The following is a 230,686-nucleotide window of genomic DNA, read 5'->3' on the forward strand; positions in this document are numbered from 1 at the left end:
CTGGCGTATTTTTGCCGGGAGAAACGCCCGGCGATATGGGAAGCGCCACATCCGGTTGAGCGTGCCCTGCGGGCGCTGGTTCTGCGGCATCAGGCGCTGACAGAGATGCATGTTCAGGAGCAGAACCGGCGTGAAAGCGCGCGTGATGTTCAGTTGCCGAGCATAGACATGCATCTGCTGTGGCTGGATACGGAACTGAAACGCCTTGAAAAGCAGATAAAAGACCTGACGGATGATGACCCGGATATGAAACACCGGCGCAAACTGCTGGACAGTATCCCGGGCATTGGCCCGAAAACTTCAGCGGTGCTGCTGGCTTATGTGGGGCTGAAAGAGAGGTTCAGGGAGGCGAGGCAGTTCGCGGCGTATGCGGGTCTGACGCCCCGGCAACATGAATCAGGCAGCAGTATCAGGCGGGTAAGCAGGATGAGTAAAATGGGCCATGTATCGCTGCGTCGGGCGTTGTATATGCCGGCGATGGTGACGCTGTATAAAACAGAATGGGGCAGGGAGTTCAGGGAACGACTGGAGAAGAACGGAAAAAATGCAAAGCTGATAATCGGGGCGATGATGAGGAAGCTGGCGCAGGTCGCATACGGCGTCCTGAAATCAGGACGCCCGTTCGATGCCACACTGCATACGAAAAATGCTTGCATGGCATAACAGTATCTACTTGTCCGCAGATGACGGTAAACCCGTAGCCCGGCTAAGCGCAGCGCGAGCCGGGGATGTGGCAGAATTGCGACGACGATCTTATTCGGGTAACAGGATCAAAAAGGCCGGCTAGCATGGCTAACCGGCCTTTTTATCCTCAACCGATGCTAATCGTGGCGGGGATAATCAGGGCTATTGATCCACGCGTGATCCTCTTCCCAGGTAAACATCCATTTGCGATCCGGACCGGCCATCACGTTCAGATAGTAGCTGTCATATCCGGCAATCGCCGCCACCGGATGGTAGCCGCGCGGCACCATGACCACATCGTGGTTGTAGGGGGCCATGCAGGCATCAAGGCTGCGGTCATCGGTATAGACGCGCTGGAAGGCAAAACCCTGCGGCGGATCGAAACGGTGATAGTAGGTCTCTTCCAGCTGGGTTTCCTGGCCCGGCAGCGCCGTGTCGTGCTTGTGCGACGGCCATGAGCTGGTCGCCCCTTCCTCGGTGTAAACCTCCACTACCAGCAGGCAGTCCGCCTGCGCGCTATCCGGCAGAATATTGTGCACCAGCCGCTGGTTACGCCCTTTACCGCGATGCTCTACGCCCACATCCTGCGGGGAGATAACCCGTGCAGGGAAGGTTCCTTTACCCGGGGCGCTGCATACGGCCAGCTCGAGGTCAGAATCTGCCGTCACTTCGACTTTATCCTGCGGCGGCGCGTAGACTGACCAGGGCGGCGTCCGCTCAAACGGCGACATACGCTGGCCGAGGTTCGGGAAATCCGCCTGCGTGGTTTTTACCGAAGCCAGGCCGGCAACCAGCACCAGGCACAGTTCGCGATCGCCGCTTTCCAGAGTGACGGTTTGCCCTTTCTTTAACATCCAGACATCAAAACCAATGTACTTCCACCCCGCGCTCTGTGGGGTGATGTGCTGAATCTGCCCTTCTTTTTTTGCTTTAGCCAGTAAAGACATGGCGCTCTCCTTCGCCGATTAGCCTAACGTCGGCATACTGAATTCAGATACGGTTTGCTGACCCTGCGGCCAGCGGACGGTGGCGGTTTTCATACGCGTATAGAAGCGCACGCCGTCCGGGCCATGGACGTTCAGTGCGCCGAATACGGAGCGTTTCCAGCCGCCAAAGCTATGGAAGGCCATTGGAACGGGTACCGGTACGTTGACCCCAACCATTCCGGCCTGGACATCATGGACAAATTCACGCGCGGTGTGGCCGTTGCTGGTAAAGACGGCGCTACCGTTGCCGAACTCATGGCTGTTCACCAGCTCCAGCGCGCTGTGGTAATCCGCCACGCGAACAATCCCCAGCACCGGGCCAAAAATCTCTTCACGCCAGATAGTCATCTCCGGCGTGACGTTGTCGAACAGCGTTCCGCCGACGTAGTATCCCTCTTCAAACCCGGGCACCTGCGGCTTGCGTCCGTCAACCACCAGCGTCGCCCCCTCGCTAACCCCTTTATCAATATATCCCAGCACTTTTTTCTGATGGGTATCGGAGACGACCGGCCCCATTTCGTTCTCTTCTTTTCCGCGCATACAGCCCGGCCCAACCTTCAGGGATTCCACCAGCGGCTTCAGGCGCGCAATCAGTTTATCCGCCGTTTCATCACCCACGGCAACCACCACCGGCAGCGCCATGCAGCGCTCGCCCGCCGAGCCGAACGCGCCGCCCATAATGGCATTCACGGTGGCATCAAGATCGGCATCCGGCATCACAATCGCGTGGTTTTTCGCCGCACCAAACGCCTGTACCCGCTTGCCATAAGCGCTGGCGGTTTTATAAATATGCTCCGCCACGCCGGAAGATCCGACAAAGCTTACCGCCGCGATCCGCGGGTCCCGGTATAGCTGCTCGGCATCTTCGTTGCTGCAGTGCACGACGTTAAAGACGCCATCCGGCAGACCCGCTTGTTTCAGCAATTCCGCCAGACGCACCGCGGCAGTAGGCGCCAGCGCTGGCGGCTTCAGGACAAAGCTGTTGCCGCAGGCCAGCGCCAGCGGGAACATCCACATCGGTACCATCGCCGGGAAGTTGAACGGCGTAATGCCCGCTACCACGCCCAGCGGCTGCATCAGAGAATAGCTATCAACGCCGGTGCCGACATCCGATGAGAACTCCCCTTTGATCAGGTGCGGAATACCGCAGGCAAACTCAACGACTTCCATGCCGCGCGTCAGCTCCCCCATCGCGTCGGAAAACACTTTACCGTGTTCACTGACGATAATCCCCGCCAGCTCTTCAGCGTGCTGTTCCAGTAACATTTTAAAATTGAACATCACGCGGGCGCGGCGCAGCGGCGTGGTGCGCGACCAGCTTTCAAAAGCATCATGCGCCACCTGAATGGCGTCAGAGACTTCCTGCGCGGTCGATAACGTGACTTCGCGGACCACTTTGCCCGTCGCGGGGTCGAAAACCGGCATTGTTTTGCTGCTGCCGCTGGTAACGGTTTTCCCGCCAATAAAGTTTCCTGTGATAGTCATGCTCTCGCCTCATCTGTATGGGGTATCGGGGGCCAACGCAGTACGGCCCATTACTGGATCTGCTGTGCTGTAACCGTAGTAAAATGAAATTAATATTTCAATATTGATGACTAGTGAAATTCTATTTTGGTGATGATGGTCGCAATTTCGTGTAAGAAATTGCCGGCTTGCGGACTAAAGCACGATAAAAAGAGTTGAGATTTAGCGCCACCTGCAACCCGTGCTCTTTTAAATGCAGCAGAAAAATATTTTGCGAGTCGGCTCAAAAAATCACCATTTCATACATTGCTAATTTTGGAATAAATGTTTTGACTATGAGGCATTCGAACGAATCCGATCCCTACGTTTCTGGAGAGTCAAAATGGCTATTGCATCGCAACGTTTCTGCATCAACCGCAAGATCGCCCCGTCACTCAGCATTGAGGCCTTTTTCCGACTGGTGAACAGCCTGGGGTTGAACAAAGTCGAGCTACGTAACGACCTCCCCAGCGGAAAAGTAACCGACGACCTGAGCCACCAGCAGGTGCGAGAGCTGGCTGACCGCTACCATATTGAGATCCTCACTATCAATGCGGTCTACCCCTTCAACTGCCGCACCGCAGAGGTTCGTAGCCTGACGGAGTCATTGCTGAAAGAAGCCAAAGCCGTTGGTGCCAAATCGCTGGTGCTGTGCCCGCTGAACGATGGTACCGAGGTTCCGGCGAGCGAAACCCTTAACGCCCTGCGTGACCTGGCGCCGCTATTCGCCTTCTACGGTATTCAGGGGCTGGTGGAGCCGCTCGGTTTCCCGCAGAGCTCGCTCCGCTCCTCGGCGCAGGCGCAAACGCTGATCCACGACGCGCGGGTGCCGTTTAAGCTGCTGATAGATACCTTCCATCATCATCTTTATCCGCAGGCGGAGCAGGAGTTTAACCAGGTGGATATCGGCGAAATCGGTCTGGTCCATCTTTCCGGCGTAGAGGATACCCGCCCGCGCGAAGCCCTTACCGACAATGAGCGCATCATGCTGACCGCAAAAGACCAGCTGCAAAGCTGCGAGCAGGTCAAAAACCTGGAGGCGCGCGGCTATCAGGGCGTGTATGCGTTCGAACCCTTCGCGCCGGAATTGGCAAACTGGAGCGAAGACGATATCCGCCGCGAAATCGAACAGAGCATCGCGTTAATTCAGCGCCACTGCGCCTGACGTGAATAAGCGAAGGTGTGCGTGATTTACCTCCTTTTGCTATCAGGTTGCCTATACTCGCAGCAGGATAAATGGAGAAATCGCTCATGAGCTCACCTCTGCTGATTGCACGCGCGCTGGATAAACAGCTGCATTTACTGCCCGCTATGGCCAACCGCCACGGCTTGATTACCGGCGCCACGGGGACCGGTAAAACCGTCACTCTGCAAAAGCTGGCGGAGTCTTTCTCGGAAATCGGCGTTCCGGTATTTATGGCCGATGTGAAAGGCGACCTCACCGGTATCGCCGAGTCGGGACAAAGTTCGGAAAAGCTGCAGGCGCGTCTGGAAAAAATCGGCGCAACGGACTGGCAGCCGCACGCCAATCCGGTGGTGCTATGGGATATTTTTGGCGAAAAAGGCCACCCGGTTCGCGCCACGGTTTCCGATCTCGGGCCGCTGCTGCTGGCTCGCCTGCTCAACCTCAATGAGGTTCAGTCCGGGGTGCTGAATATCATCTTCCGTATCGCCGACGATCGCGGGCTGCTGCTGCTCGACTTTAAAGACCTGCGCGCCATAACCCAATACATTGGCGACAACGCCAAAGCGTTTCAGAACCAGTACGGCAACATCAGCAGCGCCTCCGTTGGGGCTATTCAGCGCGGATTATTAACCCTGGAGCAGCAGGGCGCGGAGCACTTTTTCGGCGAACCTATGCTCGATATCCAGGACTGGATGCGCGTCGACGCTGAGGGTAAAGGGGTGATTAATATCCTGAGCGCCGAAAAGCTTTACCAGATGCCGAAGCTGTACGCCGCCAGCCTGCTGTGGATGCTCTCCGAGCTTTACGAACGCCTGCCGGAGGCCGGTGACCAGGAGAAGCCAAAGCTGGTCTTTTTCTTTGATGAAGCGCATCTGCTGTTTAACGATGCGCCGCAGGTGCTGCTGGATAAAATCGAGCAGGTCATCCGCCTGATTCGTTCTAAAGCCGTCGGGGTCTATTTTGTTTCACAAAACCCGGCGGACATTCCCGATGCGGTTCTCGGTCAGCTGGGTAATCGCGTGCAGCACGCCCTGCGCGCCTTCACGCCGAAAGACCAAAAAGCGGTAAAAACCGCCGCGCAGACCATGCGCGCGAATCCCGCGTTCAGTACCGAACAGGCGATCCAGGAGCTGGGCACCGGCGAGGCGCTGATCTCCTTTCTTGATGAGAAAGGCAGCCCTTCGATAGTGGAACGCGCGATGGTTATCGCACCCTGCTCGCGTATGGGGCCGGTCACCGATGACGAACGTAACGGGCTGCTTAACCACTCGGCGCTGTACGGAAAATATGAAGAAGAGATCGACCGTGAATCGGCCTTTGAAATGCTGCAACAGGGCGTTCAGAGCACAACGGAGCAGCAGCAATCACCGCCCGCAAAAGGCCAGCAAAACGGCGATGACGACGGTCTGCTCGGCGGGCTCAAAGACATTCTGTTCGGCACCACCGGGCCGCGCGGCGGCAAACGCGACGGCATTGTGCAAACGGCAGCGAAGAGCGCGGTGCGTCAGGTCACCAACCAGATAGTCAGGGGAATGCTGGGAAGCTTACTTGGCGGGCGGAAACGCTAAAAAAAGCCCCCTTTCTGACTTCAGGAAGGGGGCGCGTGACGTCAGGTTTTACGCATCATCAGCCAGAGGCTCAGCAAGAAGAAGCTGGCGCTCGGCAACAGCGCTCCGATAATCGGCGGAATGCCGTACACCAGGGTGAGCGGGCCGAAAATCTGGTCCAGCACGTAGAAGATAAAGCCGAAGCTGATCCCGGTCACCACTCTGACGCCCATCGGTACGCTACGCAGCGGGCCGAAGATAAACGACAGCGCCATCAGCATCATCACCGCCACCGACAGCGGCTGGAAGATTTTGCTCCACATATTGAGCTGATAGCGGCCCGGATCCTGACCGCTGGACTTCAGATAGGTAACATAGTTGTGCAGGCCGCTGATGGACAGCGCGTCCGGGTCCAGCGCCACCACGCCGAGCTTGTCCGGCGTCAGGTTGGTCTTCCAGGTCCCGCTAACCGTCTGCGTTCCGGTGACCTGTTTCGGGTCAGTCAGGTTGGATTCATCCACCTGCGACAGCCGCCAGAGCTTATTCTCAGTGTCGAACTTTGCCGAAGCGGCATAGCGAACGGACTGTAAGCGGCGCTGGTCGTTAAAGGCGTAAATGCTCACCCCGCCCAGCTCATCGTTGCCTTTTACCCGCTCGATATACACAAAGTTATGGCCGTCTTTCGCCCATAGCCCCTGCTGAGTGGAAAGCAGCGAACCGCCGTACATCTGCTGAGCACGATAGTTACGCGCCATCTGTTCGCCCTGCGGGGCAACCCACTCGCCCATCGCCATGGTCAGCAGCACCAGCGGAATCGCGGTTTTCATCACCGACAGCGCCACCTGCAAACGGGTAAAGCCGGAAGCCTGCATCACCACCAGTTCGCTGCGCTGCGCCAGCATCCCCAGCCCCAGCAGCGCGCCGAGCAGCGCCGCCATCGGGAAGAAGATTTGGATATCTTTCGGCACGCTGAGAATCGTGTAGATTCCGGCCCCCAGCGCATCATAGTTGCCCTGCCCGGCCTTTTTCAGCTGGTCGACAAACTTGATGATGCCCGAGAGGGAAACCAGCATGAACAGGGTCATCATGATGGTATTGAAAATCGTCTTACCGATATAACGGTCAAGTACCCCAAACGCCTGCATCACGCCGCTCCTTTGTTAAAACGGGCACGGAAACGGCGCATCGGCACCGTATCCCACAGGTTCAACAGCACGGCCAACGCGAAATAGAGCAGGTTTACCGCCCACATCCAGACCATCGGATCCATTTTGCCTTTACCGCCGCTCGATTTAATCGACGTTTGCAGCAGGAAAAACACCAGATAGAGCAGCATCGCCGGCAGCATCGACAGCACGCGGCCCTGGCGCGGGTTCACCACGCTGAGCGGCACCACCATCAGGGCCATGATGAACACCGTTGCCACCAGCGTGAAGCGCCAGTGCAGCTCCGCCCGGGCGCGATCGGTATCGGTATGCCACAGGGTGCGCATATCCATCTGCTCGGTATCGTTCGGGTCGGAGGCCACCGCCTGATGGCCGACTATCGCCTGATAGTTTTTGAAGTCGGTAATGCGGAAGTCGCGCAGCATCGCGGTGCCTTCAAAGCGGGTGCCCTGATTCATGGTCACCACCTGCGAGCCGTCTTTACGCAGCGAGAGCTCGCCGGTATCCGCGACCACCACCGACGGGCGCGCGTTGCCTCGCGGCCGCAGCTGAGCAAGGAAAACGTCGCTGAAGCGGTTGCCGTTGACGTTCTCAATAAACAGCACCGCGCTGCCGTCGCTGGCCTGCTGGAACTGGCCCTGAGCCAGCGCCGCCATGCCGGGGTTCGCTTTCGCTTCCGCCAGCACTTCATCCTGGTGCCGAGAAGACCAGGGGCCGGCCCACATCACGTTGACCGCCGCGACGACGCCCGTAAAGAGCGCCAGGATCATGGCGGCTTTCACCAGCACGGCTTTACTCAGGCCGCAGGCGTGCATCACCGTAATTTCGCTTTCGGTATACAGTTTGCCCAGCGTCATCAGCAGCCCGAGGAATAAACTCAGGGGCAGAATAAGCTGCGCCATTTCAGGTACGCCCAGCCCTAACAGCGAGAGCACCAGATTTGTCGGGATATCGCCATCAACAGCGGCGCCGAGGATCCTGACCAGTTTCTGACAAAAGAAAATGAGCAGCAGGATGAATAGGATCGCCAACTGGCTTTTCAGCGTCTCACGAACCAGATATCTTATGATTATCACTATAAATACGCCCGTAAAAACCCGTTTTATTGCAGGAAAATTGCTTGTTTCATGGCTTAAACGTCATTTATTCTCTTTGGTCGTCGAAAACATCGCTAAGATTAAATGACTCGCTGGTTCTGCGTATCAGGATCTTTTCTGACGAACCAAGGCCGTAATAACGTTAAGATTAACACGAAGTCACCACAACAGCGGACATGAGTTACGAAAGCTTTCAATTTCTATACTCTATGGATTTCGAGTTGCAGGCAGGCGGCAAGACTGTGAAGCCCCGGAGCTTACATCAGGTAAGTGACAGGGGTGAGCAGGCGCAGCCAACGCATCTGCAACTTGAAAGACGACGAGTATATCTGTAGCCACCACTGTTGTCTTTAAGATTCAGGAGCATAGTGCATGGAGTTCAGTGTAAAAAGCGGTAGCCCGGAGAAGCAGCGGAGCGCCTGTATCGTGGTCGGCGTCTTTGAACCACGTCGCCTCTCCCCCATCGCCGAACAGCTTGATAAAATTAGCGACGGTTATATCAGCGCCCTGCTGCGTCGCGGCGAGCTGGAAGGCAAACCTGGCCAGACTTTATTGCTGCACCATGTGCCGAACATTCTGTCAGAGCGCATTCTGCTTATTGGTTGCGGCAAAGAGCGCGAGCTGGATGAACGTCAGTACAAGCAGGTCATTCAGAAAACAATCAATACGCTGAATGATACCGGCTCAATGGAAGCCGTCTGCTTCCTGACCGAGCTGCACGTCAAAGGCCGCAATAACTACTGGAAAGTGCGTCAGGCGGTCGAGACCGCCAAAGAGACGCTGTACAGCTTTGACCAGTTGAAAACCAACAAAAGCGAGCCGCGTCGCCCGCTGCGTAAAATGGTCTTCAACGTCCCAACCCGTCGCGAGCTGACCAGCGGCGAACGCGCTATTCAGCACGGTCTGGCGATTGCTGCCGGCATCAAAGCGGCGAAAGATCTCGGCAATATGCCGCCAAACATCTGTAACGCCGCCTATCTGGCCTCTCAGGCGCGCCAGCTGGCCGATACCTACAGTAAGAACGTCATTACCCGCGTTATCGGCGAACAGCAGATGAAAGAGCTGGGAATGAACTCCTATCTGGCGGTCGGCAACGGTTCGCAAAATGAATCGCTGATGTCGGTTATTGAATATAAAGGCAACCCGGCGGAAGACGCGCGCCCTATCGTGCTGGTGGGTAAAGGTCTGACCTTTGACTCCGGCGGCATCTCCATCAAGCCTTCCGAAGGCATGGACGAGATGAAATACGACATGTGCGGCGCGGCGGCGGTGTACGGCGTGATGCGTATGGTTGCCGAACTTCAGCTACCGCTGAACGTTGTCGGCGTGCTGGCCGGATGTGAAAACATGCCGGGCGGCCGCGCCTATCGTCCAGGCGACGTGTTGACCACGATGTCCGGGCAAACGGTGGAAGTGCTGAACACCGATGCCGAAGGGCGTCTGGTGCTGTGCGATGTGCTGACCTACGTTGAGCGCTTCGAGCCGGAAACCGTTATCGACGTGGCCACGCTGACCGGCGCCTGCGTGATTGCGCTGGGCCACCACATCACCGGTCTGATGTCGAACCACAACCCGCTGGCCCACGAGCTGATCGGCGCGTCCGAACTGGCGGGCGATCGCGCATGGCGTCTGCCGCTCGGCGACGAGTTCCAGGAGCAGCTGGAGTCTAACTTTGCGGATATGGCCAATATCGGCGGCCGTCCCGGCGGGGCGATTACCGCGGGCTGCTTCCTGGCGCGCTTTACCCGCAAGTACAACTGGGCGCACCTGGATATCGCCGGTACCGCGTGGCGTTCCGGGAAAGCCAAAGGCGCGACCGGTCGTCCGGTGGCGATGCTGTCGCAGTTCCTGCTTAATCGCGCCGGATTTACCGGCGAAGAGTAATTGCCGTCTGATGCCCGGCGGCGTTACGCTTGCCGGGCCAACGAAAAGATGCCGTTTATAGGCCGGGTCAGCGTAGCGCCGCCCGGCTTAAGCATTTAAAGTCACCACAAGAAGCCCCATATATGAAAAACGCAACGTTCTATCTTCTGGACAATGATACGCAACAAGACGGCCTGAGCGCCGTTGAACAACTGGTGTGTGACATTGCCGCAGAACGTTGGCGCAGCGGCAAGCGGGTACTCATCGCCTGTGAAGATGAGCAGCAGGCCATTCGTCTGGACGAAGCGCTCTGGGCTCGACCCGCGGAAAGTTTCGTTCCGCATAATCTGGCGGGAGAAGGTCCGCGCGGCGGCGCGCCGGTGGAGATTGCCTGGCCGCAAAAGCGCAACAGCAGCCCGCGGGATATTCTGATTAGCCTGCGGCTAAACTTTGCAGATTTTGCCACCGCTTTCACAGAAGTGATAGACTTCGTCCCTTATGAAGATTCTTTGAAACAACTGGCGCGCGAACGCTATAAAGCGTACCGCATGGCTGGTTTCAACCTGAACACGGCAACCTGGAAATAATGGAAAAGACATACAACCCCCAAGATATCGAACAGCCGCTTTACGAGCACTGGGAAAAGCAGGGCTATTTCAAACCCAATGGCGACGAAAGCCAGGAAAGTTTCTGCATCATGATCCCGCCGCCGAACGTCACCGGCAGTTTGCATATGGGTCATGCCTTCCAGCAAACCATCATGGATACCATGATTCGCTACCAGCGCATGCAGGGTAAAAATACCCTGTGGCAGGCCGGTACCGACCACGCGGGTATCGCTACCCAGATGGTGGTTGAGCGTAAGATTGCCGCCGAAGAAGGTAAAACCCGCCACGACTACGGTCGCGACGCCTTTATCGATAAAATCTGGCAGTGGAAAGCGGAATCCGGCGGCACCATTACCCGTCAGATGCGCCGCCTGGGCAACTCCGTGGACTGGGAGCGCGAGCGCTTCACCATGGACGAAGGCCTGTCCAACGCCGTAAAAGAAGTCTTTGTCCGCCTGTACAAAGAAGATCTGATCTATCGCGGCAAGCGTCTGGTCAACTGGGACCCGAAACTGCGTACCGCCATCTCCGATCTGGAAGTGGAAAACCGCGAGTCTAAAGGCTCGATGTGGCATATCCGCTATCCGCTGGCCGACGGCGCGAAAACCGCTGACGGTAAAGATTATCTGGTCGTCGCTACCACCCGTCCGGAAACCGTGCTGGGCGATACCGGCGTGGCCGTTAACCCGGAAGATCCGCGCTATAAAGACCTTATCGGCAAATTCGTGATCCTGCCGCTGGTTGACCGCCGCATTCCGATTGTGGGCGATGAACACGCCGATATGGAAAAGGGCACCGGCTGCGTGAAGATCACCCCGGCGCACGACTTTAACGACTATGAAGTGGGCAAGCGTCATGCGCTGCCGATGATCAACATCCTGACCTTTGACGGCGACATCCGCGAAACCGCGGAAGTTTACGACACCAAAGGCAACGAGTCCGATGTCTACTCAAACGCCATCCCGGCGGAGTTCCAGAAGCTGGAGCGCTTTGCCGCGCGTAAAGCGGTGGTTGCCGCTATCGACGCCCTGGGCCTGCTGGACGAGATAAAACCGCACGATCTGACCGTCCCGTACGGCGACCGCGGCGGCGTGGTAATTGAGCCGATGCTGACCGACCAGTGGTACGTCCGCGCCGACGTGCTGGCTAAACCGGCGGTTGAAGCGGTGGAGAACGGCGACATCCAGTTCGTGCCGAAGCAGTACGAAAACATGTACTTCTCCTGGATGCGCGATATTCAGGACTGGTGTATCTCCCGCCAGCTGTGGTGGGGTCACCGCATCCCGGCATGGTACGACAACGACGGCAACGTCTACGTTGGCCGCACCGAAGACGAAGTACGTCAGGAAAATAACCTGGGCGCCGACGTGGCGCTGCGTCAGGACGAAGACGTTCTCGATACCTGGTTCTCCTCCGCGCTGTGGACCTTCTCCACCCTCGGCTGGCCGGAAAACACCGATGCCCTGCGTCAGTTCCACCCGACCAGCGTGATGGTTTCCGGCTTCGACATCATCTTCTTCTGGATTGCCCGCATGATCATGATGACCATGCACTTCATCAAAGATGAAAACGGCAAGCCGCAGGTGCCGTTTAAAACCGTCTATATGACCGGTTTGATCCGCGATGACGAAGGCCAGAAGATGTCCAAATCGAAGGGCAACGTTATCGACCCGCTGGATATGGTCGACGGCATTTCCCTGCCGGAGCTGCTGGAAAAACGCACCGGTAACATGATGCAGCCGCAGCTGGCGGAAAAAATCGCCAAACGCACCGAGAAGCAGTTCCCGAACGGTATTGAGCCGCACGGTACCGACGCCCTGCGCTTTACCCTGGCGGCGCTGGCCTCTACCGGCCGCGATATCAACTGGGATATGAAGCGTCTGGAAGGTTACCGTAACTTCTGCAACAAGCTGTGGAACGCCAGCCGCTTTGTGCTGATGAATACCGAAGATCAGGATTGCGGCTTTAACGGCGGCGAGATGACCCTGTCGCTGGCGGACCGCTGGATTCTGGCGGAATTCAACCAGACCATCAAAGCCTACCGCGAGGCGCTGGACGGCTTCCGCTTCGATATTGCCGCAGGCATTCTGTACGAGTTCACCTGGAACCAGTTCTGCGACTGGTATCTGGAGCTGACCAAGCCGGTAATGAACGGCGGTTCCGAGTCTGAGCTGCGCGGCACCCGTCACACGCTGGTGACCGTTCTGGAAGGTCTGCTGCGCCTGGCGCACCCAATTATTCCGTTCATCACCGAGACCATCTGGCAGCGCGTGAAGGTCATTTGCGGTATCACTGCCGATACCATCATGCTGCAGCCGTTCCCGCAGTACGATGCGTCTCAGGTTGACGAAGCGGCGCTGGCCGATACCGAATGGCTGAAGCAGGCGATCGTCGCCGTGCGTAACATCCGTGCGGAAATGAACATCGCCCCAGGTAAGCCGCTGGAGCTGCTGCTGCGCGGCTGCAGCGAAGCCGCGATTCGTCGCGTGAGCGACAACCGCAGCTTCCTGCTGAACCTGGCGCGTCTGGAAAGCATCACCGTGCTGCCTGCCGATGATAAAGGTCCGGTTTCCGTGACCAAAATTATCGACGGCGCCGAGCTGCTGATCCCGATGGCTGGCCTTATCAATAAAGAAGATGAGCTGGCGCGCCTCGCTAAAGAGGTGACCAAAATCGAAGGCGAGATTGGCCGCATCGAAAGCAAACTCTCCAACGAAGGCTTTGTGGCGCGCGCGCCGGAAGCGGTGATCGCCAAAGAGCGTGAGAAGCTGGAAGGTTACGCGGAAGCAAAAGCGAAGCTGATTGAGCAGCAGGCGATTATCGCCGCGCTGTAATTCACTCGCCCCTTATCCATTCGGATAAGGGGCGTTTTCTGTGAAAGATCCTCGCTTGCACTCTCCCCTGCCGCAGTGTTATTAACAACATTATCCGTCATTATTTTGCAATGAGTCTTCACATGAATACGAGCGCAACCCTACCACTAACCCTGCGCCGCATCACGGCTAATGATAATCCGGCGATTGCCGCTGTTATCCGCCAGGTCTCCGCTGAATATGGTCTGACCGCCGACAAAGGCTATACGGTAGCCGATCCGAATCTGGATGAACTCTATGAGCTTTATAGCCAGCCGGGTTCCGCCTATTGGGTCGTTGAGCAGAATGGTGAAGTGGTGGGCGGCGGCGGCGTGGCACCGCTCTCCTGCAGCGAGCCCGATATCTGCGAACTACAAAAAATGTATTTTATGACCTCCGCGCGCGGCCAGGGGCTGGCGAAAAAGCTGGCGCTGATGGCCCTTGATTACGCCCGCGAGCAGGGATTCAAACGCTGCTATCTGGAAACCACCGCCTTCCTGAAAGAAGCGGTCGGTTTATATGAGCACCTCGGCTTCGAGCATATTGCTGAGCCGCTGGGCTGCACCGGCCACGTTGACTGCGAAGTCAGGATGTTGAAAGTGCTGTAGCGCCCGCAAAACGGCGACGTTGATTAATCGAAAAAATGCATGGTTTTCATGCAAAAAGAGCGTTATTCACCGCCCGTTTTCGCTAATACACTCTTCGAGCATTGGATCTTTTCGCCTGCCGCCGCGGCAGGCTTTGCTCAGGATAGAACATCATGAAAAAACTCCCCCTCCTGCTCACCGGCGGCCTGCTGCTTGCCGGCATGGCTTCCTGCGTTAACGCCGGCGAACTTGCTGGCAATACCGAAGGCGCTCAGGTCATTCGCGTGGAAAAAACCCGGGGCCGTATCGATGCGCTCAACGATATCGTTTATAGCCAGGTAAAAAGCACCGTCGCCGTTCGTCAGCTGCATATGTCTTTACTGGTACCGCGTAACGGCGATCTGAAACCGGCAATCATCTATTTCCCCGGCGGCGGTTTCACCAGCGCGGCCTGGAATAAGTTTATCGAGATGCGTATGGCGCTGGCGGCGGCGGGATTCGTCGTCGCGGCGGCGGAATACCGTACGGTTCCCGACACCTTTCCGGCCCCGGTTATCGATGGTAAAGCCGCCGTTCGCTATCTGCGCGAACATGCCGCGGAATACGGTATAGACCCGTCGCGTATTGGCGTGCTGGGGGATTCCGCAGGCGGCTATATGGCGCAGATGCTGGCGCTCACCAACGGTGACAAAACGTTCGATCGTGGCGATAACCTGGCGCAATCCTCGGACGTGCAGGCCGCCGCCACGCTGTACGGTATTTCGAACCTGTTGAATATCGGCGAAGGTTTTCCGCAGGCGATTCAAAAGGTGCACCAGTCGCCGGCGGTCACTGAAGCGCTGCTGGTACACGGTAGCGCCTTTCGCGACTGGCCGGGAGCGACAATTGACAGCGATCCGCAAAAAGCCCTGGCGGCCAGCCCGATGGGCCATATCAGCGGTAAAAAGCCGCCGTTTTTAATTATGCACGGCAGCGCCGACACCCTGGTTTCACCGGTACAAAGTCAACAGCTCTATCGCGCGCTGAAAAAGGAGGGCAACCCGGCTGATTACGTGTTGCTGGCGGGTGCGGAGCACGGCGATGACAGCTGGTATCAGAAGCCGGTTATTGAACGGGTGGTGAACTGGTTTAAAGCGACCCTCGGCGCGCCCAAAGCCGCCGCGACGGCAGAGAAAGACAAAAACGCCAATCTGTAATGGATCGTCAGGCCGCTGCGGTGAAGCGGCGGCCTGACGTTCAGGCGGGCACGCCGCTGTGAAAACGAAACTCCGCTTCAGGCGCGTTAATAAGCGCCGCTTCCGCTTCGCCAAGCTGGCGCACGCGTTCGCTGATATCGTCCTGGGCGATTCTCTGCGCCAGGTCCAGATAGTCCTGATAGTGGCGCGCTTCGGAACGCAGCAGCGACAGATAAAAATTCTGCAGATCGTCATCCAGCCATGGCGCCAGCGCGGCAAAACGCTCGCAGGAGCGGGCTTCAATATAGGCTCCGCAGATGAGTTTATCGATCAGCATGACCGGTTCGTGAGAACGCACTTCCCGGCGCAGCCCGCGGGCATAGTTGCTGGCGGTGATTTTGACGTACGGGATTTCGCGGGAAAGCATGATTTCCCTCACCTGCCAGAAGTGATGCAGCTCCTCTTTGATCAGCAGAATCATGCTGTCGAGTAGCTGACGTCCCCAGGGATCGTCGGTCTGCGGCATGGCGCTTTTATTTATCTGCTTATGCAGCGCGACGAAATCCGGCTCCGGCCCCCAGCGGTAGGTGAAGTCCTCATACGGCTTCAGGCAGGCCAGCAGCTCATCCGCGTCCGCTTTATCCGCGACGTATCGACGCACCAGCAGCATAGCGTTTTGCGCCGCTTTCAGCTCGCACACCATATGGTCGGTCAACAGCAGCGGGAGGTTTTCCGGTTTACGGGCTTCATCAATCCACGCCTGAGGAGTTGGGCAATGCAGAAAGCTTAAAATCGGGGCGAGTATTTGCGGGTAATCCATTAAAATTCCTTGCTATACGGCGGCATACCGCACCGCCGTATACCTCTGCTACTTAGTGGCGAACGCCGTCATCGTCTTCATCAACCAGATCTTCGTCGTCGTCACCTTCTTCGTCTTCCCCGTTCGGATCTTCGTAGTAGGTGCCCCAGCCGTCGTATTCAACGTCGTATTTTTCCGCCAGGGTCATCAGCTGCTCAACCTGGGCGTCAATCAGCTCGGCATTCAGCGCGGATTCGCTGAGAATATCGCAGCAAATCACGGTATCGCCCTCTTCGACTTCCAGCTCTTCCGGCTCAGTCACTTCGTAGCCCAGCTTGAAGGCCTCGACCGCCACTTTCTCCAGCGTTTCGAAATCATCGGCAGAGAGATGATGCTCAATGGTGTACAGCGCGTCAGGATCGCTGCCGTCTTCGAGCAGCTCTTCAATAATCAGACGCGTTTCTTCACGCTGTTCTTCCAGTAATTCCGGGTTTGCCATGGCTCGTTCCTCATAATGTGTCGCGGATGCTTCTATTGTCACATACCGCCGTGATTGCCTCCACCTTCTGAGCGAAAGATTTATGACACGGGGTTGCAAATGAATATTCATACATATAAAGTGAATTTTAATTCAACAAATGGCTTGAGCCATGTGAGGGAACCATGTCCGCGTTTTATCAGAAGCATTTTTTAAAGTTGCTCGATTTTACCCCCGCCGAAATCACCGCTCTGCTTGAGCTGGCGGCCAGGCTTAAAGCTGATAAGAAAAACAATATCGAAATTCAGCATCTCACCGGCAAAAACATCGCGCTCATCTTCGAAAAAGACTCTACCCGCACCCGATGCTCTTTCGAAGTTGCCGCATTTGACCAGGGCGCTCGCGTCACCTGGCTCGGCCCCAGCGGCAGCCAGATTGGCCATAAAGAGTCGATTAAAGACACCGCCCGCGTGCTGGGGCGCATGTACGACGGTATTCAATATCGCGGCCACGGCCAGGAAGTGGTTGAAACCCTGGCCGAGTATGCCGGCGTTCCGGTATGGAACGGCCTGACCAACGAATTCCACCCCACCCAGCTGCTGGCGGACTTACTGACCATGCAGGAGCATCTGCCGGGCAAAGCCTTTAATCAGATGACCCTGGTCTACGCCGGCGACGCGCGGAATAATATGGGCAACTCCATGCTCGAAGCCGCCGCGTTGACCGGGCTGGATCTGCGTCTGGTCGCGCCAACCGCCTGCTGGCCGGAAGAGAAGCTGGTCGAGCAGTGCCGGGCGCTGGCGCAGAAAAACGGCGGCAATATTACGCTGACCGAAGATATTGCGGCGGGCGTGAAGGGCGCGGACTTTATCTATACCGACGTCTGGGTATCGATGGGCGAAGCCAAAGAGAAGTGGGCGGAGCGTATCGCGCTGCTGCGCGGGTATCAGGTAAATAGCGAGATGATGGCGCTGACCGGCAATCCGCAGGTGAAATTCCTCCACTGCCTGCCCGCGTTCCACGACGACCAGACCACGCTCGGCAAACAGATGGCGGCGGAGTACGGCCTGCACGGCGGTATGGAAGTGACCGACGAGGTATTTGAATCCGCGGCGAGCATCGTTTTCGACCAGGCGGAAAACCGCATGCATACCATCAAAGCGGTGATGGTGGCGACGCTGGGTAAGTAAGCGTTCCCGCGATATTTCCCCGGATTGCGCTGCGCTTATCCGGGCTACTCGCCCCCAAACCGCACGGATCTGTAGCCCGGGCAAGGCGCCAGCCGCAGCCCGGGGTATTTTTTACGCCATCAGCATCTTCACTACCGCTTTGCGCACCTTCGCCGGCGTGCCCACGGCGCACAGCGGCTTATGCACTTCACCGGGATAGAACACCACAAAGTCGCCTTCGCTGAGGATGACGGTTTTTTCCTGCGCCCCCTCCGCCAGGAAAGCGATGTCTTTCTCCGCCAGCCAGTCGATATCCGGCGCGCCGGCAGGGAGAACGCTAAAGGTCATTCCTTCCTGACCTTTCAGTACAATCTGGATGTCCAGGTAGCGGGCGTGATACTCGGCGCGGCGGTCGGCCATCGGCTCGGTGGTATCTTCGGAAATGAGATAGAACAGGTTGTTGCCGTCAATATCATGTTTACCCAGCGGCGTCGCGTCGGTGACATGCGCTTTAACATGTTCGATCGCCTCACGCAGAGACGCCGGCAACCCGCTTTGCAGATGGTGAATATTTCCAACGATCATAATAGCCCCCAAATATAAAACAGCTTTTCATTTCGCGTTTATACCCCCCATCCGACTGCCATACCACCTCTTTTTGCGGGTTTTTTGCGTTAACGCATGATTCCCCAGGCAAACGTTTACCTGTTTGTGGATTAATCGCTTGATCCGAAATATGAGCTGCGTATAATGCCACCCGTTTTGCCGGGAGGAATTATGGTTCAGTGTGTACGACATCGCGTCTTACCGCGTCTGAAAACAGACGCTGGCCTGCCGTTTTTTCTTTCCGTTGCATCCGTATTCGTAAAGCCCCTTATTTAAGGGGCTTTTTTTTTGCCCAGGCGTCAGGAGATAAACATGGCTAACCCGCTATATCAAAAACATATCATTTCCATAAACGATCTCAGCCGCGAAGACCTTGAACTGGTACTGGCAACCGCAGCAAAACTCAAAGCCAATCCGCAGCCGGAGCTGCTCAAGCATAAAGTGATCGCCAGCTGCTTTTTTGAAGCGTCGACCCGCACCCGCCTGTCGTTTGAGACCTCCATGCACCGCCTGGGCGCCAGCGTGGTCGGTTTCTCAGACAGCAGCAACACCTCGCTGGGCAAAAAAGGCGAAACCCTGGCCGATACCATCTCGGTCATCAGCACCTATGTCGATGCCATCGTCATGCGCCACCCGCAGGAGGGCGCGGCGCGTCTGGCGACCGAGTTCTCCGGCGGTATTCCGGTACTCAACGCCGGCGACGGCGCGAACCAGCATCCGACGCAGACCCTGCTGGATCTGTTCACCATTCAGGAGACCCAGGGCCGTCTGGAAAATCTTAACGTGGCGATGGTGGGTGACCTGAAATACGGCCGCACCGTTCACTCCCTGACCCAGGCGCTGGCGAAATTTAACGGCAACCGCTTATACTTTATCGCCCCGGACGCGCTGGCCATGCCGCAGTACATCCTCGACATGCTCGACGAAAAAGGCATTGCCTGGAGCCTGCATAGCGCCATTGAAGAGGTGATGGAAGAGGTGGACATTCTGTATATGACCCGCGTGCAGAAAGAGCGCCTCGACCCGTCGGAATATGCCAACGTGAAGGCGCAGTTCGTCCTGCGCGCCGCCGACCTGGAAGGCGCACGCGCGAACATGAAGGTGCTGCATCCGCTGCCGCGCATTGATGAAATCACCACCGATGTCGATAAAACGCCGCACGCCTGGTACTTCCAGCAGGCGGGCAACGGCATCTTCGCGCGCCAGGCGTTACTGGCGCTGGTACTGAATAGCGATCTGGCACTGTAAGGGGAAAAGAGATGACACACGACAATAAATTACAGGTAGAAGCCATCAAACGTGGCACCGTTATCGACCATATCCCGGCGCAGGTCGGCTTTAAGCTGCTGACCCTGTTCAAACTGACCGAAACGGATCAGCGCATCACCATCGGCCTGAACCTGCCGTCAGGCGAAATGGGCCGCAAAGATCTGATTAAAATTGAGAACACCTTCCTGACCGACGAGCAGGTCAACCAGCTCTCCCTGTACGCGCCGCAGGCCACGGTAAACCGCATTGATGAGTATGAAGTCGTCGGTAAATCCCGACCGAATCTGCCGGACCGTATTAACAACGTGCTGGTATGCCCGAACAGCAACTGTATTAGCCACGCCGAGCCGGTATCCTCCAGCTTTGCGGTGAAGAAACGCGAAAACGATATCGCGCTGAAGTGCAAATATTGTGAAAAAGAATTTTCACATCATGTCGTGCTGGCAAATTAAATTCGCCAGGTTTTATAAGGAGCAGCCCGATAAACGGGACTGCTCCTGAACGATAATTTAAATCATCCGCACGGCCGTCAACTCACTGACCACGGGTCAGATAATCAACATTCATCAATTTCTCATCAACACGCCTCATAATTAAAAATAACAAACAATGAGATTAATCATTAAATATCACTGCTATTGAACCTGAATTTTTCCCTTCATACACTCCAGTGCGTTTTCCATTATTTAATCAATGTTCACAGGATGAATTATGAAAGTGAAAAAAATATCGTTATATACAGCAACATTATTATTTACCTCCTCAGCATTGGCGCACGGCTATGTGGAATCGCCGCCAAGTCGGGCGTACCAATGTCATTTAGGGAAAAACACCGACTGCGGTTCGGTGCAGTGGGAACCGCAAAGCGTCGAGCAAGCGAGCGGTTTTCCTGAAGGGGCAATGCCGCCTGATGGTAAACTGGCCAGCGCGGGTAAAAGCAACTTCTCGCAGCTGGATAGCCAGAGCCCGACTCGCTGGGCGAAAACCACGATAAAGAGCGGTAAAAATAATTTCGTCTGGCACCATTCTGCGCCGCATAGAACGACTAACTGGCGTTATTACATTACCAAACAGAACTGGGATCAAAATAAGCCGCTGACGCGCAGCGATTTTGAAACTAAGCCATTTTGTCAAATCGACGGTAATGGCACGACGCCGGCTGTACAGGTCACGCACTCCTGTAATGTACCCGATCGCACCGGCTATCAGGTTATTTATGCCGTCTGGGAAATTGCCGATACGGCAAATAGTTTTTATCAGGCCATTGACGTTGATTTCGGCGGCGCCAGCGATGAAACGGAGAATGAATCCCTCTGGACAACGCAGCTCGCCGGCCAGCTTAGCGGGAAAGATCTGCATGCGGGAGATAAAGTCATTGCCCATTTCTTTAACGCGAGCGGTGAAGTTCATTCGCTACAAACGGAATTGACCATCGCCAGCGAAGCGCAAGGAAAAAGCAGCCAGTGGTCTTACGATCTGGCTGAAGCTATTAATACCGCGCACCAGGGCAAGCTGCGCGCCGGGGTAAAAGGGAGTGATGGCAACATTACCCCCCTCCACGGCGTTAACCAGGTGTATGTGCCAAAAGACAGCACCGTTCAAAGCGTTACGCTGACCTACGCCGAGTCGCAGTCAGACGATATCGTGGAAGAATCCCTGAGCGTCGCCAACGTTAACGCAACCAAAATCGCCAACGGGAAAGCGACGGTGACGTTCAACGCCACGGCCAGCGGCAAAATGCATCTCACCGCCACCGTCAACGACCATGCGGGCACGCAGAAAGGGAGCATTCAGCAGACGATAGATAATCGCTCCCTGACGGTATCTATTCCGCTGACCAACGTTCAGGCAGGTCATCATATGCTGCGCTACTCAGCCAGCAATGCGCAGGGCGCCACCCTCAGCCAGGGGGTCATTGACCTGATGCTGGAAGAGAGTACGGTTCAGCCGGATCCGACGCCTGCGCCTGCGGGAAACTACGACTATACCTTCCCGGATAACCTGAAAAGCTATAAGGCGGGAACGAAGGTCATGCAGCCTAAAAACGGCAAAGTGTACCAATGTCGCCCGTTCCCCTACAGCGGCTACTGCGTGCAGTGGAGCCAGTACGCCACTCAGTTCGAACCGGGTACAGGTTCTGACTGGGCCAAAGCATGGACGGAAGTCACCCACTAACTTCATCCTTCAGGCTCACGCCTTATGCGGATAGCGCGCTGCGTTATCCGCTTTTCTCCTTCGCAAAATGCGGCCTGCTTAATGATAAAGCAGCCAGCACTCTTTATAATGACCCACGCCAGTCAGATTACATTCACATATTTCAGGAGAACTCATGTCTAAAACTATCGCGACGGAAAATGCGCCAGCAGCCATCGGCCCGTACGTTCAGGGCGTTGATCTGGGTAACATGATCATCACTTCCGGCCAGATCCCGGTAGACCCGAAAACCGGTAGCGTGCCGGAAGATGTCGCCGCTCAGGCGCGTCAGTCTCTGGAGAACGTGAAAGCTATCGTCGAAGCCGCGGGCCTGAAAGTGGGCGATATCGTTAAAACCACCGTTTTCGTCAAAGACCTCAACGATTTCGCCACCGTTAACGCCACCTATGAAGCCTTCTTCACCGAGCACAACGCCACCTTCCCGGCGCGCTCCTGCGTGGAAGTGGCGCGTCTGCCGAAAGACGTAAAAATTGAGATCGAAGCGATCGCCATTCGTCGCTAATCGTAGACAGTATGAACAAAGGCAGCCCGTGGCTGCCTTTGTTGTTTCTGCAGGTAAAGCGCCTCGCTCACTGCCAGCCGTAGCGGCGGCTGTAGAAGCCTTTGACCATCTGGGTTAGCGTCATATAGCCCGCAAGGATCGCAATCAGCCATGGGAAGTAGCTGAGCGGCAGCGCCTGAAGCTGCAGGTAGCCCGCCAGCGGCGAGAACGGCAGCGCAATCCCCACCACCATCACCAGCAGCGTCATCACGATCAGCGGCCAGGCCGCGCGGCTCTGGATAAACGGGATCCGCCGCGTACGGATCATATGCACAATCAGCGTCTGCGACAGCAGGCCAACCACGAACCAGCCGGACTGGAACAGGGTCTGATGTTCCGGCGTGTTGGCGTGGAACACCCACCACATCAGGCAGAACGTCAGAATATCGAATATCGAACTAATTGGCCCAAAGAAGACCATAAAGCGGCCGAGATCCGCCGGGTTCCAGCGCTGCGGTTTACGGATCTGCTCATCGTCCACGTTATCAAACGGAATGGCGACCTGGGAGACATCGTACAGCAGGTTCTGGATCAGCAGATGCAGCGGCAGCATCGGCAGGAACGGCAGGAAGGCGCTGGCGACCAGCACGCTGAAGACGTTACCGAAGTTGGAGCTGGCGGTCATTTTGATGTACTTGAGCATATTGGCGAAGGTCCGGCGGCCTTCAATAACCCCCTCTTCCAGCACCATCAGGCTCTTCTCCAGCAGGATGATATCCGCCGCCTCGCGGGCGATATCCACCGCGCCGTCGACGGAAATACCGATATCCGCCGCGCGCAGCGCCGGAGCGTCGTTAATGCCGTCGCCCATAAAACCCACCACGTGTCCTTCGCGTTTCAGCAGGGTCACGATACGCTCTTTGTGCAGCGGCGCCAGGCGAGCAAACAGGGTGGTACGTTTTGCCAGCTCGGCCAGCTCATCATCATTCAGCGCTTCAACCTGGCTGCCGATAACCACGTCACCCGCGTCCAGCCCCACTTCATGGCAGACTTTCGCCGCCACCAGCTCGCTGTCGCCGGTCAGGATTTTGACCGTAATACCGCTGGCCTTCAGCGCCTTCAGCGCCGGGGCGGTGGTCTCTTTCGGCGGATCGAGGAAGGCGATATAGCCTTCGAGGATCAGGTCTGACTCATCCGCGCGCTGGTAGTCGCCTTCGCGGGCGGGCAGGTACTTCGTCGCCACCGCCACTACGCGCAGTCCCTGACGGTTGAGGGTGTCGGTTACGCGACGGATGCGCCGCAGCATGGTGTCGTCCAGCGGTACGATGTCGCCGTTATAGCGCACCTGGGTCGAGACGTTGAGGATCTCCTGCAGCGCCCCCTTGCAGATCAGCTGATGGACATTGTCCTGCTCCTGCACCACCACCGACATGCGGCGACGCTCAAAATCGAACGGGATCTCATCGACTTTCTGCCAGCGTTCCGCCAGCCCGCGCGCTGACTCCAGCTCGACGCCCTCCAGCACCGCGGTATCGAGCAGATTCTTCAGCCCGGTCTGATAGTGGCTGTTCAGCCAGGCCGTATGCAGCACGCGTTCGCTCACCTTGCCGGAGACATCGGTGTGGTTCTCCAGCACGATTTTATCCTGCGTCAGGGTGCCAGTTTTATCGGTGCACAGGATGTCCATAGCGCCAAAGTTCTGTATCGCGTCCAGGTGCTTGACGATCACTTTCTGTTTCGACAGCTTCACCGCCCCGCGCGCCAGGGTCGAGGTGACGATCATCGGCAGCATTTCCGGGGTCAGGCCCACCGCGACGGAGAGCGCGAACAGCGCCGCCTCCCACCAGTCGCCTTTGGTGTAGCCGTTAATCAGCAGCACGATCGGGGTCATCACCAGCATAAAGCGGATCAGCAGCATGCTGACCCGGCTGATGCCTTTCTGAAAGGCGTTCGGCTCGCTTTCCTGCTCGCTGACGCGGCCAGCCAGCTGGCCAAACCAGGTGCCGCCGCCGGTAGCGAAAACAATCGCCTGCGCCGAACCGCTGACCACGTTGGTGCCCATAAAGCACAGGGTGTCGCACTCCAGCGGGTTTGCCTGCAGCGGGTCGCGGGTGCGGGCCACTTTTTCCACCGGCAGCGATTCACCGGTCAGCGAGGCCTGAGCGACAAACAGGTCGCGCGCCTGAATGACGCGCAGGTCTGCCGGGATCATGTCTCCCGCCGATAGCTTGACGATATCCCCCGGCACCAGCTGGTCGATGGGCAGCTCGCACCAGCGGCTCTCGCCCTGTTCGTTCACCACCCGCAGGACCGTCGCGGTGTTGCTGACCATCGCCTTCAGGGCGTCCGCCGCTTTAGTTGAACGGGCTTCCTGAATAAAGTTCAGCAGCGTGGAGATCCCCACCATCAGGGCGATAACCGCGGCGGCAAACAGATCTTCCGTTGAGTAGGAGACGATACCCAGAACGGTCAGCAGCAGGTTGAAGGGGTTGCGGTAGCAGCTCCAAAGATGCACCCACCACGGCGACGGCTTCTGCGCCGGGATCTGGTTTTCGCCATACTGCGCGATTTTCTGCGCCACTTCGCCTGCATTTAGCCCTTCCGGATGGCTGGCGAAGGCGCGCCAGATTTCATTCTCATCCATTGCCGCCACGTCCAGGCACTGCTTGCCGAGGGAGTCCGGGATCGGCGCGCTCGCCAGATTGCGGGCATCGGGTAGCGGATCGCGTTGTACTAAACGACGCGGCAAATGACGGCCAAGCTGGGCAAACAGCTGGCGGGTAAAATTTTTAAACATAAACAGTCCCTCCGCGCTCGCGCGAGCGAACGCAGGCTACCGACAGGCGCGAGTCAACCTTACCTGTCAGGCATGTTATTTTTATGGCAGGGACGTCAAAGACATCGCTGCTTTACGCTTCCGGTAAAGCAGCGCTACGCAGATTTACCGGAAAAAAAGGGGGCTCCATCGAGGATGAGGAGTGGGATCGGGGTCCATAAAATCTCCGGTAAATGAATACAAACGGCGCGAATTATACCGTCGCCGATAATCTATTTGTGGCTATTATGGCGATAATACCCCCGGGCAACTAAACCAGACGTAAACCAGACTTTGCTCATTGTGGTTTCGTTGAGTAGCATTAGGCTCACTTTAAGCGGACCACAACGAGAACCCTGCATGCAAAACCGGCTGACCATCAAAGATATCGCACGCTTAAGCGGCGTCGGGAAATCGACGGTATCGCGCGTGCTTAACAACGAAAGCGGCGTCAGCGAACGCACGCGTGAGCGCGTTGAAGCGGTGATGCAGCAGCACGGGTTTTCGCCCTCACGTTCCGCCAGGGCGATGCGCGGCCAGAGCGATAAAGTGGTGGCGATCATCGTCACCCGTCTGGATTCGCTGTCGGAAAACCTCGCCGTACAGACCATGCTTCCCGCCTTTTACGCTCAGGGCTACGATCCGATTATGATGGAGAGCCAGTTCTCCCCGGCGCTGGTCGAGGAGCATCTCGGCATGCTCGCCCGGCGCAATATCGACGGCGTGGTGCTGTTTGGTTTCACCGGCATCCATGAAGAGATGCTCACCCCGTGGCGAGAGACGCTGGTGCTGCTGGCCCGCGACGCGCCGGGCATCGCCTCCGTCTGCTATGACGATGAAGGATCGATCAGGATGCTGATGCAGCGCCTGTACGATCGCGGGCATCGCCACATCAGTTTCCTCGGCGTGCCGCACAGCGACATCACCACCGGGCAGCGCCGCCACCAGGCCTACCTTGATTTCTGCCAGAAAAAACACCTCACGCCCCTCGCCGCGCTGCCGGGCCTGGGCATGAAGCAGGGCTACGAAAACGTCGCCGGCGTGCTGTCGGCTGAAACCAGCGCGCTGGTCTGCGCCACCGATACCCTCGCGCTGGGAGCCAGCAAATATCTCCAGCAGCAGGGAATCGATCGTCTCCAGCTCGCCAGCGTCGGCAGCACGCCGCTGATGAAGTTTCTCCACCCGGAGATCCTGACGGTCGATCCCGGCTACGCCGAGTCCGGACGCCAGGCGGCGCAGCAGCTGATCGAGCAGATCGCCGGAAACCGTGAACCCCGTCAAATCGTGATTCCCGCCGTACTGAATTAAGCCTGTCTTAACGATTTATGTGATCTTCGCTGGGTTTCGGGAACGTTCCCATTTTGCAATTCAAGCGGAGCGAGTAGGATCCAATGCAAGTTAAATGCAACCTCTCCCCTCGGTCATGAGGCCTCATCATGAGTAAAGTGAATCAGCAGGACATCGATAAACTTATCGAACTGGTGGGCGGGCGCGACAATATCGCCACCGTCAGCCACTGTATTACCCGTCTGCGCTTTGTGCTGAATAATCCAGCCATTGCCAAACCGAAAGAAATTGAACAGCTCCGCATGGTGAAGGGCTGCTTTACCAACGCCGGTCAGTTCCAGGTGGTGATCGGTACCGAGGTTGGCGACTACTATAAAGCGCTGCTGGCGACCACCGGCCAGGCCAGCGCCGATAAAGAACAAGCCAAGAAAGCCGCGCGGCAGAATATGAAGTGGCATGAACAGCTCATTTCACACTTCGCAGAGATCTTCTTCCCGCTGCTGCCTGCGCTGATCAGCGGCGGCCTGATCTTAGGCTTCCGCAACGTGATCGGCGATCTGCCGATGAGCAACGGCCAGACGCTGGCGCAGATGCACCCGTCGCTGAAAACCCTTTATGACTTCCTGTGGCTGATTGGCGAGGCGATCTTCTTCTACCTGCCTGTGGGTATCTGCTGGTCCGCGGTAAAGAAAATGGGCGGCACGCCAATCCTCGGCATCGTGCTGGGCGTTACGTTAGTTTCTCCGCAGCTGATGAATGCCTACCTGCTGGGCCAGCAGGTGCCGGAAGTATGGAACTTCGGCCTGTTCACCATTGAGAAAGTCGGCTACCAGGCGCAGGTGATCCCGGCCTTGATGGCGGGGCTGGCGCTCGGCTTTATCGAAACGCGGCTGAAACGCATCGTGCCTGACTACCTCTATCTGGTGATCGTGCCGGTCTGTTCGCTGATCCTGGCGGTCTTTCTCGCCCACGCTTTTATCGGCCCGGTTGGCCGCATGATTGGCGACGGCGTGGCCTGGGCCGTGCGTCATCTGTTAACCGGCAGCTTCGCGCCGATTGGCGCCGCGCTGTTCGGCTTCCTGTACGCGCCGCTGGTGATTACCGGGGTCCATCAGACCACGCTCGCCATCGATATGCAGATGATTCAAAGCATGGGCGGTACGCCGGTCTGGCCGCTGATCGCGCTGTCCAACATCGCCCAGGCATCGGCGGTGGTGGGAATCATCATCGCCAGCCGTAAACAGAACGAACGCGAAATCTCCGTTCCGGCCGCCATTTCCGCCTACCTCGGCGTGACGGAACCGGCCATGTACGGCATCAACCTGAAATACCGCTTCCCGATGCTCTGCGCGATGGTCGGCTCCGGTCTTGCCGGGCTGCTGTGCGGACTGAACGGCGTGATGGCCAACGGCATCGGCGTCGGCGGCCTGCCGGGTATCCTCTCCATTCAACCAACCTACTGGCAGGTTTACGCGCTGGCGATGGCTATCGCCGTGGTCGTGCCGATTGTCCTGACAACGGTTGTTTACCAGCGCAAATTCCGCCAGGGCACCTTACAGATTGTCTGACGTCTTATTTTCGGGGCGCGCTGTCGCCCCCCTTTTTTGTAGCAGGAACGCAATATGAATACCCTTCCCCTCTGGTGGCAAAACGGCGTTATTTATCAAATCTATCCAAAGAGTTTCCAGGACACCACCGGGACCGGCACCGGCGATTTGCGCGGCGTGACCTCCCGCCTCGACTATCTGCAAAAGCTCGGCGTTGACGCTATCTGGCTGACGCCGTTTTACGTCTCGCCGCAGGTGGATAACGGCTACGATGTGGCCAACTATACCGCTATCGATCCCGCCTACGGCACGCTCGACGATTTCGACGAGCTGGTGGCCCAGGCGAAGGCGCGAGGAATTCGTATCGTGCTGGATATGGTGCTGAACCACACGTCGACCGAGCACGCCTGGTTCCGCGAAGCGCTCAACAAAGAGAGCCCGTATCGTCAGTTCTATATCTGGCGCGACGGCGAACCGACCACGCCGCCGAACAACTGGCAATCTAAGTTTGGCGGCAACGCCTGGCAGTGGCACGCCGAAAGCGAGCAGTACTATCTGCATCTGTACGCCGTCGAGCAGGCGGATCTGAACTGGGAAAATCCGGCGGTGCGCGCGGAGCTGAAAAAAGTCTGCGAATTCTGGGCCGATCGCGGCGTCGACGGCCTGCGCCTCGACGTGATCAATGTTATCTCCAAAGACCAGACCTTCCCGTCAGATACCGCGGGCGACGGCCGGCGCTTCTATACCGATGGTCCGCGAGCGCACGAATTTTTGCAGGAGATGAGCCGCGATGTCTTTACCCCGCGCAACCTGATGACGGTGGGCGAAATGTCCTCCACCACGCTTGAGCATTGCCAGAAGTACGCGGCGCTCGACGGCAGCGAGCTATCGATGACCTTTAACTTCCACCATCTGAAGGTGGACTATCCCGGCGGCGAGAAGTGGACGCTGGCGCGCCCGGATTTTGTAGCCTTGAAATCGCTGTTCAGGCACTGGCAGCAGGGGATGCACAATCGCGCGTGGAACGCGCTGTTCTGGTGTAATCACGACCAGCCGCGCATCGTCTCCCGCTTCGGCGACGAGGGGGAGTACCGCGTCCCGGCGGCGAAAATGCTGGCGATGGTGCTGCACGGCATGCAGGGCACGCCCTATATCTATCAGGGCGAAGAGATTGGCATGACCAACCCGCACTTTACGCGCATCACCGATTATCGCGACGTTGAGAGCCACAACATGTTTATCGAACGCGCGGCGCAGGGCCGGGATGCGGATGAACTGTTGGCGATTCTGGCCAGCAAATCGCGCGATAACAGCCGCACGCCCATGCAATGGAACAGCGGTGAGGGCGGCGGATTCACCGCCGGCGAGCCGTGGATTGCGCTGTGCGATAACTATCGCGAGATTAACGCCGAGGCGGCGCTGGCGAACCCGGAATCGGTGTTTTATGCCTATCAGCAGCTGATTACGCTGCGCAAGAGCACGCCGGTGCTGACCTGGGGCGACTATCAGGATCTGCTGCCGGAACATCCGTCGCTGTGGTGCTATCGCCGTCAGTGGCAGGGGCAAACCCTGGTGGTCGTGGCGAACCTGAGCCGCGAGTTCCAGCGCTGGCAGCCGGAAGCGATGAGCGGCGACTGGCGGATGCTGATGAGCAACTACGCGGAGGCGGCGAACCGCCCTGCCGATATGACCCTGCGTCCGTTTGAAGCGGTATGGTGGCTGCAGGAGTAACCCACGGCTTACGCTGAGAGTCCCGGGTCGCGCTGCGCTTACCCGGGCTACAGGTTCACCATCTTCTGCGAGCCGGTAGCCCGGACAGGCGCGTCAAGCGCCGCCTCCGGGAATATGCTTTAAATACGATCGGCCGCAGACAGCGTCGCGCTGGCTTCCGGCTGCGCGGACGCCTGCTCTTCTTTCGCCTTCAGGCGATCCCATGCCCGGAAGAACGGATAGTAGATCACCAGCGAGATCGCCAGGTTCACCACCTGCAGCACCGCGCCGGAAATATGCCCTCCCGTCGCCAGATAGCCGCTCATAAAAATAGGCGTGGTAAACGGCAGCGCAATCCCCGCCGGCTTCATCACCAGCCCGGTGGCCATCGCAGTATACGAGACAATCACCAGCAGGACCGGCGTCAAAATAAACGGCAGGAAGAAGTACGGGTTCATCACCAGCGGAATGCCGAATACCATCGGCTCGCTGATATTGAACAGCGCTCCCGGCGCGGCAATTTTCCCCAGCTGTTTCATCTGCTGGCTACGGCTGCGCAGCAGCATAAAAATCACCAGCCCCAGCAGCGCTCCGGTACCGCCGGGCGCAATCCACAGGTCATAAAACTGCTGGGTGATGATATGCGGGATCGGCAGCCCATTCTGAAACGCTTCCAGGTTTTCCGACATATTCGACAGCCAGACCGGGCGAATAAACACCAGCACAATGGTGTCGCCGTGCAGCCCCAGGGTCCACAGGATACCAATCAGGATCACCGAGATAATCATCCCCGGCAGCGAACCGCCGACGTGCGACATGGGAATACCGATAAGGGTGGTAATCATGCTATTGATATCGCCGAACGGCGAAGCTTCAACGATCAGGCGCAGCGCCAGCACCACGGCCAGCACGCAGAAGCCGGGGATCAGGGCGAGAAAAGATTTCGCCACCGCGGGCGGTACGCCCTCCGGCATGCGGATCACCAGATTACGGCTGGCCACCAGGCGGTAGATCTCCGTGGAAAGCAGCGAAATCACAATCGCCACAAACAGCCCCTGGCTGCCAATCATCCCCACCGGCAGCACGCCTTTGACAAGCTGCGCCGCCGAACCGTCTGCCGGCGTAAAGAGCGTCACCTGGGGGATCGTCATCACAAACGCCACCAGCGACATCGCCCCGGCGCTGAGCGGGTCCAGGGTGCGATATTTTTCCGCCAGGCGGTAGGCAATGCCGAACGCGGAGAGCAGCGCCATGATGTCATAGGTCGCTTTGACCGGGTACAGCATCTTATCGCGCCAGGCATCGCCAAACACGCTGGTCATCATCTCACCGTAGCCGGGAATCGGCAGGTAGGCGAATATCAGGAAAAACGAACCAATCAGCATAAACGGCATATTGAGAATAATGCCGTCGCGTACCGACAGGACATGCTTCTGACCGCCGATTTTCAGCGCGGCGGGCATGACATAGCGTTCAATAAATGAAGTACGAGACATAGTGGTATCCCCGAAGGCGGAAAAGTTTAGTTAAACTGCGTTAACTAGGGGCGGTTGATGGTTAACACCTCATCAAGCAGCGCCCGGGCATCGGTCACATTCCCGACCAGCGGGTTACTCACCAGCGCCAGCAGCGCGCTATCCCGGCAGCCGTGGACCGCGGCCTCAATCGTCAAGCGCTCGAAGGCTTTCACCTGTTGCGTCAGACCGTTCATGATCGGCGGCAGCGCGCCAAAGGCCAGCGGTCGTGCGCCCTGCGCGTCAATAATGCTGTTAATTTCCACCACCGCATCATCATCGAAGCCGTGAATCGCGCCGTTGTTGCGGGTGTTGACGACCATCTCTTTGCCAAGATTGTTGTAGATGGCGTTAATCAGCTCCACCGCCACTTCGGAGTAGTACGCCCCGCCGCGGAAGCTCAGCTGTTCGGGCTTTTCATCCAGCTCGGGCCGGGCATAGATATCAAACAGCTCCTGTTCCACCTTCATCACCTGTTCCGCGCGGGTGCCTTTGGTTTTGGCCGCCTCAATCTCTTCCGCCAGCATCGCCGGCGTCAGCCAGAAATAGCGATGATAGGGACAGGGGATGGCCTTCAGGGCCCGCAGAAACTCCGCCGGCCACGGCAGCGATTGAATATTGTTCATCGAGAGCGATTGACCGTTACACAGCATGTCGATGACCTTACTGGTCACCTCTTCCCGCCCCTGCATCACCTTGTGTACCCAGACCATATGATTCAGCCCGGCGAAGCTCAGTCGGACCTCCTCTTCTTTTGCGTCCAGCATTCCGGCAATCATGTGCTGCATATTGATGGGCACGTTGCACAGGCCGATGATTTTCGCGCTGCTGTAGCGGCTCACCGCCTCCGTCACGATCCCTGCCGGATTGGTAAAATTAAGGATAAAGGCGTCGGGCGCCAGCGCTTCCACCTTGCGGGCAACCTGTAAAATCACCGGAATCGTGCGCAGCGCTTTGGCAAAGCCGCCGACGCCGGTGGTTTCCTGACCCAGCAGATGGTACTTCAGCCCCAACCGCTCATCCGCCGCCCGCGCCGCCAGTTGCCCAACCCGCAGCTGGGTCAGCACGAATTGAGCGCCGCGAATGGCCTCATCGAGACCGAAATGCACGCTGACCTTCACCTGTTCAAGACCATGGCGCTTTAGCATACGCTGGGTCAGCGCGGCGATAATCGCCACTTTCTCGCGCCCGGCTTCGACATCCACCAGCGCCAGTTCCGTGACCGGAATCTGCTGATGGCGAAGGATAATGCCTTCGATAAGTTCCGGCGTATAGCTGCTGCCGCCGCCGATGACGGCAATTTTCAATGTTTGCATAGTGGCCTCATTTTTGGCGTACAGATCCCCGCGCAAGGCCGCAGCGGCGTTGCGAAATGAACGCGTTGATGGGAAAGGGTTAGGAGTTCAGCAGAGCGAGCGCTTTATCGAGGACGGCGGCCCCGCGCATCATGCCGTAATCCGCCATGTCGATCACCGCCACGGCTTTCCCGTGCGGGGCAGCGAGCTCCGTTAATCGTGGGGCTTCGTACTTCACCTGTGGCCCCAGTAAGATCACGTCGGCATTGGGCAACTCGCGCTCAAACTCGGCGACGGGTACGGCGTAAATCTCCAGCCCCAGCGCGCGCTGCTGCGCCTCGGCCTTCATTTTGTTAACCAGCATGCTGGTGGACATTCCGGCGGCGCAGCACAGGACGATACGTGGCATAATTCCTCCCAATGGATTTGGCGTAAGCGAGCGCTAAACAGACACCATCGACTATAAGACGAGGTGCCGGTATGGGTGAAGGCTATATGAAAATTTTTTTCACGTACGTGATCGGAGCGTTATTTTTCACCTCTTGACTCCGGCATAAAAGAGAAAGCGGCAATAATCTCAGGCATTGTGCGTGATTGCGTGGTATAAAAAGCCCTCATTAATTGAAAAATATTTTCAATCAGGCGGTGGCGGAGAAAGAGGCTGAAAGCATGGATATCGTAGGACAGTTACAGGAAGGCATGACACGCTTTAGCGCTCAGGAATCAAGAGTCGCGGCATTTATTCTGCAGAATTTAAGTTTTACCGCCAGCGCTTCGATTGATGAACTGGCGGTGCGCGCTGGCGTGAGCGCAGCCACAATTACCCGCTTTGCCCGCTCCGTCGGCTGCGAGGATATTCGTGATTTGCGAAAGCAGCTGGCGCAGGCTTGCGAACGTCGTACCAGCTGGCTTAACGAGGAGAGCGCCGCGCTGCCCGTCGCGTGGCGCGACAAATTAAGCCTGATTAGCACACATCTTGAGCAGCAGCTGGTGAGCACGCCCGAATCAACGCTGCAAAAGCTGCGCACGCGCCTGCAAAATGCCCGCGCCGTACACTGTTTCGCCCTCGGCGCACAGGACATCGCGCTGGCGACGCTGCTTCAGCACCAGCTGCTCTCCATCGGGATCGTGATGAATCTCTGCCAGGACAGCGCCCTGATGCGGATGATCGCCAGTACCCTCAGCGACGATCATCTCCTGCTGGTGCTGGCAACCGGCGAGGCCGACGCGATTTTGCAGGGCGCGACCCTGCTGGCCCGGGTACAGGAAGCGACAATTTTCGCCCTCACCCCCGCCAACCACGCGTTGAGCAATATGGCCTCCGCGCTGCTGCCCCTGCCTGAGAATGCGCAGGCCGCGCGTTACGCCCTGCTGCTGCTGGTTGACCTGCTTAACGACGCGCTGCTCGCCTGACGTTATCCCTTTCGGGCCTGAATTTCCTGCGTTCAGGCCCCATTTTTGCTTATTTTATAAGCGGATAAATTTACATTAAGCGCAAGCGCCCATCATTCCTGCTCTCCTCTTTTTACTTTGTTCTGCATCAATAAAATTGCAAACATCTTTGATGCAAAGCACTACATATAGAACTTAAAATGCGTCCCGGCCCCACATATTGTATTAATAGTCTATTATGTCACCACACCCATCGTACTCAGGCGGTGATGGGATGTGGATAAAAAGGGCCGGGATCGGAGGGAAACGGCGGCAGCTACAGCGCCCCGGGACTTCGGTTGACCTTCCGCCTCTGTGGATAACCTGTTCTGTAAAAAATTATGGAGTGATCATGACACCGCATGTGATGAAACGCGATGGCTGTAAAGTGCCGTTCAAGTCAGAGCGCATTAATGAAGCAATTCTACGTGCAGCTAAAGCAGCGGGAGTCGATGACGCAGACTATTGCGCCACCGTCGCAGAAGTCGTTAGCCAGCAAATGCAGGGCCGCGCTCAGGTGGATATCAGCGAGATCCAGACCGCCGTTGAGAACCAGCTGATGTCCGGTCCCTACAAGCAGCTGGCGCGCGCCTACATTGAATATCGCCACGACCGCGATAGCCAACGTGAAAAGCGCGGTCGTCTGAACCAGGAAATTCGCGGCCTGGTTGAGCAGACCAACTCGGCGTTACTCAACGAGAACGCCAACAAAGACAGTAAAGTCATCCCTACCCAGCGCGATCTGCTGGCGGGCATCGTCGCCAAGCACTACGCGCGCCAGCACCTGCTGCCGCATGACGTGGTCATGGCCCACGAGCGCGGCGTGATCCACTATCACGATCTCGACTACTCCCCGTTCTTCCCGATGTTCAACTGTATGCTGATCGATCTTAAAGGCATGCTGACCCAGGGATTTAAAATGGGCAACGCCGAGATTGAGCCGCCGAAGTCGATCTCTACCGCTACCGCGGTGACGGCGCAGATTATCGCTCAGGTCGCCAGCCATATTTATGGCGGTACGACCATCAACCGCATCGACGAAGTGCTGGCGCCGTTTGTTACCGAAAGCTTCAATAAGCACCGTAAAATTGCCGAAGAGTGGCACATCCCCGACGCCGAAGGCTACGCCCGTTCCCGCACCGAGAAAGAGTGCTACGACGCCTTCCAGTCGCTGGAATATGAAGTGAACACCCTGCATACCGCCAACGGCCAAACGCCGTTTGTGACCTTCGGTTTCGGCCTCGGCACCAGTTGGGAATCGCGTCTGATTCAGCAGTCCATTCTGCGCAACCGCATTGCGGGACTCGGTAAAAACCGTAAAACGGCGGTATTCCCGAAGCTGGTCTTCGCCATTCGCGACGGTCTGAACCACAAGTTTGGCGATGCGAACTACGATATTAAGCAGCTGGCGCTGGAGTGCGCGAGCAAGCGCATGTATCCGGATATCCTCAACTACGATCAGGTCGTGAAGGTGACCGGCTCGTTCAAAACCCCGATGGGCTGCCGCAGCTTCCTCGGCGTGTGGGAAAACGAGGACGGCGAACAGGTGCACGATGGCCGCAACAACCTCGGCGTTATCAGCCTCAACCTGCCGCGCATCGCGCTGGAAGCCCGTGGCGACGAGACTGAGTTCTGGAAACTTCTCGACGAACGCCTGCAGCTGGCGCGTAAAGCGCTGATGACCCGCATCGCCCGTCTGGAAGGGGTGAAGGCTCGCGTGGCGCCGATTCTGTATATGGAAGGCGCCTGCGGCGTGCGTCTGAAAGCGGACGACGACGTCTCTGAGATTTTCAAAAACGGCCGCGCGTCGATTTCGCTGGGCTATATCGGCATTCATGAAACCATCAACGCGCTGTTCGGCAACAAGCATATGTACGATAGCGCAGCGCTGCGTGAGAAAGGCGTCGCCATCGTTCAGCGCCTGCGCGAAGCGGTAGATCAGTGGAAAGACGAGACGGGCTACGGCTTTAGCCTGTACAGCACGCCGAGCGAAAACCTCTGCGACCGCTTCTGCCGTCTGGATACCGCTGAGTTCGGCGTGATCGAAGGCGTAACCGATAAAGGGTATTACACCAACAGCTTCCACCTTGACGTAGAGAAGAAGGTAAACCCGTACGATAAAATCGATTTTGAAGCGCCTTATCCGCCGCTGGCTAACGGGGGCTTTATTTGCTACGGCGAGTACCCGAATATTCAGCACAACCTGAGAGCGCTGGAAGACGTGTGGGATTACAGCTATCAGCACGTGCCCTATTACGGAACCAATACGCCGATCGACGAATGCTACGAGTGCGGCTTTACCGGTGAGTTCGAATGCACCAGCAAAGGCTTCACCTGCCCGAAATGCGGCAACCACGATGCCTCCCGCGTGTCGGTAACCCGCCGCGTGTGCGGCTATCTCGGGAGCCCGGACGCCCGTCCGTTCAACGCCGGCAAGCAGGAAGAAGTGAAGCGCCGGGTTAAGCACCTGGGCAACGGGCAGATCGGTTAATTCCGGGTGGTTTAGCCCCTCCCCCTCTCACCAACGGGGAGAGGGGACCGGCCGGCCACTCGAGCCGTTCCCGGATCGCGGCGCAAAGCGCCTTATCCGGGCTACAACCGCGTATGCGGCTCTTCGTAGCCCGGCCGAGCGCAGCAACGCCGGGAGTCGTTCCCTTTACAAATGCAAAGCCCCTCCGTTTTCGCAAAGCAATTCGCGTCAGAGCAAGGCGGCAAACGAGGGAATCCCCGGGAGCGTACATTAAGTACGTGACTGGGGTGAGCGAGCGCAGCCAACGCGGCTATGGCGTTAATTGAGAAGCGAAAAATGAATTACCATCAGTATTACCCGGTAGATATCGTTAACGGTCCGGGCACTCGCTGCACCCTGTTCGTTTCCGGCTGCGTTCACGAGTGCCCCGGCTGCTATAACAAGAGCACCTGGCGGCTAAACTCCGGCATGCCGTTCACCGCCGAGATGGCCGACCGCATTATTGCTGACCTCAACGATACTCGCGTTAAGCGCCAGGGGATCACGCTTTCCGGCGGCGACCCGCTGCATCCGCAGAACGTCCCGGAGATCCTTAAGCTGGTGCAGCGCGTTCGCGCCGAGTGCCCCGGCAAAGATATCTGGGTGTGGACCGGCTACAAGCTGGACGAACTTAACGCCGCGCAGATGCAGGTGGTGGATCTCATCAACGTGCTGGTTGATGGCAAATTTGTGCAGGACTTAAAAGACCCGGCGCTGATCTGGCGCGGCAGCAGCAACCAGGTTGTACATCACCTGAGATAGCCTCCCGCTACAGCCGTTTATGGACGTTCCGATAGACGGCTAATTTCTCTCGTTTTCCCACAGCAATAACATAAACCCTCACCACCTCATCCCGAACCTGATATACCCGTCGGTATCCCGAAGCGCGCGCGGCTCGAACTCTGGCTGCGCATCTCAAAACCGGCTGACGCACTCCATGGCCACCGTTTTAAACTCAGCAAAACTGCGGGTGGCGGCAAGGCGGGTCATAGCGCGTTCGCGCAGGAAGGTGACGAAAATATCGTAGATCGCCATCGCCTCTTCATACTCGCTTTTACTGATGGCGAGCAGGAAGATGATATGCGCGGTTTCGTCGCCCCAGGCGATACCGTGCGGGGCGATAACCGTATAGACCACGGTCTTTTTCGCCAGCAGGCCGAGGGCGTGAGGCAGCGCGATCCCGTCGCCGAGCATGGTGCTGACGATAGCCTCACGCTCCACCACCGACCCATGAAACTCCGCTCCGACAAACCCCTCCTGCTGCAGCTGCTGGCACAGCGTGGCAAACAGCGCCTGCTGATCCATCGGGGTATCTATCACCTGGAAGTGGGCCTCATCAAAATACTTATTCAGCATCCAGGGACGCGTGCGGTCCACCAGCACCAGCTTGCCGATTTGGTCGAGCTGGTAGTCGGTAGGAAACGGCGCAATGGTGACCACCGGCTTCTCTTTCTCGCTGATGCGCACGGTGGAAATGACAAAATCTTCCGCGATCTCTTCCCGCTGTTCATATTCGCGTTGCGAAAGGGTGGCGGCAATTTCCAGCTGCGGATACTTACGCTGCAGGATGGCTTCAATCATCCGCACCATCGCGTTGCTGGTATCGCAGACCAGCAGCACCTGCGGCTGACGCTGATAGCCGATATTGTAATGGCGCTCCAGCCCGACGCCGATATGCAGCACCAGAAAGCCGATCTCGTTTTCGCTGATGGCGTAGGGAGTATATTTCCCCCAGCTCGATACCGCCGCCAGGGTCATGTCCCACGCCATGGGGTAGTGCTGTTTGATATTTTCCAGAAGCGGGTTGGGGATCATTATCTGGTAGCGCACGCGGGTGATCATGGTCTTAATATGGGTCAGTAAATCCGCACGCAGCTGGGCATCGTCCAGCAGATTGTAGTTATATTGCTGATTGATATAGCGCAGGATGTAGTTCACCAGCGCTTCGTCGTCGTCGGCGCTGATGGTACCCGGATCGACGTCCTGCACCTGGCGGGCGGCAAGGTGGACGCACAGCCACTCCTCTTCCGCCGGAGCAAGCAGTTTGCCCGCCAGCTGCTGCATCGTGTTTGCCAGCTCGCGTGCGGCGTCGCGTACGTTTTGCCCCACATCCTCGGCGCTAAAATCCGCCAGCGGATACCCTTCGCTCACGCGGCGCACGGCAACCGCGACGTACAGGCAGATAAAGCGCTCCCCCGCGTCCGTCAGCCGCACGTGATGGCGGGTTAACGTCTCCTGCAGCACGCCGGCCAGCAGCGTCGGTACGCTGGCGTCAAACGCCTCTTCGCCAATAAGCGGGTTCAGCGGCCCCTGCTGGCTCAGCTCCCACAGCAGATCGGTCAGGCAGGCGCGAATGGAGACCTCGCTGCCGAACAGCTTCATGCCGTGGCGCGGCCGGGTCTCAAGGGTGAGCTGATAACGCTGAAAACGCTCGCGTACGTCAACCATATCGCCCTGTAAGGTGGCGCGGCTGACGAACCACGTATCGGCCAGATCCTCCAGCTTGATAGAAAACGCGGAAGTTAAAAAGCGCACCAGCAAAAAGTGGATGCGATCCGCCGCGGTTCGCGGGATATGCTGCGCTTTCGGCGCGCTCTCTTCCAGCGTCTGATAGCGAGTCGGATCGTGAATCACCAGCTGATAGCCGCTGCCGCGGGTGAGGATAAACTGCGCGCCGTAGTGCAGCAGCAGCGCGTTCAGCGCGGTGATGTCCGCGCGTACCGTGCGAGTAGAAACCGACAGCCGCTGCGCCAGCTCCTCCTGCGGCAGCGTTTCGTTTTGCAACAGAGTAAACAGCTGCGCTAAACGTTGATGGGGAAATCGCATGTCAGTTCCTTTTTCTTACGGCTCAGGGTTGAGCGGATATCACCATCTGCGACGGGCTGCCAACCGGGGTGTAGTCCGGAGAGAACGTCAGCCTGCCATCCTTCGGCGCGACGCGAAAGCGGGTGATGTTGTCGCTACGCTGGTTCATGACGTACAGCCACTGTCCCTGACTGTCCAGCGTCAGCGTGCGCGGATAGTCGCCGCGGGTCCAGATATCGTCCTGGTGGCTCAGGCTGCCGTCAGCCAGCACCGTAAAGTGGGCGATACTGTTATGCAGTCGGTTGGCGACGTACAGCTGTTTGCCATCGCGGCTCAGGACCAGGCCGGCGGCAAAGCTGGTGCCCTTATACTCTGCAGGCAGCGCCGAGACCGTTTTCCCCTCGCGCAGCAGGCCGCTTTGCTTATCGAGATGATAAAAAGTGAGCGTCGACGCCTCTTCGTTAATCAACCATAGTCCGTCACCCTGCGGCGTAAACACAAAGTGGCGCGGTCCGGCGCCGGGAGATGAGGCCGCGATAAACGGCGGATCGTTCGGCGTCAGCTTCCCTGTGGCGCTATCCAGCCGGTACTGATAGATCCGGTCCAGGCCGAGATCGGTGGAGTAAACGAATTTACCGCTGGGATCGGCGGCGATCATATGGGCGTGGGGGCCGTTATGATCGCTAATGGCAAAACTGCCTTCGACGGCTGCCGCCGGGCGTTCCGCGCCCGCAGGTCCTTGATCCTGACGCACATCCACCGCCTCGCCCAGGTTACCATCTTCTTTCACCGGCAGCACGGCGATACTGCCGCTGACGTAGTTTGCCACCAGCAGATGACGTCCATCGGGGGTCAGGGAGAGATAAACCGGCCCGGCGCCGCCGGAAGCGACCTGATTCAGCTCGCTCAGTTCACCGTTGCTGCCGATGCGCCACGCCTGCACCACCCCCTTTTCCACTTCGCTGGCGCCGTACAGGGTTTTGCCATCCGCCGAGACGGTAAGCTGGGCCAGGTCAGGCAGCGTCCCGACCAGCGTTTTATCGCGCAGCGCCCCGGTCTGGCTATCGACGGTAAAGCGATACAGCCCTTCGCCATTGGGGTTGTAGGTGCCGACCCAGGCGTACTGGGTTTGCGCAGCGGCGCCGGCGGCGAGCAGAGAGAGTGAAGCAACAAGCAGGTGACGAGCGGTTGGCATGGTGACTCCTTGATGGTTCGGTGGCGGTTTCCCTTCGCCCTAACCCTCTCCCCGTTGGGGAGAGGGCCGGGTGAGGGAGAATCGGCGCTATTTTACTAACTGTTTGGTGATCGAAAGCAGCTGACGCACGTCCGCCGGGCGGGTGTGACCGCTGGCTTTATCAATAATCGAACTGTAGATATGCGGGATAATTTTACTTACCCCTGCGTCCAGCGCGATCTGCAGGATCTCGCCGTAGTTCTCCAGATCGATCCCGCCGGTGGGCTCCAGCCAGAAATCATGACGGGCGCAGGCCTCGGCCACCGCAATAAACTCGTCGCGATGCTTCAGCCCGCCCATCGGGAAATATTTAATCGAACTGCCGCCCATATCTTTCAGCAGCGCAATCGCCGTTTCCAGCGGTACGATGCCGTCCGGCGCGCCGCTGCTGAGCGGGCCGGTGGAGATCTTCACCATTCCCGGCGTACCGGTTGGCGACACCAGGCCGTTAACCACGGTTTCGTTCTGCCCCAGCAGCGCGCGGCTGGTCGCCACGCCGGTAAATACCTGGTTGACGTGCTGCGGCTGCACCTGACGCGAAATTTCGCTGACCATCGCCGACTGGTTCGGGTCGCCCGCGCCCAGTCCCACGGAGAGCGCGTTATCAATCCGCTGCGCGTATTCACGCATATCGGCAACCGCGCTGGCGACGTCCGGGTAATTTTTGGAGAGCACGCCCACCAGTACATGACCTTCCGCCGCCTCATAAATCTCGCTGGCGTTCTCTTTGCTCCCCGCCAGCACGTTCAGGCAGACGCGGTCACGATAAAAATTAGGGGTCAGTTTCATGCGTTTTTCTCCTTGTTCAAAACTTCTGCGATGCGACGGGAGACAATCTCCAGCTGCTGCGCGTTCACGCTGCGGACATCGGCTTCAATAATGCCTTCATTTGCTTTATAGCCACGGAAGTAGATGGCGTATTCGCCCTGCTTCAGCGCATTGATCAGATCGCCGGTATCGACGCCGGTCACCGCTTCATCAAACTTAATCTCCGCCCGCGCGATATCGCGGCCGGCGCTGTCCCAGACCACCCGCGCGGTGACGCCATCGAGCGTATTGAGCTGCTGAATAAACGGCGTCATCTTCGCCACCATCTCTTCACCGCTCTCTTTGCGCGCCGTCAGATAGTGCTCAATCGCGCAGGTCAGGCCGAGGATCCCCTCTTTGCCCACCTTCATCGCCCGGCCAATGCCGTTCGACTGGCGTTTAACCCACTCAACGTATTGGGTTTTGCCAATCACCAGCCCGCTGGTCGGCCCTTCGATCGCCTTCGCGCCGCTATAAATCACCAGATCCGCGCCGGCGCGATAGTAGGCCTGGAGGTCTTCCTCCGCCGCCGCGTCGACAATCAGCGGCAGATTATGGCTCTGCGCCACCGCTGCCGCCTGCGCCACGTTGAGCATGCTTTTCTGCACGCAGTGGTGGGATTTGATATACAGAATGGCCGCGGTGCGCGGGGTAATGGCCGCCGCCAGCTGCCCGGGGGAACATTCATTGGCATAGCCCGCTTCCACCAGCCTACCGCCGCCCAGCGCCACCATGGTGCCCACCGGCGCGCCAAAATTGACGTTATGACCCTTAGGCAGCACGATTTCGTTGTTTTCAATCGGCGTCACGTGCAGGTTTTCCAGCAGCCAGTCGCTGTCTTTTACCAGCACCGCCGCCACCGACTGGGCGATGCCCGCCGAGGCGCAGGAGACGACGGTCGCCCCTTCCACGTCCAGCAGCTTCGCAATATACGCGCCGGTTTTATTGACCAGATCTTTCATCTCGAAGTACTGGTTCATCCCCGCCATCGCGGCGTCCACCACTTCCGGCCGCGGCGTGGAGACGCCAAGAATGGTCATACGACCGGAGGTATTAATCACCTGTTTTAAATCATATTTCTCAAAAATCGAAGGCATTTTCCGCGCTCCCTTGTTCGGTCAGATAGCCCTTGCCCGCGCGAACGGCGGCAAGCGGCAGCAGAATCTTGTCGGTCTGAAGGCTCTCTTTTTCCGCATCCACCAGCACCGTTGGCGTCTGCGCGAGGGTAAACAGCGTCAGGTCGGCGTCGTAACCCACTTCCAGCCGCCCTTTGTGGCTAAGACGCAGGCCTTCAGCGGCGTTGGCGGTCACGCAGTCAATGACCTGCGGCAGCGACATGCCAATGGCGAGGAATTTCGACATCACCAGCGCCAGCGATCGCACCGGGCCGTCGATACGGTTGCGGCAGTAAATATCGGAGCTGATGGTGTGCGGCAGAATGCCCATAGCAATCGCCCGCCGCGCAACCTCGAAGCTGAAGCTGGCGGTGCCGTGGCCGATATCAAGGCGCACGCCGCGCTGTAGCGCGCGAGAAATCGAGCTTTTCAGCTCGCCGGACGGCATCAGGATACGATTGGGTTTACCGTTGTAGCAGTGGGTAATGATGTCGCCGGAGGTCAGCAGGTCGGCGATCTCATCCAGGTCGGGCGGATTGTTGCCGATATGCACCATCAGCGGCAGGCCGCCGTTTTCCTGCTGAATCGCCTTTGCGCGCGCCAGCGGCGTAATGCCGTTTTCCCCCACCACGCTGCTGCTCATCCGCGCCTTCAGGCCGACGATAAAGTTCGGGTAGCGGTTGACCGCCTGCTTCACCGCCTCCGCGTCGATATTCGCCATATTGGCCAGTTCATTCTGGGCAATCAGCCCGACGCGGGAGATGTTAAGCAGGGCGTAAACTTCGGTCGCGGCTTTGCGGGTCAGTTGGTTGAAATCATCCACGTCGTCCGCGCCGGTGCTGCCCGCGTCAATCACGGTGGTCACGCCGGTAGCAACCCCCACGCTGTCCGGCTCATCATGGTAAATCGGCGAGTTCGGATAGCAGTGAACGTGAGAGTCAATCCAGCCTGCGCTGACGTAATAGCGACCGTCCAGCTCAAGGGTTTTGCGCGCAGGCGCGCTAATCTCGCCAAGCGCCGCGATTTTACCGTCCCGGATGGCGATATCGGTCAGGGTATCGTCGACGAGGCGCGCACGGCGCAGGAGTAAATCAAACATGTCTCTCTCCTGTTAACGCGGGCGCCGAGGCGCCCGCAGGACTTAACTAATCGCCACCGGGAAGATTGACCCAAGAAGCATGGCGCCAAGGATCGCGCCGCCGGTGATAGGCTTCTGCCAGATGTAGAACAGCAGCGCGCCCGCCAGGGAACCGATGCCGATAGGAATAGAAGCGGTCATGGCGCTGAGGATAATCAACGGTCCGAGGAAACGGCCTGAGGCGTTACCGGCCCCCATCATGACGTCCGCACCGTAGGTGGAATCGCTCTGGTTGATGGTGAATTTACGCGCCAGGATGATGATGTAGCCAATCGCGAGGCCCAGCACCAGGCCGGTGACCAGCGAGGCGGCAAAGTTGGCGACCGGGAAAACAAAGCCCGCGCCGAGCAGCAGCGCCGGAACGCCTAAGCCGACGCCGGTCTGAATCGCCCCGCCGATATCCAGAATCCCCACCAGCGAGCCTTCGATAATACGCGCGAACAGGAAGCTGGCGCCGAACGCCGCTACCGCGCCGTAGGCCCCGGTATCAATTCCCGCTTTCAGCATCGCCACGAAGGCGACTTCGTTAAACGCGCCGATGCCGTAGAGGTAGTACATATGCGTCCCGGCAAAGACGCCGGCGGAGAGCAGGCCAACAAAGATCGGGAACGACCAGTCGGCATACCAAAAACCTTTATTTTGTTCCATGAGAGGCTCCTGTTATTTACCGCTGAGCGAGTTGTGGATCAGTTCCAGCCAGTTCGGCACGGTCAGATGGAAGGATTCAATCATCTTCATGTCGAAACCGCGGAAGAAGCCGCTCAGAACGAACAGCGCGACGATCGCCACCATCATCACCTTGGTGACGCGGTGCCAGCCGCTCTCTTCAACGCCTTTCCCGATCAGGATGCCCAGCACCAGGCCCGGAACGGCGTTACCCATAATCAGCTGCGCCGCGCCGCCGAAAATCGTCGCCCAGAAGCCCGATTTTTTACCGGCATCAATCGCCGCCAGCCAGAAGATGACCGGCATCACCGTATTCACCAGCAGGTTTGCCGCCGGAACCAGCACTTTAACCGCCGTCACCTGCAGCGCTTCCGGTACAGAAGAGGCGGTGAGGTTGAGGAAAGCGACCACGATCATGCCGATAATGCCGCAGGCGATGGCCATCTTTTTCGGATCGTGCAGCGTCTCGCCGACGTTGCGGTTTTTAATCATCAGCGCTGCCGCCCCCCAGTTGGGGATAATGCGGTGGTCAACGTCCTGAGTGAAGGAGCCTGCCGCGACGGAAGAGGCCCAGGCGTTGAAGAAGAAGCCCAGGCCAAATGAGAAGTGGGAAGCCGGATCGCCTTCACATGAATTCAGCTCGCCCAAGGTACGAAACGCCCCCATCCCCTGCGTGGTGGGCGCATGAAACATGCGTGCCGCTCCGGCGCCTACGCCGACGCCAACCAGGCCGCCGATGATGAGCGATTTTATTAAAATTATCAGGAACATAGTCTGACCCTTTGGTGAAAATCAGGTTTTCGTGACGAAATCCACTTTATCGAGATTAATGGCGGTCACGGTGACGGTGACCTTCAGCTCCACGCTGTAGGTTCGTCGCTCACGGCGCAAAAAGAAGAATAAAAAGGCCTCTTTCCGTACCGCTTCACGCGCATGAACAACCTCCACGTCCTGTGGTTCAATACGCAGTAAGATGTGCGGCGACGTTTTCATCACCGCCGCCTGGACATGGTTCAGGGCATCGGCAAAAGCGCGCGTTTTGCTCTCGCCTTTGCCGGTAACGCTCACCGTGGTGGTGAATTGCTCTTTCATGCTCACGCGCCGTACTTCTTCTTCCAGGCCTCAACCAGGCGTTCACCCAGCTCTTCTTTATCCATAAAGCCGAAGCCCAGTACGTTGTAGCCTTCGTTGATCGCGGTGACGCCTTCATCAACGGAACGCATGCCATATTTCGCCTTGTATCCGTGCTTATTCTGCGCGGTGATCGCCCCTGCGCCGCCGCTGCCGCAGAAAGAGATACCGAAGGTGGCGTTTTCCGCCTTCATCATGTCGCCCAGCTTCATATCCGCGGCAACGCCCGGCACGACCACGGCGCGAGCGCCGGCTTTTTCCGCACCTGCGGCAACTTTTTGTCCTTTACCCAGGCGATCGCCAATAACAACGGTGATTTGTTCCATTTGTGTGCTCCTTACAGGTTATCTTTCGCGACTTCGAAGTGGACGGACAGCAGCCAGGCTTCTTCATCTGGCAGATTGCCGAACTGCGCGACCACTTCGCGGGCCAGCATCATTGAATCTTCTGAGATCTCTTCGAACAGGCTGGCATCCACTTCCGGCAGCGGCTCGCCGCTGATTGACCGATGGGCCATCGCCCGAACGTGGGAAGTCAGCATTTGCTCCTGAACGTCGTTGGGGACGATGTTGCGGCGGCTTAATAGTGCGAAAACCTGCTGCAGCATCTTGTCGGCCAGCTGTTCGGTTAGCGTGGCCTGCTCCTCTGGGACGTGTGTTACCGCTCCGTTATTCACTTGAATTACCCCGTTGATGTCTCTGGGGATAACACTAATGCCGGGGGCAAAGAGTTTGTAGCGAGTTGTTTTCCACTTCGAAGTGGAAAGGAAGAAGGCAGGCGTGATCTATTTCACATAGTTATTGTGGATGTATTCGCCCCAACCAATTCTCGTGATGAACATCACAAGATCATCGGTGTCATGGTGGCGAAAACCGGCATGCAGGAAAAGCGAAAAATGTGACGGTGATGGAGTTTTGAATTAACAGAATGTGGGAGGCATCGGCTGACGCCTCCCCACAAAGAGAAATTAACGGTACTTCTTATGGTATGTATTGCGGGTGGTTTTAAACTCTTCCGCTGCGGCCTGGGCTTCTTTGACTTTGCCTTCATCAGCCAGCTTCAGCGCGCCGTCAATCTGGCCGATCAGCACATCGAAACCGTGACGATAGTCTTTCATTTCCGCGCTGTCCGCCGCTTTACCTTCCAGCTTCGGCGGCGTCTCTTTCTGGGCGTCAACCGCCGCTGTGCGCATCTTATTCAGCGCCGCTTTCAGCTCGCCGGCATCTGAAGTTTTCTGCACCACTTGCAGGTTCTCAGCAAGGGTATCCATATCTTCGCCCAGATCGGCGAAAGCCGATGCCGAACCAAGCGCAAAAGCCGATACGGCCAGCATCGCTAACAGTTTTTTACGCATTGCTCACTTCCTTTTTTATTATTAAGCACACAAGTGTTATTGCCCGGCGATCTTCATCTCCGGCAGCAGTACGGAACCGCACTGAATGTTGCTGCGCGTTTCGATATCGTCGCCGATGGTCACGATATTACGCCACATATCTTTCAGATTTCCTGCAATGGTTATCTCACTGACCGGATACTGAATTTCGCCGTTTTCTACCCAGAAGCCGGATGCGCCGCGTGAGTAGTCGCCGGTGACGCCGCTTACACCCTGCCCCATCAGTTCCGTGACGACAAGACCGGTCCCCATCTCTTTAAGCAACTTTGCAAAACTCAGGCCGCGGCCGTTAATTCGCCAGTTATGAATACCGCCCGCGTGGCCAGTGCTCTTCAATCCCAGCTTGCGCGCCGAGTAGTTGGTCAACAGCCACTGGGTCAGTACGCCGTCTTTAATGATATCCCGGCGTTCCGTACGGACGCCTTCGCTATCAAACGGCGTCGAAGCCAGACCTTTCAGCAGGTGCGGATGCTCTTCAATGGTCAGCCAGTCCGGCAGGATCTGGCTACCCAGCGCATCAAGCAGGAAGGTGGATTTACGGTAAACCGAACCGCCGGCGATCGCCCCGACCAGATGGCCAAACAGACCGGTAGCGACTTCGTTGGCGAAAATCACCGGCGCTTTCATCGTCGATAGCTTACGCGGGGCCAGGCGCGACAGGGTGCGGCGGGCGCACTCTTCGCCAACCCACTCCGGCGATTGCAGGTCGTCTATCGCCCGTCCGATGGTGTAAGCGTAATCGCGCTCCATATCGCCATTCTCTTCGGCAATCACGCAGCTGGAGAGCGAGTGGCGGGTAGAGCAGTAGCTCTGCAGCATGCCGTGGCTGTTGCCGAACACTTTAATGCCGTAGTGGCTGTTAAAGCTGCCGCCTTCGGTATTGCTGATGCGTTTATCGGCTTTTAGCGCCGCCTGTTCAGCGCGGGAGGCCAGCTCGATGGCTTCATCCGGGGAAACTTCCGCCGGATGGAACAGGTCAAGGTCCGGGGCTTCAAAAGCCAGCAGTTCTTTATCCGCCACGCCCGCGCACGGGTCCGGCGAGGTATAGCGGGCGATATCCAGCGCCGCCTGCACCGTGCGGGCAATAGCCTGCGGGCTGAGATCGGTCGAAGACGCGCTGCCTTTGCGATTCTGGTGATAAACGGTGATGCCGAGAGCACCATCGCTGTTGAATTCTACGTTCTCCACTTCGCCGTAGCGGGTGCTCACGCCGATACCGGTAGTTTTACTGACGGAGACTTCCGCGCCGTCGGATTTGCCTGCCGCCAGTTCCAGCGCCGTGGTCACGGCCTCTTCCAGCGTCTTACGCTGTTGTGCAACTTGAGAGATGACTTTCATCGCTAATGCCATAATGTAAGAAGGAGTTAACTGAAGTCTAACAGAGAACCGTTTTTCAGTGCGCGCCTTAACTGGTAACATTAGTCTCTTTTTTAAGGAGCCTGAGATGACAAAGCAGCCCGAAGACTGGCTCGACGACGTCCCTGGTGATGACGTCGAAGATGAAGACGATGAAATTATCTGGGTCAGTAAAAGTGAAATTAAGCGTGACGCCGAAGAACTGAAGCGTCTTGGCGCGGAAATGGTCGAGCTGGGTAAAAACGCGCTCGATAAAATCCCGCTGGATACCGACCTGCGCGACGCGATTGAACTCGCCCAGCGTATCAAGAAAGAAGGCCGCCGCCGCCAGATGCAGCTGATTGGTAAAATGCTGCGCAGCCGCGACGTCGAGCCGATTCGTCAGGCGCTGGACAAGCTGAAGAACCGCCACAACCAGCAGGTTGCGCTGTTCCATAAACTTGAGCAGATCCGCGATCGTCTGATTGATAATGGTGATGATGCCGTGGCTGAAGTGCTGAACCTGTGGCCAGATGCCGATCGTCAGCAGCTGCGTTCGCTGATCCGCAACGCCAAAAAAGAGAAAGAAGGCAACAAGCCGCCGAAGTCCGCGCGTCTTATCTTCCAGTACCTGCGCGAACTGGCCGAAAGCGAAGGCTAATTCTGTATGACTCCCCGGATTACGGCTGTTGCCCGATCCGGGCGACCCACTCCCTCGAACGCAATGCCATGGACAATGGTCAATTCGAATTTTCCCTGCATTTAAATCGGTTTTAATTTTTCATTTTCATTCGATTTCGCGCTTATATTTAACTTTTATTTCACAAGAAAGCCGTTCCATTGCAATCCGGCTGGCAATCTCCCCTCGCCATCAACGCCAGTGCCATCAACACAACCTGTTAACTTTATTAAATAAAACAATATAACCCTGCCTTTAGGGCGCTGACTTTATCAGCAGTTTGCTTATCTTTGATCCACCTCTCAAAACGGTTTTGATATTTCATACATCATAATAATGAAAAATAAATTTCATTAAAGTACGAGAACCGAAACGGTGCGTGCGCGTATTTTTGGCCAGTGAGTTCTGTTCATTAAAACCTGGCGTCTGCAGGCTTTCCTCAGCAGAAAGTCGACAAAATCATCCGCACCGCCGCAGGTGAATCGCCCAGCGGAGGCCATCGTCCGGCAAGAAGCAGGAATTCACTTTTCACGAGAGGGGCTAACCCGGCGGTCGGTTATTTGCCGCCGACCGGAGCCAGATTTTAGAGAGTCGACAGCTATCATCATGGAGAAAAATATGACTACTGTACCAAGGCTGAAATATTTCGTTGATGGTCAATGGCGCGTATCGCAGACCGAACGCTATATGGACGTCTATAACCCAAGTACCGGGGAAGTCATGGCTCAGGCCCCCTGCTGCACCGAGCAAGAAGTGCTGGATGCCGTTGCCGCGGCGCGCAAAGCCTTTCCGGCGTGGTCAGATACGCCGGCCATTAAACGCTCGCAAATTATGTTCCGCGTTCGCGAATTATTAATCCAGCATCAGGACCGCTTAACCGAGCTGGTGGCAAAAGAAAACGGTAAAGCCTGGGGCGACGCCCAGGGCGATGTATTAAAAGCGAAAGAAGGTACCGAGCTTGCCTGCTCGATTCCCACTCTCATGGCCGGTGAAAACCTGATGGACGCCTCTGCCGGGATCGACACCAACCTTTATCGTGAGCCAATTGGCGTGTTCGCCGGTATTGTGCCGTTTAACTTCCCGGCAATGATCCCGATGGGATGGATGGCGCCATTATGCGTCGCCTCCGGTAATACCATGGTGATTAAAGCGGCCAGTATGACGCCGATGACCTGTATGGAAATCACCAAACTCTATCAGGAAGCAGGGGTGCCGGATGGGGTGATTAACGTCGTGACCTGCTCACGCAATGAAGCCGATATCTTGCTGACCCACCCGGACGTCAACGGCGTCTCCTTCGTCGGCTCAACCTCCGTGGGTCTGCACGTTTACTCCAAAGCCGCCGCTCACGGCAAGCGCGTTCAGGCGCTGTGCGAAGCGAAAAACCATGCCCTGGTGCTGGCCGATGCGCCAATTAACCGTACCGCAGCGGGGATTATCAACGCCGCGTTTGGCTGCGCGGGCGAACGCTGCATGGCGCTGCCGGTTGTCGTGGTGCAGGAAGAGATCGCTGATAAGCTGATTGCCGCCGTCGTCGAGAAAGCCAAACAGCTGAAAATCGGCCCCGGCTATCTGCGCGATACCGATATGGGTCCGGTGATTTCTAAAGATCATAAGCAATCGGTCATCAACTGGATTAATAAAGGCATTGAGGAGGGGGCAAAGCTGGTGCTCGACGGTCGCGCTATTCAGGTGCCGGGCCAGGAAAATGGCTTCTACGTCGGGCCAACCATCCTGGATCGCGTAACCGAAGAGATGAGCGTCGGCACGCAGGAAATTTTCGGGCCGGTGCTGTGCTTTAAGCGGGTCAAAACCTTCGAAGAAGGTCTGCAACTTATGAACAATAACCCGTTTGCCAACGGCTCGGTTATTTTCACCCAAAGCGGCTACTACGCTCGCGAATTCCAGAAACGCACCCACGGCGGCATGGTCGGTATCAACGTCGGTATTCCGGTGCCGGTCGGCGTATTCCCGTTCTCAGGCCATAAGCAGTCCTTCTTCGGCGACCTGCACTGCCTGGGCAAAGACGGCGTCCGTTTCTACACCGAATCAAAATGCGTGACCTCGCGCTGGTTTGATGAAGAGGAAGCGAAACGCGAAAAAGTCGACTCCTGGGACGGTACGATTTAAACGCCGCTAATACCCCAAATAATTCAAGTTGCAGTCAACGCACCAGCCGCTCGAAGTATGACGGTCAACTCCCTCCAGATATTGCTTCGGCAATATCTGGAGCATTAATTCGATTTTTTTACTCTGCACGTGTCGCTGAATCGTAAATGACGAATGCACACTAAAAAAATCCTTAATATTAAATGGAGTTTCCTATGACCCAGGCCTTCTCAATTCCTCGCAGTATTATTTATGGCGAAAATGCTTTAGAACATCTTTCCACCCTGAGCGGCAAAAAAGCCGCGTTAGTCACTGGCGGAAGTTCCATGAAGCGTTTTGGCTTTCTGGATAAAGCCGTCAGCGAACTTAATAAAGCGGGTATGGAGTGCATTATTATCGATAATGTCGAACCCAATCCGTCCATTAAAACCGTCTGGCGCGGCGCAAAAGCGATGCAGGCTTTTGGACCGGACTGGATAGTGGCGATTGGCGGCGGCTCCGCGCTTGATGCCGCAAAAGTAATGTGGTGTTTCTACGAGCATCCGCAGCTGAAGTTCGAGGATATTCTTCCGGTCGGTTCCATGCCGGCGCTACGCAATAAAGCCCGATTTGTGGCGATCCCTTCCACCAGCGGCAGCGCCTCTGAGATCACCGCATTTTCGGTGATCACCGACACGGCAAATCATATCAAATACCCGATTGTTGCCGCCGATCTGGTACCGGATATCGCCATTCTCGACCCCACCATTCCGGCAAAAATGCCGCCGCACGTTACCGTTCATACCGGAATGGACGTTCTGACCCACGCCATTGAAGCCTATGTGTCCACCGCGGCCAACTCGTTTACTGACCCCTATGCGGTAGAAGCGATTCGGCTGGTGTTTACGTATCTGGAAATCGCCTGGCGCTCACCTGATGATTTAAACGCCCGCATGCATATGCACAATGCTTCTGCGCTGGCGGGAATCGCCTTCACCAACGCCTCGCTGGGGTTAGTTCATTCAATGGCGCACAAGATTGGCGGCGAGTTTGGTATTACCCACGGTCTGGCAAACGCGATTATGCTGCCTTATATCATTCAATATAATGCGAAGTTCACCAAAAAATATCGTCAGCTGGAAGCGGCGTTAGGCATCAAAAACCTGATTGAAGCTATCAACGCGCTGAATCAACGTCTGGGCGTGCCGAAAACGCTAAGCCAGTGCGGCGAAGTTGAAATCAATGAAATCACCTTTGTGAACGTCCTCGACAGAATGAGTCACCATGCCGTTGACGATCCCTGCACATTAACGAATCCTAACTATCCGTCCGTTCAGGATGTCAAAGGGCTCTATACCAAAGCGTTCTACGGCGCTTGATAATCTCCCCGCTGCGTTTTTTTACACGGTAAAACCGCTTCAACCAGGGCCGCCTGGGCCACCAAAGCCCGGCGGCCCTGTCGTTTCTAAAGGCTTCATCATAGCCGTAGCCAGTAATAGCTGAATCGTTAAATCTAAAATCATCTTGATTCACATTTTTTTAGCAACAACTTTTATAATTACTTAAAAAAAGCGATTTAAATCTCATTTAAAAATATAAAAACGGCCATTTTCTCACCAGGTGAGACACTTCACATTTTCATAATCCACTTACAACTAAATTCCCTGCATCAGCAACACAATCGATTCAGCAAAAGGGTTAAAAAATGAAAAAAACATTAGCTTTAACAGCAATCGCTATGCTTGTTTCTGGGCCTGTAGTCGCGAAAACATGGGTGCTGACAAGCGCTGAAAGCGGTATGGATAAAGGAAACTGGCAGATAACCAGCGACCAGCTGAAGATAAAAGATCATAACTTCAGCATTGAGCAAAAAGTCCTTCACGGCGGGAAACAGGAAGGCAGCAAAATCCTCGTGATCCACAGCAAAGACGGCCTGACGATTACCCTGAGCCCGACTCGCGGCATGAATCTGCTGAAAATCGAAGGTTTTGGTTCACGGATGGGCTGGGACTCACCGGTAAAAGAGGTGGTCAACCCGGCCTTTATTAACCTCGAAAGCCGCAACGGGCTGGGCTGGCTGGAAGGCTTCAATGAAATGATGGTGCGCTGCGGCTATGAATGGACCGGCCACCCGGTAACCGCAGACGGGCAGATTTATACCCTGCACGGTAAAGTCGGCAACACGCCGGCTTCACAGGTGGAAGTGGAAGTCGCGGACACCGCGCCGTATGAAATTCGCGTTCGCGGGCTGGTGAAGGAGAGCACGTTTAAGAAAGCGGATCTGCAGACCATGGCCGAGCTGCGCTATGTACCCGGCAGCAACAGCTTCAGCCTGCACGATGTCTTAACCAACCATGCTGACTATCCGCATGACTATCAGATTATCTATCACAGCAACTTTGGCAAGCCGATCCTCGAAGAGGGGGCCCGCTTTATGGCGCCGATCGCCAGCATCAGCCCGTTCAATGACTACGCCAAAGCCGGCTTAAAAACCTGGCAAACCTACGCCGGTCCAACCAAAGATTTCGATGAAATGGTGTTTAACATGCAGCCGCTGGCGGACGAAAATCATCAAACGCTGGCCGCCGTGGTCAACAAAGCCGGCGACAAAGGGGCATCGATTCAGTTTGATACCCGCCAGCTGCCAGTGCTGACGCTGTGGAAAAACACCGATACCGAGAAACAGGGTTACGTGACCGGTATTGAGCCGGGTACCAGCTACGCCTATCCGGTAACCATCGAGCGCGAGCAAAAACGCGTTAAGCAGCTTCAGCCCGGGGCAAGCACCCAGTTTGATCTGACCTATACGCTGCTGCACAGCAGCGAGCAGGTTGCCGACGTGGAGAAGAAAATCGCTGCCATTCAGGGCGATACCAAAGTAGCGGAAGACGAAACGCCTATCGCGAAGGAGTAGCGTAAGCTTTGAGCCCATCCCGGGTTGCGGCGTAACGCCTGACCCGGGCTACCGGCCCGCAGACGACGGTAAACCCGTAGCCCGGCTAAGCACAGCGCGAGCCGGGAAAAAAGCGGAGATGACATTGCGCGCGGCTTCCCGGAGGCGGCGCTTGACGCGCCTTGTCCGGACTACCGGCCAGCAGACGGCGCTGAACCCGTAGCCCGGCTAAGCGCAGCGTGAGCCGGGAAAAAAGCGGAGATGACATTGCGCGCTGCTTCCCGGAGGCGGCGCTTGACGCGCCTTGTCCGGGCTACCGGCCCGCAGACGGCGCTGAACCCGTAGCCCGGCTAAGCGCAGCGCGAGCCGGGGAAAAAAGCGGAGGTGGCATTGCGGGCTGCTTCCCGGAGGCGGCGCTTGACGCGCCTTGTCCGGGCTACAAAACCTTGACCGCGCCAGCCTGCTCCATGACCACCAAACGCAAATCCTGCGCAAAGCGCTGGTACTGCGCCTCATTAATCGGCTGCGGATAGCTCAACACGATCAGTTCATGATCGGCGATGCCCTGATGATAGGTCGGATGGCGATGAGCCCAGGGATTCGCGCAAAAGCCCATGGTTTGATAAAAGCGCAGGCGCTTATGGGCAACTTCGCTGGTCAGCGGATCGATTTCCAGAACGGTCAGCGGCGCGCGCTGAAGTATTTCAGCTAACAGCCGCTTGCCGTAGCCGCGCGATCGCAAGGTATCGTCGATGGCCAGATGTTCAACGTAGCGATAGTCAGCAAACCGCCAGCAGCCGCTCAGGCCAATAAACTGGCCATCATCGAACCAGGCTTCCAGTTCATAATGCGGATTATCAAGCGCCTGCTGTTTAGCCTCGATTTCACGCTGCTCGTGCCACGGAAAGGCCCTGCCGTACAGTGCGTCAAGCGGGGGAAAATGCGAGGAATCGGTAGAGGTCACTCTTTCTGAATTCAACATGAACCCTCCTGGCTACAAAAACTATCCGCCCTCACGCGGAGGGCGGATAAACGAGGAGAATAGCCTACTCGGCCGCCTCGGCTTTTTTCGCCAGCTTATCGAGCAGCTTCTGATGAATGCCGCCAAATCCACCGTTGCTCATCACCAGAATGTGGTCGCCAGGATGGGCGGTTTTAACAATCATATCCACCAGCGCATCGACATCGGCGCTCCAGTGCGCAGGCTGTACGCAAGCGTCAGCCACTTCAGCAACCTGCCACGGGATATGCTGCGGCTGCAGCAGGAAGACCTCGTCCGCGCGACCGAGAGACGGCGCCAGGTCGTCTTTGCAAATGCCCATTTTCATGGTGTTAGAACGGGGTTCAAGCACGGCAAGAATACGCGCGGTACCGCCAACTTTGCCGCGTAGCGCCTGCAGGGTCGCCAGAATCGCCGTCGGGTGGTGGGCGAAATCATCGTATACGGTCACGCCGTTGGCTTCGCCGCGCAGCTCCAGACGGCGGCGGGCGTTGATAAAGCTGCCCAGCGCGTTGGCCGCATCGGCAGGCAGCACGCCGACATGCCGGGCGGCGGCGATGGCCATCAGGCCGTTATGCATATTATGCTCGCCGACCAGCGCCCACTTCACTTCGCCGACTTTCTCGCCGTCCAGCCACACTTCCCAGGAGGAAGCATCGGTGGTGAGCTTTTTCGCCTGCCAGTGCCCCTGTTCGCCAACCAGCTCCTGCTCGCTCCAGCAGCCCATCGCCATCGTCTGCTTCAGATTGATGTCGTTCTCCGGCAGGATAATCTTGCCTTTGCCCGGCACAATACGCACCAGATGATGAAATTGCTTCTGGATAGCTTTTAGATCGTCAAAGATGTCCGCGTGGTCGAATTCAAGGTTATTGAGAATCAACGTGCGCGGGCAGTAATGAACAAATTTGGAACGTTTATCGAAGAAAGCGCAGTCGTATTCATCGGCTTCAATCACGAAGAACGGGCTGTCGCCGAGGCGCGCGGAAACATCGAAGTTGCCCGGAACGCCGCCGATAACAAAGCCCGGCTTGTAGCCGCAGGCTTCGAGGATCCAGGTCGCCATGCCGGCAGTGGTGGTTTTTCCGTGCGTTCCGGCAACCGCCAGCACCCAGCGATCGCGCAGCACGAAATCGTGCAGCCACTGGGGACCGGACATGTAAGGGATATTATTTTCCAGCACCGCTTCCACGCACGGGTTTCCGCGCGTCATTGCGTTACCGATGATCACCAGGTCCGGCTGCGGATCCAGCTGGCTGGCATCATATCCTTGAATTAACTCAATTCCCTGGTTTTCCAGCAGGGTACTCATTGGCGGATAGACGTTCGCATCCGACCCCGTTACCTCATGACCGAGGGAACGCGCCAGCATCGCCAGCCCCCCCATAAACGTGCCACAGATTCCTAAAATATGAATGCGCATTCGTCATTTCCTTCTCTTATCTGAAGCACAGTTTACCGGGATGTTGGGGGGGAAAGAAATGCATTTCAGGCGAATCCGTATTTTGCTGGCGCGATTCACCAGTGCGAACTTTTTTTATTCTTTGTTAAGATTGTTATGTTCGTTTTACTTCACATAAACATGCAGGGAACGGGTTATGAAAACGTTAGGTGAATTTATTGTCGAAAAGCAGCACGAGTTCTCTCACGCAACCGGCGAGCTTACTGCTTTGTTGTCGGCGATAAAGTTAGGCGCCAAGATCATCCACCGCGATATCAACAAGGCCGGCCTGGTCGATATCCTGGGTGCCAGCGGTGCTGAAAACGTTCAGGGCGAGGTTCAGCAAAAACTCGACCTGTTTGCCAATGAAAAGTTGAAAGCCGCACTGCGAGCACGCGATATTGTTGCCGGGATCGCCTCTGAAGAAGAAGATGAGATCGTCGTCTTTGAAGGATGCGAACACGCCAAATACGTGGTGCTGATGGACCCGCTGGATGGATCTTCTAACATCGACGTTAACGTCTCTGTTGGCACGATCTTCTCTATTTACCGCCGCGTCACGCCGGTGGGCACCCCCGTTACCGAAGAAGATTTCCTGCAACCGGGCAACCGACAGGTCGCCGCGGGCTATGTGGTGTATGGCTCCTCGACGATGCTGGTTTACACCACCGGCTGCGGCGTCCACGCCTTTACCTATGACCCTTCCCTTGGCGTCTTCTGCCTGTGCCAGGAGCGCATGCGCTTCCCGGAAAAAGGCAACACCTACTCGATTAACGAAGGTAACTACATTAAGTTCCCGATGGGCGTGAAGAAGTACATTAAGCACTGCCAGGAAGAAGATAAAGAGACCCAGCGCCCGTATACCTCACGCTACATCGGCTCTCTGGTGGCGGATTTCCACCGCAACCTGCTTAAAGGCGGCATCTATCTCTATCCGAGCACCGCCAGCCACCCGGACGGTAAACTGCGCCTGCTGTACGAATGCAACCCGATGGCGTTCCTTGCGGAACAGGCGGGCGGTAAGGCCAGCGATGGTAAAGAGCGTATTCTGGATATCATCCCGGAAAGCCTGCATCAGCGCCGTTCTTTCTTCGTCGGCAACAACCATATGGTTGAAGACGTCGAAAACTTTATTAAAGAGTTCCCGGACGCGTAACCCGCCTCTTCCCCTCCCGCCTTACGGGAGGGGAAATCCTTCCGTCAGTGCCCCACCCTTGTCACCGGCGAACTCTGCCGATTCTCCCACAGCACCGTCAGGCCGCGCTGCAGCGCGATAAAGATGAACAGCAGGATACCGATAGCGATCTTGGTCCACCATGAACTCAGCGTACCGTCGAAGTTGATGTAGGTTTGAATCAGCCCCTGAATGGCGACGCCAAACAGCGTGCCGAGAACCGTCCCCACCCCACCGCTCAACAGCGTACCGCCGATAACCACCGATGCAATCGCGTCCAGTTCAACGCCAACGCCCGCCAGCGCATAGCCCGCCTGGGTATAGATGGAGAAGACGATCCCCGCCAGCGTCGCCAGCCCGGTAGAGAGCATATAAATGCGGATCGTCGTGCTCCGCGTGGAAATCCCCATCAGGTTCGCCGACGTCGCGTTGCCGCCGATGGCATAAACCTGATTACCGAAGCGGGTGCGGTGGGCCATAAAAATTCCGCCGATCACCACCAGCAGCATCAGCAGCCCCATCGCGCTCAGACGCCCACCGCCGGGGATGGTCCATGCCAGTCCTGACAGCGCGTCATACACCGGATGATTAATGGGAATCGACTCTTCCGAGACCAGGTAGCTGACGCCGCGCAGGAAAAACATCCCGGCGAGGGTGATGATAAACGCCGGGATCTTCAGCGCATCAATAAGCAGGCCCATAAACGCGCCAAAGGCGCAGCCCATCACCAGCACCAGCGGAAACGCCACCAGCGGCGAAATCCCCCAGAAACCGATCGCTTTAGCGAGAAATACGCCGGTAAAGGCGATCACCGACCCGACCGATAGATCGATCCCGCCGGAGAGGATCACGAAGGTCATGCCGACGGCGATGATCCCAAGAAAGGCATTGTCGGTCAGGATATTGCAGATCACCCGCGTCGAGGCAAAGCCGGGAAACTGGGTCAGGCAGTAAAGGTATCCCAGTACGAAGACCGCGAGGGTAATCATTAACGGTAAATTACGTTTTATCATGGCCGCGCATCCCCTTCAGTATGCTGATAAAGCGCGGCGACTGGACGATCAGTACGCACAGCACCACCACCGCTTTGACTACCTGATTAAGCTCCGGCGGGAATCCTGACAGCAGGATCCCGGTATTCATCCCCTGGATAATCAGCGCCCCGACGACCGAGAGCAGCAGGTTAAAGCGCCCGCCCATCAGCGAGCCGCCGCCGATAACCACCGCCAGGATGGCGTCCAGCTCCAGCCATAGCCCGGCATTATTGGCATCCGCGCCGCGAATATCCGCCGCAACGATAATGCCGGCAATCGCCGCGCAAACGCCGCTCAGCACGTAGGCCAACATCACGACGATGCGGGTATTTACCCCGGCGTTTTTTGCCGCGCGAATGTTAATCCCCACCGCTTCGATAAACATCCCCAGCGCGGTTTTGCGGGTAAACAGCCAGAACAGCACCAGCGTCACGATAGCGATAATCACCGGCGTCGGGAACAGCAGTAGCGATCCGCTGCCGAGCCACGCCAGATGCGGAGAGTCAAAGGTCACGATCTGCCCGGAGGTGATCAGCTGCGCCACACCGCGTCCGGCGACCATCAGGATCAGCGTGGCGACGAACGGCTGGATCTTCAGCACCGCCACCAGAATGCCGTTCCACAGCCCGGCCAGCGCGCCGGCCCCCAGCGATGCGAGCAGCACAACCGTCAGGCTGTGCCCCGCCACGGTCATTGACGCCGCCGTTGCGCCGGCAATCGCCATCACCGCCCCGACGGAGAGATCAATCCCGCCGGTGGCGATAACCAGCGTCATGCCAATCGCCAGCAGCGCCACCGGTGCGGCGCGGTTCAAAATATCTATCGGGCTGCCGAACAGTCGCCCGTCCTGGAGCACGATCTGGTAGAAATGCGGGGCGACCAGGCTGTCAACGACCAGCACCAGCAGCAGCGCAATAATTTGCGGCATCCCTTTTGGCCAGTTAAAGCGCCGTTTCGGCTGGCCGGTTTTCGGAACAGATTGAGGCATCATCGGTTACTCCTTATGCCGCAATAGCGTTCATGATCGCCGGCACGGAGAGCTCGCTCAGAGCCAGCTCCGCCACCTGCTGGCGATCGCGCATGATAATCACCCGATCGGCGTAACCCACCAGCTCTTCCAGCTCTGAAGAAATGACCAGCAGCGCCAGACCATCGGCGCACAGGGTTTCAATCAGGCGGATGATTTCGGCGTGGGCGCCAACGTCAATACCGCGAGTCGGTTCATCAAGGATCAAGAACTGCGGCTTCGTCAGCAGCCACCGGGAGAGCAGCACCTTCTGCTGATTACCGCCGGAGAGAAATTCAATCGGCTGTTCAGCGCTGGGGGTACGAATACCCAGTTGGCGAATGAAACGTTCAGCAATCTCATTTTGTTCGCGGCGACTAATCGGCCGCAGCCAGCCGCGCTGCGCCTGTAGCGCCAGAACGATATTTTCCCGCACCGAGGCGGCGGCGATAATGCCGTCGGTTTTACGATCTTCCGGACAGAAGCCGATCCCGAGGCAGGATGCCTGATGCGGCGAGCGCAGGGTTTGCGGCTTGCCTTTGATCCACGCTTTGCCGCTGTCGGCGGGTTTAATGCCAAAGATCACCTCCGCCGTTTCCGTACGTCCCGAGCCTAACAGCCCCGCCAGGCCGACGATTTCACCGGGACGGACCTGCAGACTAAACGGTGCGATGGTGCCTTTTTTGCCAAAATCTTCGAAGGCGGCCACCGGCTTATCGCTCAGCAGGGTGCGGCCCGCGCGCTGCAGGGCGTTATGCTCCAGCTCACGGCCCAGCATCATCTTCACCAGTTCAATTTGCGGCAGCTCGCGGGTTTCCCGGCAGCCGACAAAACCGCCGTTACGCAGCACGGTGATGCGATCGCTGACGGCATACACCTGGTCGAGGAAGTGGGTGACGAAAATCAGGCTGACCCCGCTATCGCGCAGCTGGCGCATCAGGGTAAAGAGCATCTCCACCTCCTGGGTATCCAGGCTGGCGGTCGGTTCATCAAGAATTAACACTTTTGCTGACAGGTCGATCGCCCGGCAGATCGCGACAATCTGCTGCATCGCCACCGAAAAGCGGTTCAGCGGTTCACGGACATCAAGAGAAAAACCGTAGGACGCCATCAGCGCGGTGGCGCGCTTTTCCATCTCTTTACGCCGCAGCAGGCCAAAGCGTCTGGGCTCGCGGCCGATAAACAGATTGTCCGCCACCGACATATTAGGCAGCAGGTTCACTTCCTGATAGACGGTGCCGATCCCCAGCTGCTGGGCGTGAGCGGTATTTTTCGGCGCGATCTCCCGCCCTTCCAGCCAGATGGCCCCGCGATCGGCATGATAGACGCCGGTCAGCGCTTTGATCAGGGTGGATTTACCCGCGCCGTTTTCGCCTAACAGAGCCATGATTTCGCCCCGGCGCAGGCTAAAATTAACGTTATCCAGCGCCTTCACGCCGGGGAAAAATTTGCTAAGCCCTTCAGTACGAAGGATTTCCTGATGTAATTCGCCGTTCATGCTCTCCCCCCTCACCTTTGCCCTCTCCCCGATGGGAGGAGAGGGAAATCAGCCGCGCTTTAGCGACCGGGGACATCCCGGAGGCGGCGGTGAACCTGTCATTCGGCTACTCAGTAGCCCATATTTTTCTTCTTCTCTAACTCTTCTTTCGCCGTATCCGGCAGGTAGAGGGTCGATTTGGTGATGGTGACTTTTTCAGGCAGGGTGCCGTCTTTTTTGTATTTCTCCAGCGCATCGAACGCCGGACCGGCCATATTCGGCGTCAGCTCGACGCTGGCATTGGCCTCGCCGGCCATCATCGCTTTATAGATATCCGGCACGCCGTCGATAGAGCCGGTGAGGATATCTTTGCCCGGCTTCAGCCCGGCCTCTTTAATCGCCTGAATGGCGCCAATCACCATATCGTCGTTATGGGCGTAAACCATGCAGATGTTCTTGCCGTTGTTTTCCGCTTTGATAAAGCTCTCCATGACTTCTTTGCCCTTGCTGCGGGTAAAGTCGCCGGACTGGGAGCGGATAATTTTGATATTAGAGGCTTTAGAAATGGCCTCAGCGAAGCCTTTCTTGCGGTCAATCGCCACGCTGGCCCCCACGGTGCCCTGCAGTTCAACAACGTTACACGGCTTACCGTCGACGGTTTTGACCAGCCACTCGCCGATCAGCTGGCCTTCCAGCACGTTGTTCGCGGTAACGGTGGTCATGTAGAGATCTTTGTCTTTAACATCAATTGAGCGGTCGAGCAGGAATACCGGGATTTTGGCCTCTTTCGCTTCTTTCAGTACCGGCTCCCAGCCGGTCGCTACGACCGGCGCGATGAAGATGGCATCGACGCCCTGAGCGATAAAGGAGCGTACGGCTTTAATCTGGTTTTCCTGTTTTTGTTGCGCGTCGGCAATCTTCAGAGTGATGCCGCGCTTCGCGGCCTCCTCTTTCGCGACGTTAGTTTCGGCCGCGCGCCAGCCGGATTCAGAACCGACCTGCGAAAAACCTACGGTAAGAGGGGCAGCCATGACCATAGACGACATAGCTGCGGAAACTGCTGTGACAAGAAGTAAGCGCTTCCACATAAGAGGATCCTCGTAGGGTTATTGTTGGTTAAAGCCTCACCTGCGGACAAACTATAGACAATCGGAGATGTAACTGAATGCGTTACATCACACTTCAAAAAAGTTAATTAGATGTTAATCAGCGGCCATCTCACCAGCGGAGAGCCGGTGAGGCTTCGCGAGCCGCGCGAGCTTCGCCGTTTATGACGAAATTTTGCACACTTTGAGATATCAAGCATATGCAATGAAAACGGTTACATAATTTTATTCAGTATGCGGCTATGTTTATGGATTTTCAGGCTGTCTTACGCTGAAAAATTCAGACTCCACCCACCCGTTCTGGGGAAAAAGAAGCGAAGACATTCGATGTGAGTTGGCTATAATACCGGGCACTTGTTTGCCATACATTTTAAAGGAAACAGACATGAGCTTACTCAACGTACCTGCGGGCAAAGATCTGCCGGAAGACATCTACGTCGTGATCGAGATCCCGGCGAACGCAGATCCTATCAAATACGAAGTCGACAAAGAGAGCGGTGCACTGTTCGTTGACCGTTTCATGTCCACGGCGATGTTCTATCCGTGCAACTACGGCTACATCAACCACACCCTGTCCCTGGACGGCGACCCGGTTGACGTTCTGGTCCCGACGCCGTACCCGCTGGAGCCAGGTTCAGTCATCCGCTGCCGTCCGGTTGGCGTGCTGAAAATGACCGACGAATCCGGTGAAGATGCGAAACTGGTTGCGGTACCGCACACCAAGCTGAGCAAAGAGTACGATCACATTAAAGATGTGAACGACCTGCCGGAACTGCTGAAAGCGCAGATCACCCACTTCTTCGAGCACTATAAAGACCTCGAAGCGGGCAAATGGGTTAAGGTTGACGGCTGGGACAACGCTGAAGCGGCAAAAGCTGAAATCGTGGCTTCCTTCGAGCGCGCTAAGAAGTAATTCTGCCGCACTCAGGTTCGCAAAAACACCGCCTCCGGGCGGTGTTTTTTTTGGCCGTTGATCCATGCCCGAGCGGCGGCTGACGCCTTAGCCGGGCGACAGCACCCAACGCCACAAAAAACAACGCCACCCGAAGGTGGCGTTATCGTTATTAATACTGGTCTTTATCCAACCAGTTGCCGCTTTCTATCAGCGTGAAGCCCTCAACGGGGCGCTGATAGACATACATCCAGGCGCTACCGTAGGGCGTCTGGATCAGGTGACGAGCATACTCGCCGCCTTTGGTACGCAGCGCATCCAATTCAGCCAGCGTCGATGCGTCAATACGATAGACCTCACCATGTACCGTGCCATCGCCGGGCACCGCGCCTGGATAGTGGCCCAGGCTGTACAGTTGATAATCATTGACACTATGATCGCCCAGCCACTGAGCGTTGGTCATCCAGTGGCTGTTGCCTTGTTTGCGTCGTAAACTGCCGTAAACAAATATTCGCATTGCTAAAACTCAAACTGATAGAGCAAATCGAGAGCCTGGTCTACGCCAGACACAGCTTCCATATATAGCTTAGGCATCAGGCGATAGCGTAACGTCAACGTCGCCAGGGAGTCAAAGATCCCTACCCCATATTTTACCTGCAGACCCGGCAGTACATAGCCGCTGACCACCACCTGGGAGGAGTCGCCCACTCCCTCGGTATCCAGCGCCAGATTGCTTACGCCAAACGTCTCGCCGATTTTACCCACAACCTGACCACTTTGTGCAACCCCCATACCAATAAGCATTGAAGTCATGGCTGCGCTATCGCTCTGTCCGCTGCCTAAACCCTGCCCGCGTAGCAGGTAAGAGAGCGCTTCCTGCTGCGACATCGCCGGATCGGAGAAAATCTCCGCTTTCGGCTGATCGGCCGAGCCGGTCACGCGAACGCCGGCGATAACGTCGTCCTCGGTGGCGTCCGGATTACGAATGGCTTCGATATTCAGCAGCGGCTGATCCGGCGGACCAGAGAACAGCAGCTCGCCTTTACGCACGATCAGATCCTGGCCGTAGGCATGGAAACGCCCTTCCGGGATGTTGATCTGCCCGTTGAGCCCCAGCCCCTGTTTGTCCTGCGCCACTTTCAAATCGCCGGTCAGACGCGCTTTCAGACCAAAGGCGTCGAGACGAACGTTGTTGCCCACGTGAATCGTCAGATTGCTGTTGATAGGGATACCGGCGCTCTGCTGCTTAATCGGCTGCAGATTTTTATCCAGCATCACTTCGTCAGATGAGACCCCAACGGCGCTTTCCGGCACTTCGTTGACGACGATACGCGCCCAGGGTACGTCAACGCTGCCATCCAGGTTAAACAGGCTTGGCGTGGCGGTAAAGACCACGTCCGGCGACACATCCAGGCGCACCATCGGCGGCACGGTTATCCGCACCCGGCTGCCCTTCGCCGCAATCTGCGCGCGCCAGTTGTCAATCTGCGTCCAGTCGGCGTTGCCGCTGAGCGCAATCTGTCCCTGGCGAGTGTTCACCGTCCCCTGCAGGGTCGAACGGGTACCGGTAAAATTCATCGCCAGCTGGCTCGGCTGCATATCAAACGGCATAAAGTTACCGTCAATATCCACGCCGTTCAGCTGCATCTGACCGAAAAGCTGCGGGCTCTGGACGTTACCGCCCAGCGTCAGACGCGCGTTCAGTCTCCCTTCCGCCTTTTCACCGCGCGAGAAGATAGGGTTGATCATCGCCAGCGAGAAGTTGCTGATATTGACGTTACCGCCCAGATTGCGTCGGCCCTGGGGATCGGTGACCTGCACCTGTCCGTCCAGCTGGCCATTGTTGGTCAGGCGAATCAGCCAGCCCAGCTGGGCGCGGTTATTGTGCAGATCGGCCGTGAGGTTCAGGGTATCGAAAGCCACCGGCAGCGGCGCGTCGTTGACCGTCTGCGTCACCTTCACGTTACGCCCGCTCAGGGTGACCTTACCCTGCGGCAGCCCCTCTTTGGTGGTGTCCCAGCTCACATCGGCATTACCGCTAAACACGCCGCTGGCCTGGGTCGCTTCCGGCATAAAGGGCTTGAGCATCGCGAGATCGAAACGGTTGAGGTTCACCACCGCGCGCCCGCTCGCGCCGGCGTCGATGGTCTGCGGTACGCACAGCTCGGCGTTCGGGTTAGTCCAGCAGTGCGGCCCGATGCTGATTTTCTGCTCAAGGTTGCGGTAATCCAGCGCGATATCACGCGTCAGCGCCACCGGCCCCACCGGGGTCTGGAAACGGGTATTGCTCAGCGTGCCTTTCCAGCGCTCCGCTTTGCGGTCAAAGCTCCCCGCCAGCGAGAGCTGCCCGGAGACCGGATCGCCCTGCACCCGCAGCTGCAGGTCGTGCTGCTTCTCATTGCCCTTCGCATTGAGCTGCACCAGGCTGATATTCACGCCCGGCTGGCTAATACGGTCTACGCGTACGTCAAGGTTACCGCCAATCTGGTCGGTGGATTTCACATCGCCCTTCACGTTCACCTGAGCCACCGACAGCTCCTGCCAGCGCAGCGCCCGGGCGGTGATATCCGCCAGCAGCTGCGGCGCGTCGACGGTGCCGCGAACCTTCACCAGCCCTTTCGCCGTCCCGCCCAGGCCCGGCAGGGCGTTATCGAGATGCGGCGCGTCAATGGTGGCGTCGAGGTTAAGGTCTTTGACCCCCAGCTCGCCTTTCACATCGGCGCTGTTAGGGCCTAAAGCCAGATGCAGGCCGGGGATTTTCCACTGCATATAGCTGTTGCCCTGCAGCGATCCGCTTACATCGACTTTGTTTTGCTTCACGTTACCGGTAATTTTCAGCTCCGGCACCGACATCTGCCAGCTGCCGCCGTACAGGCTGCCCTGGGTCTTAATCAGACCGTTGAGCTTCGACGGCCAGTCCGGGACCTCTTTAGCGGTGTTGATACCGTCAAGCGTCAGTTCGCCGCGCCAGCTGATCGCCTGCTGCCAGTCGAGCAGCGCCTTCAGTTCGGTTTTCCCTTCGAGGGCGGCGACGGTGAGCTTATCGAGATTCACCTGCTGCTCGTTGCCCTTCGCGTTCAGGTTAATCTTCGCTGGCGGCAGCGACTGCCCTTTCACCGCGGTGCTAAAGGCCAGGGTGTAGTCGGTCATCTTGCCGTTAAATTTCAGCAGAAGATCGTCAGCCTGATACGCTTTCTCGCCGGTAAACGGCCAGTAGAGCTGCTTGCTTTTCACCTCCATATCCAGCGGCAGGCCGGCCTCCGCCAGCTGCGTTTCGGCGCGCAGCGTCATCGCGACTGGACCATTCAGATCGACGCCGACCGTGAGCTTTTTACGCACTTCGCCGCCCACTTTTAGCTGCACTTTCTCGCCCTTCAGGGGGTCAATATTCAGCGTACCGTTGAGGGTGATATCGACCGGCCAGTTATCCTGCAGCTGCGCGTTACCGGAAGCCGTGACTTTCCCCTGGTCGGAGTCTACGTCCAGCGCGTCCAGCTTCATCTGCCCATCGATGCTGCTGACTTTAAGCAGCAGATTGTAGATGGTTATATCGGTATCGCCGGTGAGACGCAGCTGCTCGCCGCGGAACGCCTGAATATTAAGATTCAACGGCAGATGGACGTCGGTCATTTCCGGCAGCACCGGTTTCGAGAACAGATCTTTCATCGTCTCGCCGAGCGGCTTTTCTTCCGGCTGCGGGTTGTCAATTTTCGGCTCGACAACCTGCTCCTGAGCCACCTTCGCCACCTTCGGCAGCGCGATGAGCAACCCCTGCAGCGAGGTCGGCGTCAGGGTGAGGTTTTTCTCCTGCCAGTTAAGCCCCGTGGAAAAGTCGCGCACCGAGACGGCGGTATCGTCAATTTTTACGTTGACGTTATGCAGCGCCACCCGGCTCAGGGTAACGGGATAAGGCGTGGAGAGATTCAGCGGCCCGCTCTCTTCTTCTTCAACCGGCGCCGCTGGCGGCATCTTGCTGGTATCGATCGCCACATAGATATCGCGCAGAGAGATATCGTTGACGCACAGGCTGCTGTCCCACAGGCAGCGTAGCTTAACGCCCAGATGGAACTGGCCGGCGGTGACCGCCACGCCCGGCTGCTCAAAGCGCACGTTCTCCAGCGTCAGATCGCGCCAGCCGCCGGTGGCTTTACCGATTTCCAGCCCCGGGACCCAGCGATCGGCGGCTTTGATAACCAGATGCAGACCGGTCGTCGTCCCCACCAGGAATCCTACCGTCCCCAGCAGCAGCAGCAGAAAAATCAGTACGCCGAGGCTTATCTTCTTCCATAAACTCATAATTCAGGCCCCAGACCGATGTAAAACTGTAAACCGTGCTCTTCTTTGTCGCCGATCGGTCTGGCGATATCCAGCTTGATTGGCCCGACCGGAGACTGCCAGCGCACGCCGAGGCCGGCGCCGGTTTTAAAGTTGCTTTCGCGGATATCGCTTACCGCTTCGCCGCTATCGACGAACACCGCGCCCCACCACTTGCCGCTCACGTTGTACTGATACTCCAGCGAGCCGGTAGCCAGCTTCGAGGCCCCCATCAGCTTGCCGTCGTCATCTTTTGGCGAGATAGATTTGTATTTATAACCGCGAATGCTGCGGTCGCCGCCGGCGAAGAAACGCAGATCCGGCGGGACTTTGCTGAAGTTATCGGCCTCAATCCAGCCGAGGTTGCCGCGCACCACGAAGCGGTGGCGGTCATAAAGAGTGCGGATCCAGACGTCCTGCGCCTGCATCACAATAAAGTTAATATCCGAGCCCCACATGGTGTTGGAGTAGTCCACCGAATAGCGCTGCGAATCGCCCCAGGTCGGCATCAGGCCGCCGCGCGAACGGGTACGGTTCACCGACACGCCGGGATAGATCAGCATGGTGGTGTTGGTGACGTTGGCTTGGGTAAAGTGGTCAAGACTCCAGCGCAGGTTCAGCGCGCGCTGCCAGCCGCTCGACATCTCCCAGTAGCGCGAAACGGCCAGGGTGGTGGAGTCAGATTTGGTATCGTTGAGATCCGTACGTTTAAAGCCGCCCTGCATCAGGTAGTACTGCTCCAGGGGGCTTTTTAACAGCGGTACCTTGTAGCTGAAATCAAGCTGCTGTTCAGGGGCGGAAAGGCTGAGGCTGGAAGTGAGGCTGTGGCCGTAGGAGTTCATCCACGGCTTTCTCCAGGTGCCTTTGACGCGCGGCCCGACGTCGGTTGAGTAGCCGACCCCGGTTTCCACGGTGTTCTCTTTACGCGGAGAGACCACGCCCTGCAAAGGCAGCACTTTCGTCTGGCGGGACTTGTCAAACTGCGGCGCCACCACGACGGAGCTAAACCAGCCGGTTGCCGCCAGGCGGCGGTTAAGTTCGGCTAAATCCTGCGAGGTGTAGTAGTCGCCCTGCTTAAACGGCACCAGGTTTTGCAGATATTCGTCGCGAATTTGCGAGCCTTCAAAAGTGACCGGGCCAAAGCGGTAGCGCTCGCCGCTGTTGTAGTCGATATCCCAGAAGGCCTGATGCCGGTCGAGGGAAACGCCAAGCTGGCTTTTATTAAACTCGCTGTCAAAGTAGCCCTTACGCAGCGCAACCCGGGTCAGAGAGCTTTTAAAACTGTCATAATCACCGTGATTGAGGACCGTGCCGATCGCCGGGCGCGTGTTTAGCAAATCCAGATAGTCGCGATCGGTTCGGGCGCCGCCGCGTAAAATCACGTCAGTGCCGCCAATGCGCACCGGTTCGCCGGGCGTGACTTTGGCGATCAGCACCTGACGCCCCCTCGCCGGCGGCGGACGTAAATCAAAATCAATCGTGGGCTCGTAGTAGCCCAGCGCTTTCAGTCCTTCGCGGATAGCATCATCAACGCGCGCGCGAAAGCGCCGGTCCGGCGTGACTTCATCGCTCTGGATCGTAGAGAGTTGGGCGCGGACGTTTTTTTCCAGTTCCCCGGATAGTCCCTCAACCTGCAAACGCACGCTCGCTGCGCTGGCGACCCCGCTGACCAGCAAAACGCTGGCGATACATAACTGGCGGATTTGTAGCACTTTTTCTCCTGAATATCCTTGTTTCCCCCCGAAGGAAACGAAAGTGCCGCTCCACGGCTTAACAAAACCCTAACAACTAAGGGTTGAAAAATAGACGTTATCCCAAATAATTCTTATGTTTAAATCTAGACGTATTAAGCGCGTTTATTGTGTTCAAAGACACGCTTGGTTACAACCTTAACCACATTTTCTGTTTTGAGAGGCCCACCGTGAGTCTATTTGATAAAACGCATCTTGTCGCCCAAGCGGACGCGCTGCCGGGACGCAACACGCCGATGCCGGTGGCTACGCTCCACGCCGTCAATGGTCACTCGATGACCAACGTTCCCGCAGGAATGGAAGTCGCCCTGTTCGCCATGGGCTGCTTCTGGGGCGTTGAACGCCTGTTCTGGCAGCTGCCCGGCGTTTATAGCACCGCCGCTGGCTATACCGGCGGCTATACGCCCAACCCGACCTACCGCGAAGTCTGCAGCGGCGAGACTGGCCATGCTGAAGCCGTGCGCGTGGTCTACGATCCGCAGGTTATCAGCTATGAGCAGCTGCTCCAGGTATTCTGGGAAAATCACGACCCGGCGCAGGGCATGCAGCAGGGTAACGACCGCGGAACGCAGTATCGCTCCGCGATTTATCCGCTAACGCCTGAGCAGAGCGAGGCGGCGAAGGCCAGCCTGGCGCGTTTCCAGGCGGCAATGAATGAAGCCAACGACCCGCGCACTATCACCACCGAGATCGCGACGGCGAAGCCGTTCTACTATGCGGAAGACGATCATCAGCAGTATCTGCATAAAAATCCGTACGGATACTGCGGCATTGGCGGAATTGGGGTTTGTTTGCCGCCGCAGGCCTGATGCGGCTGCACCGTAGGGCAGGCCGCCGGATTGAATAATTTACGCTCTGGCGGCTTTACAGTACCTTACGCTATACTACGCCGTGCTATCGCCGGTCCAGAGCCTTCGGACCGGCTTTTTGTGAATTCCACTTAGCGTTATCCACTTCCCTTCCGAGGATCTGATCTCAACGGTCAGATAAGATATGTTAAACAGTATTTTAGTAATACTTTGTCTGATAGCCGTCAGTGCGTTCTTTTCGATATCGGAAATCTCGCTGGCCGCATCACGTAAAATCAAACTCAAGCTGCTGGCCGATGACGGCAACATCAACGCTCAACGCGTGCTGAAGATGCAGGAAAACCCCGGGATGTTCTTTACCGTGGTGCAAATCGGCCTCAACGCGGTAGCGATTCTCGGCGGTATCGTCGGCGATGCGGCATTTTCGCCGGCGTTTAATAGCCTCTTTAGCCGCTATATGTCCCCGGAGCTCTCCGAGCAGCTGAGCTTTATTATCTCCTTTACCCTGGTCACCAGCCTGTTCATTCTGTTTGCTGACCTGACTCCGAAACGCATCGGTATGATCGCGCCTGAAGCCGTCGCTTTACGCATCATCAACCCGATGCGCTTCTGCCTGTTTCTCTTCCGCCCGCTGGTGTGGTTGTTTAACGGCATGGCCAACAATATCTTCCGCCTGTTCAAAATTCCGATGGTGCGTAAAGACGACATTACCTCCGATGATATTTACGCCGTGGTGGAAGCCGGCGCGCTGGCAGGGGTGCTGCGTAAGCAGGAGCATGAGCTGATTGAGAACGTGTTCGAACTGGAATCGCGCACCGTGCCTTCATCGATGACCTCGCGTGAAAACGTCATCTGGTTCGATCTTCACGAAGATGAACAGAGCCTGAAGAATAAGGTCGCGGAGCATCCGCACTCCAAGTTCCTGGTCTGTAATGAAGATATCGACCACATCATCGGCTACGTTGATTCCAAAGACCTGCTGAACCGCGTGCTGGCAAACCAGAGTCTGGTGCTGACCGGCGGCGTGCAGATTCGCAATACGCTGATTGTCCCGGATACCCTGACGCTGTCTGAAGCGCTGGAAAGCTTTAAAACCGCCGGTGAAGACTTCGCCGTGATCATGAACGAATATGCGCTGGTGGTCGGGATTATCACCCTGAACGACGTGATGACCACCCTGATGGGCGACCTCGTCGGCCAGGGGCTGGAAGAGCAGATCGTCGCGCGCGATGAAAACTCCTGGCTCATTGACGGCGGAACGCCGATCGACGACGTGATGCGGGTGCTGGATATCGATGATTTCCCGCAGTCCGGCAATTACGAGACCATCGGCGGCTTTATGATGTTTATGCTGCGTAAAATTCCCAAGCGCACCGACGCGGTGAAATTCTCCGGCTATAAGTTCGAAGTGGTGGATATCGACAACTACCGCATCGATCAGCTGCTGGTGACCCGTATCGACAATAAGCCGACGGTGCTGGTGCCCAAGCTGCCGGATGCGGCCAACAGCGATAAAGAGTCAGCGTAAAACCGTTGACGAACCGACAAGGCGGATGAAAATCCGCCTTTTTTATTGTCCGAATGTGAGGCTGCTCACGCCCCTCGGGCAATAGCAGATTTTTACTGCTCCACAGCGAAACGTTCATGACTCCCCTCTGCGCAAAAAGGTAACTTTGCTCGCGTCTACACGATCATATTCCTGAATAAAGGAAGCGAGGGTTACCATGATAGAATCAAATAAAAATTACTATATAAGCTGTCTGTTCTTCCTGTTCTTCTTTATTGGCTGGGGATGCTGCTATCCTTATTTATCATTGTGGTTAACGGAAACCATCGGCATTAATTACACTGACGTCGGTCTGGTTTATTCCTTTACCGCGATTATTGCCGTTTGCGTTCAACCACTATTCGGTTTTATATCCGACAGGCTGGTCTATCGTAAAAACCTGATGTGGCTGCTGGCCATCATTATTACCCTCTTTGCCCCCTACTGGATCTACGTCTTTGCGCCATTATTAAAAGTTAACGTTTTTCTCGGGGCGCTGGCGGGCGGCATCTATATTGGCATGGCCTACGGCGCAGGCTGCGGTATTTGCGAAGCTTACATTGATAAAGTCAGCCGCGCTTCCGGTTTTGAGTTTGGTCGCGCCAGAATGTTTGGCGGCATTGGCGCGGCTATCGGCACCTTCGCGGCAGGCAAGCTCTACGGGATCGACCAGAACATGATTTTCTGGCTGGCCAGCGGTGCCGGCGTATGCCTGCTGGTCATTGTCTGGAAAATGCAGATTAGCGCGAATAAACAAGGCGCGATACACAGCAGTAAAGCCTCGCCGGTCACCCTGAGCGACGCCACCTCGCTGCTGAAAATGAAGAAATTCTGGTTCTTCGCGATCTACACGATCGGCGTCGGCGCGGTATATGAAACCTACGACCAGCAGTTCGCCATCTATTACAGCCACTTCTTTGAGAGCAAAGCGCGCGGCGCGGAAGTCTTCGGCTATTTAACCACAGGTCAGATTTTCCTTGATGCGGTAGTGATGTTTTTCGCCCCATGGTTCGTGAATAAAATCGGCCCGAAAAATGCTCTGCTGTACTGCGGAATGATTATGAGTCTGCGCATTATCGGCTCGGCCTGGGCTATCGGTCCGGTGTCCATTAGCCTGATTAAACTGCTGCACGGTTTTGAGAGCTCGGTATTACTCGTCGCCGCGCTGAAATATATTACGGCTAACTTCAACCCGCTGCTTTCGGCCACGGTTTATTTAATCGGCTTTCAGTTTTCGAAAAGCTTTAGCTCTATTTTCCTTTCTACCGGCATCGGTCATATGTACCAGAGCATGGGCTTTACCAGCAGCTATATCGTGCTCGGCGGTATCGCCCTGTGCTTTACCCTGATTTCATTTATTACGCTGGACAAAGCGCGCGCTTTTGCCCCGCAGCCGGCGCCCGCGCATTAATTTAAGGAGGTAACCTGTATGTCTGATTTATTTTATGGCGTGGCCTATTACGATGAATATATGCCGGAAGATCGGCTGGCGAAAGATATCGCCTTAATGCAGGAAACGGGCATTAACGTGGTGCGGATTGCCGAATCGACCTGGAGTACGCTGGAGCCCCGGGAGGGCGAATATAACTTCTACCATATCGACCGGGTGCTGAATGCCATGCATAAAGCGGGGATCGCGGTGATTATCGGCACGCCAACCTACGCCGTCCCGGCCTGGCTGGCGGCGAAGCACCCGGATATTCTGGTCACTACCGTCAACGGGCAGCAAAAATATGGCCCGCGCCAGATTATGGATATCGTCAACCCGACCTTTCGCCGCTATGCCGAAAAGATTATCCGTACGCTAATGGCGCACGTACAGCACCATCCGGCGATTATTGGCTGGCAGCTGGATAACGAAACCAAGCATTACGATAATATCGGCCGCCATATGCAGGAGGGTTTTGTACGCAGCCTGCGGGAAAAATACCCCGATCTTGACCGGTTGAATAACGATTTTGGTCTGGACTACTGGAGCAACCGCATCGATAGCTGGCAGGATTTTCCGCCGGTCGAAAACACTATCAACGCCAGCCTCGCCTGCGCGTTCTCCCGCTACCAGCGCCAGCAGGTGACGGAGTATCTCGCCTGGCAGGCGGAGATCGTGCGCGAATATGCCCAGCCGCATCAGTTCGTCACCCACAACTTCGATTTTGAATGGCGCGGCTACTCCTACGGCGTGCAGCCGCGAGTTGACCATTTTGCGGCGGCACAGACGCTGGATATTGCCGGTGTCGATATCTATCACCCGAGCCAGAAACACCTGACCGGGCGAGAAATCGCGTTTGGCGGCGCCATTACGCGTTCGCTAAAGCAGGGTAAGAATTACTTCGTGCTGGAAACCCAGGCGCAGGGCTTTGCCCAGTGGACACCTTATCCGGGCCAGCTGCGCCTGCAGGCTTTTAGCCACGTGGCATCGGGGGCGGCAATGGTCTCTTACTGGCACTGGCATTCGATTCATAACGCGTTCGAGACCTACTGGAAGGGGCTGTTAAGCCACGACTTCTCGCGCAACGCGACCTGGCAGGAGGCCACCACTATCGGGGCTGACTTTGCCCGCCTGTCGCCGCAGCTGGCGGAGCTGAAGGCAGAAAACGACGTCGCGCTGCTGATAAGCAATGAGGCGATGGACGCCCTTAACCAGTTCCGTCCCGGCGACGCGCAGGGCAATATTTATAACGATATTTTCCGCCGCTTCCACGATGCGCTGTACGACCACAATATCAGCCTCGATATTATCCACGACGTTAACGAGGAAACCGCGCGCTACCGCGCGCTGATCGTACCCGGACTCTACGCCGCCGATGATGGCCTGCTGACGCGCATCAACCGCTATATCGAGCAGGGCGGCAGAGCGCTGATCGGCTTTAAATCGGGCTTTAGCGATGAAAACGTGAAGGTGCGCAGCGGCGCGCAGCCGGGAATTTTGCGCGAGAGCTGCGGCGTGAGCTACAGTCAATTCACCCTGCCGGAAGAAACCACGGTAAGCGCCTGCAGCGCGGACATTGATTGCCGTCAAGACAATCAGGCCGAGCTGTGGATGGAGCTGCTGACGCCGGACGCCGGTACCCGTACGCTACTGCGCTATCAGCATCCGGCATGGGGCGACTATGCCGCCGCCACCGAGGCGGATTACGCTCAGGGTCGGGCGATTTACGTTGGCTTCCTGCCGCAGAAAACGCTGATTAGCCAGCTGTTCGATCGGCTGACCGCAGGACTGGATCTGCGTTCACGTACATCGGCCTACCGCTATCCGCTGGTGGTCAAAAAGATGCGCAACCGCGACGGCAACAGCATCCACTTCCTGTTCAACTACTCCGGCGAACCGCAGGCGTTTATCAGCGAGACATCGGGCAACGCGCTGTTGAGCGGGGAAAAAGTTAGCTGCGGCCAGCCGTTGCGCCTCAAAGCATGGGAATTTACTATCATCGAAAGTTAAGCGGGCGGCGGCGCTCGGGCGGGAGAAACGATGGAACTGGATATCAATGAGCTACTGAACTTCTCGCCATTGATGAAGACCTTTACCTTCAACGCCTGGGTCGTCGCCGGCTTTACCCCAATCACCCGCGGCTCAAAGCTGGACTACTACATAAACCGCCCGCAGGGGATGAAAGGTTACATCATCAATCTGACGCTTCGCGGCCAGGCGCGCGCGAAAGCGGGAGACGGCTCCCTTCTGTGTCGTGAAAACGATCTGCTGCTCTTCCCGCCCGGCGTTCCGCACCATTACGGACGGGATGAACACAGCGAATACTGGGATCATTTATGGATCTACTTCATCCCCCGGCCCTACTGGATAGACTGGCTAAAATGGGATCAAACGACCCACGGCATTGGTAAAACTACGGTCAACGATCCTGAGCAGCTGCAGAGTCTGCGCGATCTGTTCTATGAAGTTATCCGCCACCACTCCGCCTCCGCCCCGCTGTCGGAGGCGCTGGCGATGAATGCGCTGGAGCGCCTGATCCTGAACTGCTTTCAGCGACAGCCGATCAGCAACCGCCACGCCCACGACCCGCGGATTAACGCGGTGTGCGACTATCTTAACGAACATATTGCCCAGGAGATGAAGATCGAGACCCTGGCGGCGATGGTTTTTCTCTCCCCTTCGCGGCTGGCGCATTTGTTCAAAAATGAGCTGGGGCAAACGGTTTACGCCTGGCGCGAGGCGCAGCGCATCAACCGCGCGAGGTGGCTGATCCAGAGCACCTCCCTGCCGCTTAACAAAATCGCCCTGTCGGTAGGTTACGGAGACCCGGTCTATTTCACGCGCATTTTCCGTAAACATAACGGCATTCCCCCGGGCGAGTACCGTAAACGCTATGCGGAAATGAAGGGATAGGTCCAGAAACATCAACGGCTCCCTTAGGGAGCCGCCTTTTTACCGTGTAGTCATACCTCTTTTCAGGCTATGCCATCTCTGTTTGCAGACGGCTCACCTGGCGGTTGACTTCAGACATCACTGACAAATGCAGCTTGTCCTTAACCTTCGGGATAAGGATTTTGCCCTTATCAAACTCAAAAGCGCCAACGTCCTTGATATACAAACGTCCACGGAACAGGATCTTCACGTACTTCGCTACTTGTAGCGGGTTGTAGCGTTGGAAAATTTTCATTGTTGTCTCCTGCCAGGGTTACGCTCCTGTGGTGCCACAGTTAGCCCACGTACCGGAATCGCAAATTTTAATGCCCTGAAACTATAGTCCAGAATCTGAGTGATACCCAGTTTGTATAAGTTTATTTACCTTATGATGACAATAATTCAGAGTTTTCGTTTCAGGCATCCGATGAAGGTAGTATAAGTCGCCGATTTTAGACGGAATTGTGCGTCAACACGCAAACTGGCACCATCATTGCGGGTAATGCCCATAAATCGCACTTATGATTAAAGCAGACCAAGTGGTCGGATCACCTGCACAGATAATAAAAGGAAACACCATGACCCTACGTAGATTACTGGCCGTTTCATGTCTCCTGTTCCCGCTGATGGCGTCGGCGCATAACTTTGTCGATGGTCAGCGCGTTGCGCCGGTCGGCGTCGCGGATCGGGGGGAGCTGGTACTGAACAACGATAAGTTTAGCTATAAAAGCTGGAATAGCGCGCAGCTGGTGGGGAAAGTGCGCGTCGTGCAGCATATTGCCGGGCGCTCGTCGGCAAAAGAAAAAAACGCGACCCTGATTGAAGCGATTAAAAGCGCAAAGCTCCCGCACGATCGCTATCAAACCACCACAATCGTCAATACCGATGACGCTATCCCGGGTTCAGGCATGTTTGTCCGCAGCAGTATTGAGAGCAACAAGCAGCTCTACCCCTGGTCGCAGTTTATCGTCGACAGCAACGGTGTGGTCCGCAAAGCGTGGCAGCTTAATGAAGAGAGTTCGGCCATCGTGGTGCTGGATAAAGACGGCCGCGTACAGTGGGCTAAAGACGGCGCGCTTAGCCAGGAAGAGGTGCAGCAGGTGGTTGCCCTGCTGCACAAGCTGCTCAATAAATAGAGACCCGGAAGCCGGGGTTGAGGAACGATTCACGCGGCGTGTAATCAAGGGTACGCCCCTGCCAGTCGTGAACGTGCGCCCCGGCGGCGCTGGCGACCGCATGACCGGCCGCGGTGTCCCAGGTGGAGGTCGGCCCGAAGCGCGGATAAAGCTGGGCCTGCCCTTCGGCGACCAGACAGAACTTCAGCGATGAACCGATTGAGGTGGTCTGGTGTTCGCCAAGCTGCTCCAGATACTCCTGCAGCTCCGGGTCATTGCCGTGGGAGCGGCTAATCACCACCAGCGGCGGACGCGCATCGCGGACCTGAATCTGCTTGCGAACGCCGCACTCCTCTTTCCACGCTTTGCCCTTTTCCGCGCTGTACATCACCTTCATCACCGGCGCGTAGACCACGCCAAGGATCGGCTTCCCGTTTTCAATCAAGGCGATATTGACGGTAAACTCGCCGTTGCGCTTGATAAACTCTTTGGTGCCGTCCAGCGGGTCCACCAGCCAGTAGCGCTGCCAGTGCTGGCGCACCTCCCAGGCCGGCGGGTCCTCTTCCGACAGAACCGGAATATCGGGCGTCAGCGCCAGCAGGCCGCTGATAATCACCTTGTGTGCCGCAATATCCGCGGCCGTGACCGGAGAATCGTCCTTCTTGCTGGCAACGTCCATCGGCTGTTTTCCATCGTAAACTTCCATGATGGCATCGCCCGCGTTCCGTGCTAGCTGACATACTTGTTCTAACATTCTCCACCTCGTCTGGTTACAGTGGCGTTAACTCGTTGTTTTATTTATATCGCATCATTGTGAGTTCCGCTATCTGTGATAACGATGGCGGTTTCTTTCACCGCTTTTCTGGCATGATTCACATTTCTGTAAGCAACAGAATGTAAATACATTTTCTTCTGTGCCATTGCTCATAAAAAAGGACGCCACTGATGATTAAGTTTAGCGCAACGCTGCTGGCCACGCTGATCGCCGCCAGCGTAAATGCGGCGACGGTCGATTTGCGGATCATGGAAACCACCGATCTGCACAGTAATATGATGGACTTTGACTATTACAAAGACAGCGCCACGGAAAAATTTGGCCTGGTGCGCACCGCAACCCTGATTGAGAAAGCGCGCCAGGAAGCCAAAAACAGCGTGCTGGTCGATAACGGCGACGTTATTCAGGGCAGCCCGCTGGGCGACTATATGGCGGCGAAGGGACTGAAAGAAGGCGATGTTCACCCGGTCTACAAGGCGATGAATACCCTGGATTATGTCGTAGGTAACCTCGGCAACCACGAGTTTAACTACGGGCTCGGCTTCCTGCACAAAGCGCTGGCCGGGGCAAAATTCCCCTACGTGAACGCCAATATTATTGACGCCAAAACCGGCCAACCGATGTTTACGCCTTATCTGATTCAGGATACCCAGGTACAGGATAGCGACGGCAAAACTCAGACCCTGCGCATTGGCTATATCGGCTTCGTACCGCCGCAGATTATGACCTGGGATAAAGCCAATCTCAGCGGCAAAGTCACCGTCAATGACATTACCGCCACCGCGCGCAAGTTTGTCCCGGAAATGCGTGAGAAAGGCGCGGACGTGGTGGTGGTCATTGCCCACTCCGGCCTCTCCGCCGACCCGTATCAGGCCATGGCGGAGAACTCCGTTTACTATTTAAGCCAGGTGCCTGGGGTCGATGCCATTATGTTCGGCCACGCGCACGCCGTCTTCCCGAGCAAAGATTTTGCCGGTATCAAAGGCGCAGATATCACGAAAGGTACGCTGAACGGCGTACCGGCAGTGATGCCGGGCATGTGGGGCGATCACCTTGGGGTGGTCGATCTGGTTCTGAACAACGACAGCGGTAAATGGCAGGTCAGCGCAGCGAAAGCCGAAGCGCGGCCGATCTACGATGCGGTGGCGAAGAAATCGCTGGCGGCAGAAGACAGCAACATGGTGGCGGTACTAAAAGCCGACCATGACGCCACCCGCGAGTTTGTCGGCAAACCGATTGGTCAATCCTCGGATAATATGTACAGCTATCTGGCGCTGGTGCAGGACGATCCGACCGTGCAGGTGGTCAATATGGCCCAGAAGGCCTACGTTGAGCACTATATTCAGGGCGACCCGGATCTGGCGAAACTACCGGTACTCTCCGCCGCCGCGCCGTTTAAAGTCGGCGGACGCAAAAATGACCCCGCCAGCTTTGTTGAAGTGGAAAAAGGGCAGCTCACCTTCCGCAACGCCGCCGACCTCTACCTGTATCCCAACACCCTGGTGGTAATGAAAGTCAGCGGTAAAGAGGTTAAAGAGTGGCTGGAGTGCTCCGCCGGGCAGTTCAATCAGATTGACCCCAGCAGCAGCAAGCCGCAGTCGCTGATTAACTGGGACGGCTTTCGCACCTACAACTTCGATGTCATCGATGGCGTGAACTACCAGATCGATATCACCCAGCCGGCGCGCTATGACGGCGAATGTCAGCCCGTAAATCCGCAGGCCGAGCGAATTAAAAACCTGACCTTTAACGGCAAGCCAATCGATCCGAACGCCACTTTCCTCGTCGCCACCAATAACTACCGCGCTTACGGCGGTAAATTCCAGGGCACCGGCGAGGATCATATCGCGTTCGCCTCGCCGGATGAAAACCGCTCGGTGCTGGCGGCGTGGATTGGCGCGGAGTCGAAGAAAAACGGCGAGATCCATCCGGCGGCGGATAACAACTGGCGCCTGGCGCCGATCCACAGCACCGTACCGCTAGATATTCGCTTTGAAACCTCACCAGGCGATAAGGCCGCGGCGTTTATCAAAGAGAAAGCGCAATACCCGATGCGCCAGGTGGCTACCGACGATATCGGCTTTGCCATTTATCAGCTGGATTTGAGTAAATAATTGCCGGTTCCCCGGTTGTGCTGCGCTTACCGGGGCTATCCTGGCATCATCCTCAGGCTACCTGTTCGTGGTTCGCCAGAACCGCGGGCAGGTTCAGCTCAATCCAGTCCGCCAGCGCCGCCACCTTCTCGCTCACCTGCTCACCGAGCGGAGTCAGACTATATTCAACGTGCGGCGGTACCACCGGGTACGACACGCGGTTAAGAAAGCCATCCTGCTCCAGCGCCTGGAGCGACTGGGCCAGCATCTTTTCGCTGACGCCGCCGATCTTACGCCGCAGATCGCTAAACCGATGGGTGCCATCGCGCAGGGACACCAAAATCAGTACGCCCCAGCGGCTGGTCACGTGCTTGAGCACTTCCCGCGAGGGGCACTGTTCGGCAAACAGGTTGCCGTTGCGTAGCTGCTCGCTCAGCGTCAGATTCGCCATATTCATACTTACCTTTTTGTACGTACTTACTAAAAGTTAGTTAAGGTGTTAGCTTACCACAACTGCCAATGAACACGAAGGAGAAGACCTATGATCGCAATTACCGGCGCAACCGGCCAGCTTGGCCAGCACGTCCTGGAAAATCTGTTAACTACCGTCCCCGCAGGCCAGGTTGTGGCTATCGTGCGCAACCCGGCGAAGGCTGAATCGCTGAGCCAAAAGGGCGTAGTGGTTCGTCAGGCCGACTACAGCGATGAAGCCGCGCTGACCGCCGCCCTGCAGGGCGTGGACAAACTGCTGCTGATCTCGTCCAGCGAAGTCGGCCAGCGCGCCGTCCAGCACCGCAACGTGATTAACGCGGCGAAAGCCGCCGGCGTGAAATTTATCGCCTACACCAGCCTGCTGCACGCCGATACCTCCCCGCTGGGGCTGGCGGATGAGCATATCGCCACCGAGAAAATGCTCGCCGACTCCGGCATTGCGTATGCCCTGCTGCGCAACGGCTGGTACACCGAAAACTACCTTGCCAGCGCGCCGCCGTCGATTGAACATGGCGTATTTATCGGCGCGGCCGGTAACGGCAAAATCGCCTCCGCCACCCGCGCGGACTACGCCGCCGCCGCCGCTCGCGTTATCGCCGAAGAGGGCCATGCCGGAAAAGTGTATGAACTGGCGGGTGATGAGGCGTGGACGCTGAGCGAACTGGCCGCTGAGCTGAGCAAACAAAGCGGTAAAAACGTGGTGTATCAAAACCTCAGCGAAGCCGATTTCGCCGCCGCGCTGAAGGGCGTCGGGCTACCTGCCGGTCTGGCGGATATGCTGGCGGATTCTGATACCGGCGCGTCCAAAGGCGGTCTGTTCGACGATAGTCGCACCCTGAGTAAGCTCATCGGTCGCCCAACCACGACGCTGGCAGAGAGCGTCAAAGGCATTCTGTAACTGTTACATAGTGGTTAATTTTTGTAGCATCCCGGCGGGCCATCCTCAATAATGCACGGATGTCCGTCGGGAGCTATCGCATGCAAGGCGTACCAGAACAGTTCAGTGATGAAAGAGACAGCGCGCGCTTTCGCCATCTGGCGCAGCTGCCCGGCGTTGAGTTGTACCATGCCCATATCTCCCGCTACGCCTTTGAACCGCACACCCATGAAGCTTTTGGTATCGGCGCGATAGAGCTCGGCGCCGAGCGTTTTCGCTATCGCGGCAGCCAGCACGTGGCTTCGGTTAACTCTATCGTCACCATGAATCCCGATGAACTGCACACCGGCGAGGCGGAGACCGCCGACGGCTGGCGCTATCGGATGATTTATCTTGACCCGGATACGCTGGAAGAGGTGACCGGCGTGCGCCACTGGTGGTTCAGCGAGGTGGTGCGTCAGGATCCCCTGCGCTCCCGGCAAATCGGCAATCTCATCTACGGCCTGTGGCATACTGACGATCCGCTGGTGCAGCAGGGTCTGCTGCTGGATTTGATCGATACCTTCCGCCCGTTTGCCCATCACGCCGCTGCGCTGCCCGAAGCCCGCCACCGCTTCGAGCGGGTGCGCGACTATCTGCACGATAACTATATGCGTACGGTGACCCTCGATGAGCTGGCGCAGGTAGCGGCGCTGAGCCCGTACCATTTCCAGCGCCAGTTCAAAGCGCACTTCCACGTTACGCCGCACCAGATGCTGATGGCGATTCGCCTGTGGCGCGCTAAAGCGTTTCTCACCCACGGCATGCCCGCCGCCGACGTCGCTCTCGCCGCCGGGCTGACCGACCAGTCGCACCTGACGCGCGCGTTCACCCGCCGCTACGGCATTACGCCGGTGCGTTATCAAAAGCAGGTTCTCCCGCGCTAATGCGCAACCTCATACAATATTCCCGCTTTTGGCTCGCCTACACTGTCGGCAACGAAAAGAGTAATGGAAGGCGTGATGATTAGTGGTGTGCTGTATGCCCTGCTGGCAGGGCTGATGTGGGGATTGATATTCGTGGGTCCTTTACTGGTGCCGGAATACCCGGCGGTTTTACAGTCGATGGGGCGCTATCTGGCGCTAGGGCTGATCGCCCTGCCGCTGGCCTGGCTGGGCCGCGCGCGGCTGCGCCAGCTCACCGGGAAAGACTGGTGGACGGCGCTGGGGCTGACCATGATGGGCAACTTAATCTATTACGTCTGCCTGGCCAGCGCGATTCAGCGTACCGGCGCGCCGGTATCGACGATGATTATCGGCACCCTGCCGGTCGTGCTGCCGGTTTTCGCCAACCTGCTCTATAGCCAGCGCGACGGCAAGCTGCCGTGGCGACGCCTGTTCCCGGCGCTGGTCTGTATTGCCCTCGGCCTGGCGTGCGTCAATATCGCCGAGCTGCATCAGGGCTTACCCGATTTCAGCCCGTGGCGCTACGGCTCCGGTATCGCGATGGCGCTGATCTCGGTGGTGTGCTGGGCCTGGTACGCGCTGCGCAACGCCCGCTGGCTGCGGGAAAATTCGGATAAACCGCCGATGATGTGGGCCACCGCGCAGGCGCTGGTGACCCTGCCGGTATCCCTGGCCGGATACCTTATCGCCTGCGGGTGGCTGCACGGCCAGCACGCGGACTTTCCGCTCCCCTTCGGCCCGCGCCCGGCGGTGTTTGTCACCCTGATGCTGGCGATCGCTATCTTCTGTTCATGGGTCGGCGCGTGGTGCTGGAACGTTGCCAGCCAGCGTCTGCCAACGGTGATCCTCGGGCCGCTGATCGTCTTCGAAACCCTTGCCGGACTGCTGTATACCTTTATTCTGCGCCAGAGCCTGCCCCCGCTTCTCACCTTCAGCGGTATCCTGCTGCTGGTGCTCGGCGTGGTGTCCGCCGTGCGTGCCCGCCCGGAAAAGCCCGCGCTGCAGGAGCTGGTCAGCGAGAAAAAATAGCCTGGTATCCTAAAGGGGTATTCCCAGGAACATAAGATGCATTTAAAATACAACTTATGTTCTTGATGACGAGGTAACTGCTATGGCTTTCCGTGACCAACCTTTAGGCGAGCTGGCGCTGACGATTCCGCGCGCCTCCGCGCTGTTCCGTCAATACGATATGGACTACTGCTGCGGCGGCAAACAGACGCTGGAGCGCGCGGCGTCGCGCAAAGAGCTGGACGTCGCGGTGATTGAAGCCGAGCTGGCCAAACTGGCGGAAGTGCCGGTAGAGCGCGACTGGCGGGCTGCGCCCTATGCGGAAATCATCGATCACATTATCGTTCGCTATCACGACCGGCATCGCGAGCAGCTGCCGGAGCTGATTTTACAGGCCACTAAAGTCGAGCGCGTTCACGCCGACAAGCCCAACGTTCCGAAAGGCTTAACCAAGTATCTGACCATGCTGCACCAGGAGCTTTCCAGCCATATGATGAAAGAGGAGCAGATTCTGTTCCCGATGATCAAACAGGGCATGGGAACGCAGGCCGGCGGTCCTATCAGCGTCATGGAAAGCGAGCATGATGAAGCGGGCGAGCTGCTGGAGGTGATTAAGCACATCACGCAGAACGTGACGCCGCCGGCGGAAGCCTGCACTACCTGGAAAGCGATGTACAACGGCATCAACGAGCTGATTGATGACCTGATGGAGCACATCAGCCTTGAAAATAACGTACTGTTCCCGCGTGCCCTCGCCGGAAAGTAAATAAAAAGGCGCCCGCAGGCGCCCTCGACATTGTCAGTCTTATTGGCCACCCCGGGTGGCCTTTTTTATGACGGACCGTTGCAAGCAACGTTAAAAACCGCTGCCGAAGATTTTTTATTTCGCCAGGCGCTTCTTGCCGGCAAACAGCCAGCCCGCGCCGAGCAGCACAAACCACAGCGGGGTCACCATCAGCGCTTCGCGGGTATCGGCTTCCAGCGTCAGCAGGACCAGCACAAAGACGAAGAATGCCATGCACACCCAGCACATCAGTTTGCCCAGCGGCATCTTATATTTGGACTGCTCATGCAGCTGCGGACGCTTTCTGCGATAGGCCAGATACGAGCACAGGATAATCGTCCAGACGAACATAAACAGGATCGCCGACACCGTGGTAATCATGGTAAACGCCGCGATCACGCTTGGATTGACCATCAGCATGACTACGCCGCCCAGCAGACACATACAGGAGAAGGTCAGGCCTTTTGCCGGTACCGCGCGCTTCGACAGCTTGGCGAACATTTTCGGCGCCTGTCCGTCCTGCGCCAGACCGAACAGCATACGGCTGGTGGAGAACACACCGCTGTTAGCGGAAGAGGCCGCCGAGGTCAGCACCACGAAGTTGATCAGGCTTGCCGCCGCCGGCAGCCCGACCAGCACAAACAGCTCAACGAACGGGCTCTTTGACGGCACGACGGAGCTCCACGGCGTCACTGACATAATCACGATCAGCGCAAAGACGTAGAACATAATGATGCGGATTGGAATCGAGTTAATCGCCCGCGGCAGGGATTTCTCAGGATCTTTGGTTTCCGCCGCCGTGGTTCCCACCAGTTCGATGCCCACAAAGGCGAAGACCGCTATCTGGAAGCCGGCAAAGAATCCGCTGATGCCTTTCGGGAACCAGCCGCCGTCATTCCACAAATGGGCGAAAGAGGCCTCTACACCGGTCGGTGACTGGAAGTGCATCATCACCATCACCAGGCCGACGACAATCAGCGCCACGATAGCGACAATTTTGATCATCGCAAACCAGAACTCCATCTCGCCGAACATCTTCACGGTGGCGAGGTTAAGGCCCAGCAGCAGCAGGATGACCGCCAGCGAGGCGACCCAGTCGGAGAGTCCCGGGAACCAGAACTGCGCGTAGGCGGTGATCGCCACCACGTCCGCCATCCCGGTTACCACCCAGCAGAACCAGTAGGTCCAGCCGGTAAAATAGCCTGCCCAGGGGCCCAGCAGGTCGGCGGCAAAATCGCTGAACGACTTGTATTCGAGATTCGACAGCAGCAGTTCGCCCATGGCGCGCATGACGAAAAACAGCATAAAGCCGATGATCATATAAACAAAAATAATTGACGGCCCGGCAAGGCTGATGGTTTTGCCTGAGCCCATAAACAGCCCGGTGCCAATCGCACCACCGATAGCAATAAGCTGAATATGCCGGTTAGTGAGATTTCGCCGCAGCGATTGTTCAGTCGGAGCCTGTTCGTCGGCAGCGACTTTGACCTGATCTACCATGTGATTTTTTCCTGTTGTACCTGTCTGTGTTGTTCGGGCTCTACTGGCCCTTCATTCGTATTAACCCCGGAACGAGGGTTTATCGATATTAGGTAAGAATCGGAGGGATGAATACTATGATTTAGATATAATGTTAATTTTATGTTTAAAGTGAGTGTTATATCACTCCGGTTACGCGAAACAGCTCACAAAAATACACCCATTAAGCAGATATGCAATATAAAGCTCCACCAAACGCTCAACTTAAGGGTTTTACACTATTTAAAGCGGCTCCCTCCCCCGTACGGGAGAGGAAGCACCTGCTGTTTAGATAATATCCAGCAGTTCAACTTCAAAAATCAGGGTGCTGAACGGAGGAATGGATGCGCCCGCGCCGCGCTCGCCGTAGGCCAGGCTGTGCGGAATCGTCAGTTCCCATTTGGAACCCACCGGCATCAGAGTCAGCGCTTCAATCCAGCCGCCGATCACCCCGGTCACCGGGAATTCAGCCGGTTCGCCGCGCGCAACGGAGCTATCGAAGACGGTGCCGTCGATCAGCTTGCCGGTGTAGTGAACGCGAACGCGATCAGTACGCGCCGGGATCGGGCCTTCGCCCTGGGTCAGAACGCGGAACTGCAGGCCAGACTCGGTGCTGTTCACGCCTTCGCGCTCGCGGTTTTCTTCCAGGTATTTCTCACCATCCGCGGCCATTTCCTGGAAACGCTCGCGACGCACGGCGTCAGCGCGTTCGTGGATTTCGCGCAGCGCGCGGTGAACGGCTTCCACCGGCACCTGCGGCTGTTGACCTTCCAGCGCGTCAGCAATACCCGCGACCAGCGCTTCCGGCAGCAGCCCCTGCAGGCCAGATTCGCTCAGCTGTTGTCCAACCTGCAAGCCGATACCGTAACTTGCCTGTGCTTCGATCGTGTCAAAAGTTGGGGTTGCCATCTTTGTTCCTTTTTTGGTGGGGATTCTCATGCTCCCGGGCCTTCAAATTGCGAAAGGCGGCGAGCGGAGAAAAGAGGTGGGAAGCATATCAGCCATAGCACGACGGGTAAAACTTTGTCGCCTGGATGATGACAAATCTAAGGGAAACAGAAACAATAGAGAGATAAGGTTAACCTCACGAAACATAGCTTTGTCTCGTCCTTCAGGAAGTTAGCCATCTATACTCTAGAGAGAGCAGGATAAAAATATGCGGAGCAGGAGGAAAGCCATGCCCGGGCGCTTTGAACTGACATCTACCCTGGCGAAGATCTGGCACGCCCCGGATCATTTTCGCCTCATGGATCCGCTACCGCCGATGCACCGCCGCGGCATCATTGCCGGGGCGCTGCTGGTAATTATCGGCGTTCTGCTCCCTTCCGAGGATAACAGCAGCCCGGTTCAGGCCAGCCGCGAGGCGAATCTCAACCTGCAATCCCAGTCGCAGCCCTCTTCCGGCAATCAGGCGGTCCCGCTGCCGCCCATCACCAACACGCCGCCGGTCAACGATGCCGATCAGGTGGCGCCGGTCGCACCGGAGCCGATTCAGGATGAGCAGCCGGATCAGCCGCAGCAGCAGCAGACCGCATCTCAGCCTTATCAGGAGCCGCAGTCGACTCCCGGCATCGAGCAGCAGTGGCGGACCTACCGTATTGAATCGGGGAAAACTCTCGCGCAGCTGTTCCGCGACCACAACCTGCCGCCGACCGACGTTTACGCCATGGCCCAGGTGGAAGGCGCCGGTAAACCGCTAAGCTCACTGCAGACCGGGCAGACGGTCCAGATCCGTCAGAACGCCAGCGGCGTGGTCACCGGGCTGACTATCGATACCGGCGGCGGCCAGCAGGTGCTGTTTACCCGCCAGTCGAACGGCAGCTTTATTCGCGTCCGTTAAGGCCTCACGGCCGGGTAGCTTACCCGGCCTGCTGTGGCGATTTCCCGGATGTTGTCCCCGGCTTATTCACCCACCAGATCCCGGCGCACACCAGCGCCAGCGCAACCGCATATTTCAGTTCAAGAATATTCTCGCCGAGGAAGATGGCCGACAGTACGGTGCCGGCGACCGGGACCACAAAGTTGAACGGCGCAATCATGCTCACCCGGTTATGCTTGAGCAGCACGCTCCATAGCGCAAAGGCGATGGAAGAGAGCAGCGTCAAATAAGCCAGAACCAGCGCAGCAGCGGCGCTGTGAACCTCAAGGGTGCCGCCGGTCAGATAGCCGCCGCCGACCAGTACCAGGCCGCCAAACGCCAGCTGCCAGCCGGTCATCACCGTCGGGTCAACCGTCTGCGAAATGCGCTTCCCGTACAGCGTCGCCGCCGACAGGATAAACGCCGCCAGCACCACAAAGCCGTCACCCTGCCAGACAAAGCTAAAATCGCTCAATGAACGATTAACGTTCACCAGCATTACGCCGGCAAAGCCGACAATACAGCCGATGGCTTTGTTGTAGCTCAGCCTGTCATTCTGATAGATAAAGTGCGCCAGCAGAACGCTGAAGAAGGTACCGGTGGCGTTCATAATCGATCCCTTCACGCCGGTGGTAAACGCCAGGCCAACGTAGAAGAAAACGTACTGGATAGAGGTTTGCGTGACGCCAAGTATCGCCAGCTGCCCGCACTGACGGGGATTCAAGCGGGCAATCGGCTTACGCTGCGCCAGCGCGAAGAGCAGCAGCAGCGCGCCGGCAAACAGAAAGCGATAGCCAGCAAAGACGATTTTAGACGGCACATCATCAGTGGCAATCTGAAACAGTTCATAGCCGCTTTTAATCGCCGGATAGGAGCTTCCCCACAGCAGACAGCAGAGGGTTGCGCAGGCATAAGCCACTTTCTTGCGGGAAAAAATCGAGGGTGCGTCCATTCACTTCACCAGAAATAAAATAGTGTTTTATTTTATTATCCAGAAAGTTGCTAAGAATAGCCACCATACCAGGAAAAGATTCGACAAAGACAGAAAAGCAAAACGCCGGCACAAGGCCGGCGTCTCGACGTGAGTTGAGTAAAAAATTACTCAGCTACAACGTTAACAACCAGTTTAGCGAAAACTTCGCTGTGAACCTGGAAGTCCACTTCGTGCTCACCGGTGGTGCGCAGAACGCCGTTCGGCAGACGAACTTCGCTCTTAGCAACGGCAACGCCAGCTGCAGTTACAGCGTCAGCGATGTCGCGAGTACCGATGGAACCGAACAGTTTACCTTCGTCGCCAGATTTAGACGCGATGGTAACGGTGCCCAGTGCGTTGATTGCTTCAGCACGTGCGTTAGCAGCGCCCAGAACTTCGGCCAGTTTGGCTTCCAGTTCAGCACGGCGTGCTTCGAAGAATTCAACGTTTTTCTTGGTAGCAGGAACAGCTTTACCCTGTGGTACCAGGAAGTTACGAGCATAGCCCGCTTTAACGTTAACCTGATCACCCAGGCTACCCAGGTTTGCTACTTTATCAAGCAGAATAACTTGCATTACCTTATCCTCTCAAAGTCGTATTAATGGACCGTGACCGATTACTGATGACGATCAGTGTACGGCAGCAGGGACAGGTAGCGAGCGCGTTTGATAGCGCGTGCCAGCTGACGCTGATATTTTGCACGGGTACCGGTGATACGGCTCGGGACAATCTTACCGCTTTCGGTGATGTAGTTTTTCAGCGTAGCGATATCTTTATAGTCGATCTCTTGAACGCCTTCCGCGGTGAAACGGCAGAACTTGCGACGACGGAAATAACGTGCCATATGGCTAGTCTCCAGAATCTATCAATTCAATCTGCTCGGCATGCAGAACCATTTTGCTCAAGCCGTTCTTTGCCTTGTGGCAAGAGATGAACCCTCGAACGATTACTGCGCTACCGACCGTTATACTGTGAGTAATGGCCTGGTTCTGGTGTCCGCTGATTATCACGGGCATCTGGCACCATGCCTGCCGGTGAAAACCGGCTTCCTCCTGCACTGAACGATGCTCAAGCACGAACTGGCAGTGTGGAATTCCTGACGGGCTGACCTTACGAAGTGGAGTCCTGCATACAATGCCGGACAGCTCCAGACGGTTGGTCATCAGGATTACTCTTCAGAATCCCCAGCTTCAGAATCATCTGCGGTTTCGTTGGCGAAATCTTCGCGACGCTCACGGCGCTCGTCTTTCGCTTTAACCATCGGAGATGCTTCGGTAACAGCGTGCTTAGTACGCATTACCATGCTGCGGATAACGGCGTCGTTGAAGCGGAAGTTAGTTTCCAGCTCATCGATCGCTTCCTGCGGCGCTTCAACGTTCAGCAGAACGTAGTGAGCTTTGTGCAGTTTGTTGATCGGATAAGCCAGCTGACGGCGGCCCCAGTCTTCCAGACGGTGGATCGTACCTTCTGCTGCAGTGATTGCACCAGTGTAACGTTCGATCATGCCCGGAACCTGTTCGCTCTGGTCAGGATGGACCATAAAAACGATTTCGTAATGACGCATCGAATTGCTCCTTACGGATTATTCAGCCTCCTGTCTGGGTCAGCCGCGGCCCATGGAGGCAAGGAACGTGTTAAAGGGCGGCTGAAAAATTGACGCGTCATAATACGGGCGAGCGGGGTTTAAGACAAGTGAATTGTGCAAATAATTCGCACTTAGCGCGAAGTGGCCTTAAGCCGGTGATTTAAAATTAATCAACGGCGGAAGCGACAATTTTTTGAACAACTGCATCAGAAATGGTCGCGATACGCCAGACAGGCAGAGATTACACTTAGATCAGAAGCAATCCATACCCCAGGGAAGCGGGTGAACGTCAGGAGCGTCATAAGGAGGTAGGTGATGAAATACATCCTCATAACCATGATGGCAGCGCTTTTGTTGAGCGCCAACGCGCTGGCTGCTATTAAAATCGATGCCCGCCAGGCCCGCAACATGGACGATGTGCAGAGCCTCGGCGTTATCTATATCAACCACAACATCGCCACCGAGCAGGAAGCCGACCAGGCGCTTAGCCAGCAGAGCGATGCTCAGGGAGCGAAGTACTTCCAGCCGATCCTCATTCATGAACCGGGAAGCGACGGCGCCATTCACGCCAGTGCCGCCATTTACCGCTAGTTTTCCCGGATCGTTGGCTTCTTCCCGTTGCAGGGGGAAGCCAGCGATGGCATTGCCCGGCGGTCATACCCGCACAATCGCGCCTTAATGCAATTGAGAATTATTTTTTCTCGTGACTTATCAGCGCCAGCGTAACCTGATTTAATCACTCTTTAACCGCATGATTATCCGGAGTGCTTCATGGTTCCGCGTTTTGCCACGCTAAGCCGTATCCCAAAAGGGGTTTGGGTTCTTGGCGGCGTTAGCCTGCTGATGGATGTTTCCTCGGAAATGATCCACAGCCTGCTCCCTCTATTTATGGCCACCACGCTGGGAGCCAGCGTCATTATTATCGGCATTATCGAAGGCGTCGCGGAAGCCACCGCGCTGATACTGAAGGTGTTTTCCGGCGTCATCAGCGATTATGTCGGCAAGCGTAAAGGGCTGGCGCTGCTCGGCTATGGCCTGGGTGCGCTGAGCAAGCCTCTTTTCGCCATCGCGCCCACCTCAGGCGTGGTGTTTAGCGCCCGGATGATCGACCGCGTGGGCAAAGGGATACGCGGCGCGCCGCGGGATGCTCTGGTCGCCGACGTCACCCCGCCGGAAATTCGCGGAGCCGCCTACGGGCTGCGCCAGTCGCTGGATACCATCGGCGCTTTTCTGGGGCCGCTGCTTGCCGTCGCGCTGATGTTTGTCTGGGATAACGATTTCCAGTCTATTTTTTGGGTCGCGGCGATCCCCGCCGTTCTCTCTATCGCTTTACTGGGCTTTGGATTAAAAGAGCCCAAGACGGCGGTCGTCCAGAAACGCACTAACCCCCTGCGCCGCGAGAATCTCAAGAAGCTTTCCGCCGCCTACTGGTGGGTGGTGGCTATCGGCTCGATTTTTACCCTTGCCCGCTTCAGCGAAGCCTTTCTGGTCCTGCGCGCCCAGCAGATGGCGATCCCGCTGTTCGCTATTCCGCTGGTGATGGTCGCCATGAATCTGGTTTACAGCCTGACCGCCTATCCATTCGGGAAACTATCGGACAGCATGAGCCACAGCAAAATGCTGCAGTGGGGCCTGCTGGTGCTGATCGCCGCCGATATCGTGCTGGCGCTCAGCAGCCACTGGAGCACGCTTTTAGCCGGCGTCGCGCTGTGGGGTATTCATATGGGCATGACGCAGGGTCTGCTGGCGGCGATGGTGGCGCACACCGCCCCGCCTGAACTGCGCGGAACAGCGTTCGGGATGTTCAACCTGATGAGCGGCATCGCCCTGCTGCTGGCCAGCGCCGGTGCGGGCGTGCTGTGGGAAGTTCTGGGCGCCGCCTCGACGTTTTACGCCGGCGCGATAATCTGCGTTGTGACGCTGGTTGGCATGCGCTGCATGCCGTCGGCTTATCAGCAAAACTAAAAATGGCTCCGGAGCAGACCGGTTGATTCATCATAAAGATGAAATGCTCCGGAGCACCTGTTTCACTTTTGCCCGTAATAGGCATCTGGCCCGTGCTTGCGCATAAAATGCTTGTCCATCAGCCAGCTATCGATGGGCTTCAGCTGCGGGTTGATCGCGCGAGCAATCCACGCCATCCGCGCCACCTCTTCCATCACCACCGCGTTATGCACCGCATCGTGCGCATCCTTGCCCCAGGCAAAAGGCCCGTGCTGATAGACCACGATGCCCGGCGTATGCAGCGGCTCAACGTCACCCAGCGTTTCGATAATCACGTGGCCCGTGTTCAGCTCATAAGCCTCCGCCACTTCCTGCGCGCTTAACGCCCGGGTGCAGGGAATGTCGCCAAAGAAGTAGTCCGCGTGGGTCGTCCCCAGAGCGGGAATAGCCAGACCCGCCTGCGCCCAGGCCGTCGCGTGCGTCGAGTGGGTATGCACCACGCCGCCAAGGCTCGGATAGCGGCGATACAGCGCCAGATGCGTGGCGGTATCGGAAGAAGGACGATAGCGTCCTTCCACCACGTTCCCTTCGAGATCCACGACCACCATATCGTCCGCTTTCATGGTCTCGTAGGCGACGCCGCTGGGCTTAATCGCCACCAGCCCGCGTTCGCGGTCGATAGCGCTGACGTTACCCCAGGTAAAAGTGACCAGGCCGTAGCGCGGTAAATCCATATTGGCGTCGAAAACCTGCCGTTTCAGCGTTTGCATTATGCCACCTCCAGCAGACCGGCGCTGGCCATCCGCGCCTTCACCCAATCGCGCGCTTTCGCGACCTCGGCGGCCGGATCGTCGGTCGTTTCGCTCCACATTTCAATTAGATACGGGCCGCAGTAGCCCGTCTGCTTGAGCGTTTCGAAACAACGTTCAAAATCGACGACGCCTTCGCCGAACGGCACGTTTTTAAATACGCCGGGTTTCGTGTCTTTTATATGCACCGCCACGATATGCCCCATCCCGGCCTGAAGCTCCATCTGTACGTCGTTATCCCAGGCGGAAAGGTTGCCGATGTCCGGATAGAGCTGGAACCACGGATTATTCAGGTAGTGGGCGTAGCCCAGCGCCTTGCTGATCGAGTTCATCAGCGGGTAGTCCATAATTTCCATCGCCAGCGTTACCTGTGCGCGGCTGGCCATTTCAACGCTCTCTTTTAGCCCATCGCGGAAACGACGGCGCGTCTCGTTATTGGCTTCCTGGTAGTAGACGTCGTAGCCCGCCAGCTGGATTACGCGAATCCCCACATCCTGCGCCAGCCGAATCGCTTTGCGCATAATCTCCAGGCCCTGCGCCCGTACCGCGTCGTCTTCGCTACCGAGCGGGAAGCGCCGATGGGCGCTCAGGCACATTGAGGGCACGCGCACCCCGGTTTCCGCAATCGCGTTAACCAGCGCGAAGCGCTGCTCCCGGCTCCAGTCGAGCCGGGCCAGGCGGTCATCAGTTTCATCGACCGACATTTCGACGAAATCAAAACCGAGCGCCTTAGCCAGCCGCAGACGTTCCAGCCAGCACTCCCCGGCGGGGAGCGCTTTTTCATAGATGCCGAGCGGAATAGGTTTCGACAGCATAGCCGCTCCTTAGCCCCACAGCTGGGCGATCGAACGTTTGAACTGCCGCGCGGCTTCCACCGGGGAAGCGGCGTCGCGAATGCTGCGGCCGGCGATAAAGACGTGGATCGGAATCCCCTGGAACAGCGGCAAATCCTCCAGCGCCAGGCCGCCGGTGACGGTGACTTTAAAGCCCATCCCGGACAGGCGTTTGATCGCGCTGATATCCGCCTCGCCCCACGCTACGCCAGCGGCCTGGGCATCACGGCTGCGGTGATAAACCACCTGCTGAACGCCAGCTTCACGCCACTCCTGCGCCTGCTCCCAGGTCCAGTAGCCGGTCAGTTCGATCTGGACGTCGCCGTTGAACTCTTTCGCTACGTCCAGCGCGCCTTTGGTGGTGTTGATGTCCGCGCAGCAGATCACGGTGACCCAGTCGGCGTTGGCTTCAAAGCACATGCGGGAGAGAATTTTACCGGCATCGGCGATTTTGGCATCCGCCAGCACGATTTTGTTGGGATAGAGCGCCTTCAGGTCGCGAACGGCGCGTACGCCCTCAGCCACGCAGAGAATCGTACCGACTTCAATAATGTCCACTTCATCGGCAATCAGGCGCGTCGTTTCATACGCGGAAGACATAGATTGGTTATCGAGCGCAACCTGCAACATAGGTAATGACATTTTTGTATTCCTTTTAAACGGCCGCTGCCGTAGCGTTATCAATTAATTCCAGAACTTCCTGCGCGGAGCGGCAGGCGCGTAAACGGTCAAAATTGGCTTCATCTTCAAACAGGTTGACGATCTGCATGATGCCGACTTCCTGATGGGTATTGGCATCCACGGCCGCCATGGTGATCAGGATGTCGACCGGGTCGTTATCCTCATGATTGAAAACCAGCGGCGTTTTCAGCGTAACCAGCGCAAAGCCCGTTTTCTTCACCCCCTCTTCCGGCCGACCGTGCGGCATCGCCAGACCGGGAGCAATCACAAAATAAGGGCCGTGCTGAGCAACGCCATCCAGAATGGCCTGGTAGTAGCGCGGCTCCACGACATCCGCCTTCACCAGTAAATCAACGCTCAGCTTGACGGCTTCCTGCCAGGTGCTGGCGTCGGCCTGTAAAAGGATGGAGTTGTTCTCCACCAGCGAATCACGTAATTTCATTTGGCGTCCTTACTTCACATCCTGCGGGAAGTGCGCTTTGATCACCTCCAGCAGTTTCGGGCCAAAATCCGCAGGCGAGAGCATGTTGCGCACGCCAACCACGTATTTATTGCCGGAGACGCTAATCTCACCGGCGATATGGGTGGAGGCGATGATGATGTCCGCGCCGTTGAGTTCACTTTTGTATTCCCCCACCGCGCAGCTGTTTACCGTGTGATCGATATTTGACTGGGTCAAAAACTGGTCCACCTTCATCTTCATGATCATGGAACTGCCTTGCCCGTTGCCACATACAGCCAGAATACGTACGGTCATAGTCAAAACTCCTTATTGAGCAGAAGCATCTGCCAGTTGTTTTTCCGCGTCCTCTTCAGCGCGCAGCGTGCGCCCTGCGAAGAACATATAAGCCAGTGCGATAATGATAATGACGGCCATAAACGCGATACCGATGGAGGCGAAGCCCTGCATCATCGGCGGCGCCAGAATTGACCAGTCCGCCATGCCCATCCAGGCGCTCATGCCGGTCAGCTTCACCGCCCAGACGCAGCCAAAGATTTCGATCATGCCCATCACCAGACAAATCTTGAGCGCCGCGCGCCAGCCGCCAAAGTGGTTAGCAAAGACGCCGATGGTGGCGTTCGAGAAAAACATCGGGATAAAACCCGGAATAATCAGAATGGAAGAGCCGAAGCCGACCAGAATACCGACGGCGATCAGCTGGCCGATGGTGCCCCACATAAAGCCCCAGACGACGGCGTTTGGCGCAAAGCTATAGATCGCCGCACAGTCAATGGCCAGTACGGCGCCGGGAATCAGGCGCTGGGAGATACCGTTGAACGCCTCGGAAAGTTCGGCGACGAACATGCGCACGCCCTGGGTGATAATGAAAATAGCGACGGCGAACGAGAAGCCCGTTTGCAGGATATAGACCGTCCAGTGGGTGTTACCCGCCATCGCCTGTACGGTGTCGATGCCGAAGGAGAGCAGAATCGCGCCGAAGAAAATGGTCATCACGATGGCCGTGGAGACGATGTTGTCGTGAAAGATGTTCAGCCAGCCCGGCAGCTTAAGATCCTCAACGCTCTCCTCTTTTTTGCCCAGATACGGGGCGACCTTGTAAGCAATCCATGAAGCGAACTGCTGCTGGTGTCCGATGGAGAAGCCGCAGCCGTCGGTCACTTCCTGAGTCGGCTTATACATCATGTTCGAGGTAATGCCCCAATAGAGCGACACCAGTACCGCCGTACAGATGATGGTCGTCCACATCGGGTAGCCGAAGATGTAAAAAGAGACGGCAATCAGCCCCGCCTGCTGGAACATGATGTGCCCGGTCAGCATGATGGTGCGAATACCGGTAATACGCCGCAGCAGGACATAACAGATATTCAGCGCCAGGGCTAACAGTACGGCATAGCCCACCCAGCTGTAGGCGTCGCCCATGCGTTCGATCGTGGCCATCATTGACGCGTAGGTATCGGAGATAGCGCCGTTAATGCCGTAAACCTCAGACATTTTCGCCACGACCGGCTTAAACGTGCTGGTCAGAATGCCGGAGCCGGCCTGCAGCAGCATAAAACCGATGATGGTTTTAATCGTCCCTTTAACAATAACGCTGGCGCTTTTGCGCAGCAGGATATAGCCCAGGCAGGTCACAATACCCAGCAGCAGCGGGGCGTTTGTCATAACCTGGTTAAAGAACACGGTAAAGATGTGGTAGAGAATCTCCATAACACACTCCAGAAGGTGGACGCTCTGAACGCACGCTACGCCCAGGTTGGTTGTTGCGATCACTCTAATAATCAAAAATAATCACAACAAGATTATATTTGATTAAATGTGACGCACGCCGCAAATAATCACACAATCCGCCATCGTATTAATTCTCATTTCTACAAAATGTAAAATAGTATATTTAAATCAATGAAATAAAACCTAACTCATGTCATAACGTCAGCCTGCCCCTCTTTTTACTCTCCACGATTCCCCTCATGAAGGGCAAATTTCAGGATTGCAATCCTGAACAAACGGTGCCAGTATTCGTCAAAACAAATCACATTGTGATTACTTTTGATAATATGCGAGGGAAAAACAAATGAGTAAAGTACAAACCATCACCCGCGAATCATGGATCCTGAACACTTTTCCGGAGTGGGGTAGCTGGCTGAACGAAGAAATTGAACAAGAGCAGGTTGCGCCGGGCACCTTTGCCATGTGGTGGTTGGGTTGTACGGGCATCTGGCTGAAATCCGAGGGCGGAGCCAATATCTGCGTCGATTTCTGGTGCGGTACCGGCAAGCAAAGCCACGGGAATCCGCTGATGAAAACGGGCCACCAGATGCAGCGTATGGCCGGCGTGAAGAAGCTCCAGCCAAACCTGCGCACCACTCCGTTTGTTCTCGATCCGTTCGCTATTCGCCAGATCGACGCCGTACTGTCCACTCACGATCATAACGATCATATTGATGTGAACGTGGCCGCCGCGGTCATGCAGAACTGCGCCGAGGACGTGCCGTTCATCGGCCCGCAAACCTGCGTCGACCTGTGGATAGGCTGGGGCGTTCCAAAAGAGCGCTGTATCGTGATGAAACCAGGGGATGTGGTTAAAATAAAGGATGTTGAAATCCACGCGCTTGACGCTTTTGACCGTACGGCCCTGATCACCTTACCCGCGGATCAAAAAGCCGCAGGCGTCCTGCCGGACGGAATGGATCAGCGCGCGGTGAACTATTTGTTCAAAACGCCGGGCGGCAACCTGTATCACAGCGGCGATTCCCACTACTCCAACTACTACGCGAAGCACGGTAACGAACACCAGATCGACGTGGCGCTGGGCTCCTATGGCGAGAACCCGCGCGGTATCACCGACAAAATGACCAGCGCCGATATCCTGCGCATGGCCGAGTCGCTGAATGCTAAAGTGGTAATCCCGTTCCATCACGATATCTGGTCAAACTTCCAGGCCGATCCGCAGGAAATCCGCGTTTTGTGGGAGATGAAAAAAGATCGTCTGCAGTATGGCTTTAAGCCTTTCATCTGGCAGGTGGGCGGAAAATTCACCTGGCCGCTGGATAAAGACAACTTCGAATACCATTATCCGCGCGGATTCGACGATTGCTTCACGATGGAACCGGACCTGCCCTTTAAGTCGTTCCTGTAAGGCTTCTCCGGCGGGACCGCCCGCCGGAAATTATCCCCGTCAGCATTAGTATTTTCACCTGATTTCAAATATCATCTTTGCTTATCACTTTTAATCGGATTTGCTCATGACGGAAGCGCAAAGACATCAAATTTTACTGGATTTGCTGGCACAAACGGGATTTGTCACCGTGGAGCAGGTGATTTCCCGGCTGGGAATTTCTCCGGCGACGGCACGACGCGATATCAACAAACTCGACGAAAGCGGCAGGCTGAAAAAAGTCCGCAACGGCGCGGAAGCCATCAGCGAGCAGCGCCCGCGCTGGTCGCCAATGAATATTCACCAGGCGCAAAACCACGATGAGAAGGTACGGATTGCGCGTGCGGCTTCGCAGCTGGTCAACCCTGGCGAAAGCATCGTCATTAACTGCGGCTCTACCGCATTCCTGCTTGGGCAGGAGCTGTGCGGCAAACCGGTACAGATCATCACCAACTATTTGCCGCTGGCCAACTATCTGATCGATCAGGAACACGACAGCGTCATCATTATGGGCGGGCAGTATAACCGCAGCCACTCTATCACCCTGAGCCCGCAGGGCAGCGAAAACAGCCTGTATGCCGGGCACTGGATGTTCACCAGCGGCAAAGGGTTGACCGCCGAAGGGCTGTATAAAACCGATATGCTGACGGCGATGGCGGAGCAAAAAATGCTTAACGTCGTCGGCAAACTCGCGGTCCTGGTCGACAGCAGCAAAGTCGGCGAACGCGCCGGAATGCTCTTTAGCCAGGCCGGGCAAATCGACCTGGTGATTACCGGTAAACAGGCGGATGAGGCGATCCTCAAGCAGCTTGAGGATCAGGGCGTGCAGGTGATTCGCGTTTAAAGGTGACGTTGAAAAAAGTCCACCGTCGCGGCTAACGCTTCCGGCGTAATGCGGTGGCGGACGCCTTTCTGCCAGAGGCAGGTTAAATTGTCGGCCAGCGCGTTTTGCTGCAGCGCCTGCTGCAGGCGGAAGGTTTCCCCCGGCGGCACGACATCATCTTCATCGCCGTGCCAGAGCAGCAGCGGACGGCTGGCCAGGGTCGCCAGCTGCTGGCTGACGTCCCACGCCACCAGCTGTTCTGCATCGAACGAAGGCGAAGGGAAAAGCGCCTGCGAGAGCGAACTGAAATAGCCTGACCCCATCAGGCAGGCTACGCTTTTCAGCTCCGGGTGGTGGGTCATAATTCCTAATGCCGTCATTCCGCCCATCGATGCGCCTGCCACCGCCAGCCTGTCGTCAGCAAGCCATCCCCGATCCCGAATCGCCTCCTGTAGTGCCGGAAATTCAATAAAATTGTTCATCAGAATCGGCCAGAAGCGCTGCATCCGCCCCTGCTCGTCTCCCCGGTAGCGCGCGCCGTGTTCCGCTGCATCAGGCATAATCACCCGAAACCCCGCCTCTGCAAGCGCAACGGCAAAATAGCTGTAGACCAGCTTAGAAGAGGTAAAACCATGATAAAAGACAATGCAAGGCAGCGCCGTATCCGCGGCGCCCTGCGGGTACGCATGGAGAACCTCCCCACCCGCAAGGTTACGCATTTCTAGTGCAATCATTTACCGTCTCCTTTCTCTCAAGTGATGTTATGTTATTACTCAAGTCGCTCGTTCGCACATGATTCATAATCTTGAGAACCAGATTACGCTTTCACGATATTTTCATTCGAAAATCGCGTACGGGATAACAATTTGGGAACATTCCCCGGAAATGACATTCAGGCTACCACTACACTATGACTAACAGGAAACGAGATATGGTTATGCGTAGGTTTGCACCGTGGTTAATGGCAATCGCTTTAACCGGCTGTAGCGCCCTACAGGGGACGCCAAAGGCGCCGCCGCCGGCAACCGACCATCCACAAGAGATCCAGCGTAATCAGACGGCGGGTCTGCAGAAGATGGGGACGGTGAGCGTATTAATGTACGGCTCACCGATGGATGTCGAGGCTGCGCTAAAGGTCAAAGCTGAGGCGGCTAAAGCGGATTACTACGTCATCATAATGATTGATGACACCATGGTTCCGGGCCAGTGGTATTCGCAGGCAATTTTGTACCGTAAATAGCGGTCAACCTTTAAGCCAGCTTTACACTGCTTTGCATCCATTCACGTTCTCCTGTGCATAATAACGTTCGGCCAGCTGTAACCTGGCAGAACGTTAGCAACGGACTGCCCTCAGGACTATGTGAAATGGAGCTGACGATGAAACGAACTTTTACCCTACCCAGCCTGATGTTGACCACCGTCACGGCCAATACTTCCGCGCAGTCAGCGGAGTTTGCCAGCGCTGACTGCGTAACGGGCCTGAACGAAATTGGCCTGATTTGCGTTAACAACATCTCGGGCAGCCAGCAGGATGTTGAACACGCTATCGCCGTGCAGGCCGATGAGCAGGGCGCCTCCTGGTATCGCATCGTCCAGATGTACGAGGAGCAGCAGCCGGACAACTGGCGGGTACAGGCCATTCTTTATGCCTGAGGCGCCTGTCGTCCACGCCCCGTTGCCCGTAACAGTAAGTCATCCAGCGTCTGCTCATCCAGCCGCATGCCGCCGCGCGCGTCGAGCATCATACGGCACCAGGCCTCGGCCAGCGGCGGTGACGCGAAGCGTAATAGCTGCGCCCCAACGCCCAGCATATAGACCAGCCGGGTAATCTCCCGCCCCTGCTCTTCCAGAGGCCGCCGTAGCCACTGCTGCAGCTGCCGCCACGTCCGATCGAAATGACGATTTTGCCCTTTCACTTCCGCGCACTCCGCCGCCAGAAGTTCGAGCGCCGCCGGCTGCTTCATCAGCACCCGCATCACGTCCAGACACATAATATTACCGGAACCTTCCCAGATGCTGTTTACCGGCATTTCACGGTACAAACGCGGTAATTCACTCTCTTCACAATAGCCTGAACCGCCCAGTACCTCCATCGCCTCGGCGACGAACGCGATCCCGGATTTGCAGACAGCAAATTTCGCGGCGGGCGTGAACAGCCTTGCCCATAGCGCTTCCTGCACATCGTCGCGCCTGTCCCAGGCCCTCGCCAGGCGGAACAGAAAGGCGGTTTGCCCTTCCAGCCGCAGCGCCATCTGCCCCAGAACCTGACGCATTATCGGCTGATCGACCAGATTTTTACCAAATGCCTGACGCTGCAGAGCATGGTATAGCGCTACCGAATAGGCCCGGCGCATCAGCGCATGGCTACCCAGCGCGCAGTCAAAACGGGTCAGGCCGCCCATTTTGAGAATTTGCCGGACGCCATCGCCCTCTTCCCCGACCAGCCAGCCGCAGGCATTGAAAAACTCGACTTCGCTGCTGGCGTTCGCGCGGTTACCTAATTTATCTTTCAGCCTTTCCAGATGTACACCGTTACGCTGGCCATCCGGCAACAGGCGCGGAACAAAAAAGCAGGAGAGGCCCGCCGGCGCCTGAGCCAGCACCAGATGAGCATCGCTCTGCGGTACCGAGAAAAACCATTTATGTCCGATCAGATGATAAAAGCCTTCTGCGCTTTTCTCCGCTCGCGTCGTGTTGCTCAGGACATCGGACCCGCCCTGCTTTTCCGTCATCCCCATCCCGATAAGCAGCCCGCGTTTCTGATTACCCGGCACAAGGTGCGGATCGTAGCGATCGCTTAATAGCGGCGATAGCCAGTCGCTAAAAGTCTCGGGTAAGGAGCGCTGCAGCAATGGAATAGCGGCAAAGGTCATGGTGGTGGGACACAGGGTGCCCGCCTCGACCTGCGCATGCAGCATAAAGCGGGCAGCGCGGGCAACGAAGGCGCCTTCACGAGCCTCTTCCTGCCAGGCAAGATTATGTACCCGGTTAGCGCACAGCCCCTGCATCAGTAAATGCCAGGCGGGATGGAAACGAACATCGTCAAGACGCGATCCCGTTGCGTCATAGCGCAGCAGTTCCGGCGGATTGCTGTTGGCCAGGCGCCCCAGCTCCAGCGATTCGGCCGTCCCCAGCTGTTGGCCAATGCTCGCCAGCAGATCGCCATCCCAGCCCGCGCCTTCGCGGACGACGGCTTCACGCAGGGCGGTATCGGACAGGAATAAGTTACTGTTACATAGCGGCGAGGGTTGATTAAATACGGTATGAGTTTGCCAGTGCATTATGTTTCCCTCCTTCAATGGCTCTATCCATAAGTATGGACAACGGCGCACTTTCCGTCAGAGAACTCTGCTATAAAGTTCTCTCACAATCAGAAAGGGAATTTCATGATTCATTTAATTATTGAAGATCGGGAAAATGCGCCGAACTATATTCCGCTTATCCACCGCCATCTTCCTCATCTCGCGATGAGCGCTATCAAACAGAACCTGAACGCTTCCGGTTACGTCACCTCATTTGATGAAAACAAAATCTGCGATGACATTCTGGAAGAGCAGAATCCTATTGGAAATTTTCTTAATCTCATCAAAGTATTAAAGAATCGAGGCGCGCAGCTTAAATTCCTCGAGCAAACGGGAGATGAACCGGGAGATGAATTACCCTTGAGCCAGGTCCTGAACTATGTAGAAAGAGGTCTCGACATTGCCCGTCGGATAGAGCGAGAAGGCGGTCAGAACTGAAGAAGATAAGCCATTCCAGAGAATGGCTTATTTGGAAAGAAGAGATTAGCTGCGCTGGCGTACCGCTTCAAACAGGCAAATACCGGTGGCGACCGATACGTTCAGCGACGACACGCTACCGGCCATCGGGATGCTGATCAACTCGTCGCAGTGCTCCCGGGTCAGGCGGCGCATGCCTTCGCCTTCCGCCCCCATGACCAGCGCCAGCGATCCGGTCATTTTGCTCTGGAACAGCGTATGATCGGCCTCACCGGCGGTACCGACGATCCAGACGTTCTCTTCCTGCAGCAGACGCATGGTACGCGCCAGGTTGGTGACGCGGATCAGCGGGACGTTTTCCGCCGCGCCGCAGGCCACTTTTTTCGCCGTGGCATTCAGCTGCGCAGAACGGTCTTTGGGGACAATCACCGCATGCACGCCAGCGGCGTCAGCGCTACGTAAACAGGCGCCGAGGTTGTGCGGATCGGTCACGCCGTCAAGGATCAAAAAGAACGGCTGATCGAGAGAGGCGATCAGATCCGGCAGATCGTTCTCCTGATACTGACGTCCGGGCTTCACGCGGGCAATAATTCCCTGATGAACGGCGCCTTCGCTTTTCTCATCCAGAAACTGGCGGCTGGCGACCTGAATCACCACGCCCTGCGCTTCCAGGGCATGGATCAGCGGCATAAGGCGCTTATCCTCACGGCCTTTCAGAATAAAAACTTCCTGAAAACGTTCAGGAGCGCGCTCCAGCAGTGCCTGCACCGCGTGGATGCCGTAAATCATTTCACTCATTTATCTACTCGTTTAGGTTCTGTTATCCGTTCCCTTCCCCCCGCCCCGCCACGATGTCGGGAGGCGCGGGGGTAAAGGGAATCGCACTACTCAGCGATATTCTTTTTCTTCGCCGCGCGCTTGGCTTTGGTCGCTGCGGCTATCTTCTGGGTTTTCTCCGACGGCTTTTTCGCTTTCTTCTCGCCTTTTGGCTGAGCGGCTTTCGGCTGAGACTGACCTTTCTGTTTGCGGAATGCGCTATCCGGCTCGAAGTTTACCTGCTTGCCCGCCTGACGGCGACGTCCGGAAGATTTACCTGCGCCGCCTTTCTTCGCTTTTTCACGCTCGGTCTTACCGACGTTGCGCGGCGCGCGCTCGCTGGAGATAAGCGAGAAGTCAATTTTACGCTCGTCCATGTTGACCGCTTCAACGCGCACTTCCACGCGATCGCCCAGTCGATAGGTCTGGCCGCCGGATTCACCAATCAGACGCTGTCCGACCTGATCGAAGCGGTAGTAGTCGTTATCGAGGGAAGAGACGTGCACCAGACCATCAATAAACAGCTCATCCAGACGGACGAAGAAACCAAAGCCGGTCACGCTGGCAATCACGCCCTTAAAGACGTTACCCACCTGATCCAGCATGAAATCACACTTCAGCCAGTCCGAAACATCGCGCGTCGCTTCATCAGCACGACGCTCGGTCATTGAACAGTGCGCCCCCAGCTGCAGCATCTCGTCCATGCTGTAGTGCCAGCCGCCGGTCTCGGTGCTATTGCCTTTATGTCCCTGCTCTTTCGCCAGTAAATACTTGATCGCGCGATGCAGAGAAAGGTCAGGATAGCGGCGAATCGGCGAGGTGAAGTGGGCATAGGATTGCAGCGCCAGACCAAAGTGGCCGCGGTTTTCCGGGTCGTATATCGCCTGTTTCATCGACCGCAGCAGCATGGTTTGCAGCATCTCTGCATCCGGACGATCGGCGATAGAGGTCAGTAATTCCGCATAGTCGCGCGGCTCCGGCTTGTTGCCGCCAGGCAGCTCAAGCCCCAGCTCCGCGAGCACCGAACGGAATGCGGTAATCGCTTCCGTACTCGGTTTGTCATGGATACGGAACAGCGCCGGTTCCTCGGCCTTCTCAACGAAGCGCGCAGCGGAGATGTTCGCCAGGATCATGCACTCTTCAATCAGCTTGTGCGCGTCGTTACGCTGAGTCTGCTCAATACGTTCAATGCGGCGTTCAGCATTAAAGATGAATTTAGCTTCTTCACTCTCAAATGAGATACCGCCGCGCTCTTCACGCGCGCCGTCCAGCACTTTGTAGAGGTTATGCAGCTCTTCAATATGCTTAACCAGCGGCGCGTACTGCTCACGCAGATCCTGGTCGCCCTGCAGCATATGCCAGACTTTGGTATAGGTCAGACGGGCATGGGAGCTCATCACCGCTTCGTAGAATTTGAAGCCGGTCAGACGCCCCTTGGCCGAAATCGTCATTTCACAAACCATACAGAGCCTGTCGACCTGAGGATTCAGTGAACACAGGCCGTTAGAGAGCACTTCAGGCAGCATCGGAACCACCTGAGACGGGAAGTAGACCGACGTGCCGCGGCTGCGCGCTTCGCCATCCAGCGGCGTACCCGGGCGCACGTAGTAGCTCACATCGGCGATCGCCACCCACAGACGCCAGCCACCGCCGCGTTTCTTCTCGCAGTACACGGCATCATCAAAGTCACGGGCGTCTTCGCCATCAATGGTGACCAGCGGCAGGCTGCGTAAATCAACGCGCCCTTGTTTCGCCTCTTCCGGTACCTGTTCTTTCAGGCCGGCGACCTGTTTTTCGACCGCTGGCGGCCAGACGTAGGGAATTTCATGGGTGCGCAGGGCCATATCGACCGCCATGCCGGTACCCATATTGTCGCCGAGGACCTCAACGATCTTGCCGACCGCTTTGGTGCGGCGGGTTGGGCGCTGGGTCAGCTCAACCACCACCACAAACCCCATCCGCGCGCCCATGATCTGTTCCGGGGGGATCAGGATATCGAAGCTCAGGCGGCTGTCATCCGGCACCACGAAGCCAACGCCCGCATCGGTAAAGTAGCGGCCCACAATCTGGCCCGTTTTTGGCACCAGTACGCGGACAATACGCGCTTCGCGACGGCCTTTACGGTCGGCGCCCAGCGGCTGCGCCAGCACCTGATCGCCGTGAATACAGGTTTTCATCTGCTCGGACGACAGATACAGGTCATCTTTACGGCCTTCAACGCGCAGGAAGCCATAACCATCGCGATGACCGATAACGGTCCCTTTCAGCAGGTCAAGACGTTCCGGCAGCGCATAGCACTGACGACGCGTAAAGACCAGCTGACCATCGCGTTCCATTGCGCGCAGTCTGCGGCGCAATGCTTCTTGTTGTTCTTCGCCTTCAATATTCAGCTCTATTGCCAGCTCATCTCGGCTAGCCGGTTTTTCGCGTTTTGCTAAATGATCGAGGATAAATTCCCGGCTCGGGATTGGATTAGCGTATTTTTCAGATTCGCGGTCCAGGAAAGGATCTTGTGACATGTCGGTTCCTCCGTTGTCATCTCCAGTGAAGTTTACGTCACTCCACCAGCAATAATTTATAAAGCGGTTGATTCTTTTCAACCAAATCGGCCAGCGTGTAGTTATCCAGTTCCTTGAGAAAACTTTGCGCGGCTTCAGCAAGCGCCTGTTTCAGACGACAGGCGGGCGTAATATGGCAAAATTCGCTGCTGCAGTTGACCAACGAGAGCGGCTCCAGATCGCGAACAACATCACCCACGCGAATCATATTTGCCGGTTTCCCCAGACGAATTCCCCCGTTTTTTCCCCGTACCGCCGTCACGTACCCCACGCGACTTAGCTGATTGATTATTTTAACCATATGATTACGGGAAACGCCGTAAACCTCCGTCACTTCGGAGATGCTGGTCATTCTTCCATCCGGTAGCGACGCCATATAAATCAGCGCGCGTAATCCGTAATCAGTGAAACTCGTTAACTGCACAATCAACCTCAGGGAAAAGAAAAACAGAGTGCGTCGGTAGACAATTACTATTGATGATAAACCAGCCAGCGCTCAGGCCGCTAATTTATTTAAATGGGGCGGGCGAACAGCAAAAACAAGAGGCGCCTTAACGGCGCCCCTGGAGATCGTTATGCGTCGAACGGATCGCGCAAAATCATCGTCTCGGTACGGTCAGGACCGGTAGAGATAATATCAACCGGTACGCCGGTCAGCTCTTCAATGCGTGCGATGTAGTTCAGCGCTGCCTGCGGCAGACCGCTGCGCTCTTTCACGCCAAAGGTGGTTTCAGACCAGCCCGGCATGGTTTCGTAAATCGGCTCGATGCCTTCCCAGTTGTCAGCAGCCAGCGGAGTGGTCGTCACTTCGCGGCCATCCGGCATCCGGTAGGCTACGCAGATTTTAACTTCTTTCAGGCCGTCCAGGACGTCCAGCTTAGTCAGGCAGAAACCGGACAGGGAGTTAATCTGCACCGCGCGGCGCACCGCTACGGCATCCAGCCAGCCGGTACGACGACGACGGCCGGTGGTAGCGCCAAACTCGTTACCCTGCTTGCACAGGAACTCGCCGGTTTCATCAAACAGCTCAGTCGGGAACGGACCCGCACCTACGCGAGTGGAGTAGGCTTTGATGATACCCAGAACGTAGTCTACATAACGCGGACCCAGACCGGAGCCGGTCGCCACGCCACCTGCGGTGGTGTTGGAAGAGGTTACGTACGGATAGGTACCGTGGTCGATATCGAGCAGCGTACCCTGTGCGCCTTCAAACATGACGAAATCGCCACGCTTGCGCGCCTGGTCAAGCAGATCGGAAACGTCAACAACCATCGCGGTCAGGATGTCGGCAATCGCCATGACGTCATCGAGAACTTTCTGGTAATCAACCGCTTCAGCTTTGTAGAAATTCACCAGCTGGAAGTTGTGATATTCCATCACTTCTTTCAGTTTATCAGCGAAGGTGGCTTTATCAAACAGATCGCCAACGCGCAGACCGCGGCGAGCCACTTTATCTTCGTAAGCCGGGCCGATACCGCGACCGGTCGTACCGATAGCTTTCGCGCCGCGCGCTTTTTCACGCGCGACATCCAGCGCAACGTGATATTCGAGGATAAGCGGGCACGCTTCAGAAAGCAGCAGACGCTCGCGGACAGGGATACCACGGTCTTCCAGACCTTTCATCTCTTTCATCAGCGCAGCCGGAGAAAGCACGACACCGTTACCGATGATGCTGGTGACATTCTCGCGAAGAATACCTGATGGAATGAGATGGAGGACGGTTTTTTCACCGTTGATTACGAGAGTATGGCCGGCGTTGTGACCGCCCTGATAGCGCACAACATATTTAGCCCGTTCAGTCAGGAGATCGACGATCTTCCCTTTACCTTCGTCACCCCATTGGGTGCCCAGTACGACGACGTTGTTACCCATTTTTCAAAATCACCGTTTGCTTAAAAATGGATTCTACCATCGCTTTTTCAGAGTTACAGCACTTTTTGCACTCAAAAGGCGGGAAATTAGTCTACTTTACGCTCAGCCAATCGTTTTCCTCAACATGTAGTAGATGACGATACCGGCAACCACAAGACCTCCGCCAAACCGGCGTAATAAATTATCCGGTAATTGGCTCATCGTGGCGACCATTCGACGCCACGCGCGCGGATAAAGCAGCGGCCCAAGCCCTTCAAGTACTAAAACCAGCGCCAGTGCCAGCCAGATTGTTGAGTTCATTATTCACCTTTATTTAAGTACAGCCACCGTCGCTCACCCCTGTGAGTCGTTGCTCAATTCATATTCTCCGGTATTTCATCATTGTTATGAACCGGCTTTATGAAACAAAATACATAACCCATTGGCGAACCCAAATCCGCTGCGAACATTGTAAAAAAGGCGCCTCAACGGGCGCCTTTTTGCTTACTCATTGCTTATCAGCGGGTCGCTGACGCGGGTGATTTCATATAGCGGAAGAAATCGCTGTCCGGGCTGAGAACCATCACATCCTGATTGCTCTGGAAGCTGTTCTCATACGCACGCAGGCTACGGATAAAGGCATAGAAGCCTGGATCCTGGCTGAATGCATCAGCAAACAGTTTCGCCGATTCAGCATCGCCTTCACCGCGCAGAATACGACCCTGACGCTCGGCTTCCGCCAGCGTTTTGGTCACTTCATAATCCGCGGTCGCGCGCAGTTTTTCAGCTTCTTCCTGACCCTGTGAACGGTGACGACGCGCTACCGCTTCACGCTCGGCGCGCATACGGTTGTAGATCGCTTCAGACACTTCGGCAGGCAGGTTGATCTGTTTAATACGCACGTCGACGACTTCAATACCCAGCGCCGCCATACTGTTCGGGTTGATCACCTGAACCTTACCGTTTGTTTCTGCTTCAACACGCTCCGCCGCTTTGGCAATCGCGTCATCGGCAGCCGGCGTACTGACTTCATCTTCTGTGCCCGCAGAACCTGAGTTCAGCGCATCGCGGACTTCCAGGGTCAGACGGCCGCGGGAGTCGGTCACGATGTCTTTCACATCCAGACGGCCAATTTCAGAACGCAGACGGTCAGAGAATTTACGCTTCAGCAGCACCTCGGCCTGGGAGACGTCACCGCCGCCGGTTGCCAGGTAGTAACGGCTAAAGTCGCTGATGCGCCACTTGATGTAAGAGTCAACAATCAGGTCCTTCTTCTCTTTGGTAACAAAGCGGTCGGCCTGGTTGTCCATCGTCTGGATACGCGCATCAAGCATCTTCACGGATTCAATAAAAGGAATCTTGAAGTGAAGGCCAGGCGCGTACACCAGCGGTTTGTTTTCATCGTCGCGCAGAACTTTACCAAAACGCAGCGTGATGCCGCGCTCGCCCTCTTTGACCACAAAGATGGACATGTAGAGCACCACCAGCACGATGACAATTATCGCGATAACAGATTTACGCATCGTTATTCCCCCTGACGCTGGTAGTCGTTACGCTGCGCGTTGGCGCGGCGTTGGTCCATAATGGTGCCTCCCGTAGAGGTAGAAGCGTTACTGGCGCTGTTTGAGCTGGATGCAGGCGGCAGACGCAGCAGATCGCTTGCGCCACTGCTATCGCTCTTTGCCGCCGGCGCGCCGGCGCCTTTCAGCATCTGATCCAGAGGCAGAACCATCAGGTTGCTCCCCTTATCGTTAACCAGCACTTTGCGCGTATGGCTCAGCACTTTTTCCATGGTTTCGATATACAGACGCTCGCGGGTAATTTCCGGAGCCGCTTTATACTCAGGCAGAATTTTTGCAAAACGAGCCACTTCACCCTGCGCTTCAAGAACGGTCTGGGTCTTATAGGCGCGAGCCTCTTCAAGGATACGCTGCGCCTGACCGTTAGCCCGCGGCTGGACTTCGTTGGTGTAAGCTTCCGCTTCACGAATGTACTGCTGTTCGTTTTCACGCGCGGCAATCGCATCATCAAACGCGGCTTTTACTTCCTCCGGCGGACGCGCCGTCTGGAAGTTGACGTCGAGCAGGGTGATACCCATGTTGTACGGACGAATGGTCTCTTCCAGCTCGCGCTGGGTATCGCTACGAATGACGGTACGTCCTTCGGTCAGGATACGGTCCATGGTGTATTTACCGATCACGCCACGCAGGGCGCTGTCGGTGGCCTGACGCAGGCTGTCGTCCGCGCTGGTGACGCTAAACAGATAGCGTTCCGGATCGGTCACGCGGTACTGCACGTTCATCTCAACGCGCACGACGTTTTCGTCAGACGTCAGCATGACGCCGGAAGCCGCCAGTTCGCGAACCGACTCAACGTTAACCGCCTGAACGTTATCAATGAAAGTAGGTTTCCAGTTAAGGCCAGGCTCAACCAGATGGCTAAATTTACCAAAGCGAGTGACGACGCCACGTTCAGCTTCTTTAATGGTATAGAAACCGCTGGCTGCCCAGATAATAACCGCAGCGGCGGCAACGATGCCGACGATACGTCCGCCCATTGGCCCGCGAGGTCCCTGAGAGCCGCTACCGCCGCCCAGTCCACCTTTTCCACCACCCAGGCCGCCAAGTTTTTTACTTAGCTTACGGAAGATATCATCCAGATCGGGAGGTCCCTGCTCGCGACCGCCTTTGTTGCCATTTCCCCCAGAGTTGCCGCCTTGGTTATTGCTGCTTCCCCACGGGTCGCGGTCCTGTCCGTTATTACCGGGCTGATTCCACGCCATGTATATGCTCCATATTTGTTTTTGATATCCCCACAGGGGTCAATATCTTCAGGCAAGCTGCAAGGTCAAATCACGTATTCAACCAGCGCTGGCTCTTGTTTACAGAGGCGACGCCAGTCAACGATCGGCATGCGCACCTGCAGACCAACGCTACCGTCATCCTCCATCCACTCTTTCTCTATCGCCTGAAGCTGATAGAACCGGCTTCTCAACCGACCTTCCTGCGGCGGCAGGCGCAGCGTGTGCTGGGCCACTTCACCAGAAAGCCGTTCCGTCAAAGCCTGAAAAAGCAGCGGTACGCCAACCCCGGTCTGGGCGGAAAGCCAGACCCGAATCGGTTTATTTTCTTCATCCCGATCGATACGCGGCTCAAAATCATCCAGCATGTCGATTTTATTCATGACCAGCAGCGCCGGGATCTCATCAGCTTCGATTTCCGCGAGCACCGTATTCACTGCGTCAATATTTTCCTGCACGCGCACATCGGCAGCATCAATGATATGCAGCAACAGCGTCGCCTGGCGCGTCTCCTGGAGCGTCGCTTTAAACGCGGCCACCAGATCGTGCGGCAGGTGGCGAATAAAGCCTACGGTATCCGCCAGGACGGTTTCGCCGACATCAGGGACATCAATCCGGCGCAGCGTTGGGTCCAGAGTGGCGAACAGCTGGTTCGCAGCATAGACCTCGGCTTCGGTTATCTGGTTGAACAACGTGGATTTACCGGCGTTGGTATAACCGACCAGCGACACGGTTGGAATATCGGCTTTGGCGCGTGACCGCCGTCCCTGCTCACGCTGTTTTTCAACTTTTTCCAGTCGCGCCAGGATCTGCATAATACGGTTACGCAGCAAGCGGCGGTCAGTTTCGAGCTGGGTTTCCCCCGGGCCGCGCAAACCAATCCCGCCTTTCTGTCTTTCAAGGTGGGTCCAGCCGCGAACGAGGCGAGTCGCCATGTGGCGCAGCTGCGCCAGCTCGACCTGCAGTTTCCCTTCGTGGGTACGCGCTCGCTGGGCAAAAATATCTAAAATCAAGCCGGTACGATCGATAACCCGACATTCGCATAAGCGCTCCAGGTTTCGTTCCTGTGCCGGACTCAGGGCATGATCGAAGAGCACGACCGATGCACCGGTCGCTTTTACGGCTTCCGCAATTTCGACTGCTTTACCTTCACCAACAAAATACTTCGGGTGCGGTGCTTTACGGCTACCGGTAATCACCTGCATTGCTTCGACACCGGCGGAAGAGGCCAGAGTTTCAAACTCCTGGAGATCTTCCATATCTTTGTCTTGCGAAAAATAGATGTGTACCAGTACCGCCTGCTCACCGGCGTCATAACGGTCAAACAAGCGTAAACCCCTTATAAAATACCAGCGGGGAACGCAGAAAACCTGGCTCCCCGACGTGGAAAAACAGCATCTGCCTTATTCGGCGTCTTCGCTGTCTTGCTGCGGCGCAGAAGAACCCTGCGCACCACCACCGTGGTGATAGTTGTTTGTACCGCCGCCAGCATTGTTGCTGTGGTGTGACACCGGGCGAGACGGGACAACAGTAGAAATTGCGTGCTTATAGACCATCTGGCTGACCGTGTTTTTCAACAGGATCACGAACTGATCGAAAGACTCAATTTGCCCTTGCAGCTTAATACCATTCACCAAATAAATAGAAACCGGAACACGTTCCCGACGCAAAGCGTTCAGGAACGGATCTTGTAAAGATTGCCCCTTAGCCATTCTCTCTTTTCCTTATATGTATGCTTGTTTTGTACTCAGAACCTTACGATTCTTAAAAAAATTACGCACGATACCCGTTCAATTGTACACGTTCAGTCCAGGCTAGCACCAACAACCTGTAATACTTTGTTGAACGCTTGTTCAGGTTGTTCACTGTCTAACCAGTGGATACCTTCCCAACCGCGCAGCCAGGTCACCTGACGTTTAGCTAACTGTCTCGTGGCGCAAACACCTCGATAAACCATTTCATCATACGGGATCTCGCCATTTAGGTAAGACCACATCTGGCGATATCCGACACAACGAATGGAAGGCATATCCGTATGCAAATCTCCCCGGGCAAAAAGCGCCCGCACTTCTGCTTCAAAACCTGAAGCCAACATCTGATGAAAACGCTGTTCTATGCGCTGATGGAGCAGTTCACGGCTCGCCGGGGCGATGGCGAACTGGTGCACCTTATACGGCAGAGCATCACCTGACGTTTGCGTCAGCTCCGTTAAAGTTTTACCCGAAATGAAAAAAACTTCCAGTGCTCGGGAAAGTCTTTGCGGATCATTTGGATGAATACGCGCGGCGGCAACCGGATCAATTTCCTGTAGCTGCTGGTGTAACGCGTTCCATCCCTGCTCTGCGGCCTGTTGCTCGATCCTGGCTCTGACCTCAGGGTCAGCCGAGGGTAGAGGCGACAATCCTTCCAACAACGCCTTGAAATACAACATCGTTCCGCCAACCAGTAGCGGAATTCGCCCGGCAGCGACGATATCGGCCATCTCTGCCAGCGCATCGCGGCGGAAATCCGCCGCGGAATAAGCTTCGGCCGGGTCAAGAATATCCAGCAGACGATGCGGCGCAGCGCTCAGCTCCGCGGCATCGGGCTTGGCCGTGCCTATGTCCATTCCTCGATAGATGAGGGCTGAATCAACGCTAATCAACTCTACTGGCAAAACTTTACGTAAGGCGATAGCCAATGCGGTTTTACCAGAGGCCGTCGGGCCCATTAAAAATATTGCCTTAGGCAGGCTTGCCTCAGTTACATCACTCATCTTTCAGGGCATTCATCGCCGAATGTAAATCAACAGGTTGTAACAGACCACCCGGCGGCGCTTTAACCAGCTGCGGACATAAGCGTTCTATATCCGCCAGGACGGCAATCGCCTGCGCCATGTTCCACTGCGCATGTTCGCTCGCCAGATTACGCGCCATCCACTGAGCAATATTGCCGACGTCGACGGTTTTTTGCTGCGCCAGGTAGCCTATCAGTTCAGGAATCAAGATTTGTAAATTTTGTTGTCTTAAGGGTAAAGGCACTGCGCGGACCGTCACGTGGTGCGCATCGGACTGGAGTTCAATCCCGACCTCAGCCAGCGCCGACTGCGCCTGCTTGAGCGCGTCTTTTTCCTCGTCGGACACTTTTATCCGCAGCGGGATAAGCAGCGGTTGGGCGCAAACCGCCTCTGCGCCCGGCGTTAGCTGCGCCTGGCGCAGCCAGCGCTCAGCAACCGGCAGAGCCAGCAGCGCTAACTTACCGCCGCGCTCCAGCAGCGCGCAGTCGCTATCGATAATCGTCAGTACGCGGCCAAAGCTTTGGCTATGGCCCGACAGGCCTTCCGCTGCCGGTGCGGGAGCCAGGGGTTTACGCTCCGTGGCCGGCGTATCCAGCAGTTGGCGATAAAGCGCACCCTGCTGTTTTTGATAGCCTGGCTGCGCGTGCGGCCAGGCGGCTCCGCCAGATGAACCCGAGGCGGCGGACTCTCGCGAACCTCCGGTATTAAAACGCGGCGCGGCGGGCTCATCCCGGTAACGGGGAGCGGCGCTTTCACGCGCGACCGCCGGCTGGGCAAAATGATTGCCGCCCGCCGCAATGCGGTTTTCCGGCACCTGCCGCGGCGCGGGCTCATCGCCCTCTTCCGCCAACGGCACCTCCAGCTGCTGCTGCAGGACGCTCAGCACGCCCTGATAGATAAAGTCATGCACCAGGCGCGACTGATGAAAACGCACTTCATGTTTGGCCGGATGGACGTTCACATCCACCTGATGCGGATCTATCTTCAGATACAGCACAAAGGCAGGCTGCTGGTCGGCGCCCAGTTTGTCTTCACAGGCCTGGCGAATCGCGTGATTAATCAGGCGATCGCGCATCATCCGCCCATTGACGTAGCAATACTGAATCTCCGCCAGCGTCGGATTGGTATGTAGCGGATCGGCCACCCAGCCGCTGAGGGTCAGGTCGCCGTGCTGCCACTCAATCGCCAGCGCGTGTTCGAGAAATGGCAAACCGCAGATTGCGCCCAGACGCCGCTCGCGCTGGCCGTCCTGCGATACCGCCCGGTACTGGCGCACGGCCTTGCCGTTGTGGCTGAGGTTGATGGTCACGTCGAAGCGCGCCAGCGCAATGCGCCGCACGATCTCGTCGATATGGCCAAACTCGGTTTTCTCGGTGCGCATAAATTTGCGCCGGGCGGGGGTGTTATAAAACAGATCCAGCACTTCCAGCGTTGTTCCCACCGGATGCGCCGCCGGCTTCACGGTGACCGCCTGATCGCGCCCTTCGGCATAGGCCTGCCAGGCCTCCTGCTGATCTTCGGTACGCGAGGTCAACGTCAGGCGCGCCACTGAGCTAATACTGGCCAGAGCTTCGCCGCGAAAGCCGAGGCTAATGATCGCCTCAAGGTCATCCAGCGAAGCAATTTTACTGGTGGCGTGACGAGCCAGCGCCAGCGCCAGCTCGTCTTTTTTGATGCCGCAGCCGTTATCGCGAATGCGGATTAACTTCGCCCCGCCGCGCTCAATATCAATGTCGATACGCGTCGCCCCGGCATCGAGGCTATTTTCCACCAGCTCTTTGACCACCGACGCCGGACGTTCCACCACTTCACCTGCGGCAATCTGGTTGGCGAGCTGCGGCGGTAGAACCTGAATCGGCATGGCCGTCTCCTTAATTTAACAACGTCCCATCTGACGAACCTGCGCTGGCAGTCTGCGCGGCTGCCCCGCGCGGCGCGGATTGCAGAGGATGCTGCATAAAGTAGTTACGCAGGCCGTTATAAATCGCCTCTGCGACCTGCTGCTGATAAGCATCGCTACCCAGCAGCCGCTCTTCGCCGGTATTACTGATAAAACCCGTTTCCACCAGGATCGACGGGATATCCGGCGAACGCAGTACGCCGAGGCTGGCATGCTCAGGGCGACGCTTATGTAAATCGCCGATCCGCTGCAGCTGGCTCAGCACATTGGTCGCCACATCATACCCGACGCGCTGGGAATGGCCGAACTGTAAATCCAGCACCGCCTGGCTCAGGTAAGGGTCCGACTGGCTGTTGGCCAGTACATCGCCCGCGCCGCCCAGCAGTTCTGACTGTTTCTCATGCTGCTCGAGCCAGCCGGCCATTTCGCTGTTCGCGCGGCGGTTGGAAAGCACCCAAACCGAGGCCCCGGTAGCATCGCGATTCGGCGCAGCGTCGGCGTGAATCGAGACAAGGAAATTGGCGTTTTGCTTACGTGCGACGTCAGAACGCCCCATGACGGAAATGAAATAATCGCCGTCGCGCGTTAGCACGGGCCTGAACTGCGGATCGGCATTCAGCAGCGCGCGGAGCTTACGCGCAATCGCTATGGTCACATTCTTTTCTTTCGTGCCGTTCGGACCAATGGCTCCCGGATCCTGGCCGCCGTGGCCGGCGTCAATGGCGATAATCACTTTATCGTCGCCGGAAACGGTACGCGCCGCAGGACGCGTTACGCTACTGGTGCTGGTCACCGCGGTAAGCCGGTCGTTATCGGCTTTAAACGGGTTGCGCGCGGGTTCGCTCGGACGCACGGGCTGCGCCACGGGCCTTTCCGCCTGTCTAACCACCACTGGCTGAGGTGGAGGCGGAGCGTCGGCGTTAATCGTAAACACCACGGTGTAGTTAGAGCCGTTCTGCTGTTTCACCGCGCGGGTTTTGCCATCGGCGGTGAGATCCACCAGCAGGCGCAGCGACTGCGTATCCTGCGGCGTCCCGGAACGAATGCTTTTTACCAGATTATTGCCGCTAAACTGCAGCGGTAGCCCCTGGAGTACGCCAGTCTGTTTAATATCCAGCGCCACGATGCGTTTGCCCTGGGGGCTAAACGAATATTCAGGTTCGCCGATAAAGCTAATGGTAATGCGGGCCTGCCGATCGCCATTTGAGACCTGGATATCGGATAAACTTGCCGCAGTGGCCTGAATGCTGAACAGCATCAGTGCGGCGGCCAGCCAACTGGTTAAGCGATACATCATCCCGTCGTCCTTCAGGCTAATTAGCCAAACGCGCCAATAAAGACTCACCCAATGAGGAGACCGCGGTTACGCGCGCCTCACGCCCTTGTGCCTGATACTCAAGGTGAATTTCAACATCCGGGTCCGGCAGTACTCCCGTGCCCTGCTGAGGCCATTCCACCAGGCAGATAGCATCGTCAGTAAAATAATCGCGGATCCCCATAAACTCGAGTTCCTCAGGATCCGCCAGGCGATAAAGATCGAAGTGATAGACCATCAAATTATCGAGACTGTATGGCTCGACGAGGGTGTAGGTTGGGCTTTTAACGTTGCCACGGTGACCGAGAGCCTGAAGGAAACCGCGGCTAAAGGTGGTCTTACCCGCCCCTAAATCGCCATACAAATAGATGACCGTCGCGCCAGCGCATGCCTGCGCGACGCGGTTGCCAAGGCTTAAAGTCGCCTGCTCATCGGGTAAAGGAATCACTCGGTTAATCATGGTCTACGTCAATCACATCCGGGTTAACAACACGCCTGAGCGTGAAAAAAAGATCGGTCGCCAGCATTCCGCGGGTGCCGTGTCTCGCCGCCAGCCGATCGGCGGCTTCGCCATGAGCAACGCATCCGGCGCAGGCAGCATCATACGGCGTCAGGCGCTGGCCTAACAACGCAGCGATAATACCGGTCAGCACATCGCCCATCCCGCCGCTGGCCATCCCAGCGTTACCGGCGTCGATAATAGCCATTTCGCCCGTTTCGCTCGCCACGATCGTACCTGCACCTTTCAGCACCACGATGCCACCATAACGTTTTACCAGACGTTGTGCAGAATGTAAGCGATCGCTTTCAATTTCTGCCACACTCACGTTCAGCAGGCGGGCGGCTTCGCCGGGATGCGGCGTCAGCACGCGATTGTGACGTTTATCGGGATTGATTGCCAGCAGGTTCAGCGCATCCGCATCCCAGACCATCGGTTTGCGAAAATTCTCCGCCTGGCGTAGCGCATTTTTACCCCACTCGCCCTGCCCCAGACCCGGCCCAATCGCAATGACATCCGCCCAGTGCAGACTCTCTTCGAGAGAACGGGACGTCAGCTCATGGACCATCAGCTCCGGCCTGGCGGTCAGAATGGGGGCAATGTTGTCCCGGTGAGTCAGTACTCGCACCAGCCCGGCGCCCGCGCGCAGCGCCGCTTCACCGCTCATTCGTATGGCGCCCGCCGTCCCCGGTTCGCCGCCAATAATCACCAGCTTACCGTGGTCGCCTTTGTGCGAGGTTGGACGCCGCGGCGGCAGCCAGCCGGGGAGCTGCGAGGCATCGAAGCGACTGAGCGCCGTCGTTTGGCCTGCCAGCCAACCCTCAAGCCCCAGGGCGTGGTGATGCAAACGGCCAACGACATCGCGGGCTTTGCCGGTCAGCAGCCCCGGCTTAAGCGCGATAAAGGTGATGGTATGAGCGGCATGGATAACCGCGCCCGGTGTCGTCCCCGTTTGCGCATTCAGGCCGGAGGGGATATCCAGCGCCACAACCGCAGCCGGATGGGCATTTGCCCGCGCGATCAGCGCCGCAACGTTTTCCCGGGGCGCGCTCTGTAACCCGGTACCGAGCAGGCCGTCAATAATCAGCGTGATATCTTCCGGCCAGGGAATGCTGGCGGCATGAATCGTGCCGCCGGCGTTGAGCCACTCCTCACGCGCGAGGCTGGCCTCTTCCGGCAGCGGCTTCTCGCTCTCCAGCGCCAGCAGCGTGACCTGAATGCCTCGCGACTGTGCCAGGCGAGCCACCACGTAGCCGTCGCCGCCGTTATTACCGTGGCCGCAGAGAATCAGCCAGTGCTGGCTTTCAGGATACTGGACGCGCGCAAGCTCAAAAGCCGCTTCGCCCGCACGACGCATCAATTCATACAACGTCAGCCCAAGGGCATCCGCCGCCTCTTTTTCCGCTCGTCGTAGCGCCTCCGCCGACCAGATGATATGTGGTATACTCCCGGTGTTTTTCGTCATCGTATGGTCCATCATGTCACAGCCCCTCGATCTCAATCAGTTAGCGCAGCAAATCAAACAATGGGGCACAGAGTTGGGGTTCCAGCAGGTCGGTATTACCGATACCGATCTCAGCGCCAGCGAACCTAAACTGCAGGCGTGGCTGGATAAACAATACCACGGCGAAATGGCGTGGATGGCGCGTCATGGCATGATGCGCGCGCGCCCCCATGAGCTCCAGCCCGGTACCCTGCGCGTGATTAGCGTGAGAATGAACTACCTGCCCGCTAATGCCGCTTTCGCCCGTACCCTGAAAGACCCCGCCGTGGGTTACGTTAGCCGTTACGCCCTCGGACGGGACTATCACAAGCTATTACGTCATCGCCTGAAAAAATTAGGTGAGATGATTCAGGGACAGTGTGCTTCGCTCAATTTTAGACCTTTTGTCGATTCCGCGCCGATTCTTGAACGCCCTTTAGCCGAAAAAGCGGGGCTGGGATGGACAGGTAAGCACTCACTCATCCTTAGCCGCGATGCCGGCTCGTTCTTTTTCCTCGGTGAACTGCTTATCGATCTCCCTCTTCCCATTGACCAGCCCGTCAAGGAAGAGTGCGGCCGCTGCGTTGCCTGTATGACCATCTGCCCAACCGGCGCCATCGTCGAGCCCTATACCGTCGATGCCCGGCGCTGTATTTCCTATCTGACTATCGAACTGGAAGGCGCTATTCCGGAAGAGTTTCGTCCGCTGATCGGCAACCGCATATACGGCTGCGATGACTGCCAGCTGATTTGCCCGTGGAACCGCTTCGCGCAGCTCACCGATGAAGAGGATTTCAGCCCGCGCAAGGCGCTACACGCCCCGGCGCTTATTGAGCTGTTCGCCTGGAGCGAACCCTGGTTTTTAAAAGTGACGGAAGGTTCGGCCATTCGCCGTATTGGTCATCTGCGCTGGCTGCGTAATATCGCCGTCGCGTTGGGCAACGCGCCCTGGGATGAAGCGAACCTGAAGGCGCTGGAAAGCCGCAGGGGTGAGCACCCGCTTCTCGACGAACATATCGAGTGGGCGATGGCGCAGCAAATTGAAAAGAGAAATGCCAATGTGGTTGAGGTGCAGTTACCCAAAAAGCTGCGTCTGGTCAGGGTGGTTGAAAAAGGGCTACCGCGCGACGCCTGATTCATTCACAGGGTGTGAATAAAAATAAAAACACATTGCGTTTCAAGGGGCAGACGTTCGTCAAGTGATCGGATTAACACTTTGAAATGAAATTTAACTGTTACATTTCAATTAGATATAAGAATACTATTTACATAGTGAAGTAATTTTCTGAGAGAGGACGAAAGGTTAACCTGTGGATAACTCTGTTCACAGTATTTTCAGGACCGTGCGAAAATCATCACCGGCGCGTGCTTGCGCTGTGGATAAACTGGGTATGAGAAGAAATTTGGAGCGGGAAACGAGACTCGAACTCGCGACCCCGACCTTGGCAAGGTCGTGCTCTACCAACTGAGCTATTCCCGCTTGGGTGTGGTAACTTTCAAATTTTTGGAGCGGGAAACGAGACTCGAACTCGCGACCCCGACCTTGGCAAGGTCGTGCTCTACCAACTGAGCTATTCCCGCTTGGGTGTGGTAACTTTCAAATTTTTGGAGCGGGAAACGAGACTCGAACTCGCGACCCCGACCTTGGCAAGGTCGTGCTCTACCAACTGAGCTATTCCCGCATACTTCTGGCCATATTTCTATGGCGTCGTGATTTGCATTTCTGCTTCGTCACGGGAGGCGCATTATACGAGAATTCGATTTACCTGCAACCCCCCTGAGCGCAATTTTTTTCGTTTTTGGTTTAAGTGACCACTTTATCACCACACACCGGCCTGAATTGTCTAAATAACCAGCAAATGCGGCAAAATCACTTTTTCCGGGCCCGCTAAAGGCGCAAAATCGCTCAAGTTTATAGGCGGATATCGCCCGCTGACGGTCAACAACGATGACAACCAGGGAAATAAAATGAAAAAAGCGCTTACCGTCCTGCTGCTGGCCACGCTTGCCACAGGAACAGCATCGGCAACAACGCTACATTTTGGGACAACGACGGCCAATCCGCCGTATGAAACCGTCAATGGTAAAAATCAGCCCACAGGTTTTGATATCGACCTGGCCAACGCGCTGTGCAGGCAGATGCAGGTCGAATGCAAATTCACTCCCCAGGGGTTCGATACCCTCATCCCGGCGCTGCGCTTTAAGAAATTCGACGCCGTGATTGCCGGTATCGAAGTGATTCCGATGCGAGAAAAGCAGGTTGCGTTCAGCCATCCCTATCGTCAGGCGCTGTCCGGCGTAGTTGTCACAGCGAAAGACGCCGCCCATACCTTTGCCGATCTGAAGGATAAAAAAATCGGCGTCGTGAAAGGCACCCTTCATCAGCACTATCTGCGGGACAAACAAAAAGCCGTGCATGCGGTGCCTTACGACAGCGACGAAAGCGCCCTGAGCGCGCTGAAAGAAGGCGTGATTAGCGGCGTGATGGGCGATCAGGAGACGTTAACGAAATGGCTCCAGGATAACCCCGACTACGCCATGATGGACGAACGCGCCACGGATCCCGGCTACTACGGTAAGCAGTACGCCATTGCGGTACGTAAAGACGATCCTGAGCTGCTGAATAACATCAATGCCGCTCTGGATGTCGTAAAAGCCTCGCCGGAGTTCCAGGCCATGGAACAGAAGTGGTTTAAATAGTCGGGGGGATGACCGGGGCGTGTTGGCCCCGGCACGGGCGTTAAAGCTTAATAAAGTGTTCGCGATAGTAGGCCAGTTCCGCGACCGATTCGCGAATATCGTCCATCGCCTGATGGGTTCCTTGTTTCTTAAAGCCGTCGAGAATTTCCGGCTTCCAGCGACGAGCCAGCTCTTTCAGCGTGCTGACGTCCAGATAGCGGTAGTGGAAATACGCTTCCAGCTCAGGCATATATTTAAACAAGAAGCGGCGATCCTGGCCGATGCTATTGCCGCAGATCGGCGACTTACCCGCCGGTACCCACTTTTTGAGGAATTCGATAGTCGCCAGTTCGGCTTCACGATCGCCCTGGGTACTCGCCTTCACCCGCTCCACCAGCCCGCTGCCGGTATGGGTACGCACGTTCCACTCGTCCATCAGCGCCAGCTGCGCGTCTGACTGGTGCACCGCAATGGTCGGCCCTTCCGCCAGAATGTTCAGATTCGCGTCGGTCACCAGGGTGGCGATTTCGATGATGCGATCGCGCTCCGGATCCAGCCCCGTCATTTCAAGATCGATCCAAATCAGGTTGTTTTCATCTGCACTCATGTTATTTTCCACCCTTCTTACGTCACTATATTCATCTAAAATAGCGTGTATCATAGAGGTTTTGCCCGTACAGGGCGACCAGGAGCCAGTTCGATTGAGTAAAAATAAACTCTCCAAAGGCCAACAGCGCCGCGTGAAGGCCAACCACCAGCGCCGCCTGAAAACGACTTCGGAGAAGGCCGATTTTGATGACAACCTGTTCGGTGAGAAATCCGAAGGGACCGTCATTAGCCGCTTTGGCATGCATGCCGATGTCGAATCCGCCGACGGTAGCGTCCACCGTTGCAACATACGCCGCACTATCCGTTCGCTGGTCACCGGCGATCGCGTGGTCTGGCGGCCTGGCAAAAGCGAAGCTGACGGCGTCAACGTCAAGGGCATCGTCGAGGCCGTCCATGAACGGACCTCCGTATTGACGCGTCCGGATTTCTACGACGGCGTCAAACCCATCGCCGCCAATATCAATCAGATTGTCATTGTTTCCGCGATCTTGCCTGAGCTTTCTCCGAATATTATCGACCGCTACCTCGTGGCCTGCGAAACGCTGAACGTTGAGCCGCTGATCGTGCTCAATAAGATCGACCTGCTGGATCAGGCGAGCATGGACTTCGTCAACGAGCAAATGGACATCTATCGCCATATTGGTTACCGCGTACTGATGGTCTCCAGCCGCACGCAGGATGGCCTGAAGCCGCTTGAAGAGGCGCTCACCGATCGTATCAGTATCTTTGCCGGGCAGTCAGGGGTAGGCAAATCCAGCCTGCTGAACGCGCTGCTGGGCCTGCATGATGACCAAATCCTCACCAATGACGTTTCGGATGTCTCCGGACTGGGGCAGCACACCACCACGGCCGCGCGCCTGTACCACTTCCCGCACGGCGGCGATGTGATTGACTCGCCGGGCGTACGCGAGTTCGGCCTGTGGCATCTCGACGCGGAACAAATCACCCACGGCTTTGTCGAATTCCATGATTATTTAGGCCGCTGCAAATACCGCGACTGCAAACACGACAATGACCCGGGCTGCGCCATTCGCGAAGCGGTGGAGAAAGGCGAAATCGCCGAAAGCCGGTTTGAAAACTACCATCGCATTCTGGAAAGCATGGCGCAGGTACAGGTAAAAACGCGTAAAAGCTTTTCATCAACCGATGACTGACATTTAAGCTGAGCATCGTTAGAATCGTCCCCCCTTTTTTCAGGCTCCGCTGCTCCGCGGGGCCAGGAACGACAAATAATGGCCTGGAGGCTACCTTGTTAAACGATCTTAAACTTTCACTGCAATACATTCTGCCTAAACTGTGGCTCACCCGCCTCGCAGGCTGGGGTGCACGCAAACGAGCAGGCTGGCTGACAAAACTGGTCATCGATCTGTTCGTGAAATATTACAAGGTCGATATGAAAGAGGCGCAAAAGCCTGACACCGCCAGCTACCGTACCTTTAACGACTTCTTCGTTCGCCCGCTGCGCGACGACGTCCGTCCGCTAAACACCGACCCGAGCGTGCTGGTAATGCCCGCCGACGGCGTCATCAGCCAACTGGGTGCCATTGAAGACGACAAAATTTTGCAGGCTAAAGGCCATAACTACAGCCTGGAAGCGCTGCTGGCCGGTAACTACCAGATGGCTGACCTGTTCCGTAACGGTAGCTTCGTTACCACCTATCTTTCGCCGCGCGATTACCACCGCGTGCATATGCCGTGCAACGGTATTCTGCGCGAAATGATCTACGTGCCGGGGGATCTGTTTTCCGTAAACCATCTGACCGCGCAAAACGTGCCGAATCTTTTTGCCCGCAACGAGCGCGTCATCTGCCTGTTCGATACTGAGTTTGGCCCTATGGTGCAAATCCTCGTCGGCGCCACCATCGTCGGCAGCATCGAAACCGTGTGGTCCGGTACCGTCACGCCGCCGCGCGAAGGCATCATTAAGCGCTGGACCTGGCCTGCTGGCGATAGCGAAGGCTCCGTCGCCCTGCTGAAAGGCCAGGAGATGGGCCGCTTTAAGCTGGGCTCCACGGTGATTAACCTGTTTGCTCCGGGCCAGGTGAAGCTGGTTGAGCAGTTACAAAGCCTGTCGGTGACCAAAATAGGCCAGCCGCTGGCGATCGCGCCTGAAGCCACAGCGCCGGTAGAGCCCGCGCCGCTGGCGGAAGAAGAAGTCCGCGCTGAACACGCCGCCAGCCCGCTGGTTGACGATAAACAAGACGAAGGTTAATTCCTGAAAAAAGGTTACGCCGTGCGCCTGATATACACTTTCCTGTTGGCCTGGTGCCTCAGTTTTGGGGCGTACGCAGCGACAGCCCCGGATGCTAAACAGATAGCCCAGGAGCTGGAACAGGCGAAGGCGGCAAAGCCCGCCCAGCCTGAAACCGTTGAAGTCCTGCAATCTGCCCTGAACGCCCTTGAGGAGCGAAATGCTTCCCTTGAGCGCGCCCGTCAGTACCAGGACGTTATCGATAACTTCCCCAAACTGTCGCAAAACCTGCGCGCGCAGCTCAATAATCTCAGCGATGAGCCGCGCCAGGTCTCCACTACCCTCTCCTCCGATGCCCTGAACCAGGAGATTCTCCAGGTCAGCAGCCAGCTGCTGGAAGCCAGTCGTAAAGCTCAGCAGGAGCAGGATCGCGCCCGCGACATCGCCGACTCCCTCAACCAGCTGCCGCAGCAGCAGAGCGATGCCCGCCGCCAGCTGAATGACGTTGAACGCCGGGTCGGCGCGCAAAGCAGCAATACCCCGCTGGCACAGGCGCAAAATCTTGGTCTGCAGGCGGAGTCCGCGCGGCTGAAAGCGCTGGTCGATGAGCTGGATCTGGCGCAGCTTTCCGCCAATAACCGCCAGGAGCTCTCACGGTTGCGATCCGAGCTGGCGCAGAAAGAGAGCGAGCAGCTCGACGCCTGGCTACAGGCGCTGAGAAATCAGCTCAATAACCAACGGCAGCGCGAGGCGGAGAAAGCGCTGGAAAGCACCGAACTGCTGGCGGAAAACAGCGAAAATCTGCCGCCGGATATCGTGGCGCAGTTTAAAGTTAACCGCGAGCTGTCGCAGGCGCTCAACCAGCAGGCGCAGCGGATGGATTTGATCGCCTCGCAGCAGCGCCAGGCGACCAATCAGACCCTCCAGGTGCGTCAGGCGTTAAACACCCTGCGCGAGCAGTCCCAGTGGCTGGGCTCTTCCAATCTGCTTGGCGAAGCCCTGCGCGCGCAGGTGGCGCGGCTGCCGGAAATCCCGCGGCCGCAGCAGTTGGATACCGAAATGGCGCAGCTGCGCGTGCAGCGTTTACGCTATGAAGATCAGCTCGGCAAACAGCCGCAGCTAAGACAAATTCGTCAGGCCAGCGGTGAACCGCTCACCGCGGAACAGAACCGTATTCTGCAGGCCCAGATGCGCACGCAGACCGAGCTGCTCAACTCCCTGCTGCGCGGCGGCGATACGCTTATGCTCGAACTGACCAAGCTGAAGGTCGCCAACGGTCAGCTAGAGGATGCGCTTAAAGAGATCAACGAAGCGACCCACCGCTATCTGTTCTGGACCTCCGACGTCAGCCCAATCGGCTTCTCATGGCCGCTGGAGATCGTTCAGGACCTACGCCGTCTGATCTCGCTCGATACCATGAGCCAGCTCGGCAAAGCCAGCATGATGATGCTGACCAGCAAAGAGACCCTGCTGCCGCTCTTCGTCGCGCTCATTCTGGTGGGGTTCAGTATTAGCTCACGCCGCCATTTCACCAGCTTCCTTGAGCGCTCCAGCGCGCGCGTCGGTAAGGTGACGCAGGATCACTTCTGGCTCACGCTGCGCACGGTGTTCTGGTCAATACTGGTGGCCTCGCCGCTGCCGGTACTGTGGATGACGCTGGGCTATGGCCTGCAGGCCGCCTGGCCTTTCCCGCTGGCGGTCGCCATTGGCGATAGCGTTACCGCTACGGTGCCGCTGCTGTGGGTGGTGATGATTTGCGCCACGTTCGCCCGCCCTAACGGCCTGTTTATCGCCCACTTTGGCTGGCCGCGCAGCCGCGTCAGCAAAGCGATGCGCTACTACCTGATGAGCATCGGGCTGATCGTGCCGCTGATTATGGCGCTGATTACTTTCGATAACCTCAACGATCGCGAGTTCTCCGCCTCGCTGGGCCGCCTCTGCTTTATGCTGATTTGCGGCGCGCTGGCGATGGTGACCCTGAGCCTGAAACGCGCCGGCATTCCGCTGTATCTCGACAAAGAAGGCAGCGGCGACAATATGCTGAACCGGCTGCTGTGGAATATGCTGCTCGGCGCGCCGCTGATAGCGATGCTGGCGGCGGCGATCGGCTATCTCGCCACGTCGCAGGCGCTGCTCGCCAGGCTTGAAACCTCGGTCGCCATCTGGTTCCTGCTGCTGGTGGTTTATCACATCATACGCCGCTGGATGCTGATCCAGCGGCGGCGCCTGGCGTTCGATCGCGCGAAGCACCGTCGGGCGGAGATCCTCGCCCAGCGCGCCCGCGGCGAAGAGGAAGTCCAGCATACCAGCAGCCCGGAAGGTTCGATGGAAGCTGAGGTCAGCGAGGTCGATCTTGATGCCATCAGTACCCAGTCGTTGCGTCTGGTGCGCTCCCTGCTGATGCTGATCGCGCTGGTGTCGGTTATCGTGCTGTGGTCAGAAATCCACTCCGCGTTTGGCTTCCTGGAGAATATCTCGCTGTGGGACGTCACCTCCACGGTACAGGGCGTTGAGAGCCTGGAGCCGATTACCCTCGGCGCGGTGCTGATAGCCATCCTGGTGCTGATTATTACTACCCAGCTGGTGCGCAACCTGCCCGCGCTGCTGGAGCTGGCTATCCTCCAGCATCTGGAACTGACGCCGGGCACCGGCTACGCCATCACCACCATCACTAAGTATCTGCTGATGCTGATCGGCGGTCTGGTCGGCTTCTCGATGATTGGGATTGAGTGGTCCAAGCTGCAGTGGCTTATTGCCGCGCTCGGTGTGGGTCTCGGTTTTGGCCTGCAGGAGATCTTCGCCAACTTTATCTCGGGCCTGATTATCCTGTTTGAGAAACCGATCCGCATTGGCGATACGGTCACCATTCGCGATCTCACCGGTAGCGTGACGCGCATTAATACCCGCGCCACCACCATCAGCGACTGGGACCGTAAAGAGATTATCGTACCGAACAAGGCGTTCATCACCGAACAGTTCATCAACTGGTCGCTGTCGGATTCCGTGACCCGCGTGGTGCTAACGGTGCCTGCTCCGGTAGATGCCGATACCGAAGAGGTGGCGCAGATCCTGTTAAATGCCGCGCACCGCTGTTCGTTGGTTATCGATACCCCGGCGCCGGAAGCGTTCCTCGTTGATCTGCAGCAGGGGATCCAGATTTTCGAGCTGCGTATCTACGCCGCCGAAATGGGTCACCGGATGCCGCTGCGCCACGAGATGCACCAGCTGATTCTGGCCGGATTCCGCGAGCACGGTATCGATATGCCGTTCCCGCCGTTCCAGATGCGCCTGGAGAGCATCGATGGCAGAAAAAGCAGCAGGGCGCTGACCTCGGCAGGGAAAACCAGCCGCGCGCCCGGCAGCCTGTAAGAACGGCCTTGCCTGAACGCAGGCAAGGCCAGCGTTTTAGCTCTCCTGAACCATCAGCTGCACCGCCGTACGCCGGCGGTAATTCTCATAGATCCCCAGCGCCAGCAGCGAAAAGAAAGCCGGTCCGCCGACCATCCACAGCGCGCTGCTCCAGTCACCCGCTTCCATCACCGGCTCAATCACGGTAAAGATGTTGGCAAATGCCACCACCAGTACCACAACGGCGGTCGCCAGCAGCGTCGAGCCGCGGTGTTTAAAAATCACAAAGGGGCGATCGAGATCCTGCTTCGCCTTAAAAAAAGGAAATGCCAGCGTTAAAAACAGATACGGCAGCGTCATAGAGACATTCGCCATCAGCGTCAGTTTGTTATAAAACGCCGACGCGGTATCGCCCCCAAAGGAAACCAGCAGAATAAACACGCTCACCAGCAGGCACTGCCACCACATGGCGTTCGCCGGCATACCGTTAGCGTTAATTCGCGTCATTGCTGAAGGCCAGAGCGCTTTTGGCGTGCCCTGAATAATCGCCTTTAACGGCGAGTAGCTCAGGGTAAAGAAAGCGCCGGTATAAGCGAGGAACATGGCGAGTCCGGTGATTCTGGCAAACCATAATCCGCTCAGGGCGGCGACGGCGGGCGGCAGATGCATCGCATTAGCCAGGGTGGCGCCAAGGCGGGTCATCAGCACGTAGGTGATATTACCGAGGTTCGTGGAAGGGTTGCTCAATACCTGCTGCCAGTTGGCGCTCACGCCCCACAGAACAATCGCCAGCGAATAGCCAACAGAAATGACGACCGCCGCGATAACAATGCCTTTGGCAAAATTCTTTTCCGGCTGCTCGGTTTTATCCACCAGACCGCCAACCGCTTCGATTCCGCCGTAGGCAAAGATGGCAAAAACCACGAACGATAGCATCGCCAGACCGGACTGATAGCCTGGATTAGGCGAGGCCGTGAAATCCAGCGGTTGGGCAAAATGGCCGCCGTTGAGCAGTAAAATCACCAGGCTCACCAGCAGCAGGACCAGATTAAGGCCCATGACCGCGATCCCGCCGACGGCGGTAATTTTGGCGATTTTGTGCATGCCTTTTACCGCGACAAAGGTCACCAGCAGCATCCAGCACGCGGCAAGAATACCGACCGTTTGCGTGGAGGTCAGTCCGGCCAGCGCCCAGGATTGCGTTTTATCCGCGCCGAATAAGAATGTGGAAAACGGCACCCAAATTTTAGCCGCCGTGCTGACCATCCAGACCACATAGGATGAAAACCACATAAAGGCCCCCATAAACGCAAAGCGCGGGCCGACGCTATGATTCATCCATGAATAGATCCCGCCCTCCTCCTTACGATAGGCCGCTCCCATCTCCGCCATCATTAGCGCAAAAGGGATAAAGAAAAACAGAGCGGAGAAGAGATAAAACGGCATCGCGCTGTAGCCCATCAGGTAGAACGCTGAGGGGCTGTTTGCAAAACCAAATACCGAGGTGAAGATCATTAATATCAGCCCAATCAGGCTCATCTTCTTTATTTGCTGGTGCATAAATCTATCCAAACGCGGTATCGCGGCAGAGGATGCCGGATAACCCAAAAAAATGAGCGCGGATAGTAGCAAAAAACCAAACGGTTCTTGTGGGTATTAGGGCTAAAAGGCGGGCTTCCCTTCCATCATCGAAAGGGAAGCTGAGAGAGGATCAGGCGCGGTCGACGGTGAAAGAGAGAACCTCACCGATGCTTTCTGCCCCCAGGGCCAGCATCACGACGCGGTCAACGCCCAGCGCCACGCCGGAACAATCCGGCAGGCCGGCTTCGAGAGCGGCCAGCAGATGACGATCGATTGGCTGCTGCGGCAGGCCGCGAGCGGCGCGCTTGCGGTTATCCTGCTCAAAACGCTGCTGCTGTTCGCGCGCGTCGGTCAGCTCATGAAAACCGTTCGCCAGCTCAATGCCTTTGTAATAGACCTCAAAACGTTCCGCCACGCGGTGATCTTCGGTGCTGATTTGCGCCAGCGACGCCTGGCTTGCCGGGAAGTGATAAATAAACGTCGGACGATCTTTACCGATGTGCGGCTCGACGCCCATGGTAAAAAGTAGCTGAAGCAGCGTATCCCGGTCCTCTTCCGTATCGGCGATATTGCTCAGATCCAGCTTCGCCGCCGCTTCGCGCAGCTGCGTTTTATCCGCCGACAGCGGATCGATTTCCAGATGACGCTGGAAGGCTTGCTGATAGGAGAGGCTTTCGGCTGGCTGGCAGTCGAGGACCTGCTGGAGCAGATCGTCCACTTCATTGATCAGCCGGTACATGTCATAGCACGGACGATACCACTCCAGCATGGTGAATTCCGGGTTATGGTGGCGCCCCATCTCTTCATTGCGGAAGCTACGGCACAGCTGAAACACCGGGCCGCAGCCGGCTGCCAGCAGGCGCTTCATGTGATACTCCGGGCTGGTCATCAGGTACAGGTTCAGCCCCTGAGAATGACCAGGACCGACGAAACGCGTCTCAAACGGGACCATATGAATATCCGTCACCGTCGCCTGACTCATGCAGGGCGTCTCCACCTCCAGCACGCCGCGGTCGGTAAAGAAACGGCGAATTTCCGCCATGACCGCTGCACGTTTTAATAGATTTGGAATGGATGCGCTCGGCTGCCAGGTTGCCGTTTCGCTCATGGTACGTTCTCCGATTTGAAACAAGGGCACGAAGTCTACTCGTAACTGGCGGATGAAACAAATTTTGTGCGAATACGTAAACGCGTTACATACACTTAATTTATTGATAACCCAAAAACATAAAGCAATGAGATAAACGACCGCACAGAACGATAAAAAAATCGAACACGTCAATTTTCCCTCATAACCCTACGGCTATACTCCTTACCTATAAAGGAGCAGTGATACGTTTTCGCCAGCCCGGCGGCGAAATAAACAAAAACTGGAGGAATGTCGTGCAAACTTTTCAAGCCGATCTTGCCGTAATAGGCGCAGGCGGAGCAGGTCTTCGCGCCGCAATAGCCGCCGCGCAAGCTAATCCAAATGCAAAAATCGCTCTAATTTCAAAAGTCTATCCTATGCGCAGCCATACCGTTGCTGCTGAAGGGGGTTCCGCTGCCGTCGCGCAGGATCATGATAGCTTCGAGTACCATTTTCACGACACCGTTGCCGGCGGCGACTGGCTATGTGAGCAGGACGTCGTTGACTACTTCGTTCATCACTGCCCGACGGAAATGACCCAGCTCGAACAGTGGGGATGCCCGTGGAGCCGCCGCCCGGACGGCAGCGTCAACGTCCGGCGATTCGGCGGTATGAAGATCGAACGAACCTGGTTCGCTGCCGATAAAACCGGCTTTCATATGCTGCACACCCTGTTCCAGACCTCGCTTCAATTCCCGCAAATCCAACGCTTCGACGAACATTTTGTTCTGGATATTCTGGTCGATGATGGGCAGGCTCGCGGTCTGGTCGCGATGAATATGATGGAAGGTACGCTGGTGCAGATCCGCGCCAACGCGGTAGTCCTGGCTACCGGCGGCGCTGGACGCGTGTATCGCTACAATACCAACGGCGGTATCGTCACCGGCGACGGGATGGGTATGGCGCTCAGCCACGGCGTACCGCTGCGCGATATGGAGTTCGTGCAGTATCACCCCACCGGCCTGCCGGGCTCCGGTATTCTGATGACGGAAGGCTGCCGCGGCGAAGGCGGTATTCTGGTCAACAAGAACGGCTACCGCTACCTGCAGGATTACGGCATGGGTCCGGAAACCCCGCTGGGCGAACCGAAAAATAAATATATGGAGCTGGGTCCGCGCGATAAAGTCTCCCAGGCTTTCTGGCACGAATGGCGCAAGGGCAACACGATCCCTACGCCGCGAGGCGATGTGGTCTATCTCGATCTGCGCCATTTGGGTGAGAAAAAGCTGCTTGAACGTCTGCCGTTTATCTGTGAACTCTCGAAAGCCTACGTTGGCGTCGATCCGGTAAAAGAGCCGATTCCGGTGCGTCCAACCGCACACTACACCATGGGCGGGATCGAAACCGACCAGCAGTGTGAAACCCGTATCAAAGGGCTGTTTGCCGTTGGCGAGTGTTCTTCTGTGGGTCTGCACGGCGCCAACCGCCTTGGCTCCAACTCCCTGGCGGAGCTGGTGGTCTTTGGTCGTCTGGCCGGTGAGCAGGCCATGCAGCGCGCAACCGAAGCGGGCGAAGCCAATAGCGCCGCGCTGGACGCGCAGGTCGTCGATATCGAGAAGCGCCTGAAAGATCTGGTTAATCAGGAAGGTAACGAGAACTGGGCGAAGATTCGCGACGAAATGGGTCTGTCGATGGAAGAAGGCTGCGGCATCTACCGTACGCCGGAGCTCATGCAGAAAACGGTCGATAAGCTCGCCGAGCTGCAGGAGCGCTTCAAGCGCGTGCGGATCACCGACACGTCCAGCGTGTTCAATACCGACCTGCTGTACACCATCGAACTGGGCCATGGTCTGAACGTCGCCGAATGTATGGCGCATTCCGCCCTCGCGCGTAAAGAGTCCCGCGGCGCGCATCAGCGCCTGGATGAAGGCTGCACCGAGCGCGACGACGTCAACTTCCTCAAGCATACCCTCGCTTTCCGCGATGCCGATGGTCACACCAGTCTGGAGTACAGTGATGTGAAAATCACCACTCTGCCGCCGGCAAAACGCGTGTACGGTGCGGAAGCGGAAGCAGCCGAGAAGAAGGAGACGACGAATGGCTGAGATGAAAAACATGAAAGTCGAAGTGGTGCGCTACAACCCGGAAGTGGACATCGCACCGCACAGCGCTTTCTATGAAGTTCCCTATGATGAGCAAACCTCGCTGCTTGATGCGCTGGGCTATATCAAAGACAACCTCGCGCCGGACCTCAGCTACCGCTGGTCCTGCCGCATGGCGATTTGCGGTTCCTGCGGCATGATGGTGAACAAGGTGCCAAAACTGGCCTGCAAAACCTTCCTGCGCGAATACACCAAAGGCATTAAAGTCGAGGCGCTGGCTAACTTCCCGATTGAGCGCGATCTGGTGGTCGATATGACCCACTTTATTGAAAGCCTGGAAGCGATTAAGCCGTACATCATTGGCAACCCGCGCACGCCCGATCAGGGGCCTAACACCCAGACCCCGGCGCAAATGGCCAAGTACCACCAGTTCTCCGGCTGCATTAACTGCGGCCTGTGCTACGCGGCCTGCCCGCAGTTTGGTCTTAATCCGGAGTTTATCGGCCCGGCGGCGATCACCCTCGCCCATCGCTACAACGAAGACAGCCGCGACCACGGTAAAAAGGAACGTATGGCGCAGCTTAACGGCCAGAATGGCGTCTGGACATGTACTTTCGTGGGCTACTGCTCCGAAGTCTGCCCGAAACACGTCGACCCGGCGGCCGCGATCCAGCAGGGCAAGGTAGAAAGCTCGAAAGACTTTCTTATCGCCACCCTGAAACCACGCTAAGGAGTGCAGTATGACGACTAAACGCAAACCCTACGTGCGGCCGATGCCGTCCACCTGGTGGAAAAAGCTGCCGTTTTATCGCTTCTATATGCTGCGTGAGGGAACAGCGGTACCCACGGTCTGGTTCAGCATCGTGCTGATTTACGGATTGTTCGCACTGAAGCACGGCGCGGAGAGCTGGGCCGGGTATATCGGTTTTCTGCAAAATCCGATTGTCGTGATCCTGAACCTGATCACGCTTGCAGCCGCGCTGCTGCATACCAAAACCTGGTTTGAGCTGGCACCGAAAGCTGCCAATATTATCCTTAAAGGCGAGAAAATGGGGCCAGAGCCGGTTATTAAGGGGCTTTGGGTCGTCACTGCGGTCGTCACCGTGGTGATCCTGTTTGTCGCGCTGTTCTGGTAAGGAGGCTGGAATGATTAATCCCAAACCAAAACGTTCTGATGAACCGGTATTCTGGGGGCTGTTTGGCGCTGGCGGCATGTGGGGAGCGATTGTCGCCCCCGTTATCGTGCTGCTGGTGGGTATTATGCTGCCGCTCGGACTGGCGCCCGCGGACGCCTTCAGCTACGAACGCGTGCTGGCTTTCGCCCATAGCTTTATTGGCCGCGCATTCATTTTCCTGATGATTGTGCTGCCGCTATGGTGTGGACTTCACCGTATTCACCATGCGATGCATGATTTGAAAATTCACGTACCCAACGGTAAGTGGGTCTTCTACGGCCTCGCGGCGATTCTGACCGTCGTCGCTCTGGTCGGCATATTGTTCATCTAAAGCGCTCGCCGGAGGCCGCTTTTACCTCCTCGGCGATAAGCCCGGTAGCATTATGTTACCGGGCTCGCTTCTCAAGAAAATTCCGCCGCATTTTTCCTGCCTGAATCTACACTTAGCTTAAAACTGGCAAGGAAAACATTATGCGTCTGCTACCCGTTATTGCGGTTGTTGCCGCTTCATTTCTGCTTGTAGCCTGCAGCGCGCCGACGCCACCTCCTGGCGTAACCGTGGTCAGTCCGTTCAACCCTCAACGCTATCTTGGCACCTGGTATGAGATTGCCCGCTTCGATCACCATTTTGAGAGCGGTTTAGAAAAAGTTACCGCAACCTATAGCCTGCGCGACGATGGTGGGCTGGACGTGGTCAATAAGGGATACAACCCCGACCGGGGGATGTGGCAGAAGACCGACGGCGTGGCTTACTTTACCGGGGAGCCCACGCGAGCCGCGCTGAAAGTGTCGTTTTTCGGCCCCTTCTATGGCGGCTATAACGTGATTGCGCTGGACAAGGATTATCGCTACGCGCTGGTTTGCGGACCTGACCGGGATTATCTCTGGCTACTGGCGCGAGCGCCGAAAATCCCGCCAGAAGTGAAGCAGCAGATGCTGGATATCGCTACCCGGCAGGGATTCGACGTCAGCAAACTGCTGTGGGTCAATCAGCAGTATTAATGCGCGCTCATTTTCAGGCCAATGATACCAATCACAATACACGCCAGGCTGGCAATGCGCATCGGGCTGGCGGATTCGCCTAGCAGGATAATCCCCGTCACGGCTGCGCCGACCGCGCCAATTCCGGTCCAAACGGCGTAAGCCGTCCCCACGGGTAGCGTTTTCATCGCCCACGACAACAGCGCCATGCTGATGACCATGGCGGCAATCGTTATCACGCTTGGCACCAGGCGGCTAAACCCATGGGTATATTTCAGGCCGACAGCCCAGACGACTTCCAGCAGACCGGCGATAAACAGAATAAACCAGGACATATGGCTCCTTTGATGGGGCCGTCCCCAGATGTGAAACGCTTACAGGCCGTCCCGTAAGGTAGATGATATTCCGCAGGAATTATACACGACGTGGCAACGGTGAGGAAGAACGGTACGACCAACGGCCGTACCGCCATGGTCTATTGCTGAGCTTTGGTCGCGGCGCCCGAAATCGCGCTACCGCCTTCTGAAATATCCTGACCTACACCGCGCGTGGTGTTACATGCGGTCAGTACAGAGGAAAGTGCCAAAACCGTAAAGAACGCTGCAATCGCTTTTTTTACCATAATGTCATCCTTATTAACCAGTTTTAGTTATCGTGCTCTATAAGCATAGACAAACTGGTCCAGGATGAGGGAAGCGAGACGATTTTTAAGAGAAAAAGAAGTGAAGAAAGTGAATCAGATAGAGGGTGAGTATATGAATAAGAATTGCCTGATGAAATAAGATTAGCTGACCGCGTGAGAAATAGCATGACCCAGGCTCTGGATATCCTCGCCCACGCCGCGAGCCGTATTGCACCCGGCAAGCAGAGAACCGCTCAGCAATAACAGTAGCAACAGTTTCAGTGTAGGACTCATCTTCCTTGCCTGCGGTTTCAACCTGTAGAGGCGCAGCATGGCGCTGCGCCAACTCTTTCGCCGCCTGAATTACTTCACGCGGGAGACGTATTCGCCAGAGCGAGTATCGACTTTGATGACTTCGCCAATCTGTACGAACAGAGGAACTTTAACCACTGCGCCAGTGGACAGCGTTGCAGGCTTGCCGCCGGTACCCGCGGTATCGCCTTTCAGGCCTGGATCGGTTTCAACGATTTCCAGCTCAACAAAGTTTGGCGGGGTGACGGAAATAGGCTGACCGTTCCACAGGGTCACGATGCATTCAGCCTGATCCAGCAGCCATTTAGCGTTATCGCCAACGGCTTTAGCATCAGCGGCCAGCTGTTCGAAGGTAGAGTTGTTCATAAAGTGCCAGAACTCACCGTCGTTATACAGGTAAGTCAGGTTCATATCGACAACGTCCGCACCTTCAGCAGAATCGGTAGATTTGAAGGTTTTCTCAACGCGAGTACCGGTCAACAGGCGGCGCAGCTTAACGCGCGCGAAAGCCTGGCCTTTGCCGGGTTTAACGAATTCACTGGCTTCAACGGCATAAGGTTCGCCGTCCATCATGATTTTAAGACCGGCACGAAAATCGTTGCTATAGTAAGTCGCCATAAGGCCCTCTGAAATTTTGTTAATTGGTAGCTAAGCCACAAAATGGCGCATATTGTAACCCTAAATACCCCATCCAGAGAAGATTGGTTAACGCAACTTGCCGATGTTGTGACCAGTCCTGATGAACTGCTGCATCTTTTAAATGTAGACGCAGATGCGAATCTATTGGCAGGACGTGATGCTAAGCGCCTGTTCGCACTGCGTGTTCCGCGGGCGTTTATTGCCCGTATGGAGCCAGGCAATCCCAACGATCCTCTTCTACGTCAGGTACTTACCTCCCAGGAAGAGTTTATTAATGCCCCAGGATTCTCTACCGATCCGCTGGAAGAACAGCATAGCGTGGTACCCGGTCTGCTGCATAAATACAGCAACCGTGCGCTACTGCTGGTGAAAGGCGGCTGCGCGGTAAATTGTCGTTATTGCTTCCGTCGTCACTTCCCCTATGCTGAAAACCAGGGCAATAAGCGTAACTGGCAGCAGGCCCTGGAGTACATTTCGGCACATCCACAGCTGGATGAGATCATTTTTTCCGGCGGCGATCCGCTTATGGCCAAGGATCATGAACTCGACTGGCTATTGACGCAGCTGGAATCTATTCCGCACATCAAGCGCCTGCGTATTCACAGCCGGCTGCCCATTGTGATTCCTGCGCGTATAACTGATACGCTGGTTGCCCGTATTGCTGCATCATCGTTACAGGTACTGCTGGTAAACCACGTTAACCACGCCAACGAGATTGATGCGGCGTTTCGTGCGTCCATGAAAAAACTGCGTATGGCTGGCGTGACCTTATTGAATCAAAGCGTGCTGCTGCGCGGCGTAAATGATAACGCCAACACGCTTGCCGACCTGAGCAACGCGCTATTCGACGCCGGCGTCATGCCTTATTATCTGCACGTGTTAGACAAAGTGCAGGGAGCGGCGCATTTTATGGTCAGTGACGAAGAGGCCAGAGCGATCGTGCGCGAATTGCTGACGCAGGTGTCCGGCTATTTAGTACCAAAACTTGCGCGGGAAATCGGCGGGGAACCCAGCAAGACGCCCCTCGACTTGGGGTTAAAGCAGCAATAGTCAATCCGTCTGCCGGGCATGGCCAGGCAGACTGCCTATTTGCTATTACTCACTGGTATATAACTACTACTGCTTAATCATTTTCGTAAAACCAGTCGTTATCCTTTCTGAAAGAAAGTAAAAGCAAATATAAAAGCAAGCTGTAAACCCATTCATTAAAGCTACAAGAAAAGAGAAAGAATGTTTGCTGCGGTCATAACCAATAGCAGGGGTAAAATCCACTTGGGTAATTTGAACTCTGTTGCTTTATTGTCATTGAAATTTTTTTGCGCATCTTCCTGAATGGCTAAATTATGAGTCACATTGTTCTCAACCGGAGGCGAAGATGTGCTCGCGGTGATCTGCACATTTTCAGGGTTTTCTGGCTCTTTTTCGTCCGTTCGGAAGAATGACGCGATATTTGATCCTGCGGCGAGAACAAATCCCCGCTGCCTTACTGTGACAATAATATCTTGCGATAATCCTGCTTTCAGTAATGATTTTCTTAGCAAGGAAATGTTCTGATAGAACGTATTCTGAGAAACAACAATCCCTCTATTTTTCCACACTATATCCAGAAACTCCTCCCTGGATATAATCTTCCCGTTGCTTTCGAGCAAAAGTTGCAGGCAGCGTGCCGTTGGCACATTGAGGGTCACGCTGTCCCCATTCTCTCCTACAGGCTGTAGCTCATTCATATTTACATTAAAAATAACTTTATTATTAATGATATATTCATTGAATATCATAATCCCAATCCTCTCTCACCATTCCATATGAAACAAAGATGAATTAAATTCAAATTCACCTTTAGCAAACACAACACATCCCTTTTAGCCTGCCAGATTAGATAATTTCAAGGATAAATTCCCGCTCCTCCCAGAGCAAAGATAATATTATCATGATATTTGAACCAAATGGAAGACTGATTTACAACTATACGTTCCAGATACGCTCGTTATTATCTACGAAGTCTACTTGTGAATTTGCAACCTTCAATAAACAAGCTTTAAATTCAAGCAGAATTCACATGCATTTTATCTACCCTGCACTTAGATTTGTTACCGCTCCGGCACAATACGCGCTGATTTGTACAATAGTGGCGGCAGGAGAAAGATAACGATAGCGCTCAGGCAGCATAGCGGAATGCTAGTTATTACTATTCATACTAATTAACATCCACGCCATGACGCTATTCAGGACTTTAGTATCTCTATATGGATTAAATAAATGAAAAAAACAATTGTAGCTGTAATGGTCGCTGCTTCAGCAGTTCTGAGTGCCCAGGCTTTTGCGGCAGGGAACAGTTCTAACCTGACTATTCTGGGCAACGTAACCGACACCGGTGAATCCTGTAACGTAACGCCGTCCGCGATGATTTCAGGCGGATCTTTAACGCTGGATGATGTAAAAGCATCCGTGCTGGAGGCCCTGGCTGTCAACGCACCGTATATGTCTACAGCAAAAGATATTGAGTACAAAATCGAAGACTGCCAGAAAGGCGCTAAAGACTTTAGTGGCAATATCAACGTCACCGTAACAGGCGACTATATCAGCGGCCAGGATGACGTGCTGACCAACTCCGCGGCCAGCCCGGCGACTAACGCTGCGGTTACCGTGGTTAATACCGATGGAACTCGCGTAAGCTTCACCGGCACTACGCCTAAGGTTATTGCATATACTGCGGGTACGCCTTCTTATCTGCGTTATAAAGCCGCATACGTTAAAACCGCAAATGGCGTTACCGATGGTGCAGTTAAGGGTGTAGCAACCTTTACTATTAGCTACTAATAAGCATGCCGGGGTTTACCTGAGGTAAACCCCATTCTTATATTCAGGGAATGAATTATGCTGAAGTCATTATTAAGGCTAACTACACTTTATTTTATTACCATCAGCTTCGTAGCCCACAGCGGAGTCGTGGTGGATTCAACCCGTCATCTTTATAAAGAAGGCGCGCGAGAAATCAGCGCAAACATTGAAAATAAAGATGATACGCCATATCTTATTAAATCCTGGGTAGAAGCACCTGAAGGAACGAAAGACAGCTTTTTTATGGTGACGCCTCCACTTTTCCGTCTGGAGGGAAAGCAAACGAATACGGTGCGTGTTTTTCCTAATGCGTATATATCCAAAGCACCAAAGGATCGTGAAACCGTCTACTTCTTTAACGTTATGTCTATCCCGCCAACCAGCGATAGCGAAGCCGATAAAAACAAGCTGCAGCTCGCCGTTCGCCACAGAATGCGCCTCATCTATCGTCCACGCGCTATTCAGGATATGAATATTACTACTGAGGCCAAAAATCTGCAGTGGCGTAAGTCCGGTAATAAAATAACGTTAAAAAATCCGACCCCATTCTTTATTTATTTTAAAACAATAACAATAAACGGCAGGGATATTACTAGTTCAGTTAATAACATTGATGCTTTTTCCAGCAAAGAATTTACTTTGCCTGCAGGTATAAATGGTTCAGAGATCGTATGGAAGGTGGCTACGGATAATGGGGGCTCGGGCCCAGCTAACACCGCATCGATTTAAATTCTTTTTCATTGGCCAGGGTGAAAAGTATGTCTATTTCAATAAAAAAGATGGGAGGGGCGCTATCCGGAACCTACCACACATTTTTCGTTCTCGTTCCGGCGCTCGCTCTCGGTTTAAGCGCTAATGCCCTGGCACGTGATTTTTTTGATCCCGCTTTTATAAAATCAGTAAATCAGGGCGATCCATCCTCAATACCGGACCTGTCCCTGTATTCAACCAGGGATGCACAGGCACCAGGGGTGTACCGCATTGACGTTATTTTAAATAATAGTCTGCAAGAAACGGCCGATATTCGCTTTGTTGACAAAAAAGATCCGGCGACTGATGCCTTAAAACTCGCGCCATGTTTAAGCATTGCTAAATTAACCACCTATGGTTTACGTTCCGAAGCATTTCCAACATTAAAAGAGGATGCTAACGGCTGTGCTGATACGAGCGTCATCCCGGATTTCACCACCGATTTTAACTTTAATACTCAACAGCTGCTGATATCCATACCGCAGGCAGCCCTGTCGACGATAGCTCAGGGATTTGTTTCTCCCGATGAGTTTGATGACGGTATTAACGCCTTGCTGACCAACTATCAGTTTAGTTCGGGCAAAGACTATGAAGCGGACAATGAGTATTACAATCTTAACCTACAATCCGGCCTGAACATTGGGCCGTGGCGCCTGCGCAACCTTAGTACCTGGAATAAATCAGCAGGCACGAAGAGTGACTGGGATTCCGTCTATCTCTATGCGCAGCGAAGCATTGTGTCGTTGAAAAGCACCTTAGTCATGGGTGAAAGCACCTCTCTCTCCAGCATTTTTGACAGCGTGCCCTTCACGGGGATTCAGCTGGCAACCGATACGGACATGATTCCTGAAAGCCTGCGCGGCTTCGCACCTGTTGTTCGTGGTATTGCCAGGACCAACGCTCGCATCGTCATTAAACAGAATGGCTATCAAATCTACCAGGCCTTTGTCGCTCCGGGCGCTTTCGAAATCACCGATCTCTACTCGACCGGCGGCAACGGTGACCTTTACGTCACCGTCGAGGAGTCCGATGGTTCCCGACAGAACTTCGTCGTGCCTTACGCCTCTCTGCCATTAATGCTCAGAGAAGGCCAGATGGAGTATGAGATCACGAGCGGTAAATATCGCCCATATGACGGCAATATAGATGAAAAGCCGTTTACGCAGGCTACGATCGGCTACGGTGTCTTAAGCAACACCACTTTCTATACCGGTTTGCAGGCGGCATCCAACTATCAGGCGCTCGCTTTCGGGGCCGGGCAAAACCTTGGCGATATTGGCGCGGTTTCCGCAGACGTCACGACAGCCTGGTCCCACAAGAAAGATGAAGATAAAACGTCCGGCCAATCCTGGCGTATCCGCTATGGTAAAAATATTCTTGAGACCGGCACCAATATTACCGTAGCCGGCTACCGCTATTCGACCTCCGGGTACAATACGCTAAGCGATGTGATGAACACCTATAGCAACAGATACGGCGGCTATACTCCACGCTCTCTGCGTAACAGAACCAATATTACCGTCAGCCAAAGCCTGGGGGCCGGGTTAGGTAGCCTTTCTGTATCCGGTATATTCGAGGATTACTGGGACAGCAAGCGCCACAATAACTCGCTGAATATTGGTTACAACGGCGGGTTCCGTCGCTTTAACTATTATGCCGGCTATAGCTATAGCCGCTACAGCTGGGGAAATAGTGGCTCCGGCCGTTATGTAGAAGATGACCATGTCGTTTCATTTAATATCTCTATTCCTTTAAGCGAGTGGTTGCCTAATGCTTATGCGACCTACAACGTCACCAACAGCAGCCCGGGCTCGACCGATCAGTATGTTTCTCTGAGCGGGGTGGCGCTGGAAAATCATAACCTCGACTGGAACGTACAGCAGGGCTACAGCAATCGGGAGGATGCCAGCGGCGGCGTCTACGGCAACTATCGTGGTTCAACGGGTTCAGTTAACGCCGGCTACAGTTATGCCAAACATAGCCAGTTGATTAACTATGGTCTGAGCGGCGGCGTATTAATGCATGCCGACGGTATTACCCTGGGTCAGGAAATGTCTGAAACCGCCGTATTGGTTAAAGCACCCGGGCTGAAAAATGTACGCCTGGAAAACGACGCGACTATCGAAACGGACTCCCGCGGCTACGCGATTATTCCGTACGTTACGCCATACCATCGGACCAACGTAACCTTAGATAGCACGACTCTGGGGAATAATATGGAATTGCCAAATACGACGCAAAAAGTCGTGCCTACCCGTGCAGCCGTGGTACGGGCGAACTTCGCGGGTAATATTGGCCGCCGCGCATTCCTTATCCTTAAGAGAGCATCAGGCGAAAACGTGCCGTATGGCGCAACGGTAACGTCAACTACCGATAAAAATGCCCAGGCCAGTATCGTGTCTGATGGTGGGATGGTCTACATGTCCGGTCTAAAAGATAACGGTGAAGTCTATGCCCAGTGGGGTTCAAAGACTGGCCAGCGGTGTAAAGCGGCTTATAGTCTGGCTACGGAAATCGAAGGCATCGCGCAGACGACTGCGGTTTGCCACCAACAGGGAAAGTAATACTATGAAATGTCTTTTTTTTATTATTAGTTTACTCAGCATAAGCTTACAGGCGGTGGCTACCTGCTCATATAGTAAAACGGGTGGCGGTGCGATTACCGTTAGTTTTAACGGTTCTGTCATCGCGGATTCCACATTACCTAACGGTAGCATATTAGCGTCGGCAAGACGTGGAAGTGTAAATCCCAAAACATTTTCATCGTGTAGTTCCAGCGATGTTTATGTCGTCAGAACCGTACCTGTCGTAAGCCCATCTAATATTACTAAAATTGGTGGAAAAATAGTTTATGAGACAGGTATCCCCGGTATTGGGTTTCAGATTTCTGATATTACCTTACCATCAGTTAACTATTTTTCCCCTGCAGAAATAGATCAGCCAGAAATAGCCAGCAATCATTATTTTTCTAAAGCGTCTGGACAGGTCATGGTCTGGTTAGTGAAAACCGGCCCCATAACGAAACAAAAGGGAAACAAAACGGCGGTTTATTTTATGGCTGGCCCGCCAAATCAGACCAACACGGGTGCATCGAATACCGCTGAATTATTCAGAATCAATGTGGATTTGACTAACATTACTTTTAAGGAAAGTACCTGCGAAATCTCGCCGCGCAATGGGAGTATCGTAAAACTATCAACCATTGATATTTCTGATTTAAATTCCGTAGCAGTCGGCAGTGCCGCAGGCAAGTCCAAAAATATCACCCTCGATATTAACTGCCCGGATTCAGAAATCAACAAAAAATATGTTTACTGGTTTAGCCCTATATCTGTAGCATCGACGAGCGTAAATGGACTATTACTAAATTCATTACCAGACGGCGCTCAAAACATAGGTATTATTCTTAAGAGAAATGGTTCTGCGATAAAATTTAACGATCTGAGTGCTTACCCCTTCGTCAGTGCTAAGAGTCAGGATCTAACGCTCACTGCTGACTATTTTAAAATCGCTAAAAATGTCTCTACAGGCATCACTGGGGAGATAAAAACAGATTTAGAGGTCATCCTCCAGGAGGAATAATTTTCCGATAAGCAAGGATATAAGCATATACCATCAAGTTTTACATAGACTTAATGATGAATAAAAGCAAAAACGTTATAAATCCAAAATTATTCGAGTGGTGAGTGCGAGAATACCTGGCAGTTTACTGCATTAAGTGGCTGGGATGAGCGCACTCAGCCAACGCTCATGCAGCCTGAAGCATGGCGGTTATAAATACCTATCGTTATCAATCCGTTCTCTCACACACAATCACGCCATCAATATTAATTCACTAAAGCTGATACATGAACCGCTAAAAATTCACTAATCAATCATTAACACAGACATTGAAAAATAACAGACACATATTAGAATCAGCCTCGAAATACCACCTTGCGCATTCGTGTATTTCGTTTTCTAAAACATGTCAAAATAGATTTTGACTTGTTGTTGTTTTCTTAAAGCACTCATATATTAAAGGAATATATAATGAAACAACTCACTGTATTTGAAATGGAAGAGATTTCTGGTGGCTACTGCTGGGACTTCTCATCGATTACTGGCGCCTTAACCAGCATTGTTTTTAATAGCGCAGAAGCTATCGGGGCATCCATTTTAGGTGCCACTGCAGGCGCACTTGCCGGTTCTGCTATGGGCGGCATCTTTGGCGGCAACGGTGGCGGCATTTTGGGTATCGGGTCAATTGGCCAGGCGGTGGGGATGATTTACGGTCTGTGCGTTGGCGGCGTTGGTGGCGCTATTGCTGGTGCCATGGTTGGCTGGGATATCACTCTCGATAAATGTATCGAGATGTTTGATGGATTTGTTGATGGTACGCTAGCCTACTGGTAAGAAAGTTTTCAGACCATAACTTTATGAAGGCTCTGACGAGCCTTCTTTTATCTTAATTCTCTATCTCAAAGCTGATAACAATGTTAAAAAATATCTATCGCAAGGAAGCGATTGAGTACAAAAAAATTCACTGGAAAGGGAAAGCATTATTGTTAGCAGGCATCCCGGCGTGGTTGGTCACCTTGTTAGCATCACTTTTTCTTCTTGCTCTTGTATTGTCTCTCATATTTTGTACCTTCACTCAGCGCATTGATGTGCGTGGCGAAGTCATTACGCTCCCCCACTCTGTGAACGTCTTCGCGCCACAGCAAGGTTTTGTTGTTAATCAGCACGTAAAAGTGGGTGATATCGTAAATAAAGGCCAACCGCTTTATGAGCTTGACGTTTCGCGTAATACCATCAATGGGAATGTGAGCGCAGCCCAAATTGAAGTGATTAATGAAAAAATCGCCAATGCGGAAGATATTATAAGCAAACTGACGCGCAATAAAGCTGAAACATTAACCGCCCTTGATAAACAGATTAAAACTACTAGCGCCTCATTGGCTGAAACTAATCGCATGCTGGCGACGACTCAGGTAGGCTTAAACAAAATGCATACCAACTTATCCAGCTATGATAAATACCTCAAGGATGGTCTGATCACTAAAGACCAGTATAACTATCAGCATTCTTTATATTTTCAACAGCAAAGTGCCTATCAATCTCTGGTTACCCAAAAAATGCAGCTGGAATCTCAGCTCACGCAAACCAATAGCGATAAAATAACCAAAGCAGCAGACTTTGATAATCAGATCTCCAGCCAGCACAATCAAATCAATGATTACAAAAATCAGCTGGTAGAATCCAACGCGAATGGTAATCTCATTATTAAAGCAACGACTAATGGAAAGATTGAGTCGCTGGCCGTGACAAAGGGGCAGATGGTTGAGAACGGCAGCAGCCTCGCACAGATCAAACCCACAGGGGATATTGAGTATTATCTCATCCTATGGTTACCCAATAATACTATCCCTTATGTGAAGCCAGGCGACACGATTAATATTCGCTATGATGCTTTTCCTGCGGATAAATTTGGACAATTTCCAGGAAAGGTTATTTCTATCTCCTCGGTTCCAGCATCACGCCAGGAGATGGCTGAATATACCAACGTTAATAACGGCACTAGCCAGCAGGAGTTGGCGCTCTATAAAGCCATTATAAAAATTAAAGACAAGACTTTTAACTACAACGGAAAAACGCTCACGCTCTCTAACGGCCTGAAGGCTCAGGCGGTAGTTTTTCTTGAAGAACGTCCGCTTTATATGTGGATGTTTACCCCTTTCTATAAGATGACGCAAAGCGTGAGTGGCCCGATCGATGCATAAAGAACTGTTTAAAACGATTACCGATAAGCTAAATTTTTCGCTCCGCCATAAAACGCCGGTGATATTACAGTCGGAGGCTGCCGAATGCGGTATCGCCTGTCTGGCGATGGTTTGCGGCTTCTACGGGCTCAATATCGACCTGTTCAACTTCCGCCATCGCTACGGCAGTCCTTCTCAGGGCGTTACGCTCATGTCGTTGAGCAAAACGGCGGAACATGCCGGGTTGAAAAGCCGCGCGCTATCCCTCGACCTGGATGAAATCAAGCAGCTAAAGCTGCCCTGCGTCATCCACTGGGGTTTGAATCATTACGTGGTGCTCACTAAAGTGCGTAAAAGCAGCTTTATTGTTCACGACCCGGCGCTGGGTAAACGGGTTATTGGCATCCAGGAAATGTCCAATAACTTTACCGGCGTTGCGCTGGAGCTATGGCCGGACCAAAACTTTCAGCAGGAACAGGCGAAATCTCGTCTACGCCTGCTGGACCTGATGCGTAATATTGTTGGGCTGAAATCCGTTCTGCTCAAGATCTTTGCTTTTTCGGTAGTGGTTGAGGCTATCGGTCTGTTGTTACCCATCGGCACGCAGCTGGTAACCGACCACGTTATCATGGCGCACGATCAGAGCCTGCTTTCGGTTATCTGTATTGGCCTGGTTTTCTTCACGCTCTTCCGTACATTTATTAGTATGCTGCGGGCCTGGATCTCATTAACGTTAAATACGCTGACCAATATTCAGTGGAAGACAACGCTGTTCGATCATCTGGCGAGCCTGCCGTTATCCTTTTTTGAGAAGCGCCATCTGGGCGATATTCAGTCTCGTTTCTCCTCGCTGGATACTATCCGCTCAACCTTCACCAATAGTATTGTTACCGGCATTATCGATTCGATTATGACCGTTGGCCTGCTGATTATGCTAACGCTTTATGGCGGCTGGCTGGTTTGGGTCGTGGTGGGCTTTACTTTATGCTACGTCATCATGCGTTTTGCGACCTACAGCTTCTACCGCCGCGTTGCCGAAGAGCAGGTTATCAAGGGCGCCCGTTCCAGCTCGCACTTTATGGAGTCGCTCTACGGTATTTCAACCATTAAGGCGTTGAACTTAAAAGAACGCCGTTCGCAGCACTGGTTAAATATCAACATCGACGCCTGTAATGCCGGCATCAAACAGACTCGGTTCGATATGATGTTTGGCGGTATTAATACCTTTATTACTTCTATCGACCAGGTTGCGGTTCTCTGGCTGGGGGCAATTATGGTTATTGATAACAATATGACCCTTGGCATGTTTATGGCCTTTAATGCCTATCGCGGTCAGTTCTCGCAGCGCGCCTCAAGTTTGATCGATCTGATTATGCAGCTGCGTATGCTGTCGTTACATAATGAGCGTCTTTCAGAGATCGTCTTTAGCGAGCCGGAAAAAGAACTGCCTTCACGACGCGTTTTTGCAGAAAACACGGGCGTTAAACTGGAAGTGAAGAATCTCAGCTACCAGTACGATCCGTTCTCGCAGCCTATTTTTTCTAATTTAAATATTACCGTTGAACCGGGCGAATCCATCGCGCTGGTCGGCCCTTCCGGCGTCGGTAAAACCACGCTACTGAAAGTCATGTGCGGCCTGCTGTCCCCAACCAGCGGCGATGTGATAGCGGATAACCTCGATATTCAGAAAATCGGCATTAACAACTTCCGTCATGGAACGGCCTGCGTTCTGCAGGAAGACAGACTCTTTTCGGGTTCCCTGATCGATAATATCAGCGGCTTTGAAGATAACGCCGATATGGACTTTATCGTTGAATGCGCACGAAGATGTAATATCCATGATGAAATCATGAAAATGCCGATGGGGTACGAAACCATTGTCGGCGAGCTCGGTTTAGGCATCTCTGGCGGGCAAAAGCAGCGGCTCTTAATCGCTCGCGCCCTCTATCGAAAACCCAGCATTCTGTTTATGGATGAAGCCACCAGTCATCTCGATCTTAAAAACGAGTCGGTGATTAACCAGTCTATCTCTGGGCTAAGCATTACCCGAATCATCGTCGCCCATCGGCCATCCACCATTGCCTCGGCCGATCGCATCATTGATTTATCACAGCTACGCACGCTGGCACCAGCGTAACCCTCAGGAAAAGGAGATCCGAATGCAAGGCACGTTTATTGGTTTTAATACCGCATCAATTAAATATGAAGACAAATTTTTAGCTTTAATGCTCAAAGTAAAGCTGAGTAATCAACTTTGCCAGTCTTACTATCTTCAGGCCCAGGCGCTTACCGACCTCCTGTTAGTTTTACAACACAGGATGGCCATCGTATTACAGCGCTTAAACGCTGAAGGTGAAAGTTATAAGAGCGAACTGGTCGCTTTTAATGAGCAGCTCATAGAAAACACCCCGGTTATAGATATGCCGGAAGTCCAGCAGCCCAATTCGGAAAGGCGAGTCATATCGATTACGTTAAAACCAGGAGATACCTGGTCAACGCTCATTCTGGTGCTGCAAAACGAGCAAGTTGCTACGCTGCGCATTGATGATATGCAGGTTGAAGCGCTGCTGGTTGGAGTTCAGCAATCTCTTAAAAACGCCGGTGATAACGAACTGATTAAAAATTTAACGTCATCACTGGAAAGCCTGATGCTATATGCCCTGGATTTAACGAATAACAAGAATGTTGATTATCAACAGTACATCCAGGATGAGTGGAAGCTCAATCTGTTTTCCCATTATCTGGGCGTGCTGTACTGCTGTGATACGGAGGCAGGACGAAAAATCATCTCCGGCGCGGTGATTAAAACCAACGCCGCCCATCCGTCAGAACAGGAGAATAGCGTAGTGATGCGCTTAATTGAGAAGAGCCCAAAACTGAAAGAAGTGCACGCAAAGCATCAGCCCTGCCAGATTTTTAGCCAAATTATTCCTTCTCAGCCGGGAAGAATGCTGTCGCTGGAGGAGTGCCTGCGGCCTTTACATGCGTTCTACATGGCGACACAGGCCAAAATCAACGCGCGCTAAAAAATATGCCAGGTGCCTCTATTGGCTCAAAAGAGGCACCTGTTAAATCAATTCGGGCACTTATAAACCTGGCCGTTCATTTGGCTATCTGTCGGGACAAAGCTGGACAACAGATTCTGCGTCGGGCTGCTGACGCCGTAAATCACGTTGCCTCCCATTTCTGCCGCATGGTTACGCAGAGCGTTTGCCGCACCGCGCATAGAGCCGCCTTCATCACCATTCTGCCCGGACAGCCAGTTGCTCTGCGTACCGGTCGCAGTGCCTAACAGCTGGCATTCGGAACCCGGTTTATCCTCAACAAAGCGTACGTTCTGGCCACCAGAGGTCAATTCGTTGCTGGAGCTGCAACCTGCTAACAACAATGCTGCGCCGACAATCCCTGCTAAATATTTTACCTGCATGTTATTCCCCACGATCAATGAGCTGGACGCACTGGCCCGGATGTACAACCTTATACTAAAAAGACGACAAAAAGAAAAACCCCCGAGCATTTCTGCCCGAGGGTTCTTTATTTCTAAGGGGTATAGCGCACGATTACATCATGCCGCCCATACCGCCCATGCCACCCATACCGCCAGCAGCACCTAAGTCAGGCGCGTCGCTTTTCGGCAGGTCAGTAACCATGCACTCGGTGGTGATCATCAGACCAGCAACGGATGCTGCGTACTGCAGAGCAGAACGCGTCACTTTGGTTGGGTCCAGGATACCGAAGTCGATCATGTTGCCGTATTCTTCAGTTGCGGCGTTGTAACCGTAGTTACCTTCACCGGCTTTCACGTTGTTAGCAACAACTGACGGCTCTTCACCGGCGTTGGATACGATCTGACGCAGCGGAGCTTCCATTGCGCGCAGCGCAACTTTGATACCGACGTTCTGATCTTCGTTCTGAGCGGTCAGGCCAGCCAGTTTAGCCGCAACGCGAACCAGCGCTACGCCACCACCGGCAACCACGCCTTCTTCAACCGCAGCACGGGTCGCGTGCAGGGCATCGTCAACGCGTGCTTTCTTCTCTTTCATTTCAACTTCGGTCGCTGCGCCAACTTTGATTACCGCAACGCCGCCTGCCAGTTTCGCAACGCGCTCCTGCAGTTTTTCACGGTCGTAGTCAGAAGTCGCTTCTTCGATCTGCTTACGGATCTGAGTAACGCGGCCCTGAATCGCAGCTTCTTCACCCACGCCATCGATGATGGTGGTGGTGTCTTTGTTGATAACAACGCGTTTCGCCTGACCCAGGTCTTCCAGAGTCGCTTTTTCCAGCTCCATACCGATCTCTTCAGAGATAACGGTACCGCCGGTCAGGGTTGCGATGTCCTGCAGCATAGCTTTACGACGATCGCCGAAGCCCGGAGCTTTAACCGCAGCCACTTTAACGATGCCGCGCATGGTGTTCACCACCAGGGTCGCCAGCGCTTCGCCTTCTACGTCTTCAGCGATGATAACCAGCGGTTTGCCAGCTTTCGCTACGGCTTCCAGAACCGGCAGCATTTCGCGGATGTTGGAGATTTTTTTGTCAGCCAGCAGGATGAACGGGCTTTCCAGCTCAACAGCACCGGTTTCCGGCTTGTTGATGAAGTACGGGGACAGGTAGCCGCGGTCAAACTGCATACCTTCAACCACGTCCAGTTCGTCTTCCAGACCGGTACCGTCCTCAACGGTGATAACGCCTTCTTTACCGACTTTGTCCATCGCTTCCGCGATCAGTTTACCTACGGTTTCGTCGGAGTTAGCGGAGATGGTACCTACCTGAGCAATGGCTTTAGAGTCAGAGCACGGTACGGACAGCGTTTTCAGTTCTTCAACGGCGGCAACGACAGCTTTGTCGATACCACGTTTCAGATCCATCGGGTTCATACCCGCAGCAACGGCTTTCAGGCCTTCAGCGATGATAGCCTGAGCCAGTACGGTTGCGGTGGTGGTACCGTCGCCTGCAGCGTCGTTCGCTTTAGAGGCAACTTCTTTCACCATCTGCGCGCCCATGTTTTCGAACTTGTCTTCCAGCTCGATTTCACGCGCTACGGAAACGCCGTCTTTAGTGATGGTTGGCGCACCGAAGGATTTGTCCAGAACCACATTACGGCCTTTCGGGCCCAGGGTTACTTTAACTGCGTCTGCCAGTACGTTTACGCCGCGCAGCATTTTCACACGAGCGTCGTTACCGAATTTTACGTCTTTAGCTGCCATTTTATCTTTCCCTTAAATTCGTATGTTCAGTGTCGTTCGCGGATTACGCTTCAACAATTGCCAGAATGTCGCTTTCGGACATGATCAACACTTCTTCATTGTCGATCTTCTCGGACTTCACGCCATAGCCATCGTTGAAAATGACGATGTCACCAACTTTAACGTCCAGAGGCTGCACGGTTCCGTTTTCCAGGATGCGGCCCTTACCGACAGCGATGATTTCGCCACGAGTTGATTTTGCTGCCGCAGAACCGGTCAGAACGATGCCGCCAGCAGACTTCGTTTCAACTTCTTTACGTTTGACGATCACACGATCATGTAACGGACGAATACTCATTTTGATAGCTCTCCTTTGAGAAAGTCATTATCAGTTATGGATGACGCCGGTCCGCACACGGTTTTCCGGCTAGTGCCCTGAGAGATGGGGATGGGGTTTTACCGCTTCAAGGGGAAACGCAAAAAAAAATTTGTCCTCGTGCTCGGACGCACATAAATTTGCCGTCCTCGCCCGAGGTCATAAGCAAAAGCGATTGTGATACCATCCTTTTTTTGCCGGGCGCAAGGTTGAATCATGAGTGGTTTAAAACAGGAGTTAGGGCTGGCTCAAGGCGTGGGATTACTCTCCACGTCATTACTGGGAACCGGGGTCTTCGCCGTTCCGGCACTGGCCGCGCTGGTCGCCGGCGATAACAGCCTCTGGGCCTGGCCGGCGCTGATTTTACTGGTGTTTCCCATCGCTATCGTCTTTGCGACGCTGGGCCGCCACTTTCCCAGCGCCGGCGGCGTGGCGCATTTTGTGAATATGGCCTTTGGCCCGCGTCTGGCGCGCGTCACCGGCTGGCTCTTTTTATCGGTGATCCCGGTGGGATTACCCGCGGCCCTGCACATCGCCACCGGCTTTGGTCAGGCGCTTTTTGGCTGGCACGACAGCCAGCTGCTGCTGGCCGAGCTGGGAACGCTGGCGATTATCTGGTGGGTCGGTTCCCGCGGAGCCAGCTCCAGCGCCAATCTACAGACGTTGGTTGCCGTGCTGATTGTCGCCCTGATCGTCGCCATCTGGTGGCGCGGCGCGATCAATCCCGCGCAGATCCCCTTCCCGGCGCCCGCTGAAATCGATAGTTCGCAGCTTTTCTCCGCGCTTTCCGTGATGTTCTGGTGCTTTGTCGGGCTGGAGGCTTTTGCACACCTGGCCTCTGAGTTTAAGCAGCCGGAACGCGATTTCCCCCGCGCGCTGATGATTGGCTTATTACTGGCGGGTTCCGTCTACTGGGCCTGTACCGTGCTGGTCCTGCATTTTCATGCCTTTGGCGAGGAGATGGCCGCCGCCGCGTCGCTGCCCAATATCGTGGTGCACCTCTTTGGCGTGCAGGCGCTGTGGATTGCCTGCGTTATCGGCTATCTCGCCTGCTTCGCCAGCCTCAATATCTATATTCAGAGTTTTGCTCGCCTGGTCTGGTCGCAGGCGCAGTACAAACCCGAGAGCTATCTGGCCCGGCTGTCGCCGCGACAGATTCCGCGCAACGCGCTGAACGCGGTGCTCGGCTGCTGCGTCATTAGCGCGTTATGCATTTATGCGCTCAATATCAATCTTGATGCGCTGATCGTCTACGCCAACGGCATTTTTATTATGATCTATCTGCTGTGCATGCTGGCGGGCTGCCGTTTGCTTGAGGGACGTTATCGCGCGTTAGCGGCGTTTGGCAGCCTGCTGTGCCTGCTGCTGCTGGCGATGGTGGGCTGGAAGAGCCTTTACGCGTTTATCATGCTGGCGGTACTGTGGCTGTTTTTACCGAAGCGCAGGCTGGCGGAGGGGTATTCCAGGCCGGAGTAACCGGCCCGGGCAATGCATGTTAGTCGCGGCGATCGTCTTTATGATCGAGACGGTCGCGTTCGTCGTCTTTACGCTGGTATTCGCCTTCAAAGGTATCGCCGCCGCCCGTTTCGGCGCTAAACCCGCCGCCCGGCATTCGGCTAAAGCGCAGATGCGGCATCAGTTTTAAGGTCAGATGCTTCTGTACCGGAGGTAACAGCAGCAGCAGCCCCAGGAAATCGGTAAAGAACCCCGGCAGAAGCAACAGCAAACCGGCGATAATCAGCGACACGCTTTTGATCATCTCTGCGGCCGGGCTCTCCCCCGCCGCCATCTTCTGCTGCATCAGCATGAGGTTTTTAAAGCCCTGGTTTTTCACCAGCGATATCCCCACCACCGAGCTGAAGATCACCAGAATCAGCGTCAGCAGAACGCCAAGCACATGAGCGACCTGGATAAAGATCGAGATTTCAATGTAAACGTATAAAAAAACGGCAATTAACGGAATCCAACGCACCGGCGTCTCCTTCATTAACAGACGCCAGCATCGGCGCCCGTAGTCATAGATGTGCTATTCGCATCAGCAAGATGTTGGGCCAAAACGTCACTTTTCAATCGTAAAAAAAGCTTATTTTTTTCAAAATTAGAAAACCGGTGACTCATTTCACAGATTAATAATTCTTATAAGATTCACTACATAATAAGTGATCAGGGCGGCTGATATTCGCTATCATCAGCATATGATCGTGGGCACCGGGCCGATTAAGGAAATAATCTGCGGCCAGAAAATGCGCTAGATCCCATTAATTCTGCGTATTTGGTGAATTCATAGGCAGCTTGAAAGAGAAGGTTCACATGTTAAACAACATTCGTATCGAAGAAGACCTGTTGGGTACAAGGGAAGTTCCAGCTGACGCTTACTACGGCGTCCATACTCTGAGAGCGATTGAAAACTTCTACATCAGCAACAACAAAATCAGCGATATCCCTGAATTTGTCCGCGGAATGGTGATGGTGAAGAAGGCCGCTGCGCAGGCTAACAAAGAGCTGCAAACTATCCCCAAAAGCGTCGCCAATGCCATTATCGCCGCCTGCGATGAGGTCCTGAATAACGGCAAATGCATGGACCAGTTCCCGGTCGATGTGTTCCAGGGCGGCGCGGGCACTTCCGTTAACATGAACACCAACGAAGTACTGGCGAACATCGGCCTTGAGCTGATGGGCCACCAGAAAGGCGAATATCAGTATCTCAACCCGAACGACCACGTTAACAAATGCCAGTCCACCAACGATGCCTACCCGACCGGTTTCCGCATCGCGGTCTACGCCTCCATCCTCAAACTGATCGATGCGATTAATCAGCTGGGCGAAGGCTTCCAGCAGAAGGCCGTAGAGTTCCAGGACATTCTGAAAATGGGCCGGACTCAGCTACAGGATGCGGTACCGATGACCCTCGGTCAGGAGTTCCACGCGTTTAATGTTCTGCTTAACGAAGAGACCAAATGCATTCTGCGCACCGCGGAACTGCTGCTGGAAGTGAACCTTGGCGCGACCGCTATCGGCACCCGTCTGAACACCCCGGATGGCTATCAGCAGCTGGCGGTACAAAAACTGGCGGAAGTCAGCAACCTGCCGGTTGTCCCCGCGGAAGATCTGATCGAAGCGACCTCCGACTGCGGTGCCTACGTGATGGTCCACAGCTCTCTGAAGCGCCTGGCGGTAAAACTGTCCAAAATCTGTAACGACCTGCGCCTGCTCTCTTCCGGCCCGCGCGCTGGCCTGAACGAAATCAACCTGCCTGAACTGCAGGCGGGCTCTTCCATCATGCCCGCCAAGGTTAACCCGGTGGTCCCGGAAGTCGTCAACCAGGTATGCTTCAAAGTAATCGGTAACGACACCACCGTCACCATGGCTTCCGAAGCGGGCCAGCTGCAGCTGAACGTGATGGAACCGGTGATTGGCCAGGCGATGTTTGAATCTATCCATATTCTGACCAACGCCTGCTACAACCTGCTGGAAAAATGCGTCAGCGGCATCACCGCCAACAAAGCGGTATGTGAAAGCTACGTCTACAACTCTATTGGCATCGTCACCTACCTCAACCCGTATATCGGCCACCACAATGGCGATATCGTCGGCAAAATCTGCGCTGAAACGGGCAAAAGCGTCCGGGATGTGGTGCTTGAACGCGGCCTGCTGACCGCGGCGGAGCTGGACGATATCTTCTCTGCGCAAAACCTGATGCATCCGGCCTATAAAGCGAAGCGTTATACCGATGAAAGCGAACAGTAGGTTTTCCGATTAAACTAACCACGGGCATGTCAGCGATGACATGCCCTTTTTGTTCTTATTGATTTACTAAATTACAACAACCCAATATCAACTTGTTAATAAAACAAGGAAGGCAAATATGTTTGGTGCAGAACTCGTTATTGTCCTGCTGGCGATTTATCTGGGAGCCAGGCTCGGGGGAATCGGCATCGGTTTCGCCGGTGGCCTGGGCGTCCTCGTCCTGACCCTCGTGTTTCAAATTAAACCTGGCGCGATCCCCTTCGACGTCATTGAAATCATTATGGCGGTTATCGCCGCTATCGCCGCCATGCAGGTCGCCGGAGGGATGGATTACCTGGTCAGCCTTGCCGAACGAATGCTCCGGCGTCATCCCAAATACATCACCTTTCTCGCGCCGCTGGTCACCTGGTTTATGACCGTGCTTGCCGGAACCGGGCATACGGCGTTCTCAACCTTACCGGTTATCACCGAAGTGGCAAAAGAACAGGGCATCCGCCCCTCACGCCCGCTCTCCATTGCGGTGGTCGCTTCGCAGATTGCCATTACCGCCTCGCCGATTTCCGCAGCGGTGGTCTTCTTTGCCGGTATTCTCGAGCCCCTGGGCGTCAGCTACCTGACGCTACTGGCGATCTGTATTCCGGTTACCCTGATTGCCGTCATGCTTACCGCCATCGTCTGTAACTTCCTCGGCTGTGAGCTGAAAGACGACCCGATTTATCAGGAGCGGCTGGCAAAAGGGGAAGTCAAACTGCGCGGCAGCCAGGTTTTTGAACTGAAGCCGCACGCCAGACGCTCGGTATTACTGTTTCTGATCGGTATCGTCGCGGTGATGTTCTACGCCACCGCCATCAGCGATACCGTAGGGCTGATCCAGGATCCGGTCCTGCCGCGTAACGAAGCGATTGTGGTGTTTATGCTGACTATCGCGACGCTGATAAGCATCACCTGCAAAATCGACACCGGTGAAGTGCTCAACGCCAGCACCTTTAAATCCGGCATGAGCGCCTGCGTCTGCGTTCTCGGTGTCGCATGGCTGGGGGATACTTTCGTCAAAGCCCACATCAGCGATATCCAGACCGTGGCGGGCGACCTGCTGCACAACTACCCGTGGCTGCTGGCGGTGGTGCTGTTCTTCGCCGCGACCCTGCTATATTCCCAGGCCGCGACCACTAAGGCGCTGATGCCCGCCGCGCTTATGCTGGGCGTGAGCCCGCTTACCGCCATCGCCTCATTTGCCGCCGTCTCCGCCCTTTTCGTTCTGCCGACCTACCCCACCCTGCTGGCGGCGGTCGAAATGGATGACACCGGCTCCACCCGCATCGGCAAATATGTCTTTAACCATGCCTTCCTGATCCCCGGCGTCATCGCCATTACGCTATGCGTGATCCTCGGGTTTATTTTCGGCGGCATCATGCTGTAAATCTCTTCAAATTCGGGCCAGATCCTGGCCCGTTTCGTTAATCCTCCCTATCTTGCATGCTATAGTGCCTCTTTTCGCTGATACGAGGTTCACGATGACGATGCCTGATGCTGTTGTTGTACTCTGTACCGCGCCGGATGAAGCGACCGCCCAGGACCTGGCGGCCAAAGCGCTGGCGGAAAAACTCGCCGCCTGCGCCACTCTCCTGCCGGGAGCGACATCGCTCTACTACTGGGAAGGAAAACTGGAGCAGGAGTATGAAGTGCAAATGCTGCTGAAAACCGACCTTGCCCATCAGCAGGCGCTGCTGGACTGCCTGAGGTCCCATCACCCGTATCAAACCCCTGAACTTCTGGTTCTGCCCGTTATTCACGGAGACAACGATTACCTCTCATGGCTCAACGCATCATTACGCTGATCCTGCTGCTTTGCAGCACATCGGCCATTGCCGGCCTGTTCGACGCCCCTGGCCGCTCGAACTTTGTTCCTGCTGACCAGGCTTTTGCCTTCGATTTTCAGCAGAATCAACACGATCTTAATCTGACCTGGCAAATCAAGGATGGTTACTATCTTTACCGTAAACAGATAAAGCTGACGTCCGCAGATGCGGCGTTTACCGACCCCTCGCTGCCTGCAGGCGAATGGCATGAGGACGAGTTTTACGGTAAAAGCGAAATTTACCGCCAGCGCCTGACCGTGCCGGTCACTCTGACTCACGCCGCCGCCGGCGCGACTCTTACCGTGACTTATCAGGGATGCGCGGATGCCGGTTTCTGCTATCCGCCGGAAACCAAAATCGTGCCGCTCGGCAACGCGCTCGCGCGCTCCAGCAGCGATACCGCCGTCGGGCAACCCGGGCTGACCCCGCCTCTGCCGCTGGAAACGCGCCCGGCGCTGCCGGTAGAGTCGCCGTCCGACCTTCCGCCCCCCGCTGTGGACAATAAAGATGCCGCTCTCCCCTTTAGCGCGCTGTGGGCGCTCTTGATTGGTATCGGCATCGCGTTTACCCCATGCGTGCTGCCGATGTATCCGCTGATTTCCGGCATCGTGCTGGGCGGGCAAAAACGCCTCTCCACCGCCCGCGCGCTGCTGCTGGCCTTTATCTACGTCCAGGGCATGGCCCTAACCTACACCGCCCTGGGGCTGGTCGTTGCCGCTGCGGGCCTGCAGTTCCAGGCGGCGCTACAGCACCCTTATGTGCTGATCGGCCTGTCGGTGCTGTTTATCCTGCTGGCGCTGTCGATGTTTGGTCTGTTTACGCTCCAGCTGCCTTCGTCGCTGCAAACGCGCCTGACGCTGATGAGCAATAAACGCCAGGGCGGTTCACCTGGCGGCGTATTCGCCATGGGGGCGATTGCCGGATTAATCTGCTCGCCCTGTACCACCGCGCCGCTGAGCGCCATTCTGCTCTATATCGCCCAGAGCGGTAATCTGTGGCTGGGCGGCGGTACCCTGTACCTCTACGCGCTCGGCATGGGGCTGCCGCTGATCCTGGTAACCGTATTCGGTAACCGTCTGCTACCGAAAAGCGGCCCGTGGATGGCCCACGTCAAAACCGCCTTTGGCTTTGTAATCCTGGCGCTGCCGGTATTTTTACTCGAGCGTATCGTGGGCGAACCGTGGGGCCTGCGGCTTTGGTCGCTGCTTGGCGTCGCCTTTTTTAGCTGGGCGTTTATTACCTCGCTGGGCGGCACGCGCCCCTGGCTGCGTATTGTGCAAATAGCGATGCTCGGCGCCGCGCTGGTCAGCGCCCGTCCGCTGCAGGACTGGGCTTTCGATGCGCCGGTCGCGCAACGGCAGTCCCATCTCCAGTTTACCCGTATCCATAGCGTCGATGAGCTCAACCAGGCGCTGGCGCAGGCGAAAGGTAAACCGGTGATGCTCGACCTGTACGCCGACTGGTGCGTGGCCTGCAAAGAGTTCGAGAAATACACCTTTACCTCACCTGAGGTTCAACAGGCCCTGAAAGAGACCGTTCTGCTGCAGGTTGATGTCACCAAAAATAGCGCGCGGGACGCGGCGCTGCTGAAGCACCTCCAGGTGCTCGGCTTGCCCACCATTCTGTTTTTCAATGAACAGGGCGAGGAGCAGCCCATGCAGCGCGTCACCGGCTTTATGGATGCCGCGGCATTCAGCGCCCATTTGCGCGATCGACAACCGTGAGCGACACTGTAGGAGGAATAATGGAGGAAAAGACCGTGCAACGTGAAGATGTCCTGGGTGAAGCCATCCAAATCCTCGAAATCGAGGGTATCGCTAACACCACGCTGGAAATGGTCGCCGAGCGCGTGGCTTACCCGCTCAATGACCTCAAACGTTTCTGGCCTGACCAGGAAGCGCTGCTGTACGACGCGCTTCGCTATCTCAGCCATCAGGTCGATGCCTGGCGCCGCCAGCTTTTACTGGACGAGTCGCTCAGCGCGGAGCAGAAGCTGCTGGCCCGCTACGCCGCGCTGACCACCTGCGTAAGCAACCATCGTTACCCCGGCTGCCTGTTTATTGCCGCCTGTACTTTTTATCCGGACCCTCAGCATCCGATCCATCAGTTGGCCGAGCAGCAAAAGCAGGCTTCGCTGGCCTATACCCATGAACTGCTTAGCCAGCTCGAAGTTGACGATCCGGCAATGGTCGCAAAGCAGATGGAGCTGATCGTTGAAGGCTGCCTGAGCCGACTGCTGATCAAGCGCAGCCAGACGGATGTCGATACCGCGCGTCGCCTGGCAGAAGACATTTTGCGTTTTGCCCAGTGCCGTATGGGCGGCGCCCTGACCTGATTCCGATATCTTAACCAATTCATCGCGCATATAATCCCCTCCTCATCGATATGCTGACAGGGTTTGATATGCGCTCTCTTCTTTGGGTTGCCATCATGGGGCTGTGTTCGACACCGCTCCTGGCAGCTTCTCCGCAAGGCTTTTCTTTCGCGCACAAAGACTGGGAGCTCGCCTGCGACAACACCGGGACCTGCCGAGCCGCCGGCTATGGCGCCACCATGGGCGAAGTCAGCGTTCTGCTGACCCGCAATGCGGGCGCGGCGCAGCACGTCATCGCTGTGGCGACTTTCGCGCAAACCGAACGCGATATCCCCCCTGACGCAACGGTAAATCTGTTCATTGACGATCGGGATAACGGCCCACTTGAGGCCGCCGACGAGAGCCACTTTCGCTTTGATGACACCCAAACGGCGGCCCTGATTCAGGCCCTGGAGCACAACGGCAAAATTGAGCTTGCCCTTAACGGCGAGCGTAAGACGCTCTCCGACGCGGGCAGCAGCGCCGTATTCCTGAAAATGGATGAGTTTCAGCAGCGTCTGGGCACTGCCGATGCGCTGTTACGCCAGGGCGACGCCGGTGATGACAATATTTTATCAGCCGCGCCCGCACCGGAAATTATCGCCGCACCGGTCATCCACAATGCCGCCACCGTAGCGCTGACGGCAAAGCAGCGGCAGAAACTCCGTCCCCAGCTCGTCCCTCTGCTAAATAGCCATTGCGACGACTGGCAAAACGCGGATATCCCGGCATCTGAGCGCCAGATCACCGCAACGCCGTTGGATAAAAGCCACACGCTGATTCAGGCGCTGTGCTGGCGCGCTGCCTACAACGACGGCTATGCAACGTGGGTGGTCGACAAGGCGTTTATGACCCAGCCTCAGCTGGTCACCACCGACGCCTCCAGCTATGCCGACGGCGTGCTCACCTTTTTCAATAAAGGCCGCGGTATCGCCGACTGCATCAGCGGTGAAGAGCGCGTCTGGGATGGCAAAACGTTTGTCCAGAGCCTGAAATACTCCACCGGCGACTGCCGGGAGATCGCCCCCGGCGGCGCGTGGATGCTGCCCACCTTTGTGAGCCAGGTTATCCCGAAGCAGCAGAAAGATGCCGATAACAACGCGCTGAAAGCGCTGTATAACGCCGTATTAAAGGAGCAGAAGGCCAATCCTGAACTGGATCTGAATAATATCGCCGAGCAGTTCCCCCTCAGCGGGAACGTCAGCCATTTTACGCTGACCTACGCGGACGACTCTCTGGTATCAACGACGAAGCCGTCCGCCGATATCAGCGATGATGAGTGGCAGGCGTTTCTCCAGTCTGATATCAGCGCCGACTCCGAAAACGGTAAAGTGAGCTTTACGCTGGTCGACCTCGACGGAGACGGTAAACGCGATTTAATTATCGACAGCTACGTTGGCGGCACCGGACTCTTTAGCTATACCGGGATACTAAAACGCAGCGACGACGCTTTTGCTGCGGTTAACAGCGATGATAGCGGCAATGGCGATGATTTTGACGCAGGCGTTCCGGGCGCGCTCTATTCTCTCAACGGCCGCGGCGCCAACCAGTGGAGTCACTGGGTGCGCATTAACGGCCAGGTTTATGCGCTCTGGTACAACGGCCAGTTTGGCGAAGACAATCTCTATCTGTTGCGCCCGTTTGGCCCCTCAGGCAGTACGCCGGCAGTGACAATCCGCTATCGCTACACCCTTAACGACATTCGCTCGCCGGAAAAAGACCAGCCTCTGATGCCCGCGCTGAATGAGCGGGAAAAGTCAGACCTGCTGAAGTCGCTGGAAGTGATGCAGAGCAGCCTGCTCAAGGATAAGCCACAGAGCGACAATGACGCGCCAATTTGCCCTATTCCTCCGGGCACATCATCCGACGACGCGGAAAACTACTATAGCGGGGTAGCGTCGAACTATATCTATGAAACCGTGGCATATATCCCGGTCTGGCTGAACGATAAATGTTTTATCGGCACCATCTTTAGCCACCACGGCGCCTATCGTCACGGCGTCGATGCGGAAATCACGATCAGCTCGCCGCGCGATGACGAAGACATTGTTGGCGACTACGCGATTTCTGGATTACGCCGCGCTATCTCGGTGACCAGCGGCTGGAAAATCCGTGAAGGCGACAACGGGATGATGTAATTTTCAGCAAAAAAGCGTATTCAGGCGCAGAATTGCCGCAAACTTAAGCAACCGGTAGATAAATCGAGAAATTTGATTGACGCCGCGTACGGATTACGGTTTAATGCGCCCCGTTGCCCGGATAGCTCAGTCGGTAGAGCAGGGGATTGAAAATCCCCGTGTCCTTGGTTCGATTCCGAGTCCGGGCACCACTATTCAGAGAACCCAGCCTATGGCTGGGTTTTTGCTTTTCTGCGGCCGGACTCTCCATCGTACTCCGTTCGATTATTCGCCGCGCAGCGGCTCACCCCTTCGGGGCCAGCGCGACAAGCGCGCTGTTCAACGCCTGCGGGGAGAGCTGAGTGCGTCGAACAATTAAACTTCATTAAAACTCTTTTTTGCGGAGCCCTTTCGAGCTCCGCGGACGCTGCTATTTCAACAGGGATTTAACTTTTCTGCCCACCCGACGAACCAGACTTCTGCCTCTGTTGGCGCCCTGAACATGAATGGCTTCATAAAGGGCATTAAAGCGGTCATGGGCCCAGCCATCTCTTTGCTGGGAAATAAGACCATCAATCTTATGATTTAAAAGCTGCAGTTCATTGCTGACAGAGTGGCCGCCATTGATGCTACGCAGTCGGCTCACCTCGCTCTCAAGCTCATGAATTTTTTCAAGGTAAGCAGGAATCAACCCCATCGCATAGTTATATTTCACATTTTCATCCATAAATGGACGGAAACTACGATAGTTGTTTTTGCTCTTATTTCCGCTCAACAACATTCCGGAGTTTGCTACTCTGTACCAAAATAGCGGTTCAGGAACGAGCCGCAATTTATAGCCTTGTAAGGAGACTTTCGCAAAAAATTCCCAATCTTCATGGCCTAAACCATAATCTTCAGTAAAGCCACCGATATTGTCGAAAGCTTCTTTGCGGATAAGGGCATTCGCATCGCCAAAGCAGTTACTAAAGCTGGCGATATTTAAATCGGGGCCTAACGGCAGCCAGCAGTGCGTCATTTTACGGAACGGAGAAGGGAACTCCTCACCAAAAATGAGATCGCTTGGGGTGGTTAACACATCGGCCCCGGAGTTTAATGCTGCCGTGACAAATGTCTCAACCTCAAAAGGTTTAGCGACATTATCATCGTCCATAAACATCAGATATTCACCGGAGGCGTGTCGCGCAGCCAAATTTCGCGCTGCGCCCAGGTAGTTATTAGAACTACGGATGATTTTCCAGCCTCGAGCGTTAAAATCGTTCTCGATAAGGTTCAAATATCGATGAGATTCTTCTTTTGTACTTCCATCATCAACTAAAATGACTTCAATATTTTGATACGTCTGCGTTTTAATTGAGGCAAGTGCCTGCTGGAGCAAATGGTGGCGATCGAAATGAGTGATACACACGCTAACTAACGGGCGATTCGATTCATCTATTTTCTTGAAGACGCTGTTATCTTTTCGCTCAATAGCGGCAAACCACGCTGCCTGGATATTTTCCTGTGACTCAACCAGCCCAGGCTTGATATTTATATTTTTTAAGCGATAGTGGATTTTACCGTACAAATCAACCGGCGTTGGGGTAAACAGAACCTCAGCATGATGCTCTTGCGGAATCAGTTCTGGAATTCCTCCAACGTTTGAGGCGAGGAAGTTAACGTTATTAACCAGACACTCATAAACTGTATACGGGGAGTTTTCAACGAGCGATGGGATGATGACTAATACATTTTTTCTTTTTATATATTCATTAGCATTAGTACGATCGTAATCGCTGATGATATTGACTGCCAGCCCCAGATTTTTGGTCTGGTTCATGATATAAGTAAAGGAATCAATTTTACCCAGCGTGACATTCTTCCCGAGGAAGGTCACGCCAGAGATCGTCTCTTTGTCTTCGTCAGAGAGTTTTCTTAATGCGCGCAGGAAGATATCGAGCCCTTTACGGGTTTCAAGTCGGCCGAAAAATACAAGCTCAACGCCTGAAGCGGGTGTTTCATTTGTTTTTACGACAACATCACTTCTCGTCTCAAACCCTTGAAATGGCTCACAATTTAAAATAACGCGGCGTTCTTCAGGCACATTCCAGTGTTTACTCAACATCCAGTCAATTAAATACTGAGAAGGACTAACGACTTCATCAGCCATCTCAACAACCATTTTCTCCATATAATAGAGTTCAAGATGATTCTGATCATATGGAAGCTGGTAATTACCTTCATCAGCCCATAATGTTGAGCTATGGGTATTGACAATGAATTTTGTATTCTCAAAATCAGTGCCATTCTTTTTACTTAATAAAGCGTAATACAGATCCGCCTGCCATTCACAAGAAATAATAGTGTCGTAGACATTATTTTCTTTCAGCCAGAGCAAAATAGAGTAACTTTTTCTTCTAAAATAAGGCGCGTCAATATTAATCTCTTTTACCAGACCGGTACTTAGCAGATTAATACCAAAGGTGCTATAAATACGTGACCAATCGCTAAAAGTTGATGCAGAAGACTCCGAATAGTCACCACATGTATACAATACATCGACATCATAACCCTTTTTTGCCAAAGTAGTGGCAAGGGCAGTGAAAGCAGTACCAATGCCGCCGTTACGGACAGGCCCCTCTATGTCCGGCGTCATTATAAGAACTTTTTTCATTGTGATCTTTCCTTAGTAACCTAGACTTTTCTATAATAATGAGTGAGTTGAAGTAATATTAAGATAGCAATCAATAGCTTCTGTTAAACAGGATAAAAAATGACCAGTGCAGAGTTAAAATTTGATTTATTTCTAAAATCCTATCATCCATCTCATCGATTTGTCTATAAGGCAAACCCCGGTAACGCGGGTGATGGCGTGATTGCATCGGCAACGTACGACTTTTTCGAACGAAATGCGCTTACCTATGTTCCTTACAGGGCCGATGAGCGCTACAGCGCTGATACTGATATTTTAATTTTTGGTGGCGGAGGAAACCTCATAGAAGGACTGTACGCTGAGGGCCGCGATTTTATTCAAAGTAATATTCACAAATTTCACAAAACGATCATTATGCCTTCGACCATCAGAGGGTATAGCGATTTATTCACTAATAATATAGATAAGTTAGTTGTCTTTTGCCGAGAAAATACCACTTTCGATTATATAAAATCTCTCAGCTATGAACCAAATAAGAACGTATTCATTGCTGATGACATGGCATTTTATCTCGATCTTAGCCAGTACCTGTCTCTTAAACCTGCCTATAAACAACAGGCAAACTGTTTCAGAACAGATTCAGAGTCTCTGACAGGAGAACATAAAGAAAACAATCATGATATTTCGCTCACGTGGAATGGCGACTATTGGGATAATGAATTTCTGGCACGAAACTCTACCCGCTGCATGATCAACTTTCTTGAAGAGTATAAAGTTGTAAATACCGATAGACTTCACGTGGCAATTTTAGCCTCCCTGCTGGGAAAAGAAGTCAATTTCTACCCTAACTCATACTACAAGAATGAAGCCGTTTATAATTACTCGCTGTTAAATCATTACCCAAAAACGTGCTTTATTACTACCAGCTAAAAAATGCAGCGTATATTAATACGCTGCAAAAAAATTCACATAACCTTTACAGCATTATCAATTATTGCCTGCCAGCCTTCACGCGAGTATTCATTTGCCCGGCTATAGTCGGCAAATCTATCGATTGCGCCAATAAAAAGATTATCAGTCACTTTCTTGATTTCACCTGGAGCTGAACTTTCCACGTTACTTTTCACGTAAAGTATTTTACTGTTACCGTGCTTCTTAAACTCTTTTGCTAAAGCGAATACTATATCATCAAGATTATTGCCATTGCTTTTTACGACAAAAATTTTATTGTCATCAACAAGGCTTTTCTTAAATTTGCTTATCAGGTAATTAATCTTCTCTACTTCTTTTTTATAAATAAGATCATTTTCCTGTTCAGAATAACGCCAGACCCAGCCATCATTTTTATTATCGCTATACATTTCAGTATGAAAACAAATATCATACTGCTGATCAAGCACCATATCCTGCCAGGATGGGGTCAGGTTTTCATAGACATACAAACCAGCAAAATCAGATTCTATTAGTTTTAGAAGAGCATGATAGTTTTTTATTAAAGTCCAACGAAACAAGCTGCCTTCATCATAACCTGACTCTCTGAGAAAGAAAGCAAACTCACAATTATCACCGAGACTTTCGAAACGCTGTAATTTATTCATCATTGTTTTCCAGAAGGGGAACCGGAGGATTATACAATAAGGTACCTCTGGCTAACACCAAAAATGTCGTCAGATGCCGTCCGCGCAGGGCAACATAACGCGGTGAAAACATGGCATATTAGCATGACGCCCCCTCGTGAGATTATCGCGCGTTCTGTCCCGATATGACGCATATAACCCATTGATAATATATTTTTTTCAGGCCGGGCCCGGATAAAGCCGCCCGGCGGAAACCCAGGCTCGGGAGCGAAGCGAGCCTCAGGCAAACATCTTTCTTCCCAGCTGGCGCCCCGCCTCCAGATGCGCCTCCGCCGTTTTCAGGTCCGGCAACAGCAGCATCTGCGAACTGGCTACCGTCGCCCCGCAGTAATCAAAAATCCCGTGGACAATCTGCGCATTAAAAGCATCGGTAAATCCGTGCTTGTCATACGTTTGTTGACTCGCTGCGCCTAATGCCACCAGATGCACCCGCAGGCGGCCCAGCTTCTTCACGACATCGCCGTCGGCGGTCTCCTCATAGGCCCAGCCGTTTGAAAACACGCGGTCAACCCAACCCTTTAACAGCCCAGGCATCGACCACCAGTAAACGGGAAAAACCAGCACCAGCGCGTCGGCGTTATCAATTCTGGCCTGCTCGGCCATCACGTCGGGCGGCGTGTCGCCGGTTTGCAGAAATGCGGCGATATCCGGCTCGGCAAATACCGGGTTAAAGCCTTCCTGCGTTAAATCCGCTATGTCAGCCGTATGCTGCGGGCCGGATTCGGCAATTCCTTGCGCAATCGCCGTCGCTACGCTGTGAGTCAGCGACGTCTTGAGAGGATGAGAAACCACGATTAATGCATGCATGACGGATACCCCAGTTGCGCTATAACGATATTGGACGTAGTCTTATATACCAACAGTAACCTACCATCAGTAAGTTACCTTTAGTATATTAATATGTCAACGGGAGAATGTTTCCATGTCTGAACCACTCGTACGTCAGCGTTTAACGCGAGAAGAGCGGCGCAAGCAGCTGATTGATGTCGCCTGGCATATTATTCGGCAAGAAGGGACCGATGCTCTGACGTTGGGTTATCTGGCGACGCAGGCGGGCGTGACTAAACCCGTGGTTTACGATCACTTTGACAGCCGTTCAGGGCTTTTCGCGACGCTTTATCGCGAATACGACCAACGCCAGACGGCGCGAATGGATGAGATACTGCGCAATACCGAACCGAATGCGGAGAAGCTGGCCTCGGCGATCGCCAACGCCTATATCGAGTGCGTGCTGCTTCAGGGGCGCGAGATGCCCAGCGTCATGGCCGCGCTGGCCGGGACGCCAGAGCTGGAGAAGATCAAACAAGAGTGCATCGCCACCTTTACCGGAAAATGTCGGGACTATTTTTCGCCGCTTTGCGAGAGTGAGAATCTCAGCGAGGCGGCCATTCTCGCCATGCTCGGCTCCGCCGACGGGCTATCGGCCGCGGTAGTGAACGGCGTCATCACGGAGCAGCAGGCTAAAGATGAACTCTTTCAGGTCATTATGTCGATGCTGCAGCGCTGCTGTCATCGCTAAATCGCGCCCGCCGTCCGGCGGACGCGTTGATTATCAGCCGCCCGCTTTCTTGATCGCCGCATCCAGCGAGGCTTTATCCGCCAGCCCCGGGAATACGGTGATCGTCGCTTCCGTGGCGCCGGTAGTCGGCATCACGATAACGCCCGGCGTCCCGCTCAGGCCAATTTCCTGCGCCAGCTGATTGGTGCTTTCCAGTACCGGCTCAACGTCCGCCGCTTTCTTCGCGTCGAAATTCACTTTCTTCGCCTGCTGCTGGATGTCGGCAGCCGTCAGCTTGCCTTCGTTATGTCCGGTGGAATAGATCCCGTTATGGTAGGTCAGATAAGCCTCTGCGCCCTTCTGCTGATAAATCTGCAGGCCGGTTTTGGCCGCTTCAAGCGAGGTTTCCCAACGGCTGCCAAAGATCGGCCACTCTTTAAAGGCAAAGCGGGTCTGCGGGTTCTCTTTAATCACCTGCTCCATTACCGGCGCCAGACGACTGCAGTAAACGCACTGATAATCAAAGAATTCAATGACCGTGACTTTGCCCTCTTTCGGGCCGTAGGTTGGCGTATTTTTATCCTGGGTCAGCGCAGCCGCATTCTTCAGTACCGCCTGGGTCGCGGCGCTGGCCTGCTGCTGTTGCTGAATTTGCTGTAGCTTCTGGCTGGCCTGCAGCAGCACTTCCGGATGCGCGACTAAGTAATCCGCGGCGATTTTGCCAATACGGGCCTCTTGTTCAGGCGTAAAAGTCGGCGCATCAGCAGCGGTCGCCATAAGCGGAAACAGGGTAGCGCCGATAAAGGCAAATGTGAGTAAATTCTTATGGCCGGGCATGTAGTTAGTCCTTGCGATAGGTGAACGGCAGATGTATTTCTACGAACAAAATATCATCCTTTGCCTGCGAATCATTGCCGGACCATGCAATGATTGGTAACGATATTTTTCAATCACTCGCTGCGCGCGGTCTCTCTGTAAGGTGGCCAGAGTGCCCTAACGAGAGTACGCTTCACCCCTGCGTTTTTCCGTAGGTTCTCTTTTTTGGTTCGATGAGTTGGGTATGAATGCGTTTTTCAGTCAGTGGGACGTGGCGGTTATTCTGCTGCAAATTATTGCTATCGATCTGTTATTGGGTGGCGACAACGCGGTGGTGATCGCGATGGCCTGCCGTAAACTGCCGCCTCAGCAGCGTACCAAAGCGATTATCATCGGCACCGTCGGCGCAATAGCGGCGCGCGTGCTGCTGCTGGCCATCGCGATCTATTTACTCTCATTGCCGTGGCTTAAAGTGGTCGGCGCGCTGATGCTACTGTGGATTGGCATCAAGCTGGTGACCAATCAGGAAGAAGAGAATGATGTCAGCAGCTCCAGCAGCCTGTGGCGTACCGCGGTCACCATTACCGTTGCCGATGTCATTATGTCGCTGGATAACGTGCTGGCGGTGGCCGCCGCAGGAAAAGGCCATCTGCTGCTGGTCGCGCTGGGCGTATTGATCAGCATTCCGATTATCGTCCTCGGCAGCAAGCTGGTGCTGGCTATCCTCAACCGCTTCCCGTCCGTGGTGATGCTGGGCGGGGCGCTCATCGGCTGGATAGCCGGTTCCATGATGGTGACCGATGTGACCATCGTTCATCTGTTCCCCAACGCGCCCGCCGCGCTCCCCGTGATGGGCGGAGCCATTGGCGCCGCCCTTGTGCTGCTGGAAGGGTTGCGCAGAAACCGCAGGCGCTCCAGCGAATAGCTGGCGTTCACGCTTGGCCGCCGTCAATCCCGACGGCGTCAAGTTTGCGCCATTTTTCCCCCACATCCGCCCTCATTTGCCCTACGCTTAGTAAAGACACCTGATCCAGGGATCTGTAACCATAATATTGCGCATAAATGAGATAACACCATGGAATTAAAGGATTATTATGCCATTTTAGGGGTTCAGCCAACGGACGATCTGAAAACCATTAAGACCGCCTATCGCCGTCTGGCACGTAAATACCACCCCGATGTCAGCAAAGAAAACGATGCCGAAGCCAAATTCAAAGATCTCGCCGAAGCCTGGGAAGTGCTTAAAGATGACCAGCGCCGCGCCGAATACGACCAGCTCTGGCAGCACCGTAACGATCCGCAGTTTGGCCGTCAGCAGCAGCATTCCCACGAGCAGAGCTATAGCCAGCAGGACTTCGACGACATCTTCTCCTCCATGTTTGGCCAGCAGGCGCACCATAGCCGCCGCCAGCACGGCGTCCGCGGTCATGACTTAGAGATAGAAGTCGCGGTATTCCTTGAGGAGACCCTGGCCGAGCAGACGCGCACCATCAGCTATAAGCTGCCGGTTTATAACGTCTTTGGCATGGTCGAAAGCGAAACGCCGAAAACCCTTAACGTGAAAATTCCCGCGGGCGTCGTCGACGGCCAGCGGATCCGCCTGAAAGGCCAGGGCACCCCTGGCGAAAATGGCGGCCCTAACGGCGACCTGTGGCTGGTGATTCATATCGCCCCGCATCCGCTGTTTGATATCGTCGGACACAACCTTGAAATCGTCCTGCCGCTGGCGCCGTGGGAAGCAGCGCTAGGCACCAGGGTCACTATCCCGACGCTGAAAGAGAGCATCCTGCTGACCATTCCGCCGGGCAGCCAGGCCGGTCAGCGGCTGCGGGTGAAGGGCAAAGGGCTGACCAGCAAAACCACCACCGGCGACCTGTATGCGGTGATCAAAATCGTCATGCCGCCAAAACCAGATGAGAAGAGCCGTGAGCTCTGGCAGCAGCTGGCGGATGCTCAATCCAGCTTCGAGCCGCGTAAGACATGGGGGAAAGCCTGATGGCTAAGATAACAGTGACGTTCACGATTACCGAGTTTTGTCTCCACACCGGCCTTTCCGAAGAGGAGCTTAACGAGATTGTCGGCCTCGGCATGATCGAGCCGCGCCAGCCGCAGCGGGAAAACTGGCTGTTTGACGATAGCGCGGTGACCATCGTTCACCGCGCCGTACGCCTGCGCAAAGAGCTGGAGCTGGACTGGCCGGGTATCGCTGTGGCCTTAACGCTGCTGGACGAGAACGCGCGCCTGAGCCGCGAAAATCAAATTCTGCAGCAGCGGCTGGCGCGCTTTCTGACCCATAGCTAAGCCGTAGCCCGCTCTCTTCCTGCGGCACCGCCCGGTCCTTACCGGGCCCGGGCGGTCCGCGAATGACCTCAAGCCCGTAGCCGCTCAGGACATAAAAAAATGCCGCCGGGGGAAGCCCGCGGCGGCATGAATTACTGGCAAAACGATTTAGTCGTTGATGCGCGGATGCTGCTGCACCAGACGAGAACGTTTTTCCTGCAGGTCGGCGATTTCCTGATCGATATCTTCGATTTTATGTTCGATGTTATCGTAGTGCTCGCCGAGAATTTCTTTCGCTTCCTGAATATCCGAAGCCGCTGGCGTCGCCCCTTTCAGCGGACGATTGGCGGTCTCTTTCATCGACAGGCCGGTAATCAGACCAATCAACGCCACCACCATCAGATAGTAAGCCGGCATCATCAGGTTCTGCGTGCTTTCCACCAGCCACGCCGCCAGAGTCGGCGTCAGACCGGCAATCAGCACCGAGATGTTAAAGGCGCTGGCCAGGGCGCTAAAGCGGATGTGAGTCGGGAACATCGCCGGCAGCGACGAGGCCATTACCCCGATAAAGCAGTTCAGCACCACCGCCAGCACCAGCAGACCGGCGAAAATCAGGCCAAGGACGTTACTGTTAATCATGATAAAGGCCGGAATCGACAGCGCGAACAGCGCCACGCTACCAATCAGGATGAACGGACGACGGCCAAAACGGTCGCTGAGCATACCGATAACCGGCTGAACGAACAGCATCCCGACCATGATGGCGATGATGATCAGCACCCCGTGGTCTTCAGAATAGTGCAGGTTATGCGACAGGTAGCTCGGCATGTAGGTCAGCAACATGTAGTAGGTCACGTTGGTGGAAATCACCAGACCGATACAGGTCAGCAGGCTACGCCAGTGTTTGGTCGCAATCTCTTTGAAAGAGACTTTCGGCCCATCCTGCAGGCCCTCGCGGTCGCCCTGCTCCATTTTATCAACGTGCTGCTGGAACGCCGGCGTCTCTTCCAGCGCATGACGCAGATAAAGACCGATAATCCCTAACGGCAGCGCCAGGAAGAACGGAATACGCCAGCCCCAGTCGAGGAAGTTCTCTTCGCCCACCACGCTGGAAATCAGCACGACTACGCCCGCGCCCATGACAAAACCGGCTATCGAACCGAAGTCCAGCCAGCTGCCCATAAAGCCGCGTTTACGGTCAGGCGAGTACTCTGCAACAAAGATAGAGGCACCGGTATATTCGCCGCCCACCGAGAAGCCCTGCGCCATTTTACACAGCAGCAGCAGGATCGGCGCCCAGATACCAATCGTGGCATACGACGGAATAAGGCCGATACAGAATGTACTTATCGACATGATAACGATGGTTATCGCCAGAATCTTTTGTCGACCGTATTTATCGCCCAGCATCCCGAAGAACAGGCCGCCTAATGGACGAATTAAGAAGGGAACCGAGAAAGTACCGAGCGCGGCAATCATCTGCACGCTGGGGTTGGCATCGGGGAAAAAGACCTTACCAAGCGCATATGCAACAAAACCATATACCCCAAAATCGAACCATTCCATCGCGTTACCCAGCGACGCTGCGGTAATCGCTTTCTTCAGTTTGCTATCATCAATGATGGTCACATCCCGAAGCGTGATGGGTTTTACTTTTTTCCTTTTAAGCATAATTATCCTCTTTTGCTCTCGCCTTGAGCGCACGAATCTCCGCCGAATGACAAGGTCATTCGCGTCATGCGTTGGGAGCGGCGAATTGCTGTGCTCCACATTTCAAGCGTAGCAGGTTTGCCTGCACTGTCTGCTGACAGTCCGTACAACCGAACCTGTTGACGCCTGCTCTGGCCATAATGAAATAAGCGGTACCGCTAATAAGTGTAGTGAATTTGCGTTCTCGCCTTTTTACCCTAACAGCGTTTAAATTTGGGATCAACTTCACAAAAATTTACCTACCCTTAAACAGAGTCATCCAAAAGCAATAAGTTCAATGAATATTGGAACTTAGCGATACATTTCCGGAAATATCCTGCGCTTTTTATGAAAATAAGCCCGCCAGGCCTCACGATATATATCCTCTTTCTCCGCTGCGATAAGTCATAAAAAAGGCCCGACAAAAGTGCGGGATTGCGTTATAATCAGCATTACTTTCGGCTATCAGCCGCCATTTAAAGGACCAACGTCCTGTTTTACCCAGTAATCGCGAGGAACGTCATGCAACTGCCACACTGCCCAAAATGCCATTCTGAATACACTTATGAAGACGGCGGCATGTTTATCTGCCCGGAATGCGCCCACGAATGGAACAATGCCGAGCCTGCGGACGATAACGACGCGCTGGTGGTCAAAGACGCCAACGGTAATTTACTCGCTGACGGCGACAGCGTCACCGTGGTAAAAGATCTGAAGGTTAAAGGCAGCTCTTCGATGCTAAAAATCGGCACTAAAGTGAAGAATATCCGCCTGGTTGAAGGCGATCATAATATTGACTGTAAAATAGATGGTTTTGGCCCGATGAAGCTAAAATCCGAATTTGTTAAAAAGAACTGATTTTATTCCCCCGACGCCCGTTGTCGGGGGGAAATATATTTTCCCGTGGCCTCCCGGAATCCCTCGCTGCCGCCTGGCTTAATTCTGCAATCCCCTTCTACGCTTAATGGAATATTCGTTACCTGAGGTAATGGTTATGCCCTTAAGTCCCTATATCGCTTTTAGCGGCAACTGCGCTGCCGCCATCGCTTTCTACCAGCAGGCGCTGGGCGCGGAGCTCATCCACAAAATCACCTGGGGTGAAATGCCGCAGAATACGCAGGACGCCGAAGATGGCTGCCCTTCCGGCCAGCATCTGGCTGCCGACGGTATCGCGCACGCCAGCCTGCGCATTGCCGATAGTATCCTGATGCTCAGCGACAGCCCCTCCAGCAACATGGAGCGCTACGCCGGATTTACCGTCGTGCTGGACTCGCAGGATATTACTGAGGGTAAACGCTGGTTTGACGGCCTCGCCGACGGCGGGCAGATTGAGATGGCCTGGCAGGAAACCTTCTGGGCGCACGGCTTCGGTAAAGTTATCGACCGCTTTGGCGTCCCGTGGATGGTCAACGTGGTGAAAGAGCCTTAACGCTGGCCTTTTCCCCTCACCCTGTGCTCCCCCCGAAAGGGAGAGAGGGCGGAGTGAGGGCATCTGTGCATTCACTCCCCCTTACCCTGTCATTCCACCGGCATCAACTCTTCATCCCCCGGTCATCATGAGTTAACCGAAATGTAACAAAAAACCGTCAGGATCGGCCCACGCTCAGAGGGAAATACTTCCTTGTCCTTAGTGAGGCTCGATTGACATGTACTTATCCAGACATCCGACCAGTTATCCAACGCGATATCAGGAAATTGCCGCCAAACTGGAGCAAGAGCTTCGCCATCATTACCACTGCGGCGACTATCTGCCCGCCGAGCAGCAGCTGGCGTCCCGCTTTGAGGTTAACCGCCACACCCTGCGCCGGGCCATCGATCAGCTCGTCGAACGCGGCTGGGTCCAGCGCCGTCAGGGCGTCGGCGTGCTGGTGCTGATGCGCCCGATAGATTATCCGCTCAACGCCCAGGCCCGCTTTAGCCAGAATCTTCTCGAACAGGGCAGCCACCCGACCAGCGAGAAGCTGCTGTCGGTGGTGCGTCCGGCCAGCAGCCACGTTGCCGAGGCGTTTGCTATCAGTGAAGGCGATAACGTCATTCACCTGCGCACCCTGCGCCGCGTGAACGGCGTCGCCCTGTGTCTGATCGACCACTACTTTACCGACCTGCAGCTGTGGCCGGTTCTGCAAACCTTTACCCACGGCTCTCTCCATGACCTGCTGCGCGATCGGCTGGATATCGAACTGACCCGCGTGCGCACCAAAATCAGCGCCCGCCGCGCGCAGGCCAAAGAGAGCAATATTCTCGGCATTCCCAACATGGCGCCGCTGCTGTGCGTGCGCACCCTGAATCATCGCCAGGGCGAGCAGAGCGCGACGGAGTACTCCGTCAGCCTGACCCGCGCCGACATGATTGAATTCACCATGGAGCACTGAATGCACTTTGATACCGCAACCCGCCAGCGCTGGATGTCCGTGCTGGCCCACAGTGAACCACAAGAACTGGCGGCGCGGATGCAGACGCTGCAGCTCGCGCCGCAGTATGAGCTGATTCGTGCCCCGGAGACCGGGCTGGTGCAGCTGCAGGCGCGTATGGGCGGCATCGGCGCCCGATTCTTCGCCGGAGACGCCACCTTAACCCGCGCCGCCATTCGCCTGGCCGACGGCACCCTCGGCTATAGCTGGATTCTGGGCCGCGACCGCCCGCACGCTGAACGCTGCGCGGCCATTGATGCCCTGATGCAGTCGCCACACCATTTTCACACCCTGATGGAAACCCTGATAACCCCGCTGGAAGAACAACGCAGCGCGCGCATTGAAGCCCGACGCGCCGAAGTCAACGCCAGCCGGGTCGACTTCTTTACTCTGGTTCGCGGAGATAACGCATGACATTACAACCCGCCTTTACCCTGGCTGTGCAGGATGCCCAGCACAGTTTCCGCCGCCTGCTGAAGGCGATGAGCGAGCCGGGAGTGATTGTCTCCCTGCAGCAGCTTCAGCACGGCTGGCAGCCGCTGAACGTCGCCTCCACCAGCCTGCTGCTGACGCTGGTGGATCACGATACGCCGGTCTGGCTCGCTCCCGCGCTGCATAACGATCTTGTCGGCCAGAATCTGCGCTTCCATACCGGCGCGCCGCTGGTTGAGCAGCCGCAGCAGGCGACCTTCGCCGTCGCCAGCGACAGCATCAGCGCCGAGCAGCTGAACGTGCTTTCCGCCGGTACCGTCGTCGCCCCGGAAACCGGCGTCACGCTGGTGGTTCAGCTTGCCAGCCTGAGCGGCGGCCGGATGCTGCGGCTGACCGGCGCGGGGATCGCCGAAGAGCGGATGATCGCCCCGCAGCTGCCGGAATGCATTATTGAAGAATTGACCGAGCGTCCGCATCCGTTCCCGCTGGGAATCGATCTGATCCTCACCTGCGGCGAACGCCTGCTGGCGATTCCGCGCACCACTCACGTCGAGGTCTGCTAATGTACGTAGCCGTCAAAGGCGGCGAGAAGGCGATCGTCGCCGCTCACGCCCTACAGGAACAGAAACGCCGAGGCGAGGGACGGCTTCCTGAAATCAGCGTTGATCAGATTAGCCAACAGCTTAATCTGGCGGTGGACCGGGTCATGACCGAAGGCGGCATCGCCGACCGGGAGCTGGCGGCGCTGGCGCTGAAGCAGGCCAGCGGCGACAGCGTCGAAGCGATTTTTCTGCTGCGCGCTTATCGCACCACCCTGCAAAGGCTGGCGGTCAGCGAGCCTGTCGACACCGCCGGTATGCGCCTTGAGCGCCGTATCTCGGCGGTCTATAAAGATATCCCCGGCGGCCAGATGCTCGGCCCGACCTACGATTACACCCACCGTCTGCTCGATTTTACCCTGCTGGCCAACGGCGAAACGCCGCCGCTGGCGACCGATAGCGCACCGCAGGAAGCGACGCCGCACATCTTTAATCTGCTCGTCCAGCAGGGACTGGCGAAGGCGGAGCGGGATACCGACGCGCAGCCCGACGATATCACCCGCCATCCGCCGGTTTATCCCTGTTCGCGCTCTTCGCGCCTGCAGCAGCTGGTGCGCGGCGACGAGGGCTACCTGCTGGCGCTGGCCTACTCCACCCAGCGCGGCTACGGACGCAACCATCCGTTTGCCGGTGAAATTCGCAGCGGCTACGTCGCGGTGGAGATCGCTCCCGAAGAGCTGGGCTTCACCGTCACTATCGGCGAACTGCTGATGACCGAATGCGAGATGGTCAACGGCTTTGTCGACCCTCAGGATGAACCGCCGCACTTTACCCGCGGCTACGGCCTGACGTTCGGCATGAGCGAGCGCAAAGCGATGGCGATGGCGCTGGTTGACCGCGCGCTCCAGGCGCCGGAGTACGGCGAAGAGATGGCGGGCCCTGCCCAGGATGAAGAGTTTGTGCTGGCCCATGCCGATAACGTCGAGGCCGCCGGTTTCGTTTCGCACCTTAAACTTCCCCACTATGTCGATTTCCAGGCCGAACTGGCGCTGCTTAAACGCCTGCAACGGGAGAATCAACGTGGCTAACGCACTGACCGGCTATAACTTTGCTTATCTCGACGAGCAAACCAAACGCATGATCCGCCGCGCCATCCTGAAAGCGGTGGCCATCCCCGGCTACCAGGTGCCCTTCGGCGGTCGCGAGATGCCGATGCCCTACGGCTGGGGAACCGGCGGTATCCAGCTTACCGCCAGCGTCATCGGGGAAAATGACGTCCTGAAGGTGATCGATCAGGGCGCCGATGACACCACCAACGCGGTATCGATTCGTCAGTTTTTCAAACGCGTGACCGGCGTCGCGACCACCGAGCGCACCGAAGACGCCACGCTGATCCAGACCCGCCACCGGATCCCGGAAACGCCGCTGACTGACGATCAGATCCTGATCTTCCAGGTGCCGATCCCGGAGCCGCTGCGCTTTATCGAGCCGCGCGAAACCGAAACCCGCACCATGCACGCGCTGGAGGAGTACGGCGTGATGCAGGTGAAGCTGTACGAAGATATTGCCCGCTTCGGCCATATCGCCACCACCTACGCCTACCCGGTGAAGGTCAACGGCCGCTACGTGATGGATCCGTCGCCGATTCCAAAATTCGATAATCCGAAGATGCATATGATGCCTGCGCTACAGCTGTTCGGCGCCGGACGCGAAAAACGCATCTACGCGGTACCGCCGTATACCCCGGTTGAGAGCCTCGATTTCGACGATCATCCGTTTACCGTTCAGGAGTGGGATGAACCCTGCGCCATCTGCGGATCTCGCCATAGCTATCTTGATGAAGTGGTGCTCGACGACAGCGGCAAACGGATGTTTGTCTGCTCCGATACCGACTATTGCCGCCAACAGAGCGAGGAGCAGAAAAAATGAGTCATCCGTTACTGGCGGTGAACAACCTGACCCACCTCTACGCGCCGGGCAAAGGCTTCAGCGACGTCTCGTTCGAGCTGTGGCCGGGGGAGGTGCTGGGTATCGTCGGCGAATCCGGCTCCGGAAAAACCACGCTGCTGAAAGCGATCTCCGCCCGCCTGGCCCCGCAGCAGGGAGAAGTGCTGTATCAACAGCGCTCGCTATACGCCATGAGCGAAGCGGATCGCCGACGTCTGCTGCGCACCGAATGGGGCGTGGTGCATCAGCATCCGATGGACGGCCTGCGCCGCCAGGTCTCGGCCGGCGGCAATATCGGCGAACGCCTGATGGCCACCGGGTCCCGTCACTACGGCAATATTCGCGCCACCGCCGGACAGTGGCTGCAGGAGGTGGAGATCCCGCCTTCGCGCATTGACGACCTGCCCACCACCTTTTCCGGCGGGATGCAGCAGCGCCTGCAAATCGCCCGCAATCTGGTGACGCAGCCGAGGCTGGTGTTTATGGATGAGCCCACCGGCGGGCTGGACGTATCGGTGCAGGCGCGCCTGCTCGATCTGCTGCGCGGCCTGGTCGTGGAGCTGAACCTGGCGGTGGTGATTGTGACCCACGACCTCGGCGTCGCCCGCCTGCTGGCTAACCGTCTGCTGGTGATGAAGCAGGGCCAGGTAGTCGAAAGCGGCTTAACCGACCGGGTGCTCGACGATCCCCATCACCCCTATACCCAGCTGCTGGTGTCGTCGGTGTTGCAGAACTGAGTGAATGTCCACTCCCCGGTGGCGCTGCGCTTACCGGGGCTACGGATCCCGGGCCGTCTGCGAGCCGGTAGCCAGGACAGGCGCAACGCGTCGCCTCCGGGACTCCCCGGTCGCGCTTCGTGAGTTAATGCATCAGGTAGCCCGGATAAGGCGTTCACGCCGCGATCCGGGGAAATTCAGGCACGATGAGGCTAAAAATGAACGCCATCCGCGTTGAAAACATCCATAAAACCTTTGTTCTGCACCAGCAGCACGGCGTCCGTCTGCCGGTACTCGCCGACGCCTCGCTGACCGTGAATGCCGGTGAATGCGTGGTGCTGCACGGCCATTCCGGTAGCGGAAAATCGACCCTGCTGCGTTCGCTGTACGCCAACTATCTCCCCGATAGCGGCCACATTCATATTCGCCACGGCGATGAATGGGTGGACCTGGTTACCGCCACGCCGCGCAAAGTGCTGGAAGTGCGCAAAACCACCATTGGCTGGGTCAGCCAGTTTCTGCGGGTGATCCCGCGCATTTCCGCCCTCGACGTGGTGATGCAGCCGCTGCTCGAGCTGGGCATCCCGCGCGAAGAGAGCGCCGCGAAAGCCGCCCGCCTGCTAACGCGGCTGAACGTACCCGAACGCCTGTGGCACCTCGCCCCCTCGACCTTTTCCGGCGGCGAACAGCAGCGGGTTAACATCGCCCGCGGCTTCGCGGTCGACTACCCGATTTTGCTTCTCGACGAACCCACCGCCTCGCTGGACGGCAAAAATAGCGCCGCGGTGGTGGAACTGATCCATGAAGCCAAAGCCCGCGGCGCGGCGATCGTCGGTATTTTTCACGACGAGGCCACGCGCAACCAGGTCGCCGACCGTCTGCACCCGATGGGAATTTCAGCATGATTATCAATAACGTAAAGCTGGTCCTCGAAGACGAGGTGATTAACGGCTCGCTGGAAGTGCAGGACGGCAGAATTTCGGCCTTTGCCGAAAGCCAGAGCCGACTGGCGGAGGCCATCGATGGAGAGGGCGGCTGGCTGCTGCCGGGGCTTATCGAGCTGCATACCGACAACCTGGACAAGTTTTTCACCCCGCGACCGAAAGTGGACTGGCCCGCCCACTCGGCGATGAGCAGCCACGACGCGCTGATGGTCGCCAGCGGCATCACCACCGTGCTGGATGCCGTGGCTATTGGCGATGTGCGCGACGGCGGCGATCGCCTGGAAAATCTCGAAAAAATGATCAACGCCGTGGAAGAGACGCAGAAGCGCGGCCTCAACCGCGCTGAACATCGGCTGCATCTGCGCTGCGAACTGCCGCATCACACCACCCTGCCGCTGTTTGAGAAGCTGGTTGGCCGCGAGCCGGTGAGCATGGTCTCCCTGATGGATCACTCCCCTGGCCAGCGCCAGTATGCCGACCGCAGCAAATACCGCGACTACTATCAGGGCAAATATCACCTGACCAACGAAGAGATGGACAAATTCGAAGAGGAGCAGATGGCGCTGGCGGCGGCCTGGTCTCAGCCTAACCGGCAGCGCATCGCCGCCATCTGTCGCGAGCGAAATATCGCGCTGGCCAGCCACGATGACGCCACCTGCGAACATGTGCTCGAATCGCGCCAGCTTGGCAGCGTCATCGCCGAATTTCCCACTACGATCGCCGCAGCGCAGGCGTCGCGCCAGCATGGGATGAGCGTCCTGATGGGCGCGCCGAATATCGTACGCGGCGGCTCGCACTCGGGGAACGTCGCCGCCCACCATCTGGTGGCCAGCGGCCTGCTGGACATTCTCTCCTCCGACTATTATCCCGCCAGTCTGCTGGATGCCGCTTTTCGCATCGCCGACGACGAGGGCAACGCCTTTACCCTCGCGCAGGCCATTCGTCTGGTGAGCAAAAACCCGGCCCAGGCGCTGGGGCTGCACGACCGCGGGGCGATTGCCGAAGGTAAGCGGGCGGACCTGGTGCTGGCGCGCCGTCACGGCGAGCATATCCATATTGATCACGTCTGGCGGCAAGGCAAGAGGGTCTTCTGATGACAGGGAAACTGATTTGGCTGGTCGGCCCCTCCGGCTCCGGCAAAGACAGCCTGCTGGCGGCGCTGCGCCAGCGGGAGCATCCGCAGCTGCTGGTGGCGCACCGCTACATAACCCGTCCACACAACGCGGGCTGTGAAAACCATATCGCCCTCAGCGAGCATGAGTTTTTTACCCGCGCCGAACAGCATCTGTTTGCTCTTAGCTGGCATGCTAACAACAATTACTATGGCATTGGCATCGAGATTGACCTGTGGCTGCACGCCGGGTTCGACGTGGTCGCTAACGGTTCACGCGCCCATCTGCCGCAGGCGCAGGCGCGCTATGCCGACGCGCTGCTGCCCATCTGTCTGCAGGTTTCTCCGGCGGTGCTGCGACAGCGCCTGGAGCAGCGCGGACGGGAGAACGAGACGGAAATCGCCCAGCGCCTGGCGCGCGCGGCGCGCTATACGCCGAACGAGTGTCTGACGCTGAATAACGATGGCCGACTTAGCCAGTCGGTGGATGCCCTGGTTTCGCTGATTCGTATTCACGGCAACCGGCGCGAACAGCAGACTGCCTGAACGCGAGGAGAAGAGATGAGCCTGACTATCCGCTTAACCGGCACCGGCGGCGCGCAGCTGGTACCGGTTTTCGGCTGCGACTGCCCCGCCTGCCGCCGCGCCCGCGTCGACGAAGCGCATCGTCGCCGTCCCTGTAGCGCGGTCGTCAAATACAACAACGCGGTGACCCTGCTCGATGCCGGGCTACCGGACCTGATGACCCAGTGGCCCGCCGGCAGCTTTCAGCAGTTTCTGCTCACCCATTATCATATGGATCACGTTCAAGGCCTGTTCCCGCTGCGCTGGGGCGTGGGCGAACCTATTGCGGTATACGGCCCCCCGGATGAACAGGGCTGCGATGATCTGTTTAAGCATCCGGGCCTGCTGGATTTCAGCCATACCGTCGAACCCTTTGTAAGATTTGAACTTCAGGGATTGCGCGTTACGCCGCTGCCGCTGAACCACTCAAGGCTCACGTTTGGCTATCTGCTGGAGTCGGCCCACAGCCGGGTCGCCTGGCTATCCGATACCGCCGCGCTGCCGGAGAAAACGCTGAAATTTCTGCTGAATAACCAGCCGCAGCTTATCATTATCGACTGTAGCCACGAGCCGCGCCCGCAGCCGCCGCGCAACCACTGCGACCTGAACACCGTGCGGGCCATTAACCAGATCATCGGCTGCCCGCGGGTGATCCTCACCCATATCAGCCACCGCTTCGATGCGTGGATGATGGAGAATGCTCTACCGGCGGGATTTGAAGCGGGATTTGACGGCATGGAGATAACGCTGGATTAAGCGGGCGCGGCGAAGGCCGCGAGTCGTGCCGCATCAATAATCATCATCCAGCCTGCGCTGGTCGCTTTCCAGCTGACGGCGGTCCCGATCAAGCTGGCGCTGGCGCTCGTCAAGTACGCGTCGGCGATCCTCAAGCTGTCGCCGCCGGTCGTCATACTGCCGCTGGCGATCGGCGCTCTGCTGGCGGCTGTCCTGATAGCGCCCATCATCATAGTCATCATCGTCAGACCGGCTATCGCCCGGATGGTAAGCATCATTAATGGCCTGCTGAATATTGCCGATCGCGTCATCAATCATATCGGCGTGCGCCAGCTGGCCGGCGAGGGACAAGGTGCAGATAAGCAAAGCGGTAGAGTAACGTTTCATAAAGCCAGTCTCATCGGGGGGCTGGCTCTACGTTAATCAAGGGCTATCGCCGGGAGTAGCGGAGGAATCTCAAATCCGCTGCTGTTCAATCGCGCCGATGGCGTCCACTCGCCCCTGATGTCGCCCGCCCTCAAATTCGGCAGCCAGCCAGGCATCGACGATCATTTTCGCCAGTTCAAGGCCGATCACCCGCGCGCCAAAGGCCAGAATATTGGTGTTGTTATGCTGTCGTGAAAGCTGCGCCGAGTAGGGCTCGCTGCACACCACCGCACGAATACCCGGGTGCTTATTGGCGGCGATAGAGATGCCGACGCCGGTGCCACAGATTAGGATCCCGCCGTCGACCTCGCCGGCGGCAACGGCCTGAGCGACGGCGCTGGCATAGCGCGGATAGTCGGTACGTTCCGTGGACCATGCGCCTTTATCTACGACGTCAATACCGCGCTGGCGCAGATGCGCAAGAATATCGTCTTTCAGGATAATCCCGACGTGATCGCAGCCAAATGCAATCCTTTTCATACTTAGCCTCGCCTGTTGTTAACTTTACAAGGATGGTTAGCGTTGTGATTTAAACGCCTAAAAATGCCCCAGGAAACGCTGAAAACAGCATCGTCAGGCTCCTTTCTACACGGACAAATTTTACAAATCAAGACGAAAGCGTTATTTAACCTAGTTTTCATCTTGCAAAAAAAGAACTGAAATAAAACAATAAATAACTGATTTATAATGAATTTATAAGAAATTAAGATAAAACCAACATTAGCAAAACTTCACGATAAACATAACTTTATAAAAAGTATAATTTTGTGAAGTTGGTGGTATCTTTTTTGTTTCGCCTGTGGTGATATAGTGTCGTCTTCATTTTATGGACAATGAGAAAGCGATGAGTCAGACAGAATCCAGTTCGCTCCCTAACGGCATCGGCCTTGCCCCCTGGCTTCGCATGAAGCAGGAAGGGATGACCGAAAACGAGAGCCGTATCGTCGAATGGTTGCTTACCCCCGGCAATCTCAGCGATGCGCCGGCAATCAAGGACGTCGCGGAAGCGCTGTCGGTATCAGAAGCCATGATCGTTAAGGTTTCTAAGCTGCTGGGGTTTAGCGGTTTTCGTAACCTGCGCAGCGCGCTGGAGGCCTACTTTTCGCAGTCTGAACAGGTGTTACCGACCGAACTCTCCTTTGATGATGCGCCGCAGGATGTGGTGAATAAGGTGTTCAACATCACCCTGCGCACCATTATGGAAGGCCAGTCGATCGTGAACGTCGACGAAATTCACCGCGCGGCGCGCTTTTTTGCCCAGGCCAACCAGCGCGACCTGTACGGCGCGGGCGGCTCCAACGCCATCTGCGCCGACGTGCAGCATAAGTTTTTACGCATCGGCGTGCGCTGCCAGGCCTACCCGGACGCGCATATCATGATGATGTCCGCCTCGCTGCTGAAGGAAGGCGATGTCGTGCTGGTGGTCTCGCACTCCGGGCGCACCAGCGATATCAAATCAGCGGTGGAGCTGGCGAAAAAGAACGGGGCGAAAATTATCTGTATCACCCATAGCTACCATTCGCCGATTGCCAAGTTAGCTGATTTTATTATTTGTTCGCCAGCACCAGAGACGCCTTTATTAGGGCGTAACGCCTCAGCGCGTATATTACAACTCACATTATTAGATGCGTTTTTTGTTTCCGTTGCACAGCTCAACATTGAGCAAGCGAATTTAAATATGCAAAAAACTGGCGCGATTGTTAATTTCTTTTCACCCGGCGCGCTTAAATAAAAAAACCGATCCCACACTGGTGGGATCAATATAACTGTATCCTACACTGAGAATACTGCCATGAATAAATATCTGAAACTTTTCAGCGGCACGCTCATGGGCGTAATGTTATCCACCAGCGCCTTTGCCGCCGCCGATTATGCTGTGGTATTAAAAACCTTATCCAATCCATTTTGGGTGGATATGAAAAAGGGTATTGAGGACGAAGCCAAAACGCTGGGCGTAAGCGTCGATATTTTTGCCTCGCCTTCCGAAGGGGATTTTCAGTCGCAGCTGCAGCTGTTTGAAGACCTGAGCAACAAAAACTACAAAGGTATCGCCTTTGCGCCGCTCTCCTCGGTAAACCTGGTCATGCCGGTGGCCAAAGCGTGGAAAAAGGGCATCTTTCTGGTCAACCTCGATGAAAAAATCGATATGGATAACCTGAAGAAAGCCGGCGGCAACGTCGAAGGTTTCGTCACCACCGATAACGTGGCGGTGGGGGCAAAAGGCGCGGAATTTATCATCGACAAGCTCGGCGCGGAAGGCGGCGAAGTCGCTATTATCGAAGGCAAAGCCGGTAATGCCTCCGGCGAAGCTCGCCGCAGCGGCGCCACCGCAGCCTTCAAAAAAGCGAGCCAGATCAAGCTGGTGGCCAGCCAGCCTGCCGACTGGGACCGCATCAAAGCGCTGGACGTCGCCACGAACGTGCTGCAGCGTAACCCGAACGTTAAAGCGATTTACTGCGCCAACGACACCATGGCAATGGGCGTCGCCCAGGCCGTCGCGAACGCCGGCAAAACCGGCAAGGTGCTGGTGGTGGGTACCGACGGTATTCCGGAAGCGCGCAAAATGGTCGAAGCCGGGCAAATGACCGCCACTATCGCGCAGAACCCGGCGGATATTGGCGCTACGGGTCTTAAGCTGATGGTCGACGCCGAGAAGAGCGGCAAAGTCATCCCGCTGGATAAAGCCCCGCAGTTTACGCTGGTGGATTCCATTCTGGTGACGAAATAGGTCTGTGCATCCCCTCTTTCTTTGGAAGAGGGGAAATCACGCAGCGGTAATAAAGGAAATTTTCTATGCTCACGCCATATATTTCAATGGCGGGGATCGGCAAATCCTTTGGCCCGGTTCACGCATTAAAATCGGTTGATTTAACTATTTACCCCCATGAAATACATGCGTTACTAGGGGAAAACGGTGCCGGTAAATCAACGCTGATGAAAGTATTGTCGGGAATACATGAACCGACCAAAGGCACCATTACGATTAATAACGTTAACTACCACAAGCTTGACCATAAATTAGCGGCCCAGCTCGGCATTGGTATTATTTACCAGGAGCTCAGCGTCATTGATGAATTAACGGTGCTGGAGAATTTATATATTGGCCGCCATCTGACGAAAAAAGTCTGCGGCGTCAACGTTATCGACTGGAAGGAAATGCGCGTACGGGCGGCGATGATGCTGCTGCGCATCGGGCTGAAGATCGATTTAGACGAAAAGGTGGCGAATCTCTCCATCAGCCACAAGCAGATGCTGGAGATCGCCAAGACGCTGATGCTCGACGCTAAAGTGCTGATCATGGATGAACCGACCTCCTCGCTGACCAATAAAGAGGTGGACTATCTGTTCCTGATCATGAACCAGCTGCGTAAAGAGGGCACCGCCATTGTTTATATCTCGCACAAGCTGGCGGAAATACGCCGCATCTGCGACCGCTACACGGTGATGAAAGACGGCAGCAGCGTCTGCAGCGGGAAGGTCAGCGAAGTGAATAACGACGACATCGTACGCCTGATGGTCGGCCGCGAGCTGCAAAACCGCTTCAACGCCATGAAAGAGAGCACCGGCAACATCGCCCGCGAGACGGTGTTCGAAGTGAAAAACGTCACCAGCCATGACAAGAAAAAGGTACGCGATATCTCATTTAGCGTGAATCGCGGCGAAATTCTCGGCTTTGCCGGGCTGGTCGGCTCCGGGCGCACCGAGCTGATGGACTGCCTGTTTGGAGTCGATAAGCGTAGCAGCGGTGAAATATACCTCAACGGCAACGCGATCTCGCCCCGCTCGCCGCTCGACGCCTTAAAGAAAGGCATGGGGTATATCACCGAAAGCCGCCGGGAAAACGGCTTTTTTCCCAATTTTTCCATCGCCCAGAATATGGCGGTCAGCCAGAGCCTGAAGCGCGGCGGCTACAAAGGGGCCATGGGGCTGTTCCGCGAAGGCGACGAACGCAGAACGGCGGAGGAGCAGCGCAAGCTGCTGGCGCTGAAGTGCCATTCGGTCGATCAAAACATCACCGAGCTCTCCGGCGGCAACCAGCAGAAGGTACTGATTTCCAAATGGCTATGCTGCAGCCCCGAAGTGATCATTTTTGACGAGCCGACGCGCGGTATCGACGTGGGCGCAAAAGCCGAAATTTATAAAGTGATGCGCCAGCTGGCCGATGACGGAAAAGTCATCCTGATGGTGTCGTCCGAACTACCTGAAATTATCGCCGTCTGCGACCGCATTGCCGTGTTCTGCGAAGGGCGACTGACGCAAATCCTGACCAATCGCGACGACATGAGCGAAGAGGAGATTATGGCATGGGCACTACCACAAGAGTGAAAGGCGAGATGGGCGAGAAAAAACCGTTTAACTTCGCGCTGTTCTGGGATAAATACGGCACCTTTTTTATTCTCGCCATCATCGTCGCCATCTTCGGCACCCTGTCGTCAGAGTACTTCCTGACGACCAACAATATTACGCAGATCTTCGTCCAGAGCTCGGTCACCGTCCTGATCGGCATGGGCGAGTTCTTCGCGATCCTCGTCGCCGGGATCGACCTGTCGGTCGGGGCGATCCTCGCGCTCTCCGGGATGGTCACCGCGAAGCTGATGCTGGCGGGCGTCGACCCGTTCCTCGCGGCGCTGATTGGCGGCGTGCTGGTCGGCGGCGCGCTGGGGGCCATCAACGGCTGCCTGGTCAACTGGACCGGCCTGCATCCGTTCATTATTACCCTCGGCACCAACGCCATCTTCCGCGGTATTACGCTGGTGATCTCTGATGCCAACTCGGTGTACGGGTTTTCTTTTGATTTCGTTAACTTTTTCGCCGCCACGCCGCTGGGCATTCCGGTTCCGGTGATCTTCTCGCTGATTGTGGCGGTGATCCTCTGGTTCCTGACCACCCGTATGCGCGTGGGCCGCAACATCTACGCGCTGGGCGGTAACAAGCACTCCGCTTTCTACTCCGGCATCGACGTCAAGTTCCACATGCTGCTGGTATTCATCATTTCCGGCGTTTGCGCCGGACTGGCGGGCGTGGTCTCCACCGCCCGCCTCGGGGCGGCGGAACCGCTGGCCGGCATGGGCTTTGAAACCTACGCCATCGCCAGCGCCATCATTGGCGGCACCAGCTTCTTCGGCGGTAAAGGACGCATCTTCTCGGTGGTCATCGGCGGCCTGATTATCGGCACTATCAACAACGGACTGAACATCCTGCAAGTACAAACCTACTACCAGCTGGTGGTAATGGGCGGATTAATCATCGCGGCTGTCGCCCTCGACCGTCTTATCAGTAAGTAAGGAATTTATCATGAAAATTGCTCCCTCTTTAATGTGTATGGATCTGCTGAAATTCAAAGAACAGATCGAGTTTATCGACCAGCACGCAGACTATTTTCACATCGACATTATGGACGGTCATTTTGTACCAAACCTGACCCTGTCGCCTTTTTTCGTCAGCCAGGTCAAAAAGCTGGCCAGCAAACCGCTGGACTGCCATCTGATGGTCACCCGCCCGCAGGACTACATTAGCCAGCTGGCGCAGGCGGGGGCGGATTTTATCACCCTGCATCCGGAAACGATTAACGGCCAGGCCTTCCGCCTGATCGAAGAGATCCGTCGCCACGGCATGAAGGTCGGACTGATCCTTAACCCGGAAACCCCGGTTGAGACCATGAAGTACTACATTCATAAAGCCGACAAAATCACGGTGATGACCGTCGATCCGGGCTTCGCCGGGCAGCCGTTTATCCCGGAGATGCTGGAAAAAATCGCCGAACTGAAAGCCTGGCGCGAGCGCGAGGGGCTGAGCTACGAGATCGAAATCGACGGCTCCTGCAATAAAGCCACCTATCAAAAACTGATGGCGGCGGGCGCGGACGTCTTTATCGTCGGCACATCAGGCCTCTTCAATCACGCCGATAAGATAGAAGACGCGTGGCAGATCATGGCAGAGCAGATCCTGACGGCAAAACGCGAGGTACTGCCTCATGCAAAAACAGCGTAACGTCGTCGCGGGCGTGGATATGGGCGCGACCCATATCCGGCTTTGCCTGCAAACGGCGCAGGGCGAAGCGCTGCACTGCGAAAAGCGGCGCACCGCCGACGTGATTAGCGCCGACGGCCTGGTCAACGGTATTAAAAACCTGCTGCAGCAGCAGCTGACCCAGCACGACGCCCACTGCTGCGGGCTGGTGATGGGGTTTCCAGCGCTGGTGGCAAAAGACAAGCGGACGATTATCTCAACGCCCAATCTGCCGCTGGCCGCCGACGACCTGTATAACCTGGCCGACCGGCTGGAAGCGGCACTGGGCTGCCCGGTGGAGTTTTCCCGCGATGTGAATCTGCAGCTCTCTTTTGATGTGCAGCAGAACGGCCTGCAGGAGCAGGAGGTGCTGGCGGCCTATCTTGGCACCGGAATGGGCTTCGCGGTCTGGCTGAACGGCGGGCCGTGGACCGGCGCCCACGGCGTGGCGGGCGAGCTGGGGCATATTCCGCAGGGCGATGACGCCCTCACCTGCGCCTGCGGCAACCCCGCCTGTCTGGAAACCGTCTGCTCCGGCATTGCGCTCAAGCGCTGGTATGAACAGCAACCTCGAGCGTACGAACTGGGCGAGCTGTTCGTCCACGCTGCGCGGGAGCCGTTTGTCCAGACGTTGCTAAACCACGCCGCTCGCGCCATCGCCACCAGCATCAACCTGTTCGATCCCGATGCGGTGCTCCTCGGCGGCGGGGTGATGGATATGCCCGCCTTCCCGCGCGACACCTTAATCGCCATGGTCAAAACCTACGTCCGCCGTCCGCTGCCGTATCAGGCCGTACGCTTTATCGCCGCCTCCTCTTCCGCATTTAACGGCGCCCAGGGCGCGGCGGCGCTGGCGAGAAGCCGGTATTTAAGCTAGCCGAGGTAACGCCCATAAGCCTGGACCTGCCTCTTCCCACATCCCCGGCGGCGGTGCTGCGCGCCTGGCCGGGCTACCCGGCCGCGTCACAGGCGCCCGCGTCGACACGTCAAAACTGACGATAGCCTGTTTTTCGTCAGCATTTCGCCCAAAAAAACGACGTATCATCAGTCAATACCCACAGTGAAAACATGGCATAGAAGATGCATAGTGACGGCGCGATAGCGCGTATGCGCCAATTGATTAACTGGAGCAAGACCGATGAAAAAAGTCGTCACGGTTTGCCCGTATTGCGCATCAGGTTGCAAAATCAACCTGGTGGTCGATAACGGCAAAATCGTTCGGGCGGAGGCGGCACAGGGGAAAACCAACCAGGGAACCCTGTGTCTGAAAGGCTATTATGGCTGGGACTTCATTAACGATACCCAGATCCTTACCCCGCGCCTGAAAACCCCGATGATCCGTCGCCAGCGCGGCGGCAAGCTGGAATCCGTCTCCTGGGATGAGGCGCTCGATTACGTCGCCACTCGCCTCAGCGCCATTAAAGAGAAGTATGGCCCGGACGCGATTCAGACTACCGGTTCGTCCCGCGGGACGGGTAACGAAACCAACTATGTGATGCAAAAATTCGCGCGCGCCGTTATTGGTACCAATAACGTCGACTGCTGCGCTCGCGTCTGACACGGCCCATCGGTTGCAGGTCTGCACCAATCGGTCGGTAACGGCGCTATGAGTAATGCCATCACCGAGATCGACAACACCGATCTCGTGTTTATCTTCGGGTATAACCCGGCAGATTCACACCCTATTGTGGCGAATCACGTGATTAACGCCAAACGCAATGGGGCGAAAATCATCGTCTGCGATCCGCGTAAAATCGAAACCGCGCGCATCGCCGATATGCACATTGCGCTGAAGAACGGCTCGAATATCGCGCTGCTCAACGCTATCGGACACGTGATCATCGAAGAGGATCTCTACGATAAATCCTTCGTCGCCAGCCGTTCCGAAGGCTTCGAAGAGTATCGCAAAATCGTCGAAGGCTATACGCCGGAGTCGGTGGAAGAGATTACCGGCGTGAGTGCCCAGGAGATCCGCGCCTGCGCCCGCATGTACGCCAGCGCGAAATCCGCCGCCATCCTGTGGGGCATGGGCGTCACCCAGTTCTACCAGGGCGTAGAGACCGTACGTTCGCTGACCAGCCTGGCGATCCTCACCGGCAACCTCGGCAAGCCGAGCGTCGGCGTCAACCCGGTGCGCGGCCAGAACAACGTTCAGGGCGCCTGCGACATGGGCGCGCTGCCGGATACCTATCCGGGCTATCAGTACGTTAAGTTCCCGGAAAACCGCGAGAAGTTCGCCAAAGCCTGGGGCGTCGACAGCCTGCCGGCGCACACCGGCTACCGCATCAGCGAGCTTCCGCACCGCGCGGCGCATGGCGAAGTGCGGGCGGCATACATCATGGGGGAAGATCCGCTCCAGACCGACGCCGAGCTGTCCGCCGTGCGTAAGGCTTTCGACGATCTGGAACTGGTTATCGTCCAGGATATTTTCATGACCAAAACCGCCTCAGCGGCCGACGTTATCCTGCCCTCCACCTCGTGGGGCGAGCACGAAGGCGTTTATACCGCAGCGGACCGCGGCTTCCAGCGCTTCTTTAAAGCGGTAGAGCCGAAGTGGGACCTGAAAACCGACTGGCAGATCATCAGCGAAATCGCCACCCGGATGGGCTACAAGATGCACTACAACAACACCCAGGAAATCTGGGACGAGTTGCGTCATCTGTGTCCGGATTTCTACGGCGCCACCTACGAGAAAATGGGCGAGCTGGGCTACGTCATGTGGCCATGCCGCGATGAGTCCGACGCCGACCAGGGGACCTCTTATCTGTTTAAAGAGAAGTTCGATACCCCGAACGGTCTGGCGCAGTTCTTCACCTGCGACTGGGTCGCGCCGATTGACAAGCTCACCGACGAATACCCGATGGTGCTGTCGACGGTGCGCGAAGTCGGCCACTACTCGTGCCGTTCGATGACCGGCAACTGTGCGGCGCTGGCCGCGCTGGCGGATGAACCGGGCTATGCGCAGATCAATACCGCTGATGCCGAACGTCTGGGCATTGAGGATGAGGCGCTGGTGTGGGTGAACTCGCGTAAGGGCCGTATTATCACCCGCGCGCAGGTCAGCGATCGTCCGAATAAAGGGGCGGTCTATATGACCTACCAGTGGTGGATTGGCGCCTGTAACGAGCTGGTTTCCGAGAACCTGAGCCCGATAACCAAAACGCCGGAGTACAAGTACTGCGCCGTCAACGTTGAGCCGATTGCCGACCAGCGGGCCGCCGAGCAGTACGTAATTGACGAGTACAATAAGCTGAAAACCCGCCTGCGCGAAAGCGCGATGGGCTAATCGGGCCGCCTCCCCGGAGGCGGTGCTTCGCACCTGTCCGGGCTACACAATCCGTAGCCCGGGCAAGGCGCGTCAGCGCCGACCCCGGGGAAACAGACGGCACGATGGTTCGAGTAAAACGTTCATATCCCCCACTCGTTCCCGTCGTTTTCTTCTCCTTCACCTGCCTTTATACTGCTCGCTATGTCCTCTACCGATAATAAAAAATGAAATACCTCTATTTACTGCTGGTGATGGCAAGCGTCGCCGCAGGCGCCATGGAACCCGGCAGCCAGTACAAACCGCTGGCCGAAGCGGGCGACCCGCGCGCGCAGTACTACCTGGCCGACACTTACGTCAGCTTCGGCGATTTTCCGCAGGCTGAATACTGGGCGCAGAAAGCGGCAGACAAGGGCGACGGCGATGCGCTGGCGCTGCTGGCTCAGCTCAAAATCCGCAATCCGCAGCAGGCCGACTACCGCCAGGCGAAAGCGCTGGCGGAAAAATCGGTGCAGACCGGCAGCAGGGCGGGAGAAATAGTCCTCGCCCGGGTGCTGGTGAACCAGCAGGCCGGTACGCCGAACTATCCGCACGCCATCTCCCTGTTACAGCATGCCGCCCAGGATCCGGAAAGCGATTCAGCCGTCGACGCCCAGATGCTGCTGGGGCTTATCTACGCCAGCGGCGTTCATCCCCCGGAAGATGACGTAAAGGCGACGCAGTATTTTAAAGAGAGCTCTGCCCTCTCCCGCACCGGCTACGCTGAATACTGGGCCGGGATGCTTTTCCAGCAGGGAGAAAAAGGCTTTATCGAACCCAACAAGCAGAAAGCGCTGCACTGGCTCAACGTCAGCTGTCAGGAGGGGTTTGATACCGGCTGTGAAGAGTTCGACAGGATCAGTAAAAGATAAGAAAAAGCCCGGTGCGATGTCACCGGGCTTTCTGTTTTATTGCGCCGTTTTATCAAATTTTCCCAGCACTTCACGCTCGTACGCCAGCGCTTTTTTGCGGTCAAACTTGTGTTCCCATTTGGCGATAACCAGCACCGCCAGCGCGTTGCCCACCACGTTCAGCGCGGTACGCGCCATATCGAGGATACGGTCAACGCCGGCGATAAACGCCAGACCTTCCAGCGGAATGCCCACGCTGCCCAGCGTCGCCAGCAGCACCACGAAGGAGACGCCCGGTACGCCGGCAATCCCTTTCGACGTCACCATCAGCGTCAGCACAAGGGTAATTTCCTGCCAGATGGAGAGGTCGATACCGTACAGCTGGGCAATAAAGATCGCCGCAATGCTCTGATACAGCGTTGAGCCATCGAGGTTAAAGGAGTAGCCGGTCGGCACCACGAAGCTGGTGATTGACGCCGGCGCGCCATAGGCTTCCATCTTCTCAATAATCCGCGGCAGCACGCTCTCGGAGCTGGCGGTGGAGTAGGCCAGAATCAGCTCGTCCTTCAGGATGCGGATCAGGGTCCAGATGCTCAGCCCGCACACCCGCGCCACGATGCCTAATACCACCAGCGCGAAGAACAGAATGGCGAAATAAACCAGAATCACCAGCTTCGCCAGCGGCCACAGCGAGGCGAAGCCGAAGGTCGCCACGGTCACCGAAATCAGCGCGAACACGCCCACCGGCGCATAGCGCATGACCATGTGCGTCACTTTGAACATGGTTTCAGAAATAGAACGGAACACCGTTACCAGCGGTTCGCGATGGGTGGCGGGCAGCGAGGAGAGGCCCAGACCAAACAGCACCGAGAAGAAGATGATCGGCAGCATGTCGCCTTTCGCCATCGAGGCCACGATATTGGTCGGGACCAGCGAGAGGATCGTGCCCATCAGGCCATGCGCGTGGCTCTGCACTTCCGCCGTGGTGTTTTGATATTTCGAAATATCCACCGCCGCCAGCTGCGACATATCGATTCCGCTCCCCGGCTGGAAGACATTAGCCAGGGTAATCCCCAGCACGATCGCCACCGTGGTGATCACTTCAAAATAGATAATGGTCTTCGCGCCGATACGGCCCAGCTGCTTCGCATCGCCCACGCCCGCAATACCGACCACCAGGGTCGAGATGACGATCGGTACGACGATCATTTTAATCAGATGGATAAAGATATCGCCTGCCGGAGTCAGCAGGTTTGAGATTAACCAGTCACGGCTTTCGGCATGGTAATGCAGGTAACTGCCCAGAAGTATGCCCAGCACCAGAGCCAGCAAAATTTGCCAGGCCAGGCTGACTTTTGTTTTTTTCTTCACTACAGACTTCCTCGATGAAAAGCGCCATTCCGGGAGGTAATGGCACCCACTGAAAGGGGTATGAATTGTGTTGCGTTGCTTTATAGGGTTATTTAACGCGCAGTATCAGTATCATTTGCACGGCATGCTGCGCAAGTCTTTAAGAACAGCGGTTTACTCTGGTTTTATGCATAAACCCGCTAATATCCCCACCTTATGTTGCATAAGTATTTGTTATAAAAAATATTTAATATATTCATTTTCTATAAATTCACTTCAGAAATTATTTCATATCAAAGTTTCATTTGATTGCTTTTCATTCAATTTAATTATTGCGTGATCTGCCCCCCAAATAGCAAACAAAGCCGCCAAAGCCCCTACTATTAACGTTTATTTGACATATATTTAACAACCTACAGGAGAAAAAAAGCCATGAGCCAAATACATAAACACTCTATTCCCGCTAATATTGCGGAACGTTGCCTGATTAACCCGGAACAGTACCAGGCGCAGTATCAGCAGTCCGTCACCGAACCTGACGCCTTCTGGGGCGAGCAGGGCAAAATCCTTGACTGGATAAAACCCTATACGCGCGTGAAAAACACCTCGTTCGCGCCGGGCAATATTTCCATTAAGTGGTATGAAGACGGTACGCTGAACCTCGCCGCTAACTGCCTCGATCGCCATCTGGCGGAGCGCGGCGACCAGACGGCCATCATCTGGGAAGGCGACGATGCCAGCCAGAGCAAAAACATCACTTATCGCGAGCTACATCGCGATGTCTGCCGCTTTGCCAACGTCCTGCTCGATCTGGGCATTAAAAAGGGCGATGTCGTGGCTATCTATATGCCGATGGTGCCGGAAGCGGCGGTGGCCATGCTGGCCTGCGCGCGCATCGGCGCTATCCATTCGGTGATTTTCGGCGGCTTCTCGCCGGAGGCGGTCGCCGGCCGTATCATCGATTCCAACTCTCGCCTGGTGATCACCTCGGATGAAGGGCTGCGCGCCGGCCGCGCTATCCCGCTGAAGAAGAACGTCGACGACGCGCTAAAAAATCCGAACGTGAAGAGCATCGAAAACGTGGTGGTGTTCAAACGTACCGGCGGCAAAATCGACTGGCAGGAAGGCCGCGACCTGTGGTGGAGCGATCTGATCGAGAAAGCCAGCGCGGAACACCAGCCCGAAGAGATGAACGCCGAAGATCCGCTGTTTATCCTTTATACCTCCGGTTCGACCGGTAAGCCAAAAGGCGTGCTGCACACCACCGGCGGCTACCTGGTCTATGCGGCGTCAACCTTTAAATACGTGTTCGACTATCATCCGGGCGACATCTACTGGTGCACCGCCGACGTCGGTTGGGTCACCGGCCATAGCTACCTGCTCTACGGCCCGCTGGCCTGCGGCGCGACGACGCTGATGTTCGAAGGCGTACCGAACTGGCCGACCCCGGCGCGTATGTGCCAGGTGGTCGATAAGCATCAGGTCAACATTCTTTATACCGCCCCTACGGCGATCCGCGCGCTGATGGCGGAGGGCGATAAGGCCATCGAAGGCACCGACCGCTCTTCCCTGCGCATTCTCGGCTCCGTCGGCGAACCGATTAACCCGGAAGCCTGGGAGTGGTACTGGAAGAAGATCGGCAACGAGAAGTGCCCGGTGATGGACACCTGGTGGCAGACCGAAACCGGCGGCTTTATGATCACCCCGCTGCCCGGCGCTATCGAGCTGAAGGCCGGTTCCGCCACGCGTCCCTTCTTCGGCGTCCAGCCGGTGCTGGTGGATAACGAAGGCGCGCCGCTGGAAGGCGCGACCGAGGGGAACCTGGCGATCGCCGATTCCTGGCCGGGCCAGGCGCGCACGCTGTTTGGCGACCACGAACGCTTCGAACAAACCTACTTCTCCACCTTTAAAAATATGTACTTCAGCGGCGACGGCGCGCGCCGTGACGAAGATGGCTACTACTGGATCACCGGCCGCGTCGATGACGTGCTGAACGTTTCCGGCCACCGTCTGGGTACCGCCGAAATTGAATCGGCGCTGGTGTCGCATCCGAAAATCGCCGAAGCGGCGGTGGTCGGCATTCCGCATAACATCAAAGGCCAGGCCATCTACGCCTACGTGACCCTCAACCATGGCGAAGAGCCGACGCCGGAGCTCTACGCCGAGGTGCGCAACTGGGTACGTAAAGAGATTGGCCCGCTGGCGACGCCGGACGTGCTGCACTGGACCGATTCGTTACCGAAAACCCGTTCGGGCAAAATCATGCGCCGCATTCTGCGCAAAATTGCCGCGGGCGATACCAGTAACCTCGGCGATACCTCAACGCTTGCCGATCCTGGCGTGGTGGAAAAACTGCTCGAAGAGAAGCAGGCCATCGCTATGCCATCGTAAACCAACGATCCCCTACACCCTCTCCCCACCAGGGGAGAGGATATAATTACGACTCCCCAAGGATTTCAGGTAGCAGGAAAGCGGTAAACAGGCTGATTCCCGACAGTTAACTGCCGGGCGGATGAGTGTTGCCGACGACCGGTGCGTGAATGACGAAAGGGAACCTCTGGAGACGCTACGATGAACGAACAGATTTGTCAGCGGATAGAAAATAGTGCGCATTTTAAGGAGCTTGTTGCAGCCCGGCAAAGGTTTGCCGCCATCCTGTCACTGATTATGCTGGTGATTTATGTGGGCTTTATTCTGCTTATCGCCTTCGCCCCCGGCTGGCTGGGCACGCCGCTGCATGCGGGAACCAGCGTCACCCGGGGTATTCCGATTGGTATCGGCGTGATCGTTATCTCTTTCGTCTTAACCGGAATATACGTCTGGCGGGCAAATGGTGAATTTGATCGGCTGACGAAAAGCGTTCTCAGCGAGGTAAAAGCATCATGAAGAAAGTCCTGACGGCGCTCGCCGCCACGCTCCCGTTGACCGTCAATGCCGCGGATGCTCTCACCGGCGCGGTACAGCGCCAGCCGACCAACTGGCAGGCGATTATCATGTTCCTGATTTTCGTCGCCCTGACGCTCTATATCACCTGGTGGGCCTCAAAACGCGTACGTTCGCGCAGCGATTACTACACCGCGGGCGGCAATATCACCGGTTTCCAGAACGGGCTGGCGATTGCCGGCGATTTTATGTCGGCGGCCTCGTTCCTCGGCATTTCCGCGCTGGTTTACACCTCCGGCTACGATGGGCTGATCTACTCGCTCGGTTTCCTCGTCGGCTGGCCGATTATTCTGTTTCTTATCGCCGAACGCCTGCGTAACCTCGGCCGCTACACGTTTGCCGACGTAGCGTCCTATCGTCTAAAGCAGGGGCCGATCCGCACCCTCTCCGCCTGCGGTTCGCTGGTAGTGGTGGCGCTCTATTTGATAGCCCAGATGGTCGGCGCGGGTAAGCTTATCCAGCTGCTGTTCGGCCTCAACTACCACATTGCGGTGGTGCTGGTCGGCGTGCTGATGGTGCTTTACGTCCTCTTTGGCGGCATGCTCGCCACCACCTGGGTGCAGATTATCAAAGCCGTCCTGCTGCTGTTCGGCGCCAGCTTTATGGCCTTTATGGTGATGAAGCACGTCGGCTTCAGCTTCAATAATCTGTTCACCGAAGCGATGGCGGTCCACCCGAAAGGCTCGGCGATTATGAGCCCCGGCGGACTGGTGAAAGACCCGATATCGGCGCTATCGCTAGGCCTCGGGCTGATGTTCGGCACCGCGGGTCTGCCGCATATTCTGATGCGCTTCTTCACCGTGAGCGACGCCAAAGAAGCGCGTAAGAGCGTGTTCTACGCCACCGGCTTTATGGGCTACTTCTATATTCTGACCTTTATCATCGGCTTCGGCGCCATCATGCTGGTGGGGGCGAATCCGGCGTTCAAAGACGCGGCCGGTCAGCTTATCGGCGGTAACAATATGGCGGCGGTGCATCTGGCGGACGCGGTCGGCGGTAACCTGTTCCTCGGCTTTATCTCCGCCGTGGCCTTCGCCACTATTCTGGCGGTGGTCGCTGGCTTGACGCTGGCTGGCGCGTCGGCGGTCTCTCACGACCTGTATGCGAACGTGTTCCGTAAAGGGGCGACCGAGCGTCAGGAGCTGAAGGTGTCGAAGATTACCGTGCTGATCCTCGGCGTGGTGGCGATTCTGCTGGGCATCCTGTTCGAGAATCAGAACATCGCCTTTATGGTCGGCCTCGCGTTCTCCATCGCCGCCAGCTGTAACTTCCCGATTATCCTGCTGTCGATGTACTGGTCGAAGCTGACCACCCGCGGGGCGATGATTGGCGGCTGGCTGGGTCTGCTGACCGCGGTGATTCTGATGATCCTCGGCCCGACCATCTGGGTGCAGATCCTCGGTCACGAAAAGGCGATATTCCCGTATGAATATCCGGCGCTGTTCTCTATCGCCGTGGCCTTTATCGGTATCTGGTTCTTCTCCGCCACCGATAGCTCAGCGGAAGGCGCGCGCGAGCGCGAGCTGTTCCGCGCTCAGTTTATCCGTTCGCAGACCGGTATCGGCATCGAGAAAGGCCAGGCGCATTAATCATTGCCCGTTCCCCGGCCTGCCGGTCGGGGAATATTTTATTGGTAGATAAAGGTTATCGTTCCGCTCGCATTCGCGGTGCCTGGCGTCACGTTAGATCCGGTTTTGTAATAGTTCGCGGTAAACGTCAGGACGTTCGATGCCGCCGCCCCGCCGGGATTATCAGGATCGGTGAATATTGTATAGCTGGCCTCCGAGCCGGGGTTGGTCACAGTCGTTCTTTTCGATTCTGAAAATACCCTGTAGATTGCATTATTCACGATTAATGGTGTGTTATAAAGATTCAGCTGTACTCCAACGCCGGTCGCTACGTTTTCGCCGGACGTTAACGCAATAACGGTATGATCGGAATTATCACCCTCCGCTTCTGGCGCCGTAACGCGCATCGCCACGAATGTTCCCGGCTCACAGGTTAGGGTCAGCGTTTGCTGAGCTGAGCCAGCTTTGTTAGAAAGATTAAACTCACTTGTTTTCACTGAGCCCATTTGGAAATTCAGCGCGGTCGAATCAACCGAACACCCCATCGGGGTCAGCTGGATTTTTGTCGAGCCCGTCACGTGCAGCTGGGAAATAGCCATCGTTCCGTCAAGATCCAGAATAGAAACCGTGGAAATCGGATCGGCCAGCGTCAGCGTGCTGTTACTGGCAATAGCTCCCCCCGTTGCCACAAGCTGGACCTGGTACGTTGGCGCATAATATGTGCTTGCCTTGTCATCAAAAGATCCATTAGGTTTTCCCAGATACAAGTCTGCATCACCGATATGATGAACGCTGTAGTCAGCATTAAAATCATCGTTATCACCACCATATTCACCCGTGATATTGAGCCAGAATTTGACGCGAATACCGATACCCTGCACGGAGGTCGAGTAGATGTTATCCCCCACTAAGGTGCCCGCATTCCCCGAGCTCCATCCGAACAGTGCATATAACCAACCCCGACAATCCGTAATGGAGGTGGTTGGATGCGTTATCTGCCCTGAATCATAAAGGATGGTCCCCGCCGAGTAGCTACCAGCATTAACCAGTATCTGTGGAGGTAAATTAGTTAAAGCGATATCGCCCGAGTTTGCACCCGTTTGGCATGCCCAACTGTAAGCCGGTAATAAGCAGGCCAGCAGCAATAAAATTAACGTCTTCATAGTTCTTCCCTGGCGAAAATAGATCATTTATAGGCAACATTGAACGTGACCGTATAGGAGACACTGCCCGCCGTCACCCGACCATTCGGCGTATACATTCTTGCGATCATATTAAAAACATGTTCAGCGCCATCAGTGAAAAAATAGGTATAGCTATCACCTGGTCCCAGGTTTTTCTGGTCCACCGCGCTTTGCAACTGTAGCCACACGTCCTGAGCACTAGAAAAAAGCTCATTCATATATACATTGATATCGTTGCCAACAAATACAATACCGCTAAACATTAGCGTCACTGACGCCGTACCCGTTGAGCAATTATCAAAGGCGATTGAAACTATCTTAGCCGCGCTACTCGCGCCCGGTTTACCGCTCAAACTTTGATAGGAAACCGTTCCTAAATCGATAGCGCTGGAGGGTTTTACCGATACCTCACATACGGGCTCTTCAATCTTACCGGTGATATTGAAATTAACAGTACTATTGGCGTCATAAGCCCAGGCTGGCCTTACAAACATCAACGCAAGTCCGATAGTGATAATAAATACCCCGAACGATTTCATTAATCGCCCGCCATTATTTACCCTCATTAATTCCATTCTTAATTTATGTATCAAGGCAATCATCCAGTTATTCATCATCGGCAATCCGCTGCATAAAAAACGATATCATCAACCGATTTATTAGTGGATAAATCATAGTTAACATAGCATTGGCTATTTTTGCTATCACCCCACTTCACAAATAACCGGCCTTTTTCAGATAGCCCGGTCAGATAGGCCTGTCCGGAATCCCCTACGATAGTGCTGCGTTTTTCTTGAGGTTGCTGGCTTGCATCATCTAATGTAATAACGGCGCCAAAAGGGACCTCTTTATTATTAAAACGCAAAGTCATCATCGCTTTATAGCCAATCCAGGTATTATATTTAACTTTTACAATCGCATTGCGCGTCGGGACCACCGTTTTGGCAATATTATCGATTTCCGCTCCCGAGACCTGCTGTTCATCAAGAGAGAGATTATTTTCATGGTAGGGCCGTACGAAGGGTACAACGGCGTATCCGGCAGAGTCGGTCATCACGTTAGTCTGCCCGCGCACCGCAATATTGCTGACGCCAGGCGCTTCAACCAGCGCAACGCTTTCGCCCAGATAGCGTGACAGCGTTATTCCACTGGAATGGGCCAGCATCCCACCGCGTAGCGAGTAATTATAGTGGGCGCTATAGCTGTCATACCCGTATCCCGCGGTGGCTTCACCTTTTGAACCCTGATAGTTGAGATTGACGTTGCCGGAAGTCCTTTTAGCGCTGGCATTGTAACCCTCCTGCATATTCCAGTTCAGAGAACGGTCCGCAAAAGCCGAACCGCTTAAACCCAGGCTATGGGTCGTGTCGCCCATCCGGCTGCTGTTCATATTGTAGCTGGCCGAGATATCCGCACCAAAAGGCACGCTCACCGTGAGTGAAATAAGGTTATCGCTGATCTGAGAACTATCGCTATTCTGGCCTGAACTCTGGACATTTCGACTATAGGAATAGTTAATGAAATAGGAAATGCGGCCAATGGTATTGCTGTAGCTCACGCCCAACGACTCCATGCGTGAATTATCCCAATAAGATTCACTGACCAAAGAGAAGGAGAGTGAACCATACCCTGAGAGAGTCTGAGAGGCTGAAGCGTCAAAACGATCTTTAGTCCGCCCCGTTGATGAACAGCACCCGCTATGCGCATTCGACCTATCAATAAAATTTTGCAGAGAATAATAGCCATGGGTTGAATAACGATACCCGGCAACGGAGAAGTTGGTTCCCGTCTGCGGAATATCTTTGCTAAAGCGCACGCGATAAGATTGCCCTTCGCTGGATGACGTGTGATTCGACGTTGGCGTCTCTTTTATATCCGCCCGGGACTGGGACGCATCGAGGGAGAGCGCGCCGATCGTGCCCAGGTTAAGCCCGGCGCCCAGGATAACATTACTGTATTTGTTCTCCAGCTGCTGAAAACCGCTATACAGCGTGACGTTGCTCGATGCTCCCCAGGCAATGTTAGATTGCAGGAAGCTATATTCTTTTCCGCCGGAACTCCCCGAACGCGTTTTACCGCTGCTCAGGGCGTAATCTATCTGGCCCTCGCGCTGCAAAATCGCCAGCGAAGCAAAAGGCACCACAAAGCTCTGTTCACTGCCATCGGACTCTTTTACCGTCACATTCAGATCGCCCGCGCTCCCGGTTGGGTAAAGATCGTTTATTTCAAACGCGCCAGGGGGAACCGTTGTTTTATAAATGCTGTATCCGTTCTGATAGACCGTCACGTCGGCGGTGGTGCGGGCGATGCCTTTAATGACCGGCGCAAAACCATTCATGCTATCCGGCAGCATCTCTTTATCTGAGTTCAGCTGTAGCCCGGTGAAGCTAATACTGTCGAACACGCTTGATGACGTATAGGTCTGGCCCAGGATCAGCTGGCCTTTCAGGGCCTGGATATCACGTGAAATATAGCTGTAGACCGAGTCCCACTGGTTGCCGTCATCATTATGGTTGAGAGTACTGTAGTTCCGTAAACGCCACGGCCCGACGTTTAAACCCGGCTGCAGGCTCACAAACTGGCTGGACGTCGCTTCGCCGCCGTGCCGCGGATCGGTCTTTTGCCCGGAGAGATTATAGTTAAGTAGCCCCGCGGTAATACCCTGTTGCCACCGGCTTTCAGGGACATATCCCCGCGGATGATGCATCACCGCGACCTGAGGCACGTTAAAATCAACGCGCTGTTGTGAAAGTAATACCGTGGTTCCCCATCCAGGGATTGCGGATAGTCGGGCACAGCGGGAACCCGCGACCGTGAGCTCGGGATAATTTTCCGTTTTGATTGACCACGCTTTCAGATGCGCGACGCTGATACAGGGTGAAGAAGCGTCACGATCTTCACTCTGTTGCGTGAAGCTGATTGATTCGGAAGCAATAAATTCGTCGTTAATATAAACATCAAGGTTATATTCGCCCGGCGGGACGGTTTCCTGGGAAATATAGCTCAGGTCGACGGCCGTTGTACCGGTTTCATTGACCTCCAGCAGGTGAGGATTGAAATACTCACCTGCGATAGCGGGTAACGGAATAGTGATAAAGCAGGAAATAATGGCAACGTAGCCACGTTTCAACAGGAATGTAAAATTCTGTCCAACGTTATTGAATGATGGCGGTATATTTTGGTCCCGGCATTCCATAGTCATTGATCACGCTCCATGTGATTTTCTTTTTCCCTGGTGAAGATGTGTTTGCTACCGGTATTTTTATGGTTGAAAAAGGCGCAACAAACCATGCTTCAGGAACTGACTTACCATTAACCGTAATATCAGAAAAGTTCATATATAATGGCGAGGGGTTTTTAACTTTAATATCTCTGCCTTCAGCAGACCACTGCAGTTTTTCGGCAAACTTTTCCGGTATGGCATTTTTTAATGCCGCTGGTCGAAAAATAAGTTTAATCCGCGAGTTAATGGCAAACTGCACCATGTTTTTGTCCGGCGCGCTATCCATAGCGGGAATACCTTTAATATTCAGCCAAAACATCGACTCTCGCTCTTCGGGCAGCGGTTTACCTGAGCGGAGGATTCGGACAAACCCTTGTTCGCCGGCCTTCAGGCGAAACAGCGGAGGGGTGGTAATAAAGGAATCTTTTGCTGGTGATGCCTCATCCACAACCGCGATCCAGGACTGTACGATATTTGTCACGTTATCCTTATTTTGCACAGAGACCGTCGCCGCCTTTTGGGTACCATCGAATATGACTCGCGTGCCCCCCACCACCACGCTGGCCTGTGCGACAGACATGCAGGAAAAAAAACAGATTAAGTAAGCTAATTTTTTCATGGTAGAGTCCAGGAAGGGAAAGCGGCGAGCTTTCCCTTTTGTCGGTTTATATGACGCTAAATTAATAGTAGGTAACGTTGTAAGTCACGGTTGTCTGCACCGCCCCTTTGGTGGGAGCATCCGCGCCAGATTTAGCCAGTTTGACGGTAAAAGGAATGGTCGCGGTGCCGGAGGTAATATCGACGTCAGCACCTTCCGTATTGTTCTTCAGCAGGGCACCCTTGTTGTCAAAAATCGCCACCGCAACGCCGGTAGCGGGTGAGTCTGTCGCCTGGTTCCTGAAGTAATCGCTATTCGTCGTGTCCGCTTCGCCACCAAACGTCACTTTGGCCACACTGGTACCGCCGTCTGTAGTCTTAGGGCATCCGGTTAAAGTGAAAGAAAAACTCTTCGCCGCACCGTAGATATTCGCATCCAGATCGGCTACCGATGAGGTCCCCATATCAATGGACGAAACGCCATTATCGATAGTGGCTGTACAGGTAGTGTCGGAGACCTTACCCTTAAAAGTAATGGTATTCGCGGCCTGAGACAGATTAACCAGAGAGCAGCCGGCAGATAAGGCTAATATTTTGGCAAGAGTTTTGGTACTGAAGTTCATTGGTATTCCCCTTTTTATTAAGATTAACAATCAATCCATCAATTGTTTTATGGCGTCTATTAGAGAATGAAGCCAGACATCAGCTAAAACTATAAGCCGATAATGTGCATGGGGAGTGAGTAACCTGCATTTAATATTACTAACCTATAAATACAAGAGCTTTAGTTCCACATGAATCCATTCAATAATAAAAGCTCACGTCAATAAGGTATCTAAAATCGAGACTATTCTCAATAACCATATGTGAATCATCTCAAATGAATAATAACTTTGAACCAATCAATACAAAATATATATTATAAATAACCAAATAAAATCATAGCGTTAAACATTAAACTTATTCATAAAAAATATCATTTCACATATTCACATTCTTCATTAATATCAAAAAAACCTCAAATTGAAACATTTAATTACAATTTAAGAGGGGGGCAAACAAGGATAAAACCTATGATACCATCGGATTATCTTACAAATACGAATATTTAATTAACCGTTCATCTCGATAAGATGAAATGACTATTCATATGAGTATAAATAGTCGTGAGATATGGAAAAGTACCTTAGCGAGTATGCGTTGATTAATTAAAAAGGGGTTCAGAACATGGCCCATCTCACCAGCGGCGCGGCCAGCACCATCACCACTCCGGATAGCATCATCACCAGGCTGGCGACCACGCCCTCCTGAGGGCCAAGCTCGTAGGATCGTGCGGTACCGGCGCCGTGCGATGCGGCACCCAATCCGGCCCCTTTTGCCATACCTTCGCGAATAGAAAGACGCAGAAACAGTACATCCCCTACCGCCATCCCGAATACCCCGGTGACCACGACAAACAGAGCGACTAAATCTGGCTGGCCGCCCAGTGGTTTGGCTGCCGCCAGCGCAAAGGGGGTGGTAACGGAGCGTACCGCCAGGCTGCGCTGGATCTCATCAGGCAAGGTAAATAATCGCGCCAGCCACACCGAACTGGTCACCGCGACAACCGAGGCGGTAGTGACGCCAGCCGTCAGCGACATCCAGTGGCGCTTAATAATCGCCAGGTTGTCGTATACCGGCACGGCAAAGGCGATCGTCGCCGGGCCCAGCAGCCACAGCAGCCAGTGCGTCTCCCCCATATAGCGTTGATAAGAGATATGGCCGAATACCAGCATCATGACCAACAGGATCGGGGTGAAAACCAGCGGCATCAGCGGCAGTTTATGGAAGCGGCGATAAAGCCGCTTGTTGGCAAAATAGAGTCCCAGCGTGACAAGAAGGCACAGGAGGCTCAGCTGAAAATCACTCATGTTTCATCCTGCTGACTTCATAGCGATACACTTTATCAACCACCCATACCGTGGCGCCCAACACCATCGTAGTGCTCAAGCCAATCACCAGAAAGATACGCCAGCCATCAACCATCAGCAGCTGCGCGTAGTTGACGACCGCCACCACCGCCGGTACGAAAAACAGCAGCATCTCCGCCAGCAGCCAGCGGGCTCCGGCGCGTACCCAGTTTAAAGGAATGACCCGGCAGACGATCAGCGCCAGCATCATCAGCATGCCCACCAGATTCGCCGGAAGCGGCAGGTGCAGCCAGTTAACTAAATATTCAGCGCAGACGAACAGTCCGGCGTAGATCAGGACCTGAACCGGTACCTGAAGACGTTGCATAACGAAGGGCGTCACGCGAGCTGGCGCAAAGGCCATGAGCGGTATTCCTGAAAAAGAAGACAGGCGTGCAGTATAGAGAGCCGCCCGGCGCGGCAGAAATGAATTAAAATCATCACAGGTATAGTCTCAGGGAATAATTATGGATATCCGAACGCTGCGTTATTTTGTCGAAGTGGTTCGCCAGCAAAGCTTTACCCGCGCGGCGGAGAAACTGTTCGTCACGCAGCCCACCATCAGCAAGATGCTTAAAAACCTTGAAGATGAGCTGAACTGCACGCTGCTGATCCGCGACGGTCGCCGGCTGCTGCTGACCGATACCGGACGCGTGGTTTTCGAGCGCGGGCAGGCCATCCTTGGCGAATTTCACCAGCTGGAGTCGGAGCTGAGCGATATTAATCATCTGCACAAAGGCGTACTGCGTCTCGGGATCCCACCGATGGTCGGCATGTTGATGGCCAAGCCGATTAGCCGCTTTCGCCAGCGCTATGCGGGTATCGAGTTGAAAATCTCCGAGTTTGGCGGATTGACCGTGCAGCAGGCGGTCAGCAACGGCGAACTGGATTTAGCCATGACGGCACTTCCGGTTGATGAGGCCAGCGGCCTGACGACGCTATCTCTGTTCAGCCATCCGCTCTGCGTACTGACGCCGAGAACGGCACAATGGGAGGGCCTCAGGTCATTGTCGCCGCAGGCGCTCGCCGGGCATCCGCTGGTGATTTACAACGAGGATTTCGCCCTCAGCCAGCAGCTGATGCGGCTGTTTGCTCAGCATGATGTTAAGCCGCGCATCGCCGTGCGCAGCGGACAGTGGGATTTTCTGGCCGCCATGGTCCAGGCGGGGATTGGCATCGCGATTTTGCCGGAGCCGATTTGCCAGCGCCTCGACCCGCAGAGCTTTTGCTGGATGCCGTTGCAGAGCGATCTGCGCTGGGAGCTGGGGATGATTTGGCGGGAAGGCGTTTATCTGTCGCACAGCGCACGAGCGTGGCTGGAGTGCAGTAAGGCGTTCTGGCTGAAGTAAGTCCCCGGGTCGCGGCGTCAACGCCTGACCCGGGGAACAGGTACGGTGTTACTGATCTTCGATAAGCAGCGCTTCCAGCAGATCGAGGTCGTGCAGCAGCTTCTGCAGCGTCTCGTTGCTGATCTGCCGGGTGGCGCGCAGGTGGTACAGCTCACCGCGTTCGGAACGCAGCGCCGCCAGGCGGAACCGGCGTTCGAGGCTCTCCTCCAGCATCGACGTTTCAACATCGTTGCGGCCATCGACGCGACGACGCAGGTTACCAATCACCCGCGAACTGACCTCGGTCAGCAGCTGATTATCAATATTCTCTTTGGTATCCGCAGCCAGACGCTCTTCCATTTTCTGAATCGCGACAATCGCCACATCCGCCGTAGCGGCCCGCGCCAGACGCTCCTCTTTGCGCTGCTGGACATGGTCGGTCGACTCGATATGGCGCAGCAGAATCGGCAGCACAATCACGCCGACGAACAGTGAGAACAGAATCACCCCGGCGGCGAGGAACACCAGCTCATAGCGCGCCGGGAAGACGTTGCCGTCCGGTAGCAGCAGAGGAATAGACAGTACGCCGGCAAGGGTAATCGCCCCGCGAACGCCGGCGACGGAGGAGATCAGCAGCTCGCGCGTGGTCCAGGAGCCGAACTCCATCGGTTTCTTTTTCAGGAAACGCTGGCTCAGTTTGCGCATCGTCCACAGCCAGCCAAAACGCACCAGCATCAGGGCGGCATAAATCAGAATGATATCGGTAAACAGCATCCAGGTTTCGACGTTGGGATCCGCTTCTGCGGCCACCAGCGAGCTGGAAAGAATGTCCGGCAGCTGCAGGCCCAACAGCAGGAAGACCATGCCGTTAAACACGAACTCCAGCATCGCCCAGGTGCTGTTGGCGCGCAGGCGCATCGCCAGCGGCGCGCTGCGCATCACCCCGGAACGCGTAATGGTCATCCCCGCGGCGACCGCCGCCAGGATCCCGGAAAAGCCGATATGCTCCGCGATCAGATAAGAGGCGAACGGCAGCAGGAACAGCAGCACAATTTGCGTTGCCGGTTCATCGCCGCCCCAACGGCTGAGGAAGCGCATCGAGCGCCCGTACAGCCAGCTGACCACAAAGCCCGCGAGAATACCGCCGACCGCCACCTTGAAGAACTCCACCGTCGCGCCGCCGACGGTAAAGACCATGGTGCCCATCGCCACCGCAACGGCGAACTTCAGGGAGACCAGGCCGGAGGCATCGTTCATCAGCGCTTCGCCCTGCAAAATGCCCATTATTTTTTTCGGAATGCGCCCTTCGCCGACAATTCCCGACAGCGCCACGGCATCCGTTGGCGACAGAACCGCCGCCAGAGCAAAAGCCGGAATCAGCGGAATACCCGGCACGATCCAGTAGATGAGGTAGCCAATACCGACCACCGTTACCACCACCAGCGCCAGCGCCAGACCGAAAATTTCCCGTCCATGCTCTATGAACTCACGGGTTGGCGTCTTCCAGCCATCGGCAAAAAGCAGCGGCGGAATGAACAGAACCAGAAAGAGTTCGGGGTCGAATTCAACGTGCAATCCGAAGGTAGGCCAGGCCAACAGCGCGCCGATGCCAATTTGGATTAAGGGGAGTGGAACCTGAAAGGGCAGTACGCGTGTAACCACCCCGGAGAGAGAGACCACGAGGGTCATGATGAGTATGGTAAAGAATATTTCCATGTGTTCCCTGTTTGCTGCGTGTCTTTTTTTTACATCTGAGGCGTCATGTCTCGGCATAATACGCTACTCAGATTAACGCAAAAGGAAACAGGATGTGGCTTAAAAATTAAACGGGCGGCCAAAGCCGCCCGTTGTTAGCAGGAAAAGTTAAATCGCCCAACCGCCGGCGTAGAAGATAACCAGCGCCGCGGCGATGATCACCGTACCCAGGTTTAGCTTACGCCATTCGCCGGACACCAGACGACCGATCACCAGCGACGCAAAGCCGATCATGATGCCGGTCACGATGTTGCAGGTCAGCACGATAAAGACCGCGGTAATCAGGCCCGCCATCGCGTCGACGAAATCGTTGAAATCGATTTTCGCCACGTTGCTCAGCATCAGCAGGCCGACGTACATCAGCGCCGGCGCGGTGGCATAAGCCGGCACCAGATACGAGAGCGGAGAGAGGAACAGGATCAGCAGGAACAGCACGCCGACGGTCACTGCCGTCAGGCCGGTTTTGCCGCCCGCCGCCGTACCGGCAGCGGATTCGATATACACCGCCGCCGGCGCCGCCCCGACCAGGCCGGAGAAGACGCTGCTCAGGGAGTCGGTGGTCAGCGCTTTGCCGCCGTTAATAATCTGCCCGTCTTTATCCAGCAGGTTCGCCTGGCCGGCCACCGCGCGGATGGTTCCGGTGGCGTCAAACACCGCGGTCATCACCAGCGCAAGCACGCTTGGCAGAACCACCGGGTTCAGCGCGCCCACGATATCCAGGCTACCGATCAGCGAGTTGCCTTTATCGTCGCTCAGCGACGGCATGGCGAAGATACCGGAGAAGTGAACGTTAGGATCGAAGATCAGGCCGATAATCGAGACGCCGATAATCGTCAGCAGGATACCGCCCGGCACTTTCAGTTTTTCGAGGCCGATAATCACCGCCAGCCCGACCAGCGACATAATCACCGGGAAGCTATCAAAATTACCCAGCGCCACCGGCAGACCATCCAGCGGATTTTTGATAACCAGGCCCACGCCGTTGGCGGCAATCAGCAGCAGGAACAGACCGATACCAATCCCCGTACCGTGCGCCACGCCCTGCGGCAGGTTACGCAGGATCCAGCTACGAATGCCGGTCGCGGAGATCACGGTGAACAGGACCCCCATCAGGAACACCGCGCCCAGCGCGACCGGAATGCTGATCTGTTGACCCAGTACCAGGCTAAAGGCGGTAAACGCGGTCAGGGAGATGGCGCAGCCAATCGCCAGCGGCAGGTTCGCCCACAGCCCCATCACCAGCGAGCCGACGCCGGCAACCAGACAGGTGGAAACAAATACCGCAGCCGGTGGAAAACCCGCTTTGCCGAGCATACCCGGCACCACGATGACGGAGTAAACCATCGCCAGGAAGGTGGTAAGACCGGCAACGATTTCCTGACGCACGGTACTGCCGCGAGCAGAAATTTTAAACCAGGCGTCCAATGAACCGCCGGTACGCGCTGAAGGCGTAGACATAGAAAACTTCCCCTGAGAATTTTTATCGTTCGTCCGAATGCGTGGTGGACCATCCACTGCCAGCTAAACGCGATCTCCTTGTGCTACATCGCAGCGCCAGGGGCCGCGAAAAAGCAAACGTTTAACTCCGCGCATACAGTACGGTGTGAAGAATGACTTTGCTCCCCTCTGTCAGCAGAGGAAATGATGAGCAAAATAAAAAGGCAAACGATTATCCAGCCTTTAGACGGGCCTTTTCAACTGAAGTTTGTCGTATTTCGCTAAATTTCGCTTATGACGTTCAGGAAATAACCAGCCGATGCGCAAACGTTATCGTCCATGCGCAATCCGGTAACATTTTTGTATTGCGCTGATAGCAATTTTCCCCGGTCATCGGCTTTAGTAATAGTTTATTCGCCGGGTAAGGTGAACGGCCCCCCGCGCTCAACCGCTTTTTGCCAGGCCGGGCGCTGCTCCACGCGCTGAACCCACTGCGTCAGATGGGGTAAATTCTCCACGCCGCCGCGCGCCAGCAGCGCCATCGCGGGAAAGCTCATCTGAATATCGGCCATACTCAGCTCAGCGCCGGCAAACCAGCGCTGGCGGGAAAGGTGCGCTTCAATAAAGCGGGCATGGGTGTCCACCTGGCGGTTAAGCCAGGCCTTCTGTACCCCCTTGCCCAACGCATTACCCAGCGTGCGCATACCAAACGGCACCGGCGGTTTGCCCAGGCTGGCAAACACCAGCTTCATCAGCAGCAGGGGCATCAGCGACCCCTCGGCGTAGTGCAGCCAAAAGCGATATTGCAGCTTATCTTCCACCGACTCAGGTTTTAAGCGCCGGGCGCTATCATAGGTTTCCTGTAAATATTCCAGAATGGCGCCGGACTCCGCCAGAATGTGGCCGTTATCCTCAACCACCGGCGATTTACCCAGCGGATGAACGCTTTTTAATTCCGCCGGTGCGAGCATATCCTTGCCACGCTGATAAGAGACAACCTGATAAGGCAGCTGCAGCTCTTCCAGCGCCCATAACACGCGCTGCGATCGTGACTGATTGAGATGATGTACCGTTAACATGGGCCTCTCCCGCTGTTTGTTCAAATTAACTATAGGAACAGGCGGCGGATGCCGGGAATTTTTCGGCAAACTGAAGAGGCAAATTCAGAGAAAAGAGCCACACTTAAATTGTCGGCGCAAACCGGAACCTCCATCAAAGATTGCGCAATACTGAGGTGAGCCGACGTCGGGGGAAACCCTCCTGCGTACCAGCGGGATAGTGCGAAAGACCAAGACCGGAAAACAACTAAAGCGCCCTGTTGTGGCGCTTTAGTTTTTTAGTCATCCTCCAGCAATCGCGCGCCGGTCCCCTCTTCACCCAGCTTATCGCCCGGGTTGCGTAACGGGCAGTCGCGACGCGACAGACAGCCGCAGCCGATACAGCCATCAAGCTGATCGCGCAGCGCGGTCAGGGTATGAATGCGCCGGTCCAGCTCCTCCCGCCACTGGGACGACAGCATCTTCCACTCTTTGGCGCTGAGGTTATGCCCTTCCGGCAGTACGCCGAACGCGTCGCCGATGGTCGCCAGCGGAATACCAATTCGTTGCGCAATCTTAATGATCGCCACCGCGCGCAGGACGTCGCGCCGGTAGCGCCGCTGATTGCCCGCGTTGCGCTGGCTGTGGATCAGCCCTTTACTTTCATAAAAGTGCAGCGCGGAGACGGCCACGCCGGTTCGTTTTGCCACTTCGCCGGGCGTCAGCAGCATTTTGATGCGGGGTGATTTCTTTTCCATAAAGCGCTTTACCTCAAGTTAACTTTAGGAATTATACTCGCCCGCAGACAAAACGACGAATCGAGAATTGAGAGAGGCCGCTTTATGTCCCATCAGGATATTATCCAAACGCTTATTGAATGGATTGATGAACATATCGATCAACCACTTAACATTGATATAGTCGCCAGAAAATCGGGATACTCGAAATGGTATCTGCAGCGGATGTTCCGCGCCGTGATGCATCAAACGCTGGGCGATTACATTCGCCAGCGCCGCCTGCTGCTCGCCGCGGAAGCGCTAAGAACCACCCAGCGCCCTATTTTTGATATCGCGATGGATCTCGGCTACGTGTCGCAGCAAACCTTCTCGCGGGTATTCCGTCGCGAATTTGACCGAACGCCGACCGCCTATCGCCATCAAATTTCTGCCTGATAGTGCGGCTGATAGGGGCTGAGGCAGGTGCGCTCATTCGCCAGCCACAGCATGAACTCCTGCGGCGGCATCGCTTTCGCAAAGTGCCACCCCTGACAGTACTGCACGCCGCGTTGCTGGAGCCAGGCTACCTGCTCTGCCGTTTCGACGCCTTCAGCCACGATTTTTAAATGCAGGCTGTTTGCCATCTGGATAATATGCTCGGCAATCAGGTGGCTGGTGGTATTGCTCGTCAGCATGTCGACAAAAGATTTATCAATCTTCAGAACGTCGACGTTGAGCGCATGAAGATTGTGCAGGTTGGAGTAGCCGGTGCCGAAATCATCGATGGCGATTTCATATCCCGCATCGCGGAACGCCTGGATCACCGGCGTCGTTTTCGCCACGTCGATAAACCCGCGTTCGGTCACTTCGATTTTGATTTGTTCCGCCTTGACCGCGTAGCGCTGGATCTTCTCGTTGATGTGCTCAATCAAGCGTGCGGAATGGAAATCGGAAGCGGAGAGGTTAATCGCCACGTACAGATGCGGCTGCCGCGCCAGAAACTCGCCCAGGTCGGAAAATACCTCATCGATGACATAGTCGGTGACCTGGGCGATCATCCCTTCATTTTCCGCCATCGGAATGAACTCCGCCGGACTCATCACCGGCCCATCAAAGCCTGGCCAGCGCAATAATGCTTCGGTACCGACGCAGCGGTTATTTTTAATATCGATAACCGGTTGATAGTGAAGGCACAGCTGACGACGGTTTAACGCGCGCTGCAGCATCTTCCGCGGAGAGTGGTACTGCTGACGGGTGCGCGACCACACCAGCAGGAGCAATACGCTGCAAATCAGCCCCAGCGGTAGCGTCAGGGTCACCTGATTATAAAAATTCTGATAATAGCTGACGCGCGAAGTGGACATAATGACGGCTATCGGGCGAACGGTGGAATGGGCGATGGTATAAACGCGGCCATCCTGGTGAAATAAAGACGCTTCAGCGCGAATCAGGCGATGCAGCTCATCGGGGTCGGCATTCTTGCTGACGGAAAAAAACTGGTGGGTTTTGGTATCAAAAACGCCCCAGGCAAGGTCGCGGTCGCTGGTGATCAACGCGCTGTATGAGAGCGGATTAACCACCACCACATAGTTGCCGCGCTGCATATAGTTCATCGCATAGCCAGGGTAGAAAGGGGTCTCGCGGTAGTAGTAAATCGCGACATCCGGCTTTTTGGTATAGGTTGCGGCCGGAATTTGCCACCCCGTCTGGCGGCGAACCGAAGTGGAGCAGAAGAAATGGGTGCCGTTGGCGTAGATTAAATCGTCGATATAGAGCAGGCCGCGAACAATACCGAGCAAATATTGCTGATGCTGTGGTGAACATATCGCTCCCTGATACAAGCGGGCTTTATCGCGCGCTTCGTCGGCTTCACGAATCACCATCTCCGTTTTTTGCAGCGCCAGTCGAGAAAACAGCCTCAGCTGATCGGCGGTTTCCGCTTTGGCGCGAATTTGCGCAAACCACAACGCCAGCAGCACCGGCAGCAGAATGACCAGCACGATGCCAAATATTCTCAACGCCTTATGCGGCGCGCTATGATTCATTTCCGCTTTTTATCCATGCGATACGCCTTAATCAAGGTGAACAGCCCCGATGACTCTGCTTACTGTGATATGAACGGAGCATCTCAGCAACCCACGCTTTGACGTAAAAACCTCATGACGATGAATTATGAATAATACTGGCTTATAGAACCACTGGAGAAACATTCTCAACATAATGAGATTAGCTCCACTATGTCATTCGGTTTATCCGTATAATTAGCCAGAATAAGTAATAAAATCCGCAGAACATAAACCTTATTAAAAAACCAAAACCGCCGATAATCCCTTATAATCAGCCTTCACATTGCAAGAAAGCCCCGCGCCCTCCTTATTAACCCTGCTATTTACATGGCTAATAAGCGCAAGAAAACACCATTTTTGGCTGGTGAATAAAAGAACAAGTGTGATATAGTTCACATTAGCTGATGAAACAAAAACGTTGTTTCATTACGATCTTGTTTGCCTGAAGATAGCCAGAGCGCCGTTCCATCGTCAGTCTCATCCGGTTGTCAAAGGCTCCCAAATTTCGTTGAGGATAGGTTGATGGCTTCCATTACTACCAGTGTCGTGCTTTTGCGCTGGCCACTCGTGAGCGCAGTGCTGATGTTTCTGGCCAGCTCGTTGAACATTCAGCTACGTAAAAGCGATTATGCCGGTTTAGCGGTGATTTGTAGCTGTATGGGCCTGGCCGCAGCCTGCTGGTTCGCCACCGGTCTGTTAGGCATTACGCTGCTGGACGTGGCGAAAATCTGGGGCAATATCAAGGACGTGATGATTGAAGTCATGAGCCAGACTCCGCCCGAATGGCCGATGATGATGACCTGATGTCGGCCCACCTTATCCGGGCGCCGATGTCGCTGACCGGACCACCAGACGGCGGTGAACCGGTTGCCCGGACAGGTGCACAGCACCGCCACCCGCGATTTCCTCCTCTGCGACAGCCTAAACCCATCACCGATATACACCGCAGCGATGACACCATTATGGTCTGGTTATAACGCTTCCGCTGGCCGACGGACGACTGCCCAATAGCCCGCGTGGAAAGTTGTTCGGGCAGCGTTTTATTGCGCAGTGCGCCTGGTAAGAACAGGCGTTTGCCGTCGTGGCGGTAGATTGATACGGACAAGAAGGCCGCTCCCGCAGTTTCTCCCACTGGGCTTCATCGTATCGCGTGATGTTATAAACCTTTACCGCATGATATTGCTCGTTAATTAACACGCTGGACGAGTAGAGCTTCATCGACTCTCCCGGCAGTAATAAAATGTCGGCTTCATACCAAAGAATAAACTTTAAAAACCGCAGGCTGGAAATCGAAGAAAAAGCCACGCCGGAATACGGGCAGACAAGCGTATTATGAATAGTCCATTTCATTTTTTATCCTTGCTGGCATTGCTGATAAATGACTCTATATAGTGATAGCATCCATGATAGCTAACCGCAAGGTTATCGATTAATAATGTGATATCAGACAATACTCAATACCACCCGTACTCAATAAGGCTTACCTTAAATATAGCATTCTAATAATGAATGGTTAACCATAATAGCCAGAAGCGCGCCCCGCAGGAATATACATAAATAAGAATATACTGACAATTAATTACAGGCTACCCACAGCGGTAGCCTGCGGTACTATTTTTAGCATTTACCACAAAGAACCGAGCTCTCCTTCAAATAATAAGCAGCAGGATTACCAGGTTTTACCAATATTAAACTGGAACTGCTCGGCTTTATCACCATCGTATTTTTTAAAGGGTTCGGCCCAGGAGAACACCAGCGGGCCCAGTGGCGACATCCACTGCACCGCAATCCCGGCAGACATCCGGATATGTGACGGATCGCCATAGTCCGGGATCCCGGCCGCCAGCGTCTGGCCGGTATTTTGCCAGGAGGTGCTCCATACCGTACCGGCGTCGAGGAATAGCGACGTTCGCAGGCTGTCGGCATATTTGTCATTCACAAACGGCGTCGGCACAATAAACTCGCTGTTCAGCACCGCCATCGCGTTACCGCCAACCGCATCGGATGATGAGTCCAGCGGACAGGTGCTGTAGCTGCTTTCAGAACCATTACAACGATAATAAGCCGCTTTTGGGCCAATCGTATTCGACGAAAAACCGCGAACCGACGACGATCCGCCGGCATAAAAGTTATCGTAAAACGGCACCGATTTGCCGTTCAGCCCATCGGCATAGCCCGCGCGCAGGTGCTCCATCCATACCCAGCTTTTGCTCTCGGCCAGCGGCATATATTGGGTGGTATCGAAAGTCACTTTGTAATAGCTGTTATCCGAACCGGGTACGGTGACCTTGGCGGTCAGGCTGCTTTTATTCCCAGCCCGCGGGAAGAAACCGCGATCGAGGTTGTTATAGCTCCAGCCAACGCTGGCAAAATAGTCATTGGCGCTATAGGTCGCACCGCTGTCGCCGTCTTTGGTGACGACGTCAGGATAGATGCCCCGTGAGTTAAGATAGCTCCAGGTGGTGAGCTCCGGCTCCATATTGGTCAGGCGGTTATGGACATAGTCCAGGCCAAGGTTGAGGGCGTTATTCTCGCTAATCGGGAATCCCAGCGTACTGCCAACGCCGTAGCTTTGCTGGTTGTAGCTTCCGGAATCGGCATCCGAGGCGTCGTAGCTGTTGTAGAAAATTTTGCCGCCGAGGCTGACGCCATCCACGGTGAAGTAAGGGTTCGTCGCTCCCAGCTCAATATAGGACTGGTAGCTGTTGCGCGTGCCGTTGAAGCTGACGCTATTGCCGGTCCCCAGCCAGTTATCCTGAGTGACGCCGAGCTGGTAGCTCACGCCGCTGTCGGTACCAAAGCCCAGACCAACGTTAAAGGAGCCGGTATTGCGCTCCTTCACCTTATAGACCACGTCCACCCGATCCTGGCTACCGCTTACCGGAACGATCTGCTTGTCGACGGTTTCAAAAAATCCGGTACGATCCAGCCGCGTTTTCCCCTGCTCGACTTTCTCGTCATTCAGCCACGCGCCTTCCATCTGGCGCATTTCGCGACGCAGCACCGCATCGCGGGAAGTATCGTTACCCTCAAAGCGAATCTGACGAACCGAATAACGGCGTCCGGCATTGACGTTAATATGCAAAACGACGCTTTTTTTCGTCTCATCAATATCCGGCGCGGTATTAACCTGCGGCCAGGCATAGCCGTATTTTCCCAGCAGCGTCTTAATGCTGTTCTCAGCCGCCGTGATTTCCGCGCCGCTGTACCATTTCCCCGCTAAAGGCTTCACCAGCGCTTCAATTTCCTGGTTATGCTGCGCCATATCGCCGGTCACGACCGTACTGGCCACGTTATAACGATCGCCTTCGGTAAGATTGATCGTGATATACAGCGATTTTTTATCCGGAGTAATACTGACCTGACTGGAGTTAATGGTAAAACGCGCGTAGCCGCGATCGAGATAATAGCTACGGATGGTCTCAAGATCCGCCGCCATTTTTTGCTTTTGGTATTTCTTATCGCCAATCACGTTCCACCACGGAACGCTGTCGCGAAGCTGCAGCTGGTCCAGCAATGTTTCTGCGCTAAAGGCCTGGTTGCCAATAATATTAATTTGCGCAATTTTTGCCGATACCCCCTCCTGAAAGACAAAGGTTAAATCAACGCGATTACGCGGTAGCGGCGTGACGACAGCATGGACCTGAGCGCTATATTTCCCGACGCTGTAATAGAAATCCTGGAGCCCCTTTTCTATTTTCGTGAGCGCATTGCGATCCAGCGCGCTGCCTTCTTCAATACCGCTGGCGGCCAGATTCTCTTTGAGAGCATCATCCTTAACGGATTTATTCCCGGAAAAGCTGATTTTAGCGATGGTTGGCCGCTCTGTGACCTGCACCACCAGCGTGCTGCCATCGCGCAGGATCTGCACGTTCTCAAAGTTGCCGCTGGCGTACAGGGCGCGGACCGAATCACTGATATCCTCGTTAGAAACCTCTTCTCCCGTATGAACAGGCATGCTCAGTAGCGCAGCGCCAACGGTAACGCGCTGTAGCCCTTCGAAACGAATGTCATCTACCGTATAGGCGGTTGATGCGTAAAGCGTTAAAGGGGAAATCAATAGACCGGCGATGAGACTCGTTTTTTTTAGCATGGAGGTGTCGTCTAAAAGATATTTGGCAATAGCAGATACCTGCTGGGAATAATGCAGTTCATTGCGCCAGACAGATTCTGACGCCGTTTTAAATAACCTGAACGAGGCGCAGAATTGCACGCAATTATGACGAGAAAATGGAGAAAAAATGGATATATGAGAATGGTGAAAAAATTATTTTCTAATGGAACTTTCCTTCTCCCACCCAGTCAGATAAGCATTTCCTGACAACATTAAAATTCAACATCTTTTGTTTTTTAATTAAAAAAACAAAAAGCCCCCTTTCTCATTGATTGAAAGGGGGAAAAAGATCTTGTTAGGAATGATGCTCTCTGGGATAAACCAGGAACAGCCACAAACTAACCTATAACCCCGTAGATAAAATGAAGAGACAGTGAATAAATTATGCAGCCAGATTGCCATTATAATGAAATGAGTAGATATCATGCCACGAAATGAAATTCAGCGTTCAGTGCTTAGCGAGCTGGTGCAATGGATAAAAAACAATCTTGAAAAGAAGCTCACCATGCGGGCGCTGAGCCTCTTTTCCGGCTATTCTGAATGGCATCTTTTTCGCCTGTTTCGTCACTATTTTAATATGTCGCCAATGGCCTATATTCGCCAACAGCGGATGCAATTAGCCCTTGATTTATTAAAGGTTAAACCGGCTTTTCGCATCGTTGATATTTGTATTATGGCGGGCTATGAAGATATCAGCGCCTTTAACCGTACCTTTAAAAGATACTATGCGATTACGCCTGGCCAGTTTCGCAAAATCCTGTGTATCTCCGGATAGGGGATCCCCCTCCTCTGCATTGCTGCGGTTGGGAATGGAAGGGGGAAGAGGAACACAACGTTAGAATGGAAATGGCAGGATGCCACCGTTAATCGTTTCCGGGATCAAGCAGACCCGATCAACAGGAAACAGTGTAAGCTGCTAAGTTGAGTTAATTGTGTAGAAGCCGTGGAGATTTTGTCATCATTTATATCTCCGGCCTTTTTCCCCGACATAAAAAATAAAAAGCCGGAATAGTTCACTATCCCGGCGGGTGTTTGAGTAGATAATCAGAAGTGCGTATTCACGCTGACATAAAACGTCCGACCCGATTCATTGTAGGTCTCCGCGCCCGCGCCATACAGATAGGCGCCGGTCGTCGAATTCCCCGTGGTCTGCGCGTTACCGGCGCGGTAGTGGCGAATATCGAACAGGTTATCCACGCCGCTGGTCAGGCTCAGGTTTTTATTCACATCCCAGGTCGCGCTGAGCCCGACGATGCTGTACGGGCTCACTTCATTCAGCTCGCTGCCGGATACCGCCTCGCCCTTATAGTTGAAGCGCTTAGGTTTTTGCCGACCATACCAGGTGAAAGTACTCTGCAGCGAAAGATCGTCGCGTACCTGCCAGCTGACGGTCGAATTAAGGGTGAACTGCGGGATCACCGACAGGCGATCGCCGGTGGTCTTGTTCTTACTCTGCAGCATCCACGTCAGGTTGTTGCTCCAGTTGACCGTTTCGCTTACCGGCAGGTTTAATGAGCCTTCCAGCCCTTCAACCAGCGCCTTCGGTACGTTTTCCCATTGATAAATATTGGTCGTGCCGTTGCTGGCCGTTCCCACCGCCGAGTAGCCCGATTCAATCTTGTTATGATAGTCGTTACGGAACCAGGTCAGCCCCGCCTGATAGCCGTTGTGCTTATACTCAAGGCCAATCTCTTTATTAACGCTGGTTTCCGCCTTCAGATCGCTGTTCCCCATCAGGTAACAGGCTGAGCTGCTGGCATAGCAGCCCTGGCCGTTGCTGTAGAGAATATAGTTCGGGTTGAGCTGATAAAGGTTTGGCGCTTTATAGGCGCGGGCGATGCCCAGCTTCAGCGTCCAGTCATCCGACAGCCCCTGCGAGAGGTTCAGCGATGGGCTCCAGTTATTGCCAACGATGCTGTGATGGTCGAAGCGCAGAGCCGGCGTCAGCATAGTGCTCTCGGTCAGCGCGATATTATCTTCGGTAAACAGCGAGAAAATCTCGGCGCTGGAATAGGGGCTACGCCCGGTTGCCGAGATACCGTCAATGGAGCCATAAGAGAGCGACTGGGTGGTCGATACGCCATCTTTCATCCGCTGCTGGTTCCACTCGGTACCCAGCGTCAGATTCTGCTCGAATCCCAGGGTAAACGGAATATTCACCTCGCTGTGCAGCAGCACATCCGACAGGTCGATATCGGAGAATTCGCTGCTGGAGAAGATCCCCTCCGTTCCCCCCGCCAGACCCTCGTTCATACGCGAGTTACGGGTGTGCTCATACTGCGCGTAAGTATTGCTGGTCACGCCGTTATCCCAGCCGCCGGTCCACGTGACGCCATAAGTCTGACGATAGAGGCGGTTGGTCTCTTTACCGTACATACTTTTCACCAGCGTGCTGGTATTGGTATTCTGGGTATCGCCTGCATACAGGTTGCCCTGGCGGCTGTAGCCGGTTTCAAACTCCAGCGCCTGCATCGGCGCAAATTCCCAGCGCAGCTTACCGTGGATATCTTTATTCACTACGCCTTCGCGTCCAGCCGGATACGATCCCGCATAGCTACCGGTTCGCGCCGCTTCGTGACCGGAATTAATATCCTGGGCATCGGCCTGCGTTTTGCTCAGATTTCCCCATAAATTAAAGCTGACCTCATCCGATAGCGGGCCATTGAGGCTGAAGTTTGTCCGCTTCGTCGCGCCCTCTTTACGGTGCTGAGGTGCGTTCATATAGGTATTCCATGATCCATGCCATTCGCTGGTGGCCGGTTTGGTGACGATATTTACCACCCCGCCCATCGCGCCATTACCGTAGCGGGCCGCCGCAGGGCCGCGAATCACGTCGATATGGTCGATCATTTCCGCCGGTACCCAGCTGGTATCACCTCGCGTATCTCGATCGCCGCGCCAGCCATAGCGCACGGAATTACGGCTGGTCACCGGTTTACCATCCACCAGAATCAGGGTGTTCTCTGGCCCCATGCCGCGAATATCGACCTGACGGTTATTACCGCGCTGGCCGCTGGTGGAGTTGCCGGTGAGGTTGACGCCGGGCTGGGTACGAATCAGCTCAGAGACATCGCGCGCGGGCGGATGTTTACGGATCTCCTCAGCGGTGATGGTCGATACGCCGGGCGCTTGCAGCGTCTGCGCCGCCGCGGTGACCACCATGGTTTCGTCATCATTTGCCGTAGCCGTTTCTGATTTCTTCGTATCGTCTGGCGTGTTGCTGTCAGCGGCCTGCGCCGGCAGCATCCCTCCCCAGATGGCCATCGGGATCAGCACGGCCAGCGAGTAGTGTGAATCGTATTTCATGGAATATGCCCTGTTTTTCTTTTTAGCCGTCGGGGCACGCCTTCTTCATCCGCCAGATAAACACCGGTCATGTCTTCCATGCCTGGCGTAACATCTCTTTTTTTGGCGTAGTCAGGCCCTCCCGTTTAAATAGGGATAGCAATAAATAATGAGCGACCAAAATAGATTTATTACTCTGGCAAAAATGAAGAAATAAACGCACCGCGCTATTCTTTGATAGCATTCGCCGAACAGCAGTAATAGGAGTATTGTGCCACACAACGTTATTAGAAATGAGATTTATTATCAAGTGGATAATTATGCATCACAGCAATAATTTTAAATAATTCAATAAAAACAAAAAGATGAAATGATTACTTACGTTTACTCCTTATTTGCACTTTAAATAATCAAAATATATCCACACTAAAAAAACACAATCTGAGCATATTCTCTCCATAATTACCGATATTTATTTCTTTATTATTTCACTATAAATACTGAGCCTGTTAATTAATAAAATAGCTGATTAACCGACCGACATTCTCGATCGCCGGGCATGCTAACGGCCAGAAATTGACTAAAATAAGAAAATCCTCCTGCGGAGCACCGCGCCATGAATACGTCGTCGTTCTATCGATACCTTGTCGGCGGACTTGCATGCCTTGCCGCCCTGCTATGCTTCACATCCGTTTACGCCGCCACAGAGAATAAACTGTCAGAGCCCGAGGAGCGCGAGGCCCTGGAAGTCAACGTTGACGATATGCTGCAGCCATGGAAGGGAGATTTACCGGGTATGCTCGACCGGCGAACCATTCGCGTATTAACCACCTTCAGCAAAACCTTTTTCTTTATTAACAAAGGGACGCAGCGCGGCGCCACTCACGATATTTTTATGGAGTTTGAGCGAAGCCTCAATCAAAGCCTGACGAAGGAGAAAAAGCTCAAACATCGTCATCTTAAGGTCCGTATCATCTTTGTTCCGGTTGCCCGCGACCAGCTCATCAGCGCGCTTAACGCTGGTAAGGGGGATATTATCGCCGCCAACCTGACGATTACCCCCGCTCGCCAGCAGGAGATGACCTTTACCGCGCCAATCTACTCTCACGTTCAGGAGCTGCTTCTTTCCGGCCCCGGCTCGCCCAAAGTGGAAAATCTGCAGCAGCTTTCCGGTAAAACGGTCTTTGTGCGTACCTCATCGAGCTATTACGAGAGCCTGGTCGCGCTCAACGCGCGCTTTGCCCAGCAATCGCTGCCCCCCATCACCATCGAACCGGCGCCCGAAGCGCTGGAGGATGAAGATCTGATAGAGATGCTTAACGCGGGCCTGATTCCATTGACCGTCGTCGACCGCCACAAGGCTCTGTTCTGGAAACAGGTTTTCCCCAACATTCAGGTTCATCAGAACATCATTCTGCGCAAGGAAGGCAATATCGGCTGGGCGGTACGCAACAATAGCCCGCAGCTGCTGGCCTTGCTTAATGAATTCATCAACAAGAATCGTCAGGGCAGCAAGCTGGGTAATACGATTCTGCTGCGCTACCTGAAGGATGCCAGGTACGTTAAAAACGCGGCGGCGCAAAAAGAGCGGCGTAAATTTCTGACCATGGTGGAGATCTTCCGCAAATATGGCGATCGCTACGATGTTGACTGGCTGCTGATGGCCGCGCAGGGCTATCAGGAGTCGCGGCTAAATCAGTCGGTGCGTAGCCACGTCGGCGCAATTGGCGTTATGCAGGTAATGCCGAGCACCGGCAAGGAGCTGAAGGTCGGCGATATTAAGCAGCTCGACCCCAACATTCATGCCGGGGTGAAATATATGCGCTGGATGATAGACCGCTACTATGGCGATGAACCGATGACCCAGCTTGATAAGGCGCTGTTCTCATTCGCTTCTTATAACGCGGGCCCCGCGCGCATCGCCCGGCTGCGGGCGGATACCAAAAAGCGCGGTTTTGATCCGAACGTCTGGTTTGGCAACGTGGAGTATCTGGCCGCCGAGAAGATCGGCTCCGAGACCGTAAGCTATGTCAGCAATATCTATAAGTATTACATCGCTTACCGGCTGATCGTGGATGAAATAGCGCGTAAACAGCAGGCGACGACGGCCTCCAAAAATCAGGTCGTGCCGACAGTGGGGATGCCTGCCGCACCTGCCACACCTGCCGCACCTGCCACACCTGCCACACCTGCCACACCTGCCGCACCTGCCACACCTGCCACACAGTGAAATAGCGCAGATGGCCTGGGTGACAAAATAGAAAAAGCCCCGAACAGGGGCTTTTTCAGAGATAACTTTACGACGCTAACGCTTCGTTAGAACGGAATATCGTCATCAAAGTCCATCGGCGGCTCATTGGAAGGGGCAGCCGGCGCCTGCTGCTGCGGACGAGACTGCGCGCCGCCGCTGAACTGGTTTCCGCCCTGCGGCTGCTGAGGCTGGCCCCAACCGCCCTGCTGCTGACCACCGCCTGCCGGGGCGCCCGCGCCCTGCTGACGACCGCCGAGCATTTGCATCGTGCCGCCAACGTTAACGACAACCTCGGTGGTGTATTTTTCCTGACCGGATTGGTCAGTCCATTTACGGGTACGCAGCTGGCCTTCAATATAGACCTGAGAACCTTTACGCAGATACTCGCCGGCCACTTCCGCCAGTTTGCCGAACAGCACAACGCGGTGCCATTCGGTCTGCTCTTTCATCTCACCGGTCGCTTTATCACGCCAGGATTCGGAAGTAGCCAGCGTAATGTTGGCAACTGCGCCACCACTCGGCATGTAGCGTACTTCCGGGTCCTGGCCCAGATTACCGACGAGAATCACCTTGTTTACGCCTCTGCTGGCCATGTTTGTGTCTCCTGAATGCGTTTCTTAATAGTGTAAACGCGCGAGTGTACCATTTCCAGGTACTATGTTGATAGCTGGGAAGTAGGTTCCAGATAACTCTCGCGGTGCGACATTTTTACACATCCCACCGGAAAATGCATTCCAATACTGTATATTCAAACAGGTTAAATTGTGTCATAATTAGCCGTTTCTGCCGTTTGTCCTTCTAACAAACCAGGCAATCCGCGTATCTACCGGGAAAGGTGAATGGATAAGATCGAAGTTCGGGGCGCCCGCACCCACAATCTCAAAAATATCAACCTCGTCATCCCGCGCGACAAACTCATTGTCGTCACCGGGCTTTCGGGTTCAGGCAAATCCTCACTGGCTTTCGACACGTTGTATGCCGAAGGGCAGCGTCGCTACGTTGAGTCGCTCTCCGCCTACGCGCGGCAGTTCCTGTCGCTGATGGAGAAGCCCGACGTAGACCATATTGAAGGGCTGTCGCCGGCGATTTCCATTGAACAGAAATCAACGTCCCACAACCCCCGTTCAACGGTAGGCACCATTACCGAAATTCACGACTACCTGCGTCTGCTGTACGCGCGCGTCGGCGAGCCGCGCTGCCCGGATCACGACGTCCCGCTGGCGGCGCAAACCGTGAGCCAGATGGTCGATAACGTGCTCTCCCAGCCAGAAGGCCAGCGCCTGATGCTGCTGGCACCGATCATTAAAGAGCGCAAAGGCGAGCATAACAAAACGCTGGAAAACCTCGCCGGGCAGGGCTACATCCGCGCGAGGATCGACGGCGAGGTCTGCGATCTCTCCGATCCGCCGAAGCTGGAGCTGCAGAAGAAACACACCATTGAAGTGGTGATTGACCGCTTTAAGGTGCGCGACGATCTTAGCACGCGCCTGGCCGAGTCTTTTGAAACCGCGCTGGAGCTGTCGGGCGGCACCGCCATCGTCGCCAATATGGACGATCCGAAAGCCGAAGAGCTGCTGTTTTCCGCCAACTTCGCCTGCCCGATTTGCGGCTACAGCATGCGCGAACTGGAACCGCGCCTGTTCTCCTTCAACAACCCGGCTGGCGCTTGCCCGACCTGCGATGGTCTCGGCGTCCAGCAGTATTTCGATCCGGAACGCGTCATTCAGAACCCAGAGCTGTCGCTGGCTGGCGGGGCGATTCGCGGCTGGGATCGGCGCAATTTTTACTACTTCCAGATGCTGAAGTCGCTGGCGGAACATTATGAATTCGATGTGGAAGCGCCCTGGGGCACGCTGAATAGCAGCGTACAAAAAGTGGTTCTGTACGGCTCAGGCAAAGAGAATATTGAATTCAAATATATGAACGATCGCGGCGATACCTCGGTGCGCCGCCATCCGTTCGAAGGCGTGCTGCATAATATGGAGCGCCGTTATAAAGAGACGGAATCCAGCGCAGTACGTGAAGAGTTAGCGAAATTCATCAGCAACCGTCCCTGCACCAGCTGTGAAGGGACCCGCCTGAAGCGCGAAGCGCGGCACGTGTTTGTGGAGAATACCCCGCTGCCGACCATCTCGGATATGAGCATCGGCCACGCGATGGACTTCTTCAACAACCTGAAGCTCTCCGGCCAGCGTGCGCAAATTGCTGAAAAAGTACTGAAAGAGATTGGCGATCGCCTGAAATTCCTCGTCAACGTCGGTCTGAACTACCTGACGCTCTCCCGTTCGGCGGAAACCCTCTCCGGCGGCGAAGCGCAGCGTATCCGCCTCGCCAGCCAGATCGGCGCAGGCCTGGTCGGCGTCATGTACGTACTGGATGAGCCCTCTATCGGCCTGCACCAGCGCGATAACGAACGCCTGCTGGGCACGCTGATCCACCTGCGAAACCTCGGCAACACCGTGATTGTCGTTGAGCACGATGAAGACGCCATTCGCGCCGCCGACCACGTTATCGATATCGGTCCAGGGGCTGGGGTACACGGCGGTCAGGTCGTGGCTGAAGGCAAGCTGGAAGATATTATGGCGGTGCCGGAATCGCTGACCGGCCAGTTCATGAGCGGCAAGCGTAAAATCGAAGTGCCGAAACAGCGCGTACCCGCCAATCCGGAGAAAGTACTGAAGCTGTCCGGCGCGCGCGGCAACAACCTGAAAGACGTGACGCTGACGCTGCCGGTGGGCCTCTTCACCTGTATCACCGGCGTTTCCGGGTCGGGTAAATCCACGCTGATCAACGACACGCTGTTCCCGATTGCCCAGCGTCAGCTCAACGGCGCCACCATCGCGGAACCGGCACCTTACCGCGACGTGCAGGGGCTGGAACATTTCGACAAAGTGATCGATATCGACCAGAGCCCAATCGGCCGTACGCCGCGTTCTAACCCCGCAACCTACACCGGCGTCTTTACGCCGGTCCGTGAACTGTTTGCCGGCGTACCTGAATCACGTTCGCGTGGCTACACGCCCGGCCGCTTCAGTTTTAACGTGCGCGGCGGCCGCTGTGAAGCCTGCCAGGGCGATGGCGTGATCAAAGTCGAGATGCACTTCCTGCCGGATATCTACGTACCGTGCGACCAGTGCAAAGGCAAACGCTATAACCGCGAAACGCTGGAGATTAAGTACAAAGGCAAAACGATTCATGAAGTGCTGGATATGACCATTGAAGAAGCGCGTGAGTTCTTCGATGCGGTTCCGGCTCTGGCGCGTAAGCTGCAAACGCTGATGGACGTCGGTCTGACCTATATTCGCCTTGGTCAGTCGGCTACCACGCTCTCCGGCGGCGAGGCCCAGCGCGTCAAGCTGGCGCGCGAGCTGTCCAAACGCGGTACCGGGCAAACGCTGTATATCCTTGATGAACCGACCACCGGTCTGCACTTTGCCGATATTCAGCAGCTGCTGGAGGTTCTGCACCAGCTGCGCGACCAGGGGAATACCATCGTGGTGATTGAGCACAACCTGGATGTCATCAAGACGGCTGACTGGATCGTTGACCTTGGGCCGGAAGGCGGAAGCGGCGGCGGAGAGATTCTCGTTTCCGGTACGCCGGAAACGGTCGCCGAGTGCGAGGCCTCCTATACGGCTCGCTTCCTCAAGCCCATGCTGAAGTAATCTCATCTGCCTCTTCCCGTCCCGGGAAGAGGCCTCATTTCCTCTCATTTTCTCCCGCTGATATTTTGTGATTTGCGGCCGGACGGCATCTGTCATCAGATAGCACCACCGCCATCAATTGCAGGATGCATCATGTACTTAAAGCACGGACTTTATCGATTTACGCTCGTCGCGGCGTTATTCGCGCTGACCGCCTGCAGCTGGATAGATGGCTATAGCAGCACGGCTCATCAGCAGCTGCTGATGCTGGAACAGCTTCATCTGCAGTTCATCAGCGACGCGGCGGCAGCGCCACTCGACCAACGCTTGCTCAGTTACGAGGATCGCCAGATTCGCCCGCTATTCAGCCTGGCGTTAAGCGATAGCGATGCGCTACGGCAGAGTAATCTTCACGTGCTGGAGAAAAATTATCAGCGGCTGTACCGGCGCGTCGTCCCCCAGGAGAGAGCGCTGACGCCTTTCGAGGCCGGAATTCTGGCGCAACAGACGGAAAAACTTTACCAGCAGGCCATCAACGGCGAACAACAGCGTTCAGGGAGATAAGCATGTCCACCATAGAAGAGTTAAGCGCCCAGCTGGCCGGCGCCGGCGTGAATACGGCAGAGTGGTTGCAGCTTATGCACGCGATTGTAAATGATGAAGACAGCGACATTCGCGACGCCGGGATGCTCACGCTTCAGGCGTTACAGGAGAAAGCGCGCGGCTGGTTAAGTCAGGACGACCTCATTCTGCTCCTGCAAGGGCAGCGCGATATTGCCAGCATTCGCGCCAACAACGAACAGATCGCCATGCAGGCGCATCTGCAGTCCACGCTGCTTCGTCTGTTTGATGTGACCCTGCTGGCGCTGCTGGGCAGAATTTAGCGCTATGGCAACAGCTTACGCTTAGCCTCGGAAAGCGAATCAAGCGCCTGCTGGTAGGAAGCATCCACCAGATAGTAAATTTGCGAATCAGGCAGGGAGCCGTCAAGAAACACCGTACTCCAGTGGGCTTTATTGAGATGTTTGCTGGGGCGAACATCGCGATGCTGCTGCCTCAACAGTTCCGCAAGCTCAGGGCTGGTCTTTAACGATACCGCTGGCCGGTTGTCCTCAACCTCTTTTACCATCGCAAACAGGACGTCCACCGCTTTGATCTGCGTCGCTTTCCAGTCGCTATGTACGCTTTGTTCGGCGCCCGGCTTTGCCATGCAGTACTGCAATAAATCCGAAATTGTCATTTTTTATTCCCCCATCAGCGTCGCGATGATATGGCGCGATCCGCCATGAATACGATGCTCCCCGAGCCAGATCCCCTGCCAGGTCCCCAGCCTGACGCTGCCATCCCGTACGGGCAGCATCAGCGATACGCCCAGCATCGACGACTTAATGTGCGAGGGCATGTCATCAGGACCTTCATAATCGTGTTCATACGGCGCGTTATCCGGTACGGCGTGCAGAAAATGCTGCTCCATATCGAAGCGAACGGTCGGATCGCAGTTTTCGTTTAGCGTCAGGGAAGCAGATGTATGCTGGAGCAGCAAATGCAGCAGGCCAGTTTTCACCCGCGATATTTCGCGGATTTGCCCGAGAATTTCATCAGTGATCAGATGGAAGCCCCGTGCTTTCGGGCCTAACGTCAGGGTTTGCTGATGCCACATAAACCACTCCTTTTACTAATGAACCTTCCTAAGTGTGCAGCAATAAGCGAAAAGGTAAAACCTTTGGCACGCTATTTTGCACAAAAAAACGGCAGCGTGCCGGCTACCGTTTTAGCGATTGATGATTAAGCCGGCGGGCAGCTTAATATTCTGAATTCACAATGACCTCTTCACCCTGAGCGCCCGCCATCGGCAGCGGCTTATAGGAAGAGTTTGAGGCCCGCAAGATACGGATCCCGCGCGCGCCCACCTCGCGGGCAGCGGAGATATCGTTATCTGAATCGCCGTAGAAAACTTTGATCCCTTTCTCCTGCAGCCACTGCGTTTTGGTGTTCTGGCCAGGTTTATCGCCGGCAAAAATAACCGGGTTCATATTCGCCGCCGGGATGAGAAAATCATCCTGCAGGGTTTTTGATACCGTTTCGGTTTTGGTCTGGCTACGGCCGGTAACGAAATAGATGCTATCGCCGCGCTTTACGTGCATCGCAATCAGCTGGCGCGCCACCTCTTTCGGCATGCTGAATTCATCCCAGCCGTTGTTCATTTTTTCCCAGAACTCCGGATTTTTCAGGTAATCATCGCTGCCGGGGGAATAGGTTTTCTGCCCGCGCCAGAAGCCCGGGCTGGAGAACAGGACGGTATCATCAATATCAAAACCGACGGCCATCGGCTGGCGTCCCAGCAGGCTATTTTCAATCTGGGCGACGGAAACCCAATGGATCGGCGCCTGTTCGGCGAGTTTCGCCATATTGGTGCCCGTCCACAGCGGCTGCGGTGTGGAGGCGCGAGCAACGACGGAGCTATTTAGCGTGAACAGTAAGCAGACGGCCCCAAAGGCCAGGGTGATCTTGCGCATATTTTTCCCTAAATAATCGAATCGTTATAATTTTCAATAATGTGTACGCTTATTAATGCACCCAGACCTTACCCCCCGCGAAGGCGGATAGGAAGGTTTTTCTGCTCTGATGTCATATAAAAAGAGAATGATCACACTTCGGGAAGCGAATTGCCCGCGTCATGATTTGGCGCGGGCAAAAGGTCAGGAAGAACTTATATTACCGCAGCAAACGCCTGCGCTACGCGGCGCACGTTTCCTGCATTCAGCCCCGCGACGCACATGCGGCCGCTGGCAATCAGATAGACGCCAAACTCATCGCGCAGGCGGTCAACCTGGGCCGCGCTGAAACCGGTATAGCTAAACATGCCGCGCTGCTTGAGCAGATAGTCAAAATCACCGCCCGGAACCGTCTCTTTCAGCACATCAACCAGCTCCTGACGCATGGCCAGAATACGGGTGCGCATCCCTTCCACTTCCGCCAGCCATGAGGCTTTCAGCGCGCTGTCGCCCAACACCGCCGCAACCACCTGCGCGCCAAAGTTCGGCGGGCTGGAGTAGTTGCGACGTACGGTCGCTTTTAATTGCCCCAGTACGCGCCCCGCGGTTTCAGTATCTTCACAGACGATCGACAGCCCGCCAACGCGCTCACCGTACAGGGAGAAGATTTTCGAGAACGAGTTGCTGACCAGCATAGGCATCCCGGCGTTCGCTATAGCGCGGATAGCGTAGGCATCCTCTTCCATACCTGCGCCAAAGCCCTGGTAGGCGATGTCGAGGAAAGGAATCAAATTACGCGCTTTCAGCACCTCAACCACTTGATCCCACTGAGCGTTGGTAAGATCGGCTCCCGTTGGGTTATGGCAGCAGGGATGCAGCAGCACGATATCGCGTTCCGGTAGCGTATTGAGTTTTTCAAGGAAAGCAGCGAAACGCACGCCATTGGTTTTATCATCAAACCAAGGGTAAGTACTTACTTCGAATCCAGCCCCTTCAAATATAGCGATGTGGTTTTCCCACGTCGGGTCGCTGACCCATACGCGCGAGCCCGGGAAGTAGCGTTTCAGGAAGTCAGCGCCGACTTTCAGGGCTCCGGAGCCGCCCAGCGTCTGAATAGAGGCCACGCGATGCTGCGCCAGTACCGAATGATCGCCCCCGAACAGCAGCGACGCAATCGCGTGGCGATAGGTGTTCAGCCCTTCCATCGGTAAATAGATTGAGGCGCCGTGCGGCTGGGCGTTAAGACGTGCTTCCGCTTCGGCAACCGCCTTCAGCTGCGGAATGATGCCGTCTTCGTTGTAATAAAGACCGATGCTGAGATTTACTTTGTCACTACGCGGATCGTCTTTAAAACGCTCCATCAGGGAGAGAATGGGGTCGCCAGCGTAGGCGTCAACTTTCTGAAACACGCGATGTTTCTCCAGGTTTACATGGGCTCGTTATAACACAATAAACTGGATGTGAAAGAAGGTCGAGGGGATGTTGGCGGATAAAACAGAACGGGCTGGATTTGACGCAACAACGTGAACGCCCATCCCGGATGGCGGCTTAAACCGCCTTATCCGGGCTACCGGCCCGTAGCCGGTAGCGGCCCCGTAGCCCCGGTAAGGCGTCAGCCGCCACCGGGGGAAAGCGCGCTGGCTGACATTAATCCACGTACTTCATGGATACCCGTGAAGTCAGGCGCGTAATAAGTTCGTAAGCACTTACTTTTGTAATTTCGGCAATCCGCTCGACGGGGAGGCCTTCGCCCCACAGCACGACCGCGTCGCCAGCGTGGTCCTGTGCTTCAGGCCCGAGATCGACGCAAATCATATCCATCGCTACGCGTCCGACAATCGGCACTTCACGGCCGTTAACCAGTACCGGCGTGCCTGACGGCGCGGCGCGCGGATAGCCGTCACCGTAGCCCATCGCCACAACGCCTAAACGCGTATCACGCTCGCTGACCCAGGTTCCGCCGTAGCCCACCGGCTCGCCGGCTTTATGCTCGCGGACCGCGATCAGGCTGGAGGTCAGAGACATCACCGGCTGGCAGCCAAAATCCGCGCCGGTGGATCCACCGTCAAGCGGCGATACGCCGTAGAGAATAATCCCCGGACGCGCCCAGTCGAAGTGCGACTGCGGCCATAGCAATATACCGCCGGATGCGGCGATTGAGCGCAGCCCCGGTTTCCCTTCCGTGAAGGTGGTAAAGATATCCAGCTGACGTTCGGTCGCGCCGCACTCAGGCTCATCCGCACGGGCAAAATGGCTCACGATATTGACCGGCTGGCGGACGTTTTTACACTGGCTCAGGCGCTGATAAAAGGCTTCGGCCTGTTCGGGCAGAACGCCTAATCGATGCATCCCGGTGTCCAGCTTCATCCATACGGTTACCGGCTCGGGTAAATCCGCTTCCTCCAGCGCAGCCAGCTGCTCCGGGCTGTGTACCGCCGTGTGCAGGCGCTGGGCGGAGATCACCGGCAGGTCGGCGGCCTCAAAGAATCCCTCCAGCAGCAGAATCGGCTGGGCGATACCGCCCGCGCGCAGGCGCAGGGCTTCTTCAAGACGGGCGACGCCAAAAGCATCGGCGTCCGGGAGCGTTCGCGCGGTCTCAAGAAGACCGTGTCCGTAGGCGTTCGCTTTCACCACCGCAACCAGTTTGCTGGCGGGCGCCAGTTCACGCAGACGTTGCAGGTTGTGTCGCAGAGCGCGGCGGTTAATGACTACAGTTGCCGCTTGCATTTGAATTCCTTAATAAAAGAATCTCCTAAATCCTTCGTGTTGCAGGAAGGCGACAAGCCTGAGAATCCCCGGGAGCTTAGTAAACTAAGTGACCGGGGTGAACAGGCGTAGTCAACGCACCTGCGGCATGAAGGATGACGGAGATTTATTCGTCGTCGTATTGTGGCCCAGCATAATTATCAA

The 230,686-nt window shown here is 55.5% G+C and carries 216 protein-coding genes, 4 tRNA genes and 1 pseudogene (1 of these 221 cut by a window edge); 110 read left to right on the plus strand and 111 right to left on the minus strand.

Going from position 1 to position 230,686, the window contains the following annotated elements:
- Positions 1-663, plus strand: a 663-nt coding sequence (locus tag SIK97_RS11825) for a transposase (RefSeq protein ID WP_202019194.1), incomplete at its 5' end; no start/stop codon positions are given.
- Between the two features lie 158 nt (positions 664-821).
- Here the strand turns inward: SIK97_RS11825 and iolB are convergent.
- Positions 822-1,631, minus strand: coding sequence for a 5-deoxy-glucuronate isomerase (iolB, locus tag SIK97_RS11830; RefSeq protein ID WP_057174161.1), 810 nt, complete (start codon positions 1,629-1,631; stop codon positions 822-824).
- 18 nt (positions 1,632-1,649) lie between these two features.
- Entirely contained in the window at positions 1,650-3,155 is a 1,506-nt protein-coding gene (locus SIK97_RS11835) for a CoA-acylating methylmalonate-semialdehyde dehydrogenase (protein WP_048252372.1), read from the minus strand.
- A 361-nt stretch (positions 3,156-3,516) separates the two neighbouring features.
- Here SIK97_RS11835 and SIK97_RS11840 point away from each other — a divergent pair, with 361 nt between their 5' ends.
- Positions 3,517-4,338, plus strand: coding sequence for a TIM barrel protein (locus SIK97_RS11840; protein ID WP_032747679.1), 822 nt, complete (start codon positions 3,517-3,519; stop codon positions 4,336-4,338).
- 86 nt (positions 4,339-4,424) lie between these two features.
- The gene (locus SIK97_RS11845; protein WP_032750036.1) at positions 4,425-5,927 is read left to right on the plus strand and encodes a helicase HerA-like C-terminal domain-containing protein; all 1,503 of its coding nucleotides are present in this window, start codon (positions 4,425-4,427) and stop codon (positions 5,925-5,927) included.
- Positions 5,928-5,968: 41 nt separating this feature from the next.
- Here SIK97_RS11845 and lptG read toward each other — a convergent pair whose 3' ends face one another.
- Together lptG and lptF are read right to left on the minus strand one after the other, a co-directional pair.
- On the minus strand, positions 5,969-7,051 hold the full coding sequence (gene lptG / locus SIK97_RS11850; RefSeq protein WP_014227676.1) for an LPS export ABC transporter permease LptG: 1,083 nt from the start codon (positions 7,049-7,051) through the stop codon (positions 5,969-5,971).
- Positions 7,051-8,148 (minus strand): LPS export ABC transporter permease LptF, encoded by a 1,098-nt coding sequence (gene lptF / locus SIK97_RS11855; protein ID WP_004098132.1) that lies wholly within the window; start codon positions 8,146-8,148, stop codon positions 7,051-7,053. The genes lptG and lptF overlap by 1 nt, the downstream gene beginning before the upstream one ends.
- Before the next feature lie 393 nt (positions 8,149-8,541).
- On the opposite strand from lptF, the gene pepA reads away from it, so the two are divergent.
- From pepA to SIK97_RS11880, 5 genes are all read left to right on the plus strand, one after another.
- On the plus strand, positions 8,542-10,053 hold the full coding sequence (gene pepA / locus SIK97_RS11860) for a leucyl aminopeptidase (RefSeq protein WP_004098131.1): 1,512 nt from the start codon (positions 8,542-8,544) through the stop codon (positions 10,051-10,053).
- Positions 10,054-10,175: 122 nt separating this feature from the next.
- Positions 10,176-10,619 (plus strand): DNA polymerase III subunit chi, encoded by a 444-nt coding sequence (gene holC, locus SIK97_RS11865; protein ID WP_004098129.1) that lies wholly within the window; start codon positions 10,176-10,178, stop codon positions 10,617-10,619.
- Positions 10,619-13,474: a valine--tRNA ligase gene (locus tag SIK97_RS11870; protein ID WP_038423980.1), complete on the plus strand. Its 2,856-nt coding sequence runs from the start codon at positions 10,619-10,621 to the stop codon at positions 13,472-13,474. Before holC ends, SIK97_RS11870 begins: the two co-directional genes overlap by 1 nt.
- 122 nt (positions 13,475-13,596) lie before the next feature.
- On the plus strand, positions 13,597-14,100 hold the full coding sequence (locus SIK97_RS11875; RefSeq protein WP_004098126.1) for a GNAT family N-acetyltransferase: 504 nt from the start codon (positions 13,597-13,599) through the stop codon (positions 14,098-14,100).
- 152 nt (positions 14,101-14,252) lie between these two features.
- A complete protein-coding gene (locus SIK97_RS11880; RefSeq protein WP_025107460.1) occupies positions 14,253-15,275 on the plus strand; it encodes an alpha/beta hydrolase in 1,023 nt (340 codons plus the stop codon).
- A gap of 40 nt (positions 15,276-15,315) precedes the next feature.
- Here SIK97_RS11880 and miaE read toward each other — a convergent pair whose 3' ends face one another.
- Both miaE and rraB read right to left on the minus strand, forming a co-directional pair.
- The gene (gene miaE, locus SIK97_RS11885) at positions 15,316-16,074 is read right to left on the minus strand and encodes a tRNA isopentenyl-2-thiomethyl-A-37 hydroxylase MiaE (RefSeq protein ID WP_057173300.1); all 759 of its coding nucleotides are present in this window, start codon (positions 16,072-16,074) and stop codon (positions 15,316-15,318) included.
- A 52-nt stretch (positions 16,075-16,126) separates the two neighbouring features.
- Complete coding sequence (gene rraB / locus SIK97_RS11890; protein ID WP_004098122.1) at positions 16,127-16,552, minus strand: ribonuclease E inhibitor RraB; 426 nt, start codon at positions 16,550-16,552, stop codon at positions 16,127-16,129.
- Between the two features lie 99 nt (positions 16,553-16,651).
- On the opposite strand from rraB, the gene argL reads away from it, so the two are divergent.
- Both argL and argF read left to right on the plus strand, forming a co-directional pair.
- Positions 16,652-16,747, plus strand: coding sequence for a putative translational regulatory protein ArgL (argL, locus tag SIK97_RS29690; RefSeq protein WP_370798676.1), 96 nt, complete (start codon positions 16,652-16,654; stop codon positions 16,745-16,747).
- Positions 16,717-17,721: an ornithine carbamoyltransferase gene (gene argF / locus SIK97_RS11895; protein WP_014227672.1), complete on the plus strand. Its 1,005-nt coding sequence runs from the start codon at positions 16,717-16,719 to the stop codon at positions 17,719-17,721. Before argL ends, argF begins: the two co-directional genes overlap by 31 nt.
- A 111-nt stretch (positions 17,722-17,832) precedes the next feature.
- Here argF and SIK97_RS11900 read toward each other — a convergent pair whose 3' ends face one another.
- Complete coding sequence (locus SIK97_RS11900) at positions 17,833-18,285, minus strand: YhcH/YjgK/YiaL family protein (protein ID WP_014227671.1); 453 nt, start codon at positions 18,283-18,285, stop codon at positions 17,833-17,835.
- 192 nt (positions 18,286-18,477) lie between these two features.
- Here SIK97_RS11900 and SIK97_RS11905 point away from each other — a divergent pair, with 192 nt between their 5' ends.
- The 5 genes from SIK97_RS11905 (at position 18,478) to ridA (ending at position 22,291) form a co-directional block, all read left to right on the plus strand.
- Positions 18,478-18,582 (plus strand): pyrBI operon leader peptide, encoded by a 105-nt coding sequence (locus tag SIK97_RS11905; RefSeq protein WP_072351778.1) that lies wholly within the window; start codon positions 18,478-18,480, stop codon positions 18,580-18,582.
- 36 nt (positions 18,583-18,618) lie between these two features.
- Positions 18,619-19,554: an aspartate carbamoyltransferase gene (gene pyrB, locus SIK97_RS11910; RefSeq protein WP_319610934.1), complete on the plus strand. Its 936-nt coding sequence runs from the start codon at positions 18,619-18,621 to the stop codon at positions 19,552-19,554.
- 11 nt (positions 19,555-19,565) lie between these two features.
- Entirely contained in the window at positions 19,566-20,027 is a 462-nt protein-coding gene (gene pyrI, locus SIK97_RS11915) for an aspartate carbamoyltransferase regulatory subunit (protein ID WP_004098115.1), read from the plus strand.
- Positions 20,028-20,286: 259 nt separating this feature from the next.
- The gene (gbpA, locus tag SIK97_RS11920) at positions 20,287-21,750 is read left to right on the plus strand and encodes an N-acetylglucosamine-binding protein GbpA (RefSeq protein ID WP_057173301.1); all 1,464 of its coding nucleotides are present in this window, start codon (positions 20,287-20,289) and stop codon (positions 21,748-21,750) included.
- A gap of 154 nt (positions 21,751-21,904) precedes the next feature.
- Positions 21,905-22,291 carry a 2-iminobutanoate/2-iminopropanoate deaminase gene (ridA, locus tag SIK97_RS11925; protein WP_009652347.1) on the plus strand — a complete coding sequence of 129 codons (387 nt, stop codon included), beginning with the start codon at positions 21,905-21,907 and terminating at the stop codon, positions 22,289-22,291.
- A 67-nt stretch (positions 22,292-22,358) separates the two neighbouring features.
- Here the strand turns inward: ridA and mgtA are convergent, their stop codons facing one another.
- Both mgtA and mgtL read right to left on the minus strand, forming a co-directional pair.
- Positions 22,359-25,067, minus strand: a complete 2,709-nt coding sequence (gene mgtA, locus SIK97_RS11930) for a magnesium-translocating P-type ATPase (RefSeq protein ID WP_032747673.1) — start codon at positions 25,065-25,067, stop codon at positions 22,359-22,361.
- 144 nt (positions 25,068-25,211) lie between these two features.
- A complete protein-coding gene (mgtL, locus tag SIK97_RS29695) occupies positions 25,212-25,265 on the minus strand; it encodes a mgtA regulatory leader peptide MgtL (protein ID WP_219539102.1) in 54 nt (17 codons plus the stop codon).
- A gap of 180 nt (positions 25,266-25,445) precedes the next feature.
- On the opposite strand from mgtL, the gene treR reads away from it, so the two are divergent.
- The 3 genes from treR to treC all read left to right on the plus strand — a co-directional run bounded on the left by treR (position 25,446) and on the right by treC (position 29,650).
- The gene (gene treR / locus SIK97_RS11935; RefSeq protein ID WP_014227667.1) at positions 25,446-26,393 is read left to right on the plus strand and encodes a trehalose operon repressor TreR; all 948 of its coding nucleotides are present in this window, start codon (positions 25,446-25,448) and stop codon (positions 26,391-26,393) included.
- Positions 26,394-26,521: 128 nt separating this feature from the next.
- Positions 26,522-27,940, plus strand: a complete 1,419-nt coding sequence (gene treB / locus SIK97_RS11940; RefSeq protein ID WP_014227666.1) for a PTS trehalose transporter subunit IIBC — start codon at positions 26,522-26,524, stop codon at positions 27,938-27,940.
- A 54-nt stretch (positions 27,941-27,994) separates the two neighbouring features.
- On the plus strand, positions 27,995-29,650 hold the full coding sequence (gene treC / locus SIK97_RS11945; RefSeq protein WP_057173302.1) for an alpha,alpha-phosphotrehalase: 1,656 nt from the start codon (positions 27,995-27,997) through the stop codon (positions 29,648-29,650).
- 119 nt (positions 29,651-29,769) lie between these two features.
- Here the strand turns inward: treC and celB are convergent, their stop codons facing one another.
- From celB to SIK97_RS11960, 3 genes are all read right to left on the minus strand, one after another.
- Positions 29,770-31,125, minus strand: coding sequence for a PTS cellobiose transporter subunit IIC (gene celB / locus SIK97_RS11950; RefSeq protein WP_014227664.1), 1,356 nt, complete (start codon positions 31,123-31,125; stop codon positions 29,770-29,772).
- Positions 31,126-31,169: 44 nt separating this feature from the next.
- Positions 31,170-32,459: a 6-phospho-beta-glucosidase gene (locus SIK97_RS11955; protein ID WP_057173303.1), complete on the minus strand. Its 1,290-nt coding sequence runs from the start codon at positions 32,457-32,459 to the stop codon at positions 31,170-31,172.
- Positions 32,460-32,538: 79 nt separating this feature from the next.
- Positions 32,539-32,847, minus strand: coding sequence for a PTS sugar transporter subunit IIB (locus SIK97_RS11960; RefSeq protein ID WP_032747668.1), 309 nt, complete (start codon positions 32,845-32,847; stop codon positions 32,539-32,541).
- Positions 32,848-33,107: 260 nt separating this feature from the next.
- Between SIK97_RS11960 and SIK97_RS11965 the strand changes: the two genes are divergently transcribed.
- The 3 genes from SIK97_RS11965 (at position 33,108) to nrdG (ending at position 37,140) form a co-directional block, all read left to right on the plus strand.
- Positions 33,108-33,851, plus strand: a complete 744-nt coding sequence (locus SIK97_RS11965) for a MurR/RpiR family transcriptional regulator (RefSeq protein ID WP_032750034.1) — start codon at positions 33,108-33,110, stop codon at positions 33,849-33,851.
- Between the two features lie 370 nt (positions 33,852-34,221).
- Positions 34,222-36,360 carry an anaerobic ribonucleoside-triphosphate reductase gene (nrdD, locus tag SIK97_RS11970; RefSeq protein ID WP_032747666.1) on the plus strand — a complete coding sequence of 713 codons (2,139 nt, stop codon included), beginning with the start codon at positions 34,222-34,224 and terminating at the stop codon, positions 36,358-36,360.
- Positions 36,361-36,675: 315 nt separating this feature from the next.
- The gene (gene nrdG / locus SIK97_RS11975) at positions 36,676-37,140 is read left to right on the plus strand and encodes an anaerobic ribonucleoside-triphosphate reductase-activating protein (RefSeq protein WP_014227659.1); all 465 of its coding nucleotides are present in this window, start codon (positions 36,676-36,678) and stop codon (positions 37,138-37,140) included.
- A 7-nt stretch (positions 37,141-37,147) separates the two neighbouring features.
- On the opposite strand, the pseudogene SIK97_RS11980 reads toward nrdG, so the two are convergent.
- The 13 genes and pseudogenes from SIK97_RS11980 to pmbA all read right to left on the minus strand — a co-directional run.
- Positions 37,148-37,267, minus strand: a pseudogene (locus tag SIK97_RS11980) (type II toxin-antitoxin system mRNA interferase toxin, RelE/StbE family); the annotation flags it as partial.
- Positions 37,268-37,293: 26 nt separating this feature from the next.
- Positions 37,294-39,204, minus strand: coding sequence for a BglG family transcription antiterminator (locus SIK97_RS11985; RefSeq protein WP_057173304.1), 1,911 nt, complete (start codon positions 39,202-39,204; stop codon positions 37,294-37,296).
- 22 nt (positions 39,205-39,226) lie between these two features.
- Positions 39,227-40,378, minus strand: coding sequence for a lactonase family protein (locus SIK97_RS11990; protein WP_032718870.1), 1,152 nt, complete (start codon positions 40,376-40,378; stop codon positions 39,227-39,229).
- 87 nt (positions 40,379-40,465) lie between these two features.
- Entirely contained in the window at positions 40,466-41,206 is a 741-nt protein-coding gene (gene dagF, locus SIK97_RS11995) for a 2-dehydro-3-deoxy-phosphogluconate aldolase (protein WP_014227653.1), read from the minus strand.
- Positions 41,203-42,321 carry a DgaE family pyridoxal phosphate-dependent ammonia lyase gene (locus SIK97_RS12000; RefSeq protein ID WP_032747656.1) on the minus strand — a complete coding sequence of 373 codons (1,119 nt, stop codon included), beginning with the start codon at positions 42,319-42,321 and terminating at the stop codon, positions 41,203-41,205. The genes dagF and SIK97_RS12000 overlap by 4 nt, the downstream gene beginning before the upstream one ends.
- Complete coding sequence (locus SIK97_RS12005; protein WP_057173305.1) at positions 42,305-43,438, minus strand: amidohydrolase/deacetylase family metallohydrolase; 1,134 nt, start codon at positions 43,436-43,438, stop codon at positions 42,305-42,307. The genes SIK97_RS12000 and SIK97_RS12005 overlap by 17 nt, the downstream gene beginning before the upstream one ends.
- A 42-nt stretch (positions 43,439-43,480) precedes the next feature.
- Complete coding sequence (locus tag SIK97_RS12010; RefSeq protein ID WP_004098076.1) at positions 43,481-44,125, minus strand: DUF4310 family protein; 645 nt, start codon at positions 44,123-44,125, stop codon at positions 43,481-43,483.
- A 12-nt stretch (positions 44,126-44,137) separates the two neighbouring features.
- A complete protein-coding gene (locus SIK97_RS12015; protein WP_004098075.1) occupies positions 44,138-44,914 on the minus strand; it encodes a DUF4311 domain-containing protein in 777 nt (258 codons plus the stop codon).
- A 21-nt stretch (positions 44,915-44,935) separates the two neighbouring features.
- Complete coding sequence (locus SIK97_RS12020) at positions 44,936-45,235, minus strand: DUF4312 family protein (RefSeq protein ID WP_057173306.1); 300 nt, start codon at positions 45,233-45,235, stop codon at positions 44,936-44,938.
- Positions 45,236-45,237: 2 nt separating this feature from the next.
- Complete coding sequence (locus SIK97_RS12025; RefSeq protein WP_004098072.1) at positions 45,238-45,600, minus strand: SFCGS family glycine-rich protein; 363 nt, start codon at positions 45,598-45,600, stop codon at positions 45,238-45,240.
- 11 nt (positions 45,601-45,611) lie between these two features.
- Positions 45,612-45,950 (minus strand): PRD domain-containing protein, encoded by a 339-nt coding sequence (locus tag SIK97_RS12030; protein ID WP_004098070.1) that lies wholly within the window; start codon positions 45,948-45,950, stop codon positions 45,612-45,614.
- Between the two features lie 291 nt (positions 45,951-46,241).
- Positions 46,242-46,628, minus strand: coding sequence for a cytochrome b562 (gene cybC / locus SIK97_RS12035; protein WP_009652340.1), 387 nt, complete (start codon positions 46,626-46,628; stop codon positions 46,242-46,244).
- Positions 46,629-46,664: 36 nt separating this feature from the next.
- On the minus strand, positions 46,665-48,017 hold the full coding sequence (gene pmbA / locus SIK97_RS12040) for a metalloprotease PmbA (RefSeq protein WP_004098067.1): 1,353 nt from the start codon (positions 48,015-48,017) through the stop codon (positions 46,665-46,667).
- A 94-nt stretch (positions 48,018-48,111) separates the two neighbouring features.
- Here pmbA and yjgA point away from each other — a divergent pair, with 94 nt between their 5' ends.
- The 4 genes from yjgA (at position 48,112) to SIK97_RS12060 (ending at position 53,683) form a co-directional block, all read left to right on the plus strand.
- Positions 48,112-48,663 carry a ribosome biogenesis factor YjgA gene (gene yjgA / locus SIK97_RS12045; RefSeq protein WP_004098062.1) on the plus strand — a complete coding sequence of 184 codons (552 nt, stop codon included), beginning with the start codon at positions 48,112-48,114 and terminating at the stop codon, positions 48,661-48,663.
- A gap of 636 nt (positions 48,664-49,299) precedes the next feature.
- Positions 49,300-50,811: a CoA-acylating methylmalonate-semialdehyde dehydrogenase gene (locus tag SIK97_RS12050; protein WP_004098061.1), complete on the plus strand. Its 1,512-nt coding sequence runs from the start codon at positions 49,300-49,302 to the stop codon at positions 50,809-50,811.
- Positions 50,812-51,005: 194 nt separating this feature from the next.
- Positions 51,006-52,148, plus strand: coding sequence for an iron-containing alcohol dehydrogenase (locus SIK97_RS12055; protein WP_049079506.1), 1,143 nt, complete (start codon positions 51,006-51,008; stop codon positions 52,146-52,148).
- Between the two features lie 326 nt (positions 52,149-52,474).
- Complete coding sequence (locus tag SIK97_RS12060) at positions 52,475-53,683, plus strand: aldose 1-epimerase family protein (RefSeq protein WP_057173307.1); 1,209 nt, start codon at positions 52,475-52,477, stop codon at positions 53,681-53,683.
- Between the two features lie 415 nt (positions 53,684-54,098).
- On the opposite strand, the gene SIK97_RS12065 is transcribed toward SIK97_RS12060, so the two are convergent.
- Both SIK97_RS12065 and mpl read right to left on the minus strand, forming a co-directional pair.
- Entirely contained in the window at positions 54,099-54,644 is a 546-nt protein-coding gene (locus SIK97_RS12065) for a GNAT family N-acetyltransferase (protein ID WP_049103800.1), read from the minus strand.
- A 64-nt stretch (positions 54,645-54,708) separates the two neighbouring features.
- A complete protein-coding gene (gene mpl, locus SIK97_RS12070; protein WP_004098056.1) occupies positions 54,709-56,082 on the minus strand; it encodes a UDP-N-acetylmuramate:L-alanyl-gamma-D-glutamyl-meso-diaminopimelate ligase in 1,374 nt (457 codons plus the stop codon).
- Between the two features lie 175 nt (positions 56,083-56,257).
- Between mpl and fbp the strand changes: the two genes are divergently transcribed.
- Positions 56,258-57,256, plus strand: a complete 999-nt coding sequence (fbp, locus tag SIK97_RS12075) for a class 1 fructose-bisphosphatase (protein ID WP_004098053.1) — start codon at positions 56,258-56,260, stop codon at positions 57,254-57,256.
- A gap of 44 nt (positions 57,257-57,300) precedes the next feature.
- Here the strand turns inward: fbp and yjfF are convergent, their stop codons facing one another.
- The 4 genes from yjfF to ytfQ all read right to left on the minus strand — a co-directional run bounded on the left by yjfF (position 57,301) and on the right by ytfQ (position 61,879).
- Positions 57,301-58,287 (minus strand): galactofuranose ABC transporter, permease protein YjfF, encoded by a 987-nt coding sequence (yjfF, locus tag SIK97_RS12080; protein ID WP_004098052.1) that lies wholly within the window; start codon positions 58,285-58,287, stop codon positions 57,301-57,303.
- Positions 58,274-59,299 carry a galactofuranose ABC transporter, ATP-binding protein YtfT gene (ytfT, locus tag SIK97_RS12085; RefSeq protein WP_014227645.1) on the minus strand — a complete coding sequence of 342 codons (1,026 nt, stop codon included), beginning with the start codon at positions 59,297-59,299 and terminating at the stop codon, positions 58,274-58,276. Before ytfT ends, yjfF begins: the two co-directional genes overlap by 14 nt.
- A 10-nt stretch (positions 59,300-59,309) precedes the next feature.
- Entirely contained in the window at positions 59,310-60,812 is a 1,503-nt protein-coding gene (gene ytfR / locus SIK97_RS12090; RefSeq protein WP_032747652.1) for a galactofuranose ABC transporter, ATP-binding protein YtfR, read from the minus strand.
- A 110-nt stretch (positions 60,813-60,922) separates the two neighbouring features.
- Positions 60,923-61,879: a galactofuranose ABC transporter, galactofuranose-binding protein YtfQ gene (gene ytfQ / locus SIK97_RS12095; RefSeq protein WP_004098043.1), complete on the minus strand. Its 957-nt coding sequence runs from the start codon at positions 61,877-61,879 to the stop codon at positions 60,923-60,925.
- A 403-nt stretch (positions 61,880-62,282) separates the two neighbouring features.
- Here ytfQ and ppa point away from each other — a divergent pair, with 403 nt between their 5' ends.
- Positions 62,283-62,810, plus strand: coding sequence for an inorganic diphosphatase (gene ppa, locus SIK97_RS12100; RefSeq protein WP_004098041.1), 528 nt, complete (start codon positions 62,283-62,285; stop codon positions 62,808-62,810).
- A 151-nt stretch (positions 62,811-62,961) separates the two neighbouring features.
- Here the strand turns inward: ppa and SIK97_RS12105 are convergent, their stop codons facing one another.
- The 3 genes from SIK97_RS12105 to tamA are packed head-to-tail and all read right to left on the minus strand — an operon-like array spanning position 62,962 to position 68,815.
- The gene (locus SIK97_RS12105; RefSeq protein ID WP_004098039.1) at positions 62,962-63,306 is read right to left on the minus strand and encodes a gamma-glutamylcyclotransferase; all 345 of its coding nucleotides are present in this window, start codon (positions 63,304-63,306) and stop codon (positions 62,962-62,964) included.
- 2 nt (positions 63,307-63,308) lie between these two features.
- Positions 63,309-67,085 (minus strand): autotransporter assembly complex protein TamB, encoded by a 3,777-nt coding sequence (gene tamB / locus SIK97_RS12110; protein WP_042944137.1) that lies wholly within the window; start codon positions 67,083-67,085, stop codon positions 63,309-63,311.
- Positions 67,082-68,815 (minus strand): autotransporter assembly complex protein TamA, encoded by a 1,734-nt coding sequence (gene tamA, locus SIK97_RS12115; protein WP_014227642.1) that lies wholly within the window; start codon positions 68,813-68,815, stop codon positions 67,082-67,084. The genes tamB and tamA overlap by 4 nt, the downstream gene beginning before the upstream one ends.
- Positions 68,816-69,024: 209 nt before the next feature.
- Between tamA and msrA the strand changes: the two genes are divergently transcribed.
- The 5 genes from msrA (at position 69,025) to araC (ending at position 75,551) form a co-directional block, all read left to right on the plus strand.
- Complete coding sequence (gene msrA, locus SIK97_RS12120) at positions 69,025-69,663, plus strand: peptide-methionine (S)-S-oxide reductase MsrA (RefSeq protein WP_014227641.1); 639 nt, start codon at positions 69,025-69,027, stop codon at positions 69,661-69,663.
- A gap of 184 nt (positions 69,664-69,847) precedes the next feature.
- Positions 69,848-71,191, plus strand: a complete 1,344-nt coding sequence (locus SIK97_RS12125) for a hemolysin family protein (protein ID WP_025107621.1) — start codon at positions 69,848-69,850, stop codon at positions 71,189-71,191.
- Between the two features lie 196 nt (positions 71,192-71,387).
- Positions 71,388-72,620, plus strand: a complete 1,233-nt coding sequence (locus SIK97_RS12130; protein WP_014227639.1) for an oligosaccharide MFS transporter — start codon at positions 71,388-71,390, stop codon at positions 72,618-72,620.
- Between the two features lie 18 nt (positions 72,621-72,638).
- The gene (locus SIK97_RS12135; protein WP_038423970.1) at positions 72,639-74,648 is read left to right on the plus strand and encodes a beta-galactosidase; all 2,010 of its coding nucleotides are present in this window, start codon (positions 72,639-72,641) and stop codon (positions 74,646-74,648) included.
- 30 nt (positions 74,649-74,678) lie between these two features.
- Positions 74,679-75,551 carry an arabinose operon transcriptional regulator AraC gene (araC, locus tag SIK97_RS12140; protein WP_004098024.1) on the plus strand — a complete coding sequence of 291 codons (873 nt, stop codon included), beginning with the start codon at positions 74,679-74,681 and terminating at the stop codon, positions 75,549-75,551.
- 67 nt (positions 75,552-75,618) lie between these two features.
- On the opposite strand, the gene SIK97_RS12145 is transcribed toward araC, so the two are convergent.
- A complete protein-coding gene (locus SIK97_RS12145; RefSeq protein WP_004098023.1) occupies positions 75,619-75,825 on the minus strand; it encodes a DUF1107 domain-containing protein in 207 nt (68 codons plus the stop codon).
- A gap of 322 nt (positions 75,826-76,147) precedes the next feature.
- Here SIK97_RS12145 and SIK97_RS12150 point away from each other — a divergent pair, with 322 nt between their 5' ends.
- Positions 76,148-76,705: a YtfJ family protein gene (locus tag SIK97_RS12150; protein ID WP_032747643.1), complete on the plus strand. Its 558-nt coding sequence runs from the start codon at positions 76,148-76,150 to the stop codon at positions 76,703-76,705.
- Here the strand turns inward: SIK97_RS12150 and cysQ are convergent.
- Complete coding sequence (cysQ, locus tag SIK97_RS12155; RefSeq protein ID WP_004098019.1) at positions 76,695-77,438, minus strand: 3'(2'),5'-bisphosphate nucleotidase CysQ; 744 nt, start codon at positions 77,436-77,438, stop codon at positions 76,695-76,697. The two genes, SIK97_RS12150 and cysQ, sit on opposite strands and share 11 nt — an antisense overlap.
- 191 nt (positions 77,439-77,629) lie before the next feature.
- Between cysQ and SIK97_RS12160 the strand changes: the two genes are divergently transcribed.
- Positions 77,630-79,573: a bifunctional 2',3'-cyclic-nucleotide 2'-phosphodiesterase/3'-nucleotidase gene (locus SIK97_RS12160; RefSeq protein WP_057173308.1), complete on the plus strand. Its 1,944-nt coding sequence runs from the start codon at positions 77,630-77,632 to the stop codon at positions 79,571-79,573.
- 52 nt (positions 79,574-79,625) lie between these two features.
- Here SIK97_RS12160 and SIK97_RS12165 read toward each other — a convergent pair whose 3' ends face one another.
- Entirely contained in the window at positions 79,626-80,003 is a 378-nt protein-coding gene (locus tag SIK97_RS12165; protein WP_004098015.1) for a winged helix-turn-helix transcriptional regulator, read from the minus strand.
- A 90-nt stretch (positions 80,004-80,093) separates the two neighbouring features.
- Between SIK97_RS12165 and SIK97_RS12170 the strand changes: the two genes are divergently transcribed.
- The 4 genes from SIK97_RS12170 (at position 80,094) to ytfE (ending at position 83,639) form a co-directional block, all read left to right on the plus strand.
- On the plus strand, positions 80,094-80,942 hold the full coding sequence (locus SIK97_RS12170; RefSeq protein WP_014227633.1) for an SDR family oxidoreductase: 849 nt from the start codon (positions 80,094-80,096) through the stop codon (positions 80,940-80,942).
- A gap of 80 nt (positions 80,943-81,022) precedes the next feature.
- Positions 81,023-81,847, plus strand: coding sequence for an AraC family transcriptional regulator (locus SIK97_RS12175; protein WP_049103792.1), 825 nt, complete (start codon positions 81,023-81,025; stop codon positions 81,845-81,847).
- A 75-nt stretch (positions 81,848-81,922) separates the two neighbouring features.
- Positions 81,923-82,894 carry a DMT family transporter gene (locus SIK97_RS12180; RefSeq protein ID WP_057173312.1) on the plus strand — a complete coding sequence of 324 codons (972 nt, stop codon included), beginning with the start codon at positions 81,923-81,925 and terminating at the stop codon, positions 82,892-82,894.
- 82 nt (positions 82,895-82,976) lie between these two features.
- Positions 82,977-83,639, plus strand: coding sequence for an iron-sulfur cluster repair protein YtfE (ytfE, locus tag SIK97_RS12185; protein ID WP_057173309.1), 663 nt, complete (start codon positions 82,977-82,979; stop codon positions 83,637-83,639).
- A 114-nt stretch (positions 83,640-83,753) separates the two neighbouring features.
- Here ytfE and cycA read toward each other — a convergent pair whose 3' ends face one another.
- Positions 83,754-85,157, minus strand: a complete 1,404-nt coding sequence (cycA, locus tag SIK97_RS12190) for a D-serine/D-alanine/glycine transporter (RefSeq protein ID WP_004128150.1) — start codon at positions 85,155-85,157, stop codon at positions 83,754-83,756.
- Between the two features lie 306 nt (positions 85,158-85,463).
- A complete protein-coding gene (fklB, locus tag SIK97_RS12195; RefSeq protein ID WP_004871077.1) occupies positions 85,464-86,084 on the minus strand; it encodes an FKBP-type peptidyl-prolyl cis-trans isomerase in 621 nt (206 codons plus the stop codon).
- A 268-nt stretch (positions 86,085-86,352) separates the two neighbouring features.
- On the opposite strand from fklB, the gene SIK97_RS12200 reads away from it, so the two are divergent.
- A complete protein-coding gene (locus tag SIK97_RS12200; protein WP_049077683.1) occupies positions 86,353-87,015 on the plus strand; it encodes a LysM-like peptidoglycan-binding domain-containing protein in 663 nt (220 codons plus the stop codon).
- A 19-nt stretch (positions 87,016-87,034) separates the two neighbouring features.
- Here SIK97_RS12200 and SIK97_RS12205 read toward each other — a convergent pair whose 3' ends face one another.
- From SIK97_RS12205 to rpsF, 5 genes are all read right to left on the minus strand, one after another.
- A complete protein-coding gene (locus SIK97_RS12205; RefSeq protein ID WP_009652306.1) occupies positions 87,035-87,985 on the minus strand; it encodes a DMT family transporter in 951 nt (316 codons plus the stop codon).
- Positions 87,986-88,131: 146 nt separating this feature from the next.
- Entirely contained in the window at positions 88,132-88,581 is a 450-nt protein-coding gene (rplI, locus tag SIK97_RS12210; RefSeq protein ID WP_004098003.1) for a 50S ribosomal protein L9, read from the minus strand.
- Positions 88,582-88,622: 41 nt separating this feature from the next.
- Complete coding sequence (rpsR, locus tag SIK97_RS12215) at positions 88,623-88,850, minus strand: 30S ribosomal protein S18 (RefSeq protein ID WP_000135199.1); 228 nt, start codon at positions 88,848-88,850, stop codon at positions 88,623-88,625.
- A 4-nt stretch (positions 88,851-88,854) separates the two neighbouring features.
- The gene (gene priB / locus SIK97_RS12220; RefSeq protein ID WP_004098002.1) at positions 88,855-89,169 is read right to left on the minus strand and encodes a primosomal replication protein N; all 315 of its coding nucleotides are present in this window, start codon (positions 89,167-89,169) and stop codon (positions 88,855-88,857) included.
- A 5-nt stretch (positions 89,170-89,174) separates the two neighbouring features.
- A complete protein-coding gene (rpsF, locus tag SIK97_RS12225; RefSeq protein WP_004098001.1) occupies positions 89,175-89,570 on the minus strand; it encodes a 30S ribosomal protein S6 in 396 nt (131 codons plus the stop codon).
- Positions 89,571-89,906: 336 nt separating this feature from the next.
- Here rpsF and SIK97_RS12230 point away from each other — a divergent pair, with 336 nt between their 5' ends.
- The gene (locus SIK97_RS12230; RefSeq protein ID WP_004098000.1) at positions 89,907-90,182 is read left to right on the plus strand and encodes a DUF1471 domain-containing protein; all 276 of its coding nucleotides are present in this window, start codon (positions 89,907-89,909) and stop codon (positions 90,180-90,182) included.
- 180 nt (positions 90,183-90,362) lie between these two features.
- Positions 90,363-91,556 carry an MFS transporter gene (locus tag SIK97_RS12235; protein WP_057173310.1) on the plus strand — a complete coding sequence of 398 codons (1,194 nt, stop codon included), beginning with the start codon at positions 90,363-90,365 and terminating at the stop codon, positions 91,554-91,556.
- Positions 91,557-91,618: 62 nt separating this feature from the next.
- Here SIK97_RS12235 and SIK97_RS12240 read toward each other — a convergent pair whose 3' ends face one another.
- The 6 genes from SIK97_RS12240 to ulaA are packed head-to-tail and all read right to left on the minus strand — an operon-like array spanning position 91,619 to position 96,028.
- On the minus strand, positions 91,619-92,305 hold the full coding sequence (locus SIK97_RS12240; protein ID WP_004097998.1) for an L-ribulose-5-phosphate 4-epimerase: 687 nt from the start codon (positions 92,303-92,305) through the stop codon (positions 91,619-91,621).
- A complete protein-coding gene (locus SIK97_RS12245) occupies positions 92,305-93,159 on the minus strand; it encodes an L-ribulose-5-phosphate 3-epimerase (protein WP_014227628.1) in 855 nt (284 codons plus the stop codon). Before SIK97_RS12245 ends, SIK97_RS12240 begins: the two co-directional genes overlap by 1 nt.
- Before the next feature lie 9 nt (positions 93,160-93,168).
- Complete coding sequence (locus tag SIK97_RS12250) at positions 93,169-93,819, minus strand: 3-keto-L-gulonate-6-phosphate decarboxylase UlaD (protein ID WP_009652369.1); 651 nt, start codon at positions 93,817-93,819, stop codon at positions 93,169-93,171.
- Between the two features lie 13 nt (positions 93,820-93,832).
- Positions 93,833-94,300, minus strand: coding sequence for a PTS ascorbate transporter subunit IIA (gene ulaC, locus SIK97_RS12255; protein WP_004097995.1), 468 nt, complete (start codon positions 94,298-94,300; stop codon positions 93,833-93,835).
- 9 nt (positions 94,301-94,309) lie between these two features.
- Positions 94,310-94,615 (minus strand): PTS ascorbate transporter subunit IIB, encoded by a 306-nt coding sequence (gene ulaB / locus SIK97_RS12260; RefSeq protein ID WP_004109091.1) that lies wholly within the window; start codon positions 94,613-94,615, stop codon positions 94,310-94,312.
- Between the two features lie 12 nt (positions 94,616-94,627).
- Positions 94,628-96,028: a PTS ascorbate transporter subunit IIC gene (gene ulaA / locus SIK97_RS12265; protein ID WP_004097992.1), complete on the minus strand. Its 1,401-nt coding sequence runs from the start codon at positions 96,026-96,028 to the stop codon at positions 94,628-94,630.
- Positions 96,029-96,392: 364 nt separating this feature from the next.
- Between ulaA and ulaG the strand changes: the two genes are divergently transcribed.
- Together ulaG and ulaR are read left to right on the plus strand one after the other, a co-directional pair.
- Complete coding sequence (gene ulaG, locus SIK97_RS12270) at positions 96,393-97,457, plus strand: L-ascorbate 6-phosphate lactonase (protein ID WP_014227627.1); 1,065 nt, start codon at positions 96,393-96,395, stop codon at positions 97,455-97,457.
- A gap of 106 nt (positions 97,458-97,563) precedes the next feature.
- Positions 97,564-98,319, plus strand: a complete 756-nt coding sequence (ulaR, locus tag SIK97_RS12275; RefSeq protein ID WP_004097990.1) for an HTH-type transcriptional regulator UlaR — start codon at positions 97,564-97,566, stop codon at positions 98,317-98,319.
- On the opposite strand, the gene yjfP is transcribed toward ulaR, so the two are convergent.
- Complete coding sequence (gene yjfP, locus SIK97_RS12280; RefSeq protein ID WP_004097989.1) at positions 98,316-99,032, minus strand: esterase; 717 nt, start codon at positions 99,030-99,032, stop codon at positions 98,316-98,318. The two genes, ulaR and yjfP, sit on opposite strands and share 4 nt — an antisense overlap.
- A gap of 197 nt (positions 99,033-99,229) precedes the next feature.
- Between yjfP and bsmA the strand changes: the two genes are divergently transcribed.
- Positions 99,230-99,538: a biofilm peroxide resistance protein BsmA gene (gene bsmA, locus SIK97_RS12285; RefSeq protein ID WP_004097988.1), complete on the plus strand. Its 309-nt coding sequence runs from the start codon at positions 99,230-99,232 to the stop codon at positions 99,536-99,538.
- A gap of 137 nt (positions 99,539-99,675) precedes the next feature.
- Positions 99,676-99,951 (plus strand): DUF1471 family protease activator YjfN, encoded by a 276-nt coding sequence (yjfN, locus tag SIK97_RS12290; RefSeq protein ID WP_014227626.1) that lies wholly within the window; start codon positions 99,676-99,678, stop codon positions 99,949-99,951.
- Here the strand turns inward: yjfN and SIK97_RS12295 are convergent.
- Positions 99,942-101,579, minus strand: coding sequence for an isovaleryl-CoA dehydrogenase (locus SIK97_RS12295; protein WP_049069023.1), 1,638 nt, complete (start codon positions 101,577-101,579; stop codon positions 99,942-99,944). The two genes, yjfN and SIK97_RS12295, sit on opposite strands and share 10 nt — an antisense overlap.
- Before the next feature lie 105 nt (positions 101,580-101,684).
- Here SIK97_RS12295 and SIK97_RS12300 point away from each other — a divergent pair, with 105 nt between their 5' ends.
- Complete coding sequence (locus SIK97_RS12300; protein ID WP_046876854.1) at positions 101,685-102,038, plus strand: hypothetical protein; 354 nt, start codon at positions 101,685-101,687, stop codon at positions 102,036-102,038.
- A 45-nt stretch (positions 102,039-102,083) separates the two neighbouring features.
- Here the strand turns inward: SIK97_RS12300 and rlmB are convergent, their stop codons facing one another.
- The 14 genes from rlmB to nnr all read right to left on the minus strand — a co-directional run bounded on the left by rlmB (position 102,084) and on the right by nnr (position 117,997).
- Complete coding sequence (gene rlmB / locus SIK97_RS12305; protein ID WP_004109129.1) at positions 102,084-102,815, minus strand: 23S rRNA (guanosine(2251)-2'-O)-methyltransferase RlmB; 732 nt, start codon at positions 102,813-102,815, stop codon at positions 102,084-102,086.
- 86 nt (positions 102,816-102,901) lie between these two features.
- The gene (gene rnr / locus SIK97_RS12310) at positions 102,902-105,352 is read right to left on the minus strand and encodes a ribonuclease R (protein ID WP_004097981.1); all 2,451 of its coding nucleotides are present in this window, start codon (positions 105,350-105,352) and stop codon (positions 102,902-102,904) included.
- Positions 105,353-105,389: 37 nt separating this feature from the next.
- Entirely contained in the window at positions 105,390-105,815 is a 426-nt protein-coding gene (nsrR, locus tag SIK97_RS12315) for a nitric oxide-sensing transcriptional repressor NsrR (RefSeq protein WP_004097980.1), read from the minus strand.
- Between the two features lie 149 nt (positions 105,816-105,964).
- A complete protein-coding gene (locus SIK97_RS12320; RefSeq protein WP_032747626.1) occupies positions 105,965-107,263 on the minus strand; it encodes an adenylosuccinate synthase in 1,299 nt (432 codons plus the stop codon).
- A 102-nt stretch (positions 107,264-107,365) separates the two neighbouring features.
- Complete coding sequence (locus tag SIK97_RS12325; protein WP_004097978.1) at positions 107,366-107,563, minus strand: DUF2065 domain-containing protein; 198 nt, start codon at positions 107,561-107,563, stop codon at positions 107,366-107,368.
- A 197-nt stretch (positions 107,564-107,760) separates the two neighbouring features.
- A complete protein-coding gene (hflC, locus tag SIK97_RS12330; RefSeq protein ID WP_032747622.1) occupies positions 107,761-108,765 on the minus strand; it encodes a protease modulator HflC in 1,005 nt (334 codons plus the stop codon).
- A 2-nt stretch (positions 108,766-108,767) separates the two neighbouring features.
- Complete coding sequence (gene hflK, locus SIK97_RS12335; RefSeq protein ID WP_004097974.1) at positions 108,768-110,024, minus strand: FtsH protease activity modulator HflK; 1,257 nt, start codon at positions 110,022-110,024, stop codon at positions 108,768-108,770.
- A 65-nt stretch (positions 110,025-110,089) separates the two neighbouring features.
- Positions 110,090-111,370: a ribosome rescue GTPase HflX gene (hflX, locus tag SIK97_RS12340; RefSeq protein WP_004097973.1), complete on the minus strand. Its 1,281-nt coding sequence runs from the start codon at positions 111,368-111,370 to the stop codon at positions 110,090-110,092.
- Positions 111,371-111,445: 75 nt separating this feature from the next.
- Positions 111,446-111,754 (minus strand): RNA chaperone Hfq, encoded by a 309-nt coding sequence (hfq, locus tag SIK97_RS12345; protein ID WP_004097968.1) that lies wholly within the window; start codon positions 111,752-111,754, stop codon positions 111,446-111,448.
- A gap of 92 nt (positions 111,755-111,846) precedes the next feature.
- Positions 111,847-112,797 carry a tRNA (adenosine(37)-N6)-dimethylallyltransferase MiaA gene (gene miaA / locus SIK97_RS12350; protein ID WP_032695150.1) on the minus strand — a complete coding sequence of 317 codons (951 nt, stop codon included), beginning with the start codon at positions 112,795-112,797 and terminating at the stop codon, positions 111,847-111,849.
- Complete coding sequence (gene mutL / locus SIK97_RS12355; RefSeq protein WP_049103790.1) at positions 112,790-114,679, minus strand: DNA mismatch repair endonuclease MutL; 1,890 nt, start codon at positions 114,677-114,679, stop codon at positions 112,790-112,792. Before mutL ends, miaA begins: the two co-directional genes overlap by 8 nt.
- A gap of 10 nt (positions 114,680-114,689) precedes the next feature.
- Positions 114,690-116,015 carry an N-acetylmuramoyl-L-alanine amidase AmiB gene (gene amiB / locus SIK97_RS12360; RefSeq protein ID WP_057173311.1) on the minus strand — a complete coding sequence of 442 codons (1,326 nt, stop codon included), beginning with the start codon at positions 116,013-116,015 and terminating at the stop codon, positions 114,690-114,692.
- A 16-nt stretch (positions 116,016-116,031) separates the two neighbouring features.
- Positions 116,032-116,493 (minus strand): tRNA (adenosine(37)-N6)-threonylcarbamoyltransferase complex ATPase subunit type 1 TsaE, encoded by a 462-nt coding sequence (gene tsaE, locus SIK97_RS12365; protein ID WP_014227619.1) that lies wholly within the window; start codon positions 116,491-116,493, stop codon positions 116,032-116,034.
- On the minus strand, positions 116,486-117,997 hold the full coding sequence (gene nnr, locus SIK97_RS12370; protein WP_025107635.1) for a bifunctional ADP-dependent NAD(P)H-hydrate dehydratase/NAD(P)H-hydrate epimerase: 1,512 nt from the start codon (positions 117,995-117,997) through the stop codon (positions 116,486-116,488). The genes tsaE and nnr overlap by 8 nt, the downstream gene beginning before the upstream one ends.
- 13 nt (positions 117,998-118,010) lie before the next feature.
- On the opposite strand from nnr, the gene queG reads away from it, so the two are divergent.
- Positions 118,011-119,150: a tRNA epoxyqueuosine(34) reductase QueG gene (gene queG, locus SIK97_RS12375; RefSeq protein ID WP_014227617.1), complete on the plus strand. Its 1,140-nt coding sequence runs from the start codon at positions 118,011-118,013 to the stop codon at positions 119,148-119,150.
- A gap of 269 nt (positions 119,151-119,419) precedes the next feature.
- Here queG and SIK97_RS12380 read toward each other — a convergent pair.
- The 3 genes from SIK97_RS12380 to SIK97_RS12390 all read right to left on the minus strand — a co-directional run bounded on the left by SIK97_RS12380 (position 119,420) and on the right by SIK97_RS12390 (position 119,697).
- A tRNA-Gly gene (locus tag SIK97_RS12380) sits at positions 119,420-119,495 on the minus strand.
- Positions 119,496-119,520: 25 nt separating this feature from the next.
- Positions 119,521-119,596 (minus strand) — tRNA-Gly (locus SIK97_RS12385).
- Positions 119,597-119,621: 25 nt separating this feature from the next.
- Positions 119,622-119,697 (minus strand) — tRNA-Gly (locus SIK97_RS12390).
- A gap of 286 nt (positions 119,698-119,983) precedes the next feature.
- Between SIK97_RS12390 and SIK97_RS12395 the strand changes: the two genes are divergently transcribed.
- The gene (locus SIK97_RS12395) at positions 119,984-120,715 is read left to right on the plus strand and encodes an arginine ABC transporter substrate-binding protein (RefSeq protein WP_025107636.1); all 732 of its coding nucleotides are present in this window, start codon (positions 119,984-119,986) and stop codon (positions 120,713-120,715) included.
- A 40-nt stretch (positions 120,716-120,755) separates the two neighbouring features.
- Here SIK97_RS12395 and orn read toward each other — a convergent pair whose 3' ends face one another.
- Positions 120,756-121,301, minus strand: coding sequence for an oligoribonuclease (orn, locus tag SIK97_RS12400; RefSeq protein ID WP_004097954.1), 546 nt, complete (start codon positions 121,299-121,301; stop codon positions 120,756-120,758).
- Between the two features lie 94 nt (positions 121,302-121,395).
- On the opposite strand from orn, the gene rsgA reads away from it, so the two are divergent.
- The 3 genes from rsgA (at position 121,396) to mscM (ending at position 126,863) form a co-directional block, all read left to right on the plus strand.
- On the plus strand, positions 121,396-122,457 hold the full coding sequence (gene rsgA, locus SIK97_RS12405) for a small ribosomal subunit biogenesis GTPase RsgA (RefSeq protein WP_004097952.1): 1,062 nt from the start codon (positions 121,396-121,398) through the stop codon (positions 122,455-122,457).
- Between the two features lie 95 nt (positions 122,458-122,552).
- Positions 122,553-123,515, plus strand: coding sequence for an archaetidylserine decarboxylase (asd, locus tag SIK97_RS12410; RefSeq protein WP_032747612.1), 963 nt, complete (start codon positions 122,553-122,555; stop codon positions 123,513-123,515).
- Between the two features lie 21 nt (positions 123,516-123,536).
- Positions 123,537-126,863 carry a miniconductance mechanosensitive channel MscM gene (gene mscM, locus SIK97_RS12415; protein WP_047724789.1) on the plus strand — a complete coding sequence of 1,109 codons (3,327 nt, stop codon included), beginning with the start codon at positions 123,537-123,539 and terminating at the stop codon, positions 126,861-126,863.
- Positions 126,864-126,899: 36 nt separating this feature from the next.
- Here mscM and yjeM read toward each other — a convergent pair whose 3' ends face one another.
- Both yjeM and epmA read right to left on the minus strand, forming a co-directional pair.
- Entirely contained in the window at positions 126,900-128,402 is a 1,503-nt protein-coding gene (gene yjeM / locus SIK97_RS12420; RefSeq protein ID WP_032695146.1) for a glutamate/gamma-aminobutyrate family transporter YjeM, read from the minus strand.
- Positions 128,403-128,553: 151 nt separating this feature from the next.
- Positions 128,554-129,531 (minus strand): elongation factor P--(R)-beta-lysine ligase, encoded by a 978-nt coding sequence (gene epmA, locus SIK97_RS12425; RefSeq protein WP_004097943.1) that lies wholly within the window; start codon positions 129,529-129,531, stop codon positions 128,554-128,556.
- A 275-nt stretch (positions 129,532-129,806) separates the two neighbouring features.
- On the opposite strand from epmA, the gene frdA reads away from it, so the two are divergent.
- The 5 genes from frdA to SIK97_RS12450 all read left to right on the plus strand — a co-directional run bounded on the left by frdA (position 129,807) and on the right by SIK97_RS12450 (position 133,771).
- The gene (frdA, locus tag SIK97_RS12430; RefSeq protein WP_025107641.1) at positions 129,807-131,597 is read left to right on the plus strand and encodes a fumarate reductase (quinol) flavoprotein subunit; all 1,791 of its coding nucleotides are present in this window, start codon (positions 129,807-129,809) and stop codon (positions 131,595-131,597) included.
- Positions 131,590-132,324, plus strand: coding sequence for a succinate dehydrogenase/fumarate reductase iron-sulfur subunit (locus SIK97_RS12435; RefSeq protein ID WP_004097940.1), 735 nt, complete (start codon positions 131,590-131,592; stop codon positions 132,322-132,324). The genes frdA and SIK97_RS12435 overlap by 8 nt, the downstream gene beginning before the upstream one ends.
- Positions 132,325-132,334: 10 nt before the next feature.
- On the plus strand, positions 132,335-132,730 hold the full coding sequence (gene frdC / locus SIK97_RS12440; RefSeq protein WP_004097939.1) for a fumarate reductase subunit FrdC: 396 nt from the start codon (positions 132,335-132,337) through the stop codon (positions 132,728-132,730).
- A gap of 10 nt (positions 132,731-132,740) precedes the next feature.
- Positions 132,741-133,100, plus strand: coding sequence for a fumarate reductase subunit FrdD (frdD, locus tag SIK97_RS12445; protein ID WP_319610935.1), 360 nt, complete (start codon positions 132,741-132,743; stop codon positions 133,098-133,100).
- A 140-nt stretch (positions 133,101-133,240) separates the two neighbouring features.
- Entirely contained in the window at positions 133,241-133,771 is a 531-nt protein-coding gene (locus tag SIK97_RS12450; protein WP_032747606.1) for a lipocalin family protein, read from the plus strand.
- On the opposite strand, the gene sugE is transcribed toward SIK97_RS12450, so the two are convergent.
- The 4 genes from sugE to efp form a co-directional block, all read right to left on the minus strand.
- Positions 133,768-134,085 carry a quaternary ammonium compound efflux SMR transporter SugE gene (gene sugE, locus SIK97_RS12455; RefSeq protein WP_014227609.1) on the minus strand — a complete coding sequence of 106 codons (318 nt, stop codon included), beginning with the start codon at positions 134,083-134,085 and terminating at the stop codon, positions 133,768-133,770. The two genes, SIK97_RS12450 and sugE, sit on opposite strands and share 4 nt — an antisense overlap.
- 140 nt (positions 134,086-134,225) lie before the next feature.
- Positions 134,226-134,372: a lipoprotein toxin entericidin B gene (gene ecnB, locus SIK97_RS12460; RefSeq protein ID WP_004097935.1), complete on the minus strand. Its 147-nt coding sequence runs from the start codon at positions 134,370-134,372 to the stop codon at positions 134,226-134,228.
- Between the two features lie 162 nt (positions 134,373-134,534).
- On the minus strand, positions 134,535-134,666 hold the full coding sequence (locus SIK97_RS12465; RefSeq protein ID WP_025107643.1) for an entericidin A/B family lipoprotein: 132 nt from the start codon (positions 134,664-134,666) through the stop codon (positions 134,535-134,537).
- Positions 134,667-134,735: 69 nt separating this feature from the next.
- Complete coding sequence (gene efp / locus SIK97_RS12470) at positions 134,736-135,302, minus strand: elongation factor P (RefSeq protein ID WP_004097931.1); 567 nt, start codon at positions 135,300-135,302, stop codon at positions 134,736-134,738.
- 42 nt (positions 135,303-135,344) lie between these two features.
- Between efp and epmB the strand changes: the two genes are divergently transcribed.
- Positions 135,345-136,373 carry an EF-P beta-lysylation protein EpmB gene (gene epmB, locus SIK97_RS12475; protein ID WP_032747602.1) on the plus strand — a complete coding sequence of 343 codons (1,029 nt, stop codon included), beginning with the start codon at positions 135,345-135,347 and terminating at the stop codon, positions 136,371-136,373.
- A gap of 161 nt (positions 136,374-136,534) precedes the next feature.
- Here epmB and SIK97_RS12480 read toward each other — a convergent pair whose 3' ends face one another.
- Entirely contained in the window at positions 136,535-137,101 is a 567-nt protein-coding gene (locus tag SIK97_RS12480) for a winged helix-turn-helix domain-containing protein (protein WP_057172994.1), read from the minus strand.
- A 481-nt stretch (positions 137,102-137,582) separates the two neighbouring features.
- On the opposite strand from SIK97_RS12480, the gene SIK97_RS12485 reads away from it, so the two are divergent.
- From SIK97_RS12485 to yjeJ, 8 genes are all read left to right on the plus strand, one after another.
- Positions 137,583-138,143, plus strand: coding sequence for a fimbrial protein (locus SIK97_RS12485; RefSeq protein ID WP_025107645.1), 561 nt, complete (start codon positions 137,583-137,585; stop codon positions 138,141-138,143).
- Between the two features lie 57 nt (positions 138,144-138,200).
- Positions 138,201-138,893, plus strand: coding sequence for a molecular chaperone (locus tag SIK97_RS12490; RefSeq protein WP_049101206.1), 693 nt, complete (start codon positions 138,201-138,203; stop codon positions 138,891-138,893).
- Between the two features lie 29 nt (positions 138,894-138,922).
- Complete coding sequence (locus SIK97_RS12495; protein ID WP_077259909.1) at positions 138,923-141,478, plus strand: fimbria/pilus outer membrane usher protein; 2,556 nt, start codon at positions 138,923-138,925, stop codon at positions 141,476-141,478.
- A 4-nt stretch (positions 141,479-141,482) separates the two neighbouring features.
- Complete coding sequence (locus tag SIK97_RS12500) at positions 141,483-142,496, plus strand: fimbrial protein (protein ID WP_049101207.1); 1,014 nt, start codon at positions 141,483-141,485, stop codon at positions 142,494-142,496.
- 450 nt (positions 142,497-142,946) lie between these two features.
- Positions 142,947-143,309, plus strand: coding sequence for a hypothetical protein (locus SIK97_RS12505; RefSeq protein WP_032747592.1), 363 nt, complete (start codon positions 142,947-142,949; stop codon positions 143,307-143,309).
- A gap of 80 nt (positions 143,310-143,389) precedes the next feature.
- Positions 143,390-144,676: an HlyD family secretion protein gene (locus SIK97_RS12510; RefSeq protein ID WP_049079221.1), complete on the plus strand. Its 1,287-nt coding sequence runs from the start codon at positions 143,390-143,392 to the stop codon at positions 144,674-144,676.
- On the plus strand, positions 144,669-146,792 hold the full coding sequence (locus SIK97_RS12515) for a peptidase domain-containing ABC transporter (RefSeq protein ID WP_004097913.1): 2,124 nt from the start codon (positions 144,669-144,671) through the stop codon (positions 146,790-146,792). The genes SIK97_RS12510 and SIK97_RS12515 overlap by 8 nt, the downstream gene beginning before the upstream one ends.
- 22 nt (positions 146,793-146,814) lie before the next feature.
- Complete coding sequence (gene yjeJ / locus SIK97_RS12520; RefSeq protein WP_032747589.1) at positions 146,815-147,681, plus strand: YjeJ family protein; 867 nt, start codon at positions 146,815-146,817, stop codon at positions 147,679-147,681.
- 47 nt (positions 147,682-147,728) lie between these two features.
- Here yjeJ and SIK97_RS12525 read toward each other — a convergent pair whose 3' ends face one another.
- The 3 genes from SIK97_RS12525 to SIK97_RS12535 form a co-directional block, all read right to left on the minus strand.
- On the minus strand, positions 147,729-148,082 hold the full coding sequence (locus SIK97_RS12525; RefSeq protein ID WP_004097909.1) for a DUF4156 domain-containing protein: 354 nt from the start codon (positions 148,080-148,082) through the stop codon (positions 147,729-147,731).
- Between the two features lie 133 nt (positions 148,083-148,215).
- Entirely contained in the window at positions 148,216-149,862 is a 1,647-nt protein-coding gene (groL, locus tag SIK97_RS12530) for a chaperonin GroEL (RefSeq protein ID WP_032747587.1), read from the minus strand.
- 43 nt (positions 149,863-149,905) lie between these two features.
- Entirely contained in the window at positions 149,906-150,199 is a 294-nt protein-coding gene (locus tag SIK97_RS12535) for a co-chaperone GroES (protein ID WP_003855929.1), read from the minus strand.
- Between the two features lie 234 nt (positions 150,200-150,433).
- On the opposite strand from SIK97_RS12535, the gene yjeH reads away from it, so the two are divergent.
- Positions 150,434-151,693 carry an L-methionine/branched-chain amino acid transporter gene (yjeH, locus tag SIK97_RS12540; RefSeq protein WP_025107653.1) on the plus strand — a complete coding sequence of 420 codons (1,260 nt, stop codon included), beginning with the start codon at positions 150,434-150,436 and terminating at the stop codon, positions 151,691-151,693.
- A 19-nt stretch (positions 151,694-151,712) separates the two neighbouring features.
- Here the strand turns inward: yjeH and SIK97_RS12545 are convergent, their stop codons facing one another.
- Positions 151,713-152,189, minus strand: a complete 477-nt coding sequence (locus SIK97_RS12545) for an FxsA family protein (RefSeq protein ID WP_057172997.1) — start codon at positions 152,187-152,189, stop codon at positions 151,713-151,715.
- A 338-nt stretch (positions 152,190-152,527) separates the two neighbouring features.
- Between SIK97_RS12545 and aspA the strand changes: the two genes are divergently transcribed.
- The 7 genes from aspA (at position 152,528) to SIK97_RS12580 (ending at position 160,505) form a co-directional block, all read left to right on the plus strand.
- A complete protein-coding gene (gene aspA, locus SIK97_RS12550; RefSeq protein WP_004097898.1) occupies positions 152,528-153,964 on the plus strand; it encodes an aspartate ammonia-lyase in 1,437 nt (478 codons plus the stop codon).
- A gap of 118 nt (positions 153,965-154,082) precedes the next feature.
- Positions 154,083-155,384 (plus strand): anaerobic C4-dicarboxylate transporter, encoded by a 1,302-nt coding sequence (locus tag SIK97_RS12555; RefSeq protein ID WP_014227594.1) that lies wholly within the window; start codon positions 154,083-154,085, stop codon positions 155,382-155,384.
- A gap of 94 nt (positions 155,385-155,478) precedes the next feature.
- On the plus strand, positions 155,479-155,802 hold the full coding sequence (gene cutA / locus SIK97_RS12560; RefSeq protein WP_032747586.1) for a divalent cation tolerance protein CutA: 324 nt from the start codon (positions 155,479-155,481) through the stop codon (positions 155,800-155,802).
- Positions 155,778-157,547: a protein-disulfide reductase DsbD gene (locus SIK97_RS12565; RefSeq protein ID WP_032747585.1), complete on the plus strand. Its 1,770-nt coding sequence runs from the start codon at positions 155,778-155,780 to the stop codon at positions 157,545-157,547. The genes cutA and SIK97_RS12565 overlap by 25 nt, the downstream gene beginning before the upstream one ends.
- A gap of 35 nt (positions 157,548-157,582) precedes the next feature.
- Positions 157,583-158,158 carry a transcriptional regulator gene (locus SIK97_RS12570; RefSeq protein WP_009653888.1) on the plus strand — a complete coding sequence of 192 codons (576 nt, stop codon included), beginning with the start codon at positions 157,583-157,585 and terminating at the stop codon, positions 158,156-158,158.
- Positions 158,159-158,226: 68 nt separating this feature from the next.
- On the plus strand, positions 158,227-160,314 hold the full coding sequence (locus SIK97_RS12575; protein ID WP_057172993.1) for a DUF1176 domain-containing protein: 2,088 nt from the start codon (positions 158,227-158,229) through the stop codon (positions 160,312-160,314).
- 115 nt (positions 160,315-160,429) lie between these two features.
- Positions 160,430-160,505, plus strand: a tRNA-Phe gene (locus SIK97_RS12580).
- A 218-nt stretch (positions 160,506-160,723) separates the two neighbouring features.
- On the opposite strand, the gene SIK97_RS12585 is transcribed toward SIK97_RS12580, so the two are convergent.
- Entirely contained in the window at positions 160,724-162,946 is a 2,223-nt protein-coding gene (locus SIK97_RS12585) for a glycosyltransferase (RefSeq protein WP_049079893.1), read from the minus strand.
- A gap of 99 nt (positions 162,947-163,045) precedes the next feature.
- On the opposite strand from SIK97_RS12585, the gene SIK97_RS12590 reads away from it, so the two are divergent.
- A complete protein-coding gene (locus tag SIK97_RS12590) occupies positions 163,046-163,855 on the plus strand; it encodes a polysaccharide pyruvyl transferase family protein (protein WP_004097886.1) in 810 nt (269 codons plus the stop codon).
- A gap of 35 nt (positions 163,856-163,890) precedes the next feature.
- On the opposite strand, the gene SIK97_RS12595 is transcribed toward SIK97_RS12590, so the two are convergent.
- The gene (locus SIK97_RS12595; protein WP_223852518.1) at positions 163,891-164,526 is read right to left on the minus strand and encodes a hypothetical protein; all 636 of its coding nucleotides are present in this window, start codon (positions 164,524-164,526) and stop codon (positions 163,891-163,893) included.
- Positions 164,527-164,781: 255 nt separating this feature from the next.
- Positions 164,782-165,369 (minus strand): NAD(P)H-dependent oxidoreductase, encoded by a 588-nt coding sequence (locus tag SIK97_RS12600; RefSeq protein ID WP_032747547.1) that lies wholly within the window; start codon positions 165,367-165,369, stop codon positions 164,782-164,784.
- 115 nt (positions 165,370-165,484) lie between these two features.
- On the opposite strand from SIK97_RS12600, the gene SIK97_RS12605 reads away from it, so the two are divergent.
- Positions 165,485-166,081: a TetR/AcrR family transcriptional regulator gene (locus SIK97_RS12605; RefSeq protein WP_032747545.1), complete on the plus strand. Its 597-nt coding sequence runs from the start codon at positions 165,485-165,487 to the stop codon at positions 166,079-166,081.
- A 33-nt stretch (positions 166,082-166,114) separates the two neighbouring features.
- Here the strand turns inward: SIK97_RS12605 and SIK97_RS12610 are convergent, their stop codons facing one another.
- Complete coding sequence (locus tag SIK97_RS12610; protein WP_014837164.1) at positions 166,115-166,897, minus strand: DsbA family protein; 783 nt, start codon at positions 166,895-166,897, stop codon at positions 166,115-166,117.
- A 223-nt stretch (positions 166,898-167,120) separates the two neighbouring features.
- On the opposite strand from SIK97_RS12610, the gene SIK97_RS12615 reads away from it, so the two are divergent.
- From SIK97_RS12615 to cbpM, 3 genes are all read left to right on the plus strand, one after another.
- Entirely contained in the window at positions 167,121-167,801 is a 681-nt protein-coding gene (locus SIK97_RS12615) for a TerC family protein (protein WP_004097877.1), read from the plus strand.
- 150 nt (positions 167,802-167,951) lie between these two features.
- On the plus strand, positions 167,952-168,872 hold the full coding sequence (cbpA, locus tag SIK97_RS12620; protein ID WP_014227587.1) for a curved DNA-binding protein: 921 nt from the start codon (positions 167,952-167,954) through the stop codon (positions 168,870-168,872).
- On the plus strand, positions 168,872-169,177 hold the full coding sequence (gene cbpM, locus SIK97_RS12625) for a chaperone modulator CbpM (RefSeq protein ID WP_004097873.1): 306 nt from the start codon (positions 168,872-168,874) through the stop codon (positions 169,175-169,177). The genes cbpA and cbpM overlap by 1 nt, the downstream gene beginning before the upstream one ends.
- Positions 169,178-169,324: 147 nt before the next feature.
- On the opposite strand, the gene proP is transcribed toward cbpM, so the two are convergent.
- The gene (gene proP, locus SIK97_RS12630; protein ID WP_004097871.1) at positions 169,325-170,827 is read right to left on the minus strand and encodes a glycine betaine/L-proline transporter ProP; all 1,503 of its coding nucleotides are present in this window, start codon (positions 170,825-170,827) and stop codon (positions 169,325-169,327) included.
- A 540-nt stretch (positions 170,828-171,367) separates the two neighbouring features.
- Between proP and SIK97_RS12635 the strand changes: the two genes are divergently transcribed.
- The 12 genes from SIK97_RS12635 to phnP all read left to right on the plus strand — a co-directional run bounded on the left by SIK97_RS12635 (position 171,368) and on the right by phnP (position 180,265).
- Positions 171,368-171,703 (plus strand): zinc ribbon domain-containing protein YjdM, encoded by a 336-nt coding sequence (locus SIK97_RS12635; RefSeq protein WP_004097870.1) that lies wholly within the window; start codon positions 171,368-171,370, stop codon positions 171,701-171,703.
- 136 nt (positions 171,704-171,839) lie between these two features.
- Positions 171,840-172,274, plus strand: coding sequence for a VOC family metalloprotein YjdN (yjdN, locus tag SIK97_RS12640; RefSeq protein WP_049080184.1), 435 nt, complete (start codon positions 171,840-171,842; stop codon positions 172,272-172,274).
- 217 nt (positions 172,275-172,491) lie between these two features.
- Positions 172,492-173,217: a phosphonate metabolism transcriptional regulator PhnF gene (phnF, locus tag SIK97_RS12645; RefSeq protein WP_057172992.1), complete on the plus strand. Its 726-nt coding sequence runs from the start codon at positions 172,492-172,494 to the stop codon at positions 173,215-173,217.
- Positions 173,218-173,670 carry a phosphonate C-P lyase system protein PhnG gene (phnG, locus tag SIK97_RS12650; RefSeq protein ID WP_057172991.1) on the plus strand — a complete coding sequence of 151 codons (453 nt, stop codon included), beginning with the start codon at positions 173,218-173,220 and terminating at the stop codon, positions 173,668-173,670.
- Positions 173,667-174,251 (plus strand): phosphonate C-P lyase system protein PhnH, encoded by a 585-nt coding sequence (gene phnH, locus SIK97_RS12655; protein WP_004097865.1) that lies wholly within the window; start codon positions 173,667-173,669, stop codon positions 174,249-174,251. Before phnG ends, phnH begins: the two co-directional genes overlap by 4 nt.
- Complete coding sequence (locus SIK97_RS12660; protein WP_057172990.1) at positions 174,251-175,315, plus strand: carbon-phosphorus lyase complex subunit PhnI; 1,065 nt, start codon at positions 174,251-174,253, stop codon at positions 175,313-175,315. The genes phnH and SIK97_RS12660 overlap by 1 nt, the downstream gene beginning before the upstream one ends.
- Positions 175,308-176,156, plus strand: a complete 849-nt coding sequence (locus tag SIK97_RS12665; protein ID WP_004097861.1) for an alpha-D-ribose 1-methylphosphonate 5-phosphate C-P-lyase PhnJ — start codon at positions 175,308-175,310, stop codon at positions 176,154-176,156. The genes SIK97_RS12660 and SIK97_RS12665 overlap by 8 nt, the downstream gene beginning before the upstream one ends.
- Positions 176,153-176,911, plus strand: coding sequence for a phosphonate C-P lyase system protein PhnK (gene phnK, locus SIK97_RS12670; RefSeq protein ID WP_004097860.1), 759 nt, complete (start codon positions 176,153-176,155; stop codon positions 176,909-176,911). Before SIK97_RS12665 ends, phnK begins: the two co-directional genes overlap by 4 nt.
- Before the next feature lie 197 nt (positions 176,912-177,108).
- On the plus strand, positions 177,109-177,795 hold the full coding sequence (phnL, locus tag SIK97_RS12675; protein ID WP_004097859.1) for a phosphonate C-P lyase system protein PhnL: 687 nt from the start codon (positions 177,109-177,111) through the stop codon (positions 177,793-177,795).
- Positions 177,792-178,928 carry an alpha-D-ribose 1-methylphosphonate 5-triphosphate diphosphatase gene (phnM, locus tag SIK97_RS12680; RefSeq protein WP_047724822.1) on the plus strand — a complete coding sequence of 379 codons (1,137 nt, stop codon included), beginning with the start codon at positions 177,792-177,794 and terminating at the stop codon, positions 178,926-178,928. Before phnL ends, phnM begins: the two co-directional genes overlap by 4 nt.
- Positions 178,928-179,491 carry a ribose 1,5-bisphosphokinase gene (gene phnN / locus SIK97_RS12685; protein ID WP_014837158.1) on the plus strand — a complete coding sequence of 188 codons (564 nt, stop codon included), beginning with the start codon at positions 178,928-178,930 and terminating at the stop codon, positions 179,489-179,491. Before phnM ends, phnN begins: the two co-directional genes overlap by 1 nt.
- A gap of 15 nt (positions 179,492-179,506) precedes the next feature.
- Positions 179,507-180,265, plus strand: coding sequence for a phosphonate metabolism protein PhnP (gene phnP / locus SIK97_RS12690; protein WP_057172989.1), 759 nt, complete (start codon positions 179,507-179,509; stop codon positions 180,263-180,265).
- Positions 180,266-180,298: 33 nt separating this feature from the next.
- Here phnP and yjdP read toward each other — a convergent pair whose 3' ends face one another.
- Together yjdP and rpiB are read right to left on the minus strand one after the other, a co-directional pair.
- Positions 180,299-180,631 (minus strand): DDRRRQL repeat protein YjdP, encoded by a 333-nt coding sequence (gene yjdP / locus SIK97_RS12695; RefSeq protein WP_049080186.1) that lies wholly within the window; start codon positions 180,629-180,631, stop codon positions 180,299-180,301.
- Between the two features lie 69 nt (positions 180,632-180,700).
- Positions 180,701-181,150 (minus strand): bifunctional allose-6-phosphate isomerase/ribose-5-phosphate isomerase RpiB, encoded by a 450-nt coding sequence (gene rpiB, locus SIK97_RS12700; protein WP_025107676.1) that lies wholly within the window; start codon positions 181,148-181,150, stop codon positions 180,701-180,703.
- Positions 181,151-181,514: 364 nt separating this feature from the next.
- Between rpiB and SIK97_RS12705 the strand changes: the two genes are divergently transcribed.
- From SIK97_RS12705 to SIK97_RS12740, 8 genes are all read left to right on the plus strand, one after another.
- Complete coding sequence (locus SIK97_RS12705) at positions 181,515-182,402, plus strand: MurR/RpiR family transcriptional regulator (RefSeq protein WP_004097852.1); 888 nt, start codon at positions 181,515-181,517, stop codon at positions 182,400-182,402.
- Positions 182,403-182,462: 60 nt separating this feature from the next.
- Positions 182,463-183,398 carry a D-allose transporter substrate-binding protein gene (gene alsB, locus SIK97_RS12710; RefSeq protein ID WP_057172988.1) on the plus strand — a complete coding sequence of 312 codons (936 nt, stop codon included), beginning with the start codon at positions 182,463-182,465 and terminating at the stop codon, positions 183,396-183,398.
- Between the two features lie 65 nt (positions 183,399-183,463).
- Entirely contained in the window at positions 183,464-184,996 is a 1,533-nt protein-coding gene (alsA, locus tag SIK97_RS12715) for a D-allose ABC transporter ATP-binding protein AlsA (RefSeq protein ID WP_032747525.1), read from the plus strand.
- Positions 184,975-185,955 (plus strand): D-allose ABC transporter permease, encoded by a 981-nt coding sequence (gene alsC / locus SIK97_RS12720; RefSeq protein WP_014837152.1) that lies wholly within the window; start codon positions 184,975-184,977, stop codon positions 185,953-185,955. The genes alsA and alsC overlap by 22 nt, the downstream gene beginning before the upstream one ends.
- 10 nt (positions 185,956-185,965) lie before the next feature.
- Entirely contained in the window at positions 185,966-186,661 is a 696-nt protein-coding gene (alsE, locus tag SIK97_RS12725) for a D-allulose 6-phosphate 3-epimerase (protein WP_032695089.1), read from the plus strand.
- On the plus strand, positions 186,645-187,556 hold the full coding sequence (gene alsK / locus SIK97_RS12730) for an allose kinase (RefSeq protein ID WP_057172987.1): 912 nt from the start codon (positions 186,645-186,647) through the stop codon (positions 187,554-187,556). The genes alsE and alsK overlap by 17 nt, the downstream gene beginning before the upstream one ends.
- 261 nt (positions 187,557-187,817) lie before the next feature.
- Positions 187,818-189,965: a formate dehydrogenase subunit alpha gene (gene fdhF / locus SIK97_RS12735; RefSeq protein WP_077598876.1), complete on the plus strand. Its 2,148-nt coding sequence runs from the start codon at positions 187,818-187,820 to the stop codon at positions 189,963-189,965.
- A gap of 206 nt (positions 189,966-190,171) precedes the next feature.
- Positions 190,172-190,855 (plus strand): tetratricopeptide repeat protein, encoded by a 684-nt coding sequence (locus SIK97_RS12740; protein ID WP_014837150.1) that lies wholly within the window; start codon positions 190,172-190,174, stop codon positions 190,853-190,855.
- A 36-nt stretch (positions 190,856-190,891) separates the two neighbouring features.
- Here SIK97_RS12740 and gltP read toward each other — a convergent pair whose 3' ends face one another.
- A complete protein-coding gene (gene gltP, locus SIK97_RS12745; protein WP_004109428.1) occupies positions 190,892-192,205 on the minus strand; it encodes a glutamate/aspartate:proton symporter GltP in 1,314 nt (437 codons plus the stop codon).
- A gap of 411 nt (positions 192,206-192,616) precedes the next feature.
- On the opposite strand from gltP, the gene acs reads away from it, so the two are divergent.
- From acs to actP, 3 genes are all read left to right on the plus strand, one after another.
- Entirely contained in the window at positions 192,617-194,575 is a 1,959-nt protein-coding gene (gene acs / locus SIK97_RS12750) for an acetate--CoA ligase (RefSeq protein ID WP_047724829.1), read from the plus strand.
- 180 nt (positions 194,576-194,755) lie between these two features.
- Entirely contained in the window at positions 194,756-195,070 is a 315-nt protein-coding gene (locus SIK97_RS12755) for a DUF485 domain-containing protein (RefSeq protein ID WP_025107683.1), read from the plus strand.
- Positions 195,067-196,716 (plus strand): cation/acetate symporter ActP, encoded by a 1,650-nt coding sequence (gene actP / locus SIK97_RS12760; protein WP_025107684.1) that lies wholly within the window; start codon positions 195,067-195,069, stop codon positions 196,714-196,716. Before SIK97_RS12755 ends, actP begins: the two co-directional genes overlap by 4 nt.
- 38 nt (positions 196,717-196,754) lie before the next feature.
- Here the strand turns inward: actP and SIK97_RS12765 are convergent, their stop codons facing one another.
- From SIK97_RS12765 to SIK97_RS12795, 7 genes are all read right to left on the minus strand, one after another.
- Positions 196,755-197,858 (minus strand): type 1 fimbrial protein, encoded by a 1,104-nt coding sequence (locus tag SIK97_RS12765; protein ID WP_025107685.1) that lies wholly within the window; start codon positions 197,856-197,858, stop codon positions 196,755-196,757.
- Between the two features lie 23 nt (positions 197,859-197,881).
- On the minus strand, positions 197,882-198,496 hold the full coding sequence (locus SIK97_RS12770) for a fimbrial protein (protein ID WP_077270587.1): 615 nt from the start codon (positions 198,494-198,496) through the stop codon (positions 197,882-197,884).
- The gene (locus SIK97_RS12775) at positions 198,493-201,081 is read right to left on the minus strand and encodes a fimbria/pilus outer membrane usher protein (RefSeq protein ID WP_057172986.1); all 2,589 of its coding nucleotides are present in this window, start codon (positions 201,079-201,081) and stop codon (positions 198,493-198,495) included. The genes SIK97_RS12770 and SIK97_RS12775 overlap by 4 nt, the downstream gene beginning before the upstream one ends.
- A complete protein-coding gene (locus tag SIK97_RS12780; RefSeq protein WP_025107688.1) occupies positions 201,035-201,721 on the minus strand; it encodes a fimbrial assembly chaperone in 687 nt (228 codons plus the stop codon). The genes SIK97_RS12775 and SIK97_RS12780 overlap by 47 nt, the downstream gene beginning before the upstream one ends.
- A gap of 61 nt (positions 201,722-201,782) precedes the next feature.
- Complete coding sequence (locus tag SIK97_RS12785) at positions 201,783-202,322, minus strand: fimbrial protein (RefSeq protein WP_057172985.1); 540 nt, start codon at positions 202,320-202,322, stop codon at positions 201,783-201,785.
- A 597-nt stretch (positions 202,323-202,919) separates the two neighbouring features.
- The gene (locus tag SIK97_RS12790; RefSeq protein ID WP_046876820.1) at positions 202,920-203,609 is read right to left on the minus strand and encodes an LrgB family protein; all 690 of its coding nucleotides are present in this window, start codon (positions 203,607-203,609) and stop codon (positions 202,920-202,922) included.
- Positions 203,602-204,012, minus strand: coding sequence for a CidA/LrgA family protein (locus tag SIK97_RS12795; protein WP_057172984.1), 411 nt, complete (start codon positions 204,010-204,012; stop codon positions 203,602-203,604). Before SIK97_RS12795 ends, SIK97_RS12790 begins: the two co-directional genes overlap by 8 nt.
- A 103-nt stretch (positions 204,013-204,115) precedes the next feature.
- On the opposite strand from SIK97_RS12795, the gene SIK97_RS12800 reads away from it, so the two are divergent.
- Positions 204,116-204,997 carry a LysR family transcriptional regulator gene (locus SIK97_RS12800; protein ID WP_057172983.1) on the plus strand — a complete coding sequence of 294 codons (882 nt, stop codon included), beginning with the start codon at positions 204,116-204,118 and terminating at the stop codon, positions 204,995-204,997.
- Between the two features lie 48 nt (positions 204,998-205,045).
- Here the strand turns inward: SIK97_RS12800 and SIK97_RS12805 are convergent, their stop codons facing one another.
- The 4 genes from SIK97_RS12805 to soxR form a co-directional block, all read right to left on the minus strand.
- Positions 205,046-206,692, minus strand: a complete 1,647-nt coding sequence (locus tag SIK97_RS12805) for a Na+/H+ antiporter (RefSeq protein WP_025107692.1) — start codon at positions 206,690-206,692, stop codon at positions 205,046-205,048.
- Positions 206,693-206,839: 147 nt separating this feature from the next.
- Positions 206,840-208,189 carry an NCS2 family permease gene (locus SIK97_RS12810; RefSeq protein ID WP_004097818.1) on the minus strand — a complete coding sequence of 450 codons (1,350 nt, stop codon included), beginning with the start codon at positions 208,187-208,189 and terminating at the stop codon, positions 206,840-206,842.
- 389 nt (positions 208,190-208,578) lie between these two features.
- The gene (locus SIK97_RS12815; RefSeq protein ID WP_014227554.1) at positions 208,579-209,247 is read right to left on the minus strand and encodes a glutathione S-transferase family protein; all 669 of its coding nucleotides are present in this window, start codon (positions 209,245-209,247) and stop codon (positions 208,579-208,581) included.
- A 257-nt stretch (positions 209,248-209,504) separates the two neighbouring features.
- On the minus strand, positions 209,505-209,963 hold the full coding sequence (gene soxR / locus SIK97_RS12820) for a redox-sensitive transcriptional activator SoxR (protein ID WP_004097815.1): 459 nt from the start codon (positions 209,961-209,963) through the stop codon (positions 209,505-209,507).
- Positions 209,964-210,047: 84 nt separating this feature from the next.
- On the opposite strand from soxR, the gene soxS reads away from it, so the two are divergent.
- Positions 210,048-210,377 (plus strand): superoxide response transcriptional regulator SoxS, encoded by a 330-nt coding sequence (gene soxS, locus SIK97_RS12825; RefSeq protein ID WP_004097813.1) that lies wholly within the window; start codon positions 210,048-210,050, stop codon positions 210,375-210,377.
- Here the strand turns inward: soxS and SIK97_RS12830 are convergent.
- Positions 210,362-211,966, minus strand: coding sequence for an EAL domain-containing protein (locus tag SIK97_RS12830; protein ID WP_025107694.1), 1,605 nt, complete (start codon positions 211,964-211,966; stop codon positions 210,362-210,364). The two genes, soxS and SIK97_RS12830, sit on opposite strands and share 16 nt — an antisense overlap.
- A gap of 543 nt (positions 211,967-212,509) precedes the next feature.
- On the opposite strand from SIK97_RS12830, the gene SIK97_RS12835 reads away from it, so the two are divergent.
- On the plus strand, positions 212,510-212,791 hold the full coding sequence (locus SIK97_RS12835; protein ID WP_004097808.1) for a YjcB family protein: 282 nt from the start codon (positions 212,510-212,512) through the stop codon (positions 212,789-212,791).
- Positions 212,792-212,947: 156 nt separating this feature from the next.
- Here the strand turns inward: SIK97_RS12835 and iraM are convergent, their stop codons facing one another.
- Both iraM and bamA read right to left on the minus strand, forming a co-directional pair.
- Positions 212,948-213,337 carry an anti-adapter protein IraM gene (iraM, locus tag SIK97_RS12840; RefSeq protein WP_004097807.1) on the minus strand — a complete coding sequence of 130 codons (390 nt, stop codon included), beginning with the start codon at positions 213,335-213,337 and terminating at the stop codon, positions 212,948-212,950.
- A 319-nt stretch (positions 213,338-213,656) separates the two neighbouring features.
- A complete protein-coding gene (bamA, locus tag SIK97_RS12845) occupies positions 213,657-216,080 on the minus strand; it encodes an outer membrane protein assembly factor BamA (protein ID WP_032750022.1) in 2,424 nt (807 codons plus the stop codon).
- Between the two features lie 445 nt (positions 216,081-216,525).
- On the opposite strand from bamA, the gene SIK97_RS12850 reads away from it, so the two are divergent.
- Positions 216,526-216,876 (plus strand): helix-turn-helix transcriptional regulator, encoded by a 351-nt coding sequence (locus SIK97_RS12850; protein ID WP_025107696.1) that lies wholly within the window; start codon positions 216,526-216,528, stop codon positions 216,874-216,876.
- Between the two features lie 269 nt (positions 216,877-217,145).
- Here SIK97_RS12850 and SIK97_RS12855 read toward each other — a convergent pair whose 3' ends face one another.
- On the minus strand, positions 217,146-219,407 hold the full coding sequence (locus SIK97_RS12855) for a TonB-dependent siderophore receptor (RefSeq protein ID WP_025107697.1): 2,262 nt from the start codon (positions 219,405-219,407) through the stop codon (positions 217,146-217,148).
- A gap of 595 nt (positions 219,408-220,002) precedes the next feature.
- Between SIK97_RS12855 and SIK97_RS12860 the strand changes: the two genes are divergently transcribed.
- On the plus strand, positions 220,003-221,616 hold the full coding sequence (locus SIK97_RS12860) for a lytic transglycosylase F (RefSeq protein WP_057172981.1): 1,614 nt from the start codon (positions 220,003-220,005) through the stop codon (positions 221,614-221,616).
- Between the two features lie 86 nt (positions 221,617-221,702).
- Here SIK97_RS12860 and ssb1 read toward each other — a convergent pair whose 3' ends face one another.
- Positions 221,703-222,230 (minus strand): single-stranded DNA-binding protein SSB1, encoded by a 528-nt coding sequence (gene ssb1, locus SIK97_RS12865; protein WP_004097799.1) that lies wholly within the window; start codon positions 222,228-222,230, stop codon positions 221,703-221,705.
- Positions 222,231-222,476: 246 nt separating this feature from the next.
- On the opposite strand from ssb1, the gene uvrA reads away from it, so the two are divergent.
- From uvrA to SIK97_RS12880, 3 genes are all read left to right on the plus strand, one after another.
- Complete coding sequence (gene uvrA, locus SIK97_RS12870; protein ID WP_004097797.1) at positions 222,477-225,302, plus strand: excinuclease ABC subunit UvrA; 2,826 nt, start codon at positions 222,477-222,479, stop codon at positions 225,300-225,302.
- A gap of 132 nt (positions 225,303-225,434) precedes the next feature.
- The gene (locus SIK97_RS12875) at positions 225,435-225,845 is read left to right on the plus strand and encodes a hypothetical protein (RefSeq protein ID WP_014837137.1); all 411 of its coding nucleotides are present in this window, start codon (positions 225,435-225,437) and stop codon (positions 225,843-225,845) included.
- 2 nt (positions 225,846-225,847) lie between these two features.
- Positions 225,848-226,165: a hypothetical protein gene (locus tag SIK97_RS12880; RefSeq protein WP_004097794.1), complete on the plus strand. Its 318-nt coding sequence runs from the start codon at positions 225,848-225,850 to the stop codon at positions 226,163-226,165.
- Positions 226,166-226,167: 2 nt separating this feature from the next.
- Here the strand turns inward: SIK97_RS12880 and SIK97_RS12885 are convergent, their stop codons facing one another.
- Together SIK97_RS12885 and SIK97_RS12890 are read right to left on the minus strand one after the other, a co-directional pair.
- A complete protein-coding gene (locus tag SIK97_RS12885) occupies positions 226,168-226,521 on the minus strand; it encodes an MmcQ/YjbR family DNA-binding protein (RefSeq protein WP_032747498.1) in 354 nt (117 codons plus the stop codon).
- A 3-nt stretch (positions 226,522-226,524) separates the two neighbouring features.
- Complete coding sequence (locus tag SIK97_RS12890; RefSeq protein ID WP_032747496.1) at positions 226,525-226,941, minus strand: secondary thiamine-phosphate synthase enzyme YjbQ; 417 nt, start codon at positions 226,939-226,941, stop codon at positions 226,525-226,527.
- Between SIK97_RS12890 and SIK97_RS12895 the strand changes: the two genes are divergently transcribed.
- Positions 226,933-227,070: a hypothetical protein gene (locus SIK97_RS12895; RefSeq protein ID WP_155774235.1), complete on the plus strand. Its 138-nt coding sequence runs from the start codon at positions 226,933-226,935 to the stop codon at positions 227,068-227,070. The genes SIK97_RS12890 and SIK97_RS12895 overlap by 9 nt on opposite strands.
- 13 nt (positions 227,071-227,083) lie before the next feature.
- On the opposite strand, the gene aphA is transcribed toward SIK97_RS12895, so the two are convergent.
- From aphA to dnaB, 4 genes are all read right to left on the minus strand, one after another.
- Entirely contained in the window at positions 227,084-227,797 is a 714-nt protein-coding gene (gene aphA / locus SIK97_RS12900) for an acid phosphatase AphA (protein WP_004097791.1), read from the minus strand.
- A gap of 194 nt (positions 227,798-227,991) precedes the next feature.
- Positions 227,992-229,185, minus strand: a complete 1,194-nt coding sequence (tyrB, locus tag SIK97_RS12905; RefSeq protein ID WP_032747494.1) for an aromatic amino acid transaminase — start codon at positions 229,183-229,185, stop codon at positions 227,992-227,994.
- A gap of 238 nt (positions 229,186-229,423) precedes the next feature.
- The gene (alr, locus tag SIK97_RS12910; protein WP_032747492.1) at positions 229,424-230,503 is read right to left on the minus strand and encodes an alanine racemase; all 1,080 of its coding nucleotides are present in this window, start codon (positions 230,501-230,503) and stop codon (positions 229,424-229,426) included.
- A gap of 145 nt (positions 230,504-230,648) precedes the next feature.
- A protein-coding gene (gene dnaB / locus SIK97_RS12915) for a replicative DNA helicase (protein ID WP_004097788.1) crosses the window boundary here: on the minus strand, positions 230,649-230,686 show its 3' portion. It continues 1,378 nt past the right edge of the window; only the last 38 of its 1,416 coding nucleotides appear in the window; the start codon falls outside the window, past its right edge — the gene reads right to left on this strand; the stop codon is at positions 230,649-230,651.

The organism is Klebsiella sp. JN_Kp126, assembly GCF_033843325.1.
In the GTDB taxonomy this organism is placed as follows: domain Bacteria; phylum Pseudomonadota; class Gammaproteobacteria; order Enterobacterales; family Enterobacteriaceae; genus Klebsiella; species Klebsiella michiganensis.

Bases quoted from the DNA above. Each gene is read 5' to 3' on its own strand.
- epmA (WP_004097943.1), bottom strand. From the start codon at position 129,531: ATGAGCGAAACGGCAACCTGGCAGCCGAGCGCATCCATTCCAAATCTA.
- SIK97_RS12250 (WP_009652369.1), bottom strand. From the start codon at position 93,819: ATGTCATTACCTATGTTGCAGGTTGCGCTCGATAACCAATCTATGTCT.
- alsK (WP_057172987.1), top strand. From the start codon at position 186,645: ATGCAAAAACAGCGTAACGTCGTCGCGGGCGTGGATATGGGCGCGACC.
- SIK97_RS12780 (WP_025107688.1), bottom strand. From the start codon at position 201,721: ATGAAAAAATTAGCTTACTTAATCTGTTTTTTTTCCTGCATGTCTGTC.
- SIK97_RS12065 (WP_049103800.1), bottom strand. From the start codon at position 54,644: ATGTTGAATTCAGAAAGAGTGACCTCTACCGATTCCTCGCATTTTCCC.
- SIK97_RS12165 (WP_004098015.1), bottom strand. From the start codon at position 80,003: ATGGCGAATCTGACGCTGAGCGAGCAGCTACGCAACGGCAACCTGTTT.
- SIK97_RS12295 (WP_049069023.1), bottom strand. From the start codon at position 101,579: ATGCACTGGCAAACTCATACCGTATTTAATCAACCCTCGCCGCTATGT.
- SIK97_RS12755 (WP_025107683.1), top strand. From the start codon at position 194,756: ATGAACGAACAGATTTGTCAGCGGATAGAAAATAGTGCGCATTTTAAG.
- tamB (WP_042944137.1), bottom strand. From the start codon at position 67,085: ATGAGTTTATGGAAGAAGATAAGCCTCGGCGTACTGATTTTTCTGCTG.
- tsaE (WP_014227619.1), bottom strand. From the start codon at position 116,493: ATGATTAACCGAGTGATTCCTTTACCCGATGAGCAGGCGACTTTAAGC.
- SIK97_RS12300 (WP_046876854.1), top strand. From the start codon at position 101,685: ATGATTCATTTAATTATTGAAGATCGGGAAAATGCGCCGAACTATATT.
- SIK97_RS11905 (WP_072351778.1), top strand. From the start codon at position 18,478: ATGGTTCAGTGTGTACGACATCGCGTCTTACCGCGTCTGAAAACAGAC.
- phnF (WP_057172992.1), top strand. From the start codon at position 172,492: ATGTACTTATCCAGACATCCGACCAGTTATCCAACGCGATATCAGGAA.
- SIK97_RS12105 (WP_004098039.1), bottom strand. From the start codon at position 63,306: ATGCGAATATTTGTTTACGGCAGTTTACGACGCAAACAAGGCAACAGC.
- phnG (WP_057172991.1), top strand. From the start codon at position 173,218: ATGCACTTTGATACCGCAACCCGCCAGCGCTGGATGTCCGTGCTGGCC.
- SIK97_RS12480 (WP_057172994.1), bottom strand. From the start codon at position 137,101: ATGATATTCAATGAATATATCATTAATAATAAAGTTATTTTTAATGTA.
- SIK97_RS12015 (WP_004098075.1), bottom strand. From the start codon at position 44,914: ATGTTCCTGATAATTTTAATAAAATCGCTCATCATCGGCGGCCTGGTT.
- SIK97_RS12740 (WP_014837150.1), top strand. From the start codon at position 190,172: ATGAAATACCTCTATTTACTGCTGGTGATGGCAAGCGTCGCCGCAGGC.
- SIK97_RS12830 (WP_025107694.1), bottom strand. From the start codon at position 211,966: ATGAATCATAGCGCGCCGCATAAGGCGTTGAGAATATTTGGCATCGTG.
- treB (WP_014227666.1), top strand. From the start codon at position 26,522: ATGAGTAAAGTGAATCAGCAGGACATCGATAAACTTATCGAACTGGTG.
- SIK97_RS12660 (WP_057172990.1), top strand. From the start codon at position 174,251: ATGTACGTAGCCGTCAAAGGCGGCGAGAAGGCGATCGTCGCCGCTCAC.
- rraB (WP_004098122.1), bottom strand. From the start codon at position 16,552: ATGGCAAACCCGGAATTACTGGAAGAACAGCGTGAAGAAACGCGTCTG.
- SIK97_RS12435 (WP_004097940.1), top strand. From the start codon at position 131,590: ATGGCTGAGATGAAAAACATGAAAGTCGAAGTGGTGCGCTACAACCCG.
- SIK97_RS12590 (WP_004097886.1), top strand. From the start codon at position 163,046: ATGACCAGTGCAGAGTTAAAATTTGATTTATTTCTAAAATCCTATCAT.
- SIK97_RS12510 (WP_049079221.1), top strand. From the start codon at position 143,390: ATGTTAAAAAATATCTATCGCAAGGAAGCGATTGAGTACAAAAAAATT.
- ulaR (WP_004097990.1), top strand. From the start codon at position 97,564: ATGACGGAAGCGCAAAGACATCAAATTTTACTGGATTTGCTGGCACAA.
- alsB (WP_057172988.1), top strand. From the start codon at position 182,463: ATGAATAAATATCTGAAACTTTTCAGCGGCACGCTCATGGGCGTAATG.
- rpsR (WP_000135199.1), bottom strand. From the start codon at position 88,850: ATGGCACGTTATTTCCGTCGTCGCAAGTTCTGCCGTTTCACCGCGGAA.
- SIK97_RS12025 (WP_004098072.1), bottom strand. From the start codon at position 45,600: ATGGAACAAATCACCGTTGTTATTGGCGATCGCCTGGGTAAAGGACAA.
- sugE (WP_014227609.1), bottom strand. From the start codon at position 134,085: ATGTCCTGGTTTATTCTGTTTATCGCCGGTCTGCTGGAAGTCGTCTGG.
- SIK97_RS12050 (WP_004098061.1), top strand. From the start codon at position 49,300: ATGACTACTGTACCAAGGCTGAAATATTTCGTTGATGGTCAATGGCGC.
- yjdN (WP_049080184.1), top strand. From the start codon at position 171,840: ATGCCCTTAAGTCCCTATATCGCTTTTAGCGGCAACTGCGCTGCCGCC.
- ulaG (WP_014227627.1), top strand. From the start codon at position 96,393: ATGAGTAAAGTACAAACCATCACCCGCGAATCATGGATCCTGAACACT.
- SIK97_RS11835 (WP_048252372.1), bottom strand. From the start codon at position 3,155: ATGACTATCACAGGAAACTTTATTGGCGGGAAAACCGTTACCAGCGGC.
- epmB (WP_032747602.1), top strand. From the start codon at position 135,345: ATGGCGCATATTGTAACCCTAAATACCCCATCCAGAGAAGATTGGTTA.
- SIK97_RS12795 (WP_057172984.1), bottom strand. From the start codon at position 204,012: ATGGCCTTTGCGCCAGCTCGCGTGACGCCCTTCGTTATGCAACGTCTT.
- phnP (WP_057172989.1), top strand. From the start codon at position 179,507: ATGAGCCTGACTATCCGCTTAACCGGCACCGGCGGCGCGCAGCTGGTA.
- SIK97_RS12605 (WP_032747545.1), top strand. From the start codon at position 165,485: ATGTCTGAACCACTCGTACGTCAGCGTTTAACGCGAGAAGAGCGGCGC.
- pyrB (WP_319610934.1), top strand. From the start codon at position 18,619: ATGGCTAACCCGCTATATCAAAAACATATCATTTCCATAAACGATCTC.
- ulaA (WP_004097992.1), bottom strand. From the start codon at position 96,028: ATGGAGATTCTCTACCACATCTTTACCGTGTTCTTTAACCAGGTTATG.
- SIK97_RS12535 (WP_003855929.1), bottom strand. From the start codon at position 150,199: ATGAGTATTCGTCCGTTACATGATCGTGTGATCGTCAAACGTAAAGAA.
- ridA (WP_009652347.1), top strand. From the start codon at position 21,905: ATGTCTAAAACTATCGCGACGGAAAATGCGCCAGCAGCCATCGGCCCG.
- phnL (WP_004097859.1), top strand. From the start codon at position 177,109: ATGAACGCCATCCGCGTTGAAAACATCCATAAAACCTTTGTTCTGCAC.
- cysQ (WP_004098019.1), bottom strand. From the start codon at position 77,438: ATGTTAGAACAAGTATGTCAGCTAGCACGGAACGCGGGCGATGCCATC.
- nnr (WP_025107635.1), bottom strand. From the start codon at position 117,997: ATGACGAAAAACACCGGGAGTATACCACATATCATCTGGTCGGCGGAG.
- SIK97_RS12325 (WP_004097978.1), bottom strand. From the start codon at position 107,563: ATGAACTCAACAATCTGGCTGGCACTGGCGCTGGTTTTAGTACTTGAA.
- SIK97_RS12785 (WP_057172985.1), bottom strand. From the start codon at position 202,322: ATGAACTTCAGTACCAAAACTCTTGCCAAAATATTAGCCTTATCTGCC.
- frdD (WP_319610935.1), top strand. From the start codon at position 132,741: ATGATTAATCCCAAACCAAAACGTTCTGATGAACCGGTATTCTGGGGG.
- cutA (WP_032747586.1), top strand. From the start codon at position 155,479: ATGACGATGCCTGATGCTGTTGTTGTACTCTGTACCGCGCCGGATGAA.
- SIK97_RS12200 (WP_049077683.1), top strand. From the start codon at position 86,353: ATGCCCGGGCGCTTTGAACTGACATCTACCCTGGCGAAGATCTGGCAC.
- soxS (WP_004097813.1), top strand. From the start codon at position 210,048: ATGTCCCATCAGGATATTATCCAAACGCTTATTGAATGGATTGATGAA.
- rpiB (WP_025107676.1), bottom strand. From the start codon at position 181,150: ATGAAAAGGATTGCATTTGGCTGCGATCACGTCGGGATTATCCTGAAA.
- SIK97_RS12000 (WP_032747656.1), bottom strand. From the start codon at position 42,321: ATGCCTTCGATTTTTGAGAAATATGATTTAAAACAGGTGATTAATACC.
- SIK97_RS12815 (WP_014227554.1), bottom strand. From the start codon at position 209,247: ATGTTAACGGTACATCATCTCAATCAGTCACGATCGCAGCGCGTGTTA.
- SIK97_RS12775 (WP_057172986.1), bottom strand. From the start codon at position 201,081: ATGACTATGGAATGCCGGGACCAAAATATACCGCCATCATTCAATAAC.
- SIK97_RS12595 (WP_223852518.1), bottom strand. From the start codon at position 164,526: ATGATGAATAAATTACAGCGTTTCGAAAGTCTCGGTGATAATTGTGAG.
- SIK97_RS12835 (WP_004097808.1), top strand. From the start codon at position 212,510: ATGGCTTCCATTACTACCAGTGTCGTGCTTTTGCGCTGGCCACTCGTG.
- nrdD (WP_032747666.1), top strand. From the start codon at position 34,222: ATGACACCGCATGTGATGAAACGCGATGGCTGTAAAGTGCCGTTCAAG.
- proP (WP_004097871.1), bottom strand. From the start codon at position 170,827: ATGCTTAAAAGGAAAAAAGTAAAACCCATCACGCTTCGGGATGTGACC.
- SIK97_RS12895 (WP_155774235.1), top strand. From the start codon at position 226,933: ATGCCACATAAACCACTCCTTTTACTAATGAACCTTCCTAAGTGTGCA.
- cybC (WP_009652340.1), bottom strand. From the start codon at position 46,628: ATGCGTAAAAAACTGTTAGCGATGCTGGCCGTATCGGCTTTTGCGCTT.
- araC (WP_004098024.1), top strand. From the start codon at position 74,679: ATGGAACTGGATATCAATGAGCTACTGAACTTCTCGCCATTGATGAAG.
- iraM (WP_004097807.1), bottom strand. From the start codon at position 213,337: ATGAAATGGACTATTCATAATACGCTTGTCTGCCCGTATTCCGGCGTG.
- treR (WP_014227667.1), top strand. From the start codon at position 25,446: ATGCAAAACCGGCTGACCATCAAAGATATCGCACGCTTAAGCGGCGTC.
- yjeH (WP_025107653.1), top strand. From the start codon at position 150,434: ATGAGTGGTTTAAAACAGGAGTTAGGGCTGGCTCAAGGCGTGGGATTA.
- aspA (WP_004097898.1), top strand. From the start codon at position 152,528: ATGTTAAACAACATTCGTATCGAAGAAGACCTGTTGGGTACAAGGGAA.
- SIK97_RS12170 (WP_014227633.1), top strand. From the start codon at position 80,094: ATGATCGCAATTACCGGCGCAACCGGCCAGCTTGGCCAGCACGTCCTG.
- SIK97_RS12145 (WP_004098023.1), bottom strand. From the start codon at position 75,825: ATGAAAATTTTCCAACGCTACAACCCGCTACAAGTAGCGAAGTACGTG.
- rnr (WP_004097981.1), bottom strand. From the start codon at position 105,352: ATGTCACAAGATCCTTTCCTGGACCGCGAATCTGAAAAATACGCTAAT.
- SIK97_RS12770 (WP_077270587.1), bottom strand. From the start codon at position 198,496: ATGATGAATAACTGGATGATTGCCTTGATACATAAATTAAGAATGGAA.
- SIK97_RS11880 (WP_025107460.1), top strand. From the start codon at position 14,253: ATGAAAAAACTCCCCCTCCTGCTCACCGGCGGCCTGCTGCTTGCCGGC.
- hflK (WP_004097974.1), bottom strand. From the start codon at position 110,024: ATGGCGTGGAATCAGCCCGGTAATAACGGACAGGACCGCGACCCGTGG.
- ytfE (WP_057173309.1), top strand. From the start codon at position 82,977: ATGGCTTTCCGTGACCAACCTTTAGGCGAGCTGGCGCTGACGATTCCG.
- miaE (WP_057173300.1), bottom strand. From the start codon at position 16,074: ATGGATTACCCGCAAATACTCGCCCCGATTTTAAGCTTTCTGCATTGC.
- SIK97_RS11900 (WP_014227671.1), bottom strand. From the start codon at position 18,285: ATGATCGTTGGAAATATTCACCATCTGCAAAGCGGGTTGCCGGCGTCT.
- SIK97_RS12585 (WP_049079893.1), bottom strand. From the start codon at position 162,946: ATGAAAAAAGTTCTTATAATGACGCCGGACATAGAGGGGCCTGTCCGT.
- ytfR (WP_032747652.1), bottom strand. From the start codon at position 60,812: ATGAACGGCGAATTACATCAGGAAATCCTTCGTACTGAAGGGCTTAGC.
- fklB (WP_004871077.1), bottom strand. From the start codon at position 86,084: ATGGCAACCCCAACTTTTGACACGATCGAAGCACAGGCAAGTTACGGT.
- SIK97_RS12465 (WP_025107643.1), bottom strand. From the start codon at position 134,666: ATGAGTCCTACACTGAAACTGTTGCTACTGTTATTGCTGAGCGGTTCT.
- SIK97_RS12885 (WP_032747498.1), bottom strand. From the start codon at position 226,521: ATGACAATTTCGGATTTATTGCAGTACTGCATGGCAAAGCCGGGCGCC.
- uvrA (WP_004097797.1), top strand. From the start codon at position 222,477: ATGGATAAGATCGAAGTTCGGGGCGCCCGCACCCACAATCTCAAAAAT.
- SIK97_RS12450 (WP_032747606.1), top strand. From the start codon at position 133,241: ATGCGTCTGCTACCCGTTATTGCGGTTGTTGCCGCTTCATTTCTGCTT.
- SIK97_RS12790 (WP_046876820.1), bottom strand. From the start codon at position 203,609: ATGAGTGATTTTCAGCTGAGCCTCCTGTGCCTTCTTGTCACGCTGGGA.
- SIK97_RS11870 (WP_038423980.1), top strand. From the start codon at position 10,619: ATGGAAAAGACATACAACCCCCAAGATATCGAACAGCCGCTTTACGAG.
- SIK97_RS12135 (WP_038423970.1), top strand. From the start codon at position 72,639: ATGTCTGATTTATTTTATGGCGTGGCCTATTACGATGAATATATGCCG.
- SIK97_RS12855 (WP_025107697.1), bottom strand. From the start codon at position 219,407: ATGAAATACGATTCACACTACTCGCTGGCCGTGCTGATCCCGATGGCC.
- SIK97_RS12600 (WP_032747547.1), bottom strand. From the start codon at position 165,369: ATGCATGCATTAATCGTGGTTTCTCATCCTCTCAAGACGTCGCTGACT.
- yjfN (WP_014227626.1), top strand. From the start codon at position 99,676: ATGAAACGAACTTTTACCCTACCCAGCCTGATGTTGACCACCGTCACG.
- SIK97_RS12765 (WP_025107685.1), bottom strand. From the start codon at position 197,858: ATGAAGACGTTAATTTTATTGCTGCTGGCCTGCTTATTACCGGCTTAC.
- SIK97_RS12235 (WP_057173310.1), top strand. From the start codon at position 90,363: ATGGTTCCGCGTTTTGCCACGCTAAGCCGTATCCCAAAAGGGGTTTGG.
- ssb1 (WP_004097799.1), bottom strand. From the start codon at position 222,230: ATGGCCAGCAGAGGCGTAAACAAGGTGATTCTCGTCGGTAATCTGGGC.
- dagF (WP_014227653.1), bottom strand. From the start codon at position 41,206: ATGAAACTGACCCCTAATTTTTATCGTGACCGCGTCTGCCTGAACGTG.
- celB (WP_014227664.1), bottom strand. From the start codon at position 31,125: ATGTCTCGTACTTCATTTATTGAACGCTATGTCATGCCCGCCGCGCTG.
- yjeM (WP_032695146.1), bottom strand. From the start codon at position 128,402: ATGCACCAGCAAATAAAGAAGATGAGCCTGATTGGGCTGATATTAATG.
- frdC (WP_004097939.1), top strand. From the start codon at position 132,335: ATGACGACTAAACGCAAACCCTACGTGCGGCCGATGCCGTCCACCTGG.
- fbp (WP_004098053.1), top strand. From the start codon at position 56,258: ATGAAAACGTTAGGTGAATTTATTGTCGAAAAGCAGCACGAGTTCTCT.
- cycA (WP_004128150.1), bottom strand. From the start codon at position 85,157: ATGGTAGATCAGGTCAAAGTCGCTGCCGACGAACAGGCTCCGACTGAA.
- SIK97_RS11840 (WP_032747679.1), top strand. From the start codon at position 3,517: ATGGCTATTGCATCGCAACGTTTCTGCATCAACCGCAAGATCGCCCCG.
- cbpM (WP_004097873.1), top strand. From the start codon at position 168,872: ATGGCTAAGATAACAGTGACGTTCACGATTACCGAGTTTTGTCTCCAC.
- ppa (WP_004098041.1), top strand. From the start codon at position 62,283: ATGAGCTTACTCAACGTACCTGCGGGCAAAGATCTGCCGGAAGACATC.
- SIK97_RS12515 (WP_004097913.1), top strand. From the start codon at position 144,669: ATGCATAAAGAACTGTTTAAAACGATTACCGATAAGCTAAATTTTTCG.
- SIK97_RS11955 (WP_057173303.1), bottom strand. From the start codon at position 32,459: ATGCAAACATTGAAAATTGCCGTCATCGGCGGCGGCAGCAGCTATACG.
- SIK97_RS12610 (WP_014837164.1), bottom strand. From the start codon at position 166,897: ATGCCCGGCCATAAGAATTTACTCACATTTGCCTTTATCGGCGCTACC.
- SIK97_RS12125 (WP_025107621.1), top strand. From the start codon at position 69,848: ATGTTAAACAGTATTTTAGTAATACTTTGTCTGATAGCCGTCAGTGCG.
- SIK97_RS12615 (WP_004097877.1), top strand. From the start codon at position 167,121: ATGAATGCGTTTTTCAGTCAGTGGGACGTGGCGGTTATTCTGCTGCAA.
- yjgA (WP_004098062.1), top strand. From the start codon at position 48,112: ATGACAAAGCAGCCCGAAGACTGGCTCGACGACGTCCCTGGTGATGAC.
- SIK97_RS12575 (WP_057172993.1), top strand. From the start codon at position 158,227: ATGCGCTCTCTTCTTTGGGTTGCCATCATGGGGCTGTGTTCGACACCG.
- lptG (WP_014227676.1), bottom strand. From the start codon at position 7,051: ATGCAGGCGTTTGGGGTACTTGACCGTTATATCGGTAAGACGATTTTC.
- ecnB (WP_004097935.1), bottom strand. From the start codon at position 134,372: ATGGTAAAAAAAGCGATTGCAGCGTTCTTTACGGTTTTGGCACTTTCC.
- phnK (WP_004097860.1), top strand. From the start codon at position 176,153: ATGAGTCATCCGTTACTGGCGGTGAACAACCTGACCCACCTCTACGCG.
- SIK97_RS12180 (WP_057173312.1), top strand. From the start codon at position 81,923: ATGATTAGTGGTGTGCTGTATGCCCTGCTGGCAGGGCTGATGTGGGGA.
- mgtA (WP_032747673.1), bottom strand. From the start codon at position 25,067: ATGTTTAAAAATTTTACCCGCCAGCTGTTTGCCCAGCTTGGCCGTCAT.
- holC (WP_004098129.1), top strand. From the start codon at position 10,176: ATGAAAAACGCAACGTTCTATCTTCTGGACAATGATACGCAACAAGAC.
- hfq (WP_004097968.1), bottom strand. From the start codon at position 111,754: ATGGCTAAGGGGCAATCTTTACAAGATCCGTTCCTGAACGCTTTGCGT.
- SIK97_RS12395 (WP_025107636.1), top strand. From the start codon at position 119,984: ATGAAAAAAGCGCTTACCGTCCTGCTGCTGGCCACGCTTGCCACAGGA.
- SIK97_RS11845 (WP_032750036.1), top strand. From the start codon at position 4,425: ATGAGCTCACCTCTGCTGATTGCACGCGCGCTGGATAAACAGCTGCAT.
- iolB (WP_057174161.1), bottom strand. From the start codon at position 1,631: ATGTCTTTACTGGCTAAAGCAAAAAAAGAAGGGCAGATTCAGCACATC.
- SIK97_RS12810 (WP_004097818.1), bottom strand. From the start codon at position 208,189: ATGTCTACGCCTTCAGCGCGTACCGGCGGTTCATTGGACGCCTGGTTT.
- yjeJ (WP_032747589.1), top strand. From the start codon at position 146,815: ATGCAAGGCACGTTTATTGGTTTTAATACCGCATCAATTAAATATGAA.
- SIK97_RS12805 (WP_025107692.1), bottom strand. From the start codon at position 206,692: ATGGAAATATTCTTTACCATACTCATCATGACCCTCGTGGTCTCTCTC.
- acs (WP_047724829.1), top strand. From the start codon at position 192,617: ATGAGCCAAATACATAAACACTCTATTCCCGCTAATATTGCGGAACGT.
- pmbA (WP_004098067.1), bottom strand. From the start codon at position 48,017: ATGGCATTAGCGATGAAAGTCATCTCTCAAGTTGCACAACAGCGTAAG.
- SIK97_RS12240 (WP_004097998.1), bottom strand. From the start codon at position 92,305: ATGCAAACGCTGAAACGGCAGGTTTTCGACGCCAATATGGATTTACCG.
- SIK97_RS12175 (WP_049103792.1), top strand. From the start codon at position 81,023: ATGCAAGGCGTACCAGAACAGTTCAGTGATGAAAGAGACAGCGCGCGC.
- pepA (WP_004098131.1), top strand. From the start codon at position 8,542: ATGGAGTTCAGTGTAAAAAGCGGTAGCCCGGAGAAGCAGCGGAGCGCC.
- rpsF (WP_004098001.1), bottom strand. From the start codon at position 89,570: ATGCGTCATTACGAAATCGTTTTTATGGTCCATCCTGACCAGAGCGAA.
- SIK97_RS12635 (WP_004097870.1), top strand. From the start codon at position 171,368: ATGCAACTGCCACACTGCCCAAAATGCCATTCTGAATACACTTATGAA.
- priB (WP_004098002.1), bottom strand. From the start codon at position 89,169: ATGACCAACCGTCTGGAGCTGTCCGGCATTGTATGCAGGACTCCACTT.
- SIK97_RS12555 (WP_014227594.1), top strand. From the start codon at position 154,083: ATGTTTGGTGCAGAACTCGTTATTGTCCTGCTGGCGATTTATCTGGGA.
- SIK97_RS12505 (WP_032747592.1), top strand. From the start codon at position 142,947: ATGAAACAACTCACTGTATTTGAAATGGAAGAGATTTCTGGTGGCTAC.
- ulaC (WP_004097995.1), bottom strand. From the start codon at position 94,300: ATGAAATTACGTGATTCGCTGGTGGAGAACAACTCCATCCTTTTACAG.
- yjdP (WP_049080186.1), bottom strand. From the start codon at position 180,631: ATGAAACGTTACTCTACCGCTTTGCTTATCTGCACCTTGTCCCTCGCC.
- alsE (WP_032695089.1), top strand. From the start codon at position 185,966: ATGAAAATTGCTCCCTCTTTAATGTGTATGGATCTGCTGAAATTCAAA.
- SIK97_RS12010 (WP_004098076.1), bottom strand. From the start codon at position 44,125: ATGGAACAAAATAAAGGTTTTTGGTATGCCGACTGGTCGTTCCCGATC.
- SIK97_RS12565 (WP_032747585.1), top strand. From the start codon at position 155,778: ATGGCTCAACGCATCATTACGCTGATCCTGCTGCTTTGCAGCACATCG.
- soxR (WP_004097815.1), bottom strand. From the start codon at position 209,963: ATGGAAAAGAAATCACCCCGCATCAAAATGCTGCTGACGCCCGGCGAA.
- ulaB (WP_004109091.1), bottom strand. From the start codon at position 94,615: ATGACCGTACGTATTCTGGCTGTATGTGGCAACGGGCAAGGCAGTTCC.
- yjfP (WP_004097989.1), bottom strand. From the start codon at position 99,032: ATGATTGCACTAGAAATGCGTAACCTTGCGGGTGGGGAGGTTCTCCAT.
- treC (WP_057173302.1), top strand. From the start codon at position 27,995: ATGAATACCCTTCCCCTCTGGTGGCAAAACGGCGTTATTTATCAAATC.
- SIK97_RS12800 (WP_057172983.1), top strand. From the start codon at position 204,116: ATGGATATCCGAACGCTGCGTTATTTTGTCGAAGTGGTTCGCCAGCAA.
- SIK97_RS12060 (WP_057173307.1), top strand. From the start codon at position 52,475: ATGAAAAAAACATTAGCTTTAACAGCAATCGCTATGCTTGTTTCTGGG.
- SIK97_RS11960 (WP_032747668.1), bottom strand. From the start codon at position 32,847: ATGCCACGTATCGTCCTGTGCTGCGCCGCCGGAATGTCCACCAGCATG.
- SIK97_RS12130 (WP_014227639.1), top strand. From the start codon at position 71,388: ATGATAGAATCAAATAAAAATTACTATATAAGCTGTCTGTTCTTCCTG.
- ytfT (WP_014227645.1), bottom strand. From the start codon at position 59,299: ATGATGCCTCAATCTGTTCCGAAAACCGGCCAGCCGAAACGGCGCTTT.
- gbpA (WP_057173301.1), top strand. From the start codon at position 20,287: ATGAAAGTGAAAAAAATATCGTTATATACAGCAACATTATTATTTACC.
- rlmB (WP_004109129.1), bottom strand. From the start codon at position 102,815: ATGAGTGAAATGATTTACGGCATCCACGCGGTGCAGGCACTGCTGGAG.
- amiB (WP_057173311.1), bottom strand. From the start codon at position 116,015: ATGATGTATCGCTTAACCAGTTGGCTGGCCGCCGCACTGATGCTGTTC.
- bsmA (WP_004097988.1), top strand. From the start codon at position 99,230: ATGGTTATGCGTAGGTTTGCACCGTGGTTAATGGCAATCGCTTTAACC.
- mpl (WP_004098056.1), bottom strand. From the start codon at position 56,082: ATGCGCATTCATATTTTAGGAATCTGTGGCACGTTTATGGGGGGGCTG.
- SIK97_RS12890 (WP_032747496.1), bottom strand. From the start codon at position 226,941: ATGTGGCATCAGCAAACCCTGACGTTAGGCCCGAAAGCACGGGGCTTC.
- alsA (WP_032747525.1), top strand. From the start codon at position 183,464: ATGCTCACGCCATATATTTCAATGGCGGGGATCGGCAAATCCTTTGGC.
- SIK97_RS12875 (WP_014837137.1), top strand. From the start codon at position 225,435: ATGTACTTAAAGCACGGACTTTATCGATTTACGCTCGTCGCGGCGTTA.
- miaA (WP_032695150.1), bottom strand. From the start codon at position 112,797: ATGAGTGATGTAACTGAGGCAAGCCTGCCTAAGGCAATATTTTTAATG.
- SIK97_RS12880 (WP_004097794.1), top strand. From the start codon at position 225,848: ATGTCCACCATAGAAGAGTTAAGCGCCCAGCTGGCCGGCGCCGGCGTG.
- ytfQ (WP_004098043.1), bottom strand. From the start codon at position 61,879: ATGTGGAAGCGCTTACTTCTTGTCACAGCAGTTTCCGCAGCTATGTCG.
- SIK97_RS11965 (WP_032750034.1), top strand. From the start codon at position 33,108: ATGGATATCGTAGGACAGTTACAGGAAGGCATGACACGCTTTAGCGCT.
- SIK97_RS12860 (WP_057172981.1), top strand. From the start codon at position 220,003: ATGAATACGTCGTCGTTCTATCGATACCTTGTCGGCGGACTTGCATGC.
- nrdG (WP_014227659.1), top strand. From the start codon at position 36,676: ATGAATTACCATCAGTATTACCCGGTAGATATCGTTAACGGTCCGGGC.
- rplI (WP_004098003.1), bottom strand. From the start codon at position 88,581: ATGCAAGTTATTCTGCTTGATAAAGTAGCAAACCTGGGTAGCCTGGGT.
- orn (WP_004097954.1), bottom strand. From the start codon at position 121,301: ATGAGTGCAGATGAAAACAACCTGATTTGGATCGATCTTGAAATGACG.
- SIK97_RS12850 (WP_025107696.1), top strand. From the start codon at position 216,526: ATGCCACGAAATGAAATTCAGCGTTCAGTGCTTAGCGAGCTGGTGCAA.
- queG (WP_014227617.1), top strand. From the start codon at position 118,011: ATGTCACAGCCCCTCGATCTCAATCAGTTAGCGCAGCAAATCAAACAA.
- SIK97_RS12160 (WP_057173308.1), top strand. From the start codon at position 77,630: ATGATTAAGTTTAGCGCAACGCTGCTGGCCACGCTGATCGCCGCCAGC.
- mutL (WP_049103790.1), bottom strand. From the start codon at position 114,679: ATGCCGATTCAGGTTCTACCGCCGCAGCTCGCCAACCAGATTGCCGCA.
- SIK97_RS12150 (WP_032747643.1), top strand. From the start codon at position 76,148: ATGACCCTACGTAGATTACTGGCCGTTTCATGTCTCCTGTTCCCGCTG.
- pyrI (WP_004098115.1), top strand. From the start codon at position 19,566: ATGACACACGACAATAAATTACAGGTAGAAGCCATCAAACGTGGCACC.
- yjfF (WP_004098052.1), bottom strand. From the start codon at position 58,287: ATGATAAAACGTAATTTACCGTTAATGATTACCCTCGCGGTCTTCGTA.
- SIK97_RS11875 (WP_004098126.1), top strand. From the start codon at position 13,597: ATGAATACGAGCGCAACCCTACCACTAACCCTGCGCCGCATCACGGCT.
- SIK97_RS12705 (WP_004097852.1), top strand. From the start codon at position 181,515: ATGAGTCAGACAGAATCCAGTTCGCTCCCTAACGGCATCGGCCTTGCC.
- groL (WP_032747587.1), bottom strand. From the start codon at position 149,862: ATGGCAGCTAAAGACGTAAAATTCGGTAACGACGCTCGTGTGAAAATG.
- SIK97_RS12320 (WP_032747626.1), bottom strand. From the start codon at position 107,263: ATGGGTAACAACGTCGTCGTACTGGGCACCCAATGGGGTGACGAAGGT.
- SIK97_RS12490 (WP_049101206.1), top strand. From the start codon at position 138,201: ATGCTGAAGTCATTATTAAGGCTAACTACACTTTATTTTATTACCATC.
- aphA (WP_004097791.1), bottom strand. From the start codon at position 227,797: ATGCGCAAGATCACCCTGGCCTTTGGGGCCGTCTGCTTACTGTTCACG.
- SIK97_RS12485 (WP_025107645.1), top strand. From the start codon at position 137,583: ATGAAAAAAACAATTGTAGCTGTAATGGTCGCTGCTTCAGCAGTTCTG.
- phnH (WP_004097865.1), top strand. From the start codon at position 173,667: ATGACATTACAACCCGCCTTTACCCTGGCTGTGCAGGATGCCCAGCAC.
- hflC (WP_032747622.1), bottom strand. From the start codon at position 108,765: ATGCGTAAATCTGTTATCGCGATAATTGTCATCGTGCTGGTGGTGCTC.
- SIK97_RS12230 (WP_004098000.1), top strand. From the start codon at position 89,907: ATGAAATACATCCTCATAACCATGATGGCAGCGCTTTTGTTGAGCGCC.
- efp (WP_004097931.1), bottom strand. From the start codon at position 135,302: ATGGCGACTTACTATAGCAACGATTTTCGTGCCGGTCTTAAAATCATG.
- actP (WP_025107684.1), top strand. From the start codon at position 195,067: ATGAAGAAAGTCCTGACGGCGCTCGCCGCCACGCTCCCGTTGACCGTC.
- SIK97_RS12500 (WP_049101207.1), top strand. From the start codon at position 141,483: ATGAAATGTCTTTTTTTTATTATTAGTTTACTCAGCATAAGCTTACAG.
- bamA (WP_032750022.1), bottom strand. From the start codon at position 216,080: ATGCTAAAAAAAACGAGTCTCATCGCCGGTCTATTGATTTCCCCTTTA.
- argF (WP_014227672.1), top strand. From the start codon at position 16,717: ATGTCCGCGTTTTATCAGAAGCATTTTTTAAAGTTGCTCGATTTTACC.
- SIK97_RS12055 (WP_049079506.1), top strand. From the start codon at position 51,006: ATGACCCAGGCCTTCTCAATTCCTCGCAGTATTATTTATGGCGAAAAT.
- SIK97_RS12245 (WP_014227628.1), bottom strand. From the start codon at position 93,159: ATGCTGTCGAAACCTATTCCGCTCGGCATCTATGAAAAAGCGCTCCCC.
- phnM (WP_047724822.1), top strand. From the start codon at position 177,792: ATGATTATCAATAACGTAAAGCTGGTCCTCGAAGACGAGGTGATTAAC.
- SIK97_RS12020 (WP_057173306.1), bottom strand. From the start codon at position 45,235: ATGAAAGAGCAATTCACCACCACGGTGAGCGTTACCGGCAAAGGCGAG.
- SIK97_RS11990 (WP_032718870.1), bottom strand. From the start codon at position 40,378: ATGCCAACCGCTCGTCACCTGCTTGTTGCTTCACTCTCTCTGCTCGCC.
- cbpA (WP_014227587.1), top strand. From the start codon at position 167,952: ATGGAATTAAAGGATTATTATGCCATTTTAGGGGTTCAGCCAACGGAC.
- SIK97_RS12495 (WP_077259909.1), top strand. From the start codon at position 138,923: ATGTCTATTTCAATAAAAAAGATGGGAGGGGCGCTATCCGGAACCTAC.
- SIK97_RS11985 (WP_057173304.1), bottom strand. From the start codon at position 39,204: ATGCGATTTCCCCATCAACGTTTAGCGCAGCTGTTTACTCTGTTGCAA.
- SIK97_RS12205 (WP_009652306.1), bottom strand. From the start codon at position 87,985: ATGGACGCACCCTCGATTTTTTCCCGCAAGAAAGTGGCTTATGCCTGC.
- SIK97_RS12525 (WP_004097909.1), bottom strand. From the start codon at position 148,082: ATGCAGGTAAAATATTTAGCAGGGATTGTCGGCGCAGCATTGTTGTTA.
- phnN (WP_014837158.1), top strand. From the start codon at position 178,928: ATGACAGGGAAACTGATTTGGCTGGTCGGCCCCTCCGGCTCCGGCAAA.
- alsC (WP_014837152.1), top strand. From the start codon at position 184,975: ATGGGCACTACCACAAGAGTGAAAGGCGAGATGGGCGAGAAAAAACCG.
- argL (WP_370798676.1), top strand. From the start codon at position 16,652: ATGAATATTCATACATATAAAGTGAATTTTAATTCAACAAATGGCTTG.
- alr (WP_032747492.1), bottom strand. From the start codon at position 230,503: ATGCAAGCGGCAACTGTAGTCATTAACCGCCGCGCTCTGCGACACAAC.
- SIK97_RS12005 (WP_057173305.1), bottom strand. From the start codon at position 43,438: ATGTTTGATTTACTCCTGCGCCGTGCGCGCCTCGTCGACGATACCCTG.